At 65.2% G+C, this 223966-nt stretch carries 211 protein-coding genes, 4 tRNA genes and 2 pseudogenes (2 of these 217 running past the window's edge); 118 read left to right on the forward strand and 99 right to left on the reverse strand.

From position 1 onward, the window contains the following. Both HTUR_RS00765 and HTUR_RS00770 read right to left on the reverse strand, forming a co-directional pair. Nucleotides 1-1335, reverse strand: partial view of an acyl-CoA dehydrogenase family protein gene (locus tag HTUR_RS00765; RefSeq protein ID WP_012941387.1) — the 5' portion only. The gene continues 603 nt to the left of window position 1, outside the view; the window shows 1335 of its 1938 coding nt (coding positions 1-1335); the start codon lies at nt 1333-1335; its stop codon lies beyond the left edge, outside the window. A gap of 269 nt (nt 1336-1604) precedes the next feature. Beyond that, the gene (locus HTUR_RS00770) at nt 1605-2228 is read right to left on the reverse strand and encodes a hypothetical protein (protein WP_012941388.1); all 624 of its coding nucleotides are present in this window, start codon (nt 2226-2228) and stop codon (nt 1605-1607) included. Between the two features lie 198 nt (nt 2229-2426). Here HTUR_RS00770 and HTUR_RS00775 point away from each other — a divergent pair, with 198 nt between their 5' ends. Beyond that, nucleotides 2427-2696 carry a DUF7472 family protein gene (locus HTUR_RS00775; RefSeq protein WP_012941389.1) on the forward strand — a complete coding sequence of 90 codons (270 nt, stop codon included), beginning with the start codon at nt 2427-2429 and terminating at the stop codon, nt 2694-2696. Nucleotides 2697-2740: 44 nt separating this feature from the next. Further along, nucleotides 2741-3118 (forward strand): hypothetical protein, encoded by a 378-nt coding sequence (locus HTUR_RS00780; RefSeq protein WP_012941390.1) that lies wholly within the window; start codon nt 2741-2743, stop codon nt 3116-3118. Nucleotides 3119-3125: 7 nt separating this feature from the next. Here the strand turns inward: HTUR_RS00780 and priL are convergent, their stop codons facing one another. Next, nucleotides 3126-4208, reverse strand: a complete 1083-nt coding sequence (gene priL, locus HTUR_RS00785; RefSeq protein WP_012941391.1) for a DNA primase regulatory subunit PriL — start codon at nt 4206-4208, stop codon at nt 3126-3128. Nucleotides 4209-4381: 173 nt separating this feature from the next. Here priL and HTUR_RS00790 point away from each other — a divergent pair, with 173 nt between their 5' ends. Next, entirely contained in the window at nt 4382-5248 is an 867-nt protein-coding gene (locus tag HTUR_RS00790; protein ID WP_012941392.1) for an alpha/beta fold hydrolase, read from the forward strand. A 24-nt stretch (nt 5249-5272) separates the two neighbouring features. Here the strand turns inward: HTUR_RS00790 and HTUR_RS00795 are convergent, their stop codons facing one another. The 3 genes from HTUR_RS00795 to HTUR_RS00805 all read right to left on the reverse strand — a co-directional run bounded on the left by HTUR_RS00795 (nt 5273) and on the right by HTUR_RS00805 (nt 6909). Next, nucleotides 5273-5590, reverse strand: coding sequence for a HalOD1 output domain-containing protein (locus tag HTUR_RS00795; RefSeq protein WP_012941393.1), 318 nt, complete (start codon nt 5588-5590; stop codon nt 5273-5275). 139 nt (nt 5591-5729) lie between these two features. Next, on the reverse strand, nt 5730-6473 hold the full coding sequence (locus tag HTUR_RS00800) for a DNA polymerase sliding clamp (protein WP_012941394.1): 744 nt from the start codon (nt 6471-6473) through the stop codon (nt 5730-5732). A gap of 166 nt (nt 6474-6639) precedes the next feature. Next, complete coding sequence (locus HTUR_RS00805; RefSeq protein ID WP_012941395.1) at nt 6640-6909, reverse strand: hypothetical protein; 270 nt, start codon at nt 6907-6909, stop codon at nt 6640-6642. A 148-nt stretch (nt 6910-7057) separates the two neighbouring features. Between HTUR_RS00805 and HTUR_RS00810 the strand changes: the two genes are divergently transcribed. Both HTUR_RS00810 and HTUR_RS00815 read left to right on the forward strand, forming a co-directional pair. Then, nucleotides 7058-7699, forward strand: coding sequence for a uracil-DNA glycosylase (locus HTUR_RS00810; RefSeq protein WP_012941396.1), 642 nt, complete (start codon nt 7058-7060; stop codon nt 7697-7699). Between the two features lie 258 nt (nt 7700-7957). Further along, complete coding sequence (locus HTUR_RS00815; RefSeq protein WP_012941397.1) at nt 7958-8743, forward strand: 23S rRNA (uridine(2552)-2'-O)-methyltransferase; 786 nt, start codon at nt 7958-7960, stop codon at nt 8741-8743. Between the two features lie 106 nt (nt 8744-8849). Here HTUR_RS00815 and HTUR_RS00820 read toward each other — a convergent pair whose 3' ends face one another. Continuing rightward, the gene (locus HTUR_RS00820; RefSeq protein ID WP_008893061.1) at nt 8850-9032 is read right to left on the reverse strand and encodes a hypothetical protein; all 183 of its coding nucleotides are present in this window, start codon (nt 9030-9032) and stop codon (nt 8850-8852) included. Between the two features lie 56 nt (nt 9033-9088). Continuing rightward, nucleotides 9089-11455 carry a twin-arginine translocase subunit TatC gene (locus HTUR_RS00825; protein ID WP_012941398.1) on the reverse strand — a complete coding sequence of 789 codons (2367 nt, stop codon included), beginning with the start codon at nt 11453-11455 and terminating at the stop codon, nt 9089-9091. A gap of 144 nt (nt 11456-11599) precedes the next feature. Between HTUR_RS00825 and tatC the strand changes: the two genes are divergently transcribed. The 8 genes from tatC (at nt 11600) to HTUR_RS00865 (ending at nt 21887) form a co-directional block, all read left to right on the forward strand. After that, a complete protein-coding gene (tatC, locus tag HTUR_RS00830) occupies nt 11600-12574 on the forward strand; it encodes a twin-arginine translocase subunit TatC (protein ID WP_012941399.1) in 975 nt (324 codons plus the stop codon). Nucleotides 12575-12962: 388 nt separating this feature from the next. Further along, nucleotides 12963-15116: an assimilatory nitrate reductase NasA gene (gene nasA / locus HTUR_RS00835; RefSeq protein ID WP_081443480.1), complete on the forward strand. Its 2154-nt coding sequence runs from the start codon at nt 12963-12965 to the stop codon at nt 15114-15116. Nucleotides 15117-15146: 30 nt separating this feature from the next. Beyond that, nucleotides 15147-16505 carry an MFS transporter gene (locus HTUR_RS00840; RefSeq protein WP_012941401.1) on the forward strand — a complete coding sequence of 453 codons (1359 nt, stop codon included), beginning with the start codon at nt 15147-15149 and terminating at the stop codon, nt 16503-16505. Nucleotides 16506-16858: 353 nt separating this feature from the next. Beyond that, nucleotides 16859-17407 (forward strand): DNA starvation/stationary phase protection protein DpsA, encoded by a 549-nt coding sequence (gene dpsA / locus HTUR_RS00845; RefSeq protein ID WP_012941402.1) that lies wholly within the window; start codon nt 16859-16861, stop codon nt 17405-17407. A gap of 13 nt (nt 17408-17420) precedes the next feature. Then, the gene (gene dpsA, locus HTUR_RS00850) at nt 17421-18002 is read left to right on the forward strand and encodes a DNA starvation/stationary phase protection protein DpsA (RefSeq protein ID WP_012941403.1); all 582 of its coding nucleotides are present in this window, start codon (nt 17421-17423) and stop codon (nt 18000-18002) included. Then, nucleotides 17999-18568 carry a DNA starvation/stationary phase protection protein DpsA gene (gene dpsA, locus HTUR_RS00855; RefSeq protein WP_012941404.1) on the forward strand — a complete coding sequence of 190 codons (570 nt, stop codon included), beginning with the start codon at nt 17999-18001 and terminating at the stop codon, nt 18566-18568. The genes dpsA (HTUR_RS00850) and dpsA (HTUR_RS00855) overlap by 4 nt, the downstream gene beginning before the upstream one ends. A gap of 712 nt (nt 18569-19280) precedes the next feature. Then, a complete protein-coding gene (locus HTUR_RS00860; protein WP_012941405.1) occupies nt 19281-21092 on the forward strand; it encodes a nitrite/sulfite reductase in 1812 nt (603 codons plus the stop codon). A 129-nt stretch (nt 21093-21221) separates the two neighbouring features. Continuing rightward, entirely contained in the window at nt 21222-21887 is a 666-nt protein-coding gene (locus HTUR_RS00865) for a CPBP family intramembrane glutamic endopeptidase (protein WP_012941406.1), read from the forward strand. Between the two features lie 36 nt (nt 21888-21923). Here HTUR_RS00865 and HTUR_RS00870 read toward each other — a convergent pair whose 3' ends face one another. The 3 genes from HTUR_RS00870 to HTUR_RS00880 form a co-directional block, all read right to left on the reverse strand. Next, complete coding sequence (locus HTUR_RS00870; protein ID WP_049941559.1) at nt 21924-22280, reverse strand: hypothetical protein; 357 nt, start codon at nt 22278-22280, stop codon at nt 21924-21926. Between the two features lie 243 nt (nt 22281-22523). Continuing rightward, the gene (larE, locus tag HTUR_RS00875; protein WP_012941408.1) at nt 22524-23465 is read right to left on the reverse strand and encodes an ATP-dependent sacrificial sulfur transferase LarE; all 942 of its coding nucleotides are present in this window, start codon (nt 23463-23465) and stop codon (nt 22524-22526) included. Nucleotides 23466-23541: 76 nt separating this feature from the next. Beyond that, nucleotides 23542-24516 (reverse strand): Gfo/Idh/MocA family protein, encoded by a 975-nt coding sequence (locus tag HTUR_RS00880; RefSeq protein WP_012941409.1) that lies wholly within the window; start codon nt 24514-24516, stop codon nt 23542-23544. 151 nt (nt 24517-24667) lie between these two features. On the opposite strand from HTUR_RS00880, the gene HTUR_RS00885 reads away from it, so the two are divergent. Further along, nucleotides 24668-25237, forward strand: a complete 570-nt coding sequence (locus HTUR_RS00885; RefSeq protein ID WP_012941410.1) for a DUF6789 family protein — start codon at nt 24668-24670, stop codon at nt 25235-25237. 54 nt (nt 25238-25291) lie between these two features. On the opposite strand, the gene HTUR_RS00890 is transcribed toward HTUR_RS00885, so the two are convergent. Then, nucleotides 25292-26389 (reverse strand): glutamate-cysteine ligase family protein, encoded by a 1098-nt coding sequence (locus tag HTUR_RS00890; protein WP_012941411.1) that lies wholly within the window; start codon nt 26387-26389, stop codon nt 25292-25294. Nucleotides 26390-26702: 313 nt separating this feature from the next. Here HTUR_RS00890 and HTUR_RS00895 point away from each other — a divergent pair, with 313 nt between their 5' ends. The 3 genes from HTUR_RS00895 to HTUR_RS00905 all read left to right on the forward strand — a co-directional run bounded on the left by HTUR_RS00895 (nt 26703) and on the right by HTUR_RS00905 (nt 31175). After that, the gene (locus HTUR_RS00895) at nt 26703-27257 is read left to right on the forward strand and encodes a cupin domain-containing protein (protein ID WP_012941412.1); all 555 of its coding nucleotides are present in this window, start codon (nt 26703-26705) and stop codon (nt 27255-27257) included. A gap of 311 nt (nt 27258-27568) precedes the next feature. Next, on the forward strand, nt 27569-29899 hold the full coding sequence (locus tag HTUR_RS00900; protein ID WP_012941413.1) for a nitric-oxide reductase large subunit: 2331 nt from the start codon (nt 27569-27571) through the stop codon (nt 29897-29899). 103 nt (nt 29900-30002) lie between these two features. Further along, nucleotides 30003-31175: a sensor histidine kinase gene (locus tag HTUR_RS00905; RefSeq protein ID WP_012941414.1), complete on the forward strand. Its 1173-nt coding sequence runs from the start codon at nt 30003-30005 to the stop codon at nt 31173-31175. A gap of 72 nt (nt 31176-31247) precedes the next feature. Here HTUR_RS00905 and HTUR_RS00910 read toward each other — a convergent pair whose 3' ends face one another. The 5 genes and pseudogenes from HTUR_RS00910 to hemB form a co-directional block, all read right to left on the reverse strand. Further along, nucleotides 31248-31922, reverse strand: coding sequence for a hypothetical protein (locus tag HTUR_RS00910; RefSeq protein ID WP_012941415.1), 675 nt, complete (start codon nt 31920-31922; stop codon nt 31248-31250). Between the two features lie 159 nt (nt 31923-32081). Then, on the reverse strand, nt 32082-33428 hold the full coding sequence (hemL, locus tag HTUR_RS00915) for a glutamate-1-semialdehyde 2,1-aminomutase (protein WP_012941416.1): 1347 nt from the start codon (nt 33426-33428) through the stop codon (nt 32082-32084). Nucleotides 33429-33588: 160 nt separating this feature from the next. After that, nucleotides 33589-34062: pseudogene (locus HTUR_RS00920) on the reverse strand (P-II family nitrogen regulator); the annotation flags it as partial. Between the two features lie 531 nt (nt 34063-34593). Continuing rightward, on the reverse strand, nt 34594-36261 hold the full coding sequence (locus HTUR_RS00925; protein WP_012941418.1) for an ammonium transporter: 1668 nt from the start codon (nt 36259-36261) through the stop codon (nt 34594-34596). Nucleotides 36262-36764: 503 nt separating this feature from the next. Next, nucleotides 36765-37790 (reverse strand): porphobilinogen synthase, encoded by a 1026-nt coding sequence (gene hemB, locus HTUR_RS00930; RefSeq protein WP_012941419.1) that lies wholly within the window; start codon nt 37788-37790, stop codon nt 36765-36767. A 213-nt stretch (nt 37791-38003) separates the two neighbouring features. On the opposite strand from hemB, the gene HTUR_RS00935 reads away from it, so the two are divergent. The 4 genes from HTUR_RS00935 to HTUR_RS00945 all read left to right on the forward strand — a co-directional run bounded on the left by HTUR_RS00935 (nt 38004) and on the right by HTUR_RS00945 (nt 40736). After that, entirely contained in the window at nt 38004-39176 is a 1173-nt protein-coding gene (locus HTUR_RS00935) for an MFS transporter (protein ID WP_012941420.1), read from the forward strand. Between the two features lie 127 nt (nt 39177-39303). After that, nucleotides 39304-39459, forward strand: a complete 156-nt coding sequence (locus tag HTUR_RS27140) for a hypothetical protein (RefSeq protein WP_160168004.1) — start codon at nt 39304-39306, stop codon at nt 39457-39459. Nucleotides 39460-39548: 89 nt separating this feature from the next. Then, nucleotides 39549-40325 carry a TrmB family transcriptional regulator gene (locus HTUR_RS00940; protein ID WP_012941421.1) on the forward strand — a complete coding sequence of 259 codons (777 nt, stop codon included), beginning with the start codon at nt 39549-39551 and terminating at the stop codon, nt 40323-40325. Nucleotides 40326-40412: 87 nt separating this feature from the next. Further along, nucleotides 40413-40736: a 4Fe-4S dicluster domain-containing protein gene (locus HTUR_RS00945; protein WP_012941422.1), complete on the forward strand. Its 324-nt coding sequence runs from the start codon at nt 40413-40415 to the stop codon at nt 40734-40736. 17 nt (nt 40737-40753) lie between these two features. On the opposite strand, the gene HTUR_RS27145 is transcribed toward HTUR_RS00945, so the two are convergent. Continuing rightward, nucleotides 40754-40918 (reverse strand): DUF6757 family protein, encoded by a 165-nt coding sequence (locus tag HTUR_RS27145; protein WP_008893031.1) that lies wholly within the window; start codon nt 40916-40918, stop codon nt 40754-40756. Nucleotides 40919-40973: 55 nt separating this feature from the next. Continuing rightward, complete coding sequence (locus tag HTUR_RS00950; protein ID WP_012941423.1) at nt 40974-41762, reverse strand: PHP domain-containing protein; 789 nt, start codon at nt 41760-41762, stop codon at nt 40974-40976. A 175-nt stretch (nt 41763-41937) separates the two neighbouring features. Between HTUR_RS00950 and HTUR_RS00955 the strand changes: the two genes are divergently transcribed. After that, on the forward strand, nt 41938-42225 hold the full coding sequence (locus HTUR_RS00955) for a DUF5789 family protein (RefSeq protein WP_012941424.1): 288 nt from the start codon (nt 41938-41940) through the stop codon (nt 42223-42225). Nucleotides 42226-42559: 334 nt separating this feature from the next. Here HTUR_RS00955 and HTUR_RS00960 read toward each other — a convergent pair whose 3' ends face one another. Both HTUR_RS00960 and HTUR_RS00965 read right to left on the reverse strand, forming a co-directional pair. Continuing rightward, the gene (locus tag HTUR_RS00960) at nt 42560-43621 is read right to left on the reverse strand and encodes a zinc-dependent alcohol dehydrogenase family protein (protein WP_049941813.1); all 1062 of its coding nucleotides are present in this window, start codon (nt 43619-43621) and stop codon (nt 42560-42562) included. Between the two features lie 149 nt (nt 43622-43770). After that, nucleotides 43771-44778: a DUF5784 family protein gene (locus HTUR_RS00965; RefSeq protein WP_012941426.1), complete on the reverse strand. Its 1008-nt coding sequence runs from the start codon at nt 44776-44778 to the stop codon at nt 43771-43773. Nucleotides 44779-44879: 101 nt separating this feature from the next. Between HTUR_RS00965 and HTUR_RS27150 the strand changes: the two genes are divergently transcribed. Continuing rightward, the gene (locus tag HTUR_RS27150; protein ID WP_012941427.1) at nt 44880-45053 is read left to right on the forward strand and encodes a DUF5786 family protein; all 174 of its coding nucleotides are present in this window, start codon (nt 44880-44882) and stop codon (nt 45051-45053) included. Nucleotides 45054-45161: 108 nt separating this feature from the next. Here the strand turns inward: HTUR_RS27150 and HTUR_RS00970 are convergent, their stop codons facing one another. Further along, nucleotides 45162-46202 (reverse strand): YkgJ family cysteine cluster protein, encoded by a 1041-nt coding sequence (locus HTUR_RS00970; RefSeq protein ID WP_012941428.1) that lies wholly within the window; start codon nt 46200-46202, stop codon nt 45162-45164. A gap of 80 nt (nt 46203-46282) precedes the next feature. On the opposite strand from HTUR_RS00970, the gene HTUR_RS00975 reads away from it, so the two are divergent. Continuing rightward, nucleotides 46283-46528 (forward strand): DUF7561 family protein, encoded by a 246-nt coding sequence (locus HTUR_RS00975; RefSeq protein WP_012941429.1) that lies wholly within the window; start codon nt 46283-46285, stop codon nt 46526-46528. Between the two features lie 415 nt (nt 46529-46943). Next, on the forward strand, nt 46944-48788 hold the full coding sequence (locus HTUR_RS00980; protein WP_012941430.1) for a helicase C-terminal domain-containing protein: 1845 nt from the start codon (nt 46944-46946) through the stop codon (nt 48786-48788). A 261-nt stretch (nt 48789-49049) separates the two neighbouring features. On the opposite strand, the gene HTUR_RS00985 is transcribed toward HTUR_RS00980, so the two are convergent. From HTUR_RS00985 to HTUR_RS01000, 4 genes are all read right to left on the reverse strand, one after another. Next, a complete protein-coding gene (locus HTUR_RS00985) occupies nt 49050-50300 on the reverse strand; it encodes a class I SAM-dependent methyltransferase (RefSeq protein ID WP_012941431.1) in 1251 nt (416 codons plus the stop codon). Next, entirely contained in the window at nt 50293-51501 is a 1209-nt protein-coding gene (locus tag HTUR_RS00990) for a 60S ribosomal export protein NMD3 (protein WP_012941432.1), read from the reverse strand. The genes HTUR_RS00985 and HTUR_RS00990 overlap by 8 nt, the downstream gene beginning before the upstream one ends. A gap of 58 nt (nt 51502-51559) precedes the next feature. Further along, nucleotides 51560-53227 carry an outer membrane protein assembly factor BamB family protein gene (locus HTUR_RS00995; RefSeq protein ID WP_012941433.1) on the reverse strand — a complete coding sequence of 556 codons (1668 nt, stop codon included), beginning with the start codon at nt 53225-53227 and terminating at the stop codon, nt 51560-51562. A 397-nt stretch (nt 53228-53624) separates the two neighbouring features. Then, nucleotides 53625-54386, reverse strand: a complete 762-nt coding sequence (locus HTUR_RS01000) for a creatininase family protein (protein ID WP_012941434.1) — start codon at nt 54384-54386, stop codon at nt 53625-53627. A 127-nt stretch (nt 54387-54513) separates the two neighbouring features. On the opposite strand from HTUR_RS01000, the gene htpX reads away from it, so the two are divergent. From htpX to radA, 6 genes are all read left to right on the forward strand, one after another. Continuing rightward, complete coding sequence (gene htpX / locus HTUR_RS01005; RefSeq protein WP_012941435.1) at nt 54514-55395, forward strand: zinc metalloprotease HtpX; 882 nt, start codon at nt 54514-54516, stop codon at nt 55393-55395. A gap of 141 nt (nt 55396-55536) precedes the next feature. After that, a complete protein-coding gene (locus HTUR_RS01010; protein ID WP_012941436.1) occupies nt 55537-56094 on the forward strand; it encodes a metal-dependent hydrolase in 558 nt (185 codons plus the stop codon). A 96-nt stretch (nt 56095-56190) separates the two neighbouring features. Next, nucleotides 56191-56796, forward strand: coding sequence for a PspA-associated protein PspAB (gene pspAB, locus HTUR_RS01015; RefSeq protein WP_012941437.1), 606 nt, complete (start codon nt 56191-56193; stop codon nt 56794-56796). Nucleotides 56797-57176: 380 nt separating this feature from the next. Further along, nucleotides 57177-58817: a receiver/sensor box histidine kinase gene (locus tag HTUR_RS01020; RefSeq protein ID WP_012941438.1), complete on the forward strand. Its 1641-nt coding sequence runs from the start codon at nt 57177-57179 to the stop codon at nt 58815-58817. Between the two features lie 90 nt (nt 58818-58907). After that, nucleotides 58908-60101, forward strand: coding sequence for an outer membrane protein assembly factor BamB family protein (locus tag HTUR_RS01025; protein ID WP_012941439.1), 1194 nt, complete (start codon nt 58908-58910; stop codon nt 60099-60101). A gap of 191 nt (nt 60102-60292) precedes the next feature. Beyond that, complete coding sequence (gene radA, locus HTUR_RS01030) at nt 60293-61324, forward strand: DNA repair and recombination protein RadA (protein ID WP_012941440.1); 1032 nt, start codon at nt 60293-60295, stop codon at nt 61322-61324. Nucleotides 61325-61362: 38 nt separating this feature from the next. Here the strand turns inward: radA and HTUR_RS01035 are convergent, their stop codons facing one another. Next, nucleotides 61363-61692, reverse strand: a complete 330-nt coding sequence (locus tag HTUR_RS01035) for a HalOD1 output domain-containing protein (protein WP_012941441.1) — start codon at nt 61690-61692, stop codon at nt 61363-61365. Between the two features lie 389 nt (nt 61693-62081). Here HTUR_RS01035 and HTUR_RS01040 point away from each other — a divergent pair, with 389 nt between their 5' ends. Genes HTUR_RS01040 through HTUR_RS01065 form a run of 6 tightly spaced genes read left to right on the forward strand, consistent with a single transcriptional unit; the run spans nt 62082 to nt 71013 of the window. Continuing rightward, complete coding sequence (locus HTUR_RS01040) at nt 62082-63455, forward strand: diaminobutyrate--2-oxoglutarate transaminase (protein ID WP_012941442.1); 1374 nt, start codon at nt 62082-62084, stop codon at nt 63453-63455. After that, nucleotides 63452-65035 (forward strand): pyridoxal phosphate-dependent decarboxylase family protein, encoded by a 1584-nt coding sequence (locus tag HTUR_RS01045; RefSeq protein WP_012941443.1) that lies wholly within the window; start codon nt 63452-63454, stop codon nt 65033-65035. Before HTUR_RS01040 ends, HTUR_RS01045 begins: the two co-directional genes overlap by 4 nt. Beyond that, nucleotides 65032-66969 carry an IucA/IucC family protein gene (locus HTUR_RS01050; RefSeq protein ID WP_012941444.1) on the forward strand — a complete coding sequence of 646 codons (1938 nt, stop codon included), beginning with the start codon at nt 65032-65034 and terminating at the stop codon, nt 66967-66969. Before HTUR_RS01045 ends, HTUR_RS01050 begins: the two co-directional genes overlap by 4 nt. After that, nucleotides 66966-67643: a GNAT family N-acetyltransferase gene (locus HTUR_RS01055; RefSeq protein WP_012941445.1), complete on the forward strand. Its 678-nt coding sequence runs from the start codon at nt 66966-66968 to the stop codon at nt 67641-67643. Before HTUR_RS01050 ends, HTUR_RS01055 begins: the two co-directional genes overlap by 4 nt. Further along, the gene (locus HTUR_RS01060) at nt 67636-69144 is read left to right on the forward strand and encodes a lysine N(6)-hydroxylase/L-ornithine N(5)-oxygenase family protein (protein WP_012941446.1); all 1509 of its coding nucleotides are present in this window, start codon (nt 67636-67638) and stop codon (nt 69142-69144) included. Before HTUR_RS01055 ends, HTUR_RS01060 begins: the two co-directional genes overlap by 8 nt. Before the next feature lie 3 nt (nt 69145-69147). Beyond that, nucleotides 69148-71013 carry an IucA/IucC family protein gene (locus HTUR_RS01065; protein ID WP_012941447.1) on the forward strand — a complete coding sequence of 622 codons (1866 nt, stop codon included), beginning with the start codon at nt 69148-69150 and terminating at the stop codon, nt 71011-71013. A 108-nt stretch (nt 71014-71121) separates the two neighbouring features. Here HTUR_RS01065 and sufU read toward each other — a convergent pair whose 3' ends face one another. The 8 genes from sufU to HTUR_RS01105 form a co-directional block, all read right to left on the reverse strand. Beyond that, a complete protein-coding gene (gene sufU / locus HTUR_RS01070; protein ID WP_012941448.1) occupies nt 71122-71541 on the reverse strand; it encodes a Fe-S cluster assembly sulfur transfer protein SufU in 420 nt (139 codons plus the stop codon). A 177-nt stretch (nt 71542-71718) separates the two neighbouring features. Further along, nucleotides 71719-71967 (reverse strand): hypothetical protein, encoded by a 249-nt coding sequence (locus tag HTUR_RS01075; RefSeq protein WP_012941449.1) that lies wholly within the window; start codon nt 71965-71967, stop codon nt 71719-71721. A gap of 127 nt (nt 71968-72094) precedes the next feature. Then, complete coding sequence (locus tag HTUR_RS01080; RefSeq protein ID WP_012941450.1) at nt 72095-72730, reverse strand: HD domain-containing protein; 636 nt, start codon at nt 72728-72730, stop codon at nt 72095-72097. A gap of 73 nt (nt 72731-72803) precedes the next feature. Next, on the reverse strand, nt 72804-73247 hold the full coding sequence (gene arsN2, locus HTUR_RS01085; protein WP_012941451.1) for an arsenic resistance N-acetyltransferase ArsN2: 444 nt from the start codon (nt 73245-73247) through the stop codon (nt 72804-72806). A 57-nt stretch (nt 73248-73304) separates the two neighbouring features. After that, nucleotides 73305-73859: a dihydrofolate reductase family protein gene (locus HTUR_RS01090; RefSeq protein WP_012941452.1), complete on the reverse strand. Its 555-nt coding sequence runs from the start codon at nt 73857-73859 to the stop codon at nt 73305-73307. Between the two features lie 367 nt (nt 73860-74226). After that, entirely contained in the window at nt 74227-75471 is a 1245-nt protein-coding gene (locus HTUR_RS01095; protein WP_012941453.1) for an aminotransferase class V-fold PLP-dependent enzyme, read from the reverse strand. Nucleotides 75472-75897: 426 nt separating this feature from the next. Next, entirely contained in the window at nt 75898-76197 is a 300-nt protein-coding gene (locus HTUR_RS01100; protein ID WP_012941454.1) for a DUF424 domain-containing protein, read from the reverse strand. Between the two features lie 3 nt (nt 76198-76200). Next, nucleotides 76201-77085, reverse strand: a complete 885-nt coding sequence (locus HTUR_RS01105) for a tetratricopeptide repeat protein (RefSeq protein WP_012941455.1) — start codon at nt 77083-77085, stop codon at nt 76201-76203. A gap of 116 nt (nt 77086-77201) precedes the next feature. Here HTUR_RS01105 and HTUR_RS01110 point away from each other — a divergent pair, with 116 nt between their 5' ends. From HTUR_RS01110 to HTUR_RS01150, 9 genes are all read left to right on the forward strand, one after another. After that, complete coding sequence (locus HTUR_RS01110) at nt 77202-78116, forward strand: ABC transporter ATP-binding protein (protein ID WP_012941456.1); 915 nt, start codon at nt 77202-77204, stop codon at nt 78114-78116. Further along, entirely contained in the window at nt 78116-78940 is an 825-nt protein-coding gene (locus HTUR_RS01115) for an ABC transporter permease (protein WP_012941457.1), read from the forward strand. Before HTUR_RS01110 ends, HTUR_RS01115 begins: the two co-directional genes overlap by 1 nt. Nucleotides 78941-79001: 61 nt before the next feature. Next, nucleotides 79002-79811: an ABC transporter permease gene (locus HTUR_RS01120; protein ID WP_012941458.1), complete on the forward strand. Its 810-nt coding sequence runs from the start codon at nt 79002-79004 to the stop codon at nt 79809-79811. Between the two features lie 98 nt (nt 79812-79909). Then, the gene (locus HTUR_RS01125; protein ID WP_012941459.1) at nt 79910-80647 is read left to right on the forward strand and encodes a twin-arginine translocation signal domain-containing protein; all 738 of its coding nucleotides are present in this window, start codon (nt 79910-79912) and stop codon (nt 80645-80647) included. 136 nt (nt 80648-80783) lie between these two features. Further along, nucleotides 80784-81341: an RNA 2',3'-cyclic phosphodiesterase gene (gene thpR, locus HTUR_RS01130; RefSeq protein ID WP_012941460.1), complete on the forward strand. Its 558-nt coding sequence runs from the start codon at nt 80784-80786 to the stop codon at nt 81339-81341. Between the two features lie 189 nt (nt 81342-81530). Further along, entirely contained in the window at nt 81531-82499 is a 969-nt protein-coding gene (locus HTUR_RS01135) for a hypothetical protein (protein WP_012941461.1), read from the forward strand. Between the two features lie 78 nt (nt 82500-82577). After that, entirely contained in the window at nt 82578-82730 is a 153-nt protein-coding gene (locus tag HTUR_RS01140) for a 50S ribosomal protein L39e (protein WP_004267621.1), read from the forward strand. 2 nt (nt 82731-82732) lie between these two features. After that, entirely contained in the window at nt 82733-83011 is a 279-nt protein-coding gene (locus tag HTUR_RS01145; RefSeq protein ID WP_006184873.1) for a 50S ribosomal protein L31e, read from the forward strand. Between the two features lie 2 nt (nt 83012-83013). After that, the gene (locus tag HTUR_RS01150) at nt 83014-83679 is read left to right on the forward strand and encodes a translation initiation factor IF-6 (RefSeq protein ID WP_012941462.1); all 666 of its coding nucleotides are present in this window, start codon (nt 83014-83016) and stop codon (nt 83677-83679) included. A gap of 204 nt (nt 83680-83883) precedes the next feature. On the opposite strand, the gene HTUR_RS01155 is transcribed toward HTUR_RS01150, so the two are convergent. Continuing rightward, entirely contained in the window at nt 83884-84195 is a 312-nt protein-coding gene (locus HTUR_RS01155; protein WP_012941463.1) for a hypothetical protein, read from the reverse strand. 333 nt (nt 84196-84528) lie between these two features. Here HTUR_RS01155 and HTUR_RS27155 point away from each other — a divergent pair, with 333 nt between their 5' ends. The 7 genes from HTUR_RS27155 to HTUR_RS01185 all read left to right on the forward strand — a co-directional run bounded on the left by HTUR_RS27155 (nt 84529) and on the right by HTUR_RS01185 (nt 92088). Then, on the forward strand, nt 84529-84705 hold the full coding sequence (locus HTUR_RS27155) for a hypothetical protein (protein ID WP_012941464.1): 177 nt from the start codon (nt 84529-84531) through the stop codon (nt 84703-84705). Continuing rightward, a complete protein-coding gene (pfdA, locus tag HTUR_RS01160) occupies nt 84702-85151 on the forward strand; it encodes a prefoldin subunit alpha (RefSeq protein WP_012941465.1) in 450 nt (149 codons plus the stop codon). The genes HTUR_RS27155 and pfdA overlap by 4 nt, the downstream gene beginning before the upstream one ends. A 21-nt stretch (nt 85152-85172) precedes the next feature. Further along, a complete protein-coding gene (gene ftsY / locus HTUR_RS01165; RefSeq protein WP_012941466.1) occupies nt 85173-86762 on the forward strand; it encodes a signal recognition particle-docking protein FtsY in 1590 nt (529 codons plus the stop codon). Between the two features lie 138 nt (nt 86763-86900). Then, entirely contained in the window at nt 86901-87485 is a 585-nt protein-coding gene (locus HTUR_RS01170; protein ID WP_226377463.1) for a hypothetical protein, read from the forward strand. Between the two features lie 283 nt (nt 87486-87768). After that, nucleotides 87769-89469, forward strand: a complete 1701-nt coding sequence (locus tag HTUR_RS01175; RefSeq protein WP_049941560.1) for a nitrite/sulfite reductase — start codon at nt 87769-87771, stop codon at nt 89467-89469. After that, on the forward strand, nt 89459-91075 hold the full coding sequence (locus HTUR_RS01180) for a Coenzyme F420 hydrogenase/dehydrogenase, beta subunit C-terminal domain (RefSeq protein ID WP_012941469.1): 1617 nt from the start codon (nt 89459-89461) through the stop codon (nt 91073-91075). The genes HTUR_RS01175 and HTUR_RS01180 overlap by 11 nt, the downstream gene beginning before the upstream one ends. Before the next feature lie 299 nt (nt 91076-91374). Next, on the forward strand, nt 91375-92088 hold the full coding sequence (locus HTUR_RS01185; RefSeq protein WP_012941470.1) for a phosphatase PAP2 family protein: 714 nt from the start codon (nt 91375-91377) through the stop codon (nt 92086-92088). Between the two features lie 25 nt (nt 92089-92113). Here the strand turns inward: HTUR_RS01185 and HTUR_RS01190 are convergent, their stop codons facing one another. Then, a complete protein-coding gene (locus tag HTUR_RS01190) occupies nt 92114-93073 on the reverse strand; it encodes an AEC family transporter (RefSeq protein WP_012941471.1) in 960 nt (319 codons plus the stop codon). A gap of 530 nt (nt 93074-93603) precedes the next feature. Between HTUR_RS01190 and HTUR_RS01195 the strand changes: the two genes are divergently transcribed. The 4 genes from HTUR_RS01195 (at nt 93604) to HTUR_RS01210 (ending at nt 96152) form a co-directional block, all read left to right on the forward strand. Then, a complete protein-coding gene (locus tag HTUR_RS01195; RefSeq protein ID WP_012941472.1) occupies nt 93604-94215 on the forward strand; it encodes a GNAT family N-acetyltransferase in 612 nt (203 codons plus the stop codon). An 89-nt stretch (nt 94216-94304) separates the two neighbouring features. Then, entirely contained in the window at nt 94305-94973 is a 669-nt protein-coding gene (gene thiE, locus HTUR_RS01200) for a thiamine phosphate synthase (RefSeq protein ID WP_012941473.1), read from the forward strand. Then, nucleotides 94966-95805, forward strand: a complete 840-nt coding sequence (thiM, locus tag HTUR_RS01205) for a hydroxyethylthiazole kinase (protein ID WP_012941474.1) — start codon at nt 94966-94968, stop codon at nt 95803-95805. The genes thiE and thiM overlap by 8 nt, the downstream gene beginning before the upstream one ends. Nucleotides 95806-95879: 74 nt before the next feature. Beyond that, nucleotides 95880-96152: a DUF7553 family protein gene (locus tag HTUR_RS01210; RefSeq protein ID WP_012941475.1), complete on the forward strand. Its 273-nt coding sequence runs from the start codon at nt 95880-95882 to the stop codon at nt 96150-96152. 71 nt (nt 96153-96223) lie between these two features. Here the strand turns inward: HTUR_RS01210 and HTUR_RS01215 are convergent, their stop codons facing one another. Then, nucleotides 96224-96859 (reverse strand): hypothetical protein, encoded by a 636-nt coding sequence (locus HTUR_RS01215; RefSeq protein WP_012941476.1) that lies wholly within the window; start codon nt 96857-96859, stop codon nt 96224-96226. A gap of 186 nt (nt 96860-97045) precedes the next feature. Between HTUR_RS01215 and HTUR_RS01220 the strand changes: the two genes are divergently transcribed. After that, complete coding sequence (locus HTUR_RS01220) at nt 97046-98242, forward strand: polysaccharide deacetylase family protein (RefSeq protein WP_012941477.1); 1197 nt, start codon at nt 97046-97048, stop codon at nt 98240-98242. A gap of 135 nt (nt 98243-98377) precedes the next feature. Continuing rightward, complete coding sequence (locus HTUR_RS01225) at nt 98378-98824, forward strand: DUF2391 family protein (RefSeq protein WP_012941478.1); 447 nt, start codon at nt 98378-98380, stop codon at nt 98822-98824. A gap of 122 nt (nt 98825-98946) precedes the next feature. Here the strand turns inward: HTUR_RS01225 and HTUR_RS01230 are convergent, their stop codons facing one another. Continuing rightward, complete coding sequence (locus HTUR_RS01230) at nt 98947-99804, reverse strand: sulfurtransferase (RefSeq protein ID WP_012941479.1); 858 nt, start codon at nt 99802-99804, stop codon at nt 98947-98949. A 281-nt stretch (nt 99805-100085) separates the two neighbouring features. On the opposite strand from HTUR_RS01230, the gene HTUR_RS01235 reads away from it, so the two are divergent. Together HTUR_RS01235 and asnB are read left to right on the forward strand one after the other, a co-directional pair. Further along, entirely contained in the window at nt 100086-100883 is a 798-nt protein-coding gene (locus HTUR_RS01235) for a sulfurtransferase (protein WP_012941480.1), read from the forward strand. 332 nt (nt 100884-101215) lie between these two features. Beyond that, nucleotides 101216-103084: an asparagine synthase (glutamine-hydrolyzing) gene (asnB, locus tag HTUR_RS01240; RefSeq protein ID WP_012941481.1), complete on the forward strand. Its 1869-nt coding sequence runs from the start codon at nt 101216-101218 to the stop codon at nt 103082-103084. A 66-nt stretch (nt 103085-103150) separates the two neighbouring features. On the opposite strand, the gene HTUR_RS01245 is transcribed toward asnB, so the two are convergent. From HTUR_RS01245 to HTUR_RS01265, 5 genes are all read right to left on the reverse strand, one after another. Next, entirely contained in the window at nt 103151-104728 is a 1578-nt protein-coding gene (locus HTUR_RS01245; RefSeq protein WP_012941482.1) for a sensor histidine kinase, read from the reverse strand. A gap of 32 nt (nt 104729-104760) precedes the next feature. Further along, on the reverse strand, nt 104761-106215 hold the full coding sequence (locus tag HTUR_RS01250; RefSeq protein ID WP_012941483.1) for a dihydrolipoyl dehydrogenase: 1455 nt from the start codon (nt 106213-106215) through the stop codon (nt 104761-104763). A 67-nt stretch (nt 106216-106282) separates the two neighbouring features. Continuing rightward, the gene (locus HTUR_RS01255) at nt 106283-107458 is read right to left on the reverse strand and encodes a YihY/virulence factor BrkB family protein (RefSeq protein WP_012941484.1); all 1176 of its coding nucleotides are present in this window, start codon (nt 107456-107458) and stop codon (nt 106283-106285) included. 91 nt (nt 107459-107549) lie between these two features. Next, nucleotides 107550-108104 carry a hypothetical protein gene (locus HTUR_RS01260; protein ID WP_049941561.1) on the reverse strand — a complete coding sequence of 185 codons (555 nt, stop codon included), beginning with the start codon at nt 108102-108104 and terminating at the stop codon, nt 107550-107552. A gap of 164 nt (nt 108105-108268) precedes the next feature. After that, nucleotides 108269-108490, reverse strand: a complete 222-nt coding sequence (locus HTUR_RS01265) for a type II toxin-antitoxin system HicB family antitoxin (protein ID WP_012941486.1) — start codon at nt 108488-108490, stop codon at nt 108269-108271. A gap of 146 nt (nt 108491-108636) precedes the next feature. Here HTUR_RS01265 and HTUR_RS01270 point away from each other — a divergent pair, with 146 nt between their 5' ends. Together HTUR_RS01270 and HTUR_RS01275 are read left to right on the forward strand one after the other, a co-directional pair. After that, nucleotides 108637-110028, forward strand: a complete 1392-nt coding sequence (locus HTUR_RS01270; protein WP_012941487.1) for a signal recognition particle protein Srp54 — start codon at nt 108637-108639, stop codon at nt 110026-110028. 127 nt (nt 110029-110155) lie between these two features. Next, nucleotides 110156-111190, forward strand: a complete 1035-nt coding sequence (locus HTUR_RS01275; protein ID WP_012941488.1) for a hypothetical protein — start codon at nt 110156-110158, stop codon at nt 111188-111190. Nucleotides 111191-111276: 86 nt separating this feature from the next. Here HTUR_RS01275 and HTUR_RS01280 read toward each other — a convergent pair whose 3' ends face one another. Together HTUR_RS01280 and HTUR_RS01285 are read right to left on the reverse strand one after the other, a co-directional pair. Continuing rightward, entirely contained in the window at nt 111277-112221 is a 945-nt protein-coding gene (locus HTUR_RS01280) for a CBS domain-containing protein (protein ID WP_012941489.1), read from the reverse strand. A gap of 139 nt (nt 112222-112360) precedes the next feature. Further along, nucleotides 112361-112936 carry a hypothetical protein gene (locus tag HTUR_RS01285; protein WP_012941490.1) on the reverse strand — a complete coding sequence of 192 codons (576 nt, stop codon included), beginning with the start codon at nt 112934-112936 and terminating at the stop codon, nt 112361-112363. Between the two features lie 444 nt (nt 112937-113380). Here HTUR_RS01285 and HTUR_RS01290 point away from each other — a divergent pair, with 444 nt between their 5' ends. Then, the gene (locus tag HTUR_RS01290) at nt 113381-114226 is read left to right on the forward strand and encodes a lysyl oxidase family protein (protein ID WP_226377464.1); all 846 of its coding nucleotides are present in this window, start codon (nt 113381-113383) and stop codon (nt 114224-114226) included. Between the two features lie 48 nt (nt 114227-114274). Here HTUR_RS01290 and HTUR_RS01295 read toward each other — a convergent pair whose 3' ends face one another. Next, nucleotides 114275-114688 (reverse strand): RNA-binding domain-containing protein, encoded by a 414-nt coding sequence (locus HTUR_RS01295; protein ID WP_012941492.1) that lies wholly within the window; start codon nt 114686-114688, stop codon nt 114275-114277. Further along, nucleotides 114685-115281 (reverse strand): AAA family ATPase, encoded by a 597-nt coding sequence (locus HTUR_RS01300; RefSeq protein ID WP_012941493.1) that lies wholly within the window; start codon nt 115279-115281, stop codon nt 114685-114687. The genes HTUR_RS01295 and HTUR_RS01300 overlap by 4 nt, the downstream gene beginning before the upstream one ends. A gap of 363 nt (nt 115282-115644) precedes the next feature. Between HTUR_RS01300 and HTUR_RS01305 the strand changes: the two genes are divergently transcribed. The 4 genes from HTUR_RS01305 (at nt 115645) to HTUR_RS01320 (ending at nt 118453) form a co-directional block, all read left to right on the forward strand. Continuing rightward, nucleotides 115645-116025: a hypothetical protein gene (locus HTUR_RS01305; protein ID WP_012941494.1), complete on the forward strand. Its 381-nt coding sequence runs from the start codon at nt 115645-115647 to the stop codon at nt 116023-116025. A 147-nt stretch (nt 116026-116172) separates the two neighbouring features. Next, nucleotides 116173-116550, forward strand: a complete 378-nt coding sequence (locus tag HTUR_RS01310) for a YccF domain-containing protein (RefSeq protein WP_012941495.1) — start codon at nt 116173-116175, stop codon at nt 116548-116550. 50 nt (nt 116551-116600) lie between these two features. Beyond that, nucleotides 116601-116675 (forward strand) — tRNA-Arg (locus HTUR_RS01315). A 539-nt stretch (nt 116676-117214) separates the two neighbouring features. Further along, nucleotides 117215-118453 (forward strand): C45 family autoproteolytic acyltransferase/hydolase, encoded by a 1239-nt coding sequence (locus HTUR_RS01320; protein WP_012941496.1) that lies wholly within the window; start codon nt 117215-117217, stop codon nt 118451-118453. A gap of 154 nt (nt 118454-118607) precedes the next feature. Here HTUR_RS01320 and HTUR_RS01325 read toward each other — a convergent pair whose 3' ends face one another. Both HTUR_RS01325 and HTUR_RS01330 read right to left on the reverse strand, forming a co-directional pair. Further along, nucleotides 118608-120488: an MEDS domain-containing protein gene (locus HTUR_RS01325; protein WP_012941497.1), complete on the reverse strand. Its 1881-nt coding sequence runs from the start codon at nt 120486-120488 to the stop codon at nt 118608-118610. A gap of 266 nt (nt 120489-120754) precedes the next feature. Beyond that, a complete protein-coding gene (locus HTUR_RS01330; RefSeq protein ID WP_012941498.1) occupies nt 120755-121846 on the reverse strand; it encodes a glutamate-cysteine ligase family protein in 1092 nt (363 codons plus the stop codon). Between the two features lie 405 nt (nt 121847-122251). On the opposite strand from HTUR_RS01330, the gene HTUR_RS01335 reads away from it, so the two are divergent. From HTUR_RS01335 to HTUR_RS01350, 4 genes are all read left to right on the forward strand, one after another. Beyond that, nucleotides 122252-123022, forward strand: coding sequence for an NAD(P)/FAD-dependent oxidoreductase (locus HTUR_RS01335; RefSeq protein ID WP_012941499.1), 771 nt, complete (start codon nt 122252-122254; stop codon nt 123020-123022). A 5-nt stretch (nt 123023-123027) separates the two neighbouring features. After that, a complete protein-coding gene (locus HTUR_RS01340; protein WP_012941500.1) occupies nt 123028-123648 on the forward strand; it encodes a VOC family protein in 621 nt (206 codons plus the stop codon). Continuing rightward, nucleotides 123645-124313 carry an alpha/beta hydrolase gene (locus tag HTUR_RS01345; RefSeq protein WP_012941501.1) on the forward strand — a complete coding sequence of 223 codons (669 nt, stop codon included), beginning with the start codon at nt 123645-123647 and terminating at the stop codon, nt 124311-124313. Before HTUR_RS01340 ends, HTUR_RS01345 begins: the two co-directional genes overlap by 4 nt. A gap of 106 nt (nt 124314-124419) precedes the next feature. Then, complete coding sequence (locus HTUR_RS01350) at nt 124420-124929, forward strand: hypothetical protein (protein ID WP_012941502.1); 510 nt, start codon at nt 124420-124422, stop codon at nt 124927-124929. A gap of 6 nt (nt 124930-124935) precedes the next feature. On the opposite strand, the gene HTUR_RS01355 is transcribed toward HTUR_RS01350, so the two are convergent. From HTUR_RS01355 to HTUR_RS28390, 5 genes are all read right to left on the reverse strand, one after another. Continuing rightward, entirely contained in the window at nt 124936-125352 is a 417-nt protein-coding gene (locus HTUR_RS01355) for a universal stress protein (protein ID WP_012941503.1), read from the reverse strand. 129 nt (nt 125353-125481) lie between these two features. Further along, a complete protein-coding gene (locus HTUR_RS01360) occupies nt 125482-126660 on the reverse strand; it encodes an inorganic phosphate transporter (protein WP_012941504.1) in 1179 nt (392 codons plus the stop codon). 255 nt (nt 126661-126915) lie between these two features. Continuing rightward, nucleotides 126916-128019 (reverse strand): aminopeptidase, encoded by a 1104-nt coding sequence (locus HTUR_RS01365; RefSeq protein WP_012941505.1) that lies wholly within the window; start codon nt 128017-128019, stop codon nt 126916-126918. Between the two features lie 79 nt (nt 128020-128098). Further along, nucleotides 128099-128326 (reverse strand): hypothetical protein, encoded by a 228-nt coding sequence (locus tag HTUR_RS01370; protein WP_226377465.1) that lies wholly within the window; start codon nt 128324-128326, stop codon nt 128099-128101. A gap of 20 nt (nt 128327-128346) precedes the next feature. Beyond that, the gene (locus HTUR_RS28390) at nt 128347-128472 is read right to left on the reverse strand and encodes a DUF7859 family protein (protein WP_012941507.1); all 126 of its coding nucleotides are present in this window, start codon (nt 128470-128472) and stop codon (nt 128347-128349) included. A 432-nt stretch (nt 128473-128904) separates the two neighbouring features. Between HTUR_RS28390 and HTUR_RS27825 the strand changes: the two are divergent. Together HTUR_RS27825 and HTUR_RS01375 are read left to right on the forward strand one after the other, a co-directional pair. After that, nucleotides 128905-129042: pseudogene (locus HTUR_RS27825) on the forward strand (transcription initiation factor IIB family protein); the annotation flags it as partial. A gap of 115 nt (nt 129043-129157) precedes the next feature. After that, entirely contained in the window at nt 129158-130501 is a 1344-nt protein-coding gene (locus tag HTUR_RS01375; protein ID WP_012941508.1) for a DUF7125 family protein, read from the forward strand. 50 nt (nt 130502-130551) lie between these two features. Here HTUR_RS01375 and HTUR_RS01380 read toward each other — a convergent pair whose 3' ends face one another. Both HTUR_RS01380 and HTUR_RS01385 read right to left on the reverse strand, forming a co-directional pair. Further along, nucleotides 130552-131250, reverse strand: a complete 699-nt coding sequence (locus tag HTUR_RS01380; RefSeq protein WP_012941509.1) for a MinD/ParA family ATP-binding protein — start codon at nt 131248-131250, stop codon at nt 130552-130554. Then, nucleotides 131247-131612: a DUF7857 domain-containing protein gene (locus HTUR_RS01385; protein ID WP_012941510.1), complete on the reverse strand. Its 366-nt coding sequence runs from the start codon at nt 131610-131612 to the stop codon at nt 131247-131249. Before HTUR_RS01385 ends, HTUR_RS01380 begins: the two co-directional genes overlap by 4 nt. A 262-nt stretch (nt 131613-131874) precedes the next feature. On the opposite strand from HTUR_RS01385, the gene HTUR_RS01390 reads away from it, so the two are divergent. Together HTUR_RS01390 and HTUR_RS01395 are read left to right on the forward strand one after the other, a co-directional pair. Continuing rightward, nucleotides 131875-132888, forward strand: coding sequence for a type II glyceraldehyde-3-phosphate dehydrogenase (locus tag HTUR_RS01390; RefSeq protein ID WP_012941511.1), 1014 nt, complete (start codon nt 131875-131877; stop codon nt 132886-132888). Between the two features lie 125 nt (nt 132889-133013). Next, on the forward strand, nt 133014-133415 hold the full coding sequence (locus HTUR_RS01395; RefSeq protein WP_012941512.1) for an Hsp20/alpha crystallin family protein: 402 nt from the start codon (nt 133014-133016) through the stop codon (nt 133413-133415). A gap of 30 nt (nt 133416-133445) precedes the next feature. On the opposite strand, the gene HTUR_RS01400 is transcribed toward HTUR_RS01395, so the two are convergent. The 3 genes from HTUR_RS01400 to HTUR_RS01410 form a co-directional block, all read right to left on the reverse strand. Continuing rightward, the gene (locus tag HTUR_RS01400; RefSeq protein WP_012941513.1) at nt 133446-134318 is read right to left on the reverse strand and encodes an ATP-grasp domain-containing protein; all 873 of its coding nucleotides are present in this window, start codon (nt 134316-134318) and stop codon (nt 133446-133448) included. Between the two features lie 358 nt (nt 134319-134676). Continuing rightward, nucleotides 134677-135207: a 50S ribosomal protein L16 gene (locus HTUR_RS01405; protein WP_012941514.1), complete on the reverse strand. Its 531-nt coding sequence runs from the start codon at nt 135205-135207 to the stop codon at nt 134677-134679. Nucleotides 135208-135430: 223 nt separating this feature from the next. After that, the gene (locus tag HTUR_RS01410) at nt 135431-135661 is read right to left on the reverse strand and encodes a hypothetical protein (RefSeq protein WP_012941515.1); all 231 of its coding nucleotides are present in this window, start codon (nt 135659-135661) and stop codon (nt 135431-135433) included. Between the two features lie 565 nt (nt 135662-136226). On the opposite strand from HTUR_RS01410, the gene HTUR_RS01415 reads away from it, so the two are divergent. From HTUR_RS01415 to HTUR_RS01430, 4 genes are all read left to right on the forward strand, one after another. After that, complete coding sequence (locus HTUR_RS01415) at nt 136227-137408, forward strand: CBS domain-containing protein (protein WP_012941516.1); 1182 nt, start codon at nt 136227-136229, stop codon at nt 137406-137408. A 128-nt stretch (nt 137409-137536) separates the two neighbouring features. Next, nucleotides 137537-138562, forward strand: a complete 1026-nt coding sequence (locus tag HTUR_RS01420; protein WP_012941517.1) for an ABC transporter ATP-binding protein — start codon at nt 137537-137539, stop codon at nt 138560-138562. Then, nucleotides 138562-139374 carry an ABC transporter permease gene (locus HTUR_RS01425; protein WP_012941518.1) on the forward strand — a complete coding sequence of 271 codons (813 nt, stop codon included), beginning with the start codon at nt 138562-138564 and terminating at the stop codon, nt 139372-139374. Before HTUR_RS01420 ends, HTUR_RS01425 begins: the two co-directional genes overlap by 1 nt. Before the next feature lie 59 nt (nt 139375-139433). Further along, entirely contained in the window at nt 139434-139967 is a 534-nt protein-coding gene (locus HTUR_RS01430) for a zinc ribbon domain-containing protein (RefSeq protein WP_012941519.1), read from the forward strand. A 56-nt stretch (nt 139968-140023) separates the two neighbouring features. Here HTUR_RS01430 and HTUR_RS01435 read toward each other — a convergent pair whose 3' ends face one another. Both HTUR_RS01435 and HTUR_RS01440 read right to left on the reverse strand, forming a co-directional pair. After that, nucleotides 140024-140827 carry an alpha/beta fold hydrolase gene (locus HTUR_RS01435; protein ID WP_012941520.1) on the reverse strand — a complete coding sequence of 268 codons (804 nt, stop codon included), beginning with the start codon at nt 140825-140827 and terminating at the stop codon, nt 140024-140026. A 124-nt stretch (nt 140828-140951) separates the two neighbouring features. Beyond that, complete coding sequence (locus tag HTUR_RS01440; protein WP_012941521.1) at nt 140952-141968, reverse strand: NADP-dependent oxidoreductase; 1017 nt, start codon at nt 141966-141968, stop codon at nt 140952-140954. A 146-nt stretch (nt 141969-142114) separates the two neighbouring features. Here HTUR_RS01440 and HTUR_RS01445 point away from each other — a divergent pair, with 146 nt between their 5' ends. After that, nucleotides 142115-142819 (forward strand): carbonic anhydrase, encoded by a 705-nt coding sequence (locus HTUR_RS01445; protein WP_012941522.1) that lies wholly within the window; start codon nt 142115-142117, stop codon nt 142817-142819. Nucleotides 142820-142866: 47 nt separating this feature from the next. On the opposite strand, the gene HTUR_RS01450 is transcribed toward HTUR_RS01445, so the two are convergent. The 4 genes from HTUR_RS01450 to HTUR_RS01465 all read right to left on the reverse strand — a co-directional run bounded on the left by HTUR_RS01450 (nt 142867) and on the right by HTUR_RS01465 (nt 148435). Beyond that, nucleotides 142867-143523, reverse strand: a complete 657-nt coding sequence (locus HTUR_RS01450) for a trimeric intracellular cation channel family protein (RefSeq protein WP_012941523.1) — start codon at nt 143521-143523, stop codon at nt 142867-142869. Nucleotides 143524-143662: 139 nt separating this feature from the next. Then, complete coding sequence (locus tag HTUR_RS01455) at nt 143663-146176, reverse strand: DUF2309 domain-containing protein (RefSeq protein ID WP_012941524.1); 2514 nt, start codon at nt 146174-146176, stop codon at nt 143663-143665. Next, the gene (locus tag HTUR_RS01460) at nt 146166-147665 is read right to left on the reverse strand and encodes a proton-conducting transporter transmembrane domain-containing protein (RefSeq protein ID WP_012941525.1); all 1500 of its coding nucleotides are present in this window, start codon (nt 147663-147665) and stop codon (nt 146166-146168) included. The genes HTUR_RS01455 and HTUR_RS01460 overlap by 11 nt, the downstream gene beginning before the upstream one ends. Nucleotides 147666-147970: 305 nt before the next feature. Next, nucleotides 147971-148435, reverse strand: coding sequence for an Lrp/AsnC family transcriptional regulator (locus HTUR_RS01465; protein WP_012941526.1), 465 nt, complete (start codon nt 148433-148435; stop codon nt 147971-147973). A gap of 220 nt (nt 148436-148655) precedes the next feature. Between HTUR_RS01465 and HTUR_RS01470 the strand changes: the two genes are divergently transcribed. From HTUR_RS01470 to HTUR_RS01495, 6 genes are all read left to right on the forward strand, one after another. Then, nucleotides 148656-148874, forward strand: coding sequence for a hypothetical protein (locus tag HTUR_RS01470; protein WP_012941527.1), 219 nt, complete (start codon nt 148656-148658; stop codon nt 148872-148874). A gap of 110 nt (nt 148875-148984) precedes the next feature. Further along, the gene (locus tag HTUR_RS01475) at nt 148985-149179 is read left to right on the forward strand and encodes a cold-shock protein (RefSeq protein WP_007259363.1); all 195 of its coding nucleotides are present in this window, start codon (nt 148985-148987) and stop codon (nt 149177-149179) included. Between the two features lie 323 nt (nt 149180-149502). Beyond that, nucleotides 149503-149868, forward strand: coding sequence for a cupin domain-containing protein (locus tag HTUR_RS01480; protein WP_012941529.1), 366 nt, complete (start codon nt 149503-149505; stop codon nt 149866-149868). An 87-nt stretch (nt 149869-149955) separates the two neighbouring features. Next, the gene (locus tag HTUR_RS01485) at nt 149956-151065 is read left to right on the forward strand and encodes a FecCD family ABC transporter permease (protein WP_012941530.1); all 1110 of its coding nucleotides are present in this window, start codon (nt 149956-149958) and stop codon (nt 151063-151065) included. After that, entirely contained in the window at nt 151065-151916 is an 852-nt protein-coding gene (locus HTUR_RS01490; RefSeq protein WP_012941531.1) for an ABC transporter ATP-binding protein, read from the forward strand. The genes HTUR_RS01485 and HTUR_RS01490 overlap by 1 nt, the downstream gene beginning before the upstream one ends. A 173-nt stretch (nt 151917-152089) precedes the next feature. Then, nucleotides 152090-153223, forward strand: a complete 1134-nt coding sequence (locus tag HTUR_RS01495) for an ABC transporter substrate-binding protein (RefSeq protein ID WP_012941532.1) — start codon at nt 152090-152092, stop codon at nt 153221-153223. A 93-nt stretch (nt 153224-153316) separates the two neighbouring features. Here the strand turns inward: HTUR_RS01495 and HTUR_RS01500 are convergent, their stop codons facing one another. Then, entirely contained in the window at nt 153317-155668 is a 2352-nt protein-coding gene (locus tag HTUR_RS01500; RefSeq protein ID WP_012941533.1) for a methyl-accepting chemotaxis protein, read from the reverse strand. 205 nt (nt 155669-155873) lie between these two features. Here HTUR_RS01500 and HTUR_RS01505 point away from each other — a divergent pair, with 205 nt between their 5' ends. Both HTUR_RS01505 and HTUR_RS01510 read left to right on the forward strand, forming a co-directional pair. After that, nucleotides 155874-157940, forward strand: coding sequence for a DEAD/DEAH box helicase (locus tag HTUR_RS01505; RefSeq protein WP_012941534.1), 2067 nt, complete (start codon nt 155874-155876; stop codon nt 157938-157940). A 137-nt stretch (nt 157941-158077) separates the two neighbouring features. After that, nucleotides 158078-158782: a DUF7504 family protein gene (locus HTUR_RS01510; RefSeq protein WP_012941535.1), complete on the forward strand. Its 705-nt coding sequence runs from the start codon at nt 158078-158080 to the stop codon at nt 158780-158782. Between the two features lie 58 nt (nt 158783-158840). Here the strand turns inward: HTUR_RS01510 and HTUR_RS01515 are convergent, their stop codons facing one another. Next, complete coding sequence (locus tag HTUR_RS01515; protein ID WP_012941536.1) at nt 158841-159095, reverse strand: hypothetical protein; 255 nt, start codon at nt 159093-159095, stop codon at nt 158841-158843. Nucleotides 159096-159180: 85 nt separating this feature from the next. Between HTUR_RS01515 and HTUR_RS01520 the strand changes: the two genes are divergently transcribed. Then, nucleotides 159181-159253, forward strand: a tRNA-Pro gene (locus HTUR_RS01520). 572 nt (nt 159254-159825) lie between these two features. Here the strand turns inward: HTUR_RS01520 and HTUR_RS01525 are convergent. Continuing rightward, nucleotides 159826-160635 (reverse strand): PGF-CTERM sorting domain-containing protein, encoded by an 810-nt coding sequence (locus tag HTUR_RS01525; protein WP_226377466.1) that lies wholly within the window; start codon nt 160633-160635, stop codon nt 159826-159828. Between the two features lie 685 nt (nt 160636-161320). Here HTUR_RS01525 and HTUR_RS01530 point away from each other — a divergent pair. Together HTUR_RS01530 and HTUR_RS01535 are read left to right on the forward strand one after the other, a co-directional pair. Then, nucleotides 161321-162046 (forward strand): succinylglutamate desuccinylase/aspartoacylase domain-containing protein, encoded by a 726-nt coding sequence (locus HTUR_RS01530; protein ID WP_226377467.1) that lies wholly within the window; start codon nt 161321-161323, stop codon nt 162044-162046. A gap of 161 nt (nt 162047-162207) precedes the next feature. Then, the gene (locus HTUR_RS01535) at nt 162208-162642 is read left to right on the forward strand and encodes a hypothetical protein (RefSeq protein ID WP_148225315.1); all 435 of its coding nucleotides are present in this window, start codon (nt 162208-162210) and stop codon (nt 162640-162642) included. 102 nt (nt 162643-162744) lie between these two features. Here the strand turns inward: HTUR_RS01535 and HTUR_RS01540 are convergent, their stop codons facing one another. Continuing rightward, nucleotides 162745-163188, reverse strand: coding sequence for a hypothetical protein (locus HTUR_RS01540; protein ID WP_012941540.1), 444 nt, complete (start codon nt 163186-163188; stop codon nt 162745-162747). A 187-nt stretch (nt 163189-163375) separates the two neighbouring features. Here HTUR_RS01540 and HTUR_RS01545 point away from each other — a divergent pair, with 187 nt between their 5' ends. After that, on the forward strand, nt 163376-164026 hold the full coding sequence (locus HTUR_RS01545) for a DUF502 domain-containing protein (protein WP_012941541.1): 651 nt from the start codon (nt 163376-163378) through the stop codon (nt 164024-164026). 344 nt (nt 164027-164370) lie between these two features. After that, nucleotides 164371-166473 carry a minichromosome maintenance protein MCM gene (locus HTUR_RS01550; protein WP_012941542.1) on the forward strand — a complete coding sequence of 701 codons (2103 nt, stop codon included), beginning with the start codon at nt 164371-164373 and terminating at the stop codon, nt 166471-166473. A gap of 63 nt (nt 166474-166536) precedes the next feature. On the opposite strand, the gene HTUR_RS01555 is transcribed toward HTUR_RS01550, so the two are convergent. The 5 genes from HTUR_RS01555 to HTUR_RS01575 form a co-directional block, all read right to left on the reverse strand. After that, nucleotides 166537-167436, reverse strand: coding sequence for a transcription initiation factor IIB (locus HTUR_RS01555; RefSeq protein ID WP_012941543.1), 900 nt, complete (start codon nt 167434-167436; stop codon nt 166537-166539). 148 nt (nt 167437-167584) lie between these two features. After that, complete coding sequence (locus HTUR_RS01560; RefSeq protein ID WP_012941544.1) at nt 167585-167857, reverse strand: hypothetical protein; 273 nt, start codon at nt 167855-167857, stop codon at nt 167585-167587. Nucleotides 167858-167972: 115 nt separating this feature from the next. Further along, the gene (gene thrC / locus HTUR_RS01565; RefSeq protein WP_012941545.1) at nt 167973-169232 is read right to left on the reverse strand and encodes a threonine synthase; all 1260 of its coding nucleotides are present in this window, start codon (nt 169230-169232) and stop codon (nt 167973-167975) included. A 53-nt stretch (nt 169233-169285) separates the two neighbouring features. Then, nucleotides 169286-169669, reverse strand: a complete 384-nt coding sequence (locus tag HTUR_RS01570) for a helix-turn-helix domain-containing protein (protein WP_012941546.1) — start codon at nt 169667-169669, stop codon at nt 169286-169288. Nucleotides 169670-169715: 46 nt separating this feature from the next. Next, nucleotides 169716-169961, reverse strand: coding sequence for a hypothetical protein (locus HTUR_RS01575; RefSeq protein ID WP_012941547.1), 246 nt, complete (start codon nt 169959-169961; stop codon nt 169716-169718). A 123-nt stretch (nt 169962-170084) separates the two neighbouring features. On the opposite strand from HTUR_RS01575, the gene HTUR_RS01580 reads away from it, so the two are divergent. Beyond that, nucleotides 170085-170555, forward strand: coding sequence for a hypothetical protein (locus HTUR_RS01580; RefSeq protein ID WP_012941548.1), 471 nt, complete (start codon nt 170085-170087; stop codon nt 170553-170555). Nucleotides 170556-170738: 183 nt separating this feature from the next. Here HTUR_RS01580 and argF read toward each other — a convergent pair whose 3' ends face one another. From argF to HTUR_RS01630, 10 genes are all read right to left on the reverse strand, one after another. Further along, nucleotides 170739-171668 carry an ornithine carbamoyltransferase gene (argF, locus tag HTUR_RS01585; protein ID WP_012941549.1) on the reverse strand — a complete coding sequence of 310 codons (930 nt, stop codon included), beginning with the start codon at nt 171666-171668 and terminating at the stop codon, nt 170739-170741. A gap of 19 nt (nt 171669-171687) precedes the next feature. Next, nucleotides 171688-172758, reverse strand: coding sequence for a [LysW]-lysine hydrolase (locus HTUR_RS01590; RefSeq protein WP_012941550.1), 1071 nt, complete (start codon nt 172756-172758; stop codon nt 171688-171690). Continuing rightward, on the reverse strand, nt 172755-173903 hold the full coding sequence (locus tag HTUR_RS01595; RefSeq protein WP_012941551.1) for an aspartate aminotransferase family protein: 1149 nt from the start codon (nt 173901-173903) through the stop codon (nt 172755-172757). The genes HTUR_RS01590 and HTUR_RS01595 overlap by 4 nt, the downstream gene beginning before the upstream one ends. Further along, on the reverse strand, nt 173900-174757 hold the full coding sequence (locus HTUR_RS01600) for an acetylglutamate/acetylaminoadipate kinase (protein ID WP_012941552.1): 858 nt from the start codon (nt 174755-174757) through the stop codon (nt 173900-173902). Before HTUR_RS01600 ends, HTUR_RS01595 begins: the two co-directional genes overlap by 4 nt. Before the next feature lies 1 nt (nt 174758). Then, the gene (gene argC, locus HTUR_RS01605; RefSeq protein ID WP_012941553.1) at nt 174759-175835 is read right to left on the reverse strand and encodes an N-acetyl-gamma-glutamyl-phosphate reductase; all 1077 of its coding nucleotides are present in this window, start codon (nt 175833-175835) and stop codon (nt 174759-174761) included. Next, nucleotides 175835-176719, reverse strand: coding sequence for a lysine biosynthesis protein LysX (lysX, locus tag HTUR_RS01610; protein WP_012941554.1), 885 nt, complete (start codon nt 176717-176719; stop codon nt 175835-175837). The genes argC and lysX overlap by 1 nt, the downstream gene beginning before the upstream one ends. After that, nucleotides 176716-176880, reverse strand: coding sequence for a lysine biosynthesis protein LysW (gene lysW, locus HTUR_RS01615; RefSeq protein ID WP_005554620.1), 165 nt, complete (start codon nt 176878-176880; stop codon nt 176716-176718). Before lysW ends, lysX begins: the two co-directional genes overlap by 4 nt. Nucleotides 176881-177198: 318 nt before the next feature. Continuing rightward, nucleotides 177199-178863, reverse strand: coding sequence for an argininosuccinate lyase (gene argH / locus HTUR_RS01620; RefSeq protein ID WP_012941555.1), 1665 nt, complete (start codon nt 178861-178863; stop codon nt 177199-177201). A gap of 2 nt (nt 178864-178865) precedes the next feature. After that, nucleotides 178866-180155, reverse strand: coding sequence for an argininosuccinate synthase (locus HTUR_RS01625; RefSeq protein WP_012941556.1), 1290 nt, complete (start codon nt 180153-180155; stop codon nt 178866-178868). Between the two features lie 377 nt (nt 180156-180532). Beyond that, a complete protein-coding gene (locus tag HTUR_RS01630; protein ID WP_012941557.1) occupies nt 180533-181669 on the reverse strand; it encodes a helix-turn-helix transcriptional regulator in 1137 nt (378 codons plus the stop codon). Nucleotides 181670-181754: 85 nt separating this feature from the next. Here HTUR_RS01630 and HTUR_RS01635 point away from each other — a divergent pair, with 85 nt between their 5' ends. Together HTUR_RS01635 and HTUR_RS01640 are read left to right on the forward strand one after the other, a co-directional pair. Next, entirely contained in the window at nt 181755-181949 is a 195-nt protein-coding gene (locus tag HTUR_RS01635; protein WP_012941558.1) for a DUF7554 family protein, read from the forward strand. Nucleotides 181950-182002: 53 nt separating this feature from the next. Beyond that, nucleotides 182003-182503 (forward strand): 2'-5' RNA ligase family protein, encoded by a 501-nt coding sequence (locus HTUR_RS01640; protein WP_012941559.1) that lies wholly within the window; start codon nt 182003-182005, stop codon nt 182501-182503. A 23-nt stretch (nt 182504-182526) separates the two neighbouring features. On the opposite strand, the gene HTUR_RS01645 is transcribed toward HTUR_RS01640, so the two are convergent. After that, nucleotides 182527-184698 (reverse strand): ATP-dependent DNA helicase, encoded by a 2172-nt coding sequence (locus tag HTUR_RS01645; protein WP_012941560.1) that lies wholly within the window; start codon nt 184696-184698, stop codon nt 182527-182529. 190 nt (nt 184699-184888) lie between these two features. Between HTUR_RS01645 and HTUR_RS01650 the strand changes: the two genes are divergently transcribed. Further along, complete coding sequence (locus HTUR_RS01650; protein ID WP_012941561.1) at nt 184889-185308, forward strand: hypothetical protein; 420 nt, start codon at nt 184889-184891, stop codon at nt 185306-185308. Between the two features lie 11 nt (nt 185309-185319). Here HTUR_RS01650 and HTUR_RS01655 read toward each other — a convergent pair whose 3' ends face one another. Then, nucleotides 185320-186264: a cation diffusion facilitator family transporter gene (locus HTUR_RS01655; protein WP_049941817.1), complete on the reverse strand. Its 945-nt coding sequence runs from the start codon at nt 186262-186264 to the stop codon at nt 185320-185322. A gap of 97 nt (nt 186265-186361) precedes the next feature. Between HTUR_RS01655 and HTUR_RS01660 the strand changes: the two genes are divergently transcribed. Next, nucleotides 186362-186889: a metallophosphoesterase gene (locus HTUR_RS01660; protein ID WP_012941563.1), complete on the forward strand. Its 528-nt coding sequence runs from the start codon at nt 186362-186364 to the stop codon at nt 186887-186889. A 148-nt stretch (nt 186890-187037) separates the two neighbouring features. Here the strand turns inward: HTUR_RS01660 and HTUR_RS01665 are convergent, their stop codons facing one another. Next, complete coding sequence (locus HTUR_RS01665; protein ID WP_012941564.1) at nt 187038-187820, reverse strand: DUF7310 family coiled-coil domain-containing protein; 783 nt, start codon at nt 187818-187820, stop codon at nt 187038-187040. 165 nt (nt 187821-187985) lie between these two features. Continuing rightward, nucleotides 187986-189065, reverse strand: a complete 1080-nt coding sequence (locus tag HTUR_RS01670) for an ATP-binding protein (protein WP_012941565.1) — start codon at nt 189063-189065, stop codon at nt 187986-187988. A 259-nt stretch (nt 189066-189324) separates the two neighbouring features. Between HTUR_RS01670 and HTUR_RS01675 the strand changes: the two genes are divergently transcribed. From HTUR_RS01675 to HTUR_RS01705, 7 genes are all read left to right on the forward strand, one after another. Continuing rightward, nucleotides 189325-190683, forward strand: a complete 1359-nt coding sequence (locus HTUR_RS01675; RefSeq protein ID WP_012941566.1) for a hypothetical protein — start codon at nt 189325-189327, stop codon at nt 190681-190683. A 1-nt stretch (nt 190684) separates the two neighbouring features. Then, nucleotides 190685-191941, forward strand: coding sequence for a cation:proton antiporter regulatory subunit (locus HTUR_RS01680; RefSeq protein WP_012941567.1), 1257 nt, complete (start codon nt 190685-190687; stop codon nt 191939-191941). 128 nt (nt 191942-192069) lie between these two features. Next, nucleotides 192070-193026 (forward strand): aminopeptidase, encoded by a 957-nt coding sequence (locus HTUR_RS01685; RefSeq protein ID WP_012941568.1) that lies wholly within the window; start codon nt 192070-192072, stop codon nt 193024-193026. 158 nt (nt 193027-193184) lie between these two features. Further along, nucleotides 193185-193766 (forward strand): LURP-one-related/scramblase family protein, encoded by a 582-nt coding sequence (locus HTUR_RS01690; protein ID WP_012941569.1) that lies wholly within the window; start codon nt 193185-193187, stop codon nt 193764-193766. A gap of 116 nt (nt 193767-193882) precedes the next feature. Beyond that, on the forward strand, nt 193883-194536 hold the full coding sequence (locus HTUR_RS01695; RefSeq protein WP_012941570.1) for an HVO_0476 family zinc finger protein: 654 nt from the start codon (nt 193883-193885) through the stop codon (nt 194534-194536). A 119-nt stretch (nt 194537-194655) separates the two neighbouring features. After that, nucleotides 194656-195321 carry a protein-L-isoaspartate(D-aspartate) O-methyltransferase gene (locus HTUR_RS01700; RefSeq protein WP_012941571.1) on the forward strand — a complete coding sequence of 222 codons (666 nt, stop codon included), beginning with the start codon at nt 194656-194658 and terminating at the stop codon, nt 195319-195321. Nucleotides 195322-195396: 75 nt separating this feature from the next. Then, nucleotides 195397-196146 (forward strand): protein-L-isoaspartate O-methyltransferase family protein, encoded by a 750-nt coding sequence (locus HTUR_RS01705; protein ID WP_012941572.1) that lies wholly within the window; start codon nt 195397-195399, stop codon nt 196144-196146. A gap of 581 nt (nt 196147-196727) precedes the next feature. On the opposite strand, the gene HTUR_RS01710 is transcribed toward HTUR_RS01705, so the two are convergent. From HTUR_RS01710 to HTUR_RS01725, 4 genes are all read right to left on the reverse strand, one after another. Then, nucleotides 196728-198830 (reverse strand): bacterio-opsin activator domain-containing protein, encoded by a 2103-nt coding sequence (locus HTUR_RS01710; RefSeq protein ID WP_012941573.1) that lies wholly within the window; start codon nt 198828-198830, stop codon nt 196728-196730. A gap of 109 nt (nt 198831-198939) precedes the next feature. Beyond that, complete coding sequence (locus tag HTUR_RS01715; protein WP_012941574.1) at nt 198940-199359, reverse strand: group I intron-associated PD-(D/E)XK endonuclease; 420 nt, start codon at nt 199357-199359, stop codon at nt 198940-198942. Between the two features lie 361 nt (nt 199360-199720). After that, nucleotides 199721-199793 (reverse strand) — tRNA-Asp (locus HTUR_RS01720). Between the two features lie 312 nt (nt 199794-200105). Continuing rightward, nucleotides 200106-200178, reverse strand: a tRNA-Asp gene (locus HTUR_RS01725). A 317-nt stretch (nt 200179-200495) separates the two neighbouring features. Between HTUR_RS01725 and HTUR_RS01730 the strand changes: the two genes are divergently transcribed. The 7 genes from HTUR_RS01730 (at nt 200496) to HTUR_RS01760 (ending at nt 210556) form a co-directional block, all read left to right on the forward strand. Then, nucleotides 200496-200723 (forward strand): DNA-directed RNA polymerase subunit H, encoded by a 228-nt coding sequence (locus tag HTUR_RS01730; protein ID WP_012941575.1) that lies wholly within the window; start codon nt 200496-200498, stop codon nt 200721-200723. Continuing rightward, nucleotides 200724-202298, forward strand: a complete 1575-nt coding sequence (locus tag HTUR_RS01735) for a DNA-directed RNA polymerase subunit B'' (protein WP_012941576.1) — start codon at nt 200724-200726, stop codon at nt 202296-202298. A gap of 6 nt (nt 202299-202304) precedes the next feature. Next, nucleotides 202305-204134 (forward strand): DNA-directed RNA polymerase subunit B, encoded by a 1830-nt coding sequence (gene rpoB / locus HTUR_RS01740; protein WP_012941577.1) that lies wholly within the window; start codon nt 202305-202307, stop codon nt 204132-204134. Nucleotides 204135-204137: 3 nt separating this feature from the next. Next, complete coding sequence (locus HTUR_RS01745) at nt 204138-207062, forward strand: DNA-directed RNA polymerase subunit A' (protein ID WP_012941578.1); 2925 nt, start codon at nt 204138-204140, stop codon at nt 207060-207062. Beyond that, complete coding sequence (rpoA2, locus tag HTUR_RS01750) at nt 207055-208248, forward strand: DNA-directed RNA polymerase subunit A'' (protein WP_012941579.1); 1194 nt, start codon at nt 207055-207057, stop codon at nt 208246-208248. The genes HTUR_RS01745 and rpoA2 overlap by 8 nt, the downstream gene beginning before the upstream one ends. A gap of 3 nt (nt 208249-208251) precedes the next feature. Further along, nucleotides 208252-208692: a NusA-like transcription termination signal-binding factor gene (locus HTUR_RS01755; protein ID WP_012941580.1), complete on the forward strand. Its 441-nt coding sequence runs from the start codon at nt 208252-208254 to the stop codon at nt 208690-208692. Between the two features lie 352 nt (nt 208693-209044). Beyond that, nucleotides 209045-210556, forward strand: coding sequence for an aldehyde dehydrogenase family protein (locus HTUR_RS01760; protein ID WP_012941581.1), 1512 nt, complete (start codon nt 209045-209047; stop codon nt 210554-210556). Nucleotides 210557-210622: 66 nt separating this feature from the next. Here the strand turns inward: HTUR_RS01760 and HTUR_RS01765 are convergent, their stop codons facing one another. After that, a complete protein-coding gene (locus HTUR_RS01765) occupies nt 210623-211276 on the reverse strand; it encodes a 4-vinyl reductase (protein WP_012941582.1) in 654 nt (217 codons plus the stop codon). 373 nt (nt 211277-211649) lie between these two features. Here HTUR_RS01765 and HTUR_RS01770 point away from each other — a divergent pair, with 373 nt between their 5' ends. After that, nucleotides 211650-212078, forward strand: a complete 429-nt coding sequence (locus HTUR_RS01770; protein ID WP_005580585.1) for a 30S ribosomal protein S12 — start codon at nt 211650-211652, stop codon at nt 212076-212078. Between the two features lie 2 nt (nt 212079-212080). After that, the gene (locus HTUR_RS01775) at nt 212081-212689 is read left to right on the forward strand and encodes a 30S ribosomal protein S7 (RefSeq protein ID WP_012941583.1); all 609 of its coding nucleotides are present in this window, start codon (nt 212081-212083) and stop codon (nt 212687-212689) included. A 310-nt stretch (nt 212690-212999) separates the two neighbouring features. Here HTUR_RS01775 and HTUR_RS25380 read toward each other — a convergent pair whose 3' ends face one another. After that, nucleotides 213000-214871 carry a hypothetical protein gene (locus HTUR_RS25380; RefSeq protein WP_226377468.1) on the reverse strand — a complete coding sequence of 624 codons (1872 nt, stop codon included), beginning with the start codon at nt 214869-214871 and terminating at the stop codon, nt 213000-213002. A 334-nt stretch (nt 214872-215205) separates the two neighbouring features. Between HTUR_RS25380 and HTUR_RS01780 the strand changes: the two genes are divergently transcribed. Both HTUR_RS01780 and HTUR_RS28775 read left to right on the forward strand, forming a co-directional pair. Next, nucleotides 215206-215772 carry a hypothetical protein gene (locus tag HTUR_RS01780; protein WP_049941562.1) on the forward strand — a complete coding sequence of 189 codons (567 nt, stop codon included), beginning with the start codon at nt 215206-215208 and terminating at the stop codon, nt 215770-215772. 149 nt (nt 215773-215921) lie between these two features. Next, nucleotides 215922-216050, forward strand: a complete 129-nt coding sequence (locus HTUR_RS28775) for a DUF7503 family protein (protein WP_449271831.1) — start codon at nt 215922-215924, stop codon at nt 216048-216050. A gap of 3 nt (nt 216051-216053) precedes the next feature. On the opposite strand, the gene HTUR_RS01785 is transcribed toward HTUR_RS28775, so the two are convergent. The 3 genes from HTUR_RS01785 to HTUR_RS01795 all read right to left on the reverse strand — a co-directional run bounded on the left by HTUR_RS01785 (nt 216054) and on the right by HTUR_RS01795 (nt 219820). Then, nucleotides 216054-217664, reverse strand: coding sequence for a hypothetical protein (locus tag HTUR_RS01785; RefSeq protein ID WP_226377469.1), 1611 nt, complete (start codon nt 217662-217664; stop codon nt 216054-216056). 529 nt (nt 217665-218193) lie between these two features. After that, nucleotides 218194-218919 carry a DUF7504 family protein gene (locus HTUR_RS01790; protein WP_012941587.1) on the reverse strand — a complete coding sequence of 242 codons (726 nt, stop codon included), beginning with the start codon at nt 218917-218919 and terminating at the stop codon, nt 218194-218196. Nucleotides 218920-219049: 130 nt separating this feature from the next. Next, nucleotides 219050-219820, reverse strand: a complete 771-nt coding sequence (locus HTUR_RS01795) for a DUF5781 family protein (RefSeq protein WP_012941588.1) — start codon at nt 219818-219820, stop codon at nt 219050-219052. A 337-nt stretch (nt 219821-220157) separates the two neighbouring features. Here HTUR_RS01795 and HTUR_RS01800 point away from each other — a divergent pair, with 337 nt between their 5' ends. Further along, nucleotides 220158-222344: an elongation factor EF-2 gene (locus HTUR_RS01800; protein WP_012941589.1), complete on the forward strand. Its 2187-nt coding sequence runs from the start codon at nt 220158-220160 to the stop codon at nt 222342-222344. Nucleotides 222345-222601: 257 nt separating this feature from the next. Here HTUR_RS01800 and serS read toward each other — a convergent pair whose 3' ends face one another. Next, nucleotides 222602-223966 carry the 3' portion of a serine--tRNA ligase gene (gene serS / locus HTUR_RS01805; RefSeq protein ID WP_012941590.1) on the reverse strand. Its footprint extends 15 nt past the window's final position, so 1365 of the gene's 1380 nt are visible here — the last part of the coding sequence; the start codon falls outside the window, past its right edge; its stop codon occupies nt 222602-222604.

A 223966-nucleotide genomic window follows, 5' to 3' on the forward strand; every position in this document is an offset into this window, starting at 1 on the left:
CGAGGCGGTGTCGACGGCCATCCGGCCCGTTCGGAGTTTGGCGATCGGAGTGAGGAGTCGCATGAGCCGGTAGGCCTCGTCGGCGCTCTCGTCTGCAGTCGTGCTCGCAGCGTCCCCGTCCGCGCTCGCGGCGTCGTCGGAGCGGGCGCTCCGTTCCGCCCGCTCGCGCTCGGAGAGCAGCCGCGCCGCCTCGAACGTGAACGCCGTCGCGGCCTCGTGAGCGACGGTCATGTCCACGAGATCCGCGCGCATCAGCGGGTACCGGTCGATCGTGTCGCCGAAGGCCTCACGGTTGGCGGCGTAGATCGCGCTCTCGAGGGTCGCACGCCCCATCAGTCCGCAGGCCGCCGCGGCGTTCGAGAGCCGTTCGAGATTGAGCATCTCGGTCATCTGCGTGAAGCCCTTTTCCTCCTCGCCGACCAGGAACGCCTTCGCGCCGGTGAACTCGACTTCGCCGGTCGGGACCGCGGTGGTACCCAGTTTGTCCTTCAGCCGTCGGTACAGTTGGTCGTTGACGGCTTCGGGCTCGAGGGGCCCGTCCTCGAGGCGGTCGCCCTTCGTGTAGGGGCCGTCGGCGGGACGGGCGTCGGAGTCCGGATCGGAGTGCGGGACGAGGAACATCGAGAGGCCGGCGGTCCCCTCCGGTGCGTCCGGGGTCCGGGCGAGCGCGAGGGTCCCCTCGGCGTCGACGTTCGAACAGAACCACTTCTCGCCGGAGAGGCGCCAGTAGCCGGATTCTGGGTCGTACTCGGCGCGGGTCTCGTTGGCGCCGACGTCGCTGCCGCCCTGTTTTTCGGTGAGGAACATCGCGCCCTCGATCAGGTCGTCGTACTCGCGGCTCGTCAGGGCCTCGTAGTACTCGGCGAGGGAGCCGTCGTCGAACTTCTCTAAGACGAGCGCGGCGCCGGCGGTCATCGCGACTGGGCAGTCGAAGCCCACGTCGGCGTAGCTCAGCAGGTACTGCATCGCGAGGGTGTGGGCCAGCGGCATCGGCTCGTCGCGGTCGAGCGGCGCCTCGAACGCGTCGGCGACGATCCCCCGCTCGTAGGCCAGTCGATCGTTCTCGAACTGTTCGGCCGGATATCGGACGCGGTTCCAGACTTCGCCGTGGGCGTCGTAGGGCTCGAGTTCCGGCCCGTGGTCGTCGACGTAGTCGGCGTTGTCCGCGATCGTGCGGCCGACGACCGCGCCGAACTCGGCCAATCGCGGCTCGGCCCACTCGAACTCCTCGTTCGTGTAGAGCCGCCGGAGTTCGCGCTCGAGGGGTCGATCGAGGTCCCAGTAGTTGACCCCTCGTCCCTCCTCGAACCGGCCGTGATCGATTCCCGTACTCATACCGTGATGGTTGTTGACTATCAGCAATAAATCGGGCGAGAGTCAACTCGGTGTCGGTTTTCGAGTGTTTGTGACGACTGGAATTCGCGGCTCGTCGGATAGCCGCGCTTCGCACTGCCGTACGATGGAACGCGCTGGCGGCATCCCGAGCGAATGCGAGGGCGACTGACAGCGCGCGCCACGCACGGCGGCAGCTCGAGCAAGTGAGTCTGCGAGTCGCATACTGGTCCCCCGAAAAACGAATTCCGTCGCGTCCGTCGGTTAGTCGTTCACGCCGTCTTTTCGAGTCGAGTTCGCGGGAAGACGTAGACCTTCAGCGAGCCGGGGACGACGCCGTTCTTCGCGACGGTGGCGTGGGGGTAGACGGCGCCGACGACGGGGACGCCGTCGTCGTAGCGCTCGTTGGTCGCGTAGTCGGCGACGGTGGTGTTGCTCCCGCCGATCGTCACGGCGTCGGCCCGCAGGTCGGAGACGTCGACGACGGTGAGTCGGTCGTCGGTCTCGCGGTCGCGGACGGTATCGCCGGCGCGGAGCACGTGGGCCTCGCAGTAGAACGGTTCGCTGGCGTCTTCGTCGACGAAGACCGCGTCGCCGCAGTCGTGACACGCGACGGCGATCTCGCCCGGCGGCGGCGTTCGGCCGTGGGTGATCTCGATCGCCACGCGGCGGATGTGCTTGCAGCGGGCCTCTCGGAAGACGTGATCCGGACAGGTGCAGCGACCCGACTCGAGGTCGACGAGGTAGGTGTGGTCGCTGGCCGACTCGACCTCGTAGAGGCCGTCGCCCAGCGCCAGCACCGACATCGGTTCGGTGCGGGCGCGGCGCGAGCGCTCCTCGAGGTGGTCGCTGGACGGTACTGGCAGGGCCGTTTTCGGTGACGCTGTTGTGTTCATGGATGCGTCAAACTGATCGCTGGACTGGTCGGCTGGCTATTCGATATCGATAGGGGCTCGAGCGATATAACGAGCGCGCCGGCGGTTGCAGGTCGACGCTTTAAAAGAAGTCGACGCGGCCGACGCCCGTCCACCGGTTGCGAGCGGGACCGCGCCCTTCGAAGCGTTTTTGCCTCGGCCGCCGAAAGCTACGCACTAATGCTCGACCGCGAACAGATCATCGAAATCAGCGTCGCCGTCTCGATGGTCCTGCTGATGCTCGGCACTATGATTGCTATCGGGACCCAGTACGGCGGGTCCAGCGGGACGCTCTCCCCCGAAGGCGGCGAACTGCTCGTCGGTGCCATCACCGGCTTTATCCTCCTGATGCTCGCGGTCGGTATCGGCCTCGCCTACGTCCTAAACGACCCCGAAGACGGCCTCGAGGCCGACGACGAGACGGACGCCGACACCGGCAGCGCGATCTGACGGCGCCACAACACTTTTTTGCGGTTGTCGTGTTGACACGATATATGAGCAGTCCTACCGCTGATCCCGAATCGACGCGGTCTCGCTCGACGTGGACGGTGATCGCCGCTGTCATCGGGACCCTCGTGTTCGGGTCGGCGATAGTCGGTCTCTCGGCAGCGGTCCTCGAGGCGCCCGTCGCCGTCGGCGCGGTCGCGGTGCTGACGCTGCTCGCGGCCGCCTTCGCGTGGCGTCGCGCCGCGGCGTCCGGCGAGACCGCTGCCGACGGTGAGGGGAGTCGGGACGTCTGGAACGCGATCCCGTCCTGGCAGTATGACGGCCGGCACGCCGAATCCGGAGGTTTCACGCGCGGAGAACAGGAGAGCGCGCTCCGGGAGATTCAACAACAGGCCGACGACATCGAGAAGCGAGAGCGCAACTGACGGAGAATCAGTCGCCGCTGGCCGTCTCTTCTTCGCTCTCTCCCTCCCGCCAGTCTTCGATCTCATCGTCGTCGGCGTCGTCGATCCGCTCCTCGTAGTAGGCCATCGGATGCGGAATGCGCTCACACAGGTCGTCCTTGTTCACGCAGTCGCCGTAGGATTGCATCGTCGCACAGGAGGGCGGCGAGTACTCCGTCGGCGAGCTGTCGCCGCGGATGTGGTCGGTCTGGTAGCGGGTCATCTCCTCGCCGAACGACGAGTTGATCCGGTAGAGGTCGACGATTTCGTCGGTCGTCATCCCGATGCTCGTCAGGAAGGCGGTGATCGCAAAGCGGGAGTGGTGGGGCAGGTGTTCGCCCTTCTGGATGTCGTCGAGCAGGGCCTTCATACACGGCGGGAACAGGTCGGGGACGACGGTGTCGATGTCCTGGGTGAGCTCGAGGTCGGCGAGTACCTCGCGGATCTCGGCGGCCTCGTCCTCGAGGGCGGCGGCGATGACCTCGGGGACGTCGAAGGGGAGGCCGTCCTCGATGCGGCCCCGGATGGCCTCCCGGAGCAGGGTCAGGAGTTCGTCGTGGTCGACCGGCACCTCGCCGTCGGTCAGCGCGCGGTTGACCAGGTGCCACTCGTCGCCCCACAGGTCCTCGGCGAGGGGGAGGTAGGTGCCGACGTCGATCCGGTAGCCGTCGGCGGTCTCCCGGACCGCGCCGCCGAGGTCGAACTCCGCGAGGAGGGTCTCCAGATCCAGCCCGGTCGACTCGACGCTCTTCAGTTCCGTGGTGTCCTCGAAGTCGGCCGTGAAGCGATCGTAAGCGGTCGCGGCCTCGGCGCGGGCGTACTTGCGAACGAGGACGCGTTCTTCGACCATCGAGACGAGGACGCGCGCGACGGGGTAGGAGAGTAACTCGACGCGCGTGTCTCGCCGCGGCTCGCCCGTCTCGCCGTCCGCTATGGCCGCCACCACGCGCTCGCGGGCGCGGTCGACGACCGCCCGGTCCTGGTCGACGACGGTGGCCAGATCGACGGCCTCCGTCGCCACGGCGTCGCGAGCGGTCTCGAGGAACGGGTACCGGGCGTGCAGTCGCTGCATCGGTAATGGGATGTTACTGCGCGGGGTTAAAGCCGCTGATTGTTCGACGGGGTGTGGCCGGGAGTAAGCCGGGATTGGATCGCCGCTCGAGCGGCGACAGAAGCGGCCCTGACCGACGTTTTGGTTAGCGTTCGAGGATCGATTTAAAGGGCGTTCGATACGTCTCCCCGAGTATGCCACGGGCCACTCGAGACGGCGTGTCGATCTACTACGAGTACGACGAGAGCGAGGGCGACGGCACACCGGTCGTCTTCGTGCAGGGGCTGGGCTACGGGCGCTGGATGTGGCGCTGGCAGCGCGAGGCCGTCGCGGACGACCGGGACGTGATCGCGCCGGACAACCGCGGCACGGGCCGATCCGACGCCGGCCTCCCACCACTGCTCCCGCGCCTGCCGCGGAAACTCCGCGCGCCGCTGCTCTTCAAACTGGCTGGCTACTCGATCGGCGGCCTCGCCGCGGACCTCGAGGAAGTCCTCGCCGACGCCGGCATCCGCCGGGCCCACGTCGTCGGCGCGAGCATGGGCGGGATGATCGCCCAACGCTACGCGCTCGAGTACACGCGCGCAGAGACGCTGACGCTGTGCTGTACGAGCCACGGCGGCCCCGACGCAGTCCCGGTTCCCGACGAGACTCAGGAGTTCATCTTCGACGTCCCCGACGGCGCGAACGAGCGCGAGACGATCCGCCACCGGATGCGCCCCGCCTTCACCGAGCGATTCACGAATCGGAACCCGCACCTGATGGATCGGATCATCGAGTGGCGACTCGAGCAGGACGCCGACGATCCCGCTCGCGAGGCCCAGGCCGCGGCCGTCCTCGACTTCGACGTCAGCGATCGGCTCGAGGGGCTTCGGGTGCCGACGCTGGTGCTCCACGGGACCGACGACCGCGTGGTCCCCTTCGAGAACGGGCTGCTACTCGAGGAGGCGATTCCGAACGCGCGACTCGAGCGGTTCGAGGGCGGCTCGCACTGCTTTTTCATCGAGCACGCCGATCGGGTGAACGAGGAACTGCGGGCGTTTCTCGCCGACCACGACTGATCGCCCGGGACGATCGCGGCGAATCTACGCGGTCGGAGCGGCGCCGTCGTAGAACTGGATCCGACCGTCGCTTCGCACGCCGATTCCGTACCCCGCGTAGGCGAACCAGAGTTCGTGAGTGCCGGCGTCGGTTCGCCGGGCGTGGTCGATCAGCGAGTCTAACGCGTCCGGATCGACGACCTCGTAGAGGGGCTCGAGGTCGACCGGTCGATTGCCGGTAAGCGCCGCGACCGCCGTGATGACGGCCTCGCTGGCTCGCTCGCCGCCGTCCGGATCGAACGTCGTCGTGTACGCCGGCTCGTCCGCGTCGCTCGCATCCGTTGGATCGTCTGTGGAGGGCATGGCCTCGACTACTCGAGAGGGACTGGTAGCCTCCCACCTTCCCATATGATATTTTTAAGTAACGGGGTTCACTCGCGATCGCTGTCGCAATAGGCGACTGTCGCCGTCGACGGCCAACCGAGCCGCCCGACGGTTCGATTCAGTCGCTCTGGATGCGCGGTGCGAGCATGTAGGTGACCTGTCCCTGCCCCTCCGCGAAGCCGAAGTAGATCTTCACCGGGAACTCCTCGCCGAGGTGGAGCGTGACCTCCGTGTCCGAGGGAATCGCCTTGTTCATGTCCTTCAGGTAGTCCAGCGAGAACAGCGAGTGGGCCGGGCCGACCTGCAGGTCGATCAGATCCGCTTCGGTGAGTTCGAGGTGGACGTCGTCGGTGTCGCCCTCCGCGTCGACGTAGAAGTACTCCTCGCCCTCGTCGACGCCCAGCGCGATGTGATCGGAGACCATGTCGGCCGCCTTGACCGATCGGTTGACGTCTTTCCCCTCGAGGATGACCTCTGCGGGCAGATCGAGGTCCGGAATGTCCGGCTCCTGACGGATCGAGTCGGGGTCGATCAGCGCCAGGGTGTACTCGAGCCCCTCGATCTGAATCTGTAGCTTTCGCGTCTCTTCGTCGAGTTCGAGCTGGACGAGCTGGCCGGATTCGGCCATGCTCGCGATGTCCTCGAGCCGCGAGAGGTCGACGCCGATCAACCCGCCGTCGGCCTCGTAGGATTCGAACGCCGAGGCATCGAGCGAGAGGTCGACCATGCCGACGTTAGCGGGATCGACGGCCCGGATCTCGAGGCCGTCCTCCTCGAGGTGGATCTTGCACTCGTCGACCAGCACGCTGATCGAATCGAGCGCGCTGGTGAGCGTTTCCGCGCTCACGATGGCCTTGAACATATACGCCGGGCTACGGACGGTTGCCATAAAAAGCCACCCTTTACGCGCGGCTCCGCGGGGGTCGGCGACTCGCCTCCGGGCGTCTCGCCTTCAACCGAGCAGACCCGGCGTTCGTAACCGGACGGAACGGCGGTCGTCTGCGGACCGAAGACCGCCTCCTCGTGGCTCAGGACTCGATCTTCTCGACGATCTCGCGGGCCTGCTCCGCGGCCTTGTCCTCGCCGACGCTCTTTTTGATCAGGACGCTGGTCACCTCCCAGTCGTCCTCGCCCTCGACCTTCCCGGTCCGGACCTCGCTGCCCTCGGAGACGGACTCCGCCGGATTCTCCGCCCAGTCAGGCGTCCGGATCTCGTCGTACCTGTCCGGATCGCGGAACCGGACGTGGATGTAGTCGTCCTCCGTCTCCACCGCGTTCACGTCTGGCGTGTCGGCCATACGATATCCTCCACCGGCGGCGAGCCTAACGGTAGGCCCTGAATACGCCCCGTCTCGAGTCGATTCTCGAGGGCCGGGTCGGGTCGGAACCGACTGGATGCGTACGCAGGGCAACGAACGTTTGCCGAGGCGACGGTAGGTCGCCACCATGAGCGACCGCGAGTCCACCGCGTGGGAGTTCGAGACCGAGTTCGCTGACGTCCTCGAGGCGGTGCCCGACGAGCACCGCGATCCGGAGCGGTTCGTCCCCGGCGTCGGGCCGCTGTCGGCCGACGTGATGCTCGTCGGCGAGGCGCCGGGCGGTCAGGAAGTCGAGCAGGGCGAGCCGTTCGTCGGTCAGGCCGGCCAGCAACTGGACCGCGCCCTCGAGTCGATCGGCCACGATCGGCGCGAGCTGTACATCACCAACCTCGTGAAAGTGCGGCCGCCGGAGAACCGCGACCCCCACGTCGACGAGATCGAGGCCTGGTGGCCGGTGCTCGAGGCCGAACTCGAGCGCGTCGATCCCGTGGTCGTCGTCCCGATGGGCAGTTTCGCGACGGCCGAACTCCTCGAGACCGACGAGACGATCACGGACCTGCACGGCGAGGAATTCGAGCGCGAGGTGCCACCCGCCTCGCACGCCTCGAACGAGGAGGGTACCGGCTCCTCGAGCGAGGGAGGGGCCGACCCGGGAGAACGGACGGAGCGGATCGTCCGTCCGTCGTTTCACCCGGCCGCGGCGCTGTACGACCGGAGCAAGGTCGACGCGATCGAGTCGGACCTGCGGGCGGCCCTCGAGTCGGCCTGAGAGCCTCTCGTCGTCGGCCGCCGGCTGCGTTCGGCCGGCGAACGCCCGTGCAACTGCAGACACGAACGGCTTTTTCCGATCGGGCGAACCTCGAGGGGATGAGTCCGAGCTTTACCAGCGACGACGTCGATCTGGAGACCGCCTACGTGAGACGTCTCGGGTTTCGGACTGTCAGCCGGCCACCGTCGGTCTCGAGGGTGGACCGCCGTCTCGCCACACCTATCCGTACCGGGCCACTAGCCACCCCAAGAAGCGATTATGGCCCGCAAAGACGACTACTACAACAGGGCGAAACAGCAGGGCTACCGAAGCCGGGCGGCCTACAAGCTCAAACAGCTCGACGACCTCGAGAACGTCATCTCCGGGCACGACACGGTGGTCGACCTCGGCGCCGCCCCCGGCGGCTGGCTGCAGGTCGCCGCCGAGAAGGTCGGCCCGCAGGGGACCGTCATCGGCGTCGACCTCCAGCGGATCAAGGACTTAGAGGACGAGACGCTCAACGAGCGCGTCGAGACGATCCGCGGCGACATGACCGAGGAGAAGACCCGCGACCGCGTCACCGACGCCGCGGGCGGCTCCGTGGACGTGGTCGTCTCGGACATGGCGCCCAACATGTCCGGCGAGTACTCGCTCGATCAGGCCCGCTCGCTGTACCTCGCGCGCCAGGCCTTCGAGACCGCGCTCGAACTCCTCGAGTCCGGCGGCAACTTCGTCGTGAAGGTCTTCGAAGGCCCGGACGTCGATGACCTCCGAGCCGACATCGACGACGAGTTCCAGTACGTCCGCGCGACCGCGCCGAAGGCCAGCCGCGAGGAGTCCTCCGAGATCTATCTGATCGGGAAGGGCCGGCTCACCGCCCCCGTCCGGGAAGGCGACGAACTCGAGGTCGAGATCGTCGACGTCGGCAGCGAGGGCGACGGGATCGCGAGCGTCGACGGCTACCGCCTGTTCGTCCCCGACGCCGAGCCCGGCGACGTCGTCGACGTCCGCATCGAGGACGTCAAACCGAACTTCGGGTTCGCGGAGCCACTCGAGGAGGAGTGAGAGCGTCGACTCGCGACTCGATTCGTTCTGCGCTCGATTTCTGCTGCTGATGCCGTGTCGCACCGCTACTGTGTCTGTTCTCGTCGGAGCCGTCGTGACGACCCGCTCACTCCCGCTCGTCGGCCTCGAGTCGGTCGTGTCGCTCGTCGATCTCGTCTAACAGGTCGAGAGTCTTGCGAACCGACGCGCGGATCGCGTCGCTGCGGTTGACGAACTTGCCGTCGTCGCCGACGTGATCGTCCAGATCGTCCAGCAGTTCCTGTGGAATTTCGACGCTGATCTTCGGCATTTGCGTGATCGTTTGCAGGCGGCCGTCTTAACAGTCGCCGTCACGAGGGCGACCGACTACTCGGGGGTCGCGCCCGACTCGGGCTCGGGTTCCGGATCCGCCGGTTCGCCGCCGCTCCCGCCGCCGCCGAACAGGCGGCCGCCGGCGGTGAACACGTAGAGGAGGGCGAGTCCCAACAGGTACGTCAGCGCGAGCGGGATCGCCAGCATCAGCATCGTCAGGACGCCCTGTGGGCTGGCGAAGGCGGCGAGCGTGAAGATGCCGACGACGACGGGTCGCCAGCGCTCGAGCATCGTCCGGTAGCTGACGATGCCGCCGACGTGGAACAGCGCCATCGTGACGATGATGTTGAAGAGGAAGCCGACGCCGAGGGTCGTGTAGATCACCAGCCAGGAGAAGCTGTTGATCCGGTAGGAGACTTCCATCCCGTTCTGGATGGCGTCGGAGATGAGGTACGAGATGACCGACGGGGCGATCCAGTAGAACCCGGCGAGCAGCCCGGCGCCGAAGCCGAGGAACATCGCGAGCCCCCAGATGAGGAACACTCGCGCATCGCCCCGAACCAGTCCACGCTCCCTGGCCGCCGGCCAGCCCCAGTACATGATCAGGGGAACGACGGAGATGAACGCGAGGATCGTGCTCACCTTCACCATGAAGATCAGCACCTCGACGGGGTGGAGGGCGATGACCAGTCCCAGTTCCTCGAGCAGTTCCGTCGTCGACTCCGCGCCGGCGACCCCCGCGCCGCCCGAGACCTCTCGGAGGACCTCTTCGGGGACGCGGTCGACGAACTGGGCGAGGATGACCCCGAACCCGCCCTGATACAGCGCGAGGAACGAGGCGGCGAGGACGGCCATGAAGACGCCGACGATGTAGATCGCCTTCGAGGTGAGGCTGTTGACGATGAACGCGAGGTCGTAGGCGTAGCCGCCGATGTCGTCCTCGGTCGTCTCGTCCTCGGTGAACGCGTCGAGCATCCCCGCGGCGGTACTCGAGAAGACGCTCTCCTCGTCGTCACCGCCACTGCCGGCGGCCGCGGCGTCGCCGGCGGCCGCCGCGCCGGCCGCATCGCTCGCGGCGGTTCCGCCCTCACCGTCCGTCTCGTCGCCCGCCTGCTGTTCCTGCAGGGTGTCGAACCGGTCGAGGATCGCCTGCGCCTTCTCCCGGTTGTCGTCGTACATCGCCTGTCGGGAGTGGTCGAGGGCGTCTTCTTCCTCCATCGAGAGGAAGACCGTCGCCGGAATCTCCTCGATGTCCTCGGCCGAGAGCGTCTCGAAGTCGACGTCCTCGGGATCGTCGGCGTTTCGGAGGTCTCCCTCTCGGGGGTAGACCGGCGCCTGTAACACCCGGATCGTGTAGACCAGGAGGACGAGGAATCCGACCGCGGCGGCGACGGCGGCGCCGACGGCGACGTCACCGAGCAGGCCGTGTTCGGCCGCGTACGTCTCGAGACCAAGCGTTCCCTCGGGCCGGATCGGCGCCGGGAGCAGCGGGAAGACCGCTTCGTCTAAGGTGTCGGCACCGTCCTGATTGATGAACACGCTCGTTCCGACGGTGATGAGCGCCAGCACGCCGGCGAACTGGAGGAGGCGCCGTTTCATGAACGAGGTCCCCGTGTCGAGTTCGGCCGCGCCGCGCCGCCGGATGTTGGCGACGACCTTCGCGAGGCCGAGACTGAATCCGTAGAGGGCGACCAGCGGCAGCGCCCACATGACTAGCGTGAACGGGTCCGGCGGCGAGAAGGCCGCCCCGAAGACCGTGATGGCGACGACCGCGTGACGCCACTTGTCCCGGAACATCTCGTAGGAGACGATCTCGGTGTAGGACAGCACGCTCATCGCCAGCGGGAGTTGCGCCGCGAGCCCGAAGGAAATGGTCAGCAGGGCGATGAACTCGGTGAACTCCGTGATCCCCCAGCTCGGGGTGACGCCGGCGTCGTAGGCGACCGACCCGAGGAACTCGAAGGCGAAGGGGAAGAAGATGCCGTAGGCGTAGCCGACACCGATCCAGAACAGGGTGAACGAGGTCAGCGCGAAGAGGGCGATGTATCCCCGTGAGACGGGAAACGCCGAGTCGAAGCCGCGTCGGCGAAGCGTGTGTCGCGAGAAGAACAGCAGCGCTGGTATCGCGACGATGACGCCGACGAGCATTCCGATCTTCGCCTGTAAGAGGATGACCTCGAACGGCGTGCGGGTGATGATAGTGGTCGCTTCGGCGACCGTCTCGTTCATCTGCGCTTTCGCGGTCGCCTCGAGGAAGTCCCAGATGAAGACCCGAAGGGCGTAGAACGAGCCGATGAAGCCGATGACGAAGACGATGAATACCTTCTGGAGATGCGTTTGCGCGGTCGAGAGCATCACACCGATCGACTCCCGGCCGGCGTTGATGGCTTTAGCCGTATCTTCGTCGACGGCAGAACTCATTGATCGTCTGTGGCTAACTGACATCCAGTTATCAACCTTTCGAGTGCTGGAGGGCGGTTACGGGCTCGTGCTCGGCTTTCGTCGCTCTCGCAGGATGTCCGTAAGAAAAAGGCCTATAACCGGGGGCCCGTCATACCTCTATAGATGTCGGACGAGCCGGCGAACCGTGGGGACGCCGAAGGAACCACAGAGCCACAGGAGTCGCCCGGCGAGGGACCGCCGATCGACGACGGACGGCGCGACGAGCCGTCCATCGCGACCGACGGCGGTGATGAGTACGAGCCCGACGATCGGCCCGTCGAGACCGACGGCGAGGGCGTCGTCGGTGATCACGCCGATCACGGCGAGGCCGACTACCCCGACCCCGACGACGATATCGGCGGTATCTCGACGCCGCCGGACGACGAGGAGATGCCGCTTGCCGACCACATCGAGGAGATGGTGCTCCGGTTCGCGGTCGTCCTCCTGTTCGGGGCGACCGGAACCGCGATCGGACTGCTGGGAGCGTCGGAGGCTCTCGAGTTCATCTGGCTCGACGTCTTCCCGGCCCAGGCCGAGGAAGTGCCGCCGCCGCATATCTACCATCCCCTCGAACTGTGGATGACGCGGATCAAGCTCTCGGCGCTGCTGGGCATCATGGTGGCCCTGCCGACGTTCGTCTACGAGTGTTACAAGTTCATGAAGCCGGGGTTGTACCCCCACGAGCGCAAGTACTATCTGGCGTCCGTTCCGCTGAGCGTCGTTCTCGCCGCGCTGGGCATGCTGTTCTCGTACGTGCTCGTCTTGCCCGTCCTCTTCCAGTACTTCACGTACTACGCGGAGGGCAGCGCCGATATCGCGTACGCGCTCGGTGAAACGTTCGACCTGATCATCACGCTGACCGGCTTCCTCGCGATCGTCTTCCAGATTCCGCTCTTCATCATGCTCGCGATCATGATGGGCGTAACGACCCGCCGCTGGCTGGCCCAGAAGCGACTCTACTTCTGGGCGGGCTTTGCGGGACTGTCCTTCATGTTCACGATGGACCCGACCATGATGGCGCCCATCCTCGTGGCGGTCACGATGATCTTGCTGTTCGAGGGGACCCTCCTCGTCCTGAAGTGGGTCGGGCGGGACTGACCGTTCGGTCGGCGATCCTCGCGACGCGCCCGGGTTTTCCTGCGACCGTTTCGCTCGAGAGCGACCGCATTCGCGATCCCTCGAGCCGATCTCCGCGTCTGTGTGTCACTAGTCCCCATCATATGACCCGTCGATTCGTGGACGCCCGTCCGATCGCTCGCCCCGTCCGATGATTTCACGTCCTTATATTCTCCCTATCCATCCGTAGATTGATGGATAGCACTCTTTATCGGCTGAATAGTCACAGTTTGTAAACGATTACCGTTTAGTAGTCCCATACGTTCCCTATTCCTGTGAAAGAGTGTATGGAATTGGGCCAAACTCCTGCTGCAGAGTGTGATTGTAAATCACACCTCGGTCGTCTCGGGTCGGATCGGAGGTGGACCGCGTGACGGAGCTCGTACCGACGACGTGTATGCGGTGTGCGGTTGGCTGCGGACACGTCCATCGTCCCGTCGAACAGGGGTACGGCCTCGACGTCGTCCGCGGCGACGCCGCCCACCCGGTCAACAACGGGCTGGCCTGTCAGCGCGGTATCAACGAGTCCGTCGATCCCGGCGCCGAGTGGCTGACCCGTCCGCTCGTCCGCCGGAACGGTGAACTGGTGCCGACGACCTGGGAGACCGCCTTAGAGCGCGCCGCCGAAGGGCTCGACGCGGCCCTCGAGAGCGGCGACGGCGGTGAAGGGGTCGCCGTCCTCGGTAGCGGCCAGCAGACCAACGAGGCCGCCTACGCGCTGGGCAAACTCGCCCGCGGCGGCTTCGGCACGCCGTACTACGACGCTAACACGACGCTGTGTATGGCCTCGGCCGTCACGGCCTACTACGACGCCTTCGGGAGCGACGCGCCGCCGCCGACCTACGACGACATCCCCGAGGCCGAGACCCACCTCGTCTGGGGTGCGAACCCGGCCGCGGCCCACCCGGTCATGTTTCGGTGGATCAACCAATCGGCCGACGACGACGATTCGGAACTGATCGTCATCGATCCCATCGAAAGTGAGACCGCCGAGGTCGCAGACCACCACGTGCCCCTCTCGCCCGGCGGGGACCTCGACCTCGCCCGCGCCGTCCTCGCGCGCGTCGTCGAGACCGACCGCGTCGACGAGGCGTTCGTCGCCGAGGCGACTGACGGTTTCGACGCCCTCCGCGAGGATCTCCCGGACGCCGCCGAGGCCGCCGCGGCCGCCGGCGTCTCCCTCGAGGACGTCGATCGAATCGCCGCGGCGCTCGAGGATCCCACGCTCGTCTACTGGGGGATGGGAATCAACCAGAGCGTCAACGGCACCGCGGCGTCGGGCGCGCTGATCGATTGCTGTCTGGCGACGGGGAACCTCCGGCCCGGCTCGGGGCCGTTCTCGCTGACCGGCCAGGCTAACTCGATGGGAACCCGCGTCTGCTCCTCGAAGGGGTCCTGGCCCGGACAGCGCCCGTTCACCGATCCCGACCACCGCCGCGAGGTCGCCGAGACGTGGGGCGTTCCCGAATCCCGCCTGCCCGACGACCCTGGCCCCGGCCCGGTCGGGATCGTCGACGAGATCGGCGACGACGTCTCCGCCGTCTACGCCGTCGCGACCAACCCCGTCGCCGGCATGCCCGACGCCACCCGCGTCCGCGAACAGCTCGAGGACGCCTTCCTCGTCGTGCAGGACGCCTTCCGCAGCGAGACGGTCGAACTCGCCGACGTCGTGTTCCCCGCCGCGACGTGGGGCGAGTCGGAGGGGACGACGACCAACATGGAACGAACGGTCTCGCGCGTGCGCGCCGCGACGGAGACGCCGTCGGGCGTCAAGACCGACCTCGAGCTGATCGGCGACCTCGCCGACCGGCTCGTCCCCGACCTCTTCGACGACTCGCTCGAGCCCAACGCGGTCTTCGACGAACTGGCGGCGCTGACCGAGGGGACCCCCGCCGACCTCTCGGGGATCAGCTACGACCGCCTCGATGAGGAGGTGGCGGTTCGCTGGCCCGCGCCGGAACCGGACGTCTCGGGCGGCTACCGCTACTACGAGGAGCCGGCGACCGACGAGGAGGGCGAGGACGCCGACGCGACCGTCCGCGAAGAGTCGTGGTCGTTCCCGACCCCTTCCGGCCGCGCGCAGTTCTCGACGGGCGAGGCCCAGCCCCTGCCGGAGTCGACCGACGAGGAGTACCCCTTCACCCTGACGACGGCCCGGCGCCCCGACGCGTACAACTCCGGCGTCCGCGCGCGCGACGACGACCCCGTCGCCCGGGTCAGCCCCGCGACGGCCGCCGCGCTGGCCGACGAACTCGAGGCCCGTCCCGGCGAGTCCGACGAGGACGACCCCGCCGAGTACGCTCACGTCGTCTCCCGCCGGGGCTCGATCACCGTCCGTGTCGAGCGCGACGAGTCGATCCCCGACGGCGTGGTCTGGCTCCCGATCCACCAGCCCGCGGTCAACGAACTCACGCTCTCGGACGTCGACCCGCGCTCGAAGGAGCCCAACTTCAAACAGTGTGCGGTCCGCCTCGAGGCGCCTCGCGAGCAGGAGGCACGGGCGGTTGCGGAAGCGAGTGCCTGACGATGGCGGCCGTTTTCGGGTGTTCGATCGATGCGTGAGCGACCGCCGGAACCGCCCGACTCGAGCGACGCGTCTGCGCCGGCCGTCCGGGGGACGCCGCGGCGAGGCGTCGCTTCCGCGACCCTCGGATTTTTCGTCGGCTTCGCCGGCGTCGTCTGCTACGGGCCCGTCGCCTCGGAGTTTCAGGACGCGATGGGGCTCTCCGGGCTCTTGGTCGGGCTGCTCGTCGCCGCACCCCAACTGACCGGCTCCTTGCTCCGGATCCCCTTCGGGGCGTGGGTCGAGGACGTCGGCGCGAAGAAGCCGTTTCTGGTCCTGTTCGGCCTGTCGATCGTCGGAATGGGCGGCCTGTCGGCGCTCCTGCTGACGGCCTATCCGGACGGGCTCACGATGGCTCACTACCCGATCGTGTTCTTCTTCGGGGCGCTGTCGGGCTGTGGCATCGCGACGTTCTCCGTCGGGACCACCCAGACGTCGTACTGGTATCCCTCGGAGAAACAGGGGACGGTACTCGCGGTTTTCGGCGGGCTCGGCAACACGTCGCCGGGGCTGTTCACGCTCGTCCTCCCCGTCGCGCTGGCCGTGCTCGGCCTGACGGGCGCGTACCTCGCGTGGTTCGCGTTCCTGATCGTCGGGACCGTCGCCTACGCGTCCTACGCCGTCGACGCTCCCTACTTCCAGTTCGTCAAGCGGGGCGTCGAGGAGCGCGAGGCCCGACGGCGCGCCGAGGCCTGCGGACAGGACCTCTTTCCCGGCGGCGACGCGATGGCCTCGATCCGGGGCGCCGCGAGCATCCCCCGGACGTGGATCCTCGTCGCGCTGTTCTTCACGTCCTTCGGCGGCTTCCTCGCGCTGACGACCTGGCTCCCGTCGTACTGGCAGGCCGTCCACGGCGTCGACGTGCGGACCGCCGGCGCGCTCACGGCGGTCGCCTTCACGCTGCTCGCGGCGGTGATTCGCGTCCCGGGCGGGATCGTCAGCGACCGGCTCGGCGGCGAGCCGACTGCGATCGTCAGCTTCGGCGCGATCGCGCTCGCGACGCTGCTGCTCGTCGTCACCCGCGAGTTCGTCCTCGCCGTCGCCGCGACGATCCTGCTCGGAGCGGGCATGGGCGTCGCCAGCGCGGCCGTCTTCCAGTTGGTGCCGAAATACGTTCCCGACGCCGTCGGCGGTGCCTCGGGGCTGGTCGGCGGCATCGGCGCTTTCGGCGGGTTCGTCATCCCGCCGATCCTCGGTCTCTTCGTCGACCTGCAGGGGACGCCGGGCTACGCGACCGGCTTCGTCGTCTTCCTCGGCCTCGGGGTCGCCTCGATCGGTCTCTCGAGCGGGCTCTACCGAACCCGTTCGGCGCTCGTTCCCGCCGATTCGTCGGCGCCCGCCAACGACTGACCGACCGCGTTTCGATCGCGGGTCGATTGCTGACCGAATTTCCGTATTTCGATACCAGTAGCTGGTATTACGACCTCTTTACTCAGCGTGGAGCGTGAAATTCGCGTTCAGGACAGTCGACGGTGTTACCGGACCGGCCATCTACCTTTCAGATGGCTGTCGGAAACGGTGTGCTGAATACAGAGGGTGTATCTAGTAAGGAGCGTTCGTTTCTTCCGGTTCCGCTGCGCCGAACGCCCCGTTGAGTAGATATGCAGACTGAGATTACTAGCTCTACGAAACGACTTTAGGTCTCCCAAAAAATGTGCGGTACCTGAAAGGTATATGGTCGTCGAGCGACTACTACCTATGAGATGAGTTCCCAAGAGACGACCGTCCGTCAACAGGCCGGCACCGTCGACGAAAACGCGCTCCGGCTCGATCAGGACAAAGCCGAACAGATAGTCGAGGCACTGAACTCCGAACTGGCGAACTCGTACGTCCTCTACCACCAGCTCAAGAAGCACCACTGGGTCGTCGAGGGCGCCGAGTTCCTGCCGCTCCACGAGTTCCTCGAGGAGGCCTACGAGCACGTCGAAGAGGGTGCCGACCACATCGCCGAGCGCGCCCAGGCGCTGGGCGGCGTTCCCGTCTCCGGCCCGTCGAACCTCGAGGAGCGCGCCACCGTCGAGTTCGAGGGCGAGGACGTCTACGACGTCCGCACGATGTTCGAGAACGACCTCGAGATGTACGGTGACATCATCGAGTCGATGCGCGGCAGCATCGAACTCGCCGAGAACCTCGGCGACCCCGCCACCGGTGAGATGCTGCGCGAGATCCTCGTCCACCTCGAGGAGGACGGTCACCACTTCGAACACTACCTCGAAGACGACACGCTCGTCCTCGAGAGTGCGCTTCACTGAACAGGTGACCTAAATGGCACAGAAACAAGGCCGACTCGTCCGGGAACCCGATACGGGCGAGCGCCGTCAGGAGTGGGGCACTATCGCAGAGAACGCGCTCCGGGTCGACCCTGCCGACGCCGAGGTGATCGTCGACGCCTTGAGCGTCGACCACGCAGGATCGTTCAACCTGTTCTACCTGCTTCGAAAGCATTACTGGACCGCTGCAGGCGCCGAACACGAGGCGGTCGCTGACTTCCTCGAGGATGCCTACAAGCGCGTTCGCGAGATGAACGACGACCTCGCAATTCGGATCGTCGAACTCGGGGGGATTCCCCCAAATACGCCGCCGACACTTCAGGACCGGGCCGAAGTCCATCTCGAGGCAGAGGATCTCTACGACCTTCGTACCTCCCTGGACGGCGATCTCGAGGGGTACGCGACCCTGATCGTCAGTATGCGCGACCACATCGCTCTCGCAGAAGAACGGGGCGATCCGGGGACGGGCGAACTGCTCCGCGACCACCTCGAAGCCCTCGAAGAAGACGCCCACGTCATCGAGCAACTACTCGAAGCCGAGACGCTCGTTCAAGCGGAGGTGCTGCAGGACCGATGACGAGTACACCACATCTCCGACGACCCGACCCGTCTCACGTCCGTCAAGAGTGGGGGACGGTAGCCGAGAATTCGCTCCGTCTGGAACGGGACGTGGCTGAACAGCTGGTCACAGCCCTGAACAGCGAAATATCTGGGCTGTACATCCTCTTCAATCAGGTGCGCAAGCATTACTGGCTCGCCGAGGGAGCCGAGTGGGGACCGATCAGTGATTTTCTCGAGGATGCTGCCGACCGGCTCACGGAGATGACCGACGACATCGCCATTCGGATCACCGCACTCGGCGGTGTTCCGGCCTGCGGGCCGATGGGTATCCGCCAACACGCGCCGATATTCATCGAAGAAGCACATCACTACGACGTCCGCTCGTCGCTCGAGCGTGACCTCGACGGGTATGCGACGCTCGCGGTGCAGTGGCGTGAACATATCGAACTGGCGGACCAGCTCGGCGATGTAGCGACGAGCGAACTCTTGCGTCGCCATCTGAAGACACTCGAAGCGGACGCGCACGTCCTCGATCGATACCTTGCCGACGATACGCTCGTTCTGCGCGACGCGACCGGGTGAATCGTTTCGGGGACTACCTCCTGGCATTCGCTTTATCAGCCTGTCTCCCGTTCCCGCCGATACTCGGGACTGAGGTCACCGACGGTTGGTCCGGTGTGCGAAAGAACACGTCCCGATTGAGAGGCTGTTATGTGACCGCGAGTTCGACTCGATGAGCGCCTTTTAGGCGCTCTCGAACCCCCATATGAACACTGATCAGGTAGACACAGACTGCCACGATGTCGCTGTTGAGTCCGCAGTAGTCAGCGTCGACGCTGGAAACCGCTCGACTCGGTTTCGAGAATCCTTCTGAATAACGAACGTACGCCAATTCACTGATACCGAACTGGACGACCGTTCGCCCGCTCGAGGCAGTGCAGTTCGTGCGGACACTCTACCACTGTTCCCCAACGAACCGAAGCTACGTCTCGCGCGCAACGAAGGTCCGTTCGCGCTCTGATCGGCGCTCGCCGCCGGCCCCCTCCCGGTCAGGGGTCCGATCACCGTTTCGAATCGACCAATTGCCACGTCGCTCGAGTCGGATATACGCCCTAATACACATCATATCCCATTGGAGATGCTACGTTCGACGCTGGAACGGGAGGAAAAATACCCATATGTAAACGATTAGTGTTATATGGTTTAGAGACCTGACGTAAAAACGTGAATTGGATCATGTTTGGAGAGGAAATTCGCGTATGTGGTTCCAATCGTTCGATCGAGGTGGTCGGCAATGGTGCATAAGAAAGAAGAACAGAAGGAAGACTGCTACGGCGACGAAGTGCGGGAACACATCGAGCGGTTCGCCGAGAACGGCGGCTTCGAGGCCATCCCGGACGACGAGATCGACAAATGGACCACCCGGTTCAAGTTCTGGGGCGTGTTCCAGCAGCGCTCCGGCCAGGAAGAGTACTTCATGATGCGGCTGACCAACGCCAGCGGCATCTTGGAGCCGGAACAGCTGCGCCGCATCGGCGAAGTCGCGAAGGAGTACGCGAAGGGTCCCGTCGCAAATCCCGAATTCGGGAATGGGTGGATCGACCTGACGACCCGACAGTCCGTCCAGCTCCACTGGCTCAAACTCGAGGATATCCCCGAGATCTGGGAACAGCTCGAGGCCGTCGGCGTCCACTCCCGCTCGGCGGGCGGTGATACGATGCGCAACATCTCCGGCTGCCCGCTCCACGGCAAGGCCGAGGAGTTCGTCGAAGCCGGTCCCCTGCTCGAGCGCTTCGAGGAGGAGCTTCGCAAGGACGACGCGCTCGCGAACATGCCCCGGAAGTTCAACATCAGCGCGTCGGGCTGTACGGTCGGCTGCGCACAGGACTCGCTGAACGACATCGGGTTCGAGCCGGCGACCAAGGAGATCGACGTCTCCGGCGGAGCCGGAGGCTCGTCGGACTCGTCCGACGGTGGCGAAGAAGTTCGAGGATTCAACGTCCGCATCGGCGGCGGGCTCGGCGGCCGCCAGCCCCGCGCCGCGACGCCGCTCGATATCTTCGTCCGGCCCGAAAACGCCTACGAGGTCGGCCGCGGCTTCGTCGAACTCTACCACGACTACGGCAACCGGCAGAACCGCTCGAAGAATCGCGCCCGGTTCTTCGCCGAGGACTGGGGGATGGAGAAGATCCGCGAGACGCTCCAGGAGGAGTACGTCGACTTCGAAATGCACACCGCCGGGGAGGACTTCCGCGAGGAGTACACCTACAACGCCGGCCGCCCCGTCGAGGACGGTCAGCACGACCACGTCGGTGTCGGCGACCAGAAGGACGGACAGAACTACGTCGGCCTGAGCGTTCCCGTCGGCCGGCTCCCGGCCGAGGACGCCATCGAACTGGCCGATCTGGCCGACGAGTACGGCTCCGGCGAGGTCCGGCTGACCCGCCGCCAGAACCCCGTCATCGTCGACGTCGCCGACGAGGACCTCGAGGAGCTGCTCGCGGAACCGATCCTCGAGGAGTACCCCGCCGAGCCGAGCCCCTTCGAGCGCGGGGCGATGGCCTGTACCGGCACCGAGTTCTGCTCGATCGCGCTGACCGAGACGAAGGGTCGGATGGCCCGCATGCTGCGCTGGTTCAACAAGAACGTCGAGCTGCCCGACGACGTCGGCAAGATCAAGATGCACTACTCCGGCTGTACGGCCGACTGCGGCCAAGCGATGACCGCCGACATCGGCCTGCAGGGCATGCGCGCGCGCAAGAACGGTGAGATGGTCGAAGCCTTCGATATCGGCGTCGGCGGCGGCGTCGGCGAGGACCCCTCCTTCATCGACTGGATTCAACAGCGCGTGCCCGCCGACGAGGCCCCCGGCGCGATCCGGAACCTGCTCGAGGCCTACGCGGCTCATCGTAGCGAGGGCCAGGCGTTCCGCGAGTGGGTCGAGGCGACGGGCGAGGAACAGCTCGTCGAGTTCTGCGAACCCGAGGAGACCGACTTCGAGGCCCCGTACATGGACGACGCCAAGCAGTCTTGGTACCCCTTCGCCGAGAGCGAGTCCGCGGCGGCCGCCGCCGGCGAGGGATCCGTGGCCCCGTCCGACGACTGACTCGAGCATCGCCGCGACTTCGGTCGTACGAGCGTCGCCCGGTGTTATTCGTTTCTTCGCCTCCCGTGACTACGGCGCCGAGCGCTGCCGATAGGTGATTTTACCCTCGTGTAGCCGAAATAACAAGATATGGCTGCCGAGGATCGGGCGACGCGTCACGAGTTCTCCCGGACGACGACCGCGGGGCTCGCGATCGCGCTGTTCGGACTCCCGCTTCTTTCCGGCGCGACTCGAGCGCTTCGGATCGATCTCCATCCGCTGGTGACGATCGCGGCCCAATGGGCGCTCCTCGGACTCGTCGTCGGAATCACGATCGAGATCGAAGGGCGATCGCTCCGGTCGCTCGGCGTCCGGCAACCGTCTCGGCGCGACGCGGTCCCGCTGCTCGTCGCGGCGGTGCTGGGGTTCTTCGCGCTGGCGGCGACCGGGCCGTTGATCGACGCGCTCGGCCTTCCGGAACGTCGAGTGACTGGACTGGACGTCGATCGAGTCGGCGTCGGAGTCGCGGTCGCGTTCGCGGTCACGGTCGGTGTCGTCGAGGAGGTGCTGTATCGCGGCTACGCGATCGAGCGCCTCGCCGAACGTACCGGGAGCGCGCGGCTGGCCGGTGTGATCTCGTGGGCGGCGTTCACCCTCTCTCACGCCGTCGGCTGGCGCCTCGGTGATCTCCTACAGGTCTCGCTGGCCGCGCTCGTCTTCACGCTCGCCTATCTGTATCGGCGCTCGCTGGTTCCCGTCGTCGGGGCCCACATCGCGATCTGGCTGTTCGGTGTTCTCGGTGCGGTCTACGGCTAACGATCCCGGACCGTGGTGGGGCGAGGACGCCGATCGTCAGCGGTGTTCCCGCGTTCGCTCGTAGGCGTAATCGAGCGCGTCCTCGAGCGATCCCGGGCCGTCGTAGTTGGCCGAGAAGAGGTCCATGAAGTCGCGAGCGATGCTGTTACAGCGTTCGAACGTGAGGACGGTCCGGACGCGGATCGTCTCGGAGAGATCGAGCCCGGGGTAGCTCGTCGCGGTCAGCGCGTATCCGGGATGATCCTCTCCGTCGAGCGACGCCGGGGCGACCTTCAGCCGCAGGTCGCCTGATTCGTGACGATACGTCCGATACTGCATTTCCCGATCGGTGTCGACCGGGGAATAGGTCCGACTCTCTTCCGTGTTCCACGCAGACGGCACGTCGGCGTCCATCATCCAACGATACCGACCCGAGTGCCACGTCCGTATCGAAATGAGCAATATTCCCGGACGTTGGTTCAGAAACTACACTACTGGGAGGTTTCCCCCGTCAAACACGATTATATTCTGGAAGGACGTCCAGATGGGAGAAGTGAATCGACTGGATCTCGAAATCGAAGACGAGAATCGGGTCGGAATCGATTCCGAAACGACCCTCGAGTTTCGATTCCGAGACGAACCGCGTCGGACCGACGATCAGTCGTCGCTCCGGGAGCGTGAGTCCGCGGCGAAGACGTCCTCGACGAGCGGCTCGTCGCTGCCGGCGGCGGATTCGTCGTTCTGGGTTCCGCCGGCCCGTTCGCCGTCGCCGTCGGTTCCGGGCTCCGTCTCGCTCTCGGGACTGACGCTCCCAGTCCGGTACCCGTGTAAGTCGAGCGTGACGTGGTCGAATCCCAGTTCCGACAGCTCCTCGCGGACCGTCTCCGCGAACTCGCGGGTCAGCGCCCGCTCGAGTTCCTCCGGCGCGACCTCGATGCGCGCTAGCCCGTCGTGGTCGCGGACGCGAAACTGATCGAACCCCCACTGGCGCAGCAGGGCTTCGGCGTGCTCGACGCGAGTCAGCCGCTCCTCGGTGACCTCGAGGCCCGTCGGGATCCGCGAGGAGAGGCAGGCCATCGACGGCTTGTCGGCGACCGAGAGGCCGTAGCGGTCGGCGATCTCGCGGACCTCCTCCTTGGTGACGTCGTGGGCCAGTAGCGGCGAGTGGACCTCGAGTTCCTCGACGGCTTGCAGGCCGGGACGGTGTCCCGCGCCGGGGTCGTCCGCGTTGGTGCCGTCACAGACCGTCTCGACCCCGACCTCGCGGGCCGTCTCGAGCATCTCGCCCAGCCGCATCGTCCGGCAGTGATAGCAGCGATCGTCGTCGTTCTCGACGAAGTCGTCGCTCTCGAGTTCGGAGAAGGAGACGATCTCGTGTCGGATGCCGATCTCGTCGGCGACCCGTCTGGCGTCCTCGAGTTCCGCCTCGGGGAGCGTCTCGCTCTTCGCGGTGCAGGCGACCGCGTCCTCCCCGAGCGCGTCGTGGGCGAGCGCGGCCACGACGCTCGAGTCGACCCCGCCGGAGAACGCGACCAGCACGCCGTCCCGCCCCGCGAGGTCCTCGCGCGCGGCCTCGAGTTTCGCCTCGAGCGTTGTCATGGCCCGTGGTTCGCACCCGAGCGGCAAAAGCGCGTTGTCGTCGGGCCGGCTCCGACGATCGCTGGATCGGCCTCGTTCAGACCTCAATCGGACGATCCCGTTCGGCGCTCTCTGCCAGCGCGTCGATGACGCGCATGTTCGCGATCGCCTCCTCGCCGTCGGTCCGCGGCGGCCGATCGTTCTCGACGCTCGAGGCGAATTCCTCGATCTCGAGGCTGTACTGGTCGATCGCATCGAACGTCTCGACGGCGTGTCGGCCGTCGATCCGGTACTCGAGTTCCAGGGGTTCGTCCGTCGGCGCGTCGAAGGCGTCGCGGACCTCGAGCCAGCCGTTTTCCGCCTCGACGCGGTAGCGCTGCACCTTCTGCGTGTCGAACCCGGACGCGACGCGCGCGGATGAGCCGTCGTCGTACTCCAAGATTCCGGCCAGTTCCGTGTCCACGCCGGCCCCGCGGGAGTCGTCCGCGTGCGCGTAAGCGCGCTCTGGTTCGCCGAGGATCTGTCGGACCAGCGAGACCGGGTAACAGCCGACGTCCATCAGGCTCCCGCCGTCGAGGTCGGGCGAGAGCCGAACGTCGTCCGGGCGGTCGAACAGCGGGAACTTGAACGCGGCCGTCACGGAGCGGACGTCCTCGAGTTTGTCTTGAGCCAGTTCGATCGCCCGCTCGGTCCGCGGGTGATACAGGTACATGAACCCCTCCATCAGGGTCACGCCTCGATCCTCGCAGTGTTCGACGACCTCGCGGGCCTCCCCGGCGTCGACCGTCAGGGGCTTCTCACAGAGGACGTCGAGGCCGGCGTCGGCCGCGCGCTTCGTCCACTGGGCGTGCAGGCCGTTGGGCAGGGGAATGTAGACGGCGTCGATGTTCGCGTCCGCGATGAGGTCGTCGTACCCCTCGTAGGACTCGTCGATCCCGTGGTCGTCCGCGAAGGTCCGCGCGCGTTCACCGTCCCGCGAGGCGACGGCCGTGGCCTCGTGGTCGGTCGCCTCGAGGGCGGGGAGAAACGCTTTCCGGGCGATACCGGCCGTGCTGAGTACGCCGAAATCCATACGCTCCCTTGCCCGACCGTCCTCAAATATTCCCGCATTGGACACGATCGGGGCCGTCACCACCCGGGAACTGCACTCGCGTCGGATCGAGGGGCCGTCCACTGCACGCCGGAGCGTTAAGTCGCCGTTCGTGGTAGGATCAGAGAGTACGATGTCCGTGTCCGATCGGTTACGACAGTTGCGTGCGACGAGCGACGAGCGGGAGGGTCCCGAATCGATGCGTGAGCAGTCACGCGCCGAACACGCCCTGTACTCGGCGATCCGCGGACTGCAGGCGGGGTTCGTCGCGACGATCATCATGACGGCGTTCCGACTGCCGATCCTGCGGTCGCTGCCGCCGTCGGCGAACTTCTGGTCGCAGTACGTCACCGGCGACGACCCCGAAGAGCACCCGTTCATGGGGCTCGTCCTCCACTTCGTCTACGGGATTCAGGCGGGGGCGATCTTCGGCGGCCTGTTCGCCCTCCAGGACGCCGAGCGATCGATCGAACCCGAACAACGCGGAATCGTCTGGGGGTCGATCTACGGGATGGTTCTCTCAGCCTTTGGCTCACAGTTCATGCTGAAGGAACTGCTGGACATTCGCCTCGACACGGACGAACTCGCGCTGTTCCACGCGGGCCACCTCGTCTACGGGCTCTCGCTGGGTGCCTGGGTCGGTTCGCGGACCGAGGGCGTCGAGGATCCCGAAACGGAGTATGAGTACGACGACGGGAACTGAGTCTCCCAAATCGACCAGCGTTCTCCCGCCGCCTATTTTGCCGCCGGAGTTCGGTCAGACGCCCACCGTCTCGACTAGTTCGTCGACGTCCTCCTCGAGCCGGTTCGCGTACTCCAGCCGGAGGTCCCGCGCGTCGCCTCGCGTCACGTACTGGCGGCCGTCGATCCGCGTCGAGATCGGGTGGTAGTCGTCGACGGAGAACCCCATTCGGTCGAGGTAGCCGACGACGTCGGCCGACTCGAGGCCGTCATCGATCGCCGAGTTGGCGAATTCGCAGGCGGTCTCGAACGTGGGCAGCCTGATGCCGTCGTCGGTGACGTGACCGGCGTGGCGGCTGTCGCTTACGGACTCGACCTCGACGTTCGTGTTGTGGACGCGTTCCATCACCATCTCGAGGTCATCGGCCAGTCGGAGCAACTGGCTCGGCAGGGCCGCGTCGGGCGAGCGCCACTCGACGGTCGGCATCTCGTCGCGCAGCCTGATCGGCGTCCAGACGACGTTATCGGTCGAGAAGTTGTCCTCGATCGCCACCTCGTCGATTCCCTCCTCGAGGGCGGCCCGTTTGAACTCCTCGTAGCGGTCCTCGAGCCGGCGGCACCACTCGCCGACGGTGTCGACGTAGTGCCAGAGCTGGCCGTGTTTCGGGAGGTCGCCGTAGCACTTCTTCCGATAGCAGTGGGCGCGGGCGCTGTTGGCCACCCGCTCGCCGTCGAGATACGGCGAGGAGTTGACCAGCGCCAGCGCCGCGTCCAGGGCGATCAGGGTGTTGAGCTGATCGGCGACGTTGCGCTTCTCGACGTGGATGTGGGTCCCGGCGCAGTACTTGGCGTAGGCGAAATCCTCGCCGAGGACCTCCTTCTGGATGCGCCCGCGTTCGCTCGGTCGGCGGTCGATCGCGCCGCAGTTGATCGGCGTCCCCAGCGGGACGAGTCGTTTCTCCTCGGCCGCCGCCGTCGAGAGGACCTCCTCGAGCTGCTCGGCGAAGGTCGCCCGCAGTTCGCCAATCGTCTCACAGGGGGGCGTCTTCAACTCGAACAGCGGCTCGACGAACTCCCGTTCGGTCCGCTCGGAGACCTCCGCGAGCGCACCCGGTTCGGTGAGTTCGCCGTCCGTGTCGACGACCCAGTACTCGACTTCGATGCTCGTGTTCATACTCGAGAGGGAGTTCGGACGTCCGGCGTGGCAGCAGTCGCTGTCGGTGGCCCGTCGGCCGAGCCGACGGAGCGGTTCTCGCCGCCTCGCTGTCGATCGGTTCGACGACGGCGCGCTCGTCGGTGGGCCGACGCCGCCGTCGCGGTTCGATACGCTCCCTTTCACGCGATTCGTTGAAGTGACGGTGCCTGCAGCCGCCTGCCGCGCTTCTGGCGCGTATTCGAACGCAGCATCAGCGCGCGTTCGTATCGGCGGCGCTGACACTCCACTGTCCGTCGATAAGCGCTTTCCCTCGCACCGGTGAAGCCCGACCGTGACTTCGCTATCGACGACGGCCGCTATCTCGAACCCGGTCACCGGCGAACGGATCGCGTTTCGAGAGCGAACCGAGGCGGGGCTGCGATTCGAGTACGCGCTCGATCCCGACGGGTTCGCCGTCGGCAAGGTCGACCACGTCCATCCCGGTCAGCGGGAACGGATCGCGGTCGAAGAGGGCCGACTCGGCGTTCGAATCGGGGGCGACGAGTGGACGGCGACGCCGGGGACTCGCTTCGCAGTGCCGCCCGGCTCCGACCATACGATCTGGAACGACGGCGACGAGCCGGTTCGAACGACCATCGAACTGCGGCCCGCGCTCGAGTCCCACCGGCTCTTCGAGACGCTGTTCGGGCTCGCTCGAGAGGGGAAGACCAACGGCTGGGGGCTGCCGGGTCCGCTGCAACTCGCCGTGATCGCCGACGCCTACCGCGACGAGTTCGCTCTCGCGCGCGTTCCGCTCGCGCTCCAGCGGGCGCTCGCGACGGCGACCGCTCCCGCCGGTCGGCTGGCGGGCCATCGGGCCCGCTACGATCGATTCAGCGCCGAGTAGCGCTCTCGCCGGACCGTTCGTCGGGCAGGCTGAGTCCGTCGAGAGCGGGAATCGGAGACTTCGTCGCGCCGAGACGATGGCTCCTTATCCCTCGTCGATCGCGAAGGGTTCCAGAATCGACGCCTCCGTTTCGACCTCCTCGAGCGCCTCGAGCGCCGCCGCTCCTCGGCCCCGTTCGGCGCTCGATTTCGGCGCGTGAACCCTTCGATCGTTCCCCCCTTGACTCCCCGCCCGAACCGGTTCGCACGTTTTTCCACTCCGTAGGAATTGCAGCGTTACTTGAGGGTATAGAGGTTCGATCACCGCCTGTCATGCGAGTCTCCAGAAAGCAACTGGCCACGTTCCTCGCGGTGATCTTTGTCGCGAACCTCGTCGTGATGGGCGGCGGGGCGTGGCTGTCCTACGAGAACGAACCCGAGATACCGGAGACGATCGTCGGCCCGGACGGCGAACCCGTCGCGACCAGCGACGACGTCCAGTCCGGGAAGATGGTCTTCCAGGAGAACGGGTTGATGAATCAGGGCTCGATGCTCGGTCGCGGTAGCTATTACGATGTCGACTACACGGCCGACGCCCTCGAGTTGAAGACCGAGCACATGCGCGACTACTACGCGCAAGAAGAGCACGATACGGCCTACGAGGACCTCGAGTCGTCCGAACAGGCCGCGATCGACGCGCAGGTTCGCGAGGAGCTGCAGTCGAGCGAGTACACCGACGGCGAGCGAGTCGAGTACTCCGCCGCGGAAGCGTACGCCCACGAGCAGGTGCGTCAGGACTACGTCGAGCGCTACCACGAGGGCGACCGCGGGCGCGGGATCCAGGACGGGCTGATCCCGACCGAGGAGGAGGCCGAGCAGTTCGCGGACTTCGCACTGTGGACCGCCTGGATCTCCCACACCGATCGCCCCGGCACCGACGTCTCGTTCACCAACGACTTCCCGTACTCGCCCGACGCGGGTAACGAGGCCGGTGGCGCAGTGATAACCTGGAGCGTCATCGCGATGGTGTTGCTGGTCGCTGGCGCCGGCGTCGCGATCTGGCTCTACCAGGCCGTCGAACTCCCCGAACCAGAGGCCGCGGGCGTCTCGATCCCCCATCCGAAGGAGATCGATCTCACCCCGAGTCAGTTACTGAGCACCAGATTCGTCCTCATCGGCGCGCTGCTGTTCGTCTTACAGACGTTCATGGGCGGGCTGCTCGCCCACTACTACGTCGAGCGAGACGACTTCTTCGGCCTCTACGAAGTCTTCGGCATCGACATCCTCGAGTACCTCCCGTGGACGATCGCCCGAACCTGGCACGTCGATCTGGGGATCCTCTGGATCGCCACGATGTGGCTCGGCGCCGGCCTCTTCCTCGCGCCGCTGCTGACGGGCCGCGAACCGCGCAAGCAGGCGCTGTACATCAAGGGCCTGATCGGCGCGCTGCTGGTGGTCGCCGTCGGCGGCCTCGCGGGCATCTGGCTCGGCATCAACAACTTCTTCGACGGACAGCTGTGGTGGCTCCTCGGTAACGAGGGCCTGGAATACCTCGAGATCGGTCGCGTCTGGCAGGCCGGCCTGCTGGTCGGTTTTCTCGGCTGGACCGCGCTCGTGGCCCGCGGGTTCAAGCCCCTGCTGGATCGGGAACCCCGCTACGGGCTGGCTCACATGATCGTCTACGCGGGCGGCTCGATCGGCCTGCTCTTTATGGCCGGCTTCCTCTACACGCCGAAGACGAACTTCGTCATCACGGAGTTCTGGCGCTGGTGGGTCGTCCACATGTGGGTCGAGGGCGTCTTCGAGTTCTTCATCCTCGTCGTCATCGCCCTGACGCTCGTCTCGATGAATCTCCTGACGAAGAAATCGGCCGAGAAGGCCGTCATCTTCCAGGCCGCGCTGGTCATGGGCAGCGGCATCATCGGCGTCTCTCACCACTACTGGTGGGCCGGCCTCCCCGAAGTCTGGCTGCCAATCGGCAGCGTCTTCTCGACGCTCGAGTTCATTCCGCTCCTCTTTATCCTCTACGAGGCGCTGGGACAGTACCGCGCGATGGACGCCGCCGGCAAGGACTTCCCCTACCGGATGGCCTTCTACTTCATCGTCGCCTCGTCGGTCTGGAACTTCTTCGGGGCCGGCGTCATCGGCTTCTTCATCAACCTGCCGGTGATCAGCTACTTCGAGAGCGGGACCTACCTCACGGTCGCTCACGCCCACGGCGCGATGTTCGGCGCCTTCGGCTTCCTCGCGATGGGGATGGCCGTCTACATCCTCCGGGTGACCACCCGCGACGCCCACTGGTCCGACCGACGGCTGCGCTGGTCGTTCTGGCTGTGCAACGCCGGGCTGGCGCTGATGCTGTTCCTCTCGCTGCTGCCCGTCGGCTTCCTCCAGCTCGAGGTTGCCTTCACGGAGGGCTACGCGGCCTCGCGCAGCCTCGAGTTCTACAACGGCGGGCTCATCCAGACGCTGTTCTGGCTGCGCATGCCCGGTGACACCCTCCTGATCGCCGGCGCGATCGTCTTCGCCTGGGACGTCGTCGTGAAGCTCCTCTTCCAGCGGAAGCCGACCGCCGAGGAGACCCGTAGCCACGTCATCGCCGACCGAATCTTCGGTGAGAGCGACGCCGTCGATCCCGTCGACCCGGTCAGCGACGACGACTGACGCCGCAGTCGATGTCTTTTGCGTTCCGGCGACCACCGATCATCTGATGGGGTGTCCTCGGAGGGCCGATACTGCTAACAAAACCGAAGCTGATTACCGGTATATGCGCTGGCCCGCGGACACCGATATCGGCTCTCCCGAGCGAATCCCACGGTACGTAGTCGGCTTCGGCGTGACCCTGACGCTCGTTCTGATCGGTGAGATCGCACTGTACCGCGTGTTCGTACCCACGTTCGTCTTCAGAGGGGTGTTTCTGGTCGGCGTCATCACGACGATCCCCTTCCTCGTCGGAATCGCGTTCGGCGGGCGCTGGCTCCGGACCTCCGACCTCTCGCCGGCTCGGTATCCGCGGGTCGTCGGCTGGTTGCTCGGCGGACTGGTCGGCTTCCTGTTCGTCAATCTCGCGCTCATCGTCACGATGCCGACCGAGTCGTGGGTGCAGGCCGTCTCGTGGATCCGGTGGGCCATCGCGCTCGGCGCCGGAATCGGGTTACTCGTCGGCTGTCTCGAGGGCCGAGCCATCGAACGCACCCTGGCGGCCGAACGCGCCTCGCTCCGGGCGGAACACGTAGAGGAGCAACGGGAGTACCTCGACTACCTCAACGGCATCCTCCGCCACGAGGTGTTGAACACCGCGACGATCATCAACGGCTACGCGTCGCTGCTCTACGAGGAAGCGGCGACGACCGACCAACAACGCCGATGGGCCGAGATCGTGATCGCCGAGTCCGAGGAGATGTCGACGGTGATCGACGACGTGCGAATCCTGTTGCAGTCGGCCGACGGCGAGTTGCAACTCGAGGCAATCGACCTCTCCCGACTGCTGACCGACGAAGTGCGGAAACTGGAACACAAGTGTGGCCCCGTCGAGGTGGAGACGTCGATCCCGCCGGACGTCTCCGTTCGAGCCGACGACTTGGTCGCTCGCGTCTTCGGGAACCTCCTCTCGAACGCGGTCGAACACAACGATGCTTCGACGCCGCGCGTCTCGGTCGCGGTCGATCCCGGGCCCGAAACAGTCCGGGTCGAAATCGCGGATAACGGCCCCGGAATCCCCGACTCGACGCTCGAGACAATCTTCGAGCGCACCGAGAGCCACGGAAGCTCCCACGGGATCGGGCTGTATCTGGTCCGTCAACTCGTGAGCAGGTACGACGGCGCGGTCGAGGTGGCCGAGACGGGGCCGGACGGAACCACGTTTGCAGTCGAGCTTCCGGCGGCCAGCGAGTCGCAGTCGACCGCGTCCTCGAGCGCCCACTCGACGGAGGCGCCGTAACGGAGACGGCACTGGCCTCGAGGCGACGGGCTCGCTCGCGGACCCGACCCGTCCGGTCGCCGCCACGGACGTTCACGGCCGACCGACCGCGTCGTGCCGACGGACGAGGTAGTAGCCCGCCACGATCGGCTGGAGCGGCGGCACGAACAGGCTCAGGAAGGCGATCCCGAGGTAGAGCGCCGGGTTCGGTCGCCACGAGCGGGTTCGCGTGCAGACGTAGGCCGCGTCCCGGTGGATGGCGACCGGGAACGAGCCGATGGCGACGGTTCCCGCGAGACCGACGGCGGCAGCCAGCAGCCCCGGAATCGTGAAGACGATCGCGACGGCGGCGGCGACGAACCCGAACAGCGTCGTCGCGAGCGACACCGCCACGACGAGCCACCAGTCCGATCGGCCCGCCGGCGTCCCGAACCGTCTGTGTCTGCGCACGAGATAGGCGACGCCCGCGATCGGGGCCGAGACGAGCGCGGCGGCGGCGTTGAGCCACGGGTTCGGCGTCCAGTTCCCGCCGGCCCGCGGTCGCCGTCGAATCCGTCGCGCGTCGAAGAAGATCGCGACGAGTAGCCCGAGCGTCAGGGCGGTGTAGCCGAACCCGCTGAGGAGCAACAACACGAACTGGAGGCCGGGAACGCCCGGTTCTGTGTCCTGTAAGACCCCGACGATTCCGACCCCGACGATCGGCGGAAACAGGTAGAGCAACCGCTCGACGATCCGGGCCCAATCGATCTCGTCGACGTGTGTGCTCATTCCGAGCGCGAGTCGTGTGGCGCCTCGGCGGTCGGCTGCGATGCCACCGGCGGCCGGTTCTCCTCCCGTGTCGCCGCTGATCGGTCGGTCCGCCCTCGCTCTCGCGCCCCCGTCGTCTCCTCCCGCGCCGGGGAGACCGATTCGCGGCTCACGATCCGATCACAGCGCGTGCTTGTACGCCTCGAGGGTCTCCTCGACGTCGTCTTCGGTGTGGCCGTAGCTGACGAACTGGCACTCGAACTGGTTCTGCGAGAGGAAGACCCCCTGCTCTTTCATCTGGCCCCAGAAGATGCGCCGCCAGCGCTCGGTCTCTGCGTTTTTCACGTCGCCGGCGTTCTTGGGACTGTAGTCGTAGCGCGGGCAGGTCGGGTCCTGCCGGCAGCCGGCCGGACACTGCTCCTCGAGGGAGTCCGGTCCGGGGCCTTCGCGCGTGAAGATCACCTTGAACATGCTGTCGGTGCCGGTGACCGTATAACTCGGGGCCTGATCGGCGACGATGTCGGTCAGGCCGCGGCGCAGGCGGTCGCCCAGCCCGTTGACGTGCTCGTAGACGTCGTTCTCCGCGGCGAACTTGAGGGTCTCGAGCCCGGCTGCCATCGTGACGGGGTGGCCGGAGAAGGTGCCGGCCTGGAAGACGTCGCCGGAGGGGGTGAACTGCTCGACGATTTCGGCGCGGCCGCCGATAGCGCCGACCGGGAAGCCGCCGCCGATTATCTTGCCGAACGTGGTCAGGTCGGGCGTGACGCCGAACTCGCTCTGGGCGCAACCGAGGCCGCCGACGCGGAAGCCGGTGATGACCTCGTCGAAAATCAGCAGGGAGCCGTGCTCGTCGGTGATCTCCCGGAGGAACTCGTGGTAGCCCTCTTCGGGGTAAACGATGCCGTAGTTACCCAGGATGGGTTCGGTGAGGACCGCCGCGATGTCGTCGCCGTGTTCCTCGAAGACCTCGCGAACCGCGTCCTCGTCGTTGAACGGCACCGGCAGCGTGTGCTCGGCGAACGACTGGGGGATCCCGGCCGACGAGGGACGCGGGTTCTCGTGGTCGCCCTCGACCAGCGTCGACTCTTGGGCGCCGTGGTAGCCCCCCTGCATGACGACGATCTTGTTCCGGCCGGTGTACCCGCGTGCGAGTCGGACCGCGGAGGTGGTGGCCTCGGTGCCCGAGTTGACGAAGCGAATCTTCTCGACGCTGGGGACGTGGCGGACGACGAACTCCGCCAGATCGACCTCGACCTCGGTCGGGGTGCCGTACATCGGCCCCTCGCTGGCCTTCTGCTGGATGCCCGCCTGGACGGGTTCGGGGAGGTCGTGGCCGAGCAGGAGTGGACCGAGACCCAGCACCCAGTCGACGTAGCGGTTGCCGTCGGCGTCGATGACGTGGCCGCCCTCGCCCTTCTGTACGAAGAACGGGTAGGGTTCGATCGCCGCGCGAACCGCCGAGTTGACTCCGCCGGGCATGACCGACAGCGCCCGATCGTACAGGTCGCGAGAGTTGTCGTCGTTCATATTCCAGCCTTGGCCATGGGACGGGAAAGTAGTACCGAGGTTCGCTCGTCGTCGCGTCCCGTCCGGGCCTCGCGGCGCTCTCGGCGAGCGGTCAGGTGACGTCCGAAGCGAAGAGGGCGATGGAATCACCGAACCCATCCTCTGTGATGTGATCCCGCGCTTAGACGGCGTCCTTCCCGGTCTTTCCCGTCCGGATCTGGTACGCGTCCTCGACGGGCAGGACGAAGATCTTGCCGTCGCCCGGTTCGCCGGTATTGGCGGCCTCGCCGATGGCTTCGACGACGTCTTCGGTCGGGACGTCAGCGACGACGCACTCGACTTTGACCTTCTGGTGGAGGTCGACCGTGTACTCCTCGCCGCGCCACTGGCCCTTCTTGGCGGGCTGGGAGCCGCGACCGGAGACGTTGGTGACCGTCAGCGACGGTGCACCGACCTCGGCGAGTGCCTTTTTGACCTCACCGAGACGGTCCGGGCGGATGATCGCGGTGATCATCTCGAGGTCGCCGTCGTTCGACTCGTTGCCGTCAGCGTCGGTCATCTCGCCACCTCGCGATTCGCCGTCGGCGGTACCGCTGGACTTTCGGCCGCGAAAATCCGGGCGCTGGCCCTGCGTATCTGTAGCGTCACGCTCGTTTCCGACGGACTACTACCAAGTAAGGGTTAGCGTTGACACACAGGCAATAATGTGTGCGAACAGTCCGAATCTGACAAACCAATAGGTGGATTAATGAGTCGAAGGGAATCTACGACGGTATCTCTCGGGGAAGTATCGATATCCGTTCAAACGAAACCGCATCAGACACGGTGTAGGGTGACACGATCGAAACGGAATCAGTCCCCACCCGATCGTCGGTCTGTCGACAACGATCGGTGGCGCCCGGTTCGGAGCGGGCGCCGAACGGCCGAGTGTCAGAGGCATCGCGGAACGTGGGTCGCGCGAGCACGAGCGTACTCACAGTGGTTCGAGAGAGCTTTGCTCTCTCGTCATCAAGCGAAGCCTTCGGCTTCGCAGACCTCGCGGAGCGAAGCTCCGCTCAGTCACGAAACGGCGAAGCCGTTTCGAACGACTTCGCCGTTTGCATAGCCGAGGGGGCTTCGCCGCCTCGCTTCGCTCGCAGAACGCGTCTCGGCGGAACGCGCGTGTGACGACCGGCGCGTCCCGCGCTTAGACGGCATCCTGTCCGGTCTTACCGGTCCGGACCTGGTAGGCGTCCTCGACGGGCAGGACGAAGATCTTGCCGTCACCGGGTTCGCCGGTGTTAGCGGCCTCGCCGATGGCTTCGACGACGTCCTGGGCCGGGATGTCGGCGACGACGCACTCGATCTTGACCTTCTGGTGGAGGTCGACCGTGTACTCCTCGCCGCGCCACTGGCCCTTCTTGGCGGGCTGGGAGCCGCGGCCAGAGACGTTGGTGACCGTCAGCGACGGCGCGCCGATCTCGGCGAGCCCCTTCTTGACGTCGCCCAGCTTGTCGGGGCGGATGATCGCGGTGATCATCTTAAGCTCGCCGTCGTTGGGCTTGCCGCCATCGGTGCGAATGACCTTGCCGTCGTCCGTTCCGCCATCGGTCGCGACGTCAGGCTGACCGAACTCGGGGTAGGTGTCGACGCCGTGTTCGGAGACGTCGAGTCCGTTGCGCTCGTGTTCGGGCGTGACTCGAGCCTGACCCGCCAGCTTGAAGAGGAACCAGATGAGGGCGGTCATGCCGACCGTCCAGACGGTGATGGCGACGACGCCGGTAACCTGAGCGACGAACGCTTCGGGGCGGGTGGCACCGAGTTCGTTCATGTACTCGGTCGTGGCGACGACCGGGAACAGCAGCGTCCCGAGGACGCCGGCCGAGCCGTGCACGGGGAAGACCGCACAGACGTCGTCGATACCAATGCTCTCGGTGAGTCCGAAGACGATGGGGAGTTGTGCGCCGGCGAGCGTACCGACGAGGATCGCGCCCCACCAGGTCGAGGCGTCGGGGATCGCGGTAATCCCGACGAGGCCGGCGAGCAGGCCGTTTGCAACGTAGAGCGTGTCAACCTTGCCGGTCTTGAGCAGCGCGACGAGGCCGGCACCCATCGCCCCGCAGGCCATCGAGAGCGTGGTGGTCAGGGCGACGCGACCGAGGATGGCTCCGTCGAAGGAGCCCTCGGTGAAGATCGCCGAAGTCCCGACGTTGAAGCCGTACCAGCCGAACGCGAGGATGAGCGTTCCGAGCACGGCGAAGGTCAGCGAGTGACCGGGAATGACGTTGGCGCTCCCGTCGTCGTTGTACCGGTCCATGCGCGGTCCGAGGATCCACGCGGCGGTGAGTCCGGCGATGCCGCCCATGCCGTGGACGATCATTCCGCCCGCGAAGTCGGAGAACGGCGTGCCGACGATCGACTCGACGTGGCCGCCGGCCCAGGTCATTCCGGTAACGACTGGGTAGATGACCGCGGCCAGCAGGAAGGTGTACGTAACGTACGCGCGGAGTTTCGCACGGCCGGCGACGGCCCCGGAAACGATGGTTGCCGCCGTCATCGCGAAGACGGCGCCGTACAACCAGTCCATCCAGCTGACAGCCTCGGCGTTGAACTGGAACGCGAAGCCGTTGCCGGCCACGAGTCCCTCAACGGTCGATCCGATCAGGAAGAACACCGTCACGCCGACCGACCAGGTCAGCAGGTTCTTCGTCAGCTGGTTGGCGACGTTCTTTGAGCGCACCTGCCCCGCCTCGAGCATGGCGAAGCCGGCGTGCATGAAGAAGATCAGGAACGTCGCGACCAGGATCCACGTGTAGTTGACCGCCTCCATCAGCATCTCGATCTCCGTTTCGCTCTGCAAGAGTGTCGGCTCCATCAGGCGACCACCCCGGTTGCGATCGATTCCCCACTGATACGTTGTAGACGTTTGTCCATGTCTGCTTCGTTCGAGCCCATGGTTGTCTGCTTAATCACGTCTGATTCCGATGGACTTGCTTCATATAAGGGTTAGTGTTTAAGAGCGTCCAATAATCGGGGCGTAATAGGTGCATACGATCAAATCTAGAGGGGATTTAATGTGTATAAGGCTATTCGATCTTGCGGATTTTTCGCACCGTGGTTATATATTCTCTCTTTGTAAACCCGGAAAAACTCCGTCGAGTCCGGATCTCGGCCGCGAGACTCCGATATCGCGGCTCGAGCGACCCCGCGACGCTCGCGCGCGGCAGATGTTGCCACCTGTGCGAGCACGATCGAACCGAATGGACGTTCGTCCGAATGCCGGGCGTCGACGGTCAAACCCACCGGCCGATCGACTCGATTCGGACTCGATATGGTAATTGTCGAGTGTCCGCTTGCAACGAAATCGACGTGACCGCCCTACTGGCCGGCAGGCAGTCGCCGCGCCACGTCCTCCGCGAAGTAGGTCAGAATCAGATCCGCGCCCGCGCGTTTGATCGACAGCAGCGACTCGAGCGCTACCTCCTCTAAATCCAGCCATCCTTTCTCGGCGGCGGCGTGGAGCATCGCGTACTCGCCGGAGACGTTGTAGGCGGCGACCGGGTGGTCGAACTCCCGACGCACCGCGCTGACGATGTCGAGATAGGGGAGGGCGGGCTTGACCATCATGACGTCGGCGCCCTGCTCGGCGTCGAGGCGAACCTCTCGCAGCGCCTCGCGAGAGTTCGCGGGGTCCATCTGATAGTGGCGCCGGTTGCCAAAGGAGGGCGCGCCGTCGGCGGCGTCCCGGAACGGGCCGTAGAAGGCGCTCTCGTACTTGGCCGCGTAGCTCATGATCGGGACGTGTTCGTACCCCGCGCTATCGAGGGCTTCGCGGATCGTTCCGACCATGCCGTCCATCATACCGCTCGGGGCGACCATGTCCGCGCCCGCACGGGCGTGGGAGATAACGATTTTCTCGAGCGCCTCGAGCGTCGCGTCGTTATCGACGGTCAGCGTCGGTTCGCAGGCCGGGCCGTCTTCGGCGACACCGCTTTCGTTCCGGAGCTCCTCCTCGAGGGGACCGCAGTGGCCGTGGTCGGTGTACTCGCAGAGACAGACGTCGGTGATGACGTACGCGTCAGTTTCGCTCGTGATCCGGCGAAGCGCTTCCTGAATGACGCCGTCCTCGGCCCACGCGCGGGTTCCCTCGGGGTCCTTCGACTCGGGGATGCCGAACAGCATGACCGCCTCGACGCCGGTCTCGAGGACTTCCTCGACGCGGGCGACGGCCTCGTCGATCGGTACCCGCTCGTGACCGGGCATCGACTCGATCGGTACCCGCTCGTCGGTCGTCGCGTCGACGAACACCGGCGCGATCAGGTCGGTCGGCTCGAGGCTCGTCTCGCTGACGAGGCCGCGCACCCGATCTCGTCGGAGTCGCCGCGGACGATGTGTGAGATCCATACTCGTCTCTTCGGCGGGAGTCGCAAAAGAATCACGCTCGCCCGGTCTCGCGGCTCGAGTCGGGTCGCTCGACCGACTCGAGGCGTCGACTGCCGGTAGCAACACCGTCATGGGGCGGGACCGGTGACTCTCGAGTAGCGTTTTCGTACCGACTGCCGAGAGACGTGCCCCGATGATCGAGCCGGAACCCGAACCTGATTTCGACGTGAACTGATGCGCTGGCGATACAACGAAACCGTCCTCGCGGCGTGTACGCTCGCCTTTCTGGCGACGATGGCCGCCCGGCTGGTCATCAGCCCTGTCGTCCCCCAGATCACCGATTCCTTCGGCGTCTCGAACGCCGTCATCGGGCTCGCGCTGACGGGGATGTGGATGGCCTACTTCCTCGCGCAGTTCCCCAGCGGCATCCTCGCCGACAGGTACGGCGAACGGCGCATCATTCTGGTCGCGGTCGGCGGGACGGCGATCGCGAGCGCGCTTCTCGCGTTCGCACCGCTGTTCCCGCTGTTCGTGCTCTTCGTGGCGGCGCTCGGGTTCGTCGCTGGCCTCCACTACAGCGTCGCCACGTCGCTGCTGACCCGGACCTACGACGAGATCGGCGCCGCGATCGGCGTTCACAACAGCGGCGGCCCCATCGCGGGACTCGTCGTGCCGCCGGTGGCCGCCTGGATCGGCGTCCGCTACGGCTGGCGGGCCGCGATCGCGGTCGGCGTCGTCGTGGCCGTCCCGATCTTCCTCCTGTTCGCCCGCGCGGTCCGGCCGATCGAGCCCCAGCGCCCCGACCAGCCGATGGCCGAACGGTTCGAACTCGGGCCGCTGGTGGAACTGCTCGGGCGGCCGAAGATCGCCTTCACGGTCGCGCTGGCCGTGCTGGGGGATTTCGTCTGGCAGGCCGTCGCCTCGTTCCTGCCGACCTTTCTCGTCGCATATCGCGGCCAGTCGGCGACGACGGCGAGCCTCGTCTTCGGCGGCTACTTCCTCGTCCAGGGGATCACGGGGGTCGGGGTAGGTGCGGCATCGGATCGTTACGGTCGCGAGGTCGCCACGGCGGGCTGTATGCTCCTCGCCGTCGCGGGCATCGCCGTGCTGCTGGCGGTTCCGGGACTCCCTGCCGTCGCGGGCGCGGTCGTCCTCCTCGGGATCGGCCTCGGCTGGGGCGGGGCGTTACTCCCCCGGTTCATGGACCACCTCTCGGCGGCGGAGCGAAGCGCGGGCTTCGGGCTCGTCCGCACCGTCTACGGCTTCGTCGGTGCGCTCGGATCGGTCGTCACGGGCACGCTGGCCGATCTCTTCGGCTGGGGCGTCTCCTTCGGCTTCCTCGCCGCGTTGCTCGCGCTCGTCTTCGTCGCTCTGGCGGTCAACCGGGCGTTCTCGCTGGGCTACTGAGATACCGGACGATAGCACAACCCGCGCTCGAGTCGAGACCCGGCTGTTGTTACGGTCGAAGCACGCGGCGCCGTACTCTCCGAGAACTCACACTTCGCTTATCCGTTCTCTCGGGAAAGGAGCGAGCATGGGAGCACGGCCACAACGAAAGGGTGCGGCGCGGTGTACGAACTGTGGCAAGGTAATGGCTGTCTGGTTTTCGGACGGCGGCGACGAGGTCCGTCCCATCGGAAGCGCGAGCGGCTGTCCCTGCGGCGAGAGCTCGTTTCGCGTGTTCGACTGACCGTCACATGACGGGGCGGCGTTGGCAAGCCGCGTTTTTTCCCTGTCTCTCGCTGATAAACGTGCGTGTCCAACGCTGAGGAAGCGGTCATGGCCCTCGAGGAACTGGGGCTGACCGAGTACGAGGCACGGTGTTTCGTCGCCCTCACGCGAATCTCGAGGGGAACCGCCAAGGAGGTGAGCCAGGTCGCTGACATCCCGCGCTCGCGAGTGTACGATACCATCGAGCGTCTCGATCGGAAGGGACTCGTCAACGTCCAGCAGACCGAGCCCCGCGAGTACAAGGCCGTCGCGGTCGACACGGCCTGTCGGCGCATCCGCGAGGACTACGACTCCCGGATCAACGCCGCGGAGAACGCGCTCGGCAACCTCAAAACTCCGGACTCGACGGACGACGAGGGGATGTGGGCGATCACCCAGAACGAACACGTCACCGACCGCGTCGTCACGTTCCTCGAGGACGCCGACGACGCGGTCCACTACCTCGTGCCGGCGCCCGAGGTGGCCGAAACGCGGATTGTCGAGGCGCTGGCGTCGGCCGCCGACCGCGGCGTCGCCGTCTATATCGAAGTGCCGACCGAGGACGAACGCGAGGAGTTCGCCGACGCGGTCCCGGGGGCCGATGTCGCGCTCTCGCCCGATATCGCGACGACGAACGAAATCCACTCGGAGTGGCCCGGTCAGTTGCTCATGGCCGATCAGGAATCGATCGTCGCGACCGGGATCAAGGAGAGCGATCTCCCCGACGTGACCCAGCAGGTGGCGGTCTGGACCTACGGTCACGACCACGGCTTCGCCGTCTGGATGCGAGAACTGCTCGACGATCGCCTCGAGATCCGCCACGAGGAGCGCTCCCTCGAGGAGTGACCGGTCGATCGTTCCCGTGACGAGACGCCGGCTGCCGGTCACCGAGTATATATCTTTAAGGTACCACCGCGTCTAGAACCGTTAACAATGGCCATCGATCCGCAGTTTCACGAGAACCGCGACAAGGTCGACGAGCACGCGGGCCACGCCGTCTGGGGCCCCGTCGACGAACCCGAAGAGCTCGGCATCCACGGGACGCACGTCGCGGTCGACTTCGACCTCTGTATCGCCGACGGCGCCTGCCTCGAGGACTGTCCCGTCGACGTCTTCGAGTGGGTCGAGACACCCGGCCACCCCGAAAGCGAAGAGAAGGCCGATCCCGCGAACGAAGCCCAGTGTATCGATTGTATGCTCTGCGTCGACGTCTGTCCGGTCGACGCGATCGACGTTGATGCGGGACGGTCGGCCTGAGCCGCGACCGATATCAGCTACTCGGCGCGATCGACGTCCACTTTCTCCTTGAGCGTCTCGAGGCCGTCGGCTTCCGCGAGCTCCTGTAAGCGCTCGCGGAAGTGTTCCTCACAGAGACCCACTTTGAGACCGTCCGATTCGGCGGCGAACGCGGCCTCGCGGTCACAGTAGTGGCAGTTCATACCCCTGCCTTGGGACCACGATGCATTGAACCCTCCGCTATCGGCTAAGGTTGTCTCACGAGTCTGCGATAGTCGTCGCCTCGTACTCGCGCCGCGACAGGCCCTCGACGCCCAGTTCGGTCTCGTGGGCGTCGCTTCCGCCGGTCACCAGTAGTCCGTTGCGCTCGACCGCCCGCTCCACGACGTCCACGTCGACGTCGTCGCGCCCGTACGGGTAGTGGAGTTCGACGGCCTCGAGATCAGGCTCGGCCGTCAACCCCAGCGCCGCTTCGGGATCGCGATACCGCAGCGGGTGGGCCAGCGAGACGAGCCGACTGGCGCCGGACAGCGCCGCCAGCCCGCGCTCGAACGACGGAACGTCCCGCGCCACGTAGCACGGGTCGCCGTAGCCGATGAGTTCGTCGAAGGCGTCCTGATAGCCGTACTCGACGTCGGGATGGGCCTCGATCGCCCGGGCGACGTGGGGGCGTCCGAACCCCTCGTCGACGGTCACGCCCAGATCGACGTCCAGCCGCGTCTCCACGCAGTCGACGATCGCCCGCCCTCGCTCGATGCGATTTCGCTGGATCCGATCGACGATTCCCTCGAGTTCCGGGGTCGGCTCGACGCCGTATCCGAGCAGATCGACCCGCTCGCCGTGGGGCGTCTCGACTCGGAGTTCGATCCCGTTGACGAGCGTCACGCCGTCGCGCTCGACCACCGGCGCGTCGAACGGCTGGAGCCGATCGTGGTCGGTCACCGCGACCACTTCGACACCCCCGTAACGGGCGGCATCGGGGATCGACTCGAGATCGAGACTCCCGTCCGAGCGCGTCGTGTGGACGTGCAGATCGGCGTAGGGCATCTACTCGAGTCGAGGGCTGCCGGTCGTAAAGCCGTTTCTCCGCGCCCGACCTGACCGAACCTGCCCTCGATCTCGACGCCGCCGACTGATATATTAGGTGTAATAGGTGTCCAATGCCACTAGCAGACATACATGGACAATGTTTATAATTATCGTTCACAGAAGATAGGGTGTAATGTTGCTCAACGGCACCGGCGAGGTCATCGACGACCACGAGTATCCCGCCACCACCGAGGAACTGATCGAAAACTACGGCGATCGAACCCTCGAACTCCCGAACGGGTCCGAGACGGTCGGCGATGTACTCGCCCGCCTCGAGTCGGAGACCTTCGAATACCCCGAGGAGGCGCGCTTCGCCGTCTACTCCGCGGTCAGCGACAAGGCCATCGGCCGCGTCGGCTACAGCGACCGCGATCCGACACCGACCGGCAGTCCGTACTCGCCCGACGCGGTTTCCTTCTAACCAAACTTTTGCGCTGTCGTTCGGAAGACGCTTCGCGTCTTCCGTGATGACGAAAGGCGCTTCGCGCCTTTCGAACCACGGGTGCGCCGAAGGCGCACCCTCGGCAAAACTTTGATGAAAAGCACTCCTCCTTCCTTTCCGTTCGCGTTGCTCACTCCAAGTCAGTCGTCGGCCCGCTCGCTCCCTACGGTCGCTCGCGGGTGCTAATAGTAGACTCTCCGCCTGTGGTACGTACAAGTAGCTGTACCGAGCGCGAGCGAAGCGAGCGCTCGGCCTTTTTCATCAAAGTTTTTGCGCGGGGTTCGAGCGAGGACCTTGCGCAAAAAGTTTGGTTCTAGAAATTGTCGATAACCGGAATCCCGACCGTTTCGAAGTCGGTCATCGACTCGAGTTTGTCGCTGACGTCCTCGAGGCCGATGGTTTCGGAGACGACCTTCTCGGGCTCGAGTTTCCCCGTCGAGACCATCCGGAAGATCTCGTCGTAGCGGGTCGGTGGCATCCCCAGCGAGCCGATGAACTCGATCTCCTGCATGACCATCGCGTCAGTAGGGAGGGAGACCATCCCCTGTTCGTCCTGCGTGGTGAGGCCGACCTGGATGTGCTGGCCGTGGGCGTCGAGACTCGAGACGGAGTTCTGGCTGGTCGTCGCGATACCCAGCGCGTCCATCGAGACGTTGGCACCGCCGTCGGTGATCGCCTGTACCTCACCGGGGACGTCCTCGACGTCCTCGGCGTTGACCGCCTCGACGGCACCGAGTTCGCGGGCTTTCTCGAGTTTCTCGTCTGTCAGATCGACCGCGACGACGTTCGCGCCCAGCGCGTCGGCGATGTGGACCGCCGAGAGGCCGACCCCGCCGCAGCCGTGGACCGAGACCCAGTCGCCCGCGCCGACGTCCGCGCGGTGGGCCAGCGCGTGGAACGACGTCATGAACCGACAGCCCAGCCCGGCCATATCGACCGACGAGACGCCGTCGGGGAGTTTCACGAGGTTGTGATCGGCGACCGGAACGTGGACCTGTTCGGCGAACGCCCCCTGGGCCTGCTCAACGAAGCCCAGCGGCATCACGTTCTCGCAGATGTTCGAGTGGCCTCGCTGACACCGCGGACAGCTCCCGTCGCCGAGGTTGAAGGGAACAGCGACGTGCTCGCCTTCCGCGACGCTCTCGACCTCGTCGCCGACGGCGACGACGCGCCCGGCGGGCTCGTGGCCGAGAATCTGTCCCGGCTGGGTCTCGAGGCCGAGCCATCCCCAGTCGCCCTGCCAGCCGTGCCAGTCGCTCCGGCAGACGCCGCAGGCTTCGAGTTCGACGACGGCCCCGTCGGGCGCCGGCTCCGGTGCGTCGACGTCTTCGATCGAGAGCGGTTCGCCGTGCTCCTCGAGGACTGCTGCACGCATACTGCTGAGCATTGGTACCGTGTCTCATATAGGTGCGCGTCGTTCTCACGGGGTGCAGTCGGCCCTCCCGTGATCGCTTCGCGGCGATCGGAATCGGTTGCAGTCGCTGTTCATCGGAATCGATTCGACGGATCGGCGGAACGGCGGGGTCAGTTCAGAATGTCGATCGCGCCCGCCAGATCGAGCGGAACCCGACCTTTCGTGTAGCCTTCGACGCGGCCGTCGGGCCGGACACGGTAGACGACGGCCGGCCGGTGGCGCACGTCAGGTTGTTCAGCGCGAACGGCGTTCCAGGCATCGTCGCGGAAACTCGAGCAGTCGACGAACAGGACGGCGCCGCCGCCGTGTTCGGCCAGTTGACCGTTGGTCTTGGTCTCGGCGGTGTCTCGGACGGCGGCGACGGGACCCGCCGCCGCGCGGTTAATCGGCGGCTGGGGTCGGGTCACCTCGACGAGGACGTTCGTATTCTCGTCCTCGGCGCGGAAATCCAGCGAGTGCCCCGTCGTGACCTCGATCTCGGGTTCGACGTCGTAGCCGGCGTCCGTGAGGATCTTCGCGGCGATGAACTCGGCCATCGCGGCGCTCATACGGACGCGGTCGACGTGGTCGCTGGTGCCGAGTTTCCCCGACATGACGTGTCGGTACTCGTCCAGAACGCCCGTGCTGAGGAAGTCCTCGAAGAATCCGGTCGTCTCCCGACGCCCGGCGTCGGGGAAGCCGGCGGCGTGTTCGCCGAAGAAGGCCCGCGTCGACTCGCGGCCGTCCTTGGACATGAACACGGGGAGGAAAAACCACGAGAGGTGCGGGTAGTCGGCCAGCCACGGATCCTCCTCGTGGAGCGTCGAGAGCAGTTCCCGCTGGGCCCACCGCGAGACGTGATAGGGGATCTCGCGCCAGCCGAACTTGTCGGTCTTCCACAGCGACGAAGGCGTCTCGGTATTGCCCATCCAGTAGGCTCCCTCGTCGTTTCGCGCGAAGAGCGCGACGTCGCCGTTTTGCATCTCGAAGCGGTGTGTCTCCCAGTCGGCGCCGATATCGAACCGCGGCGCCACTGCGCGGGCCCCGATGTTCGACCGGAGCGGCTGGAGAATCTCGTGTCGGACCCTCTCCTCGCTCCACGAGGCGGGCGAATACCGAAAGCGAAGCGGCCGTGCCACGCTCTCACTACGCCGGCGGGGTGCATACGTGTTACGTGTCGGATCGACATGAGGGACCGTTACATTGATGTGGGACAACCACCAACACGTGTACACTTACCATGTCAATGGGTGCCTATGACGAAGACGAACACGAGCGACGCGAACAGCAGGCGTCCAGAGTCGATGCCGATTTCGACGACGAGCGGACGATCTACCACGGCGAAGTCGAGTACGACTCCGGCGAGTCGACCGAAGCGCTACTCGACCAGTTCGAGCAGATGAAATCGAACTAGTGCGATCCGTCCCCCGCCGCTTTCCTCCCGTCGGAATCTCGCCGTCACACCGATAGCGGTGCGTCCGCGTTCAGAACGGCCTCGAAGTCCGACGCGATCACCGACCGATCACTCGAGGGCGTCCCATCCGGGCGTCCCGGGCGCGCCGCGGTCGTCCTCAACCTCGGTAGCGACGTCGGGGTCGGGAACCGTCCCGTCCGCTGCCGCTCGTCGCCGGTGCCACTCCCGGATTGCCGGCCCGACCCACGATTCGTCGCGGTCCCGTTCCGAGTCCGGAGCGTCGTCGCTCCGGTCGTCACCCGCGTCGCTGTCGGTACTCGAGTCACGGTGATCAGTCGCCGTCTCGTCCGACGCGGCCTCGAGCGCTCGCTCTTTGCCCCACTCGTAGTGGTACTCGGAAATCGCCAGCGTGCCTGGACTCGAGGCCGCGGCGACGGCCAGACACTCCGCGCGGTCGGCGGCCGTCAGCGTTCCGTTCGCCGTGCGCTCGACGATTCCCTCGAGATCCTCGGGTCTGGGATGAGCGAACAGTTTCGCGCCGAGCGCCTGCGATCCCAGCAGCAGGCCGTCGAGGTCCGCGTCGACCTCCGTCTCGAGCAGGCGCTCGCCGCCGAACGCGGCTTCGACGCGCTCGCACTCGGTCTCCTGCTCGAGTGCGAGGTTGTGCGCCGGATAGGCACCGCACTCGTCGGGAAAGCGCTCGCCGTCGTGGATGCGACACTGCAGCGTCATCGGATCGAGGAAGACGCAGGTCGGGAGCCACGCCGGTTCCTCGCGGTCGAAGGGCGCGACCGGCTTGGGCGGCTTCCGGAGGCCGACGAAGAAGACCGGCCGACCGGCGACGGCGGCGACGCTGCGGCCGTCGATCTCGACGCCCTCGCTCTCGTCGCGAGCGCGCCAGAACCGCGGCGTCAGGGCTGCTGCCATCCCCGCTTCGAGGAATCCACGGACCTCGTCGCGGGCGAGGGCGACGAAGTTGGCGTCGTCGTCGATCGGCGGCCGGCCGTCGCCCTCGCCGTCGTCGAATGGCCGATGCCGTCGCTCGCTCGCCGTCCCGACGGAGTCGATCGCGCCCTCGTTCTCGCCGTCCTCGAGCAGCGCTCGCCAGTCCATGCAACAGCCCGCACAGCCCTCGCAGTGGACCTCCATACGCGACGGTAACACGGGAGCACGGAAAACCCATCTGGCGCGGGAGAACGACTTTCAGCGCGCGGTACGCAGTTTCAGGTATGGCACGGAACACCTGCGACGGCTGCGAACGAACGATCTCGGTCGCCGGCGGCATCGCCAACCTCTGGACGTTCGGCGAGAACGACGGCAGCGACGGAACCGCGATGGCCCTCGAGTTGGCCGACGGATCGGAGCACCTGCTGTGTTACCCCTGTATCGAGGCCCTGCCCGACGAACCGACGGCCGACGACGTGGCCCGACTCGAGCAGGTCGACGAGGAGCACTCGCAGCTGAGCGTCCAGTGACCGAAAAAAATCGGGCCGACGCGATCGGCTGACGGGTGGACCGCAGTCGTGAGCGCGACGCGAGTAGCACCGATCGTGAGATCGTTCGCGGTCGACCGCGGGTGCGCGTGAGCCACAGACCGCGACCGCGATCGCCGCAGTATCGTGGGCCGCACGCGGAAGGGATGGCCGGCGACGAGCCGTCGCGGCCGAGCGCCCCTCCGTACCCGAATCGAAGGACAGAGCTCCTATTCGTAATCACCCGCCTATCGCCCGGTAACGGCCGCATACCACGGGAAATCCTGCTGTCGGATGCTCCGTAGCCACCGGTTTCGCGGTTCGGACGACCGTCTCGAGGTGCGGTCTCGAGTCCGACAACTGCATCGCGCGCGACGGTTCGTAGCCTTTAGGACGCGGCCGCGCGGTGCATCGAACGGTGAATCCCGAGCGGATCTTCGAGGAGTTTCCCGCGCCCAGCTACCGCGGGACCCAGGAGCAGGCCCTCCGCGACATTCAGGACGCCTTCGCGGCCGGCAATGACGTGGTGTTAGTCCGGGCGCCGACGGGCAGCGGTAAGTCCCTGCTCGCCCGCGCGGTCGCGGGCTGTGCGCGGAAGATCGACGACGCCGATCCCAGCGACGCGACCGGCGCCTACTACACGACCCCGCAGGTCTCGCAGTTGGACGACGTCGCGGCCGACGACCTGCTGGCGGATCTGAACGTCATTCGCGGGAAGTCCAACTACAGCTGTATCCTCCCCGACGAGCGAGACACGCCGGTCAATCAGGCCCCCTGCGTCCGCGAGCGCGGGTACGACTGTTCGGTCAAGCATCGCTGCCCCTACTTCTCGGACCGCGCGATCGCTTCGAACCGCAATATCGCCGCGATGACGCTGGCGTACTTCATGCAGACCGCGGGCAGCGAGGTCTTTCGCAAACGCGACGTCGTGGTCGTCGACGAGGCCCACGGGCTGGCCGAGTGGGCCGAAATGTACGCGACGATTCAGCTCGGACCGCGGACCGTCCCCTTCTGGGACGACCTGCGCGTCCCCGAAATCGACGACCTCGATCGGGCCGTCCGGTACGCCGAGAACCTCCAGCAGAAGTGCACCCGCCGGAAGGACGAGGTGCTCGCACAGGACTCGCTGACGACGGCGGAGGTTCGCGAACGCGACCGCCTGCAGGAACTCATCGGCGAACTCGACTGGTTCGTCTCGGACTACCGCGATCCCCAGAGCCCGACGACGTGGCTGGTCGACCAGTCCGAGCTGTCGGGCGCTCGGACGAGCGGCGATGCCGACGGAAACGACGACCCCGCGGGCGGCCCGCTGACGATCAAGCCGATGAACCCCGAGAAGTACCTCCAGCACACCGTCTGGGACCGGGGCAACAAGTTCGCGCTGCTATCGGCGACGATCCTCAACAAGGAAGCCTTCTGTCGTCAGGTCGGGTTGACCCCCGAGAACGTCGCGCTGGTCGACGTCGAACACACCTTTCCCGTCGAGAACCGGCCGCTGTACGACGTCTCTCAGGGGAAGATGACCTACGAACAGCGCGACGAGACGACGCCGAAGATCGCCCGCACGATCGTCCGACTGATGGCCCGCCACCCCGACGAGAAGGGCTTGGTCCACGCCCACTCCTACGACATCCAGGAGCGCCTCGCCGACCTGCTCGCGGACTTCGGCGTCGGCGATCGGATTCGGACCCACGACCGCGACGGGCGCGACGCCGCCCTCGACGGCTGGAAGGCCAGCGACGACCCCGACGTCTTCCTCTCGGTGAAGATGGAGGAGGCGCTGGATCTGAAGGGCGACCTCTGTCGCTGGCAGGTGCTCTGTAAGGCCCCCTTCCTCAACACCGGCGACTCGAGGGTCGCCCACCGACTCGAGGAGGGCCAGTGGGCGTGGTACTACCGCACCGCCCTCCGGACGGTCATCCAGGCCTGCGGCCGGGTCGTCCGGGCGCCCGACGACCACGGCGCGACGTATCTGGCCGACTCGAGTCTGCTGGACCTGTTCGAGCGCGCTCGGACGGACATGCCCGACTGGTTCGAGGCGCAGGTCGTCCGGATGGAGCGGCCGGAGCTCCCCGAGTTTCAGCCGTCGGCAGCCCTCGGTGGCGGCGCGTCGTCGACTCGAGGGAGTGGCGGAGCCGACGACGCCGACGGTCGCGAGCGGCGAACGCGAACCGATCGATCACGGACGCGCTCGCGCTCTCGGCGGTCCGGTCGGTCGTCGAACTCGAGCCCGGTGGCCGACGTCTGGGACACGGACGGCTGACGGAGAACGCTTCGGTCGACAGCCTCGAGACCGAGACGGCATCGGCGATCGAACCGGCGGCGAGACGGCCCGCTGTATGCGTGCGAACCAGTGTCGACGAGACCCGTCTACAGGGCGGTGGCGCCCCACGCGACCATCGAGGAGATCATCAGAAACGCGAACGTGAGGGCGATGAACTGGTTCCGGTTCATACGAGATGCCAGTCACCGAATCGGTATGAATGTCACGACCGGCCGACCGCGGGAGGCGGCTGCGTCGCCGTCACTCGAACCGCGCGTCCACCACGACGTGTGCGACGCCGGCGCTGTGGCTCTTGACGCGGCGCTTCTCGAGCACCTCGAACTCCCGACCGGCGGCCTCGCCCGCGGCCGCGAGCCGCTCGAGCGGGCGGTCCCAGAGCCGGGACTCGGGCGTCGCCTCGTGGTAGTGGACGACGCCGCCGGGAGACAGCGCCTCGAGGGCGGCGGGGAGGAACTCGTGGGCCTCGTCCGTGCGGGTTCCGTCTCCGTCGTCTGCCCCGCTGGCCTCTCCGTCGAACTCGTCGGTCTCACCGCCAGACCCGCCGCTACCGTAGTAGCCCATCACCACGCGGTCGGCCTCGAGTTCGCCCGCGAGCTCCCGACAGTCGGTCATGTAGGCGTCGACGCGGTCGCCGACGTCGTTCAGCATGGCGTTCTCGAGCAGGTAGCGGAAGGCGGTCGGATTGATCTCGGTCGCGGTCACCCGCGCGCCGGCACGGGCCATCGGGAGGGTGAAGTAGCCGATGCCGGCGAACATGTCGAAAACGCGCTCGTCGGTGCTCCCCAGTTCGCCCATCCGGGCCCGTTCGGCCTGGTTCCCCGGCGAGAACATCACTTTCGCGGGATCGAGGCCGTAGCGGGTCCCGTGTTCGGTGTGGATCGTCTCGGTGTCGCGCTCGCCGGCGATCAGTCGGGTTCGAGGTTCGCGGTGGGTGCCGGCCGTACCGTCGTTCGCGATCCCCTCGTCGGCCAGCACGCTGTCGGCCTCGCCGTGGATCTCGAGTAAGGCCTCGCCGAGTTCCCCCCCGTCGGGACAGCCCTCGGGCACCGTCACGAGGATCACCGAGCCGATGACGGCCCACGAGCCCGGCACCGCCTCGAGTTGCGCGTCAGTCCAGCCACGGTCGGCCAGCAGGTCCTCGAGGTCCGGGTTCCGGCGTTCGGGCTCGAGTTGGCGCACGATCTCGAGCACCCGCGTCTCCGTCGGCGGTTCGGTAACGGGCAGCGCGACCTGTTCGCGTTCGGAGCCGTCCTCGCTGGTCGCGTCGTTCCCCGTCTGTACACCGGTTTTCGACTCGTTCGCAGGGTCCACGGGCATCGCGTCGCGCCGCCCGCGCGCCTCACGGACTTTCCGCGAGTCGTCGTAGACGCCCTCGGCGCGCAGCGACTCGATGGCCGTCTCCGCGCGAGTCTTCTCGACAATCGCGGCCAGCGGCGCGTCGGCCTCCGCGCGCTCGAGGGCGTCGTCGATCGTGTCCGGGTCCTCAGGCATCGTCCTCGTCGCGGTTCGCGTACGGATCGTAGTGTCCGGATTCGTCTTCCCCCTCGTCGCCCGTGTCGGGGTCGGGATCGGGCAGTACGTGTAGCCCGGCGCGGCTCTTCAGCACGGGCACCGTCTCGGCCTCGGGATCGAAGTAGTCCGGCCGGGAGACGGTCGTCGCCCGGTAGGTCTCGGGATCGAGCACCTGCACGGCGTTCTCGTCCTCGACGGTGACGACCGTAGCCTCGACGGCGTCCTCGAGGTCGCCGAGTTTCCGGGCGTCGGGGGCGTTGCCCTCCTCGTAACTGGCCTCGTAGCGCTCGCCGGTCGTCGCGCGGACGCCCTTGAGGTTGCCGCGGGCGCTGCGGACGATCACGGGGCCGCCGTCGTCGTCGGCGAGCTCGATGACGTCGCCGGGGGTGTACGGCGGAAGGCGGACGGCGAAGGTGACTCGATAGACCTCGTTGCCGTCCTCGTCCTCCGTCACGAGCGTCTCGGCGTCGTTGACGGTGCCGCCGAACTCCTCGACCATCTTGTTCGAGATCTTCTTGCCGATCTTGTTGGTCGAGACCTTGATGTTCAGCCCCTCGTCGACCTCGCCCATCTCGGTGACGAAGGCGTTGCGGTCGCCGGTCGCCTCCATGTCGGCGACGACGGTGTTGGCGATCTCCTTCGCGCGGTCCATCTCGTCGGTCGTCGGCGTCCGCTCCTCGGCGCGGATCTGGACGATGCTGGCGTAGTAGTCGCCGGCGATCCGCCCACAGCGCAGGCAAGTCTGGCGGGCGATCTTAACGGGGACCATCACCTGCTCCTCGACGGGCGTTCCGCGGACCACGCCCGTGAAGTAACAGTGCATCCGGATGGTGTTCTCGTCGATCTGTTCGGGCTCGACCTGCCAGGCGACGTCCTCGACGTCGACGTGGACGGCCAGCGCCTCGCTGACCTCCTCGATGGCGATGTCGGTGTAATCCTGCGCGCCGACGTCGACCCACCGATTCCCGCGGTAGACCGCGCCGCACTGGGCACAGACCCGGACGTCGATCCGATCCGGTGCGTCCACGAAGTCGAAGCCCTCGAAGTAACACGAATCGCAGAGTTCGACCTCGGCGCCGGGGCGGAGGGGATCGTTCGCGGGTTCGCCATCTGCGTCGCTCGCCGACCGTTCAGGAACGGGGTCCCCACACCGGGGACAGAACGCACGCGACTCACTCATTGTCCCCGTTTGGGGGTTCGCGGAGTTAAACGCCGCGCTCTCCGCGATGCGATCCCGTCTACGATTTCTTCTCGTCGTCGGCCCCCGCACCCCCGTCGGTTTCCCGTCGGCGGAGCCACTCGAGCGAGAGCGCGCCGCCGGCGATCCCCGCTCCCGCGGTGAACCCCGGCATGCCGTCGTTGGCGTCTTCCCCGCTAGCGTTCTCGTCACCGTCTCCCTCGCCGGCGTCGCTGTTCGATCCGTCGTCCGTGCGTTCGGTGCCGTTGGTGGCCCCCTCGGATATGCCCCCCTCCTCGTCGGCGTCGTTCGTTCCGTTTCCGCCGTCTACGTCGTCCGAACCGGAGTCCTGCTCCGCACCGTTCGCCTCGGTTTCGTTCGTCGGTTCGTCGTCGGGTTCCGCGGCTCCGTCGTCACCGTCTGATTCGCCGCTGCCGTCTTCGGCGTCTCCGCCGTCGTCTTCCGGTGCATCGTCACCGGTGTCGTCCTCGCCGTCCGACTCGTCGCCGGCCTCGTTCGCTTCGGGTCGGATCGCGAGCAGCGTCTCACCGCTGGCGTAAATCGTCCCGTCGGCCAGCGCGAGGCTCGGTCGTTCGTCGGTGGCGATCGCCCACTCGACCTCGCCGTTCTCGTCGAAGGCGTAGACGCCGGTCTCCGGTTCGGGCATCTCGTCCGCTGTGTAGCCATCCCCGTTGACGGTGGCGCCCGCGTAGACGGTCCCGTCGGCGACAACCGCGGACGACACGTGGTACATGCCGTACACCGTCTCCCAATCGTTCTCCCCCGTCTCCCGATCGAACCCGTCCAGGTCGTGGGTCGACCGGGCGAAGAACCGTCTGTCGGTGACCGGTCCCGGCGTGATCGCGGACTCGCTTTTCGTCCGCTTCACGCCCGTTTCCGCGTCGTAGAGCGTCACGTGGCCGTTCTCCCACACGGCTTCGGGCTCCGAGTCCACGCTGCCGACGGCGACGACGTCGTCGGTCGCGACGGGGTGGCTGACCTGTCTGTCGCTCGGCGCCGTAAAGTGACTGTACTCGTCCGTTCCCGCCGGGTCGTCGTCGGTCCAGCGCTCGGCGCCGTCCGCGAGTTCGCGCGCGAACAGCCGCGACTCGCTCGCAGCGAACACCGCACCGTCGCCGACGGCGACCGGCTGTTCGTACAGCGTTCCGTCGGCCGGGTCGAACTCCCACCGGACTTCGAGGTCGCGAGCGTCGACGGCGCAGAGAATCCCACCAGCGACGACGAGGACGCGCCCGTCCGCGACGACGGGAGACGGAATCGCCTCGTCGTAGCCGAGGTCGGCCTGACAACAGAGCGTGCCGTCGCGTTCGATCCGCGTCAGCCGTTCGCCGCCGACGTACACCGCCTCGTCCGTCACCGCGGGCGTCCCGCTCGCGCCGATAGCGCCGGTTTTCCACTCGAGCGATCCGTCGGCGGCGTCGAGCGCGTGGACCTCCCCGCCGGTCGTCAGGTAGACGGTGCCGTCGACGACCGCGGTCGGGCCACTGCGGTCGTACTCCCAGGCGACGGTGACTGGCGCTTTCGGCCCGCTCTCGGTCGAGATGGCGTTGTTCCCCGGGTTTCCGCCCAGCGACGACCAGCCGGCGGCTTCTCCGATCGACGCCGGTTCATCGTCTTCGTCGGCAGCCGCGGCGCTAGTCGTGAGCGATCCACCTGCGATCGCGAGTCCCGCGTACTGCAGGACTCGTCGTCTCTCGTGTTCGACCATACCACTGACCGTCGGTCACTCGAGCCAATAGCTACCGAGTGGGTAGAATCGTTGTCACCTTCGAATCATCCATCGTAACGGTTCGACCAGTGACAACTGTCGGCGCGTACGGCCGAAACGGGCGCCGATGCCGCCGATTTGTCTTCGAACGGAAACTGCATCCGACCAATTGGATACTCTACGGGAAACGAGGGGGTCGGTGGCCGGCGACGCCCGCGAAACCAGTCAGACGGGCGTCAGACGACGGTCGTCCTCGATCCGTCGGTCGCCCTCCCGTACCGATGTCTCCATGCGAAATGAAGGGGTTTGACTGATCGCTGATACTGTATTTCAGAAATTAGTTACGTTCTGATCCATCGACGCGGATTTCGGAACCGCCGACGAATCGACGACGTCGTCATCGAACCGCATCGCGTTCGGCCTCGATTCGCTCGACGTAGGCCGCGGTGACGGCGTCGAAAATCGCGTCGCCGGCCTCGGGAGTCGCTTCGTCGGGATCGCCCAGCACGCCGTTTTCGGTGATCGATTTGAACCCCTCGCTGAGCAAGCGCGCGGTGGAAATCGATCCCTCCGGTCCTGCCTCGAGTCGATCCGTCCGAACCAGTCCTTCGTCGATCGCGAGGATCATAGCGGTCTCGGCGGCTCCAGCGTGGATGACGTCCTCCTGATACTCGATTCCGGCGTCGCGGAGCCCCTCGTTCAGCAGGGCCATGTGATCATCGAGGTCCGCGAGCGCGATCACGTTCGCGTCGATCTCGCGGGCGATCTCGGGCGCGACGGTCGAGACCGGCGCGAAGTTTCCGCCGTGGGTCGGCACGAGGACGACGTGCTCGAACCCGTGGTCGTCCAGCGAGCGACAGTAGGCGCGGATCAGGTCCATCAGCGTCTCCGGCGGCACCGTGATCGTGCCTGGAAACTCCATGTGATGCCCGGAGCAACCGGGGCGAATCGTCGGCGCCGCCAGCGCGTCACCGAGCTCCGCGGCAATGCGCCGCGACAGTTCGTCGCCGTCCAACGCGTCCATATTCAGCGGCAGGTGGGGCCCGTGCTGCTCGATCGAGCCGACCGCCACGATCGCCGTCCGCCGTCCGTTCTCGAGCGCCGTTTCGACTTCCGGCCAAGTACACTCCTCGAGGCGCACCGAACTGGGAGAAGGCATCTGCTGGTTCAGTAGAATTGGTCACCGAAAATACGTCTTTTGTCCGTGCCATCGATGTCGACCCGGACGGTGTACTCTCGTGTATCTCGTCAAGGCACTTATTTCTCCGGAGCCCCTTCGTTGAGCTATGAAATGGCAGGCGGACTGGGGGTTACGCTTCCGGATGTTCCTGACGATGTTTCTGCTGTTCGCGCTGTACATCGTCTTCGCGGGCGTAATCGCCGCGTACATGGGTAGTTTCGTCGTCTTCGTCGTCCTCTTCGGCGGGATGTCGTTGGTCCAGTACTACTTCAGCGACACGCTCACGTTGCGGAGCATGGGCGCGAAGACGGTTTCGGCCGACGAGTACCCCGAACTGCACGCGTCGATCGAACGGCTCTCGCAGCAGGCCGACCTCCCGAAACCGAAAGTCGCGGTCGTCGACTCCAAGGTCCCGAACGCCTTCGCGACCGGGCGTAACCAGAAAAACGCGGCCGTCTGCGTGACGACGGGGATCATGCGGACGCTCGACCAGGACGAACTCGACGGCGTGCTCGCCCACGAACTCGCCCACGTCAAGAACCGGGACATGATGGTGATGACCATCGCCTCGTTCCTCTCGACGATCGCGTTCATGATCGTCCGCTGGGGCGCGTTCTTCGGCGGCGGTCACGGCCGCGGTCGGCAGGGCGGGGGCGGCGGCATCATCGTCGCCATCCTCGTCTCGCTGGTCGTCTGGATCATCAGCTATCTGCTCATCCGGGCGCTCTCGCGGTACCGCGAGTACGCCGCCGACCGCGGCGCGGCCGCCATCACCGGCAACCCCTCCGCGCTCGCCTCGGCGCTGCTGAAGATCTCCGGCGAGATGGACAAGGTGCCGAAAGAGGACATGCGCGAGGAGGCCGAGATGAACGCCTTCTTCATCATCCCGATCAAGTCCGGCGTCGTTGGCCGCCTCTTCAGCACTCACCCGCCGACCGAGAAGCGCGTCGAACAGCTTCGGACCCTCGAGCGCGAACTCGCCGCGTGATCGATGCCCTCCGGACGTTCACCCTGATCGGCACGCGCCGATCGCTTCTTCCGAACATGTTCCTTCCAAGTGGGTCTCATCCCTCTCCGTTGTCTGCATGATGGCGATTACTTAAGCGTGAGTCGTCCGGACTGTGCCGGCATGGTCGAACCGATCGGTCACGTCGCGATGGCCCTCCTCTTTGCGGTACCGGCGTGGTTCCTGTGGGGACGCCGCCCCGCGGTCACCTTCGCCGTCCTGACGCAGGCGACTGCGCTGTTCCCCGACGTCGACATCTATCTCCGAGAGCACTTCGTGCGCCCGTTGCTCCAGCACCACGGGATTACGCATACGGTGCCGTTCATGCTGGTCGTGGGCGGTATCTTCGGCGTCGGCGCCGCGTACGCGTTGACGCCCGTCCTGAACGCCAACCGATTGATTCACAGCGACTCGATCACCCCGGGGACGACGTTCGTGTTCACGACGGCGGCGTTCTGGGCCGGCGGTCTCAGTCACGTCGCGGTGGATCTGCTCTCGGCCGAACCGGACGCGGCGATCGCACCCCTCTGGCCGCTGTACCGCGACGACGTCGTCGTCAATATCGTCGCCTACGACTCGACGCCGGTGAACCTCGGGTTGATCGTCACCGCAATCGTCGTCCACGTCGTCCTCTACCGGGCCGAGCGGTATCCCTACGAGACGCGGTGGCGCGTCGGCTGATCGCGCCTCGAGTGTCGCCTTCGGATGCCGGTCGGCGACGGTACCGACGAGTCGCCAACAGGAGGTTTCTAAGGGACCGCCTTCGTTGCCCTTTCTATGGGACTGGTCGACGAACTCCGCTCCGTGCTCGGCTTGCGCGCCGAGACCGACGCCAGACGCGACGCCGACCCCGAGGACCTGTTCGGGATGAGCACCGCCTACCTCACGATGGAGGCCGATCTGGGCTACGAATCATCCGACGTCGGCGCGCTCTGTTTCTCCGGCGTCGACTCGACGAGCTTTCACGACGCAGTCGACGAGGTCGAGGCGATCCTCGAGGCCGGCCGCGAGGAGACCGGCACCGAGTTCTCGGTCACCAGCGACGACCACGGCTACCACTGGGTCGTCCTCGAGGACGACGACCCCGAGGACCTCATCACGAGCATGCACTTCGCCGCGGACACGTTCATCGAGCACGACTACGGCTCGCGGCTGCTCGCGGCGGTGTTCGCGTATGAAAACCGAGACGGCCCCGCCTACTGGATTTACTCGTTCCGCCGCGGCCGATTCTACCCGTTCGCCCCCCGCTCGGGCCGGGAACGCGACTCGAGCGTGGAGTTCAAACTCGAGGCGAAACTCGACGGGGAACTCGAGATCGAACGCGACAAGGAGTACTGGTATCCGCTCTGGCCGAGCGAGGGCGGGACCCACCCCTGGGAGTGAGCCGGCCGAGAGTCTACTGTCGCTCCCACGCCTTCGACTCGAGCGCGCTGTCCCTGCCGAACGGGCGTCTGGGCCGATACCAAATCGTGTTGGCATCACCGCTATGCCCGACCACGCCATAGTCGAATATACGGCAGGAATCACTCCAAGCCACATCATCACCAACTGCGCCATACACCAGTTGCCCCCTTTTCCTGCCGCTTTCCACCCGTTTTCGGTAGTCACGGACTCGAGCAGCGTCGCGTCCACCCGACCGCTCGCGTCCGTTTTTCGGCGTCCGCTCGCCGGGCAGCCTGCTTGCCGAAACGACGGGGAGATGGCCGATTGCCCCGGCCCGAGTACCTATAATTGCGGCCCCGTATTACCGAACGACCGATGCAATGAGAGACGTTTCCAATCAGCTCGCAGGCCGGCTACTCGCCGCTGCGGGGCTCGTTCTCTCGTTGTTCCACCTGACCAACGTCGTCGGCCTACGGGGGACGTCGGCGCGGGCGCTCGTTGCAGTGACGCCCCTCCTGCTGTCTCTCGGACTGGTCGCCGTCGGCGTCCTGCTCGCTCGAGGGCGACTGCTCTCCGCGCGGTTCGTCGGACGGATACTGGCGTGGACCTGCGCGGGCGTGCTGGCGCTCTCGGCGCTCGGCGCGTGGCTGTTCGCCGCGACCGTCGTCGGCGAGGTCTCGCTTTTGAACCCGCTCGCGGCGATGGTCAACGTCGCGACCGTCGGCGCGCTCGTCGGCCTGCTGGTCGGCGTCTACGACGTCCGGGGACTGGAGCGCCAGCGGTCGATCGAACAGTTAAACCGGATCAACGACACGCTTCGCATCGCGACGCGCGAACTGGTGGACAAGACGGAGCGGGCGGAACTCGAGCAGGCCGTCTGCGACCGACTGAGCGAGTCCGCCCCCTACGAGGCCGTCTGGATCGGTCGATACGACGAGGGCGACGTCCACGTTCGCCCCGTAGCGTGGTCCGGGTTCGACGACGAATACTTCGAGTCGCTCGAAGTTACCGTCGACGACACGCCGACCGGCACCGGCGCCGGCGGCCGCGCGATCAAGACCCGCGAACTCCAGTGCGTGCCGAACGTGTTCGAGGATCCGACGATGGAACCGTGGTGGCACCTGTTGGAAATGCACGGCGTCGAGTCGCTCGCCGTCGTGCCGATCGATCACGGCGACACCGTCTACGGGTTCTTCAGCATCTACGCGGACCGCCAGAACGTGTTCGACGCCCACGAACGAGAGGTGCTCGCGGAACTCGGGGAGACGATCGGTCACGCCATCGCCTCGATCGACACGCGCGAGCGCCTCGCGGAACGCGAGCGCGAACTGGCCCGGCAGAACGAACGGCTGGACGCGTTCGCCGGCGTCGTCTCCCACGACCTCCGAAACCCGTTGAACGTCGCGACGGGCAACCTCGAACTCGCGCGCGAGGAGCGCGACGACGAGTCCCTTCGACGAACCGCGGACGCGCTGGCCCGGATGGACGCCCTCATCGGCGATCTGTTGACGCTCGCGCGACAGGGCAAGCTGGTCGACGACTGCGCGCGCGTTCCGTTTCGCCCCGTCGTCGAAGCGGCGTGGTCGACGGTCGGGTCGTCCGCGGCGACGCTCCGGATCGACGGCGACCTCGGCGTCATCTCCTGCGACCGGGACCGACTGCAGCAGCTCCTCGAGAACCTGTTTCGAAACAGTGTCGAGCACGGGACGACGAACGGCCGGCCCGCGGCCGATGAGGTCGCCGAAAACGCCGACCCGAAGGTGACCGTGACCGTCCGCCGGACGGACGAGGGATTCGTCGTCGAAGACGACGGGCCCGGAATCCCGGCCGACAGTCGCCAGTCGGTGTTCGAAATGGGGTACACGACGAGCGACGCGGGAACCGGGTTCGGACTCAACATCGTCCGAAGCATCGCCGAGGCCCACGGCTGGGACGTCTCGGTCGGCGAGAGCCCCGCGGGCGGCGCTCGCTTCGAATTCACCGGCCTCGAGTCGACCGAGTTGGAGTCCGCCTCCTCCTGACGAGCGGGTTCGATCCGGCGAGTCCGATCGGCGATATCGATTCGCCGAGGTCGCATCGATTAATACCCGTCCGCTCGGTAGCACCATCCAGTGAGCGACTGGAACCAGTTCAAGGGCGACCCGCACCGTTCGGGCGTCCGCCGCGACACAGCGGGACCGGACCGCGTCACGGAAGCCTGGACGGCCGACCTCGCCGGCCCGCCGGGGTCGCCGGTTCTCGACCGCGACACCGTCTTCGTCGGCACGCGGCGGGGCAACTGCTACGCCCTCGAGCGCGAGACCGGCCGCCGTCGCTGGACGGTCGAGACGGCAAGCGAAGTCAAGACGTCGCCGGTCGTCGGACGCGACGCCCTCTACCTCGCCGCCGGCGACGGGACCGTCCGCGCGCTCGACCCCGGGACCGGCGAGCAGCGCTGGGAAACCGAACTCGCGGGCGCGCTCGAGTCGCCGCTCGCGCTGTCCGACGGGCTGCTCTACGCCGGCCACGCGGCCGGCCTCTCGGTGCTCGAGGCCGAGACGGGTACCCGCGTCTGGACCCACGAGACCGAGACCGCGGTCGCCGGCGCGCCGGCGGTCGATCGCGCCGCGGATCGGGAGCGACAGGGGTGGGGAGCGGACCGCGACGAAACGGAGATCGACCTGCTGTCGCTCGACGACGCCGAGATGGACGAGGGGGTGAGCGACCGGGATCGGGTCTACGTCGGCACCGCCGCCGGGACGGTGATCGCGCTCGAGGCGGACACGGGCGAGAAACTGTGGAACGCGCCGACCAGCGGCGCGGTCGTCGACGGGCCGACGGTCGCCGACGGACGGGTGTACGTCGCCGACGAGGACGGCACGCTGGTCGCCTTCCACGCCGACACCGGGCAGTCGTGGTTCACCTACGAGATCCAGGACGCGTTTACGTCGTCCCCGACCGTCCTCCCCGCGGCCGACGCGACGTTCGTCGGCGCCGCCGACGGCTACCTCCACGTCACCGACACTACCTTCGGCCGGCGCAAACTGCGTGGCTGGCTGTTCTCGAAGAAGGGCGTCGCCCTCGACGGCCCGGTTCGCTCGAGCCCCGTCGTCGCAGGGGATGTGCTCTGTATCGGCGACGCCACCGGTTCGCTGTACGGTGTCGACGTCGCCGACGACGCCGAGGACTGCGACTTGGTCTGGTTCGTCGACCTCGAGCACGAGATCGCGGACACGCCCGCGCTCGGCTCCGACGCGCTGTTCGTCGGGACCGACGACGGTCGTCTCCACCGCCTCGAGTGGAAGTCCGATCGATCGGCGCCGTAATCGGTCGATCGAGCGTCCGCTCGTTTCACCTTCGGCTCGTCCCGATTCGTCTCTGGTTCCTCCCGACTCGTTCGCGTCATTTCTGATAAACTCCCTGTCGTGTCCGCGATCGACCCCCGTGCCCGCCCACAGTTTCACTTTCACTTCCCTGTTAACGAGGGTTTATGAGGGGTCCGGCACAAGAAGTGGATATGCCTGAAGCAGACCTCGAGACGCTCCCCGGCGTCGGACCGGCAACCGCAGACAAGCTCCACGACGCTGGCTTCGATTCCTACCAGAGTCTCGCCGTCGCCTCCCCGTCGGAACTGTCGAACACGGCGGACGTCGGCGAGTCCACCGCGTCCGACATCGTCCGCGCGGCCCGCGACGCGGCCGACATCGGCGGCTTCGAGACCGGATCGACCGTCCTCGAGCGACGAAACGAGATCGGCAAACTGAGCTGGCACATCGACGAGGTCGACGATCTGCTCGGCGGCGGGATCGAGACTCAGTCGATCACCGAAGTATATGGTGAGTTCGGCGCCGGCAAGTCCCAGGTCACCCACCAGATGGCGGTCAACGTCCAGCTTCCCAAGGAGGTCGGCGGCCTCCACGGCTGTGCGATCTTCGTGGACAGCGAGGACACGTTCCGCCCCGAGCGAATCGACGACATGGTTCGCGGCCTGCCCGACGAGGCCATCGACGCGACGCTCGAGGACCGCGAGATCGAGGGCTCGGCCGACGACGAGGCCGCCGTCGACGAACTCGTCGAGGACGTCCTCGACAAGATCCACGTCGCGAAGGCGTTCAACTCTAACCACCAGATGCTGCTGGCCGAGAAGGCCAAGGAACTCGCGGGCGAGCACGAGGACTCGGAGTACCCCGTCCGCCTGCTCTGTGTCGACTCGCTGACCGCCCACTTCCGCGCCGAGTACGTCGGCCGTGGCGAACTCGCGGACCGACAGCAGAAGCTCAACAAGCACCTCCACGACCTCGACAAGGTCGGCAACCTCTACAACTGCGCCGTCATCGTCACCAATCAGGTCGCCTCGAACCCCGACTCGTTCTTCGGCGACCCGACCCAGCCGATCGGTGGCAACATCCTCGGACACAAGTCCACGTTCCGCATCTACCTCCGCAAGTCCAAGGGCGACAAGCGGATCGTCCGCCTGGTCGACGCGCCGAACCTCGCCGACGGCGAGGCTGTCATGCGCGTCCAGGACGGTGGGCTAAAGCCCGAATAACGCGCCACACCGCGATTCGATTTTTGAGTTTTCGTCGGTTACTCGAGCGACTCGAGCGAGACGCTGATCGTCTCGTCGCCGTCATCAGAAGCAGCCGCTTCTGATTGGCTCGCGGGAGCTTCGCTCCCGAGAACGTCGACCGCCACGGTAACCTCGTAGCCGGCGTAGACGAAGCCGACGTGCCCGGTCCGCGGACGGCCGCGCCGGGTCGGCGCGAACAATTCGTCTAGCGCTTCCGGATCGATCACGTCCCACAGCGGCGGCAGCGTCAGCGGATCGCAGCGCTCGATGTCGCTCACCGCGTCGACGATGGCTTCGGTTACCGAGTCGGACGGCCGGGCGTCCGTCGACAGTGAGTGGACAATCATCGAAAGCGGTACGCTCCGTGCTATGATATAGCTGTCTGTGGCCGTAATTGGTCGCGAAACTCGAACTTCAACTATTCTGTGACCCCTCTCGAGTGAAATCGTCGACCGAACGATCAGGTTCCTCCGTCCGCTGCCAACTTCATCCTGCGCCATCCGCCCCACCTTCTCATAGATTAGCGAACATATTCGGCGTTCGGCGCGTCACCGGACCCCTTTTAGGCCTTCTAACGCCGGATATCGTGGGTCTCAGCGCACCCGGCATATATTTTAGGTTGGCCTAAAAATCGGTGCACTTTTATCGGTTTAGGTTGGCCTAAAGGTCGTATGCCGGACCTGAAATATCAATCGGATCGTCTCGATGACCGATCGTCGACGCGAGGTGTACAGCCGTGATCGGTGACGAGTCCGACACGGACGACCTCCTCACCCAACAGGCCCGCCGGGAGTCGAACGCGCGAACCTATCCGCGGTCGCTTCCGCTGGCCATCGACCGTGCCGAGGGCGCGATCCTCGAGGACGTCGACGGGAACGAGTACGTCGACTGCCTCGCGGGCGCCGGGACGCTCGCGCTCGGGCACAACCACCCCGCCGTCGTCGAGCGGATGGAGCGCCTGCTCGAGCGCGATCGGGCGGTCCACACGCTCGATCTGACGACGCCGGTGAAAGAGCGGTTCGTCGATCGACTGCTCGAGAGCCTCCCCGACGAGTTCGCCGCGAACGCGAAGGTTCAGTTCTGTAGCCCCGCCGGCACGGACGCCGTCGAAGCCGCGCTGAAACTCGCCAAGACGGCGACGGGAAACCGGTCGATGCTGGCCTTCCAGGGCGGCTACCACGGGATGACCAACGGCGCGCTCAGTCTGATGGGTGACACGGCGGCGAAGGAGCCGATTCCGGGGCTGATGCCGGATGTTCACCACCTGCCCTACCCCCACGCCTACCGCTGCCCGTTCGGGCTGGGCGGCGAGGACTGCTGGCGGACGAGCGCCGAGTACGTCGAGCGGACGCTCTCGAACCCCGACAGCGGGATCGTCGATCCCGCGGGAATGATCGTCGAGCCGGTTCAGGGCGAGGGCGGCGCGGTGCCGGCGCCCGCAGAGTGGCTCCGTGAGATGCGTCGGATCACCCGCGAACGGGAGATCCCGCTGATCGTCGACGAGATCCAGACCGGACTCGGCCGCACGGGCGAACTGTACGCGGTCGAGCACGCCGACATCGTCCCCGACGTGATGACGCTCTCGAAGGCCGTCGGCGGCGGGCTCCCGCTCTCGGTCGTCGTCTACGACGAGTCGCTGGACGTCTGGGAGCCCGGCGCCCACGCGGGGACGTTCCGGGGCAACCAGCTCGGGATGGCCGCCGGCGTCGCCACCATCGAGCACGTCCTCGAGAACGACCTCGACGACCGCGCCGCCGAAATGGGCGATCGGCTACGGGGCCACCTCGAGGAGACGGCCGCGCAGTTCGAGGCAGTCGGCGACGTCCGCGGGCGCGGGCTCATGCTCGGGATGGAACTCGTCGATCCCGACGGAGAGCCGGACTCGCTCGGCCACTACCCCGCAGACGGCGATCTCGCGTCGGCGGTCCAGTCGGAAGCGTTCGACCGCGGGCTGATCGTCGAGACCGGCGGCCGCCACGGGAGCGTCGTCCGGTTCCTGCCGCCGCTGACGATATCGAAATCGCAAGTCGACGAGGTCGGCGAGATCATCCGCGAGAGCGTTCGTGCAGTCGTCGCTGACGATCGGACGCCGACGGAGGTGCCGACGTGACGGGCCAGCGCAGTGCGGTCGACCGGGACCGACCTCCCGCCGCGGACGCCGACCCGACGCCGCCGCCGACGGCCGCAACCGCCTTCCTCGGCGGGCCGGACGGCAACGCCGCCTACGCGGACGCGATCGAGCGGGCGCGGGACGTCCTCCTCGAGTCGTTCGCGACGTCTGCGGGGCCCTACGCGGGAACCGACCACGAGACGCTCCGCGAGCGGATCGCCGACTTGCAGGTCGTCCCCGACGACGGGTCGTCGATCGAGGACACCCTCGAGACGGTCGCCGACGACGTGCTCGCGGACTCCGTCCGCGTCCACGATCCCGGCTGCGTCGCCCACCTCCACTGCCCGCCGACGGTCCCGGCGCTGGCCGCGGAGCTGTTGCTGTCGGGGACGAATCAGTCGATGGACTCGTTCGATCAGGCGCCCGCGGCCTCCGTCCTCGAGGAGCGGGTCGTCGACGCCTGCTGTGACCTGTTCGACTACCCGACCGGTGCCGACGGCGTCTTCACGGGCGGCGGCACGGAGTCGAACTTCCTCGGCCTCCTGCTCGCCCGCGACTGGTACTGCGAGCGGCGGTTCGACCGCGACGTCCAGACGGAGGGGCTCGGACCCGAAGCGGCGTCCGACCTTCGCCTCCTCTGCTCGGACGCCGCCCACTTCACCGCCGAGCAGGCCGCCCACCACCTCGGGCTCGGCGAGGACGCAGTTGTCTCCGTCCCGACTGACGACGACCGCCGGATCGACCTCGAGGCGCTGGATTCGACCTTCGAGCGACTCGAGGCCGACGGTCGCCACCCGTTCGCGATCGTCGCCACGGCCGGGACGACCGACTTCGGCAGCATCGACCCGCTCGCGGCGCTGGCGGATCGAGCCGCCGACCGCGACCTGTGGCTCCACGTCGACGCCGCCTACGGCGGGGCGTGCGCTATCAGCGACCGGCTCCGGCCGAAGCTCGAGGGGATCGATCGCGCCGACTCCATCGCCGTCGACTTCCACAAGCTGTTCTACCAGCCGATCGGCTGCGGGGCCTTCCTGCTCCGCGACGGCGACCGCTACCGGCACCTCGAGCGCAACGCGGCCTACCTCAACCCCGAGCGCGACGACGCGGCCGGGGTACCGAACCTCGTCTCGAAGTCGACCCGGACGACCCGCCGGTTCGACGCGCTGAAGCCGTTCGTGACGTTCAACGCTCTCGGCCGGACGGGCGTGGCCGACTGCGTCGAGTACGTCTGCGAGCTGGCCGACGCGGTCGCCGACGAGATCCGGGCCGATCCGGCGCTGGAACTGTGCTGTGACCCCGAACTGAGCGCGGTGGTCTTCCGCTACCGGCCGGAGACTGACTCCGAATCTGGTTCGCTCCCCACCGCCGCCGTCGACCGGGTGAACCGCGCGATTCGCGACGAGCTGTTGGCCGACGGCGAGGTCATCCTCGCCCGCACCGAGGTCGACGGCACCGCCGCGTTGAAGCTCACGCTCCTGAACCCGAAAACGACGCTCTCCGACCTTCGAGACGTCCTCGAGGCGGTCGTCGACCGCGGCGAGGCGCTCGAAACCGACCGAGAGGTGATCGATTCCGCATGACTCCACGACAGACGACACCCGAGACCGACGAGCACGGCGTCGACGCGACGCGAGTCGCACGCGACGCCACGCTGCACAGCTTCCTGAACTGCTACCGCCACGAGACCGGGACCGGCGAGTTCGTCCCGGCTTCGGACGCGCCGATCGATCGCGAACCGGACAGCGGGTTGGTGCTGCGAATTCCGCTGGCGAATCAGGGGATCGAATGCTTCGTCCCCGTCGACTACCGGTCCCCGACGGGTCGCCACCTGTTCGACCTGCCAGCGTACTACCGCGCCGGAGCCGGAGCGAGCGGAACCGATCCGAACGGCACCGGCCTCGAGGCCGACCCCGAACCGGCCGAACTGGACTACACCACGCTGGCGACGCTCGCGACGAAGGAACTCGAACTCGCGCGCGGTGCCGACCCGAACCGAGACGACCTCATCGAGCGGGTCGTCCGCTCCTGTCGGAACGTCGAGCGGTACGTCGACGCCCGCGCGGACGACGCGGAAACCCTGTACGGAACGGACGTTTCCTTCCGCGAGGCCGAGCAGTCGCTGGTCTTCGGGCACCTCCGTCACCCGACGCCGAAGAGCCGTCGGGGGATGGAGCGCGACGCCGAGCGCTACGCTCCCGAACTCGAAGGCTCGTTCCCGCTGCACTACGTTCGGGCCGACTCCTCGATCGTCGAGAGCGAGTCCGCCCGCGCCGACTCCGCCGCGGCGTGGGTCCGCGAGACCCTGCGCGAGGATCCGAACGTCGACGAGGCGTTCCTCGAGCGCCTCGCGGACGACGACGTGCTCCTGCCGGTCCACCCGTGGCAGGCCGAGCGGCTGTTCGAGCGCCCCGAGGTGCAGGATCTGGTCTCCGCGGGCAAACTCGAGTCGCTGGGGGAACTGGGACGGGAGTTCTACCCGACGACCTCCGTGCGGACGCTGTACGCGCCCGACTCGCCGTTCATGGTCAAGGGCTCGCTCGCCGTCGAGATCACCAACTCGCTGCGGACGAACAAGCGACCGGAACTCGAGCGCGGGGTCGCGATCTCGGACCTGCTGGCGACCGAACTCGGCGACGACCTGCGCGATCGGTTCCCCGGCTTCGACGTGATTCGGGACCCGGCGTACCTGACGATCGATCCGGACGCGCTCGGCCTCGAGGGCGACGAATCGGGCTTCGAGGTCGTCCTCCGGGCGAACCCCTTCCAGGGCGAGGACGACCGGCGGGCGACGCCGGTCGTCGCGCTCTGTCAGGACGCGATCGGGGACGAGACGTCCCGGCTCGGTCGCATCGTCGAATCGATCGCCGAGCGCGAAGGCCGCGACGCCGCCGCGGTCAGCGAGGAGTGGTTCCGTCGCTACCTCGAGATTTCGGTGCGACCGCTGCTGTGGCTCTACCTCGAGCGGGGGATCGGACTCGAGGCCCACCAGCAGAACAGCGTCCTCACGCTGGACGAGGCGGGCTACCCCGACGAGTTCCGCTACCGGGACAATCAGGGCTACTACTTCCCCGAGAACGCGTACGACCGGGTCGAGGCCGTCTGTCCCGGCGTCGGCGACCGCGCCGGCACCGTCTGTCCCGACGCGGTCGCCGACGAGCGGATCCGCTACTACGTCGTGCTCAACAACGCCCTCGGCGTGGTCAACGCCTTCGGGACCGCGGGCCTGGTCGACGAGCGGCGGCTGCTCGCCGTCCTCCGCGAGGAACTCGAGTCGCTCCGGGAGTTCGACCGTCCCGGAACGTCGATCCTCGACCCGCTGCTCGAGTCCGACACGGTGCCGCGCAAGGCGAACCTGCTGACTCGCTTCCGCGGGTTGGACGAACTCGAGGCGCCGTCGCTCGACGAGCAGTCGGTCTACGCCGACGTGCAGAATCCGCTCGTCGACCTGCCGGGAGACGACTCCGCTGACGCGGCCGAGTCGCCGGACGCGCCGGAGCCGGAGGTGGGCCGATGACGGCGCGAGAGACCACTCGCGGCCCGCACGCGACGGTCGTCTCGGAGTACGAGTTCGAGTACTACGACGAGACGATCGACCGCCACATCGGCTTCCGACCGGTCGACCTCGAGCGCGACCTCGGCCGCCTGTACGCGTGGCTGGGTTCCGACCACGTCAAACCCTACTGGGACCTCGACGAGCCGCTGCCCGAGTTCCGCGAGACGCTCCGGGAGAAGCTCGCGGACGACCATCAGACGCTGTACGTCGGCTGTCTCGATCACGTCCCGATGAGCTACTGGGAGCGCTACTGGGCCGCCGAGGACGATCTGTCGGCGTACTACGACGCCGAGCCGGCCGATCAGGGAATTCACCTCCTGATCGGGCCGCCGGAGTACCTCGGCGAGGGGTACGCGACGCCGCTGTTCCGGGCGATGATGGCCCTCGAGTTCAGCCATCCCGAGACCGATCGGGTCGTCGCCGAACCCGACGCGCGCAACGATGCGGTACTGGCGGTCCTCGAACGGTGCGGCTGCGAGCTCCGGCGTCAGTTCGAGTTCGCGGAGGAGGAAAAGACGGCGGCCCTCGTCGTCTGTACGCGCGAGCGGTTCGAACGCGAGATTTGGCCGCCGACCGCGACCGCGGACGGGGACGACGCGGACGCACGACCGGCCGAGGTGAGCGACGATGACTGAGGAGGACCGCACCATCTCCGTCGTCGACGGTGACGACGCGACCACCGGTGACGACGCCTCCGAACCCGTCGTCGATCGCGGTCACTACGACGTCCTCGGCGTCGGTCTCGGGCCGTTCAACCTCGGACTCGCGGCGCTGCTCGACGGCGCGGAGTCCGACTGCGATCTCGAGGCCGTCTTCCTCGAGCGCGAGCCCGAGTTCGCCTGGCACGAGGGGATGCTGATCGAGGGGGCCACGCTCGAGGTACCGTTCCTCGCGGATCTGGTGACGATGGCCGATCCGACGAACCCCTACAGCTTCCTCAACTACGTCCGCGAGCGGGACCGCATCTACGAGTTCTACTTCTACGAGACGTTCCAGATCCCCCGCCGCGAGTACGACGACTACCTGCGCTGGGTCGCCGAGACGGTGCCGACGACGCAGTTCGAGCGGGAGGTGACGAGCGTCGAGTACGAGACTGCGGACGCAGGCGACGAGCGTGGCGGCGCCAATGGAACGGCCGACGACGGGACGTTCGTCGTCGAGGCCGTCGTCCCCGAGACGGGCCAGCGCTACCGCTACCGGGCCGACGACCTCGTCATGGGCGTCGGCTCCCGGCCCGCGCTGCCCGAGTTCGCACGCGACCACGCCGACGGGGACGCGCCCCTGTTCCACACCGCCGACTACCTCGAGCGCCGCGCGGACGTCCTCGAGGCCGACTCGATCACCGTCGTCGGCTCCGGGCAGAGCGCCGCCGAGGTCGTACTGGACCTGCTCGAGCGCCAGTCCGACAACGGGTTCCGACTCGACTGGCTCACCCGCTCGGACGGCTTCTTCCCGATGGAGTACTCGAAACTGGGGCTCCAGCACTTCACGCCCGAGTACACGGAGTACTTCTACGACCTGCCCCAGTCTCGGAAAGACGAGTTGCTGCCCGACCAGGACCTGCTGTACAAGGGGATCGACCCCGAGACCAGCGAGCGGATCTACGACACCCTCTACGAGCGCTCGATCGGCGACCGCGACCCCGATTTCGGCATGCTCGCGACGACCGCGGTCCGCGATATCGAGCGCGTCGACGGCAGCTACTGGCTCGAGTGCGAACACCGCCAGCAAGAGGAAGCGTTCGCCCTCGAGACCGACGCCGTGATCTTCGGGACGGGCTACCAGCGGCCGACGCCGACCTTCCTCGAGCCGGTCGCCGACCGGATCGCGTTCGACGACCGGGGCCGGTTCCGCGTGAGCGAGGACTATCGCCTCGAGGGGGACCTCGGCGGGGCGGACGACGACGGCGGCCGCGTGTTCGTCCAGAACGCCGAGATGCACACCCACGGCGTCGGCACGCCGGACCTCGGGCTGGGCTGTTACCGGAACGCGGTCATCATCGAGCGACTCGCCGGCCGCGAGGTGTATCCCGTCGATCGGGACACCGTCTTCCAGGACTTCGACGTCGACCAGTTCGCCGACCACGCGCCGGTTCGCACCGACGCGCCGCGATCGCTGACACCCGATACGGAGTAACCCATGCAGAATCCACGACACGACACCGAGACGGAGTACGGACTCGACGGAATCGACACGCTAGACGACGTGCTGACCGAGGACCGCTGGACCGACGTCGGGCAGGAGTTGCTCGCGAAGATCCTGCGGGAGTTCACCTACGAGGACCTCATCGAACCCGAACCGGTCGACGGCGACCGAGCCGATGACGCCTCGGACGGCGAGTGGACCACTTACGAGATCGACCTCGAGGGAACGCGCTACCGCTTCGACGCCGTCGAGCGGTTCTGGGACTCCATCAGCGTCCGCGTCGATTCGATCGAGCGCGACGCCGGTGACGGGTTCGAGCCCGCCGACGACCCCCTCGAGTTCGTCGTCGACCTCGAGCCGACGATCGACATGGACTCGATCACGGCCAGCCACCTCGTCCGGGAGTACACGAACACGCTGCTCGCGGACGCACACATCGACGCCGAGGACGACGACGCGACCGACGCAAACGAATCGGTCCTCGACATGTCCTACGCCGAGATCGAGGGCGAGATGACCGGCCACCCGTGGCTCACGTTCAACAAGGGCCGGGTCGGCTGGGGGTACGACGACTACCGTGACTACGCCCCCGAGCGTGCCGAGTCGATCCGGCTCTCGTGGTGTGCCGTGTCGCGCGAGGCCGCCGAGTTCGTGAGCGTCGAGGGACTCGATCACGAGTCGCTGCTCGAGTCGGAGCTCGGAGGCCACTACGACCGGTTCCGCGCGGAACTCGAGGGTCGCGGGCTCGATCCCGACGAGTATCTCTTCCTGCCGGTTCACGACTGGCAGTGGGAGAACACCATCGTGCCGCTGTTCGGCAAACAGCTCGCGACGGACGAGATCGTGCCGCTGGGCGAAGGGCCGGACGAGTACCTGCCCATGCAGTCGATCCGGACGTTCGTCAACGCCGACGAGCCGGGCAAACACAACGTGAAGCTCCCGATGATGATCAGCAACACGCTCGTCTGGCGCGGGCTCCCCGGCGAGCGGACCGAAGCCGCGCCGCTGGTCACGGAGTACGTCAAGGACGTCCGGGACTCGGACCCGTTCCTGCGCGACGAGTGCGAGGTCGTCCTCCCCGGCGAGATCGCTGGCGTGAACTTCGATCACCCGACGTTCGACGCCCTCGAGGCGCCGGCCTACCAGTACAACGAACTGCTGGGAACCGTCTGGCGCGAGAGCGTCACGGACCTGATCGACGACGGCGAGCGGGCGATGACCCTCTCGTCGCTACTGCACGTCGAGGACGGCGAACCCGTGATCTCGAAGCTGGTCGACCGCTCTGACCTCGAGCTCGAGGCGTGGCTCGACGAGCTGTTCGCCACGATGCTCCCGCCGCTGCTGCACTACCTCTACCGGTACGGAACCGCCTTCTCGCCCCACGGGGAGAACACGATCCTCGTCCTCGAGGACGACCGCCCGTCCCGCCTCGCGGTCAAGGACTTCGTCGACGACGTCAACGTCGCCGAGGCACCCCTCGAGGAACTGCAGGATCTGCCCGACGACCTCGAGGACGTTCTGCTGTCCGTGCCGCCGGAAGAGCTGCGCCTGTTCGTCGTCTACGGGCTGTTCGTCGGCGTCTATCGGTACCTCGCAGACCTGCTGGTTCGTCACCACGACTACCCGGAGGAACGGTTCTGGGGGCAGGTCCGGGCCGTGATCGAGGACTATCACGAGCAGTTCCCCGACCTCGAGGACCGATTCGAGCTGTTCGACCTGCTCGAGCCGACGTTCCCGAAGCTGACGCTGAACCGCAACCGGATCGTCGATTTCGGCTACGGCGACCGCCCCGAGCGGCCCCACGCCATCGAGCACGGCACCGTGCCGAACCCGCTGTCTGAAGTCGATCCAGAGCGGTAATCCGATCGACGCGAGCGGCGATTTCTCTCCGGGTCGTCAGCGCGGAATCGACGAGTCGCGCGCAGCGAGCGAAGTGACCGCGAGCAAAAAGAGTCGAGCGCGACGTACTCAGTCCTCGGTCGTCGTCTTCTCGACGTCGAGTTCGCCCTGGTAGATCTCCGCGCCGTCCTGGGCGACCTTCTCCGCCAGCACAGCACATTTGACCCGCATCGGCGAGATGTCGACCCCGAGCATGCCGATGACGTCGTTGCGGTCCATCTCCTGGAGTTCCTCGAGGGTCTTCCCGCGAAGTTCCTTCGAGAGCATGCTCGCTGAGGCCTGGCTGATCGCACAGCCGTCGCCTTTGAACGCGACGTGCTCGATCGTCTCTTCGTCGTCGCCGAGTTTGACGTCCATGCGAATCTCGTCGCCGCACATCGGGTTCTCGCCGATGTGGGTGAACGTCGGATCCTCGAGTTCCCCGTAGTTGCGGGGGTTCTTGTAGTGGTCGAGGATCTGCTGTCGGTACATATCCGAGCCCAGTCCCATTGTTGGTCCTGAATAGACGCGAGAGTTGTAAAAGGGTTCCGGGGCCGACGCTACTCGGTATCACGAGCGGAGCGATTGCGGTCACAGATGGTCGCTACTCGGCGGACGCGTCGCTGGCGTCGATACAGTCCGCCCTCGCAGCCATCGACCCCGGGAAACGGTTGGTGGTCGATACCGCTACGGCGATCCCTGGTCGATGGGGGGATTCAGGTAGCAGGCATCGATGACCACGAGCGCGCCGATAGTCGCCGCGACGAACATCGCGTGCACTACCGGCAGGCTCAGAACGTGTGCCGCGACCAGTGCAACCGTGAATACGACCGGGACGACCCCCAGCAGGAGGTCGTACCGGCTGGCCTCGGCGAGAACATCGACCAGGGTCTCGAACGGATCCCGTCGGGGACGGCCGATCGTGTTCTCCTGCATCGTTCTCACCTCGGCACCGCCTAGTACCGTGGCGATCCTCAAAAACCCTACGCGAGTTTGTTGTTGTTTCAGAATTGATGGCTCGAGGACCGATCGGAACGCGACGGCCACGCTTGAGGCGCCCGGATCAGCGCTCGCCGGTCAGTTCGGCGTCGAACTGTGCGACGTACTCGCGGACGAACGCCGCGCGTCGCTCGGCGAGTTCCCGGCCGACGTCGGTGTAGAGCCGCTCGGGCAACGCGAGGATCTTCTCGTGGAGGTGGTTGTACTGCGTGGCCCCGGCGGCCGTCTCGTCGTCGGCGACCGGCACTGCGGGATCGTAAATCGGCTCGCCCAGCGCGCCCCCGTGGGCGAAGGTGCGCGCGATCCCGACCGCGCCGAGCGCGTCGAGGTTGTCCGCATCGCTGACCAGTTTCGCCTCGAGACGCTCGGGCTCGACGGCGTTCGAATAGCGGTGGGCGCGCACGCAGTGAGCGACGCCGTCGATCGTCGCCGGATCGGCGCCGACGTCCTCGAGGATGCGACGCGATTCGCGGGCGCCCCACGCCGCGTGATCGTCGATCTCGCCGCTGTCTTCCTTCTCGCGGCCGATATCGTGGAGGTACACGGCGAGGGTCACCACCCGCTCGTCGATGCTCCCGCTCTGGTGGCGGTCGACGAGCGTCTCCGCGAGCGTCTCGACCCGCTGGACGTGGTGCCAGTCGTGGCCCGGTGGGGCCGCCTCGAAATAGCTGCGCGCGCGGGTTCGGACTGCCTCGAGCATGGCCGTCGATTTCGCCGAGGGGAAATAAACGCGCCGTCTCTGCTCGAACGAGTCGCTACTCTCGAGATCGCTCTCAGAGGGACTTCCGCAGACACGCGGCCGACGCGGGACAGAGTTCGTCGAACTCGGCCGTCTCCCGGATCGCGGGCGGCGCGTCGGTCCGCTCGACGTACTCGTAGCCCCGATCCGCGAAGAACTCGGCCGCGGTCGTCGTCAGGAGGTACAGCGTCTCGACGCCGTCGGCTCGAGCCCGCCGCTCCAGCGCCGCACAGAGGGCCGCACCGTACCCGTTGCCTCGCGCCGAGCGCTCGACGACGACGGAGCGGAGCAGTCCGTCGGTGCCGTAGCGCTCGAGGCCGCCGATGCCGATTCGCTCGTCCCCGTCGTCGCCGACGTAGAACCGCGCGGGCGACGACCGGACGTCCGCCGACGGCAACCCCTCGTCCGACAGCAGGCGCTCGACGTACGGGAGGTCGCTCTCGTCGGCCCGCCGAAGCGCGACCGTCACGCTGCTCATGTGCGTGGCACCCACGCGAGTCGACTAATACCTTCGCCGGATCGCGGTCCGGCCCGATCAAACCGATGGGGTACACCTGGACGCGTCGTACCGGAGTTCGACGAGTCCGCTCTCGAACGACGTACACTCGAGCGTCTCGAGGGTGTGTTCCGTACCGTCATCGTCGAAGAGACGGATGCCCCCGCCGAGCAACACCGGAACGACCGTCAGCCGGATCTCGTCGACGAGCCCCTCCCGGAGAAACGACTGCGCGAGCGCCGCGCCGCCGACGAGCCAGATGCGGTCGTATCGCTCCTCGAGTCCATCGACCAACTCGCGGAGATTGCCGGCGACCAGTTCGACGTGGGCGGTCGCGAGCGGGAGGTCTCGGCTCGTGACGACGAACGTTGGTCTCTCGCCGTAGGGCCACCCGTCGAACGACAGTAGTTGTTCGTACGTCCGCGAGCCCATGACGAGGCAGTCGACATCGGCAAAGAATGCCTCAAAATTCCCGTCGGCTCCGTTTTCGCCGTCGCTCGCGTACTCCTCGAGCCACTCGACGCCGCCGTCTGCGGTCGCGACGAAGCCGTCCAGACTGGCGGCGATGTACAGTGTGACGGTCCCTCGAGTCATCGCGGCGTCTAGGTCGTCGACGGCGATAGCTCGCGCGGTCGGTCGAGGGCCCTGGCTCCTCGAGTGGGTGGTAGAAGACGCGAAACCGAAATCGTGGACGATGTCGCGGGGACTGAGAACCGATTACACGAACAGCTGTCGAGCCTGACGAGAACTTCGTTCTCGCTGGCCTTCGCTCACTGCGTTCGCGAAGACGTCCCGCGCGTCAGCTCTTTAGCTGACGCGCGTCGTCCAGCGCCGCGACCAGCTTGTCGACCTCCTCGCGCGTGTCGCGAGACCACCTTTTTCCTCTCGGGTCAGCCGCTGGCTGACCACTCGAGCAAAAATCTGGACCAAAAAACACCCGCTCACTGCGTTCGCGGTAGAATTACGCGAACAGCTGTCGCGCGTCGTCGAGCGCCGCGACCAACTTGTCGACTTCCTCTCGCGTGTTGTAGACGTAGAACGACGCTCGAGTCGAGGCCGGCACGCCGAGCTTGTCGTGGAGCGGCTGGGTACAGTGGTCGCCGGCCCGGACCGCGATCGTGTGGTCGTTCATGATCGAGGCCAGGTCGTGGGCGTGGACGCCCTCGACGTTGAAGCTGACGAGACCGCCACGGTCGGGGCCCGGCTCTGGGCCGTAGATCTCGACGTCCTCCTCGCTCTCGAGTCGCTCGTAAGCGTAGCGGGCGATCTCCTCCTCGTGGGCCTGAATGCGCTCCATGCCGATGTCCTCGAGCCAGTCGATGGCGGCCTCGAGGCCGACGGCCTCGGCGATCTGGGGCGTTCCGGGTTCGAACTTCCAGGGGAGGTCGCCCCACGTGGAGTCCTCGTAGGTGACCTTCCGGATCATGCCGCCGCCGTAGAGGTACGGCTCCATCTCCTCGAGGAGGTGCTGCTTGCCGTAGAGGACGCCGATCCCGGTGGGGCCGGCCATCTTGTGGCCGGAGAAGGCGTAGAAGTCGGCGTCGATGGCCTTGACGTCGACGGGGCGGTTAGGGACTGCCTGCGCGCCGTCGATGAAGGAGAGCGCATCGTGCTCGTGGGCGAGATCCGTGAGTTCGGAGACGGGGTTGACCGTGCCCAGCGTGTTCGAGACGTGGACCGCCGAGACGATGGCGGTGTCGTCGGTGATCAGTTCGCGGGCGTGGTCCATGTCGAGGCGCTGGTCCTCGTCGATCCGGATGTACTTCACGTCGGCGCCGGTTCGCTTGCCGATCTGTTGCCACGTGACCAGCGAGGCGTGGTGTTCCATCTCCGTGAGGACGATCTCGTCGCCGGGGCCGAGTTCGTTCAGGCCCCACGCGTAGGCGATGAGGTTCTCGCCCTCAGTCGTGTTCTTGGTGAAGATGACCTCCTCGCGGCCGTCGGCGTTGATGAACTCCGCGACGCGGTCGTGGGCCTCCTCGTACATGATGGAGGCCTCCTGACTGAGGTGGTGAATACCCCGGTGGATGTTCGCGTTCGACTCGCGGTAGTAGTCGCTCATCGCGTCGACGACCGGATCGGGAGTCTGGGTCGTCGCCGCGTTGTCGAGGTAGACGACCTGCTGGCCGTCGAACTCGCGCTCGAGGATGGGGAACTCGTCGCGAATCGCTCCGACGTCGAGCGACTCGAGGTTCTGTTGACTCATTGTCTCTCCGGAGGGGCCCCAGACAAAACACTCCTTCGGTCGAGGCACTCGAAGCCGTCGTCTGAGACGGGAGATGCGGGAAAAACGGGAGGCGGGAAACGGTGGATAGTGGACGGAGCGGTGGGGAGTGGTGGGAGTGGTTCGGAATGGTGGATCGGTGGGTGGGTGCCTCGGCAGGGATGCGGTCGAATCGTCCAGTATCCTGCCCTGCCATCTTTGTGTTCCCGGGCGATCCACATATCGATGTTCCCAAACTATTTTGGGTTCCTATTGGGACACCGACTCGGTTCCCAGAACCAGGCCGCAGCCGGTCGCCAACGGCCGCTTTGGTGGTTCGAGAGAGCGTTGCTCTCGCGTCATCAAGCGGAACAGAAGGTTCCTCGAGCAGTCGGTGCTTCGCGCCGACGACCTCGCGAATCTTCGGTCTCAGAACTGCTGCATCCGCAGTAACTGCGCGTGCAGCGTCGAGCCGACCTCGAGAACGTTCGCCTCATCGACGAACCCCTCTTCGATGGCGAGTTCGACGGCGCGCGTGCCGACGAGGTTCGCGACGGCTGCCCGCGAGAGGCTGTCGACGACGGCGCTCTCGTCGACCGCCTCGCCGCCGTAGAACTCCTCGGTGACGGTCAGCGAGATGTCGTCGCTCTCGAAGGTCTCGCCGAGGACGTCCTCGTCGCAGACCGCCACGAGCAATCCCTCCTGGGTCTGTCGTTCGGTGACGAGCATTCGTTACTCGAGCCGCCAGTCTTCCTCGTCGCGGTCGGACGCCTGACCGGGATCGGCGATGTCGAACCCGCCCTGTCGGCCCTGTCCGCGCTGGGGCTGAGATTGGGACTGGGGACCGCCGAGTGACTCGCCTTGCATCTCCTTGCGCTCTTCCATCACGCGCTGTTCGGCGCGCTCGCGCATCTCGATGGCCTCGTCGGCGATCTCCTCGGCCTCGTCGTACTCGCCGAGTTCCTCGAGGATCTCGGCCTTTTCCTCAAGGACTTTCGAGTTGCGCATACCCAGCCGAATGGCGTTGTCGATGCAGTGTAAGGCCTCCTCGGCCAGTCCGCGTTCCGAGAGGAAGAACGCGCGGTTGTACCACCCCTCGGCGAACCGGTCGTCGATCTCGACGGCCCGCTCGGCGTGGTCTAAGGCCTGGGAGGTCTCGCCGAACTCCCAGAGCGCGTACGCGAGGTTGGTTTCGGCGGTCGCCGCGTGCTCGCTCGAGTCGTCGATGTTGATGGCCTCGCGGTGGGCGCCGATCGCCGCGTCGTACTCCTCGAGTTCGGCGTGGGCGACGCCTTTGTTCACCCACGCCTCCTGCTCTAAGCGCTCGTCCTCGGCGAACTGGGCGGTCCGCTCGAAGGCGTCGGTGGCCTGTTCGTAGCGGTTGATCTGCATGTAGTTCAGCCCGACGTCGAGCAACTCCGTGGCGTCGACGTCGTCCGTGGCGATGTTCTGATCGTCGAGGGTGTCGGTGACGACTCGCGAGTCGATGGGGTCGACCTTCCCCGGGTCGACGGCCAGTTCCGGCGGGTCCAGATCGAACTCCTCGTAGGCGTCGTCGAATCCCTCGCCGTCGGAGAATCGGTGATCGCCCTCGCGATCGCCTTCTCGGTCAGTCATTGTCGGAAACTAGCGGTGACGACTGTTAAGGGCTGCGACCTCGGGAGTGACCGATCGATCGTCGCCGAACGTGTCGAGTAGAAAGAACTATAAAACAATTATTCTTCTAACAATACATGACTGCAATAACGGTCGAGAACGTGTCGAAGCGGTACGGTACCGTGACGGCGCTCGACCGCGTCGATCTGACGGTCGACGAGGGCGAGGTCTTCGGCTTCCTCGGACCGAACGGCGCGGGCAAGTCGACGCTGATCAACGTGTTCCTCGACTTCGCTCAGCCGGATGACGGACGAGCGGCGATCTTCGGTCATGACTGTCAGGCGGAGTCCGTCGAGGCCAAGTCCCGGATGGGCGTCCTCCCGGACGGCTACACCGTCTACGACCGACTGACCGGACGACAACACCTCGAGTACGCGATCGAGGCCAAGGAGGCCGACGTCGAACCGATGGCCGTTCTCGACCGGGTCGGCATCCGCGACGCGGCCGATCAGCCGGCCGGCGGCTACTCGAAGGGGATGGCCCAGCGGCTCGTTCTCGGCATGGCGCTGGTCGGCGAACCCGACCTACTCGTCCTTGACGAGCCTACCAGCGGGCTCGACCCCCACGGGATCAAGCAGATCCGAACGGTCATCCGCGAGGAACGCGAGCGCGGCGCGACCGTCTTTTTCTCGAGTCACATCTTAGAACAGGTCGAGGCGGTCTGTGACCGCGTCGGTATCCTCTACGACGGCGAACTCGTCGCGACGGACACGATCGAGGGGCTGCGCGACTCTGTCGGCGGCACGACGAAGCTGTTGATCACGGTCGACCGCGCCGAATCGGACGTCCTCGAGCGGGTCGAATCGCTCGCGGGCGTCGAGCGCGCCTGGCCGAACCCGGAGGCCAACCGAGTCGAGGTGACCTGCTCGAACGACGCCAAGATGGACGTGCTGATCACGCTCAATGAGGCCGGCGTCGACATCGAGAACTTCCGAACCGAGGAGGCGTCGCTCGAGGAGATGTTCGTCGAGTACACGAGCGGAGCGAGCTAATGTCGTGGACGACGATTGCGCGCCGGGAGTACGCGGCGACCGGCGACTCTCGAGCGATCCGCTGGTTGCTGGCGCTGCTCGCCGGCGCCTGCATCCTGAGCGGGTATCTGTATCCGGTTCTCGGCAGCGAGCCCTACACCACGAAAGCGTTCGTCGGCTTCGGCTTCCTGACCGGGAGCATCGATTACCTCCTGCCGCTGATCGGCGTCTTTCTCGGCTACGGCGCGATCGTCACCGAGCGGACGTCCGGTCAGTTGACGCTGCTGCTGTCGCTGCCGTACAGCCGCCGCGATCTCGTCGTCGGCAAACTTGTCGGCCGCTCGCTCGCGTTCGCGACGACGCTCGTCGCCGCGCTGGCCGTCGCCGGCGCGCTCGTGGCCTACCCCTTCGGCTCGCTCTCGTTGGGCTGGTATCTGGCCTTCGTCGCGCTGACCGTCCTCTACGGCGTGATCTTCACCGGGATCGCGACCGCGGTCTCGATACTCACGCGATCGAAACACCTCGCGACCGCCGGCTCGTTCGGCGCGTACGGGCTGTTCGTCCCCGTCTGGGGCGCTGCTCGGTCGGCCCTGCGGTACGGCCTCGAGTCGATCGGACTGATCGACGGCGCGTTACCCGATCCCGCGTTGTTCCTGTTCGGACTGAATCCGGTAACGCTGTACGATCGGTTGGTGGCCGGGTTCTTCGTCGACGGCGGCGCCAGCGCCTACGCCGAATCGAACGCCTGGTACTTGAGCGAGTGGCTCGCACTCCCGTTGTTTCTCGCTTGGGTCGTCGTCCCCGTCGCGCTCGGCCACCTACGATTTCGCAACACCGACCTATGATCGATCGCACACCCTCCGATGGTACGGCTCTCCGAACGCCCTTCGGAAGCGGTGATCGCGGATGAACTGGCAGCCGACCGCACGGAAGGACTTCCGGGATTCGATCCGCTCGCGGACGATCTGTGTCCTGATCGCGGTGCTCGTCGGCCTGTTCGTCCTCGGGAGCGCGGTCTTCGGTCCGGAGTCCGGAGCGTTCCCGGCGTTCGTCGAGACGGCGTTCGGGAACGTCTACGGGCTGGTGCCGCTGATCGGCATCGTGGTGGGCTACAAGGCCGTACTGTACGAGCGCGAATCGGGGAGTCTCGTCCTCGCGCTGTCGCTCCCGCAGTCGCGTCGGGACTTCGTCGCCGGCAAACTCGTCGGGCGCTCGCTCGTGCTCGGGCTCCCGCTGGTCGCTGGCCTGGTCGTCGCCGGCGCCGTCGCGGCCGCACAGTACGAGTCCGTGGCGCCGCTGTCGTATCTGACCTTCGTCGGCGCGACCCTGCTGTACGGCGTCGCGTTCGTTTCGATCGCGCTCGCCTGCTCGATGAGCTTCGCGACCGATCGACAGGTTCTCGTCAGGGCGATCGGCCTCTACGTCGCGCTCGATCGGGCCTGGATCTGGCTGGTGGATACGATCGTGGCGGTTCTGTTCCGCTTCAACACCCCTTCGCCGATCCCCGACTGGGCGGTGGCCCTCCAGTTGGCGTCGCCGAGCGAAGCGTACCGACACCTCGTCGCCGTGCGCTTCGAGTTCGATTCCGCGCAGGCCCACCTCGCCGCGGAGGTGCCGTCGCTCGTCAACTCCTGGACCGCGCTGATCGTTCTGGCGGGCTGGATCCTCGGTCCCGTCGCGATCGGCTATCTCCGCTTCAGGGACACCGATCTCTGACCGACCGAGTCGTTCGGAATCCCGCCGTGACCGCGGTAGCCTCTCACAAGATGTCAACGCAAAAATTTTTATCTACCAACCGGTTAGCATCAAGTGGCATGTCCCCGCTAAATCGACCCCAATCGACAGCGACGCCCTCCGCGTCGGCGGACCGCTCCCGAACCGACCGCGTCCTCTCCCGGCGCACGTTCATCGCCGCCGGGAGCGCGACGGCACTGGCCTCGCTCGCCGGCTGTTCGGCGGTTGCCGACTTCCTCGCCGACATGGCGCTCCAAGAGGTGAACGTCTTCAACGGCGCCGACGAGTCGGTCAGCGGAACGATCGAGGTCGTCGACCCCGACGGCGAGACCGTCCTCGAGGAGACATTCGATCTCGATGCGGAACCCGAGGACGACGGGTCCGACGAGAACACCGAGGCGACGGCCCAGTACGACGACGTCTGGACCGACGCCGGCGACTACGAGGTCACGGTCGCGCTCGACGACCCCCTGGAGGAGGGAACTGACGACTCGAGCGACGAGTCCGGAAACGAGACGAACGAGACGAACGAATCCGACTCGACGCCCGTCGAGGAGTTGGCGAACGAGTCTGACGACGGAGAATCGACGCCCGTCGAGAACGGTGGCGGCGAGACCGACGACGCCAACGAAACTGACGGGAACGAGACCGACTCCGACGACCCGTCACAGAGCGGACCGAGCAAGACCGACACCGTGTCGATCGACGACACCGACGAGCAGAGCCTCGTGATCGGCATCGCGCAGGAGGAGCCGGCCGACCTGATCAGCTACCACGTTATCGAGGACTTCAGCGACCTCGAGGACGAGTTCGAGTGATCGGTCCCGAACCGTCGACTGCATAGCCGCGCACTCGTTTTTCGGTCTTTTCGTCCGCGTCGACGGCGACGAGCGTCGCGCCGACGCCGCGGCCATCCGGCACACGATTCAATAGCTTGCCGACCGGACGCCCGATATGCGACTGTTCGTCAGCGTCGACCTCCCGGACGACCTCGCAGCGCCGGTCGCCGACCTGCAGGACGAGTTCGCAGACGCCGGCGGCCTCAACTTCACCGATCCCGAACAGGCTCATCTCACGCTGAAGTTCCTCGGCGACGTGGACGAGGATCGCGTGCCCGCCCTCGAGCGGGAGCTCGAGGCCGCGGTCGCCGACGCCGACGTCGACCACTTCACGGTCCGCTACGGCGGCCTCGGCGTCTTCCCGAGCCTCGACTACATCAGCGTGGTCTGGCTCGGCACCGAGACCGGCGGCGAGGAACTCACGCGGCTCCACGAGGCGATCGAGGAGCGAACGACGGCGATGGGGTTCGAGCCGGAGTCCCACGACTTCACGCCCCACGTCACGCTCGCGCGGATGGAACACGCCGGCAGCAAGGACCGCGTTCAGGAACTCGTCCGCGAGCGCGATCCGACGATCGGCGAGACGACGGTCGAGGAGATCCGCCTGACCGAGAGCACGCTCACCGACTCGGGGCCGGTGTACTCGACGGTCGAGTCGTTTCCCCTCGAGTAGCCGACTATCGATACGATCCGCGACGATTCGGCGAGGATAGTGTGACGGTCCGCGACGAGAGTTGGGCGACCGGCGCCGAAGGTCGTCGTTCGGGGCAGAACCGGCCGTTCGGCGAATGCAAGGTCGATACCGATACTGACGCCCGGCGTAGCGAGCGGACACGATGGCTGAGACCGCCGTCGATCGCTCGTGACGCCGTCGCTCCCGACCGGACTCACCGATGTGGCCGCGAGCGGGCGCATCGTCTCGCGCCGAGAGGTGCTGGCCGCCGTCGGCGGCGCGGCCGGCGTCTCGTGGTCTCGAGCCGACGCTCCGTCGGTGGCTGACGCTGCCGCTGACACGTCCGTTCAGGTTCGCGTGTATTCCGGACCGCTCCCGTTGCGGCTCCGACTGCCGAACGCCGTCGCCGGATCGGGCGACTGGCCGCCGTCGCTGCGGGACGCGACGGCGGCCGTCGAGGACGCGATCACGCAGGTTCTCGACTACGCCCGCGAGCGGTCGCGACTCGAGTCCCTCGAGATCACCGTCGAGCGCGCCGGGTCGATTCAGCTCTCTCGCTCGGCGGTTCAGCGCCCGTCCGACGCCGTCGTTCCGTCCCTCGAGACGGTCCTCGACGGATTCCACCGTCGGCTCCGGGAGCGCGACGCGCTGACGGGGTCGACCTGCCACCTGCTGCTGTGTTGGGAGCCGCTGAACTACCAGGTCGGCTACGGCGGGACGCTGTCACCGAACGCGCACGTCGGCGACGACGCCGACGGGAGTCCCGGCGACGCGCTGACGGTGGCGAACGTCGGCGCGAGCGAGGTCTGGGACTCCCGGGACGTCACGCGAAACATGGCGATCCACGAGACGCTGCACACGTTCCTCTCGAGCGACGTCGTCGAGGCGGTCGGCGACTCGCCGTGTGATCACGATCTCGGGGCGGCGATCCGGACCGCCGACGAGACGCTGCACGTGTCCCCGATGGCGTCGGCCTACGCCGGCCGGAACGAGATCGGCTCCGGCACCCGCTTTCACGGCACCGGTTGCTACGACCACGAGGCGTTTCACCGCCACGGCGGCACCGACGGCGTCGAGAACTGGACGCACACGACCGAACTGAGCGAGGCAACGCTCGAGGGAGCGACGCGCTATCTCGAGCGGACTGTGGGCCCGTAACCGCCGGCGACGGCGCCGTCGGCCCGCGTCGCGAAGATGGACAAGATTTTAAGCCACCGCGGGCTACGTTCGGCTACTATGGGTAAGAAATCGAAGGGCAAGAAGAAGCGTCTTGCCAAACTCGAGAACCAGAACAGCCGCGTGCCGGCCTGGGTCATGATGAAGACTGACATGGAAGTCCAGCGCAACCCCAAGCGACGCAACTGGCGGCGCAACGACACTGACGAGTAACGATGAGTGCAAGTGATTTCGAGGAACGCGTCGTTACCGTTCCGCTGCGCGACGTCAAGAAGGGGGCCAACCACGAGGCCGCCGACTACGCGATGCGACTGGTCCGCGAACACCTCGCGAAACACTTCGCGGTCGACGAGGACGCCATCCGCCTGGACCCCTCGATCAACGAGGAAGTCTGGTCGAACGGTCGCTCCAACCCGCCGCGAAAGCTGCGCGTTCGCGCGGCCCGCTTCGACGAAGAGGGTGAGGCCGTCGTCGAGGCCGAGGTCGCCGACTAAACTTGCAACGCCTCGCCTTCGCCGGGTCGGCGTACGTCGGCGTCTTCGCCCGCGCGACCGACTCGTGCGTGCTCGTTCGCCCGGACGTCGACGATGACGTCGTCGCCGACCTGACCGACGAACTCGAGGTACCCGCAGTGCAGACCACCGTCGGCGGTTCCTCGACGGTCGGCGCCCTAGCCACGGGTAACGAGAACGGGCTGCTCGTCAGTGCCCGCGTCCTCGAGTACGAGCGCGAGGCGCTCGAGGAGGCGGTCGATCTGCCCGTCGCGGAACTGCCGGGGAACATCAACGCCGCCGGAAACGTCGTGCTCGCCAACGATTACGGCGCGTACGTCCACCCCGATCTCCCGCGGGAGACGGTCCAGATCGTGAAAGACACCCTCGAGGTCCCCGTCGAACGCGGCGACCTCGCGGGCGTTCGCACGGTCGGGACCGCCGCGGTCGCGACGAACTCCGGGGTGCTCTGTCACCCCAAGGCGACCGACGAGGAACTGGACGTCTTAGAGGAGACCCTGGACGTCCGTGCCGACGTCGGCACCGTCAACTACGGTGCGCCGCTGGTCGGCTCGGGGCTGATCGCCAACGAGTCCGGCTACGTCGTCGGCGAGGACACCACCGGACCGGAGCTGGGCCGGATCGAGGACGCGCTCGGCTATCTCGAGTAGGAGTCTTCTCGTCGCTCCGTTTTCAACTGGCAGACGATAGCTGTCAGTGGAGTTATCAGACGATGCGGCTGCTGTATCGACTTTTCCGAGTAGCGATTGCATTCGCGACGACCTCGCGAGACGAGACGCGATTCACGTTCGCTCGTCGCATCTCAGCGCGCCGTTCAACCGATAGTGCCTCGAGGGAGCGCGAACGTTACCGTGCTATCGCTGCTCGAACCGGTGGCGAACGACCTCGCTGTCGTCGTCCCACTCGAAGTCGTCGTGGGCGCGCTCGAGCAGGCGTCGATACCCCTCGAGGTCGTCCATCCCCTCAGCCTGGGCGTCTTCGTCGGTCAGGTCGCCGAGCGTGCGTTCGGTCACGTCGGTCACCTCGAAGGTCGTGTCCTCGATGGCGAACGTATCGCCTTCCTCGGCGTACCGGTGGCCGCGGTGGATCTGGGTGACCTCGCCTTCGAGGACTTGCTTTCGCATCCGTTCGCTGGGCAGCAGATCGCCGGCGTCGAGTTCGGACATGGTTCGGTGGGTCGTACGATATCGCACGCAAAGTCAGTTCGCCCCTCGCGACGACCAGAACGGTCCAGCAACGCGGCTCCCGCGGGGCGAAATAGTGCTGTACCAGTACGCAATCGACAGGAACCTGTCCCCGAGTTCGACGGCATCGAACCCGACGCGATCGGTCGCCGGAACCGCGGCTCGAGTGCGTTTCTGGCGGGACTTCCGGCCGACAGCCCGGTCAGATATCGGCCGTTCGGTCCGGAACCGCCGGAACGCCGGCGGCTACCGCGAACGGTGTCGGGGCTTCGATGGAAAGGAACATTCTTCCGACTGCCTGCCGGAGTCATAGCCATGAGTCGGTTTGCGGTCACCGGCCGGGTTACCGATTACGACGGTTTCGCGGCGCGCGAAACCGCGGCCGTGACCGAAAACGAGAGCGTCGGTCGCGAACGCGTTCTCTCTCGACTCGAGAGTCGATGCGGACCGAAGCGAAGACAGATCGAACTCGAGGATATTACCCAACAATGAGTCAACAACAACTACAGCAGCTGTCCCAGGAGCTACAGGAGATCGAAGAACAGATCGAGGCACTCGAACAGAGCGTCGAGGGCGTCCAGCAACAGAAAACCGAGACCGACGAGGCCATCGAGGCCCTCGAGACGCTGGATACGGACTCGACGGTACAGGTCCCCATCGGCGGCGGTGCCTACCTTCGAGCCACCATCGAGGACATCGACGAAGTGATCGTCGAACTCGGCGCCGACTACGCCGCGGAACTCGAGGAGGACGACGCCGTCGACGCCCTCGAGAGCAAGAAGGAGAACCTCGACGACCGGATCGACGAGATCAACAGCGAGATCGCCGAACTCGAGACCGAGAGCGAGGAGCTCGAGCAGCAGGCTCAGCAGCTTCAGCAGCAGGCGATGCAACAGCAGATGCAGCAGATGGGCCAGGGCCAACAGCCCGACGAGTAACGACGGGACCCCTTTCCCACCATGTTTGACAACCTGAAGGAGAAACTCGGGAGCTTCCGGAAAGACGCCGAAGAAGCCGCCGAAGAGAACGTCGAGGAGGTCGACGAGGACGAACTCGAGGAGGCAGACGTCGAGGAGCTCGAGGCCGAGTCCGAGTCGGCGGCCGGCGAGGACGACGCGACGACTCCGGACGCTCCTGATACCACCGGTGAGCCAGTCGACGAGCCCGAGGGCGACCTCGAGGCCGAGACGGCGGCGCCGGACGAGACGACGGCTGGCGCCGAACCGGAGACCGACGAGCCGGAGCCCGCGTCAACTTCCGCTGCGACTGAAACGGCCGACGCGGCCGAGACAGCCGGCGCGGCGTCGACGGACGACCCGTCGGCTGCGGAGCCAGAGCCGGAGGCCGAATCTGAACCCGACTCCGAACCCGAGACTGAGACCGAGTCCGAAGCCGACGAGGAGGAGAGCTCCGGACTCGACCTCAAGGGAATCATCAAACGGGGCAGCGAGGCCGACGAGCAAACGGACGAGACCGAGGACGAACCGGCTGCCGACGTCGAGCCGGCCGACGGCGCCGAGAGCGAACTCGAGGCCGAGACGGCTGCCGGCGCTGAGACGGCCAGCGCTGAGACGGCCGACGCAGTCGAGGCCGACGCGCTCGAGGACGAGGAGGAAGACGCGGACGCGGAAGCCGACGCCGACGAGGAGTCGTCCTCGACCGGGTTCGGTACCAAGGCCCGCTCGCTCGTCAAGGGGAAGTTCGTCATCGAGGAGGAAGACCTCGAGGCCCCCCTGCACGAACTCGAGATGGCGTTGCTCTCGAGCGACGTGGAGATGGGCGTCACCGATGAGATCCTCGACAACCTGCGCGACGAACTGATCGGGGAAACCCGGTCGTTCACGACTTCGACGGGCGATGTGATCGAGGAGGCGCTGCGCGACGCGATCTACGACGTGATCAGCGTCGGCCAGTTCGATTTCGACGAGCGCATCGCCGCCGCGGAGAAGCCGGTCACAATCGTCTTCACCGGCGTCAACGGCGTCGGGAAAACGACGTCGATCGCGAAGCTGAGCCGCTACTTCGAGGAGCGGGGCTACTCGACGGTGATGGCCAACGGCGACACCTACCGCGCCGGGGCCAACGAGCAGATCGAGCAACACGCCGAGGCGCTCGGTACGAAACTCATCACCCACGAACAGGGCGGCGACCCCGCCGCCGTGCTCTACGACGGGGTCGAGTACGCCGAGGCCAACGACATCGACGTCGTGCTCGGCGACACCGCGGGTCGACTCCACACCAACGAGGGGCTGATGGATCAACTCGAGAAGATCGATCGCGTCGTCGGTCCGGATATGACGCTGTTCGTCGACGAGGCTGTCGCCGGACAGGACGCCGTCAACCGCGCCCGCGAGTTCAACGAGGCCGCCGAGATCGACGGGGCGATCCTGACGAAAGCCGACGCCGACTCCAACGGCGGCGCGGCGATCTCGATCGCACACGTCACCGGGAAGCCGATCCTGTTCCTCGGCGTCGGTCAGGGGTACGACGACCTCGAACCGTTCGACCCCGAGGAGATGGTCGATCGCCTGCTCGAGGACGACGAATAGCGACCGAACGCCGTCCCGGCGTCGGTTCCGGCTACTTCGAGGTCGCAACTCGTCGATTCTCCTTCGAGGTGCAGTCCCACGGACCGTCATTCGACGGGAATACGAAACATACATATAATATCTGTTTGACATCAATGTATGCGCAAACCCCGTTCCCGCCGCGCCCTCCTCACGTCGATGGTGGGGCTGTCTCTGGGGGCTGCAGGCTGTTTCGAAAGCGATCTCACGAGTTCGGAGTCCGAAGAGTCGCTCGAGTCCGGCGTCGTTCCGGCGGACGAGTTCGACTGCGACGATGTCGATCGGCCTGACCCGTCCCCGCCCATCCGCGACGAAGCCCTCGAACCCGCGACGTATCCGACCCCGCCGAACCCGCTGCTCGAGTCGGCCGGCGAGTACGTCCGCGATTTCGAAGCGGCGTATCAGCACAACGCCTTTCTCGAGGAGTACGGATCGGAGACCGAGGAGTTCGAGTTCGACCTCGAGGCGAGGGACGCGAAACCAGTCGATGCGGAGTCCGACCGCGAGGCGAAACTGGTCTCGCTCGTCTTCGATCTGACGACCAAAATACGACGGACGCCCGAAAAATCCGAGCGATCCATCCGCGTCACCTACTACGTCGACGAACACATCGTCCTCCGGGCTCGGTATTCTGGCCTCGCCGACGAGCCGACGTTCGATCCCAATCCGCGGAGTGCGGGCGGTCCCGTCGCCTGTTTCCACTGAGACGGCCGCTCGACTACCGGAGATTATTGCAGGTTTCAGTGACGACGTTCGCTCGAGCGGACTGATCTGACTCCGGTACCGTCCGTTCGGAGGGGATCTCTCGACCACGGGGAGAGCCGCGGCTTCCGAAGGAGGCAATATTTTCTTGTTCGGACGACCCTCGTCATGATTCGCCCCTTTGCAGGGTGGTATAGGGCTAGGGTGTTACTACCCGCTAAACGATGGTCTTTCAAGATAGTGTGACCGCGCTGGCTACTGGCAGCGCTCGCCAGCGGTGGTATCTATGAATACGACGGAACAATACAAACAGAACAAGCACCCGCTCGACGTCATCGACGATGTCTACGACTACGCCGACGAGCAGCTGAGCTTCGAGGAGATCGAGGAGCGCGCCGGCGGCGGCGAGTGGGAGCGCCTGAAGTGGGCCGGCATGTACGCCCAGAAGCAGGAGGGTTACTTCATGATCCGGACTAAGGTGCCGGGCGGCAAGCTCACGCCCGAACAGGCCGAGGTCATCGGCGAGGTCACCGAGGACTACGCCGTCGCTCCCGAGGAGTACGGCGGCGAAGAGCAGAACGAACTCTGGGGCGACGCCTACCTCGACATCACGACGCGACAGGACATCCAGAAACACTGGATCCGCGTCGAGGACGTCCCGGAGATGTGGGAACGGTACGATGAGGTCGGCCTGACGACGGTTCAGGGCTGTGGCGACTCGGCCCGGAACGTTCTGGGTTGCCCCGCTGCCGGCCTCGACGACCACGAGTGCTTCAACGCGCAACCGGTCATCGACGCCGTCTCGGACTACTTCACGAACAACCGCGAGTACGCCAACCTCCCGCGAAAGTTCAAGATCACGATCACCGGCTGCGCCCACGACTGCGCGCAGTCCCAGATCAACGACGTCGGTCTCGTCCCCGCGAAGAAGGAGGTAGACGGCGAGTACCTCTACGGCTTCCACGCCCGCGTCGGCGGCGGCCTCTCCGACGGCCCGCGGATGGGCTCGGAGCTCGACGTCTTCATCCGACCCGAGGACGCCGTGGAGTTCTGCCGCGCCGTCGCCCAGACGTTCAAGGAGCTCGGCGACCGCAACAACCGCGGCGTCTGCCGCATGCGCTACCTCGTCGAGCAGATGGGCCCCGAGAAGTTCGAGGAGGCCGTCCGCGACCGCTGTACGATCGACCTACCCACCGGCGGCGAGAACTTGACCGTCGGCTACCAGGGCGACCACGTCGGCGTCCACGAGCAGAAGCAGGACGGACTCAACTACGTCGGCTTCAACGTGATCGCCGGCCGCATGGGCGGCGACGAGTTCGCCGAGGCCGCCCGCGCCGCCGAGAAGTACGGGACCGAGGACGCCTCCGTGCGTCTGGCGACCGATCAGAACTTCCTGATCACTCACATCCCCGACGAGAACGTCGACGACCTGCTGGCGGAGCCGTTCGCCCGGGAGTACAGTCCCGATCCGGGGCCGTTCTCCCGCGGCGCGGTCGGCTGTACGGGCAACGAGTTCTGTAACTACGCCATCATTGAGACGAAAAAGCGAACCAAGCGGTGGGCCCGCGAGCTCGACGAGCGCATCGACGTCCCCGACGACATCGAGGCCATCCGGATGCACATGTCCGGCTGCTCGGCCTCCTGTGCCCAGCCCCAGATCGCCGACATCGGCTTCCGCGGCGAGACGGTCAAACTCGAGGACGAGAACAGCACCAACGCCGAGGGCGACAACATCGTCGAAGGCATGGACTTCGGACTCGGCGGCTCGCTCGGCGCCGACAACGAGTTCCTCGACTGGGTCGAGAACGCCGTGCCCGCCCAGTCCGTGATTCCGGCGCTCGAGCAGCTGTTCGAGGCCTACAGCGAGGGCCGCGACGACGGCGAGAAGTTCTACGAGTGGACCCGCCGCATCGACAACGAGCGCCTCCGACAGATCATGCAAGGGGCCGACGCGCCGGTTGCACGAGGTGTTGCCCATGGGGACTAACGGCGACGAACGTCGATTCCCTCACGTTCCAGCGTCGGACGACGATGACGACGCCGTCGTCGTCCCCGACGCTGAGGGCGGCGCGTCCCGCTCCCGGGAGAACACCGACCACGCTCGAGAGGGCGCTATTGCGACCGACGGCGGCGCGAACGCGGAGGGCGACAGCTGCTCGCCCGACACCTGTACCTGCGGCGAGAAGACCGCCGAATCGGCCGCGTCCGCGGGCTCGGCCGACGACAAGCGCGTCGCCACCGACGGTGCGGGCGCCGCCAACGTCGACGAGATGGGCGAACTCGGCGAGCTCGAGTTCACCGAGCCGGCCGAGAACGTCAGCCAGGACGTCTACGACGACGCGCCCGACGTCCGCGTCGGTATTCCGGACGGCGTCGACCTCGAGACGCCGGAGTACTCGATCCGGTCGCAGATGAACGACATCGAGACGCCCGACGAGAAGACCTGGTTCATGGAACTGGACGAGGCCGTCATCGACGAGGGCCGCTGTATCCAGTGTGGGACCTGTGTCGCCGCCTGTCCGTCCGACTCGATCGGCGTCGGCGACGACGACCTGCCGGAACTGGTCAAGATGTGTACCGGCTGTTCGCTCTGTTGGGACTTCTGTCCCCGCGGCGGGATGCGCTACGAGCGCCAGTGGAAGATCACCGGCGGCGAGGACAACGTCAAGGGCGCCGGCGATCCGATCACGGAGTTCTCCGCGAAGGTCGACGACGACTGGACCGACAACGCCCAGGACGGCGGCGTCGTCACCGGCGTCCTCTCGACGCTGCTCGAGGAGGGCGAGATCGACGGCGCCCTCGTCGCGACCGAGAGCGAAGAGGAAGAGTGGAAGGCCGAGAGCTTCCTCGCGACGACCACCGAGGAGCTCATCGAGAACGCAGGCACCGTCTACAACCAGACGCTCGCGCTCGGCAACCTCGACCTGAAACAGTGGGAGCACAAGCTCCCCGACAAGGACTGGGACGACCTCTCGCTGGCCATCGTCGGCACGCCGTGTGAGATCGAGGGCATCCGCGCCCTGCAAGACTTCGAGTGGGACTACCAGGCCCAGAACGAGGGCATCCGCGCGGTCGACTACACGATCGCGCTGATGTGTACGAAGAACTTCAACTACCACAGCCTCATGGGCGAGCAGCTCGAGGAAAAACGTGGCATCTCCCCGTCGGAAATCGGCAAGATGGACGTCCTCAACGGGAAGATGATGGTCTACGACCACGACGGCGAGATGATCGTCGAGGAGGACATCGAGAACTTCCACGACGCCGCGCTCAAGGGCTGTGACGAGTGTGCCGACTTCACCGGCTTCTGTTCGGACATCACCGTCGGCTCCGTCGGCTCGAGCGACGAGTATTCGAGCGTCATCATCCGCACCGAGCAGGGGATGAACGCTTGGGAGCTGACCGAGCCGAAACTCGACTACCACGACCTCGAGGATCGCTCGGCAGTCGGCAAGCTCCAGGGCTGGGACAAGAAGAAGGCCTTCGAGAGCCTCGAGCGTCCCTTCGACCCCGACGCGCCGCGCTTTATCGATTACACCGACCACGCCGAGAACTACGGCACTGCCCTGAACCCGCACGATCAGGGTCACTAGGTCGGTCGTTCCGCTTTCGATTGTCGTCGCTCGAGAGCACGTTTTTGTCAGCGGTTCTCATTGTCGAGTAGTTCCGAAATCACAGTGGCCACGCCGCTCGTGATCGAGTGCCGTCGTTTCTTTAAGTGCCTCTGGTCACAAGGTAGAGCTATGACGGGAAGTCGCCCTCGGCCGGATTCTCGAGGGTGATCGCGTTTTCCTCGGAGTAACATCGCCGTTGCTCGGCCACAAGAGTGTGGCAGACTACGGACCGACGCTCAGCCGACACCGATTAGTGACCTGTCGGCGTAGCGGGACGCATGTCCAGGGGAATCGGTGTACTGCCGGCGGTTCAGGACGCGCTCCCCGACTGGGCAGCGCTGCTCGTCGCGCTGCTGACCCAGCTGGGGGACGTCTGGTTTCTGGTCCTCCTCGTCGGACTCGTCTACTGGTTTCGGCCGGACGACCGCGAGGAGGCCGCCGTCCTCGTCGGACTGATGCTGGCCGGCTTCTCGCTGGTGACTGCCCTGAAATACGCGTTCGCCCTGCCTCGACCTGGCCGACCGCTCGCGGAACTCGAGGCGCTGGGGCCGCTGGCCCGGTCGCTGTACGAGGCGACGGGAACCGCCGACGGCTACGGCTTCCCGAGCGGGCATGCCGTCCTGACGACAGTTGTCTACGGCGGCCTCGCCTGGCGGCTCTCGATCGGCACGGCCCGCCAGCGGGCCGCCGCGGCGGCGACGGTCGTCTCGCTCGTTTGCGCCTCGAGGGTCGCGCTGGGGGTCCACTATTTCGTCGATGTCGTCGCCGGGGTCGCCATCGGGCTGGCATTCCTGGTGGTTGTGAACCGGCTGACGGCCCGCTACCCGACCGATCAGCAGACGGTCGCGTTCGCGATCGCCGTCGCGGTCGGCGTCGTCGCGCTCGTGACGAGCGGCGCCGCGGTCGACGCCGTGCTGGTCTTCGTCGCCACGCTCGCCGTATTCGGCGGGTTGCAGTTCGCGCGCGACGCTCGCGACAGGTCGTCCGCTTGAGGGAGACCGACGGCGCTGATTTTCGTCAAAGTACGACGCCGGACTGCAGTATCGCGATCAGAACGGTGAGCACCGGGATCGAAAGCAGCGTCGTCAGAAACACGCACGTCGAGACGTACTCCGAGACGAGCACCCCCTCGGACCGGGCGCCGCCGGCGAACTCGATGACGAGGATCAACGGTGTCACCGCGGCCGGCATCGCGGTCTCGAGGACGAACACGCGCGCGACGGTCTGGTTCTCGAAGCCGATCAGGAGCGCGATCCCGAGCCCGATCACCGGCGCGACGACCATCTTGAGGGCCGTCGCGGACCACGCGCGGGAGACCGCCGAGGCGGTGTCGGTGCGCGCGAGCTGGATCCCGAGGATGAGCAGCATGAGCGGAATCGAGGCGTCGCCGACGAGTTGCAGCGTCTCCATCGCCGCCGTGTCCGCGGGCGGAACCAGATCCAGCGCCCGGGCGACCAGCGCGGCGACGACGGCGTAGGCCAGCGGGATGTAGAACACTCGGCGAACCCCCTCGAGGCCGGCGGAGCCGCTGCTCCGGGAGGCGATGTAGACGCCGAGGGTGTACATCAGCACTGACTGGACTGAGAGGTAGAGGACGGCCGTCTCCCGCCCGATGTCGCCGAACGCGAAGTCGGAGACGGGAATGCCGAGGTTTCCCGAGTTAGTGAAGATCGCGACGAGGATCAGCGCGCTCAGCGCCGGCTCGCGCTCGCCGGTGGCGCGCCCGGTCAGTTCGGCGAGCCCCCACATTGCCGCGGTGAAGAGGACGACTCCGACCGTCACTCGCGCGAGCGTCGCCGCGGCGAGTTCCGTGACGGCGAGGCTATGAAATACCAACGCGGGCGCTAGCACGTAGACGACGGCCATGTTCAACGGCTCCGGATCGATCTGTTTGACGGTCGCCAGGACGTAGCCGACCCCCGCGATCGCGACGATCGGCCCGATCGCCGAGGCGAAGATGCCGATCAGGTCGGCCATCGGTCAGCGCTCACCCTCCTCGAGAGGCGGCCGGCTCGAGGGACTCCTCATCCTTGCAGTCGTTTCCTGCATTACGGCTGTGACACTCTCAGTGCTCGGTATGGGCGTTACGGTCGGTACACGAGATACGCTTGCCGGCGTCGTGACTCCGTTCGTCCGTTAAGTGCTTCTGGTCACAAGGTAGAGCTATGACGGGAGGACGCCGTTCTCTGGAGCACAATCTCGAGTAGTCGCTACTGTCTCTCGGTCGATGATTCGACGCGGTGGACACAGACGGTATTTAAGTGGCTCTCGTCACAAGGTGAAGATACGACGGAGAAGCGTCGTTCTCTGGCGCACAATCTCGTAGCCACGGCTGAATCGCTCGGGGATCCCGTGTAGTGAACTCGGATTTCCTTTAAGTAGTTCTGGTCATAAGGTAGAGATACGACGGGAGAGCGTCGTTCTCGAGGAACTCGATCGACCAGCCACGGGTCTCGGCGCCGCCGGTTTCAAGGAACTTATCACTCGAGTCGCAAAGAGACGACCGTATGACAGCCGACGCGCGGATTCGAGTCGCGACACCGGACGACGCCGCTGCAGTCCGCGATATCTACGCCCCCTTCTGCGAGTCGACGGCGGTCACGTTCGAGGAGACGCCACCGACCGAGGCCGAGGTGGCCAATCGAATCGCGTCGACCCTGGAGACGTACCCGTGGCTCGTCTGTGAAATAGACGGCGCGGTCGCCGGCTACGCCTACGCCAGCCGGCTGCGCGAACGCCGGGCCTACCAGTGGACGGTCGAACTCTCCGTCTACGTCGCCGACGACGCCCGCCAGTCGGGTGTCGGCCGCGCGCTCTACGAGTCGCTGTTCGCGGTCCTCGAGCGCCAGGGCGTCCGCGACGGCTACGCCGTGACGACGGTCCCCAACCCCGAGACCGAGCGGTTCCACGAGCGGCTTGGCTTCGAGCGCTGCGTCGACTTCCCGGCGATCGGTCACAGCGAGGGCGAGTGGCGAGACGTCGCCTGGTGGCGCCGGTCGATCGGCGAGAAGACGGCCGATCCGGAGCCGATCACGCCGCTGCCCACGCTCCGGGACCGGCTCGACGAGGCCGACTGGAACGCGCTGGTTCGGACCGGAGTGAATCGCCTCGAGTCCTGAGCACCGGTCGCGGATCGGAATCGCGATGTCTGAACGCCCGTGCGCGAGAACCACAGTCGCTTAGTGGATCTGTCACGCCAGTTCCTCCCATGGATCCATCGGAGTACGGCACCTACCTCGTCACCCAGCAGTCGATCTCCGGCGACCGCTCGACGGTCGACGTCGTCCGAGACGCCATCGCGGGCGGCGTCGACGTCGTCCAACTGCGCGAGAAGGATACCGACGCCCGCTGGCGGTACGAACTGGGCCTCGAGTTGCGTGAACTGACCGCCGAGGCGGACGTGGACCTGATCGTCAACGATCGCGTCGACGTCGCCGAGGCGATCGACGCCGACGGCGTCCACGTCGGCCAGTCGGACCTCCCTGTGGGCGTCGCGCGGGACCTGCTCGGTCCCGAGGCGATCGTCGGCTGCTCGACGGCGACGGTCGAGGAGGCCCTCGAGGCCGAGGCCGCGGGTGCGGACTACCTCGGCGTCGGCACCGTCTACGGGACGACCTCGAAGGAGGTCGACCGATACAAGGACGGCGTCGGCCCGGAGCGGATCGCGGAGATCGTCGACGCGGTCTCGATCCCGGTCGTCGGTATCGGCGGCATCACGGCCGACAACGCGGGCCCGGTCGTCGAGGCCGGCGCGACCGGCGTGGCCGTCATCTCCGAGATTACCGCTGCCGACGAGCCGCGGGCCGCGACCGCGGCGCTCGCCGACGCCGTCGAAACTGCGAAGGGAGTGGGGGACGGATCGGTAGCCGATGAGTAATCCATTACCCGATGGTATTACCGATGACGAACTCGCGGACTCGCTGCGAGCGATCGGTCGGGGATCGCCACTCGTCCAGCACCTGACCAACGAAGTGACGATGAACGACGTGGCCAACCTCACCCTCCACTGGGACGCGCTCCCGGTGATGGCCGACTCGCCGGGCGACGCCGGCGAGATGGCTGCCGGCGCCGCCGCGATTCTGCTTAATACCGGACAGGTGCCCGAGGGGAAAGTTGAAGCCATGCACGAGGCCGCCGAAACCGCCGCAGAGCGAGACATTCCCGTCGTGCTCGACCCCGTCGGTGTCGGGGCCACGCCCACGCGGGAAGCGGTCGCCGAGGCGCTGCTCGAGGATGTCGACTTCTCGATCATCAAGGGCAACTACGGCGAGATCAGCGCGCTCGCGGGCGTCGAGGCCGAGGTGAAAGGCGTCGAGTCGGTCGGCGAGTACGACGAGATCGAGGACGCGGCCCGGTCGCTGGCGGCGTCGACGGGTGCGACTGTCGTCGCCTCGGGCGTCGAGGACGTCGTCGCGACCGGCGACGGCGCGGTCCGGCTCTCGGCCGGCCACGAACGGCTCTCCGAGGTCGTTGGTACCGGCTGCATGCTCGGGGCCACGCTCGCGGCCTTCCGCGGCGCCGTCGACGACGCGCCGACGGCCGCCGTCCACGGCGCGCTCGCCTTCGGCATCGCCGGCGAACGCGCGGCCGAGATGCCCCACGAGGGACCGGCCAGCTTCCGGACGAACTTCCACGACGCCGTCGCCGGCTTCGATCCGGAGACGGCGACCGAACTGGACCTCGAGGAGCGACTCGAGCGCGTCGACTGACGACAATTTTCGAGACGTTCCACTTCTTGGAATCGATTGAAACCGTTTTAACCGCCCCGGGTGAACGTCAGCGTATGGCACGAGAAAACCTCGAAGACGCAGCAGCGACGCTCCGAGAAGCCGCGGATGCCGCCTCCGACGACGAGACCCGCGAGCGCCTCGAGAATCAGGCCGACCAGTTCGCTAACCTCGCTGAGGCCGACCGCGGCCCCGATCACGGCAAACTGGCCCGTCACGAGCACATCCTCTCCGATATCTCCGACGAAGAAGGCGGCGAGGTCGCCGACCTCGTCGACGACGCCCTCGAGTCGGTCCGGGCGTTCCGGGAGACGGTGGAAGGCGTCTGAACGCGGTTCGAACGGCACCGAATCACTCGTTTTTTGGCCAGTACTCGGGTCCGATCAGCGCCCGGTCGAGCTCAGCAGACGGGCTTGGGATTCGCGCCCATCGCCTCGAGGCTCTCGACGTACTCGTCGTAGGCGGCCTCGATCGCGCCGTCGGCGGCCTCGTGGGCGCGCTCGCGGTCGTCCTCGTCCTCGCAGACGTCCTCGAGGAGGTCCGTCGCGCGCTCGAGCTGGGCGTCCAGATCGTCGCCGAACTCGCGGAAGACGCTCGCGGTCTGGGGATCGGCGTCGCCGACGAAGTAGCCGACGACCTGGTCTTTCGAGCGCTGACTTGCGAGGATCCGGCCGACGAAGGCGCCGACGCGCTCGACGGTCGACTCGAGGCCGCGCAGGTACTCGTGGAGCGCGGGCACTTCCTGCGGTTCGTACTCCTCGTCTCCGAGGTGGTCGAGGACGGTCTCGTAGTGACCTTGCTCCTCCTCGGCGGTGGTCTCGAAGGCCTCGCGGGCCGCCTCGTAGCTCTCGTCGTCGGCCCACTCGAGGAACGTCTGCCAGGCGGCGTGTTCGGCGTCGGCGGTCGCCCGGAGGACGGGTTCGGTGTCGATGTCGCCGTCGGTGTCGGCGTACAGCGACTTCGAGGACCCGAGTCGGGAGAGCGCGGTCTGGTTGTCCTCCTCAACGGCTTCGACGAACGCCTCGGCATCTGTCATACCGGCCTCTTCGACGGGCCTCGAGTTAGGTCTGTCGCGATAGCGCTTGCGGCTCGTCGGGGCGCGGTCGAGAGCCGACCGGGGGAGTAGCCGGCCCATTCCGACTATCAGCCGCCGGTTAATACAGCCGTTCCTGACGATAACCGAGCTATAACAATCACCCTATATCGAATTTCCTCGATCGGAATGAAACGACGAGTGTATCTCGCGACGGCCGGTGCGACGCTGTTCGCCGGCTGTTCTGCCCTGACCGGTTCGGAGACCGACGAAAAAAACGGCGACGACAACGGTGACGACAACGGCGACGAGAACGGATCGTCGGACCCGATCAACGAGGATCCGGGCTCGTTCGACGAGTTCGAGGACCTCTCGAACTGGACGGTGATGGAAGGCTCGATGAGCGCCGACGAGGAGCGCACGCACGTCGGGTCCCAGTCCGCCCGGATGGACGCCGCCGAATCCGACACCCGCGTGATGATCAAACGCGAGTTCGACTCGCCGCGCGACCTCTCCGACGAGCTCCCCGCGCTGGCGTTCGCGAGCGATCGCGAGGTCAATCCGGTCGTCCAGCTCTCGGACACCGATGGCAACCGACTGCTGCTCCAGTGTGCGGTCGAGGCCGACGGCTCGTTCGCCCGTCACGACCTCGGTTACAGGAAGACCGTCGGCGACCCGGACCTGAGTTCGATCGCTCACACCAAGATCTCGTTCTGGGCCGGCGACCGAGAGATGTCCCTGTGGGTCGACGACTACCACTTCGTCAAGCGACCCGACACTGGGAAGGTCCTGCTCGAGTTCCCCGACGAGTCGGCCGCCGTCGACGCCGCCCCGGCGCTCGCCGAGCACGATCTCCCCGCGACCGCGTTCGTCAAGACCGACTACGTGGGCGGCTCCGGCTACCCCTCCGTGGACGACCTCGAGTCGCTCCAGGAGGACGGCTGGACGATCGCCAGCGAGGGCGCGACCGGCACCGATCTCACCGCGCTCGACGCGGAGAGTCAGAAAGCCGAGATCACCAGTGCCGTCTCGTGGCTCGAGGACCACGGGTTCGACGCCGAGTACTTCTCGTACCCGCTCAACCGGTACGACGACACCACCCTCGAACTGGTCAAAGAGCACCACGACCTCGGGTTCGTCGGCGGCTTCCCCGGTCACGGCCACGTGACCAACCCCGCTATGGTGCCCCGTGCAACCAACCCCGACGCCGAGGAGGCCGAGACGCTCCTCGAGTGGACCGCCGACCAGCGGACGATCACGACGGTCTCGTTCCGCGACCTCGAGAATCTCGACGCGACGCTCGAACTGGTCGCCGACCTCGAATCGAACGGCGATCTCGAGGTCATCACGCCGTCCGATCTCGCGTCGGACTACCTCCACGAATAACGTCGCTTACCGGCGGTAGCACGGTCGTTTTTTCTCGCAGCCACCGTTCGCGAGCGACGGCGATCGCGATATCGTCAACCACGCACCCACGTACCGATCGGTCGGTATTTCACGGACGATTAGAAACAGGGGTGCATGAAAATCCGACGGCCGCGACGCCCCCGCCAGTTCCGGGTGGCCGACTCGGCACAGCAGATCGTCGGCGGCTTCCTGCTCGCCGGCCCGTTCGTCGTGACCGAGGAGGTCTGGATCCTCGCGGGTAGCATGAGCGCGATACAGGCGGTGCTGACGGTCTGCGTCGTCTCGGCGATCGGCTACGGTGCGCTGTACACGGCAGACACGACTCGCGATCCGGATGTCGAACAGGAGGTCGCCGGCGTGCCGGTCCGCTTTATCTCGCTGTTGCTCGTCTCGTTCGGCTCGGTACTGATCCTCGCGCTCCTGTTCAACGCGCCGACAGCGTTCCTCGACGACGTCGAAACGAGGTCCGCCGTCACATGGATCACGTTCAAGGCCGTCAGCGTCGGCTCCGTGTTCAGCATCGTCGGTGCGGCGACCGCCGACAGCGTCTTCTCGAAGTAGTCGGTGAGCTCGGAACGATTTTTTCGCGTGGCTCGGTGACGACGCGTCGATGAGAGCGCAGTCGCTACTCGAGACGCAGCATCCGAAAAAACGGCTATCTGAGACCGCTTACTGGGCGTCGCTCAGTTGCCCTTTTCGATCGGCGCATTGACCAGGTTGCCCCACTCGGTCCAGGAACCGTCGTAGTTGACGGTGTCCTCGTAGCCGAGCAGTTCGTGCAGGGCGAACCAGGCGACGGAGGAGCGCTCGCCGATGCGGCAGTAGGCGACGGTCGTCTCGTCGCCGTCGATGTCTTCTTCGGCGTAGAGCTCCTCGAGCTCGTCGTAGTCCTTGAAGGTGCCGTCGTCGTTGGTGACGGCCGCCCACGAGATGTTCTTCGCGCCGGGGATGTGGCCGCCGCGCTGGGCGGTCTCCTGGAGTCCCGGGGGTGCGAGGACCTCGCCGGAGTACTCCTCGGGCGAGCGAACGTCGACGAGCGGAACGCCGCGCTCGATCGCGTTCTCGACGTCCTCTCGGTAGGCGCGGATGCTCTCGCGTGGACCGGCGGCGTCGTACTCGGTCTCCGAGAAGTCGGGCTCCTCGTCCGTGGTCGGGTAGTCGTTCTCGAGCCAGTACTCGCGGCCGCCGTCGAGCAGCTTGACGTCGTCGTGGCCGTAGTACTTGAACTGCCAGTAGGCGTAGGCGGCGAACCAGTTGGAGTTGTCACCGTAGAGGACGACCGTGTCGTCCTCGCTGATACCGTGACTGCCGAGCAGTTCCTCGAAGTCCTCCTTTTCGAGGATGTCTCGTTGGGTCTGGTCCTGGAGCTGCGTCTCCCAGTTGAACCCGATCGCGCCGGGGGCGTGCTCTTCCTCGTAAGCTTCCGTGTCGACGTCGACTTCGACCAGTCGGAGGTCGGAGTCGTCGTCTTGGAACTCGTCGAGACGCTCCTCGGCCCAGTCGGCGGACACGAGTACGTCGTTGGCGTAGTCGGTTGCCATACTCGTCCCTTCGATGGCGACACACAAAGGGACTGCTTAACCGGTCAATTCGGACACCGATCGATCCTGTCGGAAATATTTGCCACAACTTTCGTTCGTCGATCGGTTCGTGTCCGCTCACAGCCGGTGAAAGAAGCTGAACGGCGTCATTTTCGGCGAATGCGCCAGGATATCGATACGTTCCGTCCGCTGACACCAGCAATAGTTGCCACTGTCCCGGTACCCGTTCGTTCGGGTCCAAACCGGTGCGTTCTCGGAGCTTCGCTCCTAGTGACCGCGTAATGAACGACTCCGTCGTCGTCACGCCCGACTGGCTCGCAGCGCACCGGGAGGATCCGCAGGTACGCATCGTCGACGTCAGGGACGCCTGGGAGTACGACGGCATCGGTCACGTTCCCGGTGCCGTCAGCATCCCGTTCGACAGCTACCGCGACGAGAGCGACGTCGACCGCGGGACCCTCCCCGGCGCCGAGGCCTTCGCCGACCTCTGCTCCGAGGCCGGTATCTCGCCCGAAGACACGATCGTCGCCTACGACGACACCCACGGCGTCTTCGCCGCCCGGTTCGTGCTCACCGCCCTCGAGTACGGCCACGACGACGTGCGCCTGCTCGACGGCGATTACAGCGCCTGGAACCGCGAGTACGAGACCTCGAGCGAGACCCCCGACGTCGAGTCGACCGAGTACGAACCCGATCCGCTGGCACCCGAGGAGAGCCCGCTAGTCGACTACGCCGCCGTCGAAGCGGCCTTAGAGCGCGGCGCGCTGTTCGTCGACACGCGCGAGGCCCACGAGTTCGAGGAGGCTCGCCTGCCCGGCGCGGTCCGGTTCGACTGGCGCGAGGTCGTCGACGACGAGACGCGCCGGCTGAAACCCGCAGACGAACTCGAGGAACTGCTGGCCGAGTACGGAATCACGCCCGACCGCGAGATCGTCCTCTACTGTAACACCGCGCGGCGGATCAGCCACACCTACGTCGTGCTCCGGGCACTGGGCTACGAGAATGTCTCCTTCTACGAGGGGAGTCTAACGGAGTGGCTGGCGAACGATGGGGAGGTAGAGAGCGGCGAGGTCGAGTGAGCGAAGCGAACTCGACCTCGAGGCGGAGCGGGGAGCGAAGCGACCCGCGGAGCGCGTAACGAGGCGACCGTAGGGAGACCTCGGGCACGGTTGCGTTCGCGTTGAGGTCCGCTGGCATTGCCTGTCCGACAGGTCGTTCTAGGAGTCGAATACGCTACCGTTCGCTCCGACTACACAATCATTGATTCGACTAATTAGCGCCACGGACGACGTTGTTCAGCTGTCACGATATCCGTCCCGACCTGGTTGTTGTATCATATCCAACAGTAACGGGCCGATTACCGGGCTGCAAGGCCTCTATTACAAGGGCCGATATTATCGGTTGATGGGTTATGTGCGGCATCGTTGGTGCGTACGGGTGGACCCACGACGAGACGCTCTCGTCGATGCTCGACTGGATCGAACATCGCGGCCCCGACGAGGAGGGGTCGTACCTCGACCGCGACGCGGGACTCATGATGGGTGCGCGCCGTCTCTCGATCGTCGACCTCGAGGGCGGCTCCCAGCCGAAGTGGAACGAGGACGAGACGGTCGGCGTGGTCTTCAACGGCGAGATCTACAACCACGGCGAGTTGCGCGAGCGGCTCTCCCGCGAGGGCCATCAATTCGAGAGCGAGTGTGACACCGAAGTCCTGGTCCACCTCTGGGAGGAGTACGGCGAGGAGATGGTCTCTCACCTCGAGGGCATGTTCGCGTTCTCCATCTGGGACCGCGAGACCGAGACCGTCTTCCTCGCCCGCGACCGGTTCGGCATTAAGCCGCTGTACTTCGGGAAGACCGACCGGGGCTACGTCTGGGGGAGCGAACTCCCGGCGCTGCTGATCGGCGGCGTCGACCGGACGATCGATCCCGCGGCCGTCTACAACCACTTCTCGCTCGAGTACACGCCGGCGCCCCAGACCCTGCTGGAGGACGTCTGGAAGGTTGAACCGGGTCAGTCGGTGACGATCACCGACGACGGGGTCGAGACGCGGAAGTACTGGGACCTGCTCGAGCTCGAGACCGGGACGCGGACGACGTCGATGGCGGCGGCGGCCGACCGACTGCGGACCCTGTTGGAACGCTCCGTCGAGAAGCGCCTGATGGCGGACGTGCCGGTCGGGGCGTTCCTCTCGGGCGGGCTCGACTCCTCCGCCGTCACCGGAATCGCTTCGCAACTGAAGGACGATCAGCTCAAGACCTACTCCGTCTCGTTTACCGACGACCGCCTCGACGAGAGCGACGAAGCGCGGCTCGTCGCGGACCACTTCGGCACCGACCACCACGAGGTCGACATCGACCTCTCGTCGATGGACCTGTTCGGCGAGATGATGCAGTACCTCGGCGAGCCGACGGGCCACCTGCAGATGCTGCCGATGTACGCCCTCTCCGAGCGGGCCAGCCAGGACGTCAAGGTTGCGCTGGCCGGCGAGGGCGCCGACGAACTGTTCGCGGGCTACCCGTGGTACCAGCACGTCCCCGAACACAAGCGCAAGGTCGACTTCATGCCGGAGTTCACTCACGACGTCGCCGGGGCCGTCGCGCAGGTGGCGCCGGTCGGGAACAAACACCTCCGGTACTTCTCCGGGCTGAAGAACAACGAGGAGATGCTGCTCAACCACGTCTGCGGCTTCACGACCTTCCGACCCGAACCGGACGAGTTCCTCCGGACAGGGGAGTCAGCCGCGACCTCCGGCCTGCGGGCGAACGTCGGCGAGGTCACCGCGGAGGTCGCGGATCCGGCCTTAGAGCAGCACATGTCGACCTACGAGACGGGCTACACGCTGCCCGACTACCACCTCTACAAGGCCGACCACATGAGCATGGCCCAGTCGCTCGAGCTTCGCGTCCCCTTCCTCTCGAAAGAGATGGTCGAGTTCGCCCACTCGCTGCCGGCCGAACTCAAGGTCAACGACGACGACGTCAAACGGGTGCTCAAGACCGCCGTCAGCGACCTCCTCCCCGATCAGATCCTCGAGCGCGAGAAGATGGGAATGCGCCCGCCCGTCGAGGACTGGTTCGAGGAGGAACACGACTCGATCGAGACCTGGTTCACGCGGGAGAAACTCCGACAGACGCCGTACGTCGACGCGAACCGGGCCACGGCGCTCCGGGACGCCCACCGCCGCGGCGAGGAGTCGGTCGGCCGGACGCTCTGGATGATCCTCACCTACGTCGCCTGGTACCACTCCTTCATCGACGAGCAGAACGCAGTCGTCTGATCACGATCGGGAACGACGTCGCCCGCGAGACACGGAGTCCGCGTCGGGATTGGCGGCCGAGAGCGATCACGACTCGCGGGCCGTCGCCGCCGGCAGCGTGAACCGGAACGTCGCTCCCTCGCCGGGCACCGACTCGACCCAGATCTCGCCGTCGTGGCGCTCGATGATGCGCTCGCAGAGCGCGAGCCCGATGCCGGTCCCGTCGAACTCCTCGTGGCTGTGCAGGCGCTGGAACACGTCGAAGATGCGATCCGCATCGTCGGGGTCGACACCGATTCCCTCGTCACTGACCGAGACGATCCACTCGTCGCCCCTCCGCTCAGCGCTGACGCGGACGCGCGGCGGCTCGTCACCGCTGTACTGCAGTGCGTTCGAGAGGAGGTTCTGGAGGACCTGTTGTAACTGATCGGGGTCTCCCTCGACGCGGGGCAACGACTCCCTCGAGAGCTCCGCGCTCGTTTCCGTCAGCTGGAGTTCCAGATCGCTTCGCACGTCCTCGAACACGGCGTTCAGGTCCACCGGTTCGAACGGGGCGCCCCGCGTTTCGACCCGCGAGTACGCGAGCAGGCCGTTGATCATCGCTTTCATGCGCTCGGCACCGTCGACGGCGTAGTCGATGAACTCTCGCCCGTCCTCGTCGAGGACGTCACCGTAGCGCCGCTCGATGAGCGAGAGATAGCTCTCGACCATTCGCAGCGGCTCCTTGAGGTCGTGGCTGGCGGCATAGGCGAACTGCTCGAGGCGTTCGTTCGACGTCTCGAGGTCCGCTTCGTACTCCCGCCGTTCGAGTTCGGCGCTCACCCAGTTGCCAAGCAGTTCGACGAAGGTGACCTCCCAGTCGGAGAAGGCCTCGGTTCGGGCCTCCATGTCGTAGAAGCAGAACGTCCCGTACACGTCACCGTCGACGACGACCGGCGTCCCGAGATAACAGGAGATTCCCCACTCGGCGTTGCCCGCGCGGTCGGCCAGCTCCGGCGCGTCCGCGTCGACGTCCTGGAGGACGAGCGTCCGTTCGCTGCTGACGACCCGCTCGCAGTTGGTCGCCTCGAGCGCGGTCGTATCGCCGGCCTCGAGATCCGCGTCGGGCGGCGCGTCGACGGCCTCGAAGATGTACTCGTCGGCGTCTTCGTGGACGCACGACAGCGTTCCGTACTCCGTTCCGATCGTCTCCCGAACGACCCCCAGCAGCGACTGCAGCTGTTCGTCGAGCGATCGGTCGGGATCCGCGATGACTTCGTAGGCGTTCTGCAGTGCCGTCCGGCGCCGGTCGAGTCGCTCCCGCCGTCGCACGTGCTCCGTGTCGACGCGAACGGTGACCGTGAGCCCGTTCTCGGAGGGATACGCGCGTCCCTCGATCCAGTCGTCGAGCGGTTCGGATCGGGCCCCGAACGCGACCGGTTCCTGCGTGTCCATCGCACGCTCGTAGGTCGCCCGGAACGGCGAGAACGCGTCAGGGAACGCCTCCCAGACGACCGTTCCGAGTAGCTCCGTCTCTGATCGCCGGAGCAGCCGCTCGGCCTGCTCGTTGCAGAAGGTGAACCGCCACTCCGAATCGAGCGCGAAGACGGCGTCGGTGATCCGCTCGTAGGCCGCCGTCGCCGCGTCATCGCCGCCTGTCACGGACGGTTCCGATCTGTCGGGCATTGGTATAGATGAGGGGTGCGTGCGTGCATAATTCACTCGTCACTCACGTCTCGCCAGTCGGGCGCCGTCGAGAACTCGCTCGAGGACAGTTCGTCGAAAGCGGTGTAGACGACCTCCGAGAGCGCCGGGTGGACGTGAACGGGCTCGGCGACGTCGTCGACGGTTCCGCCGCCCTCCATCGCGGTGACGACCTCTTGAATCAGCGTCGAGGCCTGCGGACCGACGATGTGACAGCCGAGAATCTCGCCGTCGGGCGCCGCGAGCACCTTTACGAACCCGTCGTCGGCGTCCATGATCATTCCCAGCGGCGCGGCGTCGAAGGGGACCGTCGCCGACTCGTACTCTCGATCCGCATCCTCGAGTTCGCCCTCCGTTCGCCCCACGCTGGCGACCTGTGGCTCGGTGAAGATGGCGTGGGGCATCGCGCCGTAATCGACCGCCTGGTCGCCGTCCTCGAGAAGGTTCGCCGAAACGGTCTTCGCCTCGTAGTCCGCGGCGTGTTTGAACGGCTGCTCGCCGACGATATCGCCCAGCGCCCAGACGCCGTCGCAGGTCGTCTCGAGTCGGTCGTCGACGACGACGTACTCGCCGTCGTCGGTCTCGACGCCGGTCGCCTCGAGGTTCAGCGTGTCCGTGTTCGGACGCCGCCCCGTCGCGAGCAGCAGGTCGTCGGCTTCGAGTTCGACGCCGTCGCCGGTACTGCTCTCCCCGTCGTCGCCGTCTCCGCCCTCGTTCGGTTCAGCCGTCACGACGACGCCCGTATCGTTCTCTGCGACTTTGGCCGCCTCGTACCCCGTGTAGACGTCGCAGTATCGCTCGAGCGACTCCGTCACGACCTCGCTGACGGCGTCATCCTCCCGCGGGACGAGTCGCTCGCTTCGCCCGACGAGCGAGACGTCCGTCCCGAGCGCAGCGAAGAAGTAGCCAAGTTCGGCGCCGATGTAGCCCCCGCCGACGACGACCAGCGAGTCGGGCTGTTCGTCCAGGAAGAGTGCGTCGTCGCTCGTGAGGAAATCCACGTCCTCGAGGCCGTCGATCGGCGGGATCATCGGCCGACCCCCGACCCCGAGGACGACGCTGTCGCCCCGTACCTCGACGTCGCCGCCGTCGTTCAGGTCGACCTCGAGCGTTCGCTCGTCGGCGAACCGGCCCTCGCCGCGGTAGAGCGTGACGTTCTCGGCGTCCTCGAGGCTCGCTTCCTGACGGTCGGCCTTCTCGTAGACCGTGTCGTGGATCGCCGCCGTCATCTCACCGTAGTCGACGCCCTCGAGCGCGGCCCCGACGCCGAACGCTTCGGCGTGGCGGACCGAGTCGGCGATGTCAGCCCGGTGGATCAGCGCCTTCGAGGGGACACAGCCCCGCGTGATGCAGGCGCCGCCCAGCGGGCCGCGTTCGATCACGGCCGTCTCGAGGCCCCGTTCGGCGGCCGCCGTCGCGACCTGACTGCCCGAGCCGCCGCCGACCGCGATCAGATCGTACTCGTCCATACGCGAGTCGATCACGGCTGCGCGCGTAAAACCGGACCCTGCGACTCGAGGGTCCCCCGGTAGCTGGCTACGCGTCCCGCCGAGCGGCGTCGCGCACAGCGTCGGACTCGGTGGTTTCGTCCGCCGCGCCTTCGTCCGCTTCGGTGTCGCTGTCCGCCTCGGCGTCCCCGTCTCGAACGTTCCAGCGGAGCCCGACGCCGACGCTGTCGTCGACGAAGGGGATCGCGGACGTCTCGCGGTCGCCGTCGACGCGGTCCGGCGGCGGCACCTGAACCGACTCGCCGTCGACGACGATCCGCACGTCGGACGCGGTCGGCAGCCGATCCTCGAGGGCGCCGATCGTCCGGATAGGATCGACGGTGCGCGCGGCGCCGTCGGCTCCGTCCGGAACGGTCGCGCCGGCGCTCCCCGCTTCGAGGGCGACGCCGCCGATCACGGGCTCGATCGAGACGTCCTCGCTGCGATTGGAGAGCACGGCGTTGACGGCCGCGCCGACGAGGATCACGAGCCCGCTGACGTAGAGCCACGTCATCAGAACGATGACCCCCGAGAGCAGCCCGTTTTCGGCGTTCGTGGAGCCGTACTCGACGTAGAGTCGAAACGCCGACTCCGCGGTCACGAGGCCGACGGCGGTGACGCCGACGCCCGGCAACACCTCGACGACGGTGATCTTCGGTTCGTCCGGGAAGAGGTAGTACATCGGGACGAGCGCGACGCCCGTGGCGACGACCAGCAGGAGCCGGTGGAGGAGCCAGCCCGCGGTGCCGCCGACGGCCTCGAGTCCGCCCCCGAGCGACTCGAGGACGATGACGACGGCGACGACGGCCGCGACCGAGACCAGCACGACGAGGCCGTCCCGCAGCTGGTCGAGGAAGGTGTTCTCGGCCTGGGACTCGTAGATGTCCGAGAAGGCCATATCGAGGCTCCGGAAGATCCGCAACGCCCCCCAGAGGAGGGCGGCGAGGCCGAGCAGCGAGGCCCCGGCCGTCGATGTCTGCAGTTCCTCGACGAGGACGTCCGCCGCGCCCGGCGTCAGCGCCGCGCGCGTGATCGATAGCAGCCCCCGCTCGAGGCCTTCGTCCCCGACGCTGCTGATGATCGTCAGGAGGAGCAAGAGCAGCGGGAGCAGGGAGAGGAAGGCGTTGTACGCGATCGACCCGGCCATGAACGTCACCCGTTCGACCTTGAGTTCGTGGACGATCGCCCGCAGGACGGTTTCGACGCGGTCCCGTCGAACGTTCATGCTCGCCGGAACGATTCGACCTCACATAACCACTGCGACAAGCGCGTCCCCCGCGGAACGCGTCGTCACCGCGGGATGCCCGCGGTCGTCGTTACTGCGAGCTACCGCCGCGCCCTCGTCCGCGTTTTCGGCCGCGTCGTCCGACGATCCTGATCGGCGCCGTTCCCGCGAGTCCGTGCGCGCCGTCCTCGCTTCGCTCCCACTCGAGGCGGGCGGTCGATTCGTCGCCGTCGAACCCGGCGTCGGCGGCCGGGAACAGCAACAGGAGGTCGTCCCGTCCGTCGCCGTCCATGTCGACTCCGTGGCCGTCGTGCATCGGTCGCGCGCCGTCGCCACTCTCTACGACATCGGGCGCGCCGAACCGGTACCGGACGACCTCGTTCGTCGGATCGAACTCGTCGGTCCCCTGGACGGCGACCGGGATCACGCCACAACTGTTCGGGTTGATCGGCGCTCGATCGGTGCCCGGCTTGACGTCGATCTCGAGGTCCGCCGGGAAGTGCGCGGCGGCCTGACCGCCGAGCGTCGCGATACCGAGGGCCGTTGCCGCCAGTCCCGTTCCGCCTCGAAGCACGCGCCGGCGCGCCATCGCCGAATCTGTCGTCGAGTCGCTTCCGCGCGGTGAATCGGATCGTGTCTGTTCCATGCGACAGTAGACTCGTTCACCACAGGGGCGAATAGTTACTCTGGTGCGTCTGTCGAAAGAATTGCTGTGCGCGGAGAACGGTTCTTATTGTCGACGCTATGGGAGTTGGTGCTGGTTGGCAACACTATTCCACTGACGACCCTCTCCGGCCACCACTGCCGCGCTCACAGCCAGTCGTCGCCCGGGTCGTCGTCCGTCGCCTCCCGATAGGATCGCACCGCCTCCGCGAGGTTCCGAACGGCTTCCTCGGGCGTCTGTCCCTGACTCGAGACGCCGGTGACCTCGTCGTCGGCGATGTGGAGGCCGTGTTCGGTTTCGCGCATCGTGACGTCGGCGTCCTCGAGCGCCTCGTACTCGCTGGGATCGGCGTCCGCGTCGGAACTCATACGCGGACGTTGTTCTGGTCGGGTGAAATACTCACCGACGCCGCCTCGGGTTCGTCCCGTATCGACCGTGATCTCGTCTCGGGATTCCGTTCGCGCCGTGTAGAGTAGAAAAAGCCTTTAACGCCATCGCCCCGTAGACTGAGCAAATGGTACTCGACGATCTCGGGAGTTCTCTACGGGGCACCTTAGATAAACTCCGCGGGAAGTCACGCATCAGCGAGGAGGACATCGAGGAGATCGTCAAGGAGATTCAGCGCTCCTTGCTCTCCGCCGACGTCGACGTCTCGCTCGTGATGGAGCTGTCGGACAACATCAAGGAGCGAGCGCTCGAGGAAGAACCGCCGGCCGGGACGCCGGCGCGGGACTTCGTCCTCCGCATCGTCTACGAGGAACTGGTCGACCTCATCGGTGACTCCACCGAGTTGCCCCTCGAGGAACAGACCATCCTGCTCGCGGGGCTGCAGGGGTCCGGTAAGACTACCTCCGCCGCGAAGATGGCGTGGTGGTTCTCGACGAAGGGACTCCGGCCCGCCGTGATCCAGACCGACACCTTCCGCCCCGGCGCCTACGAGCAGGCAAAGGAGATGACCCAGCGCGCGGAGGTCGACTTCTACGGCAACCCGGACAACGACGATCCCGTCGAAATCGCCCGCAAGGGCCTTGAGAAGACCAGCGAGGCCGACGTCCACATCGTGGACACGGCGGGTCGCCACGCTCTGGAAGACGAGTTGATCGACGAGATCGAGGAGATCGAGGACGTCGCCGATCCCGACACGTCGCTGCTCGTGCTGGACGCGGCGATCGGGCAGGGAGCCAAGGACCAGGCCCAGCAGTTCGACGAGTCGATCGGGATCGACGGCGTCGTCATCACGAAGATCGACGGGACCGCGAAGGGTGGCGGCGCCCTGACCGCCGTCGACCAGACCGATTCGTCGATCGCCTTCCTCGGGACCGGCGAGGAGGTCCAGGACATCGAGCGCTTCGAGCCCGACGGCTTCATCTCGCGGCTGCTCGGTATGGGCGATCTCGGCCAGCTCGCCGAGCGCGTCGAGCGCGCGATGGAGCAGACCGAGATGGAGGAAGAGGACTGGGACCCCGAGGACATGCTCCAGGGCTCGTTCACCCTCCACGACATGCAAAAGCAGATGGAGGCGATGAACAACATGGGGCCGCTGGATCAGGTGATGGACATGATCCCCGGCTTCGGCGGCGGGATCAAGGACCAGCTGCCCGACGACGCGATGGACGTCACCCAGGACCGGATGCGCACGTTCAGCGTCATCATGGACTCGATGACCGAGGCCGAAAAGGAGTACCCGAAGGCCATCGGCGCCAGCCAGATCGAGCGCATCGCCCGCGGCTCGGGTACGACCGAGGAGGAAGTTCGGGAACTGCTCCAGCAGTACAAGATGATGGAGAAGACGATCAAGCAGTTCCAGGGCATGGGCTCCGAACAGGAGATGCAGCGCATGATGAAACAGATGCAGCAGGGCGGCGGTGGCGGCGGCGGAATGGGCGGGATGGGGCCGTTCGGCTGATCGCGACGCGATCCTCACTCGACTCACCGCCGATCGATTCTCCCCTCGAGCGCGTTCGTTTCGGACTCGAGACACGTATTGTCGGCTGCCACTACGTTCATGTTCCTCTAGACGTATCCTCGAGTCGATGAACCGTCGGCAGTATCTCACGCGCACTGGTATCCCCCTCGCCACGCTGGCCGCGACGGCCGGCTGTCTCGACGATCTCCCGGGTAGCGATTCGAGCGACGACTCCGTCGCGGTCGCCGATCGGACCGGCGACCGCGAACTCGACCGCGCCGTCGGCGAGTTGAACGAGGCCGCCCTCGCCCTGTTCGCCGCCGACGACTTCGAGGAGCCCACCGACGTCGAGTTCGACGCCTCGGTCCCGACCGAGCGGATCGAGAGCGCCCGCGCACACCTCGAGACGGCGGCGGACGAACTGGACGACGACCGCGAGTCCGAGATCGAACTCCTGCGGACGTACGCGGGCGTCCTCGAGCGGCTGGTCGACGTGACCGAGACGGTCACTGACGAGACGCTCGAGGCGGACCTCGAGGCCGTCTTCGACGCGATCGGCGGCGACGACGCTGCCGATGGCGACGAGGGTGGCGATGACGCCGACAGCGACGACGAGAGCGCCGATGACGACGACCTCGAGGCGGCGTCTGCGACGATCGACGAGCGAACGGACGAGTTTGCGGTCGCCGAGACGAACCACGCGGAGGCGGCCGCCGACGTCGAATCGTTCGACGAGGCGTTCGAGCGACTGGTCCGGATCGATCCCGCGGAACTCGCGGACGGCGTCGCGACGCTGGGCGACGCGGTCGGGTCGCTCGTGACCCTCGGCGACGGCCTCGAGTCGCTGCTCGGCGGCTACGAGGACCTGCAGACGGGCCGCGAGCACATGGAGAATCAGGCTTACGGGAAGGCGGAGACCGCCTTCGGCAACGCCCAGTCGACCTTCGAGACGGCGACGACGACCCTCGAGGAAGACGAGGAGCCGCCGGGCGGGATCGCCGACCACGTCGACACGGCGATCTGCCAGAGCGAACACCTCACCGATGCGGCGGCGGCCTTCGAGGAGTGGGCGATCGCCGCGGCCGACGGCGAACCCGTTGCGGCACAGAACCACAAGGAAACGGGCGAGGAGTCGGTCGACGCGGCCGGCGACTGCACGTAATCGACACGATTAGCAGTTCGCAACCGACTCTAGTCGATGGTCTCGGCTCGGCGTCGCCGCTGGCGGCCACGGTCCCGTCCCCGTCGTCAATCGTGGGCCACCGGCTCGTCTTCGGCTGTCGCTTCCGGCGGGAGGTCGTCGACGAGGACGACCGCGTCGCCGTCGAGCACGGTCGTTCCGTCGCCGTCGGTGACGGTCGTCTCGATCCGGTACTTCGAGCCGCCCAGATCGTCGACGACCTCGCAGACGGCCGTCACGCGGTCGTCGATCGGCACCGGCGCGAGGAAGCTGCTCTCCTGTGAGAGGTAGATCGTCAGTCCCGGCAGGCGGGCGAGTGCGGCGCTGATCAGCCCGGTGGCGAGGACGCCGTGGACGATCCGCTCGCCGAATCTGGTCTCGGCCGCGTAGGCCGCGTCCAGATGCAGCCGGTTCGTGTCGCCGCTGATCTCGGCGAACGCCTCGACGTCGCTCTCCGAGATCACCTTTGAGAACCGGGCGACGTCGCCGACGTCGACGGTCGACTCGTTGTCGGCGCGGTACTCGAACGTCCAGTCGTCGCGCTCGTACTGCGTGTCGGTTCGCACCCGTTGTCGCGGGCGATCGGCCCCGAGTCCCCCCGTCCGACGGGCGAGGTGCGGGACGTAGTAGCTGAGCTCCGTCGTGGTGAGGATGCCGGCGAGGTCGGCGGGATCGTCGGCGTCGCTCCCGCCGTCGACGACCGGGAGGTGTTCGAAGCCGGACTCGCGCAGGATGGCCACGGCGTCGACGATCGACGTGTCGGGTGCGATCGTCTCGAGGGGCGCCGACAGCACGTCGGTCAGCTCGACACTGCCGAGGTCGGTGCGTTCACAGAGGTGCTCGAGGAAGTCGCCCTCGGTCACGATACCGATCGGCTCGCCGTCGCGGACGACGACGACCGAACTGACGCCCTCGTCGCGCAACAGCGTCGCGGCGCGGGAGGCGGTGGCGTCCGGCGGGGCGGTGACAACGTCGGTGACCATGATCTCCGAGACGCTGATCGTGTCGTGCATCTGTCGGTAGTATGCGGCCGACCCCTATCAGTAGTGGGCTGATTCCGTTGCTCGGCGGTTACGCCGGCTCACTCACAGTTCCAGCCAGGCGTTCTCGTCTCGGTCTGCTCGTTTCGCTAGAGGTTCCGGGAACGGGGTCTCAGTGCTCGTGCTCATCGTCGTGACTGTGGCTTTCGTCGTCGTGGCTGTGGCTCGAGTGCTCTTCGGTCACGGTCGGCGTCAGTTCCTCGCCGGTTTCGGAGCGAAGTGCCGCGTCGAACTCGTCGGGGTCGTGTGCGGTAAACAGCGAGTAGAGACCGTCGGACTCGATCTCGAGTTCGATCGTCGTTTCGCCCTCGGATTCGAAATCGACGCGATAGAGCGTCTCGGACGAGGGCTGAACCGTGTCGCCGTCGGACACCGTGTCCGCCTCGCCGTTTTCGAAGAGTTCCGTCGCGGTTTCCCCCGCGTGGAAGAGCCCGTGGTCCCCGTCTTCGTCCGTCGGCACGATCGCGAGGTGCATATCGGGGTTGGGACCGTCCTGATAGGTGTACGGATAGGTACCCTGATCGAGTTCATACAGTCCGCCCCGCTCCCACGGCGGGTCGTCGTGCTCGTGCTCGTGTTCGTGGTCGTCGCCGCCGGTGATACTGTTGAGACAGCCGCTCGCGAGCAACGAGAGAACTCCCGTGAAACCGAGCCCAAACCGTCGTCTCGTGAGTTCCGTCGCAGTCATCGTGTCAGCACCTGTCGCCACGAGAAAAATAGCGCTTTCGTAGTCGTCACTAATCAGTACTGAATCTGTCTCGAGTGCCACGGGTCGCTACCGAGTCAGTGTGACGATCTCCTCGTACTTTATGGCGAGAGTACGGATTAGAACCGGCCGGCCCCGTTAAAATGCTTGAGGTGTTCTGAGAGACGGACGAGCCTTCTTCTGAGAACAACGACGACTCCAGTTAGTGCAACCAGTGCCATTGCCTCCTACCGGAAATAATCACGGCACTAACGGAAGCGAGAGGAGGTGTTCACCAGTTAATGATGCTCTATAACGAGTTCGTTATGTTCACTGCGTAATTAGTCGGATTCTTACTATATTTCTTCTCGCCCAGATCCGAGTACGCTCCAGTATGAAAGTATGATACTAAATTGGATAAAAGAGAGGAAGCGTGCGACGGCACTGGTGGGAGTTCTCCTCATCGTAGTGGCGGGGGTCGGTATGATCACGCTCGGAGGCGTTGCGGCTGACAACCCGTTCACAGTGAGCGACAGTAGCACAGACACCTCCACAACTTCCGGAAGCGAAGACACTGCAAACGAGGAGGCCACTCCGGTGGATGAAGAGAATTCGACGACGCCATCCACAACTGAGTCCGACTCTGAACCCTCAGATGATCAAGTCGAAGATGATCAAGTTGAGGACCAGCCGGAGGTCAACTTCGTTCCGGGCGTCAGGAATTTTGATGTTTCAATAGAAGAGTTTGATGAGTCCAGCGCTGACGTTGAAGACGGTTTCGTAACTCCGGGCGAACATAGACTACTTCGATTTGACATGATCATATACAATGTAGGAGATGCAGATGCCGAATTGGGTCATCCTGAGAACAGATCTGATCTGTTTGAATATTCGGACTCCCATAACCATGCGCATCTGAAAGGCTTCAATAAATATAAGATACTTGATGAAGCAGGCAACGAGATGAACGCGGGAAAGAAACAGACATTTTGTCTTCGGGATAACTTCCAAACCCGCTCAAACGCCAGCAGTAGTGCCAAGTTCGATTGTGACTATCAGGGAATTAGTGCGGGGTGGGCCGACGTGTATCCGGCGTCTCTACCCGGCCAATATCTTGTTATTGACGATCTCCCTGACGGAGAGTACACGCTTCAGGCCACGACGAACGCGGAAGGTACGATTGACGAGAAATGCGACGACGATAACACCGTTCGAGTTGACCTCCGTATCAACAACGACACAGTTACGGTCCATTCTTCACAAGACGACTATGTGAAACCCCCTTCCTGCTGAGAAATTTGACACTCTCTTACGGTTTCAACAGAGCCGAACGACCCAAGATCAGGCGTCGACCGGTCGACCGTCCTCGGTCGGCGGCGCGATGTGGTCGATGTACTCCTCGACGGTCGGCTCCTCGACGCGGACCCGAACGCTGATCTCACCGAGTTCGTCCGGTTCGCCCACCGAGAAGTTGATCCGATCCTCGAAGGCCGCCTGCTTCTTCAGCGCGAAGGAGAATGTATCGCCCTCACGGTTCGCGAAGAACTCGCCGCGGGCGGTGTCGAGGATCTCCTGGCGGTGGAGCAGATCGGAGAAGTGGTCCATCGCGTGCGCTTCGGCCCTGACCTCGCCGAACTCCTCCTCGAGGTCGGCGTTGGGGAAGATGTTGGCCACGGCGTCGACGACGCGACTCGTGACTTCGGTGTCGTAGATCGGCGCCGTGATCTCGACGTCGACGCGGTAGATGTCGGTCATGGATCGGTGTTGGAGACGGAGTCGGGTGTCGGTTCCGATTCGGAGCCGGGGCCCTCGCGGATGATCGCCTCGATGCGCTCGTGGAAGGCCTCGAGCGAGTCGGTGTTCTCGACGACGACGTCGGCCCGGTCCATCGCGTCGTCCATCCCGAAGCCGCGCTCGCGCTCGTCGCGGGCGGCCAGCCCCTCGCCGCCGTCGTCTTCGGCGGCGTCCCGGCCGCGGGCATCGATGCGCTCGGCCCGCATCTCGAAGGGGGCCTCGATACTGACCAGCGTGAACGCCTCGCCGAACCGCTCCTCGAAGACGTCGACCTCGGTGTCCGATCGGATGCCGTCGACGAGGACGGTGTCGTGGTCCTCGAGACGGTCCTCGATCATCGGCAGCGATCGCTCGGCGATCGCGGTCGGTCCGTTCTCGTCGCGCAGCGCCTGCGCGACCTTGCCGTGGTCCTTCGTCGGGTCGAGGCCTCGGTCGGCCGTCTCCTGGCGGACGACGTCGCCCATCGTCACTACCGGGATGCCGTGCTCGCGCGCGACGGTCGCGGCCTCGCCCTTCCCGCTGCCGGGCAGTCCCACCGTTCCGATGACGTGCATCGACGGATCGTACCGGCGAGACGTGTATAAGCGCTGTTGTTCGTCGCTCGAGTCGAGCGGGTTCGTGGCGGCCGAAACGGCCCGATTGCACCCAGTGAAACGTCCGTAGGGCCCGATTATCCGGCTCGGTTGGTGCGGATGCGCCCCTCTCGAAACGGGCCGGCTGCGTCCTCGAGTCGGTACTCGCGACCGGCCGCGTCGTGCCCGTGCGCCCTCTCTCTTGTCCGGTGTGCAACGGCGGCGACGAGCGCAACTATTCACCCGGTTCGAGTTAAAAACGGATAATTCAACACAATCCAGACTAACAATTCGAATCGACTGTCGCCATTATTTAGCAGTCGGTCATCGCCTCGACTGCACGCTATGACAGGTCCGAAACTCGACCGACGGCGGTTCGCGACGACAGTTGGTGCCGGTGCTATCGCCGCACTCGCCGGCTGCAGCGACGTAGGGTCTCAGGAGAACGAATCCAGCGATGACGACGGCAGTTCCGCTGATGGAAGCGATCCCGGTGCGAACGAGACGGGCAACGAGTCCGGCACTGGCGAGAACGGCGGCGCCGAACCGGGTGCGGACGAGAACGACTCCGAGGACGATGGCATGTCCGGTCCAAGTACGGACGAGAACGACTCGGCAGACGACGAAAACGCGTCCGACGACGGGTTCGAATCGGACAATCCGTTTAGCGACAACGACAGTTCCGCGGACAACGGTTCGGACGCAGAGGGAGACACCAGCCTCTAGCGTCCGCGGTCGAAGACGCGAGACGATCGACGTCACACGGCTTTTTTCGCGGTCGCCTCCGGTATCGACGGTGTGAGGAAGATCTCCGCTCAGCGACGCAACTGCGATCGATCGCCGTGATTACTTCTGTCGGTTCGTTCAGTCGGTATGTCACAACGGTCCCTCTTCGTGCGAGCGATCTGGTTTCTCGCCGTCGGCTGGTGGGCGACGCCGATCGTCGTCAACCTCGCGTGGGCGCTGAACGTCACCGTCGTCCTGGCACCGATCGGGATCAAACTCGTCAACCTCGTCCTGACGGTGTTGACGCTGGCCGAACCGCGAACGTTCACGAACCTCGACTCGGCTCGCGGCCAGCACTCCCTATTGACTCGAGCGCTGTACTTCGTCCTCGTCGGCTGGTGGCTGAATTTCCTCTGGGCTAACCTCGCGGCCCTGTTCGCGGTCACGATCGTCGGCCTCCCGGTGGCGATCTGGCTGGTCAATCGGTTGCCGTTCGTGACTTCACTGTACCGCTTCCACGGGTAGCTGCGGGAATCCACACCGCTTATACCGATCCGTCGTCGATTCCTACTCGAGGGCGCGTAGCTCAGTCCGGAAAGAGCGTCGGACTTCTAATCCGACGGTCGTGGGTTCAAATCCCATCGCGCCCGTGCAACGAGTCGCGGAGCGACGAGTGAACCGGCACGTGGGATTTGAAGGAGACGGCGGCGAGCGATAGCGAGCCGACGGCGTCGTTCAAATCCCATCGCGCCCGCTTTTCACGACGCTTCCTCGAGGTGACTCCGCTTCTCGGTACGCTCCCCTCACTTCGCGCTCCGATAAACTAATGCGTGTTGACACCCTTAACTAACCTGTCGGCAGCGCCGGTCAACGGCATCACACGGGGGATCGAGGGGAACACATCGATCATCGCCACGCGCGACGATCACCGTCCCCACTGCCGACGCGCGTACACCCTTTACAAGTACCTTTTTGCGTCTCGGGATTCCTCACTTCGCTCGGAACCACTCGGCGCAAAAATCTACGCTAAAAAGGCCGTTCGCTCCCGCTGGTCGCTCACGGGTGCAGCGCTTGTGTCTCGGCCGCAACGGTAACGCCTCCGCCTGTGCTAATCGTCGAACGGCTGCTACACTCAATCCGATATTAATTCAGGCCGGCGATACAACCCCCTCGAGTCCTAGCTTTCGATATGGACGATACGGCCGTCGACACCATTGCGTACGACGATACGATCGCCGGCGTCGATTCGTTCGCCGAGCACGCGCGGCGCCGCGCCGAGACCGAGCGCGAGGCCGTCGAGTGGGCGATCGACGAACTCGAGTCGATCGTCGACACGCAGGGGGTCGACCTCGAACCGCTGCTCGAGTACGCGCGCCGGAGTCGGGAGAGTCTGCCGGATCGCCATCGGCGGGCCTACGAGGCGATGGCCGACGTGTTCGATGTTGATCAGGCGGTCTACGAGGCGTATGTCTTCGCCTATTCCGAGCTGTGCGAGGAACTGGCCGAGGGAGAGGGTCGCTCGGAGAAGAATCCGAAAGGGGTCGGTAACGGAATCGGAGAGGGGTGTACGAACGCGCTCGTCACGCCGCCGCGAGTCGAGTCGGACGGCGGGATCGATACGGGCGGCGACGCCGGAACCACCGGCCCGCTGGTGCTCAAGAACCGCGACATCGCCGGCCGAGGCACGCGCCCGAAGTCGATCGTCGAGCAGCCGCCGATCGACGACTACTACGGGATCCTCACGATCGACACCTGCGGGACGGTCTCGATGTTCAAGGGCGTCAACGATCAGGGACTGGTCGCGGCGAACACGTACATCGACTGCGAAGGCGAGGGCGAGGACGTCACCCCCGAAACCCGACTGCGAAACGGCACCGTCATCCGCATGCTGCTCGAGGAGTGTGCGACCATCGAGGACGCCCGCGAGTTCCTCGAGTCCCGGCTCACGCGTCGCTTGATGGGCCAGACGCTGTTTCTGGCCGACGACACCGACGCGGTCCTGCTCGAGGTCGACCCCGCGGCCGAGCGGATCATTGACGACGACGACCCCGTCGTCACCCGGACGAACCACTTCGTGTGCTCGGCGTCGACCGAAGCCGAGAGTTCGACGAAACGTCGCCAGCGCGCGCTCGAGTTGCTCGAGGGCGACGAACAGTTGGATCGCGAGGACCTCTGGCGGTTCGCGCGGGACCACGTGAACGGCCCGGGGGACGACTCGATCTGTCGCCATCCCGAGCCCGAGACGGACGAACCCCACGCCTTCGGACAGTTGACGACCGCGAGCAGCGCCATCTTCGAGGGTGGATCGCCGGCGATCGAAGCCGCGATGGGCAATCCCTGCGAGGCCGAGCGCATCCGCTGTGCGTTCGGCGACGAGATTCCGACCGACCTCCGGACCGGCCAGCGGTGGCTCGATCGACTGCACTGAGTCGCACTGCGTCGCGGCGTGATTGCGGGTTTCCGTTGCTATTCGCCCGCTCGAGCGACAGTCCGACGCGGGGATCGCTATCGGCCGTCAGTGATGTCGAACGGGAGTGCAAACTGATCAAACGGAGCGAGCACTATCCACTGTGGACACTCCCTTACGCTTCCGGGTCGGGCAACGTAACAGAGAACGTCGATCCCTCACCCGGCGTAGATTCGACCCAGATGTCTCCCCCGTGGCGCTCGACGATACGTTCACAGAGCGCGAGCCCGATTCCGGTTCCAGCGTGTTCGTCGTTCGTGTGGAGGCTCTCGAAGACCTCGAAGATGCGGTCGGCATGGTCGGGATCGATCCCGATCCCCTCGTCGCGTACCGAGAGTATCCATTTCGCTCCATCGCGTTCGGCGGAGACGTGAATTCGCGGTGGTTCCTGGCCGCTGTATTCGATAGCGTTGGACAGTAAGTTCTGGAATACCTGTCGAAGCTGGTTGGCATCGCCCTCTACGGTGGGTAACCGTTCGCTGGTGATTTCGGCACCGCTGTCGTCGACCCGGAGCTGGAGGTCCTCGCAGACATCTTCCAGCACTACATTGAGATCGACCGCCTGAAAGGGTTCACCCTCGGCCTCGACTCGAGAGTACTCGAGCAGCCCCTGAATCATCTCCCGCATCCTGTCGGCACCCTCGACCGCGAACTCGAGAAACTCCTCGCCGTCTTCGTCGAACGCGTCGCCGTATCGGTTCTCGATGAGCCGTAGATAGCTCGACACCATCCGCAGCGGCTCCTGTAAGTCGTGCGAGGCCGCATAGGCGAACTGCTCGAGGCGTTCGTTCGACTCCTCCAGTCGCTCGACTAACTCCCTGAGCTGTCGCTCGCGTTCTTTGCGATCCGTGACGTCTCGGACGACCCCGACCGCACGCACTGGGTCCCCCTCGTCGTCGGAGTGGAACGCTCCTTGAGCCGAAATTTCGCGCTCCTCACCGTCGGTTCTGATGATCCGACACTCGAACTCCCATTTACCCGCCTCGAAGGCCTGCTCGAAGGATCGTTCCACGTTCTCACGGTCGTCCGGGTGAACGTGATCGAGAAACGTCTCGAAGGTCCACTCCTCGATCGGTTCCTCGTAGCCGAAGATGCGATCGTGCTGACGTGATCGGATGGGCGAGTCTTTCGTCTGCAGGTCGAGTTCCCACATGCCCATTTCTCCGGCCTCGAGCGCGAGCTGCAGTCGTTCTTCGTTTTCTTGGAGGTCTTCCGCCAGCTCCCGGAGGCGTTGCTCGCGCTTGGAAAGTCTGTCTTTCACGTCGGTTTGCTCTCGGAGCATACCCAGTTGGCGGTCGACCTCGCAGTCCGCCTTCTCGGGGCCGAAGAATTCCTTCGGTGGCGTGTAGTAGACGTTGCTACTGATCCGGTTATCGTGGATGAGGAGCGGATGAGTGCTGATGACGTCGCGGATCACGTCCGCGGGAAACCGCTCGCGATTGTACTGACAGAGCGCGATGCCGTCCGCATCGTCGAAGAGATAATTTGCCTTCGCCTCACATTTGACGAGTTCCTCGCCGTCGGGATCCTCTTCTAAGACGCTGCTCATCTCGCCGGTCATGCGGAGCGCCTCGTACTCTTCGGTGGCGTCCTCGATAGCAGCGTCGATGAACTCGAGCGTCTCGTCCGCGTCGAACGTCTCGTTGCGGAGGTAGGTCTCCTCTTCGTCGTGAATGGAGAGCTGTCCCGAGTCGAGGGCCGTATCGACATCGATATCGTAGGCCCGCATCGCTTCGATGACCTCCGCTCTGGTATTCTCGTACGTGATGTACAGGCACCGCTCGTCCCGTTCGAGTCCTTTGCGGATGAACGGGATAGCGGCCGCGAACTGCTCCTCTCGGGACTCGTAAATAAGCGCAAAGTGATCGTTAGCGTGTTCGTGGGCATCGAGAGAAGGGGCTGAGCCACGCAACTCCGGGCTATACGTCAGCGTCTCAGACCCGGTTGCGGGATACCCCACTTCCGACTGAGCATCGGACTCGATCCGTTCACTCATTGGAAATCGATAGTGGGCTGGTGCAGTTAAAATTGCGTATTTTTAGTCAGATAGACGTCACTACGTCTCGTTCGGTGGATCTCGACTGACTTCGCATTCGCGACAGACGCGTACTGAACGGTCGGGGTCGTTCTCGCGGGCGCATCAGAAACAGTCCGATTTCTGCGGATGTTTTCGCGCCAGCGCGGGACCGCCGGTCCCCTCTCCCGCTCGAGTGGAAATAGCTGGACGAGGAGCCCGGACTCGGTCCTGGCACTGTGTACGTTTTAGGCCCGCACGCGGCGTCGCTCGAGGTCGGCCTCGAGTCCGCGCGCGGCCTCGAGTCGCAGGTCCTTCGCGCGGCGTTTCGAGAGCCGCGAGTCGGGGAGGCGGCTCGCGAGCGGATCGTACGCCGACGGCTCGAAGCCGAGGTTCTGCAGGTAGTTCCGGACGCCCGCGTTCTCGAGGCCGTCGTGGATCGCGGCGTCGGTGACCGTCTCGACGCTGTCGAACAACGGGAGGGTCACCGAACCCTCGTTGTTACCGTGGGTGTCGGTCGGGTCGCCGTCACCGATTGTGGTCCCGCGGGCGTCGGCGCGGCTGACGAGCGAGCGGACCGTCTCGGCGAGGCGCAGCACCTGACTCGGCAGGGCCGTGTCGGGCGAGCGCCACTCGACGGTCGGCATCGCTTTCCGCAGTTGGACCGGCGTCCAGACCGCGTCGTAGGGGGCGAACTCGTCGTCGAACGCCGCCGAATCGACGCCGCGCTCGAGCGCGCGCTCGCGGAAGCAGTCGTAGGCGGTCTCGAGTTCTTCCTCCCACTCGGCAGCGCTGTCGACGTAGGGCCAGAGCTGGCCCTGGTCGGGACAGGGCTCGTAACACGAGCGCCGATAGAGGAACGGCCGGGCGCACTCGAGAATGTGCTCGCCGCGGTAGTGCGAGGAACTGTTCACGAGCGCGAAGGCGGGATCGAGCGCCGTCAGCATATTCAACTGGTCGGCGACGTTCGATTGCTCGAAGTGCATGTGCGTGCCCGCACAGACTCGCGCGTCGTCGAACGCCGGGCCGACGATCCGTCGCTGGAGGTCGGTCCCCCGCTTGTCGCGGTAGGGGATCTCCGACGGGGCGGCGTGCAGCGGCGTCGCCAGCGGGACGAGTCGCTTGTCCCGTTCGCGGGCCGCGTCGACTATCTCCTCGATCAGGCCGAGGAACTCCTCGCGGAGCTCGGCCATCGACGAGCAGGGCGTCGTCTTGATCTCGAGCATCGGTTCGACGAACTCTGGATCGATCTGTTCGGAGTAATCGAGCAGTGATCCGGGTGAAACCAGGTCGCCGTCGTCGTCGATGACCCAGTATTCCACCTCGAGGCTTGTGTTCATGGATGTCTCCGTTGGCTGCTGTGTCGAGTGGCCCTCGAGCAAGCCGTCACCGGGCCACGACTGATGGACGGCGCCGACGGCCGCGGGGGGACGGTCGCGGGCCGGCGCCGGGTGGTTCTGTTCCGTACTGTCAGGATTGGCCGGTTTCGCTTGAAGCGGTTGAGCCTGCGTACGCCGGGCAGATAGTATCCGTCTCAGCCCTTCAACCACGGAAATACTGATGATACGGCGAAACCGGTTGTCCGTTCGAGCGACACGTCGATGATGTGTCGGCACGCGCACTGCCGCTATCGCGGGACGTTCGTCCGAGGGCCGGCGACCGCAGCGCCCGGTAACACGCGTGTTACGTAGTTGACCCGGCGTCTCTGCGGGGTTCATACGGCTGCGGTAACATTCTGTAACTACATGAGCGACGAGACGTCTGCGGACGAATCCGAACGGAACGCATCTGTGATCGTCATCGGCGGCGGCCCCGCCGGCCTCAGCGCCGCGCTCTTCACCGCGAAGAACGGCCTCGAGACGACGGTGTTCGACGCCGACGAGACCTGGATGCACAAGGCACACCTGTTCAACTACCTGGGAATCGGCTCGGTCGGCGGCAGCGAGTTCATGGCCACCGCGCGCCAGCAGGTCGACGACTTCGGCGCGGACCGGCGACAGGGCGAGGAAGTGACCGCGGTCGGCGACTCCGGCGAGGGCTTCGTCGTCGAGACCAGCGTTGCGTCGGAGACGCAACGAGCAGACGGCGATAGCGCGGAGCAAAGTCGAGGGAAATCGGAGAGTTCCCGACCTTCGGGAGACGACGTCTCCCGAGACTCCGCGGACCGTTCGAGCGGGCGACGCTCGCGAGAAGAAGCCGCCGACGACGACGGCGAGTACGAGGCCGACTACGTGGTCCTCGCGACGGGCGCGAACCGCGACCTCGCGGAAGAACTGGGCGTCGACTTCGCCGAGAACGGCACCGTCGATGTCGGCGTCGAGATGGAGACCAGCGTCGAGGGCGCCTACGCGACGGGCGCGATGGTCCGCCCCGAGGAGTGGCAGGCCGCCATCGCCGTCGGCGACGGTGCCGCCGCAGCACTCAACATCCTCTCGAGCGAACGGGGAGAACACTACCACGACTTCGACGTTCCCGCGGACGCCGAGCGCGTCTTCGGTGAACTGGTCGCGGAGTAACACCCATGTCACAGGATCACCCGAACCCAGTCACGCCCGAACTGCCCGACAGCCCCGTCCACACGACCGGAACCGACCACATCACCATCTGGGGTAGCAACGAGGCCGACACGATCGAGTTCTACCGCGACCTGCTCGGCATGCCCCTCGTGCTCCGCCAGCCGAACCTCGACGACCCCTCTCAGACCCACCTGTTCTTCGACACGGGTGACGGCCGGATCCTGACGTTCTTCGTCAGCGACGACCGCCCCTCCGCCCGCGGCCAGCGGGCCGGCGTCGGCGCCGTCCACCACCTCTGTTTCAGCGTCGACCCCGACGAGTACGAGGAGACGATGCAGGCCTTAGAAGACGCAGGCCACGGCTACAACGTCTTCGACCGGGGCATCTTCCACTCGATCTACACCCGCGACAACAACGGCCTCGTGATCGAGCTCTCGACGGACAAGTACGAGATCCCCGACGACCGCCGCGGCGAGGTCTTAGCGAAGGCCCAGGAGCTCCGCGAGGAGGACGGCGCCGACTACGCCAAGGACGAACACCTCCGCGGGGCGATCGAGGCGCTCGGCCTCGAGGTCGTCGAACACGACCTGCCCGACGCCGACGCCGGCGTCGGTGGTGTCGAATGAGCGTCGGTGACGGCGCCGACGGCCCCCACCAGGGCCAGCCGCTCGTGACGGGCGGCACTGCCCTCGAGGACGCCGAGGCCGCGATCGTCCTCACCCACGGCCGCGGCGCGACCGCCCAGGGGATGATCCAGATAGCGAACGAAGTGGGTCGGGAGGGCGTCGCCTTCCTCGCGCCGCAGGCGGCCCGGAAGACGTGGTACCCGAACTCCTTCCTCGAACCCGTCGAGCGCAACGAGCCCGGCCGAACGTCGGGCCTGCGGGCGATCGGCGACGCGATTTCGGAAGCGAACGACGCCGGCATCCCGACCGAGCGCGTCATGCTGATGGGGTTCTCGCAGGGGGCCTGCCTCGCCAGCGAGTTCGTCGCGCGCGACCCGCGACGGTACGGCGGCCTCGCCGCCCTGAGCGGCGGCCTCATCGGCGAGGACGTCGATCCCGACGACTACCTCGCCGACGATCCGGACCTCGAGGAGACACCCGTCTTCCTCGGCTGCAGCGACGTCGACCCCCACATCCCCGAGGAGCGTGTCCACGAGACGGCCGACGTCCTCGAGTCCATGAACGCCGACGTCACCAAACGGCTCTACGAGGGCATGGGACACGGCGTCAACGAGGACGAACTCGAGTTCGTCTCCGGAATGGTTGCGGACCTCGTCGACGACTGACCCTCGATCCCCCGTTCGCCGAACCGTTCTTCCGACGTTCCGCCGCGAGTGACACTCACTGCCGCCGTGACTGGCGCTTATCCACCTCAACGGCGTAGGTCCGCGTATGGAACCGAACGGCACGGACCGGCGCGGCACGGACAGGCGAGCGGTCCTGTCGACGGTAGCCGGCGCGGTCGCGGCCGTCTCCGTCGCCGGCTGTCTGGGCGGCGCGGACTCGGAGGACGACGAACCCGAACCCGGGCTCGATCAGGCGACGGCGGTCGAGGGCGACACCGACCCCGAGGCGTGGCGCGACGTCGAGTCGCTCCGGTTCGACGGCTACGTCGGCGGCTGGCTCGGCCTCGAGCCGAGCGCGATCGAGGGCGTCGAGAACCCGACGCTCGTCCTCGTCGAGGGTCGCGAGTACGAGGTCACCTGGGAGAACAAGGACGGCATTCACCACAACTTCGCGTTCTGGGACGAAGACCGCGAGGTCGTCGAGGACTACTCGACCGACGGCACCGACGTCGAGGGAGAGCGCGAGACGCTCGTCTTCGAGGCGACCCCAGAGATGGACACCTACCGCTGTGAGTACCAGCCGGCGGGACAGAAGGGCCCCGTCGAACTGATATAGCGAGGCTCACCGAACGAGGGTCACCGAGACGGGGGCGCGCCGAACGATCCGTTCGGCGACGCTGCCCAGCAGGATCCGCGAGACGCCCTTCCGACCGTGGCTACCGACGAGGATGTGGTCGACGTCGTTCTCCTCCGCGTACTTGACGACCTCTCGAGCGGGATCGCCGGAGGCGACCTCCATTCGGAAGTCGACGCCGCTCGTATCGACGAGGTCCATCAGGTCCTCGCGCAGTTTCGCGGCGGCCTCCTCCTCGCGGTCGTCGAGTAAGTCCTGAATGGCCCTGATGCTCGCTTCCGTGTAGCCGTCGGCGAACTCGACGACGCGCAGGAGGGTGATCTCCTCGTCGGCGTATTCGTCGAACGCGTATTCTACTGCCTTCTGTGCGGGCGCGGAGCCGTCGTATGCGACGAGGACTTTCATGGTTCCGGATACTGCCGCGATTGACATAAAGCCGGCCGCTGGGAACCGGGGTCGGGACGGCGTCTCGGCGTCCGCTCGAGCGACCGTCAGCCGTCGCCGCCGAACGGGCCGATCGATCGAAGGGAGCGCTCAGTGCCCGAAGAGCGGAACGAACTCGAACAGCACGAACGCCCCGACCGTCGCGACGATCGGGACGACGTTCTGCATCACGACGACCCGGGCCGTCGTCGAGGGATCGAACAGCGACGCCGCCTTCGGCGCGTCGGCGGTCTCCTGCGCGCTGGACGCCGGCGAACCGTGCTCCCCGTCGGCGGCCAGCGCGCCGACGGCGGTCGGCGCGTCCTCGCGGCGGGCGACGTCGGAGAGCGTCGGCGTCCGGGACGCCCGTCCCCAACCCAGTCCGACGATGCTCATCGTCGCCACGATGACGAAGCTCGCGGGGATGCCGACCGCCGAGAGGCTCACAACGATCGCCGAACTGATGACGGCGACGACGATCGCCGCCGGCAGCGGCAGCGCCGTGATGTCGTTGCCTAGCGTCTCGAGGGTCCGCCGGGCGATCGTGAATGCGCCGACGGCGACGGCGGCCGAGCCGAGCAGGAGCAGCGGGTCGAGTTCCAGTTCGCCGGTCGCGTACAACGGCGCGACGGCGTTTGCGATGTTGCTCGTCCCCGAGGCGTAGGCCATCAGACAACCGACGGCGACGACGGTAACCGCCCCCGATAGCTCGCGTCGCCCGTCGGTCGATTCGACGTCGGGCCGCGGCGTAATTCCCGACGAAACCACCCGTACGAGCGGTCGCTCTCGCCGACCTTCCTCGAGCGCGAGCCACGCGTGCAGCCGCGGATACCAGTACCGACCGACGACGCCGGCGACCCAGAAACCGACGACCGGTGCGAGGAGCCACCACGTGACGATCTCGCCGAGCACGGCGCGGTTGAGTTCGCCGGCCGCAAAGCCCAGCGCGGCGACCGCGCCGACGGCGGTCATCGACGTCGAGGTGGGGACGCCCGCGTAGTTGCCCAGGAACAACGCCCCGCCGATCACCAGCAGGACGGCGGCGCTCGAGCGAAGCGTGAAGACCGACTGATCCCGAAGGAGATCGCCCGCGAGCGTGTCGACGACTTCCGGACCGACGGTCAGGGCGCCAGCGAAGAAACAGACGGACATGAGCGCCGCCGCGACGACCTTGCCAATTACGCCGGCCCCAACGGCGGGGCCGAACGCCGGTCCAGTCGTCGACCCACCGATGTTGTACCCGACGAAGGCCGCGACGAGCAGCCCGACGGCGAGCAACAGCGCGGACATAGACGTTCGGTACGTCAATACGTTATGTGAAATATTTGTGGATTATGGAACTGACATACTCGAGGCCCCGCCGTCGCTCTCGGCGATGATCGGTATCCATTTCGAGTTCGATTCGGCGAGTACTCACGCAAAAACTTCGATGAAAATACCGGAAGCGCACGACGCTTCCGAACCCGCGCTCACGTCGTTCGCGAGGAAGCCGCGACTCGCGGTTCGCTCCGCTCACCGATCGGAATCTCGGCGTTTTCGCTCCGCTCAAATGCCGCTCTCTTCGAATCCGTCCTCGAACCGGAACGTCCCGTCCCGCTGCACCACTTCGCCATCCACTTCGATGACCGAATCTTCGCTCATGTCGACGATCATGTCGACGTGGACCGCCGAATCGTTGGCCTCGTTGCCCTCGCCGACGGTGTCGTCGTAGGCCCGGCCAACGGCCATGTGGACCGTATCGCCCATCTTCTCGTCGAACAGCATGTTGTAGGTGAACTGATCGATGTCGCGGTTCATCCCGATACCGAGTTCACCCAGGCGCCGCGCGCCGTCGTCCGTGTTGAGGACTTCGGTGAGGACGTCCTCGTTCTTCGCCGCCGAGTGGTCGACGACCTCGCCGCCCTCGAACTCGAGGTAGACGTCCGTGATCTCCCGACCCTGGTGGTACAGCGGCATGTCGAACAGCACCTCACCCTCGACGCTGTCGGGCTGTGGCGCGGTGAAGACCTCGCCACCGGGCAGGTTGTGCTCGCCGTGGTCGTTGAGCGTCGGGTTGCCGGCGATCGACATCGTGACGTCGGTCGTATCGCCGCTCTTGATCCGGATCTCATCGGCGGGATCCATGATCTCGACCATGTGCTCCTGGTGTTCGCGCTGTTCCTCCCAGTCCTTGTTGACGGCGTCCCAGACGAAGTTCTCGTAGCCCTCAGTGCTCATCTCGGCCAGTTGGGCGTTGGCCGGCGCGGGATACTGGGTGAGACACCAGCGCTTCGAGAGCCGTTCCTCTAAGATCGGCCGGTGGGCCTGCTGGTAGGCCGCCTGCGTCTCGGGATCGACGTCGCTGGTCTGCGTGACGTTGTCGCTGGCGCGGATGGCGATGTAGACGTCCGTGTTCTGGATGAGCGCGAGTTCGTGCTCAGGCGTTTCGTACTCATCATCACCCGCCCGAAGGAAGGCCCGCCGCTGGCGCTCGCCCGTGCGCTGGCTGACCGTCACCGGATTCGCACCCTGATCGCCGATGACCTCGTGAAGGGCGACGACCAAGTCCTCGGCGACGGGGTGGGCGTCGACGACGACGTTGTCGCCTTCCTGCAGATCGACCGAGTGGTTCGCGATGACCTCGGCGTGCTCGCGGATACGTGGGTCCATGTGACAGACGTCTGCGACCGCCGGGATACCGTTTTCGCATCGACACTCGAGGTAAGCGGGGCGTCGCGGTCCGGCCAGTCTAGTCTCGGTTCGCCAGGAAAATCCCGAGATAGATCGACGCCAGCGCGCACCCGACGCCCGCACCGAACGCCAGCGTGAACGGCGACTCGAGGGTGACTTCGCCGCCCTCGTCGATCACCCAGCCGCCGAAACCCAGCAGAAGCAGCCAGAACGCCGCGGTGCGCAACGCGAGGACGGCCCCGCGGGCCAGCGAGCGCCGGGGTCGAGCGGAGTCGGTCTCGCTCACGGTCTCAGACACTCGGTCGATTATCGCATTCCGTCCCGGAACTCGAGGATGGTCCGTCGAATGAGCAGATACGAGAAGAAGATCAACGTGAGGAGGATCACCACGATGGCGATGATGACGGGGTCGTCGGGGATGAGGTCGAACATACCGGGGGTACCGTGTCAGCGCGCAAAATCGTTTCGACCTCGGTCACGTGTTGGCGACGCGACTCGATACGGTCGCGATCGCTTCGGCGACCGAAACTAACTCAAACAGATGTTTCAGCTTGCGCTGACTATATTCTACGACGGAACGTAGTCGAGCGTGCGTCTCGGTCGTCGTCCGCGAGGAAACGATCGAGACGGGTCGCCCGCGACTCCGCTATCACCCTCCCAACCCGACCGCTTCGATCCGACGCGGGCGATCGACGGCCGGCCGTCGATGCCGAACTCCCGCTCTGATCGCGTTTCCGATAGGTTGCCGGAACGCGACGGTCCCGCTGGCGCGATGAGTCCCCGCGCCTTGTTCCGCCGATCAGTTTCGCCTTCTACACCGTTCGGTAGCGTCCGATCGTCGGTTCGCGACGCTCGACAGCAATAGAGTCGGCGGAACTGCTGTACGGCCGCTCGCTCGAGGGGTTCGCGGCCGCCTGCGTCTACGCGACCTGTCGGATTCAGTCGATCTCGCGCACGATCGACGAGATCGTCGACGTCACGCAGACGGCGGTCGCGGAGCTCGCCGGCGTCTCGCGGATGACCGTCCGCTCGACCGCGACGGAGCTCAATCAGTGGGAGTAGTAATTCAGCGGCTTCGTGTACACGTTCAAATGGGAAGAGGAAGCCTAATCGAGGCATGATCGCAATCGCCGGTGCGAAAGGTGGCTGTGGCAAGACGACGACGACGCTGGGTCTCGCCGAGGCGTTCGGTCGTGCCGGAACGCCCGCGCTCGCGGTCGACGCCGACCGACAGCTTCCGAACCTCCACGTCAGGGGCGGTATCGATCGCGAACCGACGCTCGTGGCGGCACGGGGTGAAGACGACGTACTGCAGGCCGCCCAGACGGACCCGCGGTCGTCGAACGTCGCGTTGCTCCCGGCGCCGAAGTCCTCCGAGCAACTCGATATGGAGACGGCCATAGAGCGACTGTCGCCCGACTCGGTGCAGTCGCTGATCGACTGCCCGTCGGGCGCGGGCCCCGACGTCGTCGATCCGCTCTCGGTCGCCGACGCGGTGGTCGTCGTCACGACCGCGGACGACCGGAGTCTGGACGCCGCCGAGACGACCGTGGAGATGGCGAACCGGCTCGGCGTCCCGGTGCTCGGCGCGATCATCAACCAGTCGACCGACATCCCCGAGACGGTCCGGTCGTGGGTCGATGTGCCGGTACTGGGCGTCGTTCCCGAGGTCGACGACCCGCTGTCGAGCGACGACTCCCGGGCCGTCTACGACGAAATCGTGCGGACGCTCCAGACGAAGAACGCGACGGTCCGGACGCCGCCGGCGTACGCCGACGAACTGCTGGGGACCGGTATCGACACCCTCGACCGCCGACTCGGCGGCGGCTTCCCGCCCGGCACCGTCGTCGCGCTGACGGCCGATCCGGCGAGTCAGAGCGAACAGCTCCTCTACCAGACGACGGCCGTCCGCGGCTCGCTGTACATCACGACGCGTCGCTCCGAACGGAACGTCGACCGCGCGATCGAGTCGTCGACGCTCGAGACCGGCTCCCCGACGGTTCGCCGGATCGACGGCGAGGGCGCCGAGCCCTTCGACCGGTTCCGGGAGATCCTCGACAAGCTTCCCGATGGCGCGAACCTGCTCGTCGACACCGCGAGCGCGCTCGAGCGCCGCGACAGGAGGGCCTACGTCGCGTTTCTGAACGATCTCAAGGACAGAATGGCCGAGACCAACGGCGTCGCCGTCCTCCACTGTCCGACGCGAACGGTCCCGGAAAACCGCGAGATTACGACCCACTTCGCGGACGTCGTGCTCGAACTCGAGACCGTCTCGTCCGGTGTCGGTGCGGACGTCGAACACTATCTTTCGGTCCCGAAACATCGCGCTGACTGCGGTTTCTCCGAGACGATCGAACTGCGCTTCGACGGAACGTCGAACGCGATTACGGTGCCGGCCGACGGGGAACTGGGAGCCGGCTCCGCTCCCGGCGTTACCGCCGAGCGTCGATCGGACGAATAGCAGTCGGAATCGAGTGCCGACGCCGCGCCGTCGGCGTGGCCGTCGTTCGATCAGTGAACGCCGATACGGCTCGAGATCCGCTGTTCGGACCGTTCGATGGTCCTGGCGATCTCGTCGAACGCGCCGACCGCCGGACAGTCCGGATCGACGTCGTCGACGGGCAGCCACCGCGACTGGGCCTCGTCGACCGTCGCTCGGTCTTCGACGATCGTGGTCGTCGCACCGAACCGTTCTTCGACGCGACTCGCGAGATCGCCGTGCTCGTCGCGATCGGCCCGGTTGAGGACGACCGACGCGATCGGCGTCTCGAGATCGGCCGCGACGCGTCGCGTCCGGACGGCGTCGACGAGCGCGGCTTCGTCCGGCGTCGTGACGAGGACGGCGAGGTGGGCCGTCTCGAGTTGCGTCCCCACGTCCCTCGCGAGGCCCGCGGGACAGTCGATGACGACCCGGCCGTACTCCCGCTCGAGCCGTTCGACGACGCGGTCGAGCGCGGAGAGATCCGCCGCACGGGCGCCGGCCAGGGTCCGTCCGCAGGAGAGGTAGCGAACCGGTCCGAACCGTTCGACGGCCGCGACCGGGTCGGCGCGGCCGGCGAGGACGTCGTGGAGGTCGGGGCCGGTTCCGGGCGGGAGATCCGCCGTCGCGAGGTCGCCGTCGACGACGACCGCGTCGAGTTCGTACCCGAGGTTGAGCGACGTCGTCGACTTCCCCACTCCTCCCTTGCCGCCGGTTACCGCGACGATCATAGCTCCCGCGAGAGGACGTCCGTCGTCGGCGCCCACTCCTCGAGGTCGGCGAGGACGGTCTTCGACGAGGGCGACTCGTCGCCGTCCGCTCGGCGCACCTCGGCGATTTCGACCGGCGACTCGATCGGGGGCACCGGACTGGCGAATCCGAGGCCGCGCGTCCGGCCCGGTTTGACCGTCCCGGTCCACCCGCTGTCGTCCCATTCGGGGGCCGCGACCGACCCCGCCCGCGGCGGCCAGACCGGTCCCTCGAGTCGACTCCGCAGGCGAATCGTCTGTGGCGTCGACCGAGTGTTCGTGACGGTCGCCTGGACTAGCGTCACGTCCTCGTGTCGCTCACACGTCGCTTCCACCTCGACCATACCACTATTATCGCGCTCGATTACGTATAAATTACATCACCAGTGCGGCGATTCGTAGTCACCTCGAACGAGAGAGGTGGGGAACCCCCTCGACGCCGACGTCATATCGCTGGCGACCGGCGTGATGCCGCCTCGACCGCCGCTCGCGACCGTTTCGGCTCGCGGAATTGCTACAGAAATCCGCGTAAAACTCTCTGTCGAGTTAAAATCGGTCGAGAAGCCTCGAAACGGTTATCCCCCTCGGTAGTGGACTCCCGGGTATATGATCCAGGTCGCGATCAACGGCTACGGCACGATCGGCAAACGCGTCGCGGACGCCGTCCGCGAGCAGCCCGATATGGAGGTTCGCGGCGTCGCCAAAACGCGTCCCAACTTCGAGGCCGAGACGGCCGTCGACAAGGGGTTCCCGCTCTACGCAGCCGTCGAAGAACGGGCCGATCAGTTCGCGGACGCCGGCCTCGAGATCGCCGGTCCGGTCGAAGACCTCGTCGACGCGGCCGACGTCGTCGTCGACGCAACGCCCTCGGGCATCGGCGCCGAGAACAAATCGATGTACGAGGCGTACGACACGCCCGCGCTCTATCAGGGCGGCGAGGACGCCGACCTCGTCGACACCAGCTTCAACGCCCGTTCGAACTTCGAGGACGCGACCGGGGCCGACCACGTCCGCGTCGTCTCCTGTAACACGACGGGCCTCTCCCGCGTGATCGCGCCCCTCCGGGAGGCCTACGGCGTCGAGAAGGTCCGCGCGACGCTCGTCCGGCGGGGCGGCGACCCCGGCCAGACCTCCCGCGGCCCGATCAACGACATCCTGCCGAACCCGGTGACGATCCCCTCCCACCACGGCCCCGACGTCGAGACAATCTTCGACGATCTGGACATCGACACGCTGGGCATGAAGGTCCCCGCGACGCTGATGCACATGCACAGTCTCAACGTCACTCTCGAGGAGGAGGTCGACGCGAGCGAGGTTCGCGACCTGTTCGCCGAGGAGTCCCGGCTCTTCCTGATCCCCGAGCGGATGGACATCGACGGCAGCGGCAAGCTCAAGGAGTACGCGCTGGACGCGGGCCGCCCGCGCGGCGACGTCTGGGAAAACTGCATCTGGGAGGAGTCGATCTCCACCGTCGGCGACGACCTCTACCTCTTCCAGGGGATTCACCAGGAGAGCGACGTCGTCCCCGAGAACGTCGACGCGATCCGAGCGGTGCTCGGCGAAGCCGACGCCGAGGAGAGCATCGAGACGACCAACGAGACGATGGGCATCGGGCTGTAGCCCTCGAGTTTCTGTCGTCGTCACGCCGACGCATCGCGTTTTCGACGTCGGTTCGCCGGTTTCGCTCGTCTCGAACAACTAGTGACGACAGAAAGTTTTTGGCCCGCGGTCTACTACACGTTCGCATGCGCCGAGACGACCGCGACGAACCCTTCGACGACCTGTTTCGCGAGATCGAGCGGATGATGAACGAAATGATGAACGGCGCGGACGCGAACGTCGACTTCTCCTCCTCGAGCGACGTCGGCAACGGCTTCGGGATGGACACCCACGTCGACATTCACGAGACCGACGACGAGGTCCGAGTCGTCGCCGATCTCCCGGGCGTCGAGAAGGACAACATCGAACTCGAGTGCGACGGGAAGACCCTGACCATCTCCGCCGAGAGCGAGCACCGCCAGTACGACGAACGCGTCTCCCTGCCGACCCGCGTTAACGAGCACACCGCCTCGGCGACCTACAACAACGGCGTCCTCGAGGTCGTCTTCGATCCCGCGGAGCAGTCCTCGGGCATCAGTCTCGAGTAACCCGGTCAGTCGCGGTCGACGCCCTCGTTTTCACTGCCGGTCCGCAGCCGTTCGAATCGCGTCCGCGAGTCGATCGTAGAAGTCCGGTTCGTACTTCGTTTCGTCGTCGATCGTCGGCCGCGCGTTCGTCTCGTTGACCACCAGTCGGTCGTCGGTCTCGAGCAGATCGACGCCGAGGAACGGGATCTCGAGCGCTGCCGCGACCCGCTCGGCCAGCTCGCGGTACTCGTCAGGTAACTCGACGCCCGTCGCCTCCGCGCCGCGGTGGACGTTGTGTTTCCACTGGCCCTCGGCGACGGCCTCGTCGGGCAGCCGTCGCTCGACCGCGCCGACGTACTCGCCCTCGAGGACCATCACACGGTAGTCGGTCGCGTCGGGGAGGTACTCCTGGACGAGAAACGACTGGTCGCCCGTCGCCTTGTAATCGTGGACCAGCGAGAGGTAGTCACAGATTCCCAGAAAGGAATCGAGGTCGTGGGCCTTCGCGACGCCGACGCCGCGAGTCGTCGAGTTCGGCTTGACGACTACCGGCGGCTCGAACCGCTCGAAGACGTCGGTCAGCTCCGCTTCACCGACGTCGTTCGAGACGTAGACCGACTCCGGAACCGGCAGGTCGGCCCGCCCGAGTCGCGCCAGCACCTCGGCCTTGTTACGCGAGGTTAGCACCGTCTCGTGGTCGTTGAGCCACGGGATCTCGAGCAAGGCGTCGGCGACGCCGCCCTCCATGAGTCGGCCGGGGTAGACGAACCCCACGTCGTAGTCGTCCGCGTCCCATGGCGGATCGCCGAGCGCGATCGTGCGCTCGCGCACGGGCACGTGATGAACCCGTATCCCCCGCTCGGACAGCGGCTCCTGCATCCGCCGGAACGTCTGTTTCGCGTTCGCTACCGCGAGCTCGATCATAGTCGGCACTCGGGAGTAGAGGGGTAAAAAGGTGCTCGAGACCGGCCACACTCGAGTTCACGGATTCGGCCGGGAGTGCGTCTCGAGCAGATGCGAGAGACGCATGACTCTACGGAAGAGCAAGCTCTTCCGAGCATCGCGGACGCTCCGCGTCCGCTCAACGGGGGAGGGCAGGCCGTTGCCCTGTCACCGACCGCGAGCGAGGCTGAAGGCCGAGCGAGCGGGCCGACGACCGATGTGAACGAACGACTGGGCGACGCGAAGCGTCGCTCAGGAGTGAGTGAGCGGAGAGAGGAGTGCTTTTCATCGAAGTTTTCCCGAGGGTGCGCCACAGGCGCACCCGCAGAGGAAAAGTTCGTTATGCGATAAGCTGTTCTTCGCCCTTCTCGACGACGACGCGACACGGCGGCGAGATCTTGTTGTAGGCGCGGCGCATCGCCTCCTTGGCGAACTCGGCGTCGTCGACGTCACACCAGATCGTGAAGATGCGCTCGCCGGCGTCGATACGCGCGGCGGTGCCGACGATCTTCCCGAAGGCCTGACGCATCCCGTCGGAAACACGGTCTGCACCCGCACCCGTCGCCTGCTTGTTCTCGCGGATGACGTGGTGGGGGAACTTCCGGAGGATCATCTTGTAGTTGTTCTCGCCGGCGTTTTTCAGCATGTGACGGTTGGCCGAGAGACGCGAGGCCTCGAGGCTCCCGTGGCGAAGCTGAACCTCTTCTTCGGTGATGAGGCTGATCTGAACGGGGTAGTCCTCGGGATCGGCGCTGATGTCGCCCATCTTGTGCTGTGCAATCTTGGAGCCCGGGATGCCGGTGATGTATTCGCGTCGCGTGTAGGCCGGCTTGCTGATCTCCCGGTACATTGAGGCGGGTTTGTCGGACATGGTTGTGGTTACTTACGAAAACGCAGGCCTACCGTGCGGATAAAGGCTTCGAAGCGCGCGCTGGATGCGGGTCCGCGGCTATGTACGTCGACGGCTGGGTCGGTAGCATTCGAGTACCGATGCGAGCGGGCCCACTCTCGAGGCCGGACGACGGTCGACGAGCCAGCGGCTCGGTGGCGAGCGGTCAACGGGCGCTCTAACGCGGCACGGTCGGCGAGAACAATCAGCGAATCGGCACGTACGTTCCGTCGCACTTCTCGATCAGCTGCTGACTCGAGAGGGAGTTACAGACGCTCAGGATGTCGATCTTCTTCATGGCCAGCACCTGGCCCAGTTCGTCGACCGTCGCTCCGTCCGTCGCCTCGAGGTAGAGGTAGACGAGCTTCCCCTGTGCGGAGTTGAGTTCGGTCGGCAGTTCGGTGAGTCCGGCGTCGGCGTGGGTCTGTTCCATCATCGTAGTTACATCATCGACGAACTACCGTATAAACCTATTGTGCACCGAGTGCATATTCGGTAATGGATACTAGCGTCATTATATGTGTACCGAGTCAGTCACACGCAGACTCGATATCGGACTCGATCGCTATTCTCCATGGAATCGCATTCTCGAGCCCGTCAGACACTCTCTCTCGATAAGTACTACATTTCGTATATTTTGGTGGCGGAAAGCGAACCGTTTCGACCAGTAGGTGAAACCGCGATCCGAAGCGCGAATAATTGTATCTATAGTTACTATAAGACGACGCTCGCGACCCATATAATGAATATTAATATCGGTGGTTGTCGACGCGGCGAAGACACCTCGAGGCGGTGCCTAGCAACTCTCTACCTCGACTTCGGCTACCAATGATCGCTCGAACTGGCCGGTGGGGGTGACGAGCGGACGGACAGTTCGACTGACGTCACTGCGTTCTCGATACTGTGGTCGGGGAGTACAGAACAAGGTCAAACCGGGACGACAAACGGTGACCCTCGCCTTCGTCGGCGTTTTTAAGGCCTTTCCACGGGTAATATGTTGCATGCCTCGGAGTTTCCGGATCGGTTCCCTGTTCGGGATCCCGATCAAGTTGGATCTCACGTTTCTGTTGGTGCTTCCGCTGTTCGCCTATCTCATCGGCGCACAGATCGAACCCGTCGCGGGTCTGCTCAACGACGGGCTCGCGGCGGGTATCGACGTCGGCGCCATCACGTCCGGGCCGATGCCGTGGATACTCGGGTTGGCGGCGGCGATCGGGCTGTTCGTCGGCGTCGTACTCCACGAACTCGGCCACTCGCTGACGGCCCAGCGCTACGGCTTTCCGATCGACTCGATTACGCTCTGGCTGTTCGGCGGCATCGCCGCGCTCTCGGAGATGCCCGAGGACTGGCGACAGGAGTTCACCATCGCTATCGCCGGTCCGATCGTCTCCGTGTTCGTCGGCGTCGGTTCGTACGCGCTCTTTCTGATCGTCCCCGAAAGTCTCGACGGTGCCCGGTTCGTCCTCGGGTATCTCGCCGTTCTGAACGTCGTGCTCGCGGGTTTCAACATGATCCCCGCGTTCCCGATGGACGGTGGCCGGGTCCTTCGGGCGTTTCTCGCCCGCAGTCAGCCGTACGCGAAAGCGACCCAGCAGGCCGCCAGCATCGGCAAACTGTTCGCGGTCCTCATGGGACTGTTCGGCCTCTTCGCGGGGGGGAACATCATTCTCATCGGCGTCGCCTTCTTCGTCTACATCGCCGCCTCGAGCGAGGCCCAACAGGTGACGATGAAGGCCGCGTTCCAGGACGTCACCGTCGGCGACATCATGACGCCCGCCGGCGACCTCCACACGGTCGAACCCGAGACCACGATTGCGGAGCTGGTCCAGCGGATGTTCACCGAGCGCCACACCGGCTACCCGGTGATCGATACGGACGCGTTCGAGGGCGAGCGCCTCGTCGGACTCGTCACGCTGACCGACGCCCGCGAGGTGGATCCGGTCGAGCGCGACGCGTTCACGGTCGACGAGGTGATGTCGACCGACCTGAAGACGATTACGCCCGACTCGGACGCGATGACGGCGATCGAGGAGATGCGCGAGAACAACATCGGTCGCCTACTCGTCGTGGACGACGGCGACCTCGTCGGCCTGATCTCGCGGTCCGACGTGATGACCGCCTTCGACATCGTCCAGAAGAGCGGTGCGGTCAGCTCCGGCGGCCTCCCGCGGACCGCGAACTGATCGGTGCGCCGAGTCGCGCCGAACGGCCGACGCGATCGATCGAAACGAACCGGCAAAAACGACCGTAACGACCGTCTCGGGCGCCGCAATCAACATTCTTAACCGCGGCCGGGGCCGACTCATCGGCGATGCCACCGGCCATCGAGACCGTCGATCTCGTGAAGGAATACGGGGACTTGCGCGCGCTACAGGAGTTGTCGCTGACCGTCGAGGAGGGCGAGTTCTTCGGCCTGCTCGGCCCCAACGGCGCGGGCAAGACGACCTTTATCAACACGCTGGTCGGCCTGGTCCGCAAGTCCGGCGGCGAGGCGCGGGTCTTCGGCCACGACGTCGAGGCGGACTACCGGGAGGCTCGCGACGCGATCGGGCTGGCGCCCCAGGAGTTCAACGTCGATCGCTTCTTCCCCATCAAGGAAGTCCTGATGCACAAGGCCGGTTACCACGGAATCCCCGAGGACGAGGCCGCCGAGCGCGCCGACGAGGTGCTCAAACGCGTCGGGATCTACGACAAGCGCGACGAGCGCTTCGACTGGCTCTCCGGCGGGATGAAGCGCCGTCTGCTGCTCGCGCGAGCGCTGGTGACCGATCCCGACCTGCTCATCCTCGACGAGCCCACCGCGGGCGTCGACGTCCAGTTGCGCCACGACCTCTGGGAGCTCGTGACCGAACTCAACGAGGAGGGGACGACGATCCTCTTGACGACCCACTACATCGAGGAGGCCGAACGCCTCTGCGACCGGGTCGCGATCATGAACGAGGGCCGGAAGGTGACCGTCGCGACGCCGGACGAACTCAAAGAGCGCGGCACCGACACGATCTCCGTCCGCCTCGAGTCCGGCGTCTCCGCGAGCGCGGCGGCCGACCTCGAGACCGATCTCGGCGCGTACGCCCACGAGGTGACGACGAGCGGCGAGACCCTCGAGGTCCGCGTCGACGACGGCGGCTCGACCGCGCCGCGCCTGTTGAACGACCTCGAGGCGCGGGGCCACGAGATCGCCGACCTCGAGATCACCCGAACCTCACTCGAGGAGATCTTCGTCGACTTGACCCGGAGCGAGGACCGGACGGTGACCCGGTCGTCGGCCTCGAGCGCCGATGAGGGAGAGGAGAGCGAGACGACGCCGGCGGAGCGCGAACAGGAGGGGGTCGCCTGATGCTGCCGAAACTGTCGGTCGGCTTCCGCGCGCTGTTCCGACGCGAGGTGTTGCGATTCGTCCGCCGTCCGAAGAACACGTTCATGCCGCCGGCGATCACGAACGTCCTCTACTTCGCCGTCTTCGGGCTCATTCTGGGCGGCCGAATCGACCAGATCGCCGGCTTCGACTACATCCTCTTTATCGTGCCCGGACTGGTCGTGCTGGGAGCGATCTCGAACGCCTTCGAGAACGCCTCGTTCTCGATCTTCCACGGGAGATGGAACGAGTACATCCACGAAACGCTGACCTCGCCGCTGTCCTACGCCGAGATGGTCGTCGCCTACGTCGCGGCCAGCGCGGTGCGGGGGCTCATCGTCGGCGTCATCATCGCCGCCGTGGGCCGCCTGTTCGTGCCGATAAGCATCGAGCACGGCCTGTTTCTCGTGGCCACGATGGTCGTCATCACGGCGCTGTTCGCCGGCTGCGGGATCATCGGTGGCCTCGTCGCTCGTGACTTCGACGACCTGACCGTGATGAACCAGTTCATCCTCCGGCCGCTGGTGTTCTTCGGCGCGGTCTTCTACTCCCTCGAGACGTTCGAGCAGGCGTGGCAGGTCCAGCTCTCGCTGGTGAACCCGATGGTCTACATGGTCGACAGCGTCCGGTACGGACTGCTGGGCCACTCGGACCTGATCGGCGTCGGTATCCTCCCCGCACCGTACACCGAGTTCGCGCCGCTGTTCGCGCTCGGGGTGCTCACGGCGGCTACCGTCCTCGTGCTGGCGATCGACGTCTACCTGTTCAAGATCGGCTACGGACTGACCGACTGACCGCGATCCGTCGAGTCGTCTGTGATACATTTATTTCCCTGACTGCTCGATGTCGGAATATGGAAACCGATCACTGTCCGCACTGCGGTGCCTCGCTCTCGCCGAGCGCGAACTACTGCAGCGAGTGCGGGGAGGCGGTAAACGACGACTCGTGGGGATCCTCGAGCGCGGAGAGTTCGTGGGGCGGCGCCGACGACCGGTCACTGGACGGCGCCGGCGACTCGTCTTGGGACGCCGGCAACCCGTGGAGCGGTTCGAGTCCGGAATACGCGTCGGGTCGCCGACCCGAAGGCGATACGACGCTCGCGGCGATCACGCACGTGCTCGCGATATTCACGTGGGCTATCGGTCCGCTGATCGTTCTCGTCGCTACCGAGGACCCGTTCGTCGAGGAGAACGCGCGAAACGCGTTAAACTGGCAGATCGCGTTCACGATCTATATGACCGTCTCGTTCTTCCTCACCCTCGTCGTCGTCGGCATCGTTCCCCTACTGGTCCTCCCGATGGTCGATCTGGTGTTCTGCGTCCTCGCCGCGATCAAGGCCGCCGACGGGGAGGCGTGGTCGTATCCGGCGACCCCCGATATCGTGTGAGCGCTGGGGAACAACCCGCGTGACCGCGACGCGACGGCTGCGTTCCGCCGGTTCGATCATTCGGCCAGACCGAGGACCTCGTCGCGGACCGAACACAGCGTTCCCAGGTGGTCGTCGTCGATCTCGCGGAGAGTGACGGCCGGCCGGTCCTCGTAGGCGGTTCGGACCGGACCGATCGGGGCGTTTTCGTCGTCGATTCCGTGCCAAACCGTCACGTCGTCTGGCAGCGGGAGCGACCAGTCGGCCGCGAGCGCCCGACTCTCGCGGACCGCACCCGATGGCCCGGCCGATAGCCCGACGCGAAAGTCCTGACCGACGATGCGGGCGGTCTCGTCGTCTACGGCTCTATCGGTCAACTGGTCGACGACGAATCGATCGCCCCGGAACCGTGCGACGATCGCGCCGAACCGGAACGCGATGCCCAGGAGTCTCGGGAACCCCACGAGCGGACCGAACGGCCCTCCGTCGTGTGCCGGAACCGGAGCGCCGATCACGCCGACGTCGGAGACGCGATCGGCGTGGTGTGCGGCGACGGCCAGCGCGTAGGGGCCGCCGCCCGAGAACCCGGCGACCGCGACCCACTCGAGTCCCAGGGCGTCGACGAGCGCTCGACAGTCTCCGGCCCACGTTTCGAACGTTCCGTCCGGATTCGGATCGGAACGACCGTATCCGGGTCGACTCGGCGCGATTACGCGAACGCCTCGAGCGCGGGCGGAGTCCGAAAGCAACGCTCCGAGGTGGGACGACCCGGGCGTGCCGTGGTGAAAGATCAGCGGCGCGCCGTCCGGATCGCCGTACGTCGCGAACGACAGCGTCCGATCGTCGGGAAGCGAGATCGACTCCGACTCGGAAACGACCATACGAGATGTCAATATCAGGTACGTATCATCGTTACGAACATCGATAGCGGCGGCTCGATAGCCGACGCTCGTCTGCGACGGCGACTACTCGAACGGCTATCGTCGACCTCGAGTCGCGTCGCCCCTACCCGTCGTACTCGGCGACCTTCACCAACTGCTTCCCGATGTTCTCGCCCTCAAAGAGCCCGAGGAACGCATCGGGCGCGTTCTCGAAGCCTTCCACGACGTTCTCGCGGTACTGGACGTCGCCGTTCTGGACGAACTGCGAAAGTCGCTCGAGCGCCTCGCCCCACCGGGGCTGATAGTCGCTGACGAGTAGGCCCTCGACCGTCGCGCGGGTCTCGATGAGTTTGGCGAGCTTTCGCGGCCCCGTCGGCACCTCGGTCTCGTTGTAGAGGGCGATCTGGCCGCAGACTGCGACGCGGGCGTCGAGGTTCAGCCGGGGCCAGACGGCGTCCGTGATCGGGCCGCCGACGTTGTCGAAGTAGACGTCGACGCCGTCCGGACAGGCCTCGTCGACCGCGGCCGAGAGGTCGTCGGTCTCCTTGTAGTTGATCGCGGCGTCGAAGCCCAGCTCCTCGGTGAGCCACTCGATCTTCGCCTCGCTGCCGGCGGTGCCGACGACTCGAGCCCCCGAGAGACGAGCGAGTTGGCCGACGACGGAGCCGACCGCGCCCGCGGCCGCGGAGACGACGACGGTGTCGCCGGGTTTCGGATCGCCGACGTCGTTCAGGCCCCAGTAGGCCGTCACGCCGGGCATCCCGAGAACGCCCAGCGCCGTCGAGATCGGTCCGTGATCGGGGTTCACCGGCTGGAGTTCGTTCGCGTCCGCGACGGCGTGTTCCGCCCAGAGGAGGTCGCCGGTGACGATGTCGCCCGCCGAGAACTGGCCGGCGTTAGACTCGAGGACTTCGCCAACGACGCTCGCTCGCATCGGGTCGCCGACGTCCCACGGCTCGGCGTACGACTCCGCGTCGCGCATCCGCCCGCGCATGTACGGGTCGACGGACTGGTAGAGCGTCTTCACGAGCACCTCGCCGTTGTCGGGTTCGGGGCGGTCGACGGTGACGAGTTCGAAGTTCTCCGACGTCGGTTCGCCGACGGGACGACTGGCAAGTCGCCACTGTCTGGTCTCTGCCATACGCCTACGAGGGCGGGCCGACGGGTGAACGTTGGGCTCCCGGAAGGCGACGAACGGTCCCGATCGTCGATCCGAACGCGAGGCCGGCGCGGCCGCGGATGCCAGCGAGTCGAACCTTTTTGGTCGCCGTTCGTGTACGTCTCGGTATGGAATCCCCTCGAGACACGCTCGAGACCCTGCTCGCCGGCAACGAGCGCCACGTCGAGGCGCTGCCCGAGGACTACTTCGCGGAGGTTCAGACGGGCCAGCACCCGACCGTCGTCGCGATCTGCTGTTCGGACTCGCGGGTCTCTCACGAGGGCATGTGGGGGATCGATCGGCCGGGCGCGGTCTTCACGCCGAGCAACATCGGCAACCAGATCTGGGACGAGGACGACGGCGAGCGGATCGTCGACGGCGGCGTCCTCTACCCGATCCACCACACCGGTACCGACGTCGTGGTCGTCGTCGGCCACACCGGTTGCGGGGCCGTCACCGCGGCTTACCACGTCGTGACCGGCGAGGAGCCGCCGGGACCGCAGGGCGTCGACAAGTGGGTCGATCAGCTCGTGCCCGTCATCGAGGAGGCGCTCGAGAGCGGACTGATCGACACCGACGCGGACGAGGAGCGGGTGATCAACCAGCTCGTCGAGTACAACGTCGACTACCAGGTGCGATCGCTCACGGAGGCCGACGAGATTCCGGACGACGTCACCGTCTACGGCTTCGTCTACGACTTCCAGGGCGTCTACGGCGATGAACCCGGACGGACGTACCTCGTCTCCGTCGACGGAGAGACCGACCCCGACGCGCTCGCCGGTCTCGCGCCCGAGGGGTACGAGGCGACGGCTCGCAGTTTGTTCCACCAGTAGTCCCGTCACTCGGGACCAGTTCCACGGCTCTCACGCCTGGGACTGGTTTAGTGCTCGACCAGTCCTAACCCCTGTATCGTCGGCAGATTCCAGTCGTACGTGACCGCAGCTAACCGCGTTACCACGGTCACAACCGCACAGATTCCAGCAGCGGTGTTCCCGGAGACGCCGACGGTCGCCGCCACAAAGTACACACTCCCGCCCAGCACCGCACAGCTCGCGTAGAAATCGTCGAACAGGATGAACGGAGAGCGATCCAGAAGGATGTCGGCGAACGCACCGCCACCCACCGCGTTGATCGTCGCGATGGCGATGACGCCGAACACCGAAACGCCCGCTTCGGTTGCGACGATCGCACCGGTCGTCGTAAACGCGGCGAGTCCGATTGCGTCCGCGACCAGCGTGATCGGATGCGTGTCCGGCGTCGTGAGGACGACGCTCAGTGCGATCGCTAACCCGACTCCGAGCAGTCCCAGACCGATTTCGATCGGGGACTGAAGCGCTAACGGAACCCGCGTCACGAGGATGTCGCGCGTCGCTCCGCCGGCGAACGCCATCGCCAACCCGACGATAGTGATTCCGAGCACGTCGAACTCCTCGCGGATCGCCTTCGATGAGCCGACGAGGGCGAACGCGATCAACCCGATCGTGTTCATCACTGCGAACGGATCGCCGAACAGCGCTGCGAGGAGACTCTGCCCCATTGCACGCCCCTAATAGAACGGGTCTCTTGAGTGCTCCGAGACGACCTCTCGCACGGTCAACCGGACCCGAACCGCGCCGTTCGCAACGGTGTCTGCGGCATCGTGCCGGAACGGTGTGCGATCGATCGCCAGTCGAGCCTCAGTCGTCGTCCGCCGTCTGCGGGACCGGCGCGGGCTCGGTCTCCGGTTCCGGCGTCGCCTCGGCCTCGACCTCGACCTCGGCCTCTGTCGCCCACTCGAGGTCGCCGGCGTACTGGAAGACGGCGTTGTCCTGCTCGGGGTCCACGACCGTCAGGTCGCCGATCCAGCCGTTGTCGAGCAGCGTGCGCACGTCCCCGTGCTTACGGAGGATCTCGGTCACGCGATCGACCGGCGCGTGGATCACGGCTGTCAACCGCAGCGGCTGGTGGTACGGCTGGTCGTCGTCGACCTTCAGCGACTGGAGCGGCAGACCGGTCATCAGGTCCCCGCCGTTGCCCTGCAGGACGCCGACGTTGCCGATCGGGTTCTGGGTGATCTTCGAGCCGCTGCCGTAGACCGCGTTGTCGACGGTCGCGAAGTAGTACTGGTTGTTGATCCACTGGGTGACGACCAGCGGCCCGGTGAAGATCGCCTCGAGCGCGTCCCCGTCCGGATCGGTCGTCCAGTCGTAGGAGTGGAGGAACGCGCGCCCGTCGAGGTTCCGATCTTCGGTCAGTTCGCGGGGACCGATGACGAACGAGGCGTTGCCGGCCAGCCCCCACTCGGGGCGGGCCTCGGCCCAGTCGGCCGCCTTGCGTTCGACTTCGCCGACCGCGTCGTCGCCCGCCGACGCGGTGCGTTCGGCCGCGGAATCGGCGCGAGCCGCCTCGAGGTCCGCGCGGAGGGACGCGAGGTCCTCGCGATGGCTCTCTGGCACCGCATTGTCGAACAGTTCGATCTCGTCGGTCGTCGTGTTGTGCTCGCCCGCGAGGAAGACGGTGTCCTCGGGGACGTCGATCCCGCGCTCGCACAGTTCGGCCCGCACGTCCTCGTCGTTACAGATCTCGGCGAGCACGCGGGCGTTCGGGCCGCCCGGGTTCCCCGCGCAGGCCCCGCAGTCGAGACTCGAGTCGAAGGGGTTGTTCGTCGTCTCGCTGGCGTGGCCCGCGAAGACGACCAGGCGGGCGAACTCCGTCCACCCCATGAGTTCGAAGGCCGTCGCGGCGTACTCGACTTTCTCCTCGAGGGTCATCCCCTGCGGAAGGGCGTGGTCGGCGTGGCCGTGGTCGTCGTACGCGTCGTAGTCGACGGCCGGGGAGGCGGCCTCGTGGTAGCCCGGCACGCGCTCCTCGACGGCGCGCTCGAGCGCGGCGATCGCCGAGGGCGACAGCGTCCGCGCGGCCATCGCCGAGCCGTAGGCGCTGCCGGCGCCCTCGACGAACGTGAACGCGGCGACGACGTTGCTCTTGAGCGTCGTGAAGTGGTTGCGTACCGCGCTCGCCACCCCGGTCCATCGGCCGCGGGTCGTCGCCGCGTCGCTCTCCTCGTCGGGCCGGTCGACGACGCGGTGCTGCGGGTCGACGATCGGCGGACAGGCGTCCGTCTCGGCGTGCGAGTCGTGCTTCCGATGGCGCATCGGAACCCCGAAAAAGCCCGCGTAGCCGTGGGTCTCGTAGGGGCCCTGGGCCTCGATGTGGCGGCGGATCACCTCCGAGCGGGTATCGATGCAGAACACGAGCTGTGCGGCCGGTCGCTCCCCGTCGTCGGCCTCGGACGGGTCCGTCACCGAGTCGTCGATCTCCTCGAGGAGGTGCTCGCGGTAGCTGCGTTCCCACGCGGTCAGCCAGATCTCGGGCAGGGGGACCTCGCCGTCGGCGTCGCTCGCGTCGACGGTCACGGCGGTGGCGGCGGTCGTCGCGTCGTCCGTACTGCCGTCGTCGACCGCCTCGGGATCGATCGGCGCGTCCAGCAGGTCGGCCAGCGTCAGCCGCACCGCCAGATACTCCGGCAGCGTGATCGGGTACTGCTCCTGCCACGCGTTGGCGTCGGCGTCGGTCCGCTGCTTGATGAACCCGCTCCAGCCCGGGAGCGCGGCGAGGTGGTGCTCGAGGACGTCCATCAAGCGACTGTCAGGGTAGTCGCTCAGCGCCGCCTCGAGCGCCTCGGTCGCCGTCTCGGGAAGATCGTCGGGGTCGTCACAGCCGGGCACGTCGCCGTCGTGGGGAGCCATCTCGCGCCAGGCGGCGTAGAACCCCGCCTCGCGGTTCGGCATCGACCACTTCGCCCGTCCCTGATCGAGGAAGGCCGCGAGCCACTTCGTCAGCACGCGGTCGACGGCCGCGGTCGCGTCGTCGGTCTCGGTGCCGCGCTCCGCCTCGGTTTCGGCCATCTCGTCCAGAAGCGTCTCGGGGTCCCGGTCGATGCCGCGGGCCTCGAGTTCCGCCCGCAGCGCGTCGGGATCGATCCGGCCGGTCTCCCACGCTCGGCGGAAGACCGACGGATGCGGGTAGCCGCGACCGCCGAACAGGCGTTCGCCCTCCGCGATGGCTTCGTGGAACGGCTCGTCCTCGAACCCCGAGAGGGGGTTGGCCGTGACGAACGAGTGCAGCGGCCAGACCGAGCCGATGCGCTCTGCCGCGCGGTCGATACACTCCTCGATGCGACGACGGTCGTCGGTTTCCTTACGCGTCATTGTAGTCCTCCTTGTCGGTGAGCACGGTGTTCGGATCGGGTTGGGAGAGGTTCAAAAGCGAGACGTAGAGGCGCTTGCTCGAGCGGTACCAGCCGAGTTCGGCCACGAGGTAGGCGCCGACGAACAGGGCGACGACGAGGTAGTGGGCGACGGTCATCTCCGTCGAGACGTGGGTCATCGGCACGCCCGACAGCATCGTCGAAACGGCGTTGAACGCGATGGCGTAGCCGCTGATCGCGGTCAGGACGACCAGCGGGGCGCTGACGAACCTGACCGACGCCGGCAGGGTCGAGCGCCGAAGAATGTCCCGTGCCGCGGTCAGCGTCGTCAGGACCACGACCAGCGTCAGGATGGTCCCGCTGTTCAACTCGAGGCTCGTCGCCTTCCCGGTGAGGACGCCGAACAGGACGCCGCCGCCGACGGCGGTCGCCAGACTGACGGCGATCCCGGAGAAGCCGAGATGCGTGTCTTTCCCGTCTTTCGGCACCGCTTGCTCGACGGCGGCGCCCGACGAGAGGAAGAGGTACGCCTTGTAGAAGCCGTGGAGGACGAGGTGGGCGATCGCCGCGGCGAAGAAGCCGAGGCCGCACTGCAGTATCATAAAGCCCATCTGGGCGATGGTCGAGCAGCCCAGCTTGCGTTTGACGTCCGTCTGGACGAGGATCATCGCCTGTCCGAGGAGGGCGCTGACGGCGCCGAGCAGAACGACGAACGACATGATGGCGAGATGGTCGGCGACCACCGGAGCGAACCTGGTTAGCAGGACCCCGCCCGCGTTGACGAACCCGGCGTGCATCAGGGCCGACGCCGGCGTCGGCGCCGTCATCGACGACAGCAGCCAGTTGTGGAAGGGGAACAGGGCCGACTGGATGATCGCCGCGAGGACGATCCCGCCGGCGGCGACGAGGCCGACCGTCCGCGAGACGCCCTCGAGGGCGCCGAAGATGCCGGTGAGGGTGGTCGCGCCCGTCGCCCAGGCGAGGAGGGCCAGCGAGGCGGCCAGCAGGCCGCTGCTGGCGAGGAAGTACCGACGAGCGAGGGCGGACGCGGCCCGCGCCTGCTCCCACTCGCGGACGTGACCGATGAGCGACGCCATGAGCAGCCCCATCGCCAGCCACGCCGCCGCGAACAGCGCGACGTGGTTCGCCGCGGTCAGCGTCATGACGACGAGCGTGAACCCGAGAACGCGGTAGTAGAACCGATCGATGTGGCGGTCCCCGGCCATGTAGCGCCGGGAGTAGCTGTGGACGATCCCGCTGAAGAAGGTCACCACGACCCACATCACCGCGGTCAATCCGTCGACGCGCAGCGCGCTCGAAAACTCCCACCCGGCACCGTTCCGGGCCGCCAGCGCGAGTACCCCCAGACTGAGGGCGAACAGCGCCCAGACCGTCCACGTCGACGCTCGGGGAACGACCGAGGTCGATGGCGTCGGTTCGGAGAGTTGTGCGACGGCGTCGTCGGATGTGGGTGCACTTTCGTCGGTCATGCTTCGATTTCGCGCTCGACCAGCACGGGATCGCGGCCGGATCGCGCCGAATCGCTTCCGGCAACACTTGCGCCGCCGGTCGTCTTCACCCAATATACGAACAGACTGGTTATTATAGCCTTTGGTTCGAACAAATTGTTCGGCCCTCGCTTCCTCGTGGACGATCGTGATAATTACACCACTCATCGCGAATGTCTCGGTCACGGAACGCCGTAGTCGCCGGTTGCGAGGACCACAGCGAACGGAAACCCGAAAACGGGCGGAACGAAGGGGTATTCGTCCGGAAACGGAGACGCTTCGTCGCGTTACTGGGAGGCGAATTCGTCGAACGACGTCGACCGGTGGCTCCGCACGAGCACCTCGTCGGTGATCGTCAGCCCCATGTCCGAGATCTCCTGTGCGATCGGCGTGATTTCTCGGTCGTTCTTGACGACAGCCGTCACGAGCAGGTTCTGTTCGCCCGTGACCAACTCCTGTACCGAGACGACGCCCGGAATAGCGAGGATATCGTCGATGTAGTCGCCCCGCTCCGGAATCGACGCCGTGCAGTAGAGGAGCATCCGAATCGGATATCCGGACTTCGTGTAGTCGATGTTCGCGCTGTAGCCTTTGATGACGCCCTCGGACTCCAACCGCTGAATGCGTTTGCGAACGGTACTCGAGGACGCGTCGGTCCGTTCGGCGATTTCGCTCGACGAGAGGTTCCGGGCTTCCTCCTGGAGCGCGTAGAGAATCTCCCGATCGACCGCGTCGAGTTCGTAGTCCGTCATACGGTCCGTTTGTCCGCGATGAGTATAAGGAACTTCTGCTGACAAAACGCGAGAACCGCTGTTCGCACGCCGATCCGCCACACCGTACGCTCGAGGGAGTCCTGTCGCCGTCGATGTCGGCACTCGTCGCCAGAGGTGTAGCACTCGCCGCTATCGTCGTCGCTACTCGACCCCGTCACCGTCGGTACCGTTTTGCTGTTCGCACGCGCATTCCTCTCGCATGCGACGGTTCCTCGAGTCCGACACGGGGTTTTACTACGCGGTCGGGCTGTTCACGGTTCTCGTCTTTCTCGGCGGGCTGGTCGTCCTGGCGGTCGTCAGCCCCGGAGATATCGGCGCGACCGAACTCGGCGGACTCGTCGTCGGATTCTTCCTGTTCATGCTGGTCTTTTTCGTCTCGGTAACGGTTCGTCGGCTCGAGGACCGCGACGAACTGTGACGAACGCCGATTTTCGCCGAAACGCGGCCGACGGCGCGCTATTCCTTCGATATCGAGCGCTGAGTCGAGCCGCAGGCTTTATCCGTGTCGCGGCGCTCTCTTCAGAAGCAATGGCGAAAGGAACCGTTGATTTCTTCAACGACACTGGCGGCTACGGATTCATCGAAACTGAGGACGCGGACGAGGACGTCTTCTTCCACATGGAAGACATCGGCGGCCCCGACCTCGAAGAAGGACAGGAGCTCGAGTTCGACATCGAGCAGGCCCCCAAGGGCCCGCGCGCGACGAACGTCGAGCGCCTGTAAGGCGAATTCGCGGAGGTATCGGCACTTCAGAACTGTATTTTACACCGGCGAGCGGCGGCGCTGTCGTCGGCTGCGTCCTGAGCGCAATCCCGGCAGAGTGGTTTCGGTTCCCACGTGTTGGTAGATATAAGCGCACGCGAGCGATCGTGATCGACACCCATGTTCGCCCCTGCAATCGGCGTTCCCGAACTCTCGATTATCCTGTTCAATCTGGTGCTCGTCCTCGGCGCTCTCGGCGGCGTCTGGTACCTCCTCGGCCGACTGCGCGGCGCGCTGTAGCGATCGACCCGGATCGTTTTGTGGATCCGGCGCCGACTCGAGGTATGTCCGATCCGCTGATCCGCCGCCGCGACGAGATCGAGTACGAAACGGTCGACGCGGCCGACGGCCTCGAGAAGGGCGTCCTCGTCAGCGACGACCACGGCGCGCCCCACTTCGCGATCCGCCGGTTCGTCCTCGAGCCCGGCGCCGAGGTGCCGAAACACACCAACGACGTCGAACACGAGCAGTACGTCCTCGAGGGCGAGTACACCGTAGGCATCGGGAACGAGGAGTACGCGGTCGAAGCCGGCGATTCGCTGCTCATCCCCGCCGGGACGGTCCACTGGTACCGCAACGAGGGCGACGATCCCGGCGCGTTCATCTGTGCCGTCCCGAACGGCGACGACGAGATCGAACTGCTCGAGTGAACGTCACGGAGAGCGGACGAATGAGGTCGTCCCGACTCGGTCGGCAACCACAAGTACTAAACGTCTTTTAGGATAACCTAAACCCCGATGGTAGAAGCGCAGTCGGTCGGCGAGCGCGCGGCGACTCGGGACCGAGAGGGGTGGGTCACTGGGACGCTCGTGCTCTTCTGTTTGGCGAGTGCGATCATCACGGTCGTCGCCGGACTCGTACAGGTGACGTTCGGAGAGTACTCGATGACGTTCGTGGAGGCGTGGGGGGCGGTGTTCGAACCCACTGTGATGTTCAACCTCGAGGCGTGGTCGGCGTTTCTCTTCGGCACCGAGCTCCCCGAGATGAGCACGGACAGCGTCGTGGTGTGGAACCTCCGGCTCCCCCGCGTCTTCGTCGCGATCATCGCCGGCGCGACGCTGGCGATCTCCGGGGCGATCTTCCAGGCGGTGACCCGAAACGAGCTGGCCAGCCCCTTCGTGCTCGGGGTTAGCTCCGGCGCCGGGTTCGCGGTGCTGGCGACGCTCGTCGTCTTCACCGGGTTCGCGCCGTACCTCCCGCTGATCGCCGCCGTAGGGGGAACCGTCGCCTTCCTGGTCGTCTACGGGATCGCCTGGAAGGGCGGGACCAGCCCCGTTCGCCTCGTGCTCGCGGGCGTAATCGTCAATATGGTCTTCCAGTCGCTCCAGCAGGGGCTGTTCTTCTTCGTGGATGATCTGGGCGTCGCTCAGACGGCCATCGCCTGGCTCACGGGCTCGTTTACCGGCACGGGGTGGGGAGAGGTCCGGATCGCCCTCATTCCGGGCATCGCCTCGATCGCCGTTGCACTCGCCAGTTCGCGGCAGTTGAACGTCTTGTTGCTCGGCGAGACCACCGCCAAGTCGCTGGGGATGCGCGTCGAGCGCGTTCGCTTTTTCCTCTCGGCGGTCGCCATTCTCGCGGCGAGCGTCGCGATCGCCGTCGCGGGCATCGTCAGCTTCTTCGGCCTCGTCGTTCCCCACATCGTCCGGAACGTCGTCGGCGGCGACTACCGACAGCTGATGGTCGGCTGCCTGTTCGCCGGTCCGGCGCTGATGGTCACCGCCGACGTCGGCGCCCGCCTCGCGCTGGGCGGGATGCAGATGCCCGTCGGCGTCGTGACCGGGCTAGTCGGCGGCCCCTACTTCCTCTATCTGATGCGCAAGCAGCAGTCGATGGGTGAGCTATAATGTCACAGAACGAGTCGCAGATGACCCAAGAACGGATCACCGACGGCGACGGCGTCGCGGTCGAGAGCGCACTGGTCGGCGAGGACCTCGCGTTGAGCTACCCGACGACCGAGGAGACGATCGTCGAGTGCGCCCGACTCGATATCCCCGAAAACGCCGTGACCGCACTCGTCGGGCCCAACGGCAGCGGGAAGAGTACGCTGCTGAAGTCGCTCTCGAACCACCTCGAGCCCGAACGCGGGACGGTCCGAATCCACGGCGAGGAACTCGACACGTTCAACCGGAAGGAACTGGCTCGCGAACTGGGCGTCCTCTCCCAGGAGAACGACTCGCTGAGTTCGATCACTGTCGAGGATCTGATCTACCACGGTCGCTATCCGCATCGTGGCTTCTTCGACAGCGTCAGCGAGGAGGATCACGCGGCCGTCGAACGCGCCCTCGAGTTGGCGGGAATCGAGGAGCTCCGGGACGCCGAACTCGGCCAACTGAGCGGCGGTCAGAAGCAACTGGCCTGGATCGCGATGGTGCTGGCCCAGGACACGGACGTCCTCCTGCTGGACGAACCGACGACGTTCTTGGACGTCCACCACCAGTTCCGCGTCCTCGAGACGATCCGGCAGTTAAACGAGGAGAAGGGGGTCACCGTAGCCGTCATCCTCCACGACATCGCTCAGGCCGCCCGCTTCGCGGATTACCTGGTCGCGATGCACGATGGGGAACTGTACGACTGGGGCCCGCCGGAGGAGGTCGTGACCGAGCAGTTGTTGGCCGATGTCTTCGGCGTCGAGGCGACCGTCCAGCACGAGCCCGAACTGCAGGTATTGCCCCGTCGAGCGCTACCCGAACGCTGAGAGTCGGAACAGCTATACTTCGTTGAGCTGGCCTAAAAACTGGTGGCGACCGACGACGGAACGGCGAGATGTGGCCGATATCGTTACCGACGACGCGTAATCGGTGGGACTACGGACCGGCCGCCTCTATGAGTTCGGAACACTTTTGATGGTTTAGGCCAACCTAAATTCCGATGACCGACGAATCCCTCTGGACGAGACGCAACGTCCTTCGAACGAGCGGCGCAGTCGCCGGAACGGCCGCGTTGGCCGGCTGTATCACCGGCGAGGAGAACGGAGACGGTAACGGAGACGGTGACGGTGGCGACGACGTCGACGGGCCGTACACGGTCTCGATGCCGCCGGTCGGCGAGGTCGAGTTCGAGTCGGTGCCCCAGACGTGGGCCGCCGGTACCGGGGATTGGGCCGATATGGGGATCGCACTGGGTCTGGAGCCCCCGAAGGCCCTCTATCTCACGCGGCGGCTCCATACGGGGTATTACGACGACATTCCCGACGTGAGCGTCGATCCGAACGCGATCGATTCACTCTGGGACGACGAGTTGACCCGCGAAGAGTTCCTGACCCTTGCCGAGGAAGTGGATCTCTTCGTCATGGATCCGAACTTCCTCAAGGGGCGGGCCAACTGGAGCGACGAAGACATCGAGCAGGTCGAAACGACGGGGACGCCGTTCTTCGGGAACACGATCTTCTCCCGGGACTACCCGTGGCATCAGGACTACGACTACCTCTCGATGTACGAGGCCTTCGAGAAACTCGCCGAAGTCTTTCAGGAACAGGAACGATTCAGCGAGTTCGAGACGCTGCACGACGACTTCCAGTCGGAACTCGAGAGCGTCGTGCCCACGGGCGACGGACCTGGGGCTGCAGTCCTGTACCCGCAGTTGGAGGAGGACTCCTTCCTCCCCTACCTCATCGACGAGTCGACGACTTTCAAACACCTACGGGACCTCGGGGTCGAGGACGCGCTCGCGACCTCCGACGTCGAGGACTTCCACAGCGGCCGCGGGTCGGTCGACTACGAGACGCTCCTCGAGATCGATCCGGAGTACATCCTGCTTCGTACCGAGCAGTACCTCTCCGAGGAGGAGTTCCAGCAGGACATCGTCGAACCGATGCAAAGCCACAACGTCGGGCAGGAACTGACGGCCGTCCAGAACGGCGACATCTACAAGACCCTGCCGTTCTATCAGGGCCCGATCATCAACCTCGTCGCCACGCAGCGGTTGGCCCAGCAGCTCTACGACGTCGAGGACGACCTGTTCGACCCGCAGGCCGTCAGCGACATCGTCAACGGCGACTTCTAAACGACCCTCGAGTTCCGGACTCGAGGTCCGCCGCGACCTCTGAAGATCCGTCTCTCGGTTCTCCAGACGGCAGACGGCGTCGACTGAAGCCGCTTACTGGGACTCAGTCCACGTGAATTCCTGTGAGCCGTCCGTCGACGCCTCGTCGGCTCCGCCAGCCGTCGATTCGTCCGTATCACTGGGCACCGCATCGTCTCCCTCGCCGTTCGTCGGCTCGAGCTCCGCGTCCGGCTCGACTGCCACCTCGAACGTCGAGAGCGCGTCGGAAAGGTCCTGTGCGCGCTCGGACAGCGACGTCGCGGTGTGAGAAACAGTGACGAGCGACGAGGTCTGTTCCTCCGCGGCCGCGGCGACGGTCTCCGCCTCGGCGCTGGTCTCCTCGCTGATCGCCGTCACGTCGTCGGTCATCGAGACGACCTCCTGGGTCGCGGCGGCCTGTTGCTGGGTCGCCGCCGAGATCTCCTGAATCCCGTCGTTGGTCTCGTCGGCGAACTCGGAGATTTCCTCGAGGGCTGCGACTGACGTTTCGACTGCGTTGCGGTGGGCCGCGATCCGCTCGTCGGTTTCGCGGACGACGGCCGCCACGCGGTCCGCTTGCTCGTTGACTCGCTCGAGGCGGGCTTCGATGTCCGTCGCTGCCTCCTGTGTGTCCTCGGCGAGGGACTTGACCTGATCTGCGACCGCGGTGAACTCCGCGTCGTCGGATCGCGAGCGCGCCGCCTCGATCGAGGCGTTGAGCGCGAGCACGTTCGTCTGTTGCGTGACGTCGCCGATGAACGCCAGCAGATCGTCGATCGCCTCGAGTTCGTCCTCGAGTCGGTCGACCTCCGCGACGGCCTCGTCGGCCTCCGCCTCGATGGCGTTCATCCCGTCGATCGCCCGGCGCGCCGATTCGCGGGCGTCCGTGCTCGTGGCGGCGGTCCGCTCGGCGAGCGTGGCCACCTGCGAGGAGGTCGCGGCGATCTCCTCGGTCGTCGTCGAGAGTTCGTTAACTTCGTCGGCGATCGCCGTGAGCTGCGTGCTCTGGCGTTCGGCGCCGTCGGCGATCTCCTGGACCGACGTCGTCACCTGCTCGGAGGCCGACCGCACCTCGGCGACGCCCTCGGCGGTCGACTCGGCGCTCTGGTCGACCGCGTCGGCGAACGCCCGCGTCGCGGCGACCGTCGCCTCGATGTCGTCCATCATGCCGTTGAACTCCCGGGCGACCGTCTCCATGGCCTCGCTCTCGTCGTCGGGCTCGAGCCGACGCGTGAGATCGCCGTCCGCGCAGGCGCGCATCGTTTCGCCGTACTCGTCGGCCGTCCGCTCGAGGTGTCGAGAGAACCGTTCGGACTCGGTCCGCGCCCGCTCGGCCTCGGCCCGGGCCGCCTCGGTCTCCTCGAGGCGCTCGCGGAGCGACCGTCGCATCCGGTCGATCGACCGGTGTAACTCGCCGAGTTCGTCGCGCCGCTCGGACTCGACCGGCTCCTCGAGGTTCCCGTCCTCGATGGCCGCCGCTCGCTCGGAGAGGTCCCGCAGCGATCGGGCGGTGTTTCGGCCGACGGTCGCGCCGAGCACCACGATGCTCGCGAAGACGACGCCCAGCATGCCGAGGATCTGCAGCGAGATGTCCGACTGCAGCGAGTAGGCCTGGGCGGCGGGGACGCGGGTCGTCATCGTCCACTCCCCGTTTCCGTTCTCGATCGGCGCGTAGCCGACGACGGTCTCCTCGCCCGCGCCGGACTCGATCGACGTCGTTCCGGCGTCGCCGCCGACCGCGCCCGCCTCGAGGACGTCATCGCGAAGGAGCAGCGAGCGGTCCTCCGCGAGCACGACGGTCCCCGAGCCGTCGACGACGACCGCGTCTTTCGTACTGTCGCTGGCGATCACCGCTCGAGACAGCGACTCGAGGTCGACAAGCCCGACGACGTGGTCCGAGTCGCCGGGGACGGTGCTGACCGCGAGCATCGCCGGCCGACCGTCCGCGGTCTCGAACGTCTCGGTGAACGTGACCCGGCCCTCGGCCTCGATCGCGCTCGAGAGCCGTTCGTCGGCCGCCTCGCTGAGGCGACCGTCCTCGACGACGGCGTCCGTTCCGGCCTCGATGTCGACGGTCCCGTTCCCGGCGTCGACGTAGTACGCCCCCTCGAAACCGGGGCGTTCGTTCAGCCGGTGTAACGAGTCGGAGATCGAAACGCGGTCGTCGTTTCGAAACTCGAGCGATCGAGTGAGCGATTCCAGATTTCGTTCGGACGATTCCAACCAGCCGTCGAGTCGCTCGGCATCGCTCTCGGCGTCGCTGACGAGCCGCGACTCGACGTCGTCCTCGAGTTCGGAGCCGGTGTGTGCGTAGATGACGCCGCCGAACACCCCCACGACGAGCAACACCACGAATAGCGCGGCACCGAACCGGAGCGCGTAGCTGCTTCGAACACCCGGAACTCCCCGTAACGGATTCAAATCCATCGGATTGGGAATTCTATCAGGTATACGTGTAACTCACTATGAGTGATATGTACGGCTATAGTCCGCTCGTCGTCGGTACGAACGGATACGTCGTCGCCGTTCGTCGGGGCGCACCGAAACCGACAGTGGTTGTCGCTTCCACGGTTCGCGCTCGAGTTCGGTGCAGTCCGAACCGCTGAAATACCGTCCCGCCATACGGCCACTCGTGTCGAAGCAGGTCCAGGAGGTCGAAACGATCTTTTGTCACGCGACCGGTGACGATTATCTCATCGTCGTCGAGCGCGACGGAAAGCGGCTGTTCCGGGCGAAGCTCGGACTCTCCGAGACGTCGGCGGGCCCCCGTCCCGCGAAGTTCCGGCTGAAGCAGGGCTCGAGCGAGGAGCCACGCCAGCCCGACGAGTTCGTCGAACTCGCCCGGCGAGCCGGGCGGATCCGCATCTCCGAGCAGACCGCCCCCGAGAAGCGACGCGAACTGCGGGAGATGCTCGAGGGCTACCAGCTCGAAGACAAGTCCAAGACCGTCCGGACCTGTCGCTACTGCGCCTCCGCGGGGCGGTACTCACCGATCACGACCGAGACCGCCGTCAAGGACGACAACGACTGGATTTGTCGTGACTGCGCCCGTCAAGAACTCGAGCGCCAGCTCACCTACTCGGGCAGCGGCGAGGTGACGGCCGCCGCGAAGGACCGCCTCGAGGACCTCATGCTCGAAGTTCAGGACTTAGAGCGGATCGTCAACCTGCTGCAGGGGCAGTTAGACCCCGACCTAACGAAGTTCGATACCATCTCGGCGACGACCGACGAGGTCGACCCCGTCCGAGTGGACTCGCTGAACCTGCATCCGGGACTGCAGAACCTGCTCGAGGACCGGTTCGAGACGCTGTTGCCGGTCCAGAGCCTCGCCGTCGACCACGGCCTGTTCGACGGCGACGACCAGATGGTCGTCTCGGCGACGGCGACCGGGAAGACGCTGGTCGGCGAGATGACCGGGATCAACCGCGTGTTAAACGGCAAGGGGAAGATGCTCTTTCTCGTCCCCCTCGTCGCGCTCGCGAACCAGAAGTACGAGGACTTCCAGGACGAGTACGGCCACCTCGTCGACGTCTCCATCCGGGTCGGCGCGAGCCGCATTTCGGACAACGGCAACCAGTTCGATCCGAACGCCGACGTCATCGTCGGTACCTACGAGGGGATCGACCACGCCCTCCGGACGGGCAAGGATATGGGCGACATCGGGACCGTCGTCATCGACGAGGTCCACACCTTAAAGGAGGAAGAACGTGGCCACCGGCTGGACGGCCTCATTTCCAGACTGAAGTACACCTGCGAACAGCGCGCGAAGCGACGGGACGACTACGGCGGCGCCCAGTGGGTCTACCTCTCGGCGACCGTCGGCAACCCCGAACAGCTCGCGACGGCCCTCGAGTCGAAGCTCATCGAGTTCGAGGAGCGCCCGGTGCCTATCGAGCGCCACGTCACATTCGCCGACGGCCAAGAGAAGGTCCGCATCGAGAACAAGCTGGTCAGACGGGAGTTCGACACGGAGTCCTCGAAAGGGTATCGGGGCCAGACGATCATCTTCACGAACTCCCGCCGACGGTGTCACGAGATCAGCCGAAAGCTGGACTACTCGGCCGCCCCCTACCACGCCGGGCTGGACTACAAGCGCCGGAAGAAGGTCGAACGTCAGTTCGGCGAGCAGGAGCTCTCGGCGGTCGTCACGACCGCGGCGCTGGCCGCGGGGGTCGACTTCCCGGCCTCGCAGGTGGTCTTCGACTCGCTGGCGATGGGGATCGAGTGGCTCTCCGTCCAGGAGTTCCACCAGATGCTCGGCCGCGCGGGCCGGCCCGACTACCACGACAAGGGGACGGTGTACGTGCTGGTCGAACCCGACTGCTCCTATCACAACTCGATGGAGATGACCGAGGACGAGGTCGCGTTCAAACTCCTCAAGGGCGACATGGAGTCGGTGATGACCCACTACGATGAGGCCGCCGCCGTCGAGGAGACGCTGGCGAACGTCACCGTCGGCGGCAAGGCCGCCAAGGCGCTCAACGACCGCATGCTCGGCGACGTGCCCACCAAACACGCCGTCGGCAAACTCCTCGAGTACGACTTCATCGACGGCTTCGAACCCACGCCACTGGGACAGGTGGTCACCCAGCACTTCCTCGATCCCGGCGAGGCGTTCGCCCTGCTGGACGGCATCCGGAAGGACGCTCATCCCTACGAACTGATCGCCGACCTCGAGTTGCGCGACGACGACCTGTAATCGCCCTCGAGCCGACCTGCATTTCAAGTTCGCACGAGTCGGCCGGAACGCTTTTGCCGAACGTATCAGCGGCCGGAACGGTAAAGAGTGCGTCGTCCGAGGTACGAGTAGCGCCGGGGACCAGCCCGGAGAGACCAATGGAGCCAGCTACCCCTTCCGTGATCGATCCGCCGGCAAACGTCTTGCTCGTTCACGAGAAACACTGCGAGCCGGCCGTCTGTCCGGATCTCTGCCACGACACCGGCGCGACGGCAGACCTCAGGGTTTCGTTCGCGGACAACCGGCCGGATCGTCCGGACCCGGACGAAGTGACGGGGAAGGTCGGCCTCCTGACGGTCGGTGACGTCCTGATCGAGGACGCCGCCGAGTCGGCCCGCGACTTCGACCAGCGGGTCGTCGTCGACGCGGTTCGCGATCCGACCGATCTCTCCGCCATCGGTGTCGCCGTCAGTCGGTTCTGTAAACACTGGTCCGACGAGCGACTCACGGTCTGTTTCGACTCGCTGGACGCCCTGCTCCGGTCGACGCCGCCGAAAGACGTCTTCCAGTTCGTGCACGTGTTGACCAATCGGCTCTCGAGCGTCGACGCGTACGCGCACTTCCACTTCGATCCGACGCGCCACGACGACCGCGTCGTCTCGACGTTCGGGGAGATCTTCGACGCGGTCGTCGCCGAGGCGGGCAGCGAGGACTCGCTGCCGGAAGCGACCGACGAGGACGTCGCCGAGCTGCTGGCGGCGTGGACCGACGGGACCGACGACTCCGACAGCGAACTCGAGTTCGCCGTCGAGCCGTCGACCGAAGCGACCGACGAGGATATCGCGCGGATCTTGGGGAACTGACGGCTCGGTCGTGGTCGGGGCCGGCGACTGGGGGGTCGCCAGGGGGTGGCGATAGCGATTACGGAACGAAGGCGACACCGAACAGCGCGAACAGGATTACTGCAGCCGCGCCGAGAATCCCACCGAGGCCGACGATCACGAGCACTACAGGGGTGACGGCGATCGAGAGGCCGAAGACGACGTGGCTGAGGAACAACACCACGAGTCCCGCGACCGCGTTGACGATGAAGGGAGCGAGCGCGCGGACGAGCACTGCTGCGACCAGCACGCCCACGAGGACCGCAATCAAGACGAGGATTTCGAGACCAGTCATGCACGCGGCGGTATCACGTCGACCGCCAAAACCGTTCGGCCGGTAACGAAACCCTTTATGACCTGCACCTTTTAGGAGGGAGTACGGGATCGTGGGTTAGCTTGGTATACTTCGGGCCTTGGGTGCCCGTGACCCCGGTTCAAATCCGGGCGATCCCATATTGCTGCCGCTCGCAAATCCGCGAGCGGTAGCTATTGAAAGAGCCCGGATTTGTGGTAGACCGAGGTTCTGCGAACGAAGTGAGCAGGTTCTCGGGCGTGGTTCAAATCCGGGCGATCCCATCCTCTTAAAACGATTTTCGCTGAAACAGTTAGCGACACAACCGTTTCACTACGTCTAACGGGGCATAGTTGTGGTGTGCCGTACCGTCGAACTCGAGCCACCGGTCTGCGAGTTCTGTGAGTGTTGCATACTACGTGATGATCAGTTGTGCCCCGCGCTCGAGGACGGGAGGTGTCAGCCATGACGTTCCCCCGGAACCGGTCGTGCACGATGTGCACGGCCAAAGCGGTCGATCCAACGGCCAAATCTCGCTTCGTGAAGAACAGCTGGCTGCTGCGACGGGAGACCATCAAGGAGATACCGAACAGTCGGAACTGAGTGCCGAGACGCAAGCGATGTTCTCCGGACCGGTCGGCGACGTATCTTCTCAGAACCCGACTCTGGCATCTACTACTCAACGACGTCCGATGAAAACGACAAAAGGTGCTGAATCCCGGTCGTTGGGTGCCTAGCTACGCTGACGGGCTAACAGCAACGTTCCCGCAAGCACGGCAGAGAGTGCACCGCCGATGCCGAAGCCGGGAACTGATTCGTCCTCCTCGGTTTCGCTGTCGTTGTCAGCGGACTCGGTGTCGTTGTCAGCAGCAGTATCGTCGGTAGCACCGTCGTTCTCCGAAGTAGTCGTGTCGTTGTCAGCGGGCTCGGTGTCGTTGTCAGCAGCAGTGTCGTTCTCCGAAGTAGTCGTGTCGTTGCCCGCGACCTCGGTGTCGTTGTCAACAGCAGTATCGTCGGTAGCAGTGTCGTTCTCCGAAGCAGTCGTGTCGTTGCCTGCGGCCTCGGTGTCGTCGTCAGCAGCCTCGGTGTCGGTAGCACCAGTCTCGTTGGTAGCACCGTCGTCCGCGGTATCGGTAACAGTGAGTGTCCCTGAACGTTCCTCGTCACCGGCAGTGACTGTCCACTCGTAGTCACCTTCGGGGAGGGCAATCCCTTCAGCAGTGAAGGTGACAGACCCCGTGTCGTCGGTGCTGGCAGTCACTTCCTCCTGAATCTCTTCTCCATTGATCTCGAAGACGACGTCAGTCTCGGCTGGCTCGCCATCGGCGGTAGTCACGGTGACGTCGAACGTGCTCGCTTCAGTCGTCGCGACCGAATCCGGTGCATCGACTGTCACCTCGAGGTCAGTATCAGCACCGTCGTCGGCGTTTGCAGCGGCCGCGGTTGCTGCGCCCGCAGCGACTGTCGACAGAGCGACCATCGACACGATCATCACTGCGGCGAGTACGGTCCATCGCGTTTCTCGAGTTGTTTCGAATGTCATGTGTTTCGGGTAGTGTCTGAGCGGATTTTCATCGAATCGCCGGCGCCGTCTGCAGTACCACGCCGTCAGCCTCCGAAGCGTAGTACCGGCGGTTTCGCGGCGTGCAATCGGCGGAGACCGCGGCGGATGAGTCAGTGTTGGCCGCACGCGAATCCGGTAGCGGCGACCAGTCCCGTTTCACGGCTCCTTCGCCTCGAGTCGACGCCGTCTCCGGTTCGCTACTGCGGTCGGTTCGAGTCTGCGAGGGTGAGTATCCCTCCGTGTTTTGGATCCGTTGCCTATCGCCGTTCTCCGACTCACACGGTTATACTTACAATCGAGTTAGCGATGGTCTCGGGATAGTCTCACTCACTACATACGTGTCGGTTGAAATTTCAAGCAGCGAAACGGCGACTCGAGATCGCGTATCTCCCGACCTGTCGGGCGTACGTTCACGTACCCGGGAAAGAGATCAATTTCACCGGCCGAACAGGGTGCAACGCGCTATCAGGACGATAATAATGATCTGTTTCTCCGAGGTATCGATCACATGGGACCATTGCAACCATCCCGACGAACACTGTTGACAGCCGCAGCCAGTTGTGCACTCGCCGGCGTCGCTGGTGCTAATTCGAACGCAGAATCCGACAGCGACCTTACGAGAGACTCACAGCAAATTCTCGACGGCACTGACCACGAAACGACGGTGTACCGGACGGTTGCAGCCGCCGACGGACCGACCGTGCTGGTCGTTGGCGGAGTACACGGCAACGAGGTTGCGGGATACGAGGCGGCGAGCGCCATTGCTGAGTGGGAAATCGATGCCGGCACGCTCGTAACGATCCCCTACGCGAACGCCGATGCTGTCGAGCAGCGGACGCGCACGGGGGAGGATGGCGTCGATCTCAACCGTCAGTTCCCCGAAGGCGAGGAGCCAACGACAGACCTCGCCAGAGAACTCTGGACCGTCGTCGACAACTACGATCCCGACGTGGTCATCGACCTCCACGAGTCGATCGGCATCTACGCCGGCGGCCCCGTCGACGGCGTTGGACAGGCGATCTTCCACTCGAACAGTACCGAGACCGCCACCGATGCCGAGCAGGCTGCCGACGCCGTGAACCGAAACCACGTCGATAAACCGGGGCTCGAGTTCGAGACTGATACCTTTTCCAAACCGGAAAACGAACCGAGCGGGTTGCTCGTCCATAAGGCCGCTCGAGATCTGAACGCGCAGTCGTTTCTCATCGAAACCCTCTCGCGCGGCCCCGACCTCGAGACGCGCATTCACTGGCACACACGGTTAGTCACGAACCTAGTGGAAGAGGGACTGTTCGAACCTGAGCCAGCGACCGATGACTCGGCCGGTGACACATCGGACGACTCCGATGACGAGCCAGTCATCGAAGAGTGCCCCGAAGACGCTCTCTGAGAACGCCGCAGAACCTTCGTTTTCGACAGTCAAACCATTGAGCTTGCACGATGGACAATCGCGGTATACGGGTCGGCTACTTTCCGGGCTCACCACTGGCTGCCGGCGAACGCCTACTGATGGGCGGTGAGTATTTAGTGTTGTTTGTTGACAACCCACACATGAAGTCCGAATCGATTCGCGACCCCGATTCCGACGACGAGCGACCCGTCCGCTTGCTTTCGGATACTGAGTCGTTCGTCACGCTACCGCCGGCGCCCGACGACGCGACTGTAGCGGTCGTTCGCACCGATCCGGACGTCCGACTGTTGACCACTATCAGCACCAACGAGGAGAGTGCGTGGCCGGGAGTGAGTCAAGCCCCGGGACGGATCGTCGAGACCGACGACGGTCGGCGAAGCGAGTTTCGACTGGACGTCGATACGTTCGTGGACGCGGATATCCTGGACGTCACCGACGAGACGGGAACGCGGAGCGTCCGATCGATGACCGTCAGCTACCGACGCGAATCGCACCTCGAGCGCCTCCGACGCCGGCTTCGACGGTGGTGGGCGACGCGTGGGACGCGACCTGCACGGCCCGTACCCCGTTTGTGACTACGGTGTGACTCATCCGTGGAGTATCGGTTCGACTCGAGGCGAGCCCTGGAACGGGACTCACTGGCCTCGTCCAGTTACGACCGAGCGAAGACGGACTCCTCAGGCGTCGTCGGAGCAGTCGCGGTCGTGATCGACATCGCTCTCCTCACAGCCCCAATCCTCGGGAACGGATTTCTCGGCGAGCGCGGTGAAGTCGATGTCCTCGACGGTAACGTCCGTGAGCACCGCGCCCTGCTCGCGCGCCCAGTCGAACTCCCGGAGGTCGAGTTCGTACGGGAACTCGACCCGCGTCTGGTGGAAGTCGTAGCGATCGGTCTCGCGGAAGTAGAGCCCGGCGGTGACGACTTCGGCGTCCGGATTCTGCGTCTGTATCGTCGCCGTGTAGCAGTCGCGAATCCGGATGTGGATCCGATCCGAGTCTACATCGTAGCCGCCGTCGGTCACCCGCGGAGCGTCGTCGCCCCCGACGACGCCGGTCGTCGTGGCGCCGGTTCCAACGGCCGCGAGCACCGCCCGTCGCGTCGGTCGTTCGGCTCCGGACATACGACACTACGCACGTCTACCCGACGGATAACGGTTGTTCGAGGCCACACCACTCGAGGCTGCCCAAAGGGTTTATTGTGATTCTCGCTCCGGTCGCTCGATTTGCTTGCCGCGTCGACTATTCAGTTGACGCGACTGTCCATGCAAGCCGAACGGCTTCCCCAGCGGGTCGCATCACTCGAGACCAATGTCGAAATCGGGTGGCGGCGTCACGGCCCGTCTCAAACGCTGGCTCATCAACGGGACCGCGCTGACGATCCCGCTGGTGATTACCATACTGGCGTTGATCCTCGTCGTGGATTTCGTTCTGGGGATGCTCTCGCCGATCGTCCGCGGCGTGATGTTCGTCTGGCCGAACGAGCCGCCGGAGGCGGTCGTCCAGTTGGCCATGATGGTCTCGCTGTTCGCCTTCTTTCTGCTGGTCGGTATCGTCGCCGAGTACACGCCCGGCAAGGCGATCTCCCAACGCGTCCACGCGACCATGGAGACTATTCCGGGCGTGAGCACGATCTACGAGAGCGTTCGGCGAGCCAGCAAACTGCTGGTCGACGACGACACGGACCAGTTTCAGGACGTCAAACTCGTCGAGTTCCCCCATCGAGACGCCTACATGCTGGGCTTTCTGACGGCTCAGACGCCCCCGGAAATCGAGACGCAGGTCGAGAACGGGCCGATGGTGACGATCATGGTTCCGCTGGCACCTAATCCGACGACGAACGGATTCATTATGCACATGCCCGCCGAACACGTCTACGACGTTGACGTCACCGTCGAGGAGGCCTTCCGCGCGATCGCGACGCTGGGCGTCGCCTCCGACGATCTCGGCGACGCCACCTGAGCGCGGCGACAGTCTCTAGTCCCTGACGGTCACCGAATGCCCCAAAATAGCTTGGCCGTACATACATACTCGAGCGGACCAAATACGCAGTGTGGCCACGTGACCTGACTGGGAACCAGGACACGGCGTGTGCATCGCCGGCGACCGCCGGCGACGAGAGCGGCGAACGGACGGTTCGTCGTGGCCCGGCATCGATCCGTCCGGTTTTGACGCCGACTGCGATCTCGAGCCGAGCGACGGCACCGGTCCGCGGTCAGCGACCCCAGCCGTCACGGATCGGCCGCGGTTCAGTTCCGCCCTGCTTTGCTACCATTTATACCGGCTGGCGCCCCTACGAGAGTGCAATGGCGCAAGCGGGCAATTCTGAACTCGTCGACTCGTTCGAGCAGTTCTTCCGCAACTACTACGATAACGAGATCAAGCAGCTTGCGCAGCAGTATCCGAACGAGCAGCGCTCGCTTCACATCGACTGGCAGGACCTCTATCGCTACGACCCCGATCTCGCGGACGACTTCCTCGCCCAGCCCGAACAGCTCCAGCGCTACGCCGAGGAGGCGCTGCGACTGTACGACCTCCCGATCGACGTCAGCCTCGGACAGGCCCACGTCCGAATCCACAACCTCCCGGAGACCGAATCTCCCGAGATCCGGGAGATCCGCGCTCGCGATATGAACTCGCTCGTGGAGGCCCGGGGCATCGTCCGGAAAGCGACCGACGTCCGCCCCAAAATCGAGGAAGCCGCCTTCGAGTGCCAGCTCTGTGGCACCCTGACTCGCGTTCCCCAATCGAGCGGCGACTTTCAGGAACCCCACGAGTGTCAGGGCTGTGAGCGACAGGGTCCGTTCCGCGTGAACTTCGACCAGTCCGAGTTCGTCGACTCCCAGAAGCTCCGCATCCAGGAGAGTCCCGAGGGACTGCGGGGCGGCGAGACGCCCCAGTCGCTCGACGTCCACGTCGAGGACGACATCACCGGCGAAGTCACGCCCGGCGATCACGTCTCCGCGACCGGCGTCCTCCGCCTCGAGCAACAGGGCGACCAGCAGGAGAAGTCCCCCGTCTTCGACTTCTACATGGAGGGGATGTCCGTGGACATCGACGAAGAGCAGTTCGAGGACATGGACATCACCGACGAGGACAAGAAGGCGATCTACGATATCTCGAATCAGGACGACGTCTACGAGCAGATGGTCGCCTCCATCGCGCCCTCGATCTACGGCTACGATCAGGAGAAACTCGCGATGATTCTGCAGTTATTCTCGGGCGTGACCAAGCAGTTGCCCGACGGCTCGAGGATCCGCGGGGACCTGCACATGCTCCTTATCGGGGACCCCGGTACGGGTAAGTCGCAGATGCTGAGCTACATCCAGAACATCGCGCCCCGAGCCGTCTACACCTCCGGGAAAGGGTCCTCCTCGGCGGGACTTACTGCAGCCGCCGTCCGCGACGACTTCGGCGACGGCCAGCAGTGGACCCTCGAGGCCGGTGCGCTCGTCCTCGCCGACCAGGGGATCGCTGCGATCGACGAACTCGACAAAATGCGCGCGGAAGACCGCTCTGCCATGCACGAGGCCTTGGAGCAACAGAAGATCTCGGTCTCGAAGGCCGGTATCAACGCCACCCTCAAGTCCCGCTGTTCGCTGCTCGGCGCGGCAAACCCGAAGTACGGCCGGTTCGATCAGTACGAGCCGATCGGCGAGCAGATTGACTTAGAGCCGGCGCTCATCTCCCGATTCGACCTGATCTTCACGGTCACCGACCAGCCCGACGAGGAGAAAGACCGCAACCTCGCGGAGCACATCATCACTACGAACTACGCCGGCGAGTTGACCACCCAGCGCGAGGAGATGACTTCGCTGGACGTGAGTGCCGAGGAGATCGACGAAATGACCGATCAGGTCGACCCCGAGATCGACGCCGAACTGCTGCGCAAGTACATTGCCTACGCGAAGCAGAACTGCCACCCGCGGATGACCGAGGCAGCCCGGAACGCGATCCGAGACTTCTACGTGGACCTGCGCGCGAAGGGGACCGACGAGGACGCTCCCGTTCCCGTCACGGCGCGAAAGCTCGAGGCACTCGTCCGCCTCTCGGAGGCCAGCGCCCGCGTGCGCCTCTCGGACACGGTCGAGGAGTCGGACGCGAACCGCGTCATCGAGATCGTCCGCTCGTGTCTCCAGGACATCGGCGTCGATCCGGAGACGGGCGAGTTCGACGCGGACATCGTCGAGGCCGGGACCTCGAAGTCCCAGCGCGACCGGATCAAGAACTTGAAACAGCTGATCAGCGACATCGAGGAGGAGTACGACGACGGCGCGCCGGTCGACATCGTCATGGAACGGGCCGAGGAGGTCGGCATGGATCAGTCCAAGGCCGAACACGAGATCGAGAAACTCAAGCAGAAAGGCGAGGTCTACGAGCCGAGTACGGACACCCTCCGAACGACGTGACGTCGCCGATCGGCGTCTGCATTCTGTCGTCGAATTGCGTTCGACACACCGCTGGCCGCCGCTTCAGAGTTCTCTGAGATTCATCACCGTCGAACGGATCGTCACCGGCGCGACGTCGGCGACGGTGGCCGCGTCGGCCTGCGTGATCGTCGGCCACTCCGCGCGTTCGCCGGCGGCCTTGTAGAGACACGCCGCGGCGACCCCACTCGGGTTGCGGCCGCCGATCAGCCCCTCCTCGAGGAGCGTGTCGACGTACTCGCGCGCCCGGTTCTCGATCGCCGTCTCGAGGTCGAGTTGCGAGGCGTACCGCGGCAGGTACTGCGTCGGATCGATCGGCCCCGTCGGGAGGCCGAGTTCGCGATTGAGCGCGTCGTAGGCGACGGTGAGTTCGTCCTCGTCGGCGCGGGCGACGTCGGTGATTTCGTCGATCGTCCGTGCGTTCGAGCGCGTTCGACAGGTCGCATACACTGCAGCGGCGGCGAATCCCTCGAGCGATCGACCCTGGAGGAGCCCTTCTGACTGAGCCGACTCGAAGAGCGCACACGACTGTTCTCTAGTTGATTCCGGCAGCGAGAGATGGGTGTTGATCCGGCGAATCTCGGTGAAGCCGTAGACCTGGTTCCGGTCGGCTTTCGAGGAGATCCGCGCTCGATTGTGTTCGCGCCGCAGTCGGGCGATCTGGCGTCGTTTCCGTCCGGTTAATCGGGCGCTGTACTTGCCGCTCGAACCGGAGCCGTAGCCGATTTTCGTGGAGAGTCCGCGATCGTGTCGCGAGCGGGTCAGGGGCGCGCCCGTCCGCCGTTGATCGGTCTCCTCGCCGTCGAACGAGCGCCATTCGGGGCCGCGATCGATCGCATCCTCCGACGAGACGAGACCGCACTCCTCACAGATCGTTTCGGTACCTCGAGTCCGCAATCTCCCATCACATTCGGGACAGACGGGAGCTGAATCCGTGTTCACCATTGGTAATTTCCTTCTGCGAAATTAGTTAGTCAGACCATGGTACTTAAAACACTGGAATTTCGAAGGTAATTAACGACGATCTGTCCTATCAAGAAAATCTCAGTTCGCGGTCGGCCGATCGCCGCGACGTTCGGTCGATACGATACTGCTACGAGTCACGGAAGCGCTCGACTAGAGCGGGAAGCCGGCCGTCGGATACCGAACTCCCGTCGGTCGCCGCGCGGTCCTCTAGGAGGCGTTCGTATCGATCGATCACCGCCTGCCGGCGTCGCTCGCTCGCCTCGAGTGCGTCCTCGAGGGCGGCGACCCGTAGTTCGAGTTGCGTCCGTTCGATACGAGCGGCAAGCGGAACGGACGGTCGCTGGTCGCTCGAGTCGATGGGAGGGGGTGTAGGGTCAGTACCCTGGCGGTCGGCGGACATGGGTCGCCGTTCGATTCGATTTCGTCGGGGAAAAACCTCAGTCAGTCGGCCGTCAGACGCGTCCGACGCGCGTCGTCCTGCCGTCTGACTCGCGTCCGTCTGACCCGTGGCCGTCTCAGTCCTGCAGGTGCTCGAGCACGCCGTCCGTGTCGGCCGGCACGGGTTCCGGGTCGCTCCCCGCCGCGGCGGCGGCGTCGGGGTCCTTGAGCAGGTGGCCGGTCGTGAGACAGGCGACGCGCTCGTCGTCGTCGACGATCCCTTCCGCGCGGAGCTTTCGGAGCCCGGCAACTGAGGCGGCGGAGGCGGGTTCGACACCGATTCCTTCGCCCGCCAGATCTCGCTGAGCTTCGGTGATCTCCTCGTCGGAGACCGCGACGGCGGTGCCGCCCGTCTCGCGGATGCCGGGCAGGGCCTTCGGCGCGTTGACGGGGTTGCCGATCCGGATCGCGGTCGCTCGCGTCTCGACGTCCTCCCAGCGCCGGACCTCGTCGGCGCCGTTCTCGACGGCCTCGACCATCGGCGCCGCGCCCTCGGCCTGGACGCCGGTCAGCTTGGGGACGTCGTCCTCGTCGAGTTCGCCCGCCTGGACGAGTTCGCGGAAGGCCTTGTACAGCGCCGAAGTGTTGCCGGCGTTGCCGACCGGCAGGACGATCCGGTCCGGCACGGTGTCGTAGTCCGCGAGGAAGCCCTCGAGGATCTCGAGGCCGATCGTCTTCTGGCCCTCCAGCCGGAAGGGGTTCAGCGAGTTCAGCAGATAGGCCTCGCCCTGTCCCGCGAGCTCTTGGACGATGTCGAGGCAGGCATCGAAGTTGCCGTCGACCTCGAGAATGCGGGCGCCGTGGAGGCTGGCCTGGGCGATCTTGCCCGCCGCGACCTTCCCCGCGGGGAGGAGCACGAGCGTCTCCATCCCGCCGCGGGAGCCGTAGGCGGCCAGCGCGGCGCTCGTGTTGCCCGTCGACGCACAGGCGAGGCGGCCGACGCCGAGTTCCTTCGCGACCTTGACGCCGACGGTCATGCCGCGGTCCTTGAACGAGCCGGTCGGATTCATTCCCTCGTGTTTGATTCGCAGGGCCTCGACGCCGATCGACTCCTCGAGTCGGGGCACCTCGTACAGCGGCGTCGCACCTTCCTGGATCGAGACGCCCGATTCGAAGGGCAGGGCGTCGGCGTAGCGCCAGACACCCTCGCCCTCGAAGTCGTCGAACGTCGGGAGGTCGGCGTAGCGGACCTCGAGCAGGCTGTCGCAGTCGTCGCAGGTGTAACGGACGTCGTCGAAGGGCGCGAACGTCTCGCCGCACTCGATACACTCGAGCCAGACGCCGTCGTCGGCGTCGTCCGGGACGGCCGGCTGATCAGCGGAGAGGCTGAGACTCATTGTCCCTCGAGAGGGAGGCGACGGGGAAAAAGTAAGTGGATTCGGCAGCGGGTTCACGGCGGCGCGCCGTCGAACTCGTCGATCACCTCGTGTACCGTCGCCGCCCACGCGTCCAACGCCTCGTGGAGCATCGCCTTCGTCTCGGGAACGGGGACCGCGGTAAACTGGTAGACGTAGCCGCCGCCGTCGAGCAATCGTCTGTCGCGCCGAACGAGCCCCCGGTCGCGCAACGTCGACAGCGATCGAGTGACCGTGCTCCGGTCGCGCTCGAGCGCGTCGGCCAGTTCGTCGATCGTGCTACCCGGCCGTTGACGGAGGACGAGATACGTTCGCGTCTCGTGATTCTCGATTCCGAATACGCAGCTCATCACTTCCTCGAACGGCGGGTCGGACTGCTCCATCAACTCCCCGAGGCGGTGCTGGGAACGGTCGGTCATATCGGTCCGTACGACCGACGAGGTGAAAATAGTCGCTGGACCGCGTTCACGCGTCCTCGACCGCTCCGTATCCCATCTTCCGAATACAGGCTCGCATCTCGCGTTCGCTCTCGTGTCGGTGCAGCCGCGTCGGCGTGTCGCAGTAGAACACCGAGCCGTCGTACCGCAACGTCACCTCGTGTTCAGCGTCGAGAATTGTCGTCGTCACCACGACTCGCCGACCGTCCCGAATCGCGGTTATGATCTCGTCGGCCGTGCACTCCCCGGCGTCGATCCGCAGCGGATCGGGCATCGTCCGCCACTGTGCGGACCACTTCAAAGAGCCTTTTCCCGCCGTCAGTGATGTGATCACGGGTATGCGTGGCCGATACACGACCGAGGTACTGATACACACACCCATGCCCTACGATCGGACATGAGTCAAGAAACGGCGACTCGAACCGACGAACGGACGACGACCGCACTCGCTCCGTGGCAAGCGGGAACCGTCGGCGGTATCCTCGGTGCCGTCGTCTTCGGGGCGATGATGGCGATGCAGACGCCCGCCGTCCTCGAGGCCGCGATTCCGGCCATGTACGGTCTCGAGGGCGGGCTCGCGGGGACGATACTCCACGTTTCCCACGGGGCCGTCCTCGGTGTCGTCTTCGCGGCGCTGCTGGTTGCGGCGGGCCGATCCCATCTCGGCGCGGGTTCGGCCCTCGTCGCCGGTTTGGTCTACGGCATCGCGGTTTGGGCGGTCCTCGCCGTCGTCGTCATGCCGATCTGGCTCTCGGCGGTCGGGTTCGGAATGGCGCCAGCCGTCCCTAACGTCGCCGTCGAGAGCCTCGTCGGTCACGCCGCGTACGGCCTCATCCTCGGCGTCACGTACTCGCTGCTCGCGCGGTAACGCGAGCGGGCGGGTTCGAACACGGTGCCGATCACCTTTTTGTCCGGGTCCTTCCTCACTTCGTTCGGTCGAACCACTCGGAAAAACCTATCAGCGAGAACGAATCTCTCGCTGAACGAAGTGAAGCGACGGTCAGCGAGAGACCAAAAATTCCGAACGCTCACGATGTTCGCGTTCGGTCGCTTACTCGAGCAGCCAACTCAGTAACGCCTTCTGAGCGTGGAGCCGGTTCTCGGCCTGGTCGAAAACGACCGAGCGGTCGCTCTCGATGACGTCGTCGGTGATCTCCTCGCCGCGGTGGGCGGGCAGACAGTGCATCACCGAGGCGTCGGCGGTGTGCTCGAGGAGGTCCGCGCTGATCTGGAACCCCTCGAAGTCGTTCATCCGGACGTCGCGTTCGTCCTCCTGGCCCATGCTGATCCAGACGTCCGTGTAGATGATATCGGCGTCCGTGGCGGCCTCGACGGGGTCGTGGGTCGTCGTCGGGTCGCCGCCGAGGTCGCGGGCGCGCTCGAGCACCGCGTCGTCGATACCGTACCCCTCCGGCGTCGCGACCGTCAGGTCGATATCGGTCAGCGCGGCGCCGACCGCGAACGACTGGGCGACGTTGTTGCCGTCGCCGATCCAGGCCGCGGAGACGTCTTCGAAGCCGCCCTCCTGCTCGCGGATCGTCAGCAGATCGGCGAGCGTCTGGCAGGGGTGGGCATCGTCGGTGAGTCCGTTGACGACCGGCACGGAGGAGTACTCCGCTAACACCTCCATGTTTCCGTGTTTGAACACTCGGGCCATCACCGCGTCGACGTACCGCGAGAGGGTTCGCGAGGTGTCCTTCAGCGGTTCGCCCCGTCCCAGCTGGATGTCGTCCTCGCCGAGGAAGACGGCGTGGCCGCCCAGCTGGGTCATCCCCGTCTCGAAGGAGACGCGGGTGCGGGTGCTCGGCTTCTGGAAGATCATTCCCAGCGTCTGGCCCTCGAGGTCCTCGTGGTCCTCGCCGGCGTGCTGAGCGCGTTTGTACTCCGCCGCACGCTCGAGGATGGCGTCTAGTTCGGCCGGCGTGACGTCGTCGACGTCGAGGAAGTGTCTCGGCTCCGTCTCGTTCGTTGCTGTTGTCATGGTATGATCTGTAAAACGACTATTGCTCACTGAGCGTCCGCGCGACGCGCTCGAGGACCGACACCGACTGGTCAAACTCCGACAGCGGCAGTCGTTCGTCGGGCGCGTGATCGAGGTCCGAGTCGCCCGGCCCGTAGGTGACCATCGGGCAGTCCCAGGCCCCGGCGTAGATGTTCATGTCGCTCGTGCCTGTCTTTCGCACCAAGCGGGGATCGCCGCCTTCCTTGCGGATGGCGACGCGAAACGCCCGTGCGACCTCCGTCCGCGGGCTCATCATCACCGGCGGGACCTTGTCCTTCCAGGTCACGGTCCCGACCTCGAGTTCGGCCTCCGTGGCTTCGCGGACGGCTCCGACGTCGAGCGCCGGCGGCACGCGCAACTGGACGTCCATCGTCGCCTCGACGGAGAGGCCGTCGTCGCTGACGCCGCCCTCGATGTCGACCGGCTTGGTCGTCACCTGCTCGAAGACCGGTTCGTACTCGTCGCCCTCGAAGTACTCCTCGACGGCCGACCACCAGCGGACGGCGTGTTGGATCGCGTTCGGGTCCGGCCGGGAGGTGTGGCCGGACTCGCTTGTCGCGACGTACGTGCCGGCGATCAGGCCGCGATACCCCAGCGTGATCCCGTCGGCACCGGAGGGTTCGCCGTTGACGACGGCATCCGGTTGCTCCTCGCGGTCATCGACCAGGTAGCGCGACCCCTTCGAGTCGACCTCCTCGCCGACGACGCCGACGAAGGAGACGCCGGTGCGGACGGCGGCGGCCGCCATCGCGGCGAGCGGTCCCGTCGCGTCGACGCTGCCGCGACCCCAGAGGATCTCGTCGTCGCCGGACTCTTCGACCTCGACGGGGATGTCCCCCGGCACGGTGTCGATGTGCGAGGTCAACAACACGGCGTCGTCCGCCGGCGCGCGGACGTTCCCGACCGCGTCGATCCAGACCTCCCGGTCGTGGACCTCGAAGAATTCCACGAGGCGCTTGGCCGCCTCGCGTTCCTCGCGGGTGGGCGACGGGATCGAGACGAGATCGATGAGCAACTCGCGGGCCTCGGCAGCCGACACGTCCGTCGGTTCGCTCGAGTCCGCGTTCATGATTCGGTGTCGGATGCGACGACCGCGGTCAGCGCGTTCACGAGTCGATCCGCCTCCGCCTCGTCGATCACGAGCGGCGGCAGCAGACGCAGGACGGTCCGCCCCGCGGGAAGCGCCAGTACCTGGTGGTTCATCGCCAGATCGCGAGCCGCGCGGTTCGCACCGCGTTTCAACTCGAGGCCGACGAGCAGGCCCTCGCCGCGGACCTCGCGGACCGAATCGCCCAGCGCGGACTCGAGTTCGGTCATGAGGTAGTCGCCGATCTCGGCGGCGTGAGCGGGCCGCTCCTCCTCGACCAGCGTCGAGACGGTCGCGTGGACCGCCGCGGCGACGACAGGGCCGCCGCTGAACGTGGCGTTGTGCGAGGCCGCGCCGTCGGCGATCCAGTCCTGCACCGCGACCGCGCCGACGGGCAGGCCGTTGCCAAGTCCCTTCGCCGTCGTGAGGATATCGGGCGTGACGCCCGCGTTCTGGCAGGCCCACATCGAACCCGTCCGGCCCATGCCGGTCTGGACCTCGTCGAGGACGAGCGCCGCGCCGGCCTCGTCGGTGAGTTCGCGGGCGGTCTCGAGGTAGCCCGCCGGCGGGACGTTGATCCCGCCCTCGCCCTGAATCGGCTCGAGGATCACGGCCGCGGTCTCGTCGTCGACCGCGTCGGCGAGTTCGTCGCCGTCGCCGTAGGGAACGAACTCGATGTCGCCGGCCAGCGGCTCGTACGGTTTCTTGTACTTGTCTTTCCAGGTAGCCGCGAGTGCTCCCATCGTTCGTCCATGGAACGACCGGGTCGCCGCGACGATCTTCGACTCGCCGGTCGCCGACCGGGCGAACTTCAGAGCGGCCTCGTTGGCTTCGGTCCCGGAGTTACAGAACCAGGCGCCCTCGAGTCCGTCCGGCGTCGACGCGACGAACGAGGCGTAGGCGTTCTCGCGCGCCTCGACGGGGTAGGAGGAGTCGACGAACGTCAGGTCGCCGACCTGCTCCTGGACGGCCTCGACGACGGCGGGATGAGAGTGGCCCAGCGGCGTACACGCGAAACTCGCGCCGGCGTCGATGTACTCAGTGCCGTCGGCGGTGTAGAGAAACACTCCCTCGCCGCGCTCGATGCCGATCGGCTTGCTTCCGGAGACGAAATCGAGATCGCTCATTGCGTTACTTCCTCCGTGTCGGTATCTAACACGCCGGGCTCGAGGGTCGTGCCCTCACCGTCTAGCGCGCTCGAGATCGGTTCGTCGGCGTTGGCGGTCGCGACGATCACCGATGCGGCGCCGCCCTCGAGCGCTTCTTCGGAGGCCATGACCTTCTTCGTCATGAACCCTTCCGCGGCGTCCTTGACGGCCTCGAACTCCTCGGGGGTCGACGCCGAATCGATCTTGGTGGACTCGTCGTCGGGGTCCTCGTAGATCCCCGAGACGTCTGTGAGGACGACGAGGTCGGCCTCGAGCGCGCCCGCGATCGCGGCCGCGGCGCGGTCGGCGTCGGCGTTGACCGCCGTGTAGCCGCCGGACTTCTCCTTGCCCAGCATGGGAACGGAGACGACGGGCGTGTAGCCGCCCTCGAGGGTCGTCTCGAGCAGGTCGGCGTTGACCGACTCGATCTTGCCGGAGTGGTCGCCGCGCTTGATCTTCTTCTTGCCGTCCTCTTTGACGCGGACGGCGGACTTGCGCTTGCCCTCGAGCAGCTTGCCGTCCGTACCGGAGAGGCCGACGGCGTCGACGCCCTCGTTGTGCAGGCTCTCGACCAGATCGGTGTTGAGCTTGCCGGGCATGACCATCTTGAAGACGTCCATCGTCTCCTCGTCGGTAAAGCGCCCGACGACGCCGCCGGGGGTCTCGACGTAGGTGGGCTCTTTCCCGAGGTCCTCCAGGGTCTCGTCGACGGCGGTCGAACCGCCGTGCGTCAGCACGACGTCCTCGCCGTCCTCGACGAGGCTCGCGACGTCGGCGAGCGCTCCTTCGGGATCGACGGCGCGTGCGCCGCCGATTTTGACGACAGTAGTCATCTCAGGGTGCCCCCACGGGGTGGAGCCCCGTAAACTCGAGTCCGGCCGTTTCCTCGAGACCGAGCGCGATGTTGGCCGCGTGGACGGCCTGTCCGGCCGATCCCTTCATCATGTTGTCGATCGCCGAGAAGACGACGATGCGCTTGTTCGAGGGGTCGAGTTCGAAGCCGACCTCGGCGAGGTTAGTGCCGGCGACCGATTTGGGCTCCGGATACCGATACACACCGGAGCCGCCGGCGGCCATCCGGACGAACGGCTCGTCCTCGTAACACGCGCGGTAGGCCTGCCACAGGTCGCCCTTCGAGACCGGCCCCGAGGGGAAGACGTGGTTCGTCGCGCTGGCGCCGCGGATCATATCCACGGCGTGGCAGGTAAAGGAGACGCTCGTGTCGAGGAACTGCTCGATCTCGGCCTCGTGGCGGTGGCCAGTCGGCGCGTACGGACGGACGACGCCAGAGCGCTCGGGATGCGAGGAAGCCTCGCCGCCACCGGCGCCTCCCTCGGAAGAGCCGACTTTGACGTCGACGACGATCTGCTCGCCGCCCTCGAGGATGTCGTGCTCGAACAGCGGGTACAGACCCAGAATGGTGGCAGTGGCGTTACAGCCGCCGCCGGCGATCAGGCCCGCGCCCTTGAGGTTCTCGCGGTTTATCTCCGGGAGCGCGTACTCGGCCTTCTCTAGGTACTCGGGCGACTCGTGGCCGTCGTACCACTCGTCGTACTGCTCCTCGCTCTCGAGGCGGAAGTCCGCCGAGAGGTCGACGACGGTGTCTGCGATCTCGAAGAACTCGTCGATCTGGCCCATGGAGACGCCGTGAGGCGTCGCCGCGAACAGGACGTCGACGCTCTCGAGGTCCTCCGGTTCGGTGAAACGCAGGTCCGTCCCGCGGAGCGGCGGGTGGACGGAGCCGACGCTCTTGCCGGCCTTCGAGCGGCTGGTGACCTCCGTGAGTTCGAAGTTCGGGTGGCCCGCGAGCAGGCGAAGCAGTTCGCCGCCCGTGAAGCCGGAGCCGCCGATGACCGTCGCGGTGACGGTCTCGGCGTTCGCGTCGGCGCCGGTCTCGGTGCCGACCGCCATCAGGCGCTCACCTCGAGTTCGTCTTCGGTCTCGGCGTCGGCTTTCGACTCGAGCCAGTCGACGACGGTGCCGGCGACGTCGGTCTCGACGGCGCCGTCGAGGGCTTTGAATTCGACCGTGTGGTTGACCTCGTGGACGGTGTAGCCGTCCTCAGTTTCCATCAGGTCGATGCCCAGCAGGCCACCGCCGACGGCGTCGCTGGCCTTCTTCACGAGGGCTTTCGCCTCCTCGTCGGGCTCGAAGACGTCCGTCTCGGCACCCTTGGCGGCGTTGGTGATCCAGTGGTCGGAGGATCGGACCATGCCGGCGATGGGTTCGCCGTCGGTCGCGAGCACGCGAATGTCGCGGCCGGGCTTCTCGACGAACTCCTGGACGTAGAACACCTTGTGCTCGTAGTGGCCCAGCGTCGCCTTGTGCTCTAAGATCGCCTCCGCGGCGTCCTTCGAGTCGATCTTGGCCATCAGGCGTCCCCACGAGCCCACGACGGGTTTGAGGACGCAGGGATAGCCGAACTCTTCGATGGCTTCCATCGCGGTCTCCTTGGTGAAGGCGACCTTCGTCGCGGGCGTGGGTACGCCCGCCTTCTCGAGTGCGAGGCTGTTTTTCACCTTATCGGCGCAGATGTCCGCGGTCTCGTGGCTGTTGACCACGGGGATGCCGTACGCCTCGAAGAACTGCGTGGCGTACAGGCTCCGGCTCGTGGCGAGACAGCGGTCGACGACGATGTCGAGGTCCGCGAACTCCTCGGGCGCCTCGCTGATGTCGAAGGTCTGCTTGCGGACGTCGATCTTCTCGATCTCGTGGTCGCGCTCGCGAAGCTCGTTCAGGAGGAGCTTCTCGTCCTTGCGGATCCGGGAATAGAGTATTCCTACTTGCAAGGTCACTCACCCCAGTCCTCTTCGAGCTCCGGGGCTCGCTCGAGGACTGGCGGCTCGGTGTCGACGACTTCCAGCTCTGCTCCGCACGTGGTACAGTCAACGATCTCTCCCACTTCCAGATCGTCGTGCAGGGACACCTCAGCCCCACACTCGACGCATTCGGTCATTGTACCTGCAACTGGGGGCCGGTGTCCCTTAAAGCCTTCGAAATTAACAGCAAAATTACATTAACTGCACTGTCCGCTAACGGTCTCCTGACGCCAGCATACCGCAGTTTTAATTTGACATATCATTTGGTAGGTAGTTTGTCCCCTCGCGGGGACGGCCGCAGCGGGAACGGAGTTCCCGCTCGCCCGTAGATTCGTTTCTCGCCTACGGACGGCGGGAGCGAAGCCCCCGCTGGCTCGCAGGTCCGAGCAGACGGACCTGCGAACGGCGGTAGTCGCGGCGGTCGCGGACGGCGCGGAGCGACGGCGGGAACGGCCTCAGACATAGCCGTTCACCTCCTCGCGGAGCGCCTCGTGGGCCGCCTCGAGCGCCGCGTCCAGTTCCTCGAGGGTTGCTTGATCGTCCGACTGCGACTCGCGAGCGAGTTCGAGTTGGTCGGCGACCGCCTCGGGGGCGGGGCCGCCCTGCGAGTCGCGACTCGCCACGCTCGCGGCGGGATCGAGGGCTTCCTCGACGGCGTCGGGGTCGACCAGCGACTCGAGGGGTTCGCCCAGTACGTCTCTGGCGGCGGCCTCGAGGGCGTCGTAGTCGGCCCCGTTGTCGCGCGGCTTCGCCGCGTGACTGTCCGCGGAACTGCGTTCCGCGCTATTTTCCGCGGCGTGTGCGACCAGTTCGTGTGCGGTGCGGAACGGCAGACCGTTGGCCGCCAGGAGGTCGGCGACGCCGGTCGCCGTCGAGAACCCCTCGCCGGCCTCGGCAGCTAGCGTCTCCTCGTTCCAGTCGGCCGTCGCGACCGCGCCGGCGGCGACCTCGCTGGCTTCCGTCACGGCGTCGACGGTGTCCCAGGCGTGGGTCGTCGCCCGCTGGAGGTCCCGGTTGTACGCGCGCGGCAGTCCCTTGAGCGTCGTCGTCAGCCCCTGTACCCCGCCGGCCGCGTCGCCCGCGACCGCGCGGACGAGCTCCAGCGTGTCGGGGTTTTTCTTCTGGGGCATGATCGACGACGTCGAGGAGTAGTCGTCCGAGAGGTCGACGAAGCCGCGGTTCGCGAAGATGACGACGTCTTCGGCGAGCCCCGACAGCGTCGTCGCGTGCGTCGACAGCGCCTGCGTCGCCTCGAGCAGGAAGTCCCGGCTCGAGGAGGCGTCCATCGAATTTTCGACGACAACGGCGGAGCGCTGCTCCGCCGAGCTCCCCCTCGCGTTGCTCGCGGGACCCCCGTCGAAGCCGAGTAATTCGGCCGTCCGCTCGCGGTCGATATCGAACGTCGTCCCCGCGAATGCGGCCCCGCCCAGCGGCGACTCGTTGATCCGACCGTAGGCCTCGAGGAGCCGCGCCGTGTCGCGACGCACCGCGCCCTCGTAGGCCAGCGCCCAGTGGGCGACGGTGGTCGGCTGGGCGGGCTGGAGGTGGGTGTAGCCGGGCATGATCGTCTCCGCGTGTGCCTCGGCGACCGCGACCAGCGACTCGCGCAGCGCCAGCGTCGTCTCGATGGACTCAAGAACATCCTCGCGCAGGCGATACCGGATGCAGGCCGCGACCTCGTCGTTGCGCGAGCGCGCGGTGTGCATCTTGCCGCCCTCGGCGCCGATGCGCTCGATGACGGCCGTCTCGATGGCCTCGTGGACGTCCTCGCCGTCGGGCAGAGAGTCGTGGCCGTCGACCTCGATGGCGTCCAGCGCGGTCAGAATCTGTCCGGCCACGTCGTCCTCGACGATCCCCTGCTCGGCGAGCATCACCGTGTGCGCGCGGTCGACCTCGAGGTCGGCCTCGAAGATCCGTTCGTCGGCTGCGAGCGAGGAGAGGAAGCTCCGGGCGGGGCCGCCGCTGAAGCGGTCCCGGCGGACGACGCCGTCGGATCCCGAATCCGACGAGGATCGCGATCCAGTGGATCGCTCACCGCCCTCACTGTCGGGGTCGGTTCCACCGTCGGTGGCGGCCTCCGACTCGAACGCGGGCCCGTCGTGAGCGCTCTCCTCGGTCATCGTTATTCCTCGTCCTCTACGTCGGAGCCTTGCTCCGACGAGGATCCGCTCGCTTCGCTCGCGTCACCGCCGCTGCCGTCGGTGGCGAGTTCCGGCTTCTCGACGTCCTCGGCGTTGGCCGCGATCGCCTCGTTGGCGAGGCGGCGCTGGAAGCCGTGGTACTTCGCGACGCCGGTGGCGTCCTCCTGTTTGATCTTGCCGACCGTCTCGGTGTCGAAGGACGCGTGCTCAGCGGAGTACGCCGCGAACTTGCTGTCGCGTGCGACCGCGCGGGCCTGGCCGCCTTCGAAGCGGATCGTGACGGTCCCGGTGACGCGTTTCTGGGTCTCGGCGATGAAGCCCTCGAGCGCGCCCACGAGCGGCGCGTCGATCAGGCCCTCGTAGCCCTTCTTCGACCACTTCTGGTCGATCAGCTGCTTGAATTCGCGTTCCTCCTGGGTCAGGACGAGCCCCTCGAGCGCCTCGTGGGCGTTGAGCAGGGTCGTCGCCGCCGGGTGCTCGTAGTTCTCGCGGACCTTCAGCCCGAGCATGCGGTCTTCCATCGAGTCGGTGCGGCCGACGCCGTAGGCCCCGGCCACGCCGTTGAGATGCTCGATGAGTTCGACGGGTTCGTACTCGACGCCGTCGACGGCGACGGGGTAGCCCTTCTCGAAGGTGATCTCGATCTCCTGGGTCTCGCCGGTCGGCGCCTGGGTCCAGGCGTAGATGTCCTCCGGCGGGACGTAGTTGGGGTCCTCTAAGTCGTCGCCCTCGACGGAGCGGCTCCAGAGGTTGGTGTCGATCGACCAGTCGCCGCCGCTGCCGCCCTCGACGGGCAGGTCCTTCTCCGCGGCGTATTCCTGTTCCCACTCGCGGGTCAGCCCGAGTTCGCGCACGGGGGCGATGACCTCGAGGTCGGAGTCGCGCCAGATCGCTTCGAAGCGGAGCTGGTCGTTGCCCTTGCCGGTACAGCCGTGGGCGATACCGGTACAGTCCTGTTCTTCGGCGACCTCGAGGATCGCTTCGGCGATCACCGGGCGAGCCAGGGCCGTCCCCAGCGGGTAGCCCTGATAGGTCGCGTTCGCGCGAACGCCCTCGAGACAGAGGTCGGCGAACTCTTCTTTCGCGTCGACGACGTAGTGCTCTAAGCCGAGCGCGTCGGCGGTCTCTTCGGCTTCCTCGAACTCGGAAGCCGGCTGGCCGACGTCAACCGTGACGCCGATAACGTCGTCGTATCCGTACTCTTCCTCGAGCAACGGGACACAGACAGTCGTGTCCAGGCCGCCCGAGAACGCAAGTGCCACGCGGGTCATGTCGTATGCGAGGAAAGCGGAAGGAGGGACTTAAGCTCATTGGTTTAGGTCCCGTAAATTAACGGTAGAGAAGCTGCTAATTGGAAATTCTGCGTTTGATGGATCGTTGGAACGAACCGGTTCGAGGGGAGGTAGGTAGTAGTCGGGCTCAACGGCCCGGCCGTCGCCGTCGCGGTCGCCGCGGAGAAACAGCCCCGTCGGTACCGGGTGCGGCGGTCGTGGCGCCGACGGTGTGACTCATTGGTGGTGCTATGAGCAGCATCGGTATTAAATCCTGCTACCTCGCAAATATCGCGGGTATCAGGCCGCGAGCCGGCTGTGCGGTGGTGTCACACCACATAGAAGCGAACAGTGCGAACGCATTGGGCCGGCGGCGGCTACTCTTCGTCTTCCCCGTCGGGCAACGCCAGGACGTTTTCCCGACCGATCCGAAAGACGTCGATCTCCCCGTCCTCGCGCAGTCCGCTGACGACCTGACTCGTCTTCGCCTCGGTCCAGTCCAGTTCCGAGACGACTTCCTGCTGTTTGATCCGTCCGCCACGCTTCTCGAGCAACTGCAGGACGCGTTCCTCGTTGCTTAACAGTTCAGGGGGCGGCATCTCGTCCTCGGGCGCGGCGGCGTTCCCGTTCGTCGTCGACCCACCGTTCGTCACGCTGGCCGACCGGTCGCCGGCACGATCGCCTCTGAGCCACCAGCCGGCCGCGCCGACGGTCGCGAGCAGGGCGAGGGCACCGAGGACGAGCAGCCACGGCCTCGGCCCGTCGGTTCCGGGATCGGCTTCGGTCGACGGGTCGGTCTCGTTGCTCTCCTCGATCATCACGATGGTCGGCGGCGTCGACGAGAACGGATCGCCGGCGTCGCCCCACCGGACCGACTCCAGATCGCTGTCTTCGGAGCCGCCGGTTACCGACCCGCCGTCCCCTTCGGGCTCGGGGCTGACCTCGTCGATGGTGTACCCTTCGGGCGCGTACACCTGTAACCAGGTTCCGCTGGGCAGGGAGAGGCCGACGAGCGCCGAGCCGGCCTCGATTTGGGTCAGTTGCGGGTAGGCGAACGAGTCCCACTCGAAGGTCACCACGACGTGGCCCATCTCCCGCGGCGCGGAACTGTTGTCCGTCGCGACGGTGACGTTCTCGATCGCCATGTCTCGGTCGGTCGCGTTCTCCCCCTCGCGGAGGATGTCGTTCCACCGGTCTTCCTGGCTGTCGGCGTACACCTCCTGATTCGACTGGACGTCGCTACTGAGTTGCCCCCACTCCTCGTCGGTCTGGTTCTCGAACCGGTAGTCGACGACGAACGTCGCCGACCCGTTTTCGTGGACGAAGACGTCGATGAGTATCTCGTCGGCCTCGTCAAGGCGGTCGCTCGCGCTACCCTCGTCCTGCAGGGCTACCCCCTGGGATCCGGCGTCGGCGGCCGCACCGATCGGAACCGCAACGGTCGCCACGAGCATGCACCCGATTCCCACGAGCACCCAGAACAGGGCCCAACGCCCCTGCTCTCTCAGGTCCATTATAGATATATGCCAGAGCCGCCCAGATAGGTCTTTCCGAGCCCGTAACGGTGTATTTTTCACACAGTCAGGTGTCCGTGACTGTATGCACGACTCGCGCGGCGAACTCGAGGTCGAGACCCTCCTGAAAATCGTCCTCGCACTATTCGCCATCTTCCTGGCGTTTCAGATCCTAGAGATGGTCATCGGCGGTATCGCGAGCCTGCTCGGCCCGTTCTTCGTCCTCGTTCAGCTGGGGGTCGCCCTCGTGATCGTCCTCTGGCTCCTCGAGCGGATCTGAACGGACCCGTCGACCATCACACTGATACGCGAATACGCCCTACGTCGACCGAAGTGTACAGCGTCAACGTTCCGGTCCCCGGACGCGTCCGTCGGCTCGCCGACGAGCTCTACCCCGAACTCGTCGGTTTCGACCGCGTCCGCGAGGACCACTCGTGTCTGCTCAAACGCCTCGGCGAGGCCGACCACGTCGCCCAGCTGCAACACCGCGCCCACCGCGCGCTCGAGGGCGAACCCGCCGTCGAGGCTCGAATTACGGGTATCGACTACTTCGAGGAGCCGCCGCTCGGGACCGCCCCCGTCGTCTACCTCGCCGTCGAGAGCCCCGGCCTCGAGTCGATCCACGCCGATCTGACCGACTCCTTCGAGACCGTTGAGGGACTCGAGGGCGGCGACTACGTCCCTCACGTCACGCTGGCCCGCGGCGGCGACCTCGAGGCCGCAAAACGCGTGGCCGACCGCGAGATCGAGCCGATCCAGTGGACGGTCAGCGAACTCGAGTTCTGGGACGGGACGTACAAGTTACCGGTGAGTCGGGTCTCGTTGCCCGCCTGAGGTTCCCTACGGCGGGACTCGGGCTACGGCGCCGGCGTCTCGCCGTCGTAGGCGTCGTGATCGCCGTAGAAGTTCAGCATCGAGAACTTCAGCTTCTCGGGGTCGATGTCGATCAGTTCCTCGCGCTCCTCGTGGGGGAAGGTGCCGTTGACGCTGTACCGACCGAGGTCCGATTTCGCGGACCTCGAGTAGCGACGGTCCAGCAGCGCGCGAACGCCCACGTCCTCGGGCGAGCGGATCACGCGGCCCAGCGCCTGTCTGGTCTTCCGAACGGTGGGGATCTCGACGGCGTAGCGCCAGCCCGTCTCGGTCCCGTCGAACGCCGCGTCGTAGGCCTCCTGAACCGCCTCGGCGCGGTCGTCGAGGTGGGGGTACGGAACGCCGACGACCAGCACGGTGTGTGCGTCGTCGCCGTCGAAACTGACGCCCTCCGCCAGCGTTCCCCACAATGAGGTACAGAGCACGGCGCCGTCGTCCGCGACGAACTGCTGGCGTAACTCTTCGACGGACGTCCCGGGCTCGTCCAGATAGACCGTCTTTTCGGTCCGCCCCTCGAGTCGCTTTGCGTATCGCTCGGCCTCCCCGTAGTTGGGGAAGAAGGCGAGGGTGTTCCCCGGGGTCATGCGGACGGCGTCGTGGATCGTCTCCGCGACTTCCTCCTGGACCGCGGGGTCGTCCCGGTCCGAGGAAAACAGCGGCGGCGTCTCGACGGCGTAGGTCCGTCGGTGTTCAGCCGGGAACTGGAGCCCGTAGGCCATCGTGACGGGGTCCTCGAGGCCGAGCACGTCCTCGGTGACGTCGAACGGCTGCAGCGTCGCGCTCATCAGGATCGTTCCGTACACCTCCTCGAACAGCCGGCCCGTGACCTGGCGGGGGAGACAGGTGTACAGCTCCGCGCGGCCGTAGATTTCGTCGGTGCCCGCGTCTCGAGTGACGGAGACGACCGGGTAGAGTCCCTCCTTGCTCCCCTCGTTCATCCAGGCGCTGACGAACGCCGCGGCCTGTAAGGTCTGACACTCTGTCCGCGTGGCGGTCTCGCCCTCGCGGTAGGCCTCCTCGTACTGCTCGTCTAGCTCCTGGCCCAGTTTCATCGCGGCCTCGAGATCGTCCTCGATCCCCCGACCGGAGTACCGTTGCAGGAACTCGAGCGTGAGATCGTCCTTCCGGTCTTCGTTGGCGATCGAGATATCCTCCCAGTTCTCGTCGATCCGCTCGCGCTCGCCGAAACCGAACGAGTCCTCGTAGGTCTCGACGAGCGCACGGTGAAAGGCCGAGAGGACGTTGGCGGCGTCCTCGGATCGCGGGTCGTCGGCGTCGGCCAACTCGTCGAGCGCGGAGTCGAAGGTCCGCTCGGAGCAGGTTCGGGTGGCGTGTTCGCGGGCGGCGTCCTCGACGTTGTGGGCCTCGTCGAAGACGGCGATGACGTCCTCCGGATCGCGGCCGAGCCATCGGAAGAACTGCTCGCGGATCATCGAGTCCAGCAGGTGGTGGTAGTTACAGACGACCAGGTCGACGCCCTCGATCCCCTCCTTCAGCAGTTCGTAGCCGCAAAAGCCCTCCCGTTCGGCGTACTCGTAGATCTCCTCCGGCGTCCGGACGTCCTCGAAGAGCCACGCGAAGAAGTCGTCCGTATCCTGGGTGAGATTATTGCGGTAGTAGTCGCAGACGTTCTGTTCTTCTAAGTCCTCGAGTCGCTCCTCGATGGACTCGAGTTCGTCCATCACCGCCGAGCGGGCGTCGGCCGCGCCGCCGTCGCCGCCCTGACTCTCCTCCAGTAGTTCGCGCTGGCGGCGCTCGAGTTGCCGTTTGTCCCGCTCGGCGTCGACGACGGCGCGGGTGTTGTCCCGCAGGGCCTGGCACTCCTCGTAGCCGACGTCGATGTGACACATGGAGGATTTCCCCTTGAACACGATCGCCCGAATGTCCTCCTCGCGGGTGATCGCGCGGGCTTCGGCGACGAACTGGCGCATCTGCTGGTGGACGTTGGTCGTGATGACGACCGTCTTGTCCTGCTCGCGGGCCACCTCGAGGGCGGGGACCAGCGACGAGAGGGTCTTGCCGGTCCCGCAGGCGCCCTCGAAGAGGACATCCTGGCCGCGGGTCAGCGAGTTGTGGATGCGGTCCATCGCCTCGCGCTGGTTCTCGTACGGCTGGTCGTACGGGAAAAAGCGCATGTACCCGGCTGTCTCGGACACGGTGAGTGATTGGTTCCCGCTACGATAAAAGGATTCGTCTCGGTTCGGGGTTCCGACCGACGCCCGGCGTCGCATTCGTACGGTTCGTCCGTCACCGATGCGACGCCGAAGCTATGGAATCGATGTCACGTAACGAGGGCCGGCTATCGCGCGGTACAGCGACAAACGTGTCGAGTCCATCGCCTCGAACATGGCCATCCCGGGGTACGATTCGAGCAACGTCGCGGAGTACACACTCGAGCAGGTCGGCGCTCGCGTCGATATCGTCGCGGGCGTCGTGCCCGACGCGTTCGGCCTCGAGAAGAGCGCCGACGAGCCGCCGGTCGACGCGCTCGCGGATCCCGTCGACCTCGCGGCCCTCGACGAGGTGAAGGCGATCGAGGCGATGCGAATCGCGCTCGTCTACGATCCGTCCAGACTGCCGCCGGGCGCGAGTCCGACCGACGTCGCGGTCGCCGTCGATACCGACGAGGGGTGGGAGCCGCTCGAGTCGACCGTCGACTTGGAGGAGACGACGGTGACGGCCGTCCTGAACGATCGGCCGCCGGGGTCGACGGTCGTCGCGGGCTACGACGACCGGGACGACGAGTCAGTCGAACCGGCCGACTGACGGATCGCCGCCTACGTCTCCGGCTCGATGTAGACCTTCTGTATCTGGTCGTCGTGATCCTGCAGGGCCCGCTCAAGCGCCGTGATGCGCTCGTCGATCGTTTCGGCGTCGAGAGCGGGATCGAACGCGACGTCGGCCGTGAGGAGCAGTTCCTCGGCCCCGAAGTAGACGGTCCGGAGATCGATGAGTTCGGTGACGCCGTCCCAGTCGGCGACGATCCGTCTGAGTTCGTCCTCGTCCTCCTTGGGGAGGCTCTCTCCGAGGATGAGCCGCTTGTTCTGCCACGCGAGCGCGACCGCGAATCCCATGAGCATGATCCCGATGAGCAGGGCGGAGCCGGCGTCGTACATCGGATTTCCGGTGGTCCTGGTGAGATAGATCCCGAAGAGGGCGATCCCCGCGCCGGCCAGTGCGATGGTGTCCTCGGTGAGTGCGGTCAGGGTCGTCACGTCGCTGGTCTTTCTGAACGCCTCGCGGAGGCTCGTCCAGCCGTGTTCGTCCATCTGGCGGCTGATCCCCTGATAGGCCTTCCAGAGCGCGTAGGACTCGAAGGCGATCGCCCCGAGCAGCACCGCGTAGTTGACGTAGACCGGATCGAGGGGCTGTCCGAGCAGCGTGACGTCCTCGCTGGCGCGGTGGACGCCGCCGTGGGTCAGCGCGTCGTAGCCGTGGTGTGCGCTCTCCCAGCCGGCGATGCCGAAGAGCATAATGCTGACGAGGAGGCTGTAGAAGAACTGCGCCTTCCCGTGACCGAACGGGTGGCTCCGGGTGGCCTCCTGTGCGCCGTACTTGATCCCGACCAGCAGGAAGATCTGGTTTCCCGTGTCCGAGATCGAGTGGTACGTCTCCGACAGCATCGCGGGACTGCCCGTCAGCAGATACCCGCCGAACTTCAGAATCGCGATCGCGCCGTTCGCGAACAGTGCGGCGAGGACGACGGAGGTGCTACTGGCCATCGTCACCATGTTCGGACGTATCCGTTAAAAGTGTCGGCCGCGCGACGACAGTGTCCGACTTCGAAAGGAACCTGTCGACGCCGCTCGAAGGGCGACCATGATCGCGATCTTCTCGGACACGCATAGCAGCGACGGCCACGACCTCGAGGGCGAGGCCCTGTCCGTGGCCCGCGAGGCAGACACCGTGATCCACGCGGGCGATTTCACGAGCGCGTCGGCCCTCGAGGCCTTCCAGCGGGAGTGCAATCTGCTATATGCCGTCCACGGCAACGCCGACGGCCCGGCCGTCCGAGAGCGCCTGCCGACGGCCCGCACGGTCGAGGCCGGCGGCGTTCGCTTCGCCGTCACCCATCGTCGGGACGGCGGCGAGACGGGACTGGCGATATTCGGCCGCTCGCGGGACGCCGACGTCGTCGTCTTCGGCCACAGTCACCGCCCGACTGTGACCGAGACCGAGGACCTTCTCCTGTTGAACCCCGGCAGCCACGCCGATCCGCGCGGGAACCGGCCGGGATTCGCCGTCCTCGAGGAGCGAGCGAACGGAGACGGCCTTGAGGGCGAGATCCACGAACCGGACGGAACGGTCCTCGAATCGTTCGAACTCGAGGTCCGGCACGAACGGTAGCGAAGACGCGTCGCGTTGACGGCGCTGTTCCAATTCGATGTCGATCGTCAAGTCGGAGCGCGGTCACTGCGGCGCTTGGACGCTCACCGATGAGAACGCTCGGCTATCGCTCGCCGACCTCGTCGGCGTCGGTCGGCGAGCTATCGGATCACGACAGTTTGGAGCGAACCGACGAGAGGAGTCCGCCCGAGTCGACCGGTTCTTCGTCGCCGGCATCCTCAGTCGTCGCCTCGCCGACCGCCGATTCGGATCGGTCGCTCTCCGGGTCGGCGAGCAGTCGGTCGACGGACTCCTGTTCGGCCGCGTTCATCCCGGCCGCACCGGGCTCGCCGGCCGGTGATGACGCGGCGCTCTCGTCGGCGGCCGACTCCTCGGCACCCCACTCGAAACCGTCGTCGACACCACCGTCATCACCGTCGCTGCTGATACTGCCGACGATCTCCGAAACCGCGTTCTCCGGCAGCTTCGCTCCGTCGTCATCCGGCTCCGTCTCTCGTTCGGAAAACGCGACTTCGGTCGCGGTCGATGTCGCGTTCTGCCGACCGGTATCGTCGGGATCGCTGCCGGCCAGTGCTTTCGGCCGTCCGGTCGCCGCTTCGGCGCCGGTGGTTTCCCGTCGAACCGCCTCGAGGGCCGACTCGAGTTCGTCGATCCGATCCTCGAGCCGGTCAACGGTCGCGACGGCCGTCGCGGCCTGCCGCTCGACGTCGTCGTTGACCGACTCGACGTTGTCGACGAACCCGGTCAGCGACTCCGTCTTCGCCTCGAGGGCAGCGAGTCGCCGTTCCTGTTCGTCGAGCCGCGTCTCGAGGCGTTCGACGGTCTCGGTGAGCGTCGCCAGATCCCCCAGCTCATCGACCTCGTAGTCGCCGTCGATGACGGCCCGTTCGACGGCGGCGAGACGATGGTCGATTCGATCGATATCGGCCATGGGCTATCTGCCCTCTCGTTCCCATTTAAACCTCAACACGAAGAAAGGGTCCAATAGCGGGAGTTGGCTCCCTCGAGCGGCGGATGCGCGGTTCAGTCAACGCGACGGGACCGATGTCGTCGACCAGCGGCCGGTCGTCCGTGACGGAACGGCCCGGAAGTCGATTCAGTCGGTGCCGACCGTCGGAGCGGTGTCAGAGTCAATGTAGTCGCTCGCCCGCGGGCTGTCGCCGCCGTGGGGCGTGTCTCGCCACCGAACCTGCGCGGCGTGGACGGTCTCCGTGGCGTCGTCGATGACCACCACTTCGCCGGGCTCCGTCGGCATTCGGTCGTCGAGCGACCCGTTCATGTACGTCGGCTGGGCGCTCTCGAGCGCCTCGAGATCGGCCTCGGAGGTGAGCCGGTGGGAGACGAGGACGTCCGACTGGGAGATGCCGACCGGCGGGACGGCGCCGGGCCGCTGGGTCGCGGTCACGAGGCTGACTCCCGGCGCGCGGCCGCGCGTAAGAATCGTCCGGAGGGCCGGCTCGGCCACGCCTTCGAAGAACGTGTGGGCCTCGTCGAGCAACAGCCAGGGGAGCCGATCGATCGTCCCGCGGACTCGAGCCCGGTAGAGCGCCTCGCCGACGCCGCGACAGATGGCGTTCATGGCTCGAGCCTCGAGCCCGGAGACGTCGACGATCGTCACCTCCGGCCCGCCGAGGTCGGCCGCCGAGAGGCCGTCGGGATCGAAGACGTCCCACGACGCCGCGAGGTTCAGGTGGTTGATCGCGGCCCGCTTGTCCGCGTCGGGCGCGTCGGTCGCCTCGACGTGGTCGCGCATGGCGGCGATGGTCGCCGATTCGGTCGCCGCCTGCCAGACGAGGCTCCCGGCACCGCTTTCCGGCGAGAGATCCAGCAGCGCACACCAGGATTTCGGGTCGAGCGAGGTCGCTTCGACGGCCGGAGAGGAGACCACATCGGTCGGTACCGGATTGCCCTCGGCGTCCTCGGCGAGCGTGTCGAAGACGCCCATCGGATCGACGATCACGGGCGCGACGCCCCGCGATCGCGCGAGTTCCTCCGCGATGACGCCCATCGTGAACGACTTTCCGTACCCGCGCTTGCCGACGACGAGCATTGCGTGCGGGCCGTCGAGGTCGAGAAAGAGGTCGGCCCCTTCGCTCCCATCGAGCGCCCGGTATCGACCGAGTCGTCCTGCGGGTCCCTCCGCTAGCTCGTCGCCGCGCCCAATTACGAAGCTCATAGAGATAATATCCCCACTATATAAATTATAATTTTCTGCCATAGTTTAAGTATAAAGGGTAGAGGAATAGCGGCATGCTCCGCAAGGAAATGCGAACTGGCGGCTCCGATCGCGGATCGAGCAGTCGCTTCCGTCCGGGCGGCAGGTCAATCGCGGGACGGCCGAGTCGGCGATCCGCCGGGAAGCGACAGGTGATGTTCGGCGCCCCCTCGAGAAAGACGGGGCATCGAACCGGTACGACGGCACGAGTTGAGACGCTATGGATACGGTAGCGTACGAATCGGTGATCGGAGTCTCGTACGGGCTGTTGATCGCCGTCGTGACGGCGTCCCTCGTCGCGGCGGTCGCGATCGGCCTCGGCTACGTCCAGCGGCGACGACTGCCGCGGGCCGCGTCGGGCGTGATCGCGATCACGCTGACCGTTGGGATCGGCTACGCGATCGGCGTCTTCGCCGTCGATCCTCTGTCGGCGCAGGCGGTCCGGATCGCGACGGCGCTGTTCGTCACCGGGGTGATCGCCGCCTACGCGGGCAGTCTTGGCTGGCGACTCGCGACCGAACTCCCGCGGAAGACGTCGCTTCCTGTCGAGCGCGGTCGGACGCTCTCCGGCGATGCGATCGACGCGGTCGACGTGATGGGACAGGTGACGATCCGCGCCAGCGGCGAGGTCCGCGCCTTCGAGGGGTATCCGCCGCTCGACCCCGACCTCCGGGCGGCCCTCGAGGACGGAGCGTGGCGACTGCCGGCGGATCTGCCGCTCGCGGAACTCGAGACCCGCCTCGAAGACCGATTGCAGACGACCTACGACCTCGAGGCAGCCTCGGTCGCCGTCGACGGTCGGGGGTGGGCGACGATCACCGCGGCACCGCCGTCCAACGGCATCGCGAGGCAGGTGCCGAAGGGATGGCGTGCGGTCTCGGTCCCGGCGTTGCTTCCGACGGGACTGGCACCGGGCGACGACGTTCTGGCGATGACCGACTTGACGACCGTCGCCGGGACCGTACTCAGCACGACTGTCCGCGGAGGTAAGGGCCTGCGCGCGGACGGCGGTCACACACGAGGTACTCCGGCCGCGGATTCGTCCACTGCGATCGACGACCGCCCCACGGGTACGGAGACCGGCGAAGCGGCGCGGCCGTCGGCCACAGCGGTCCGCGGCGGCGAGGGCCAGGTGACCGTCGCCGTCCCGACGACCGACGCCGAGACGCTGCTCGAGGCCGACCGGGCGCGGATCGTCGTCGAACCCGGTGAAACCACCCACGAATTCGACGCGGTCTCGCTGCTCGAACGCGACGGGACGGCGATCCGCAAGGTGACGCTGACCGAGCCGATACTCGAGGCGCTCGACAACGACGCCCTCGGTCTGGAGGTGTTCGCGGTCCGCCGCGACGATATCGGTGAAACCTGCGACGCCGGCGAGACGGATCGGACTGACGACGAGACCGGCCACGCCGACGCGACGGCGGGCGAGTGGCAGTTCGATCCCGATCCGTCGGCGATCGCGGTCGGCGTGGAGGCGTTCCTCCTCGGAACCGACGGGTCGGCCGTCGACGCCGATCCGGATCCAGACGCGGCCCCACGCGACGGCGACCGCCGATCAATCGAGGTGGCCTACTGAGATGACGATGCTCGCGCTCGAGATGATCGGTGCAATCGACCTCCTCGGAACGGCGCTCCAGAGCGGCGACGCGTTCGGCGGATCGACGACGGTCGAGTGGACGCGGACGGCCCTGCTGGGTATCCTCGGTTACGGGCTGCTGGCGGGCGTCGGCGCGCTCACGGTCGCGTTCGGTTATCGTGGCGCGACCGTTCGCAAATCACCGCACGGAGCGGCCGTCCTCGCCGGACTCGCACTCCCGTCTGGCTGGCTCGTCCTCGAGGCGCTCCGCCGCGGTGAGGTCGTCGTCGATTCGCCGCTGGTCCACTACACGTCCGGCAGTTATCTCCTCGGGCTGGTGGCCGCTGGCGCCCTCGCTGCGACCGGCGGCTATCGGCTCGGCGACCACCTCGCGTGTGGCGTCTACGACGTGACGGAACTCGAGACCGACGGATCGGCCGCGGATCTCGTCCGATCGGCCGGACTCGCCGTCGCGGTCGCGCTCCCCGAGTCGATCGACGACGCCGAGGGGTACCCCGCCGTCGACGACGCCGTCAAACGAAAACTGGCGGGACGACAGTTGCGCTTCCCGAACGACCTCACGCTGCCGGAACTGCGATCCCGGCTCGAGGCGCGCCTCGAGTCCGACTTCGATATCGGCTACGTCCGCGCCGAACTCTCCGAGGACGGCGCCGTTGAGGCCGTTTCCGTCGGTGACCGGACGCACGGGATCAGCCCCTCGCTGGGACCGGATCGGGTCGCCGTCGCCGTCGCCGGCGATCCGCCCGCGCGGGCGAGCACCGGCGACCCGGTCGAGGTCTGGACGGACGGCGACACCCGGCAGTTCGTCGCGACGGGGACGCTGCGGGCCAGTACGGGACCGATCACGACGCTGCTCGTCGACGCGGACGACGCCGAGGCGTTCGATCCCGGCCAACGGTATCGCCTCACGACGCGGCCGGAGACGCCGAGCGCCGGCCACGCGCTGGTCGCCGCGATCCGAACCGGTGACGAGACGGTGACGGCGACCACGGCCGAGGACGGCGGCCCGCTCGAGAGCGAGTTCGCCGGCTGGGTGCCGGGCCGCGTGCTGGCGATCGAACGCGACGACGAGATCGTCTCGCTGCCGGCCGACAAGGACCCGCTCGAGGCCGGCGACACGCTCTACGTTTTCGGGACGCCCGACGAACTCGAGGCGTCGCCCTCGGACGCGGACGACTCGACGTTGGAGGCGGACGCGGACGAACCGCCGGAAGCGACGCCGCAGACGGTGGACTGACCGCCGGCACCGTCCGCTCGAGGCGTTAACCGCAGTCGGGAGATGCGTTCGCTACCGGCGACTCCGAACCGCAGGCCGGCCGGACGCCAAGGGCAATAGCTTTCGACCCCCTGATACAATATACGCGTATGTCCGAACTACGCGGTGCTGCCGAGACGGCCGTCCGGCAGTGTCTCGCCCTCGAGAGCCAGGAATCGTGTGCGATCGTCACCGACGACGACCGCGTTCCGATCGGGGAGGCCCTCTACGAGGTCGCAAGCGAGATCACCGACGACGCGGTCATCGTCCGCTACCCGCCCGGTGAGACTCACGGGAGCGAACCGCCCGAACCCGTCGCCGCGGCGATGGCCGGGGCGGACGTCGTCCTCGCGCCGACGACGAAGAGTCTGAGCCACACGCGGGCCCGAACCGAAGCCAACGAGGCCGGCGCCCGCGTCGCGACGCTCCCGGGGATCACCGAGGACGTTTTCACGACGGGGCTAGACGCCGACTACGAGTCGATCGCCGCCCACTGCGAGGACGTCAGAGCGCAGGTCGCCGACGCCGACGAGGTCCGCGTGACGACTCCCGCAGGCACCGACATCACGTTCGGGATCGGCGACCGCGAGTGGCTCTCGGATACCGGGATCGTCCACGAGGCCGGCCAGATGTCGAACCTGCCCGCCGGCGAGGTGTTCGTCAGCCCCGAGACCGCTGACGGGACGTTCGTCGTCGACGGGACGATGCGACCCCACGGCCTGCTCGAGGAGGGGCAGCGACTCACCTTCGAGGTCGAGGACGGGCTGGTCACGCAGATCTCTGACGACGAGATACGGGAAACGGTCGAGGGTGCGGCCGAAGACGTGGGCGACGCCGCGTACAACCTCGCGGAACTGGGGATCGGAACGAACGTCGCGGTCACCGACCTCGTCGGCTCCGTCCTGTTGGACGAGAAGGCCGGTGGCACCGTCCACATCGCGATCGGTGACAACGCGGGCATCGGCGGCGAGACGGAGGCGCCGATCCACCTCGACGGGATCCTGCGGGAACCGACGGTGTACGCCGACGGCGAGTCGATCGACCTTCCGACCGCGACTGACGCCTGATCGACGGCGTGACTCGAGCGGTCCGGATCTGGGCCTGGGTCGTTCCGGCCTCGAATTGCACGCACGGACCGACTTTCTGTCTCGTCTGAACGATAACCTATCTCGACGATCTGTGAGAACCTAGTGGATTCAAGGGGTGACAGGAAGAGTTCGGACCGATGCGCGACACTCGAGAGTACGATATTCAGGGGATCGAACTCGTCGACGACCGATACACGGTCGAACAGGGACTCATTCGGAACAAGTACAGGGCGCTCGACGCCGGCGGGAACACCGTCCTCAAGGGGAAACAGAAGATGTTCAAGCTGAAAGAGGAGTTCCCGTTCACCGACGGGGACGGTAACGAGGTGTTCACGGTAAAGGCCGGAGGGATCATGGACGTCGCGGGCAACTACGTCCTCTCGGACGCCCAGACCGGCGAGGACCTCGTCGCGCTGGACAACGACTACTCGCTGCTGCGAGACACGTGGACGATCCGCGACGCGACGACCGAGGAGAAACTGGCCGAGATCAACTCTCGCGGCGCGATGGTAACGCTGGCCCGGAACGTCGTTCCCTTCGGCGAGTGGATCCCGCACAAGTACGAGATCACCGACGCGGAGGGCGCTCACGTCGGCTCGATCAGCGGCCGAATCTCGTTGCGCGATCGCTACGATATCACCATCGACGACGCCAGCACCGTCCCGAAAGAGCCCATCGTCGCCGCGGCGATGGTCATCGACGCGATTCAGGGGAACTAGCCCTCTTCGGAGCACCCAGAGCGCCAGAACCGAACTCGCGGCCGGTTCGATCGACCCCGTTCTCGACTGGACGACGGCTTCAATCGCTTTTTAGGTGCGTAGCGTCTAGAACGGTTATGAGCGAAATCCCGGATCGGGTTCCGACGCCCTGTCCTTCGTGCTCGCCGGACCTCGAGACGGTCCACGAGGTACTCACGGAAGGCGGCGGCACCCTCACGGTTCGTTGTAGCGAGTGCAGTCACGTCCACAAGATCCAGCCCGAACGCGAGCGAGAGGTCACCCTCGACGTGGTCGTCTCCCAGGGCGGCGAGTCCTTCACCGCGAACGTAACGACGCCCGAAGACGAGACCGTCGAGGTCGGCGACGAGTTCATCCTCGAGACCGAGGAAGTGCTCTCGACGGTTCGGGTCACGAGCGTCGAACTCGACGGCCAGAAGCGCCGCGAGGAAGCATCCGTCGAGGATATCGAGACCGTCTGGACCCGCGAGGTTGACAACGTCGCAGTCAACGTCACGGTCCACCCCCAGGACGGCTCGCGCGACGACAGCCGCAGTGTCACGGTCCACGTCCCCGGCGATTACGAGTTCGAGGTCGGCGAGGTCGAGCAGTTCGGCGACGACGAGTTCGAGATCGACGCGTTCGTCGTCCGCAACGACGCTGCAGGCTACGATCGGGACCGCTACGAGATGGAGGGCGATTCAGTCCCCGCAAAGGACGCAAAACGCATCTACGCCTACGACCAGCAGACCAGCGCCTGGTCTGCCTGGTAGGGCGCTGATCGGACGCCGTTCGCGCCCGGTATCGGCCTCGTGCGACAGTCGAGGATCGCTCGAACGGTGCCGGCACTCGCCACCCACGGTCTATTGCTTGCGAGACGGTATATCGGACCATGTTTCGTAACTTCGGTTCCGATTCCGAGTCCGATCCCGACGACTACGAGGCCGCACGCGAGCGCATGGTTCGGACCATCGCGTCTCGAGTCGACGACGATCGCGTTCTCGAGGCCATGGAGTCTGTCCCCCGCCACGCTTTCGTCCCGCCGGACCGACGGGATCGGGCCTACGAGGACCGGCCCCTCCCGATCGGGGACGGACAGACGATCAGCGCGCCACACATGGTTGCCGTGATGGCCGATCTGCTCGGCTTAGATTCCGGCGACGAGGTCCTCGAGATCGGCACCGGTTGTGGCTACCACGCCGCGGTCACGGCCGAGCTCGTCGGCGACGAGGCGGTCGCGACCGTCGAGTACAGCGCCGAACTCGCCGACCGGGCCCGCGAGCAACTCGCGGAACTCGGGTACGACGGGGTCGACGTTCGGACCGGCGACGGTCGCGAGGGCTGGCCCGAGCACGCGCCCTACGACGCCGCGTACTTCACGTGCGCGACTGCGGAGCTCCCCGATCCCGTCGCCGATCAGGTGCGCCCCGGCGGCACGCTCCTCGCGCCGATCGGGTCCGGATTCCAGACGCTCGTCGAGGCGACGAAACGGGGGGACGGACGGCTCGAGCGCACCGAGCACGGCGGGGTCCGGTTCGTGGAAATACGCGGCCAGTAACGGCGGGTTGACCGCTCGATACCCGCCGGGTGGCGCAAGCGCGCCATTGATAACGACCCGAGCGATACCTTCAGTATGGACCCTGCGGTACTGCGCGAGGATATGGTCGACGGCCTCGAGTCCGCGGCCAAGGACGTCCTCCACGACGAGGTCGTCGCCGTCGCGATGCGGGACGTTCCCCGCCACGAATTCCTCGAGGACGATCGATCGGCCTACGCTGACCGAGAACACGAGGTGTTGGGAACGCGCGTCCTCGCTCCGAGCACGGCCGCCCGATTACTGCAAGCGCTGGCCCTCGAGGACGACCACGAGGTGCTGATCGTCGGCGCCGGGGTCGGCTACACGGCCGGGGTCGTGGCCGAAGTCGTCGGCGAGACCAACGTCCACGCGGTCGATATCTCCCGACCGCTGGTCGTCGAAGCCCGCCAGAACCTCGCTCGAGCAGGCTACGAGGGCGTACTGGTCGACCGCCGCGACGGCGCCGACGGCCTCCCGGAATACGCGCCGTTCGATCGCGTGCTCCTCGAAGCCGCCGCCGTCGAGCCCCCACGAGCCCTGCTCGAGCAACTGACCGACGACGGCCGACTGGTGTTTCCGCGGGGAACCCAGCGACAGCGACTCGAGGCCGTCTCGGCCGACGGCAGGCGCTCGCAGTTCGATCCTGTCTCGTTTGCGCCGCTGTTGGTCGAGGGCGAACAGTCGGGCGCCGTCGAGCGGAACCGGACGGCTCGCGAAGACCGGGAGTATGCCGTGCGCCGCGCGGAATCCCGACGCGGTTGGGAACAGGACTGGATCGAGTGGGAGGAGTCGATCGGCTCGCAGTGAGGTTGTCGATCTGACTGAACAGCCGCCGCTTCCGGCACCGTTCCGGGAAAAGGGGGGTGGGGGATTGGGGGTGGCGATAGAGTATCGAAGATCGCCACTAATTCGTACACGCCACGGGAGATTAACTATACTTCCTCTGTAATTAGTAGGGTGTTGATCCTTTCATCTAATTATTTAGATGCCGAAGATGAGTCGCTGAGACGGGTCCGTCGGACCGGTGCTCGAGCCGGACACGATCCTGACGACTGGGGTGAGTAGCGATCGATTTCGCTCGCTTGCGGTGGCCACCGTTGGTCTCACGTCGAGAGTCGTCCGCGGCCGGATTCCAGTCAGTTCGAACACGGAACTCACTAAGAACAATCAATCGGTGCGTACAACGGCGACTACTCGACGATGTCGCTGGTCGAGCGCCGGCAGCGAACTACGCTGATGGCTCTCGGTCGGTAGATCAGGGGGGAAAGTTGGGGGTGGGGGGATTGGGGGTGGCGATAGACTATCGCAGATCGCCATTTACCCGTATGTACCGGGAGGTGGTAAGTATAGCTTCTAATCAATTAGTGGTCTCCAGGACAGGATACTAATCAACTAGACTGCCCGTTGAACGCCAGCGTAACGAGCTTTCGCTCGGCCGCTCGCAGGTGGTAATGGTACGTTGGGGGCGTGATGTCGAGGGCATCGGCGAGGTCCTCGCCGGTGCTCTCTCGCGGCCACTCGAAGAACCCGCTGTAGTGGGCCGCCTGTAACGCCTCGAACTGCTTGTCGGTGAGCCGCTCCTCGAGGTGGGTGTCGAGCTGTCGGGCCGACCGCGTGCTCGTCGTCTCGCGTCGGGCCTCGAGTTCCGTCTCGGGATACCCCTCCCTGATCGCCTCGACCAGCGACCGGGTTTCGACCCGCTGGGGGACCTCGAGGACGAGCGTCGTCGACCCATTCCGCGCGGTCGCGGTCCGCAACTGGACGTCGAAGGTCCGTAGAATCTCTAAGATCGGCGACGAGGTGACCGTCACCTCGAAGAGAATCTCGTCGTCGCCTTCCGAGACGATCGAGACCGTCTCGAGCGACGCCCACTCCTCGAGCGGCGTGAGATCGGCGGTGTCCGGCGCGCTGACGAACATGACGACATCGTCGTCCCGTTCGATAATTCCCTCGATGGTCACCGCCCCCTCGACGTACTCGGCAAACCGGTTCAAGAGCAGTCGCGAATCGTGAACGGCGAGTTCGAGCTCGAGTCGGCTGTCCGTCAGCATGGCTCGCGTCCGCTCGACCGATCGAATCGCGTGGCCGATCGTCTCGCCGAGTTCGCCGAGAACCTCCAGTTCGCTGTCGCCGACCGAGTCGACCCCCGCCACGTGGACGAGCAAGACGCCGTACTGGCGTTCGGTATCGGTCAGCGGGACCGCCAGAATCGTCTGATAGCCGTAGGTCAACGCCTCCTTTCGACGCCGATCCCAGCCGTCGGCCTCGAGCACGTTCCGGACGATCTGCACGCGGCCGGTCTCGAGGGTCTCCGCGACCAGGGAGAGTTCGGGCGCGCACTCACCGTCGTCGCGAACGCGGTCGATAAAGGCCGCGTCGATGCCGGCCCAGGCCGTCGGCTCGGACGGCTCGTCGTCGCTTGAGGCGATCCAGGCGAAGCAGTAGCGCTCGGTGTCGGCCAGCCGCTCGCACACCGTCGTCTCGATTTCGGTCCGCGTCGAGGCCTGGGCCACGCCGTGATTGATCTCGCGAACGATCTCGTTGGTGTGATTGAGCCGCGTCAGCTCCTCGTTTTGCTGGGTGAGCGTCCGATCGTGGTCCCGGAGCAGTTGCTCGCGCTCGGCCCGATCGAGCGCCGCCTCGGTGTTGGCCGCCAGGATGTGCAGCAGTTCCGTCATCGTCTCGTCGAAGCCGTCGACGTCCTCGGTGCCCGCGACCAACACGCCGTGGGTCCCCAGCGGGACGATCAGTTCGCTCCGGCTCAACGTCTTGGTGTCGGCGTCCCGCGTCACGTCCCCGTAGTAGGCGCTCTCCCCCTCCGAGAACACCTCCCAGACGTGGCCCTCTCCCTGCTCGAACTGCATCTCCGGATCGACGAGTTCCCGCGACTCGCGGATCGACGCCGCGTGCACTAAGATCCCGTTCGTCGGCTCGAACGTGTACGCCGCGGCGACGGGCACGTCGAGGATCTCGCCCGCGGTATCGACCGCCGACTGGTAGATCTCCCGTTTCGTGCTCGCACGCATCAGATCCCGCGTCGTCTCGTGTAACGTCGTCAGCGTCCGCTCGTACCGTCGCTCGCTCTCGCGCAGTTCCGTCTCGGTCCGATACTGGGACACCGCGTTCGTGATCTGGTTCGCCAACAGCGCGTACTGCTCCTTGCCGGACTCCTTCTGCAGGTACTGGGTCACGCCGGCCGCGATCGCCTCGCTGGCGATCTCCTCCGAGCCCCGCCCCGTAAACAGAATAAACGGCAGATCCGGATCGCCCTCGCGAACTCGCTCTAACAGCTCTAAGCCCGTCATCTGGGGCATCTCGTAATCGCTGACGATGCAGTCGATCTCTCGTTGCTCGAGGATCTCCAGGGCCGCCGTCGCGTTCGTCGCCGCTTCGGCGACGATCGCATCGCGTTCGCGTTCGAGCATTTCGCCGGCGAGATCGGCAAAGCCCGGTTCGTTGTCGACGATGAGAACGGTGATCGGTTTCGTCATTGGTTACCAGTAGCGCCAGTTGTTGCAGTCCACTGAGGGATCACCGAGCGGGTACTAAATAATTAGGTTCTCGAGCGACAACGCCGTCGGACAGTTCTCGCGGCGGCTATCAGGGAAGTCGCCGTTCGAATCGATACCTCTCGGCTCGCTTGACGTTCGGATGATCGATTTCGGGTTCCGTGAGTCGGAGATACGTGTTTTTTCGTCCGGCGGCCTCGAGCGGCACCCAGTACAGTTCGTCGGTATCTTTGCACCGAACCGCGAAGGCGTCGATATCGCCGTCGTAATCGGTCAGTGCAACGGTTCCGTCGACGGTGGTTTTGCTCGCAGTTTTGAACCGAACGACCTCGTCTTCGATCCACCCCGTCTTACACTGTACGCGACGCAGTCCGTGTTCCGTATCCACGACGAGATCGTATCTATCGTTATCCCCGAACGGGATCGAAACGGAGTATCCGTGCTCGATCAGCGCGGCGATGATCTGCGCCTCCGTTTCGTCGCCGGTCTGTTTCGTGTTCCGCGGTGCCATAACAGCGCTCTCGCTCGGCATCCATCATAAACGTCAGAACGGTTCGTCAAACGATCTATTCGAAGCGTCGAGTTTCGTCTGCTGCAGCCACTCAACTTCTCAATTCCCACTACGCACTGTTCCTCGTATTGATCGTGAGAAGGATTCGAGACGGTAGTTGATCCTCAAATACTCGTCAACACCGAACGATCCGCTCATCGAATTGAGGTCGAAAAGCGCTCGGAGCGAGAGTTGAACTGCCTGAACTCACCTGCCTCGGTTGGCTCGTTCCGTCGTTCAACTCCCTTATTTCCGTCTTTCCGCTCATCAGTGACGAGCACACGCTATGCGGTACTCGTCGGTTGTTGTTCGCGGAAGAAGACGCCCGGAGCGGGATTTGAACCCGCGTCACGACCGTGACAGGGTCGTATGATGGGCCACTACACCATCCGGGCTTCCAACGCAACTCATCGTTTCCCGGTGACGGTATTAAGGGTTGTGTTCTGGATATTATTCAGCTGTCTTATCATTATCGAAGACCGTCTCCCGTTTGGCGCTCCTCGAAGTAGTCAACCGAGATAGAGCATATTTCCCAGGGATCACTTCGATCTATCTGCGGAAAAAGGCTCCTACAGTGGGATTCAACCATCAAACCCCGCTCACCTTGCGCGGTCGTTCGTGCGGTTCGGGCCCTTCTTACCGGCTCCGGTCCCAGAACACTCGCGAACAACGAACTGGCCGTTCACCGAATTGAAATTGGAAGAAGACGCCCGGAGCGGGATTTGAACCCGCGTCACGACCGTGACAGGGTCGTATGATGGGCCACTACACCATCCGGGCTTCCAACGCAACTCATCGTTTCCCGGAGACAGTATTAAGACTTTCCAATTGATCACCGTGTGGTACGGCGAATCGAAACACGGAGGCTCCCTCGAGCCCACCCAATGACACACCTCCACACGCTCCACAAGGAATTTAACTGATACTGGGGTACTGTCGCACGTGATCGGTGCCTCCGGTCAGGGCCGCTCCGGTCGAGTAGCCGCGCTACCCGCTCGAGTTAGTAACCGTTAAATGCGTCCCGGCGGTATTCTGCTGTAGTATCTCGTGACAGCCGCTTCTCTCCCGATAGCCGACACGCACACCAACCCCAACACATGGTAGACGTAAGCCAACACGAACTCGTTCCGGAGCACACCGTACTCGACGAGGACGCGCTCGAGGAAGTCCTCGACGAGTATGCCATCGACCGCACAGACCTGCCGAAAATCAAGCGCAGCGATCCCGCCCTACCGGACGATGCGGAGATCGGAGACGTTATCAAAATCGTTCGGAACTCACGGACAGCCGACCAGGCAGTCGTATACCGACTCGTGGTGGAATAAATGTCAATGGAACTCAATCGCGAGAAACGGCGAGAGATCTCGCGCGAATACTTCGCGAAGGAACGGATCGCCGAACACCACTACCGATCGTTCAACGCCTTCCTCAACCGAGGGATGCAGGAAGTCGTCGACGAGAAGGAGACGATCGACACGGACATCGGCGACAAGGAAGGGGAGGAACCCGTTCACGTCAAACTCGGCGACGTCCGCGTCGTGACCCCCCGCGTCAGGGAGGCGGACGGCTCGGAAGAGTTGCTCTATCCGCAGGAAGCCCGGCTGCGCAACATTACGTACTCCGCGCCGGTCTTCATGGAAATGTCTATCGTCAAAGGCGAGGAGGGCGACCAGCGGGTCGTCGACTCCACCGAGACGAAGATCGGTCGGATGCCGATCATGGTCGGCTCCGACAAGTGTAACATCGCCGGCTTCTCCGACGAGGAACTCGTCGAGATCGGCGAAGACCCTGCAGACCCGGGCGGCTACTTCATCGTCAACGGCTCCGAGCGGGTGCTGATGACCAGCGAGGACCTCGCACCAAACAAGATCCTCGCCGAGTACGACACCAAGTACGGCGACGAGATTCAGGTCGCCAAGACCTTCTCCCAGCGCCGTGGCTACCGCGCGCTCGTTCTCTGCGAACGAAACCGCGAGGGACTGCTCGAGGTCTCGTTCCCGTCGGTATCGGGCTCGATCAACTTCGTCACGCTCGTCCGCGCGCTGGGTCTGGAAAGCGACGAGGAGATCGTCCACAAGGTCTCGAACGACCCCGAGGTCGTCAAGTACATGCTGGAGAACCTCGAGGCCGCCGAGGTTCAAAGCGAAGAGGAGGCCATCGAGGAACTCGGGAAGCGCGTCGCCTCCGGCCAGGGGAAGAACTACCAGCTCAAGCGCGCGAACTACGTCATCGACCGCTATCTCCTGCCGCATCTCCACGAGGACGGCGTCGAGGAGGAAGACGTCCGCATCAACAAGGCCCACTACCTCTGCCGGATGGCCGAGGCCTGCTTCGAACTCGCGCTGGGTCGGCGCGACTCGGACGACAAGGACCACTACGCGAACAAGCGCCTGAAGGTCAGCGGCGACCTGATGAAAGACCTGTTCCGGACCGCGCTGAACAAGCTGGCCCGGGACGTTAAGTACCAGCTCGAGCGCGCCAACATGCGAAACCGGAACCTCTCGGTCTCGACGGTCGTCCGCTCGGACGTCCTGACCGAGCGCTTAGAGCACCCGATCGCGACGGGCAACTGGGTCGGCGGCCGCTCCGGCGTCTCGCAGCTGGTCGACCGAACGGACTTCATGGGCGTTCTGAGCCACCTGCGCCGCCTTCGGAGCCCGCTTTCCCGCTCACAGCCGCACTTCGAAGCGCGGGACTTACACGCGACCCAGTGGGGTCGCATCGGGCCCTCGGAGACGCCCGAGGGACCGAACTGTGGGTTGGTGAAGAACTTCGCGCAGTCGATGGAACTCTCCCAGAACGTCGAGGACGAACAGGAACTCAAACGCGAACTGGCATCGATGGGCGTCGAGGGGATTCCCGGCCTCGAGGGCATCGAACGATCGACCGCAGACGACTGATCAATCATGAGCAGCCAACAACGAGACGCGAAAGTGTACGTCAACGGGTCGCTGGTGGGGACCCATCCCGATCCGCACGAGCTAGCCGAACAGATCCGCGAAGCGCGACGCATCGGTGACGTTTCCGAGATGGTCAACGTCTCGGTGAAAGAGCGCACCCGCGAAGTGATCGTCAACGCCGACGCCGGCCGCGCGCGACGACCCCTGTTGGTCGTCGAGGACGGCGAACCGCGCATCTCCCAACAGGAGATCGAGGCGCTGCAGGACGGCGACCTCGAGTTCGACGATCTCGTCGACCACGGCTACGTCGAATTCATTGACGCCGAGGAGGAAGAGGACATCCTCGTGGCCGTCGACGAAGAGCACCTCACGGAGAAGCACACCCACCTCGAGATCGACCCGTCGCTGATCTTCTCGATCGGTGCGGGGATGATTCCCTACCCCGAGCACAACGCTTCGCCGCGTATTACGATGGGGGCAGGGATGATCAAGCAGTCGCTGGGGCTCCCGTCGGCCAACTATCGAATCCGGCCGGACACGCGCCAGCACCTGCTGCACTACCCCCAGCTCTCGATGGTCAAGACCCAGACCACCGAACAGATCGGTTACGACGAGCGCCCCGCGGCGCAGAACTTCGTCGTCGCCGTGATGAGCTACGAGGGGTTCAACATCGAGGACGCGCTGGTCATGAACAAGGCCAGTGTCGAGCGCGCGCTTGCCCGGTCGCACTTCTTCCGGACCTACGAGGGCGAGGAACGTCGCTACCCCGGCGGCCAGGAGGATCGCTTCGAGATCCCCTCCCAGGACGTCCGCGGGGCTCGCGGCGAGGACGCGTACAATCACCTAGACGAGGACGGTCTCGTGAATCCGGAGACGACGGTCGACGAGAACTCCGTCCTGCTCGGGAAGACCTCCCCGCCGCGCTTCCTCGAGGAACCCGACGACATGGGCGGACTCTCGCCCCAGAAACGCCGTGAGACCTCGGTGACGATGCGCTCCGGCGAATCGGGCGTCGTCGACACCGTTACCCTCATGGAGGGCGAGGACGGCTCGAAGCTCTCGAAGGTCTCCGTGCGCGACGAGCGGATCCCCGAACTCGGGGACAAGTTCGCCAGCCGGCACGGTCAGAAGGGTGTCGTGGGCCACCTCGCACCCCAGGAAGACATGCCCTTCACCGAGGAGGGCGTCGTCCCCGACCTCGTGCTCAACCCCCACGCCCTGCCCTCCCGGATGACCGTCGGCCACATCTTAGAGATGATCGGCGGCAAACTCGGCTCGATGGAGGGCCGGCGCGTCGACGGGACGCCGTTCCTCGGCGAGGACGAGGACGAACTCCGCGACGGCCTCGAGGACGCCGGCTTCGATTCGGCCGGCAAGGAGACCATGTACTCCGGGGTCACCGGCGAGAAGATCGAGGCCGAGATCTTCGTCGGCGTGATTTTCTACCAGAAGCTCTACCACATGGTCTCGAACAAGCTGCACGCCCGCTCGCGCGGGCCGGTGCAGGTGCTGACCCGCCAGCCGACGGAGGGGCGCGCCCGCGAGGGCGGGCTCCGTATCGGGGAGATGGAACGCGACGTGTTCATCGGCCACGGGGCCGCGATGACGCTGAAAGAACGACTGCTAGACGAGTCCGACCGCGAGTTCATCCACATCTGTGCGAACTGTGGGATGAGCGCGGTCGAAAACGTCGAACAACGGCGCGTCTACTGTCCGAACTGCGACGAGGAAACCGATATCCACGAGATCGAGATGAGCTACGCGTTCAAGCTCCTGCTGGACGAGATGAAGGCGCTGGGTATCGCACCGCGACTCGAACTGGAAGACGCCGTCTAAACAATGCAAAACAGTACACCCAAAGACATCGGACAACTCTCCTTCGGGCTCATGCAGCCCGAGGAGTATCGGGAGATGAGCGCGACGAAGATCATCACCGCCGACACCTACGACGACGACGGGTTCCCCATCGACATGGGGCTGATGGACCCCCGACTCGGCGTCATCGACCCCGGTCTCGAGTGCAAGACCTGCGGCAAACACTCGGGGTCGTGTAACGGCCACTTCGGACACATCGAACTGGCTGCGCCGGTCATCCACGTCGGCTTCACGAAGCTCATCCGACGGCTCCTGCGGGGGACCTGTCGGGAGTGTTCGAAGCTCCTGCTCACCGAGGACGAGCGCGACGAGTTCCGCGAGGATATCACGGAGTCGCGAAAGCTGGGCCGCGACCTGAACGACGTCACCAAGGCCGCGATCCGGCAGGCCCGCAAGAAGGACCGCTGTCCGTTCTGCGGCGAGATCCAGTATGACATCGACCACGAGAAACCGACCACCTACTACGAGGTCCAGCAGGTCCTGACCAGCGAGTACTCCCAGGAGATCGCGGCCGCGATGCAGGGAGAGGGCGAGGACGCCGAGCGGATGTCGCCCGACGAACTCGCCGAACAGACCGATATCGACCTCATGCGGGTCAACGAGATCCTCTCGGGCTCGTTCCGTCCCCGCGAGAGCCAGCGCAAGGCCATCGAGAAGGCCTTGGACATCGATCTCACCGAGGAGGACACGAACAAACTGATGCCCTCGGATATCCGGGACTGGTTCGAGAACATCCCGGACGAGGACATCACGGTACTCGGAATCGATCCCGAGAAGTCCCGGCCGGAGTGGATGATCCTGACTGTGTTGCCCGTTCCGCCGGTCACCGCACGACCGTCGATCACGCTCGACAACGGCCAGCGCTCCGAGGACGACCTGACCCACAAGCTGGTCGACATCATCCGGATCAACCAGCGGTTCATGGAAAACCGCGAGGCCGGCGCGCCCCAGCTGATCATCGAGGACCTCTGGGAGCTGCTCCAGTACCACGTCACCACCTTCATGGACAACGAGATCTCGGGCACGCCGCCGGCACGGCACCGTTCCGGCCGGCCGCTCAAGACGCTCTCCCAGCGCCTGAAAGGCAAAGAGGGTCGCTTCCGCGGATCGCTGTCCGGGAAACGCGTGAACTTCTCGGCCCGGACCGTCATCTCGCCTGACCCGACTCTCTCGCTCAACGAGGTCGGGGTCCCGGATCGGGTCGCCAAGGAAATGACCCAGACGATGAACGTCACCGAGCGGAATCTCGAGGACGCCCGTCGGTTCGTCTCGAACGGCCCCGAAGGCCACCCCGGCGCGAACTACGTCCGCAGGCCGGACGGCCGCCGGCTGAAGGTGACCGAGAAGAACTGCGAGCAGCTCGCGGAGAAGGTCGAGGCCGGCTGGGAGGTCAACCGCCACCTCATCGACGGCGACATCGTCATCTTCAACCGCCAGCCGTCGCTCCACCGGATGTCGATCATGGCCCACGAGGTCGTGGTCATGCCGTACAAGACGTTCCGGCTGAACACCGTCGTCTGTCCGCCGTACAACGCCGACTTCGACGGCGACGAGATGAACATGCACGCCCTCCAGAACGAGGAGGCCCGCGCCGAGGCTCGCGTGCTCATGCGCGTCCAGGAGCAGATCCTCTCGCCGCGCTTCGGCGAGAACATCATCGGCGCCATTCAGGACCACATCTCCGGGATGTACCTGCTGACCGCCGACAACCCCCGGTTCAACGAGACGCAGGCGCTTGACCTGCTGCGTGCGACTCGGATCGACGAACTGCCCGAACCCAGCGGCATCGACGACGAGGGCGAGCCGTTCTGGACCGGCTACGACGTCTTCTCCGAACTGCTGCCCGACGATCTGGACCTCGAGTTCACGGGCACCGTCGGCGAACCGGTCGTCATCGAGGACGGCCAGCTGATCGAAGGGACCATCGCCGAGGACGAGGTCGGCGAGTTCGGCGGCGAGATCGTCGACACGATCACGAAAGTCTACGGTAACACCCGCGCCCGGATTTTCATCAACGAGGTCTCGACGCTGGCGATGCGCGCGATCATGCACTTCGGGTTCTCGATCGGGATCGACGACGAGACGATTCCCGAGGAAGCCCAGTCCCGCATCGACGAGACCATCGAGGACGCCAACGACCGCGTCGAAGAGCTCATCGAGGCCTACGAGAACAACGAACTCGAGAGTCTCCCCGGCCGGACGATCGACGAGACCCTCGAGATGAAGATTATGCAGACGCTCTCGCGTGCGCGTGACAACGCGGGGAACATCGCCGACGAGCACTTCGACGACGAGAACCCCGCCGTCGTCATGGCCAACTCCGGTGCGCGTGGGTCGATGCTCAACCTGACCCAGATGGCCGGCGCCGTCGGCCAGCAGGCGGTTCGGGGCGAACGGATCAACCGCGGTTACGAGGACCGAACCCTCAGCCACTACGAGCAAAACGATCTCTCGGCGGAGGCCCACGGCTTCGTCGAGAACTCCTACACGAGCGGCCTGACCCCGCGGGAGTTCTTCTTCCACGCGATGGGTGGCCGCGAGGGCCTGGTCGACACGGCAGTCCGGACCTCGAAGTCCGGGTACCTGCAGCGGCGGCTGATCAACGCGCTCCACGAGCTGGAAACCCAGTACGACGGCACCGTCCGGGACTCCAGCGACACCATCATCCAGTTCGAGTTCGGTGAGGACGGCACCAGTCCGGTGAAGGTGTCCTCGAGCGACGAGAACGACATCGACGTCGACCAGATCGCCGACCGCGTTCTCGACACCGAGTTCGAGTCCGAAGCGGCCAAAAACGAGTTCCTCAGCACGAGTTCAGAGCTGACGAACCTCTCGGAACACGCGGACAATCGCTTGGTCGAGGGCTCGGAGGTGACCTCCGATGACTAACGTCGAGTACGACGTCACCGACGACATGATCGCGGTCGTCGAGGATACTGACCTCCCCCGCCGGCTCAAGGACAAAGTCTACGCGACCCTCGAGGATCGCGGCGACGCCACCGTCCAGAACGCCGACGACCTCGCAAAGGCAGTCGAGGCCCGCTATCTCGACACCCGCGTCGACCCGCTCGATCCCGTCGGGACCGTCTCGGCCCAGTCGATCGGGGAGCCCGGGACGCAGCTGACGATGAACACGTTCCACTACGCGGGGGTCGCGGAGATCGACGTGACCCAGGGGCTGCCGCGGCTAATCGAACTGGTCGACGCCCGGAAGACCCCGGACACGCCGATGATGACCGTCTACTTAGAGGACGAGTACGCCGCCGAACGCGAGAAAGCCCACGAGGTCGTCTGGAACATCGAGGCCACCAAGATCCTCGCGCTCGGTGACGTCTCGACCAACGTCGCGGACATGCGCGTTCAGATCTCGCTCAACGAGGACACGCTCCGCGAGCGGATGATCACGCCCGAGGAAGTCGCTGAGATCATCGAGGATAACCTCGGCGTGAGCACGGTCCAGCAGGGAACCGAGATTCAGTTCGGCCCCGAGGAACCGTCCTATCGGGATCTGCTCCAGCTCGTCGAGGAACTGCGCGACATCACGTTCAAGGGGATCGAAGAGGTCTCCCGGGTCGTTATCCGTCGCGAAGAACTCGAGGAGGGCGAACAGTTCGTCCTCTACACCGAGGGATCGGCCTTCGGCGACGTCCTGGAGATCGAGGGCGTCGACGCCTCCCGAACGACGTGTAACAACATCCACGAGATCCACCGCAACCTCGGCATTGAGGCCGCCCGCGAAGCGATCATCGAGGAGACGAACAACACGCTGGCCGAGCAGGGGCTGGACGACGTCAACGTCCGGCATCTGATGCTGGTCGCGGACATGATGACCAACCGCGGCGAGATCGAGTCGATCGGCCGTCACGGCATCTCGGGTTCGAAGGAGTCCGTACTTGCCCGCGCAGCGTTCGAAGTCACGGTCAACCACCTGCTCAACGCCGCGATCCACGGCGAAACCGACGAACTCGACGGCGTTACGGAGAACGTCATCGTCGGGAAACCGATCAAGCTCGGCACCGGCGACGTCGACCTCCGGATGGGGTCGACGAAATCCAGTGGCAGTCAGGCCGACTAATCGATGGGCGTCACCCTCGACGACGACGCCCGTCAGTATCTGGCCGCCTTCGAGGACGTCACCGACGTCAGCGGTCAGGACTGTCTGGTCACCGACGCGCCGACGGCCGACGCCGACGAACGACTGATCGTCGTCGTCTCGAGCGGCCGGATGAGCGAGGCGATCGGTCCCGAGGGACGGACCGTCAGGCAGTACGAAGAGCGCGTCGGGAAACCGGTCAGACTCGTCGAAGACGCCGATGATCCGGAGGCGTTCGTCGCCAACGCGCTCTCGCCAGCGGCGGTGTACAACGTCACGATCAGCGAAAACGACGATACCGTCGCCTACGTCGAGGTCGCCGACGAGGACCGCGGCGTCGCCATCGGTTCGAACGGACGGACGATCGAGGCCGCGCGGACGCTCGCACAGCGTCACTTCGGGATCGACGACGTCCAGTTGATCTAATCTTTTTTCGACGCTCCACCGATTCTCTCAAGCGAATCCTCTGTTGACCGGACGGTTCACCCGACGACCGGAATCAATTGGACTCGCAGTGCTAGCAAATGCAACCCGTATCCCGCGAAACTGGTTGGAAAACGGCCATTCGCCGACGTATAGCTGAAATTAGTACCGGACTCCCGACGTAACTACGAATAATCGCTCGAGCGCGCTCACGGAACGGTAGAGTGACTACGGATCGAACGACGGGAGCGTACCACATCATCCCTGTCGCGTCTGAGAACGGCGAGAATCAGTCGATAATCGAGAATGTCGTAACCAAATGAATAAGAAGATTCCATCGAGAGAGAGTATTCGTATGATGGACACGAGCGACTCAGCCGCCAAGGGGAGTGACGTGGACGAACTCGGAATCGCGCCGGAAAACGGGTGGAACGCGCTGTATCTCGACGGAGAGTGGGTCCCTGCCAGTGACCGAGACCTGATTGACGTCGAAAACCCCGCGACACGGACGACCCTGACGACGGTTCCCTCGGGTACCGAGGACGACGTCGACGAAGCGTACGCGATCGCGGAGGAGGCCCAAGCGGAGTGGGCGGAGCGACCCCCTCAGGAGCGTGCCGCGGTCGTGTCCGAGGCCTGCGAACTGCTGGGCGAGTACGCCGACGACCTCGCGACGCTGTTCGCGGTCGAATGTGGCGGCGTCCAGTTGAAGGCCGATTTCGAGATCCAGCTCGCACAGGGGACGATGGACGTCGGCGCCGGACTGGCGATGCGCGACGGCGGCCGGCGTAAGGACTCGGTCACGCCAGGAAAGGAGAACCTGCTCGTGCGCGAACCGGCCGGCGTCGTCGGCGTCATTACGCCGTGGAACTTCCCGCTGTACCTCACCAGCCGGGTCGTCGCGCCCGCGATCGCGCTGGGCAACAGCGTGGTGGTAAAGCCGGACGAGCACACGCCGCTGACGGGCGGACTCGTGCTCGCGAGGGCCTTCGAAGAGGCCGGCCTCCCGGACGGCGTCCTGAACGTCGTCCCCGGCTACGGCCACGAGATCGGCGATCACTTCTCGGGACACCCGGTCCCGTCGGTGATGTCGTTTACCGGCTCCTCGGAAGTCGGACGAGGCGTCGGCCAGCGTGCCGTCGGATCGTACACGGAACCCGCGCTCGAATTGGGCGGGAACAACGCTCACGTCGTCCTTTCGGACGCCGATTTAGAGCGGGCAATCGATGCCGGTGCGTTCGGATCGTTCACCCATCAGGGACAGGAGTGCATCTCGATCAATCGTCACCTCGTCCACGAATCGCTGTACGAGGAGTACGTGGCGGGGCTGGCCGACCGCGCCGAACAACTCCCTATCGGTGATCCGCTCGAGGAAGGATCCCTCGTCGGACCGGTCATCAACGAGAGCCAGCGCGACAAGATCGTCGGCTTCATCGAGGAGTCGGTCGAGCGCGGTGCGACGGTCGAGGCCGGTGGCAGCCACGACGGTCTGTTCGTCGAGCCCACGGTGCTGTCGGGTGTCACCAACGACATGCCGGCGGCCTGTAACGAACACTTCGGACCCGTCGCGCCGGTCATCCCCTTCGAGACCGACGAGGAGGCGATCCGGCTCGCCAACGACACCGAGTACGGCCTGTCGGGATCGGTTCACTCGACGGACGTCGCTCGGGCGCGCGACGTGGCCGACGCGATGGAGACGGGCATGGTCCACATCAACGACCAGCCGTTGAACGACGAACCGCACGTCGCGTTCGGCGGCGTCGGCGCGTCGGGAATGGGTCGGTACAACGACGAGTGGATCTTAGAGACCTTGACGTCAGTGAAGTGGATTTCGATCCAGCGCGAACCCCGGGAGTATCCGTACTGACCGGGTATCGGTCCCGAACCGCGTCTGTTTCGGATGCCTGTGACGCCAGTCACGATGGGATTATGATCAGAGCCACTCGACGCGATACTCGCAGCGGTGATCTCCGTCCGATCGACACTGGTCGCCGACTTCCTCCACCTCGACGGGATTGTTGGCGAACTTCTTCGCGACGCCCTTGATGAGCCCCTTATCGAATTCGCACGGATAGGGGTTCTCACAGATCATAATGCCCTCGTTCGGTCCTTCCTGTTGGAACTCATAGGAGCCGATCTCACTGCCGCGGTGGTTCTGGTGGTACGCCGTATCGATCCCCCGTAGCGCGTTATCGACCTCGGAAAGTTCCGGTGGAAATTCGACGTGCTCCGGGACGTTTTGCCCCATATTCCGCATTCTAACCCCGCCATATTCGTCGCGCATATCGTACAGCATGGCGAGCGGAATTTCGAGCGGATACCACTCATCGGGCTCGATGTCCTCGAGTCCGTACTCGGCGAGTTTATTGGCGATCTGTTTCCCCACGAACGAGGAGACTGATTCGCCCGCAGCGATGTACGACAGGGGACTCCGCCCGATCACTTCCGAGTCCTCGAGTGACCCGTCGAATCCAATTCGATCGTCTACCGTCGGCAATTCATCACTGGACCGAGACTCCTCGTGGGAAAGACCGACGAGTCGCTTGAACCAGGATGTGGTGACGAATACCGTATTGGTTGTAGCCATAACGAGTATAGAACACAACCAATCTAACTAATAACTTCTAGTTAGTCATGTACTCTGATAATACGTAGCGAACCGACGTTTCTGGGGCGGAACGAGCGGAAGCAACGGAGGCTTCCGACCGCTCGGCAGTACTTTTTCGTCGGCTTGTCACTCCCGAGGGAAAGTACCGACCTCAGTTCCGTGTCGAACGTTCCCCTTCATAAAGGATTCAGACATCGTGATTCGGATATCGAACCGTCGCGGACGGCCCGAGAACTGTTACTTGCTGGTGAAACCCGCTCAGATTCCTTCGTCGACCCCGATTGAGCGCTCTCGAGCCGTAACACCGATTCGAAACGGGCCGCTTAAGTGCCTTCGTCGGATAGCGACGCCCATGGCAAACGGCAAATACGCCGCGCGCAAACTCAAGAAGGACCGCCAGAACCAGCGGTGGTCCGACTCTGACTACGCGCGCCGCGCACGAGGCCTCCGCGAGAAGTCCGACCCGCTCGAGGGTGCTCCGCAGGGCCGCGGTATCGTCCTCGAAAAAGTTGGCATCGAAGCCAAACAGCCCAACTCGGCGATCCGAAAGTGCGTCCGAGTGCAGCTGATCAAGAACGGCAAACAGGTCACCGCGTTCTGTCCCGGTGACGGCGCCATCTCGTTCATCGACGAACACGACGAAGTCACCATCGCCGGGATCGGTGGGGCGAAGGGTCGTGCGATGGGCGACCTCTCCGGTGTCAACTACAAGGTCGACAAGGTCAACGGCGTCGCACTGAAGGAACTCGTTCGCGGAAACGCAGAGAAACCGGTGCGATAACCATGGCGGCAGAAGACCAACCAGACCCCGACGCCCCCGCGGGCGGAGCCGACGTCGGTGCGCAGCTGTTCGGCACCTGGGAGATCGACGAGATCGCCTACGAGGATCCCTCGACCGAACGCTACATCACGGTGACGCCGGTCGCACACACCGCCGGTCGTCACGCCAGCAAGCAGTTCAAGAAGTCCCAGATCTCCATCGTCGAGCGGTTCATCAACCGTCTCATGCAGACCGAGGAGAACACGGGCAAGAAACAGAAGACGCTCAACCACGTCCGTGACGCGTTCGAGCTCATTCACGAGCGTACCGACGAAAACCCCGTTCAGGTGCTCGTAACCGCCGTTGAGAACGCGGCCCCGCGCGAGGAGACTGTCCGCCTGAAGTACGGTGGCATCTCGGTCCCCAAAGCCGTCGACGTCGCACCCCAGCGTCGCGTCGACCAGGCCCTGAAGTTCCTCGCGGAAGGCGTCTACAACGACTCGTTCAAGACGCCCACGCCCGTTGAAGAGGCCATCGCCAACCAGCTCGTCGGCGCGGCCAACTACGACGTCCAGACCTACGCAGTCAGTCAGAAAGAAGAAAAAGAGCGCGTCGCAGCGGCTGCACGCTAAGCGATCCGGCTCGTTTCTTCTCGATTCTCTCACCGACCGTCTACCAGCAGGGCTCGAGACGGCCGTCTACAGTTCGCTGGTCTTGATCTGCGTGCTCCAGCGGAGATCTCCGTCGAGCAGTACGGGGAACTCCTCTCTGTTGAGAAACTCGATGAGGTCCGGCCTCGAGACGTGCTGGAATGATAGCTTTCCTGGAACGAGATAATACGAATCCGCACTCGAAAGGTACGGTGTATAGACGGAGCCAGGTTTCAGTCACTTTATTATTGGCCTCGTCTTTCGTCCGACAAGGATTCAGTGTGTCCCCTGCTTAGTGTAGATCGCTCAGCTTTATTTCATTACTCCACTGGAATTGGCCGTCTAACAGGACCGGAAATCGATCCGAGTTAATGAACTTAACTAGTTGGGGTTTTTCAACAGAAATCGGCCCAATTTGATTTGGAGAGATATAATACTCGTCTATTGAATTCAAATAGGGAATAAAAAGACTCCCTTTTTGCTCCTGATTTCCAGAATATGATTTAATACTGATCGTTGCGCTGCCGCTATCGGTATCGATTGCATAGATACTCCAGAGTCCGGTCTCTGGTTGCGTTATCGTTTTCTTCCCGTCCCCGATAACGTGATACTGATTTCCGAGATTGGTTTCCATCCGTGTAATATCGAGTGCGGCATATAGTGAGTAACCGTAATTCAGTAGATTAGAAATCGTACGTCCGATTCGGACAGCCTCTTTATTAGCGACTGTGTCGAGCGTAACAATTCCGCTAATGCTTCCGGCTTCGATAAGTTGCAACCCTTGATCGTGTGATTGACACGCGTTAAGTAGGAATGCCTTCGCGCCAATCTTCTCGACGTTCGCAGCATCCAATTGTCCGTTCGAACATCTGAATCCATCGCTATCGATATGACCAATATAATGAAGGAAGTCGCTTTTTCTAGAGAGTACTTCCTCAAGTTCAGCCGTTGTGAGGTCTTGGAAGACCGTAATATCGAATGGCAGGTCATCACGGTTTCCGTATGAACTGTAAACTGACAAAAGCTCATCACGCATCGCTTGGTCATTACAAACGACTACTATCTCGAGTGGCCCGTCACGTGGCGTCTGATCTATCCCATTCTCAAATGCCGATAACAGTATTGTACTCGTGATCTCGGTGTGGCCATCGTGCCACGATTGTGACGCCGTAACGGTCTCTGATTCGTCTGTAGTATTAGCACTCGTCCCGTCAAAGGCTATCTGCGTCGGTGCACTCGCATCCTGTTCGACGGAAATCGTCCCGAGGCCCGCTACGATAAATGGTAAAAACTCCACGTGTTCTGGAATTTCCTTTAAATCAGTTTTGAGACGCCATTCCGGAATGTACGAAGCTATCTCTGCAAAGGGAGTACTAAGATACGCCTCTAGTTGGTTTTCTAGCGGTTGACCATAGATATCTTCAATATTGAAATCTAGTACTGATTCTAACTCTTGGCGTTCGTATAACTGAATGGGTGTTGTTCCTTCTGTTCGAACAATACAATCGAGGAGGAAAATTTGCCGTATAACACGGCTAACTACCGAATTAAATCCATCCTTCGATTCGAGTGAGCAAGAAAACCCGCTATCAGTAACGAGTCGAGGTTTCGGTCCTGGAACGACCGTTGCTGCGAGATAGTACGCTAGCGGTGCAACGACGAAGGCGTGGCGGAGAGTCGGTGGAACTTCAATTCTCACACCAGTATTCGGTAGCGTCAACTCATCTGGGATATTAAGTTCATTGTCTACCGTTATCGTAGGTGGATGTCCACGAAGCGTCGGATATGATCGTTCGGATCCTGTCGTTTTCAAAGCTGAACCGAACATCGAAATTGCTTCCATTACATCAGTCGGTTCAGCAGTTGTTGAGATCGTCGTTGCCGGTCTCGTATGATGTGACCGTGCACTTACTGTTATTGGCGTTCTCTCCCCAAATCTAATAACTGTATTTCGGTCCTTATTTTGGATATGAACTTCGCTCTTAGCAGTAGCATACAATTTGATACCTGTAGAGATATCTATAATATATTCCTTTTCCGGAAGGTCAAGTTGTTCGTTAAGTCGGACTTCGTCTATCAACGTCCAATTCGAGTCACGAACGTAGACGACATTACTGCTCGGGATCTCGAAACCGCTAGTTGTGATTTCTACTGCAGAATCCATTGGATACGGTATCTTGCTAGCAGTAGTTGATCGTAGCGAGAGGGTGGTATCTGTTTGGAGTAGGCTCTGCCTCCGTTCGATCGGATCGACAATTACCAACCCTTCTCCAGTTGCGTTGAATTTTGGTTTCATTGTCACAACATTCTCTGTAGAATTCTCCTGATGCGGTCGCCGTCCATATCAAATTAGATGATTGTTGGAGGGAATATATGTTATGGCTGTTCTATATATTCTAATAGCGTAGCAGTTACGCAAATATATTAGATAGTTGATGAATTCTTCTTTGTACCTAACCACATTTAATAGTATCTGCCCGCCCAGTATTGATAGAGCTGTGTTGCTGAAATCTACCTCTCGACTGTTCGTCGTCCATCCTACCCTCTCCCTTCCCGACCTGGGTACCGATCAGGCACGAATCGCGGCAACGGTTCGACAGGCCGACTTCGACCGGTCGATCCTCGATCAGATCGACGATAGCTACGATCTTCTCGTTCTCGATTGGGAACTCGAGACGCCCGACGCTCGTGGCGTCCTCGACGCGTTTCGTCAACGGGCTCCAGAAACCCAGATACTCGCGCTTGCTGACGATGTCCCCACCGACGATCCCGTCGACCGGGGTGCAGATGAACTCCTCGTTAGACCGCTTTCGGATGGAAAACTACAGTCGACGATCGAACGCCTACTGCTCCAACAAGCCTACGAAACGGCGATGGACGACTTCTTTCGCCTTTCAACCGAACGAGCGCTACTCGAGAGCGAACTTCAGGCCGGACTCGATGTCACTGATCGGTACCGATCCGTCGTTTCTGACCTCTACGACGCTCGTGAACGGACAGCCGCCATTCGAGACGAACTCTCGAGTGATGAGTTCGATCAGGCGCTACGACAGCTGCTCGAATAATTTTCCCTTTGTCCGTCGTACTGTTTCCGCATTTATCATCGTTCTCTAAACAATTTTGAACAGACTTGTTACCCAATAACACTATTATTTATTCATCTGATAAATTAAAATAAATTTATAATACTCGCCGGATATGTCTAAGGTGTACCATGGACGACCTAACCCAACACCTGAAGAATCACCCACGAATGATTGGCGTTCTGTTTACGATTGCAGTGGCGCTATCGCAAGCTGGAACCGCTGCGGCCGGTGCAGGAGCTGGCTTCACCGGAATATAACTGTTATAGTCGGTCTACGTCGACATTTTCGCTCCAGACTACGTTCCCATTAGTCACGACTGGAAACATCTCCATTTCTAAGAAATCAGCGAGTTGGTCCCTGTCTAGGGAATAATCACCGGATCTTCCAGAGACAAGAAAATAATCGTCTTCTCCGTCCAGATAGGGGATGAACAAACTTCCTTTACGGAATTCGTTTTTAGTATATGTGTCGATTGTCATACTGAAGGTGTCTCCTTCGCTGTCAATCAGACAAACGAATGGGGGTGCAGTTTCCGATTGCGCTATTGTTGTTTTGCTGTCTCCAACTACGCAATACTGTTCTCCAACTAAGGTATCTTTCCGCGCAATATCGAGTGCAGCATGGAGGGGAAATCCTCGATTCAATAGGCGTGCAATCGTTTCACCAATTTTAACTGCACTGTTATTAATAACATCCGAGAACGTTACTATTCCACCGATACTTCCGGCTTTCACTAACTGCAGCCCTTGATCATGAGATTGACATGCGTTGAGGAAAAAGGCATCAACACCCGTTTCATCGACAGCAGTTATCTCTAACTTTCCATCTGTACACTGGAACCCCTCATCGTCGATATGGCCGATGAAATGAAAGAAATCTATCTCTTTTGATAATACCGATCTTAACTGTTCGACAGTAGTGTTATAATAAATTGAAACATCAAACGGAAGTTCAGCACGATTCCCATAAATATCATTAACTGCTTTTAGTTCTTCTCGCATTTCTGAATCATTACAAATGACAATAATTTCAATCGGATCTTCCCTCGGCGTTTGTTCAATACTATTATAAAACGCGGAAAGTGGTGTTATTCCTGTTATACTAGTTGTCCCCAAACAATCCCAATCTTGTTTAATAGTTGTTGTATCTGGCAGTGTATTCGAGATAGATCCCTTTGAGATTCCTCGGTTTGGGTTTGTATTTCGCGTAGAGGAACCCCTTGTAAATCCTTCAATTGCTCGTACCTGGTTTTCCGTTTCCTGCGTTTGTCCCTCAACTATATTCACAAGAGCAAGCGAATCTGCCAAAAACGGGAGGAACTCTACTTCTGAAGAGGTCCCTTGGAGTTCCGTCGTTGCTCTCCACTTGGGGAAAACGGATTCTACTATTGAATGATCTACGGCGAGGTATTCTTCAATCTGATCAACGAGATCCATATTATATACGTTTTCGAGGCTAAATCCGAGCTTCGGTTCAGTTAGTTGTCGTTCGTAGAGCGGAAGTGGGGTTGTCCCCTCAGTTCGAACTACACAATCGAGGAAGAATAGCCGTTTGAGGAGACGTTCTACGGTCAACTCAAGCCCTTCATTCTCGTCTAAGTCAAATTTGAAACCATTTTCTGTGGTGAGTCGTGGCTCTGAACCCGGGATAACTTCGGCACCAAGATAGTATGCTAACGGTGTAACAACAAATATACTGCCGAGGTCCGGCGGGACTTCGATCTGAATGCCAGTGTCTGGCCGGTCGAATTCACTGGGGATACGTAATTCGTTACCGAGTTCAACAATTGGTGGATGGCCACGGAGAGTCGGATAGGACCGCTCAGGTGTTGTTGACTTGAGTGCAGAACCAAATATCGAAACCGCTTGCATTATATCGGACGGCTCTGACGAGGTTGTGATCGTCCCTGCAGGGCGTCTGTGGTATGACCGAGCGCCGATAGTCGCTCGAGTCGATTCGTCGAGCGTAATGTACGTTCGCTCGGAGTCGGAGTAGATATAAACAGAACTCTCGACGCAGGCATAGACTTTCAGTGGACCAGACAAATCAAGCGTATAAGTGTCCGCTGGCAGTGATGACTGCTTGTTTGGTCGAACCTCGGAAATCATTGCCCCGTCCTCATCGCGGACATAGACGCTCTCATTCGTGGGTAGCGTGATCATCCCCGTCGTTACTTCAACAGCGGTTGTGACTGGAAACTGGATTCGATCTGGATCTACTGGCTCCGGATCTACGCGCTCGTGAGTCGTCAGTCGATACCGGTGACGTTCGATCGGATCGATAATCTCGAGGCCGTCGTCAACGGGTTCGAATTTCGGTTTCATAGCATCGGCAGCTGAGAGGGGAACGGCTGGTCGCCCGGCGAGATAGTAGACGTGACGCTCGAGTACCGGATAGACGTTACGACTGCTCGATCGAGAGCCAACCGGAACTGTGGTCGCCGTCGTTGATCGTCCACCGTTCCTGAAAGACGCCGTTTCGATCACGGAGTTCGATGACGATATCGAACACCGGCGACAGGACCGAAACGACGTCGGAGTCGCGGTCCAGCGGGAGATGATAGTGGATCATGCCGTCGGCGTCTCGGGCGCGGCCGTTGGTCAGGTGGGCGAATTTGAAGACGCGTTCGGCGCCGTACTCCTCGAGCAGCGGAACGAGCGAATCGACGGCAATGCGGAGTTCGCCCGGTGCGAGGCTGGTGTCGTTGCGTTCGAACTCCTCGATGGCGTTCGAGACGGCGATTCCGAGGTCGGCGAGCGTGGCGGCGGTGGTCGGGGAGTCGTCGGCCTGCATGGAGACGGATTCCATCGACTGCGAGCCGCTGTTGGCGGCGGTAGCGCCCCGAGACTGCGTTTCGTAGTTGACGAGTGCGGTTGTCGCCGACTTGGTGTCGTAGCTGTCGGCGAGATGTGACATGGCGTGGCCTTCGCCGGTCGTCGAGACGAGGACGCGCCGGCGCGGCTGGGACGTTGCCTGCCCCAACAGGCGTCGACTGACCTCCTGGCGCTGTTCCGTCCGGACGGCTCCGACGACGAGCACGCTCGCCCCCCGGCGTTTCAACTGCGATAGCTCTGCCGTGAACTGCTCGTCCCCGGACCCGCTACCCCAGCCTTTGCGCGAGAACATCAATATATGTTAGCCCATTAGTGGGATCAAACATTAAATGTTCGGGTTGAAGTGAACCTGTACGTGCGAGGAATCGTTCGAACGGGTCTGCTTATCGGCTACCAGTATCACGACGAGACGACAGCGTCGATCAGTCCGCTGCGGGACCGTCCGCTCGCGACTCCGGACTGCTGACGTACGCGCGAGTGGCGTCGACGAGCACCTGGCGGTAGGTGCTCGAGTCCGGATCGCGGGCGAGTTCCCGGAAACGCCGTTTGAATCCCTCGAAATCGACGTCTGGGGCGTCCATCGCGGCGGCGTGTGCGAGGTCGTACAGCCGGTGGTCGTCGGCGACTAAGTCGTGGCGTTCGGCCAGCGCCAGTGCGAACGCGGCGTTGACGGCCGTGATCTCGGGGTCCGAACTCGCCGAGAGCCGCTCGAAACCGGGTCGTGACGGAGTCTCGGGGCGGTCGGCGACGGCCATCGCGAGGCTCGACTCGAGAAAGGAGAGGAGTTTCTCGCCGGGGCCGACCGCGAGCGTGATGTCGTCGGCGTAGATGTCTTTCATGTGGTTGGCGATCTGGTAGCAGTGAGAGAGTTTCCGCCGTTCAACGCTCTTGCCGGCCAGCGCGAGGAAGAGCACTTCCTCGGTCGACTGGGTGTGCGAGGGGTGTTCCTGCTCGTATCTGGCCATGTGGGCGAACTCGTGGAGGGCCAGTTCCCGGGCCATGGCGCTCGAAGCGGCCTGTCTCGAGATGTTCAGGACGTGTCGGTCGTCGTAGTGGCCGGCCCAGGTGCGTTCGTCGGGGTCGTCCCGGAGCTGGACGTCGACCGGCAGCGAGAGGTCGTGCTCGGTCTCGAAGAGGTCGCGGGCGCTGAGGAATGGAGAGGTCGGTCCCGGTCCCTGGACGCGTATATTCATGTGTACGGATAGCAAGGGGTCGAAGGATTTGACTCTTTTGTGCGTTCGCGCGCGGTGGACGACCTCGACGTGCCACGCGGCGCGCGGTTGCGGTCTCGAACCGATTTGGAATCGGGCAAGTTCGGAAGGACGAATAGGCGGGATCAGAGGGTTTGCTGACGATTGCTGCGTAGAACGGCGGGTTCGGCGGTAGACGAGCCGGCCGACAGCGGCCAAATTATGCGAGGGATTCACTCACTCAAATTGGATATTCCACCGCTGGAACCGGGAAACGCGACGAATTCCGGCGGCGACGAAACACTACCCTTTTGACCCCGCTGGCGGTAATGGGGGGTATATGGGCCGACGCAAGAAGATCGTCCAAGAGTGTGAACGGCTGATGGACGAACCGGAGAACATCCGGAACATCGCCATCGCCGCTCACGTCGACCACGGGAAAACGACGCTTTCTGACAACCTCCTCGCGGGTGCAGGCATGATCTCCGACGAGACTGCCGGCGAACAGCTCGCGATGGACACGGAGGAAGACGAGCAGGAACGTGGGATCACCATCGACGCGGCGAACGTTTCGATGACCCACGAGTACGAGGGCACCAATCACCTCATCAACCTCATCGACACGCCGGGCCACGTCGACTTCGGTGGCGACGTCACCCGTGCGATGCGCGCCGTCGACGGTGCGCTGGTCGTCGTCGACGCCGTCGAAGGGGCCATGCCCCAGACCGAGACGGTGCTGCGACAGGCGCTGCGCGAGGGCGTCAAGCCGACCCTGTTCATCAACAAGGTCGACCGCCTGATCTCCGAACTGCAGGAAGGTCCCGAGGAGATGCAGCAGCGACTCCTCTCGGTCATCCACGACGTCAACGAGCTCATCCGCGGGATGACTCAGGACATGGACGACATCGAGGACTGGACCGTCTCCGTCGAGGACGGCACCGTCGGATTCGGATCCGCACTCTACAAGTGGGGCGTCTCGATGCCTTCGATGCAGCGCACCGGGATGGACTTCGGCGAGATCATGGAACTCGAGCGCAACGACAAGCGCCAGGAGCTCCACGAGCGGACGCCGCTGTCGGACGTCGTGCTCGACATGGTCTGTGAGCACTTCCCGAACCCGGTCGACGCGCAGCCTCGTCGTATCCCGCGTATCTGGCGCGGCGACGCCGAGTCCGAACTCGCGGAACAGATGCGTCTCGTCAACGAGGACGGCGAGGTCGTCTTCATGGTCACCGACATCTCGATGGACCCACACGCGGGCGAGATCGCCTCCGGTCGCGTCTTCTCGGGTAGCCTCGAGAAGGGCCAGGAGCTGTACGTCTCCGGGACTGCGGGCAAGAACCGCATCCAGTCGGTCGGCATCTACATGGGTGGCGAGCGCGAGGAAGTCGAAGAGGTACCCGCGGGTAACATCGCCGCCGTCACCGGTCTCAAGGACGCCATCGCCGGCTCGACCGTCTCGAGCACGGAGATGACGCCGTTCGAGTCGATCGAGCACATCTCCGAGCCGGTCATTACGAAGTCCGTCGAGGCCCAGAACATGGACGACCTGCCGAAGCTGATCGAGACGCTCCGACAGGTCTCCAAGGAGGACCCGACGATCCAGATCAACATCAACGAGGACACCGGCGAGCACCTGATCTCCGGACAGGGTGAGCTCCACCTCGAGGTCATCACCCAGCGTATCGAGAAGAACCAGGGCATTCCGGTCAACACCGGTGAGCCGATCGTCGTCTACCGCGAGCAGCCCCAGAACCCCAGCGACGAGGTCGAGGGCATCTCGCCGAACCGCCACAACCGCTTCTACATCTCCATCGAGCCGATGACGGACGAACTCGTCGACACCATCAAGCTCGGCGAGGCCTCGATGGACATGCCCGAGCAGGAACGCCGCGAGGCCCTGCAGGAAGCCGGCATGGACAAGGACACGTCCCAGAACGTCGAGCACATCCACGGGACGAACATCCTCATCGACGACACGAAGGGTATCCAGCACCTGAACGAGACGATGGAACTCGTCGTCGAAGGTCTCGAGGAGGCCCTCGACAACGGCCCGCTGGCCAACGAGCCGGTTCAGGGGACGCTCATCCGCCTCCACGACGCCCGGCTCCACGAGGACACCATCCACCGCGGTCCGGCACAGGTCATCCCGGCGACCCGCGAGGCCGTCCACAAGGCCCTGATTGACGGGAAGATCAAGATCCTCGAGCCGATGCAGGACGCCCGCATCGACGTGCCCAACGACCACATGGGCGCCGCCTCCGGCGAGATCCAGGGTCGTCGTGGCCGCGTCGACGACATGTACCAGGAAGGGGACCTCATGGTCGTCGAGGGTATCGCGCCCGTCGGCGAGATGATCGGCTTCGCGTCCGACATCCGCTCCGCGACCGAGGGTCGTGCCTCCTGGAACACGGAGAACGCCGGCTTCGAGGTCATGTCCGACTCCCTCCAGCGCGACAAGATCATGGAGATCCGCGAGCGCAAGGGCATGAAGCTCGAGCTGCCGCCGAGCATCGACTACCTGTAGAGTCGACTCGCCGCTCGCAACCGCTCGATTTCTTCCGTTATTTTTTCGCCTCGAGTGCTATCTCTGCCTCTCGACGATTTCGAACCTCAAAGCGGCTGCGACCGATCCGCTCGGTTCGTGTCGCTCGTGTGACTTCTTTTCGCTTGTTCGGAGAAAGAACGAATCGCAGCCGACCGGCTCGACGCTCACGGCGACGAACGAGTGAAACGGACTCGAGAAGCGTTCGAGAAGCGACTCCGCCAGTGCCGGGGACTCGCTTACTCCCGCTCGCCGGCACCGAGCGCGCTCTCGCCGACCTTCTCGTGGCCCTCGATGACCTCCTTGCCGCCCATGTACGGCCGCAGGGGCTCGGGAATCGTCACCGTGCCGTCCTCGTTCTGGTAGTACTCGAGGATGGCGACCATGACCCGGGGAATCGCGAGCCCGGAGGCGTTTAAAGTGTGCAGGTACTCGGCCGATTCGTGGCGCTCGGGGCGGTAGCGCAGGCCGGCCCGACGGGCCTGGAAGTCCTCGAAGTTCGACGCCGAGGAGACCTCGAGCCAGCGGCCGCCCTCCTCGGGGCCGTCGTCCATGTCGTCGCCGGGAGCCCAGACCTCGATGTCGTAGGTCTTGGCGGAGGCGAAGGTGAGATCGCCGGTACAGAGCTCGAGAATGCGGTAGGGGAGGCCGAGTTGTCGGAGGACCTCCTCGGCTTCGTCGAGGAGGTTCTCGAGGCGGTCGTAGCTCTCCTCGGGTTCGACGAAGTTGACGAGTTCGACCTTGTTGAACTGGTGGACGCGGACGATGCCGCGCGTTTCGGTGCCGTGCTCGCCGGCCTCACGCCGGAAGTTGGGCGTATAGGCCTGGTGTTTGAGCGGGAGGTCGTCTTGCAGGAGGATCTCGTCGGCGTACATGTTGGTGACCGGCACCTCCGCGGTGGGACAAAGCCAGAGATCCTCATCCTCGTAGTCCTCCTCGTTGCTGCCGCCCAGCCGGTAGGCGTCGTCGGCGAACTTCGGCAGTTGCCCGGTGCCGCGCATCGAAGAGCTCTTGACCGGGATCGGCGGGAACAGGTCGACGTAGCCCTGTTCGCGGTGGAGATCCATCATGAACTGGATTAGCGCGTGCTCGAGCTGCGCACCCGCCCCTTTGAGGAAGTAGAAGCCGGAACCGGTCGTCTTGGCGGCGCGCTGTTCGTCGATGATGTCCAGCTCCTCCCCGAGTTCGTAGTGGGGAGTAACCTCCTCGGGAAGGTCGTGGGAGTCGTCGAAGCCCCAGCGCCGGTCCTCGACGTTGTGGCGTTCGTCGACCCCTTTCGGGACGCTCTCGTCGGGGATCTGGGGAACCTCGAGCAGCCGCTCGTCGAGTTCGTCCTTGAGCTCGTCGGCTTCGGTCTCGATGTCCTCGATCTCCGATTTGAGTTCCTTGGACTGCTCGATGGCCTCCTCGCGTTCCTCGTCTTTGCCTTCGGCGACCAGCTCCCCGATCTGCTGGGTGATCTGGTTGCGCTCGTGGCGGAGTTCGTCGCCCTTGGCCTTCAGCTCGCGCCAGCGCTCGTCGATCTCAAGGATTTCCTCGAGGTCGACGTCGGCGCCGCGGTCGTCGAGGGCCTCGCGTACCTCCTCGGGGTTCTCGCGCAGGTA

The sequence above is a fragment of the Haloterrigena turkmenica DSM 5511 genome (genome assembly GCF_000025325.1).
GTDB lineage: Archaea > Halobacteriota > Halobacteria > Halobacteriales > Natrialbaceae > Haloterrigena > Haloterrigena turkmenica.

What these genes read in the sequence shown, in the direction of transcription:
- HTUR_RS00770 (WP_012941388.1), bottom strand. Translation starts at nt 2,228, where the DNA reads ATGAACACAACAGCGTCACCGAAAACGGCCCTGCCAGTACCGTCCAGC.
- HTUR_RS00775 (WP_012941389.1), top strand. Translation starts at nt 2,427, where the DNA reads ATGCTCGACCGCGAACAGATCATCGAAATCAGCGTCGCCGTCTCGATG.
- HTUR_RS00780 (WP_012941390.1), top strand. Translation starts at nt 2,741, where the DNA reads ATGAGCAGTCCTACCGCTGATCCCGAATCGACGCGGTCTCGCTCGACG.
- priL (WP_012941391.1), bottom strand. Translation starts at nt 4,208, where the DNA reads ATGCAGCGACTGCACGCCCGGTACCCGTTCCTCGAGACCGCTCGCGAC.
- HTUR_RS00790 (WP_012941392.1), top strand. Translation starts at nt 4,382, where the DNA reads ATGCCACGGGCCACTCGAGACGGCGTGTCGATCTACTACGAGTACGAC.
- HTUR_RS00795 (WP_012941393.1), bottom strand. Translation starts at nt 5,590, where the DNA reads ATGCCCTCCACAGACGATCCAACGGATGCGAGCGACGCGGACGAGCCG.
- HTUR_RS00800 (WP_012941394.1), bottom strand. Translation starts at nt 6,473, where the DNA reads ATGTTCAAGGCCATCGTGAGCGCGGAAACGCTCACCAGCGCGCTCGAT.
- HTUR_RS00805 (WP_012941395.1), bottom strand. Translation starts at nt 6,909, where the DNA reads ATGGCCGACACGCCAGACGTGAACGCGGTGGAGACGGAGGACGACTAC.
- HTUR_RS00810 (WP_012941396.1), top strand. Translation starts at nt 7,058, where the DNA reads ATGAGCGACCGCGAGTCCACCGCGTGGGAGTTCGAGACCGAGTTCGCT.
- HTUR_RS00815 (WP_012941397.1), top strand. Translation starts at nt 7,958, where the DNA reads ATGGCCCGCAAAGACGACTACTACAACAGGGCGAAACAGCAGGGCTAC.
- HTUR_RS00820 (WP_008893061.1), bottom strand. Translation starts at nt 9,032, where the DNA reads ATGCCGAAGATCAGCGTCGAAATTCCACAGGAACTGCTGGACGATCTG.
- HTUR_RS00825 (WP_012941398.1), bottom strand. Translation starts at nt 11,455, where the DNA reads ATGAGTTCTGCCGTCGACGAAGATACGGCTAAAGCCATCAACGCCGGC.
- tatC (WP_012941399.1), top strand. Translation starts at nt 11,600, where the DNA reads ATGTCGGACGAGCCGGCGAACCGTGGGGACGCCGAAGGAACCACAGAG.
- HTUR_RS00840 (WP_012941401.1), top strand. Translation starts at nt 15,147, where the DNA reads ATGCGTGAGCGACCGCCGGAACCGCCCGACTCGAGCGACGCGTCTGCG.
- dpsA (WP_012941402.1), top strand. Translation starts at nt 16,859, where the DNA reads ATGAGTTCCCAAGAGACGACCGTCCGTCAACAGGCCGGCACCGTCGAC.
- dpsA (WP_012941403.1), top strand. Translation starts at nt 17,421, where the DNA reads ATGGCACAGAAACAAGGCCGACTCGTCCGGGAACCCGATACGGGCGAG.
- dpsA (WP_012941404.1), top strand. Translation starts at nt 17,999, where the DNA reads ATGACGAGTACACCACATCTCCGACGACCCGACCCGTCTCACGTCCGT.
- HTUR_RS00860 (WP_012941405.1), top strand. Translation starts at nt 19,281, where the DNA reads ATGGTGCATAAGAAAGAAGAACAGAAGGAAGACTGCTACGGCGACGAA.
- HTUR_RS00865 (WP_012941406.1), top strand. Translation starts at nt 21,222, where the DNA reads ATGGCTGCCGAGGATCGGGCGACGCGTCACGAGTTCTCCCGGACGACG.
- HTUR_RS00870 (WP_049941559.1), bottom strand. Translation starts at nt 22,280, where the DNA reads ATGGACGCCGACGTGCCGTCTGCGTGGAACACGGAAGAGAGTCGGACC.
- larE (WP_012941408.1), bottom strand. Translation starts at nt 23,465, where the DNA reads ATGACAACGCTCGAGGCGAAACTCGAGGCCGCGCGCGAGGACCTCGCG.
- HTUR_RS00880 (WP_012941409.1), bottom strand. Translation starts at nt 24,516, where the DNA reads ATGGATTTCGGCGTACTCAGCACGGCCGGTATCGCCCGGAAAGCGTTT.
- HTUR_RS00885 (WP_012941410.1), top strand. Translation starts at nt 24,668, where the DNA reads ATGTCCGTGTCCGATCGGTTACGACAGTTGCGTGCGACGAGCGACGAG.
- HTUR_RS00890 (WP_012941411.1), bottom strand. Translation starts at nt 26,389, where the DNA reads ATGAACACGAGCATCGAAGTCGAGTACTGGGTCGTCGACACGGACGGC.
- HTUR_RS00900 (WP_012941413.1), top strand. Translation starts at nt 27,569, where the DNA reads ATGCGAGTCTCCAGAAAGCAACTGGCCACGTTCCTCGCGGTGATCTTT.
- HTUR_RS00905 (WP_012941414.1), top strand. Translation starts at nt 30,003, where the DNA reads ATGCGCTGGCCCGCGGACACCGATATCGGCTCTCCCGAGCGAATCCCA.
- HTUR_RS00910 (WP_012941415.1), bottom strand. Translation starts at nt 31,922, where the DNA reads ATGAGCACACACGTCGACGAGATCGATTGGGCCCGGATCGTCGAGCGG.
- hemL (WP_012941416.1), bottom strand. Translation starts at nt 33,428, where the DNA reads ATGAACGACGACAACTCTCGCGACCTGTACGATCGGGCGCTGTCGGTC.
- HTUR_RS00925 (WP_012941418.1), bottom strand. Translation starts at nt 36,261, where the DNA reads ATGGAGCCGACACTCTTGCAGAGCGAAACGGAGATCGAGATGCTGATG.
- hemB (WP_012941419.1), bottom strand. Translation starts at nt 37,790, where the DNA reads ATGGATCTCACACATCGTCCGCGGCGACTCCGACGAGATCGGGTGCGC.
- HTUR_RS00935 (WP_012941420.1), top strand. Translation starts at nt 38,004, where the DNA reads ATGCGCTGGCGATACAACGAAACCGTCCTCGCGGCGTGTACGCTCGCC.
- HTUR_RS27140 (WP_160168004.1), top strand. Translation starts at nt 39,304, where the DNA reads ATGGGAGCACGGCCACAACGAAAGGGTGCGGCGCGGTGTACGAACTGT.
- HTUR_RS00940 (WP_012941421.1), top strand. Translation starts at nt 39,549, where the DNA reads ATGGCCCTCGAGGAACTGGGGCTGACCGAGTACGAGGCACGGTGTTTC.
- HTUR_RS00945 (WP_012941422.1), top strand. Translation starts at nt 40,413, where the DNA reads ATGGCCATCGATCCGCAGTTTCACGAGAACCGCGACAAGGTCGACGAG.
- HTUR_RS27145 (WP_008893031.1), bottom strand. Translation starts at nt 40,918, where the DNA reads ATGAACTGCCACTACTGTGACCGCGAGGCCGCGTTCGCCGCCGAATCG.
- HTUR_RS00950 (WP_012941423.1), bottom strand. Translation starts at nt 41,762, where the DNA reads ATGCCCTACGCCGATCTGCACGTCCACACGACGCGCTCGGACGGGAGT.
- HTUR_RS00955 (WP_012941424.1), top strand. Translation starts at nt 41,938, where the DNA reads ATGTTGCTCAACGGCACCGGCGAGGTCATCGACGACCACGAGTATCCC.
- HTUR_RS00960 (WP_049941813.1), bottom strand. Translation starts at nt 43,621, where the DNA reads ATGCGTGCAGCAGTCCTCGAGGAGCACGGCGAACCGCTCTCGATCGAA.
- HTUR_RS27150 (WP_012941427.1), top strand. Translation starts at nt 44,880, where the DNA reads ATGTCAATGGGTGCCTATGACGAAGACGAACACGAGCGACGCGAACAG.
- HTUR_RS00970 (WP_012941428.1), bottom strand. Translation starts at nt 46,202, where the DNA reads ATGGAGGTCCACTGCGAGGGCTGTGCGGGCTGTTGCATGGACTGGCGA.
- HTUR_RS00975 (WP_012941429.1), top strand. Translation starts at nt 46,283, where the DNA reads ATGGCACGGAACACCTGCGACGGCTGCGAACGAACGATCTCGGTCGCC.
- HTUR_RS00985 (WP_012941431.1), bottom strand. Translation starts at nt 50,300, where the DNA reads ATGCCTGAGGACCCGGACACGATCGACGACGCCCTCGAGCGCGCGGAG.
- HTUR_RS00990 (WP_012941432.1), bottom strand. Translation starts at nt 51,501, where the DNA reads ATGAGTGAGTCGCGTGCGTTCTGTCCCCGGTGTGGGGACCCCGTTCCT.
- HTUR_RS00995 (WP_012941433.1), bottom strand. Translation starts at nt 53,227, where the DNA reads ATGGTCGAACACGAGAGACGACGAGTCCTGCAGTACGCGGGACTCGCG.
- HTUR_RS01000 (WP_012941434.1), bottom strand. Translation starts at nt 54,386, where the DNA reads ATGCCTTCTCCCAGTTCGGTGCGCCTCGAGGAGTGTACTTGGCCGGAA.
- htpX (WP_012941435.1), top strand. Translation starts at nt 54,514, where the DNA reads ATGAAATGGCAGGCGGACTGGGGGTTACGCTTCCGGATGTTCCTGACG.
- HTUR_RS01010 (WP_012941436.1), top strand. Translation starts at nt 55,537, where the DNA reads ATGGTCGAACCGATCGGTCACGTCGCGATGGCCCTCCTCTTTGCGGTA.
- pspAB (WP_012941437.1), top strand. Translation starts at nt 56,191, where the DNA reads ATGGGACTGGTCGACGAACTCCGCTCCGTGCTCGGCTTGCGCGCCGAG.
- HTUR_RS01020 (WP_012941438.1), top strand. Translation starts at nt 57,177, where the DNA reads ATGAGAGACGTTTCCAATCAGCTCGCAGGCCGGCTACTCGCCGCTGCG.
- radA (WP_012941440.1), top strand. Translation starts at nt 60,293, where the DNA reads ATGCCTGAAGCAGACCTCGAGACGCTCCCCGGCGTCGGACCGGCAACC.
- HTUR_RS01035 (WP_012941441.1), bottom strand. Translation starts at nt 61,692, where the DNA reads ATGATTGTCCACTCACTGTCGACGGACGCCCGGCCGTCCGACTCGGTA.
- HTUR_RS01050 (WP_012941444.1), top strand. Translation starts at nt 65,032, where the DNA reads ATGACTCCACGACAGACGACACCCGAGACCGACGAGCACGGCGTCGAC.
- HTUR_RS01055 (WP_012941445.1), top strand. Translation starts at nt 66,966, where the DNA reads ATGACGGCGCGAGAGACCACTCGCGGCCCGCACGCGACGGTCGTCTCG.
- HTUR_RS01060 (WP_012941446.1), top strand. Translation starts at nt 67,636, where the DNA reads ATGACTGAGGAGGACCGCACCATCTCCGTCGTCGACGGTGACGACGCG.
- HTUR_RS01065 (WP_012941447.1), top strand. Translation starts at nt 69,148, where the DNA reads ATGCAGAATCCACGACACGACACCGAGACGGAGTACGGACTCGACGGA.
- sufU (WP_012941448.1), bottom strand. Translation starts at nt 71,541, where the DNA reads ATGGGACTGGGCTCGGATATGTACCGACAGCAGATCCTCGACCACTAC.
- HTUR_RS01075 (WP_012941449.1), bottom strand. Translation starts at nt 71,967, where the DNA reads ATGCAGGAGAACACGATCGGCCGTCCCCGACGGGATCCGTTCGAGACC.
- HTUR_RS01080 (WP_012941450.1), bottom strand. Translation starts at nt 72,730, where the DNA reads ATGCTCGAGGCAGTCCGAACCCGCGCGCGCAGCTATTTCGAGGCGGCC.
- arsN2 (WP_012941451.1), bottom strand. Translation starts at nt 73,247, where the DNA reads ATGAGCAGCGTGACGGTCGCGCTTCGGCGGGCCGACGAGAGCGACCTC.
- HTUR_RS01090 (WP_012941452.1), bottom strand. Translation starts at nt 73,859, where the DNA reads ATGACTCGAGGGACCGTCACACTGTACATCGCCGCCAGTCTGGACGGC.
- HTUR_RS01095 (WP_012941453.1), bottom strand. Translation starts at nt 75,471, where the DNA reads ATGAGTCAACAGAACCTCGAGTCGCTCGACGTCGGAGCGATTCGCGAC.
- HTUR_RS01100 (WP_012941454.1), bottom strand. Translation starts at nt 76,197, where the DNA reads ATGCTCGTCACCGAACGACAGACCCAGGAGGGATTGCTCGTGGCGGTC.
- HTUR_RS01105 (WP_012941455.1), bottom strand. Translation starts at nt 77,085, where the DNA reads ATGACTGACCGAGAAGGCGATCGCGAGGGCGATCACCGATTCTCCGAC.
- HTUR_RS01110 (WP_012941456.1), top strand. Translation starts at nt 77,202, where the DNA reads ATGACTGCAATAACGGTCGAGAACGTGTCGAAGCGGTACGGTACCGTG.
- HTUR_RS01115 (WP_012941457.1), top strand. Translation starts at nt 78,116, where the DNA reads ATGTCGTGGACGACGATTGCGCGCCGGGAGTACGCGGCGACCGGCGAC.
- HTUR_RS01120 (WP_012941458.1), top strand. Translation starts at nt 79,002, where the DNA reads ATGAACTGGCAGCCGACCGCACGGAAGGACTTCCGGGATTCGATCCGC.
- HTUR_RS01125 (WP_012941459.1), top strand. Translation starts at nt 79,910, where the DNA reads ATGTCCCCGCTAAATCGACCCCAATCGACAGCGACGCCCTCCGCGTCG.
- thpR (WP_012941460.1), top strand. Translation starts at nt 80,784, where the DNA reads ATGCGACTGTTCGTCAGCGTCGACCTCCCGGACGACCTCGCAGCGCCG.
- HTUR_RS01140 (WP_004267621.1), top strand. Translation starts at nt 82,578, where the DNA reads ATGGGTAAGAAATCGAAGGGCAAGAAGAAGCGTCTTGCCAAACTCGAG.
- HTUR_RS01145 (WP_006184873.1), top strand. Translation starts at nt 82,733, where the DNA reads ATGAGTGCAAGTGATTTCGAGGAACGCGTCGTTACCGTTCCGCTGCGC.
- HTUR_RS01155 (WP_012941463.1), bottom strand. Translation starts at nt 84,195, where the DNA reads ATGTCCGAACTCGACGCCGGCGATCTGCTGCCCAGCGAACGGATGCGA.
- HTUR_RS27155 (WP_012941464.1), top strand. Translation starts at nt 84,529, where the DNA reads ATGAGTCGGTTTGCGGTCACCGGCCGGGTTACCGATTACGACGGTTTC.
- pfdA (WP_012941465.1), top strand. Translation starts at nt 84,702, where the DNA reads ATGAGTCAACAACAACTACAGCAGCTGTCCCAGGAGCTACAGGAGATC.
- ftsY (WP_012941466.1), top strand. Translation starts at nt 85,173, where the DNA reads ATGTTTGACAACCTGAAGGAGAAACTCGGGAGCTTCCGGAAAGACGCC.
- HTUR_RS01170 (WP_226377463.1), top strand. Translation starts at nt 86,901, where the DNA reads ATGCGCAAACCCCGTTCCCGCCGCGCCCTCCTCACGTCGATGGTGGGG.
- HTUR_RS01175 (WP_049941560.1), top strand. Translation starts at nt 87,769, where the DNA reads ATGAATACGACGGAACAATACAAACAGAACAAGCACCCGCTCGACGTC.
- HTUR_RS01180 (WP_012941469.1), top strand. Translation starts at nt 89,459, where the DNA reads ATGGGGACTAACGGCGACGAACGTCGATTCCCTCACGTTCCAGCGTCG.
- HTUR_RS01185 (WP_012941470.1), top strand. Translation starts at nt 91,375, where the DNA reads ATGTCCAGGGGAATCGGTGTACTGCCGGCGGTTCAGGACGCGCTCCCC.
- HTUR_RS01190 (WP_012941471.1), bottom strand. Translation starts at nt 93,073, where the DNA reads ATGGCCGACCTGATCGGCATCTTCGCCTCGGCGATCGGGCCGATCGTC.
- HTUR_RS01195 (WP_012941472.1), top strand. Translation starts at nt 93,604, where the DNA reads ATGACAGCCGACGCGCGGATTCGAGTCGCGACACCGGACGACGCCGCT.
- thiE (WP_012941473.1), top strand. Translation starts at nt 94,305, where the DNA reads ATGGATCCATCGGAGTACGGCACCTACCTCGTCACCCAGCAGTCGATC.
- thiM (WP_012941474.1), top strand. Translation starts at nt 94,966, where the DNA reads ATGAGTAATCCATTACCCGATGGTATTACCGATGACGAACTCGCGGAC.
- HTUR_RS01210 (WP_012941475.1), top strand. Translation starts at nt 95,880, where the DNA reads ATGGCACGAGAAAACCTCGAAGACGCAGCAGCGACGCTCCGAGAAGCC.
- HTUR_RS01215 (WP_012941476.1), bottom strand. Translation starts at nt 96,859, where the DNA reads ATGACAGATGCCGAGGCGTTCGTCGAAGCCGTTGAGGAGGACAACCAG.
- HTUR_RS01220 (WP_012941477.1), top strand. Translation starts at nt 97,046, where the DNA reads ATGAAACGACGAGTGTATCTCGCGACGGCCGGTGCGACGCTGTTCGCC.
- HTUR_RS01225 (WP_012941478.1), top strand. Translation starts at nt 98,378, where the DNA reads ATGAAAATCCGACGGCCGCGACGCCCCCGCCAGTTCCGGGTGGCCGAC.
- HTUR_RS01230 (WP_012941479.1), bottom strand. Translation starts at nt 99,804, where the DNA reads ATGGCAACCGACTACGCCAACGACGTACTCGTGTCCGCCGACTGGGCC.
- HTUR_RS01235 (WP_012941480.1), top strand. Translation starts at nt 100,086, where the DNA reads ATGAACGACTCCGTCGTCGTCACGCCCGACTGGCTCGCAGCGCACCGG.
- asnB (WP_012941481.1), top strand. Translation starts at nt 101,216, where the DNA reads ATGTGCGGCATCGTTGGTGCGTACGGGTGGACCCACGACGAGACGCTC.
- HTUR_RS01245 (WP_012941482.1), bottom strand. Translation starts at nt 104,728, where the DNA reads ATGCCCGACAGATCGGAACCGTCCGTGACAGGCGGCGATGACGCGGCG.
- HTUR_RS01250 (WP_012941483.1), bottom strand. Translation starts at nt 106,215, where the DNA reads ATGGACGAGTACGATCTGATCGCGGTCGGCGGCGGCTCGGGCAGTCAG.
- HTUR_RS01255 (WP_012941484.1), bottom strand. Translation starts at nt 107,458, where the DNA reads ATGAACGTTCGACGGGACCGCGTCGAAACCGTCCTGCGGGCGATCGTC.
- HTUR_RS01260 (WP_049941561.1), bottom strand. Translation starts at nt 108,104, where the DNA reads ATGGAACAGACACGATCCGATTCACCGCGCGGAAGCGACTCGACGACA.
- HTUR_RS01265 (WP_012941486.1), bottom strand. Translation starts at nt 108,490, where the DNA reads ATGAGTTCCGACGCGGACGCCGATCCCAGCGAGTACGAGGCGCTCGAG.
- HTUR_RS01270 (WP_012941487.1), top strand. Translation starts at nt 108,637, where the DNA reads ATGGTACTCGACGATCTCGGGAGTTCTCTACGGGGCACCTTAGATAAA.
- HTUR_RS01275 (WP_012941488.1), top strand. Translation starts at nt 110,156, where the DNA reads ATGAACCGTCGGCAGTATCTCACGCGCACTGGTATCCCCCTCGCCACG.
- HTUR_RS01280 (WP_012941489.1), bottom strand. Translation starts at nt 112,221, where the DNA reads ATGCACGACACGATCAGCGTCTCGGAGATCATGGTCACCGACGTTGTC.
- HTUR_RS01285 (WP_012941490.1), bottom strand. Translation starts at nt 112,936, where the DNA reads ATGACTGCGACGGAACTCACGAGACGACGGTTTGGGCTCGGTTTCACG.
- HTUR_RS01295 (WP_012941492.1), bottom strand. Translation starts at nt 114,688, where the DNA reads ATGACCGACATCTACCGCGTCGACGTCGAGATCACGGCGCCGATCTAC.
- HTUR_RS01300 (WP_012941493.1), bottom strand. Translation starts at nt 115,281, where the DNA reads ATGCACGTCATCGGAACGGTGGGACTGCCCGGCAGCGGGAAGGGCGAG.
- HTUR_RS01305 (WP_012941494.1), top strand. Translation starts at nt 115,645, where the DNA reads ATGACAGGTCCGAAACTCGACCGACGGCGGTTCGCGACGACAGTTGGT.
- HTUR_RS01310 (WP_012941495.1), top strand. Translation starts at nt 116,173, where the DNA reads ATGTCACAACGGTCCCTCTTCGTGCGAGCGATCTGGTTTCTCGCCGTC.
- HTUR_RS01320 (WP_012941496.1), top strand. Translation starts at nt 117,215, where the DNA reads ATGGACGATACGGCCGTCGACACCATTGCGTACGACGATACGATCGCC.
- HTUR_RS01325 (WP_012941497.1), bottom strand. Translation starts at nt 120,488, where the DNA reads ATGAGTGAACGGATCGAGTCCGATGCTCAGTCGGAAGTGGGGTATCCC.
- HTUR_RS01330 (WP_012941498.1), bottom strand. Translation starts at nt 121,846, where the DNA reads ATGAACACAAGCCTCGAGGTGGAATACTGGGTCATCGACGACGACGGC.
- HTUR_RS01335 (WP_012941499.1), top strand. Translation starts at nt 122,252, where the DNA reads ATGAGCGACGAGACGTCTGCGGACGAATCCGAACGGAACGCATCTGTG.
- HTUR_RS01340 (WP_012941500.1), top strand. Translation starts at nt 123,028, where the DNA reads ATGTCACAGGATCACCCGAACCCAGTCACGCCCGAACTGCCCGACAGC.
- HTUR_RS01345 (WP_012941501.1), top strand. Translation starts at nt 123,645, where the DNA reads ATGAGCGTCGGTGACGGCGCCGACGGCCCCCACCAGGGCCAGCCGCTC.
- HTUR_RS01350 (WP_012941502.1), top strand. Translation starts at nt 124,420, where the DNA reads ATGGAACCGAACGGCACGGACCGGCGCGGCACGGACAGGCGAGCGGTC.
- HTUR_RS01355 (WP_012941503.1), bottom strand. Translation starts at nt 125,352, where the DNA reads ATGAAAGTCCTCGTCGCATACGACGGCTCCGCGCCCGCACAGAAGGCA.
- HTUR_RS01360 (WP_012941504.1), bottom strand. Translation starts at nt 126,660, where the DNA reads ATGTCCGCGCTGTTGCTCGCCGTCGGGCTGCTCGTCGCGGCCTTCGTC.
- HTUR_RS01365 (WP_012941505.1), bottom strand. Translation starts at nt 128,019, where the DNA reads ATGGACCCACGTATCCGCGAGCACGCCGAGGTCATCGCGAACCACTCG.
- HTUR_RS28390 (WP_012941507.1), bottom strand. Translation starts at nt 128,472, where the DNA reads ATGTTCGACCTCATCCCCGACGACCCCGTCATCATCGCCATCGTGGTG.
- HTUR_RS01375 (WP_012941508.1), top strand. Translation starts at nt 129,158, where the DNA reads ATGATCGCAATCGCCGGTGCGAAAGGTGGCTGTGGCAAGACGACGACG.
- HTUR_RS01380 (WP_012941509.1), bottom strand. Translation starts at nt 131,250, where the DNA reads ATGATCGTCGCGGTAACCGGCGGCAAGGGAGGAGTGGGGAAGTCGACG.
- HTUR_RS01385 (WP_012941510.1), bottom strand. Translation starts at nt 131,612, where the DNA reads ATGGTCGAGGTGGAAGCGACGTGTGAGCGACACGAGGACGTGACGCTA.
- HTUR_RS01390 (WP_012941511.1), top strand. Translation starts at nt 131,875, where the DNA reads ATGATCCAGGTCGCGATCAACGGCTACGGCACGATCGGCAAACGCGTC.
- HTUR_RS01395 (WP_012941512.1), top strand. Translation starts at nt 133,014, where the DNA reads ATGCGCCGAGACGACCGCGACGAACCCTTCGACGACCTGTTTCGCGAG.
- HTUR_RS01400 (WP_012941513.1), bottom strand. Translation starts at nt 134,318, where the DNA reads ATGATCGAGCTCGCGGTAGCGAACGCGAAACAGACGTTCCGGCGGATG.
- HTUR_RS01405 (WP_012941514.1), bottom strand. Translation starts at nt 135,207, where the DNA reads ATGTCCGACAAACCCGCCTCAATGTACCGGGAGATCAGCAAGCCGGCC.
- HTUR_RS01410 (WP_012941515.1), bottom strand. Translation starts at nt 135,661, where the DNA reads ATGATGGAACAGACCCACGCCGACGCCGGACTCACCGAACTGCCGACC.
- HTUR_RS01415 (WP_012941516.1), top strand. Translation starts at nt 136,227, where the DNA reads ATGCCTCGGAGTTTCCGGATCGGTTCCCTGTTCGGGATCCCGATCAAG.
- HTUR_RS01420 (WP_012941517.1), top strand. Translation starts at nt 137,537, where the DNA reads ATGCCACCGGCCATCGAGACCGTCGATCTCGTGAAGGAATACGGGGAC.
- HTUR_RS01425 (WP_012941518.1), top strand. Translation starts at nt 138,562, where the DNA reads ATGCTGCCGAAACTGTCGGTCGGCTTCCGCGCGCTGTTCCGACGCGAG.
- HTUR_RS01430 (WP_012941519.1), top strand. Translation starts at nt 139,434, where the DNA reads ATGGAAACCGATCACTGTCCGCACTGCGGTGCCTCGCTCTCGCCGAGC.
- HTUR_RS01435 (WP_012941520.1), bottom strand. Translation starts at nt 140,827, where the DNA reads ATGGTCGTTTCCGAGTCGGAGTCGATCTCGCTTCCCGACGATCGGACG.
- HTUR_RS01440 (WP_012941521.1), bottom strand. Translation starts at nt 141,968, where the DNA reads ATGGCAGAGACCAGACAGTGGCGACTTGCCAGTCGTCCCGTCGGCGAA.
- HTUR_RS01445 (WP_012941522.1), top strand. Translation starts at nt 142,115, where the DNA reads ATGGAATCCCCTCGAGACACGCTCGAGACCCTGCTCGCCGGCAACGAG.
- HTUR_RS01450 (WP_012941523.1), bottom strand. Translation starts at nt 143,523, where the DNA reads ATGGGGCAGAGTCTCCTCGCAGCGCTGTTCGGCGATCCGTTCGCAGTG.
- HTUR_RS01455 (WP_012941524.1), bottom strand. Translation starts at nt 146,176, where the DNA reads ATGACGCGTAAGGAAACCGACGACCGTCGTCGCATCGAGGAGTGTATC.
- HTUR_RS01460 (WP_012941525.1), bottom strand. Translation starts at nt 147,665, where the DNA reads ATGACCGACGAAAGTGCACCCACATCCGACGACGCCGTCGCACAACTC.
- HTUR_RS01465 (WP_012941526.1), bottom strand. Translation starts at nt 148,435, where the DNA reads ATGACGGACTACGAACTCGACGCGGTCGATCGGGAGATTCTCTACGCG.
- HTUR_RS01470 (WP_012941527.1), top strand. Translation starts at nt 148,656, where the DNA reads ATGCGACGGTTCCTCGAGTCCGACACGGGGTTTTACTACGCGGTCGGG.
- HTUR_RS01475 (WP_007259363.1), top strand. Translation starts at nt 148,985, where the DNA reads ATGGCGAAAGGAACCGTTGATTTCTTCAACGACACTGGCGGCTACGGA.
- HTUR_RS01480 (WP_012941529.1), top strand. Translation starts at nt 149,503, where the DNA reads ATGTCCGATCCGCTGATCCGCCGCCGCGACGAGATCGAGTACGAAACG.
- HTUR_RS01485 (WP_012941530.1), top strand. Translation starts at nt 149,956, where the DNA reads ATGGTAGAAGCGCAGTCGGTCGGCGAGCGCGCGGCGACTCGGGACCGA.
- HTUR_RS01490 (WP_012941531.1), top strand. Translation starts at nt 151,065, where the DNA reads ATGTCACAGAACGAGTCGCAGATGACCCAAGAACGGATCACCGACGGC.
- HTUR_RS01495 (WP_012941532.1), top strand. Translation starts at nt 152,090, where the DNA reads ATGACCGACGAATCCCTCTGGACGAGACGCAACGTCCTTCGAACGAGC.
- HTUR_RS01500 (WP_012941533.1), bottom strand. Translation starts at nt 155,668, where the DNA reads ATGGATTTGAATCCGTTACGGGGAGTTCCGGGTGTTCGAAGCAGCTAC.
- HTUR_RS01510 (WP_012941535.1), top strand. Translation starts at nt 158,078, where the DNA reads ATGGAGCCAGCTACCCCTTCCGTGATCGATCCGCCGGCAAACGTCTTG.
- HTUR_RS01515 (WP_012941536.1), bottom strand. Translation starts at nt 159,095, where the DNA reads ATGACTGGTCTCGAAATCCTCGTCTTGATTGCGGTCCTCGTGGGCGTG.
- HTUR_RS01525 (WP_226377466.1), bottom strand. Translation starts at nt 160,635, where the DNA reads ATGACATTCGAAACAACTCGAGAAACGCGATGGACCGTACTCGCCGCA.
- HTUR_RS01535 (WP_148225315.1), top strand. Translation starts at nt 162,208, where the DNA reads ATGAAGTCCGAATCGATTCGCGACCCCGATTCCGACGACGAGCGACCC.
- HTUR_RS01540 (WP_012941540.1), bottom strand. Translation starts at nt 163,188, where the DNA reads ATGTCCGGAGCCGAACGACCGACGCGACGGGCGGTGCTCGCGGCCGTT.
- HTUR_RS01545 (WP_012941541.1), top strand. Translation starts at nt 163,376, where the DNA reads ATGTCGAAATCGGGTGGCGGCGTCACGGCCCGTCTCAAACGCTGGCTC.
- HTUR_RS01550 (WP_012941542.1), top strand. Translation starts at nt 164,371, where the DNA reads ATGGCGCAAGCGGGCAATTCTGAACTCGTCGACTCGTTCGAGCAGTTC.
- HTUR_RS01555 (WP_012941543.1), bottom strand. Translation starts at nt 167,436, where the DNA reads ATGGTGAACACGGATTCAGCTCCCGTCTGTCCCGAATGTGATGGGAGA.
- HTUR_RS01560 (WP_012941544.1), bottom strand. Translation starts at nt 167,857, where the DNA reads ATGTCCGCCGACCGCCAGGGTACTGACCCTACACCCCCTCCCATCGAC.
- thrC (WP_012941545.1), bottom strand. Translation starts at nt 169,232, where the DNA reads ATGAGTCTCAGCCTCTCCGCTGATCAGCCGGCCGTCCCGGACGACGCC.
- HTUR_RS01570 (WP_012941546.1), bottom strand. Translation starts at nt 169,669, where the DNA reads ATGACCGACCGTTCCCAGCACCGCCTCGGGGAGTTGATGGAGCAGTCC.
- HTUR_RS01575 (WP_012941547.1), bottom strand. Translation starts at nt 169,961, where the DNA reads ATGCCCGATCCGCTGCGGATCGACGCCGGGGAGTGCACGGCCGACGAG.
- HTUR_RS01580 (WP_012941548.1), top strand. Translation starts at nt 170,085, where the DNA reads ATGAGTCAAGAAACGGCGACTCGAACCGACGAACGGACGACGACCGCA.
- argF (WP_012941549.1), bottom strand. Translation starts at nt 171,668, where the DNA reads ATGACAACAGCAACGAACGAGACGGAGCCGAGACACTTCCTCGACGTC.
- HTUR_RS01590 (WP_012941550.1), bottom strand. Translation starts at nt 172,758, where the DNA reads ATGAACGCGGACTCGAGCGAACCGACGGACGTGTCGGCTGCCGAGGCC.
- HTUR_RS01595 (WP_012941551.1), bottom strand. Translation starts at nt 173,903, where the DNA reads ATGAGCGATCTCGATTTCGTCTCCGGAAGCAAGCCGATCGGCATCGAG.
- HTUR_RS01600 (WP_012941552.1), bottom strand. Translation starts at nt 174,757, where the DNA reads ATGACTACTGTCGTCAAAATCGGCGGCGCACGCGCCGTCGATCCCGAA.
- argC (WP_012941553.1), bottom strand. Translation starts at nt 175,835, where the DNA reads ATGGCGGTCGGCACCGAGACCGGCGCCGACGCGAACGCCGAGACCGTC.
- lysW (WP_005554620.1), bottom strand. Translation starts at nt 176,880, where the DNA reads ATGACCGAATGCGTCGAGTGTGGGGCTGAGGTGTCCCTGCACGACGAT.
- argH (WP_012941555.1), bottom strand. Translation starts at nt 178,863, where the DNA reads ATGACCGAGGAGAGCGCTCACGACGGGCCCGCGTTCGAGTCGGAGGCC.
- HTUR_RS01625 (WP_012941556.1), bottom strand. Translation starts at nt 180,155, where the DNA reads ATGACCCGCGTGGCACTTGCGTTCTCGGGCGGCCTGGACACGACTGTC.
- HTUR_RS01630 (WP_012941557.1), bottom strand. Translation starts at nt 181,669, where the DNA reads ATGGACCTGAGAGAGCAGGGGCGTTGGGCCCTGTTCTGGGTGCTCGTG.
- HTUR_RS01635 (WP_012941558.1), top strand. Translation starts at nt 181,755, where the DNA reads ATGCACGACTCGCGCGGCGAACTCGAGGTCGAGACCCTCCTGAAAATC.
- HTUR_RS01650 (WP_012941561.1), top strand. Translation starts at nt 184,889, where the DNA reads ATGGCCATCCCGGGGTACGATTCGAGCAACGTCGCGGAGTACACACTC.
- HTUR_RS01655 (WP_049941817.1), bottom strand. Translation starts at nt 186,264, where the DNA reads ATGGCCAGTAGCACCTCCGTCGTCCTCGCCGCACTGTTCGCGAACGGC.
- HTUR_RS01660 (WP_012941563.1), top strand. Translation starts at nt 186,362, where the DNA reads ATGATCGCGATCTTCTCGGACACGCATAGCAGCGACGGCCACGACCTC.
- HTUR_RS01665 (WP_012941564.1), bottom strand. Translation starts at nt 187,820, where the DNA reads ATGGCCGATATCGATCGAATCGACCATCGTCTCGCCGCCGTCGAACGG.
- HTUR_RS01670 (WP_012941565.1), bottom strand. Translation starts at nt 189,065, where the DNA reads ATGAGCTTCGTAATTGGGCGCGGCGACGAGCTAGCGGAGGGACCCGCA.
- HTUR_RS01675 (WP_012941566.1), top strand. Translation starts at nt 189,325, where the DNA reads ATGGATACGGTAGCGTACGAATCGGTGATCGGAGTCTCGTACGGGCTG.
- HTUR_RS01680 (WP_012941567.1), top strand. Translation starts at nt 190,685, where the DNA reads ATGACGATGCTCGCGCTCGAGATGATCGGTGCAATCGACCTCCTCGGA.
- HTUR_RS01685 (WP_012941568.1), top strand. Translation starts at nt 192,070, where the DNA reads ATGTCCGAACTACGCGGTGCTGCCGAGACGGCCGTCCGGCAGTGTCTC.
- HTUR_RS01690 (WP_012941569.1), top strand. Translation starts at nt 193,185, where the DNA reads ATGCGCGACACTCGAGAGTACGATATTCAGGGGATCGAACTCGTCGAC.
- HTUR_RS01695 (WP_012941570.1), top strand. Translation starts at nt 193,883, where the DNA reads ATGAGCGAAATCCCGGATCGGGTTCCGACGCCCTGTCCTTCGTGCTCG.
- HTUR_RS01700 (WP_012941571.1), top strand. Translation starts at nt 194,656, where the DNA reads ATGTTTCGTAACTTCGGTTCCGATTCCGAGTCCGATCCCGACGACTAC.
- HTUR_RS01705 (WP_012941572.1), top strand. Translation starts at nt 195,397, where the DNA reads ATGGACCCTGCGGTACTGCGCGAGGATATGGTCGACGGCCTCGAGTCC.
- HTUR_RS01710 (WP_012941573.1), bottom strand. Translation starts at nt 198,830, where the DNA reads ATGACGAAACCGATCACCGTTCTCATCGTCGACAACGAACCGGGCTTT.
- HTUR_RS01715 (WP_012941574.1), bottom strand. Translation starts at nt 199,359, where the DNA reads ATGGCACCGCGGAACACGAAACAGACCGGCGACGAAACGGAGGCGCAG.
- HTUR_RS01730 (WP_012941575.1), top strand. Translation starts at nt 200,496, where the DNA reads ATGGTAGACGTAAGCCAACACGAACTCGTTCCGGAGCACACCGTACTC.
- HTUR_RS01735 (WP_012941576.1), top strand. Translation starts at nt 200,724, where the DNA reads ATGTCAATGGAACTCAATCGCGAGAAACGGCGAGAGATCTCGCGCGAA.
- rpoB (WP_012941577.1), top strand. Translation starts at nt 202,305, where the DNA reads ATGAGCAGCCAACAACGAGACGCGAAAGTGTACGTCAACGGGTCGCTG.
- HTUR_RS01745 (WP_012941578.1), top strand. Translation starts at nt 204,138, where the DNA reads ATGCAAAACAGTACACCCAAAGACATCGGACAACTCTCCTTCGGGCTC.
- rpoA2 (WP_012941579.1), top strand. Translation starts at nt 207,055, where the DNA reads ATGACTAACGTCGAGTACGACGTCACCGACGACATGATCGCGGTCGTC.
- HTUR_RS01755 (WP_012941580.1), top strand. Translation starts at nt 208,252, where the DNA reads ATGGGCGTCACCCTCGACGACGACGCCCGTCAGTATCTGGCCGCCTTC.
- HTUR_RS01760 (WP_012941581.1), top strand. Translation starts at nt 209,045, where the DNA reads ATGATGGACACGAGCGACTCAGCCGCCAAGGGGAGTGACGTGGACGAA.
- HTUR_RS01765 (WP_012941582.1), bottom strand. Translation starts at nt 211,276, where the DNA reads ATGGCTACAACCAATACGGTATTCGTCACCACATCCTGGTTCAAGCGA.
- HTUR_RS01770 (WP_005580585.1), top strand. Translation starts at nt 211,650, where the DNA reads ATGGCAAACGGCAAATACGCCGCGCGCAAACTCAAGAAGGACCGCCAG.
- HTUR_RS01775 (WP_012941583.1), top strand. Translation starts at nt 212,081, where the DNA reads ATGGCGGCAGAAGACCAACCAGACCCCGACGCCCCCGCGGGCGGAGCC.
- HTUR_RS25380 (WP_226377468.1), bottom strand. Translation starts at nt 214,871, where the DNA reads ATGGATTCTGCAGTAGAAATCACAACTAGCGGTTTCGAGATCCCGAGC.
- HTUR_RS28775 (WP_449271831.1), top strand. Translation starts at nt 215,922, where the DNA reads ATGGACGACCTAACCCAACACCTGAAGAATCACCCACGAATGATTGGC.
- HTUR_RS01785 (WP_226377469.1), bottom strand. Translation starts at nt 217,664, where the DNA reads ATGCAAGCGGTTTCGATATTTGGTTCTGCACTCAAGTCAACAACACCT.
- HTUR_RS01790 (WP_012941587.1), bottom strand. Translation starts at nt 218,919, where the DNA reads ATGTTCTCGCGCAAAGGCTGGGGTAGCGGGTCCGGGGACGAGCAGTTC.
- HTUR_RS01795 (WP_012941588.1), bottom strand. Translation starts at nt 219,820, where the DNA reads ATGAATATACGCGTCCAGGGACCGGGACCGACCTCTCCATTCCTCAGC.
- HTUR_RS01800 (WP_012941589.1), top strand. Translation starts at nt 220,158, where the DNA reads ATGGGCCGACGCAAGAAGATCGTCCAAGAGTGTGAACGGCTGATGGAC.